The 230686-nt window shown below is 35.2% G+C and carries 201 protein-coding genes, 5 tRNA genes and 1 pseudogene (2 of these 207 only partly in view); 87 read left to right on the forward strand and 120 right to left on the reverse strand.

The window, feature by feature from the left end:
- Window positions 1-339 carry the 3' portion of a helix-turn-helix transcriptional regulator gene (locus C8P67_RS11610; protein ID WP_115813349.1) on the forward strand. Its footprint begins 123 nt before the window's first position, so the window shows 339 of its 462 coding nt (coding positions 124-462); its start codon lies off the left edge, out of view; it ends in the stop codon at window positions 337-339.
- Between the two features lie 5 nt (window positions 340-344).
- Window positions 345-992, forward strand: coding sequence for a nucleotidyl transferase AbiEii/AbiGii toxin family protein (locus tag C8P67_RS11615; RefSeq protein ID WP_245980430.1), 648 nt, complete (start codon window positions 345-347; stop codon window positions 990-992).
- Between the two features lie 58 nt (window positions 993-1050).
- Here C8P67_RS11615 and C8P67_RS11620 read toward each other — a convergent pair whose 3' ends face one another.
- The 4 genes from C8P67_RS11620 to C8P67_RS11635 are packed head-to-tail and all read right to left on the reverse strand — an operon-like array spanning window position 1051 to window position 6749.
- Entirely contained in the window at window positions 1051-1326 is a 276-nt protein-coding gene (locus C8P67_RS11620) for a hypothetical protein (RefSeq protein ID WP_115813350.1), read from the reverse strand.
- A gap of 44 nt (window positions 1327-1370) precedes the next feature.
- Window positions 1371-1820 carry a hypothetical protein gene (locus C8P67_RS11625; protein WP_115813351.1) on the reverse strand — a complete coding sequence of 150 codons (450 nt, stop codon included), beginning with the start codon at window positions 1818-1820 and terminating at the stop codon, window positions 1371-1373.
- A 52-nt stretch (window positions 1821-1872) separates the two neighbouring features.
- Window positions 1873-3687 carry a TonB-dependent receptor gene (locus C8P67_RS11630; protein WP_245980431.1) on the reverse strand — a complete coding sequence of 605 codons (1815 nt, stop codon included), beginning with the start codon at window positions 3685-3687 and terminating at the stop codon, window positions 1873-1875.
- Window positions 3688-3734: 47 nt separating this feature from the next.
- A complete protein-coding gene (locus C8P67_RS11635; RefSeq protein WP_115813352.1) occupies window positions 3735-6749 on the reverse strand; it encodes a tetratricopeptide repeat protein in 3015 nt (1004 codons plus the stop codon).
- A 292-nt stretch (window positions 6750-7041) separates the two neighbouring features.
- Between C8P67_RS11635 and C8P67_RS11645 the strand changes: the two genes are divergently transcribed.
- Genes C8P67_RS11645 through C8P67_RS11655 form a run of 3 tightly spaced genes read left to right on the forward strand, consistent with a single transcriptional unit; the run spans window position 7042 to window position 9351 of the window.
- Entirely contained in the window at window positions 7042-7725 is a 684-nt protein-coding gene (locus C8P67_RS11645; protein ID WP_115813354.1) for a cell division ATP-binding protein FtsE, read from the forward strand.
- A complete protein-coding gene (locus tag C8P67_RS11650; protein WP_115813355.1) occupies window positions 7725-8621 on the forward strand; it encodes a glycosyltransferase in 897 nt (298 codons plus the stop codon). The genes C8P67_RS11645 and C8P67_RS11650 overlap by 1 nt, the downstream gene beginning before the upstream one ends.
- The gene (locus C8P67_RS11655; RefSeq protein WP_115813356.1) at window positions 8614-9351 is read left to right on the forward strand and encodes a class I SAM-dependent methyltransferase; all 738 of its coding nucleotides are present in this window, start codon (window positions 8614-8616) and stop codon (window positions 9349-9351) included. Before C8P67_RS11650 ends, C8P67_RS11655 begins: the two co-directional genes overlap by 8 nt.
- Before the next feature lie 12 nt (window positions 9352-9363).
- Here C8P67_RS11655 and C8P67_RS11660 read toward each other — a convergent pair whose 3' ends face one another.
- From C8P67_RS11660 to C8P67_RS11670, 3 genes are read right to left on the reverse strand one after another with little or no spacing between them, the layout of a single operon-like run.
- Window positions 9364-10449 carry a glycosyltransferase family 4 protein gene (locus tag C8P67_RS11660; protein WP_115813357.1) on the reverse strand — a complete coding sequence of 362 codons (1086 nt, stop codon included), beginning with the start codon at window positions 10447-10449 and terminating at the stop codon, window positions 9364-9366.
- On the reverse strand, window positions 10446-10844 hold the full coding sequence (locus C8P67_RS11665; RefSeq protein ID WP_115813358.1) for a sugar 3,4-ketoisomerase: 399 nt from the start codon (window positions 10842-10844) through the stop codon (window positions 10446-10448). The genes C8P67_RS11660 and C8P67_RS11665 overlap by 4 nt, the downstream gene beginning before the upstream one ends.
- Window positions 10837-11955, reverse strand: a complete 1119-nt coding sequence (locus tag C8P67_RS11670) for a glycosyltransferase (RefSeq protein ID WP_115813359.1) — start codon at window positions 11953-11955, stop codon at window positions 10837-10839. The genes C8P67_RS11665 and C8P67_RS11670 overlap by 8 nt, the downstream gene beginning before the upstream one ends.
- A 46-nt stretch (window positions 11956-12001) precedes the next feature.
- Between C8P67_RS11670 and C8P67_RS11675 the strand changes: the two genes are divergently transcribed.
- Window positions 12002-12916 carry a glycosyltransferase family 2 protein gene (locus tag C8P67_RS11675; RefSeq protein ID WP_115813360.1) on the forward strand — a complete coding sequence of 305 codons (915 nt, stop codon included), beginning with the start codon at window positions 12002-12004 and terminating at the stop codon, window positions 12914-12916.
- 51 nt (window positions 12917-12967) lie between these two features.
- Here the strand turns inward: C8P67_RS11675 and C8P67_RS22495 are convergent.
- The 5 genes and pseudogenes from C8P67_RS22495 to C8P67_RS11700 all read right to left on the reverse strand — a co-directional run.
- Window positions 12968-13102 (reverse strand): annotated as a pseudogene (locus tag C8P67_RS22495) (T9SS type A sorting domain-containing protein); the annotation flags it as partial.
- Between the two features lie 17 nt (window positions 13103-13119).
- Window positions 13120-14385: an O-antigen translocase gene (locus tag C8P67_RS11685; protein ID WP_245980432.1), complete on the reverse strand. Its 1266-nt coding sequence runs from the start codon at window positions 14383-14385 to the stop codon at window positions 13120-13122.
- A gap of 10 nt (window positions 14386-14395) precedes the next feature.
- Entirely contained in the window at window positions 14396-15496 is a 1101-nt protein-coding gene (locus C8P67_RS11690; RefSeq protein WP_115813363.1) for a DegT/DnrJ/EryC1/StrS family aminotransferase, read from the reverse strand.
- Window positions 15493-16470: a GNAT family N-acetyltransferase gene (locus C8P67_RS11695; RefSeq protein WP_115813364.1), complete on the reverse strand. Its 978-nt coding sequence runs from the start codon at window positions 16468-16470 to the stop codon at window positions 15493-15495. The genes C8P67_RS11690 and C8P67_RS11695 overlap by 4 nt, the downstream gene beginning before the upstream one ends.
- Window positions 16471-16594: 124 nt before the next feature.
- Window positions 16595-17197, reverse strand: coding sequence for a trimeric intracellular cation channel family protein (locus tag C8P67_RS11700; RefSeq protein WP_115813365.1), 603 nt, complete (start codon window positions 17195-17197; stop codon window positions 16595-16597).
- Between the two features lie 147 nt (window positions 17198-17344).
- Between C8P67_RS11700 and C8P67_RS11705 the strand changes: the two genes are divergently transcribed.
- The 7 genes from C8P67_RS11705 to C8P67_RS11735 all read left to right on the forward strand — a co-directional run bounded on the left by C8P67_RS11705 (window position 17345) and on the right by C8P67_RS11735 (window position 26221).
- Window positions 17345-18130, forward strand: a complete 786-nt coding sequence (locus C8P67_RS11705) for a TrmH family RNA methyltransferase (RefSeq protein WP_115813366.1) — start codon at window positions 17345-17347, stop codon at window positions 18128-18130.
- Window positions 18131-18278: 148 nt separating this feature from the next.
- A complete protein-coding gene (locus C8P67_RS11710; RefSeq protein ID WP_115813367.1) occupies window positions 18279-18707 on the forward strand; it encodes a MarR family winged helix-turn-helix transcriptional regulator in 429 nt (142 codons plus the stop codon).
- 12 nt (window positions 18708-18719) lie between these two features.
- Complete coding sequence (locus C8P67_RS11715; protein ID WP_115813368.1) at window positions 18720-20057, forward strand: S41 family peptidase; 1338 nt, start codon at window positions 18720-18722, stop codon at window positions 20055-20057.
- A 93-nt stretch (window positions 20058-20150) separates the two neighbouring features.
- Entirely contained in the window at window positions 20151-21698 is a 1548-nt protein-coding gene (locus C8P67_RS11720) for a serine hydrolase (protein WP_115813369.1), read from the forward strand.
- A gap of 199 nt (window positions 21699-21897) precedes the next feature.
- Window positions 21898-24117, forward strand: a complete 2220-nt coding sequence (locus tag C8P67_RS11725) for a RelA/SpoT family protein (protein ID WP_115813370.1) — start codon at window positions 21898-21900, stop codon at window positions 24115-24117.
- Window positions 24118-24451: 334 nt separating this feature from the next.
- Window positions 24452-24931, forward strand: a complete 480-nt coding sequence (locus C8P67_RS11730; RefSeq protein WP_115813371.1) for a Fur family transcriptional regulator — start codon at window positions 24452-24454, stop codon at window positions 24929-24931.
- Between the two features lie 18 nt (window positions 24932-24949).
- A complete protein-coding gene (locus tag C8P67_RS11735) occupies window positions 24950-26221 on the forward strand; it encodes an adenylosuccinate synthase (protein WP_115813372.1) in 1272 nt (423 codons plus the stop codon).
- 59 nt (window positions 26222-26280) lie between these two features.
- Here the strand turns inward: C8P67_RS11735 and C8P67_RS11740 are convergent, their stop codons facing one another.
- On the reverse strand, window positions 26281-27042 hold the full coding sequence (locus tag C8P67_RS11740; protein ID WP_115813373.1) for a response regulator transcription factor: 762 nt from the start codon (window positions 27040-27042) through the stop codon (window positions 26281-26283).
- On the reverse strand, window positions 27039-30206 hold the full coding sequence (locus tag C8P67_RS11745; protein ID WP_115813374.1) for a ligand-binding sensor domain-containing protein: 3168 nt from the start codon (window positions 30204-30206) through the stop codon (window positions 27039-27041). Before C8P67_RS11745 ends, C8P67_RS11740 begins: the two co-directional genes overlap by 4 nt.
- 535 nt (window positions 30207-30741) lie before the next feature.
- Here C8P67_RS11745 and C8P67_RS11750 point away from each other — a divergent pair.
- From C8P67_RS11750 to nudK, 4 genes are all read left to right on the forward strand, one after another.
- Entirely contained in the window at window positions 30742-33684 is a 2943-nt protein-coding gene (locus C8P67_RS11750; protein WP_115813375.1) for a SusC/RagA family TonB-linked outer membrane protein, read from the forward strand.
- An 18-nt stretch (window positions 33685-33702) separates the two neighbouring features.
- On the forward strand, window positions 33703-35340 hold the full coding sequence (locus C8P67_RS11755) for a RagB/SusD family nutrient uptake outer membrane protein (protein WP_211319909.1): 1638 nt from the start codon (window positions 33703-33705) through the stop codon (window positions 35338-35340).
- Window positions 35341-35635: 295 nt separating this feature from the next.
- On the forward strand, window positions 35636-37612 hold the full coding sequence (locus C8P67_RS11760; protein ID WP_115813377.1) for a glycoside hydrolase family 127 protein: 1977 nt from the start codon (window positions 35636-35638) through the stop codon (window positions 37610-37612).
- 488 nt (window positions 37613-38100) lie between these two features.
- Window positions 38101-38682 (forward strand): GDP-mannose pyrophosphatase NudK, encoded by a 582-nt coding sequence (nudK, locus tag C8P67_RS11765; protein WP_115813378.1) that lies wholly within the window; start codon window positions 38101-38103, stop codon window positions 38680-38682.
- An 83-nt stretch (window positions 38683-38765) separates the two neighbouring features.
- Here nudK and C8P67_RS11770 read toward each other — a convergent pair whose 3' ends face one another.
- Window positions 38766-39986, reverse strand: coding sequence for an MFS transporter (locus C8P67_RS11770; protein ID WP_115813379.1), 1221 nt, complete (start codon window positions 39984-39986; stop codon window positions 38766-38768).
- 40 nt (window positions 39987-40026) lie between these two features.
- Window positions 40027-40938, reverse strand: coding sequence for an AEC family transporter (locus C8P67_RS11775; protein WP_115813380.1), 912 nt, complete (start codon window positions 40936-40938; stop codon window positions 40027-40029).
- 117 nt (window positions 40939-41055) lie between these two features.
- Here C8P67_RS11775 and C8P67_RS11780 point away from each other — a divergent pair, with 117 nt between their 5' ends.
- The 3 genes from C8P67_RS11780 to meaB all read left to right on the forward strand — a co-directional run bounded on the left by C8P67_RS11780 (window position 41056) and on the right by meaB (window position 43451).
- Window positions 41056-41463, forward strand: a complete 408-nt coding sequence (locus C8P67_RS11780; protein WP_115813381.1) for an Rrf2 family transcriptional regulator — start codon at window positions 41056-41058, stop codon at window positions 41461-41463.
- A 150-nt stretch (window positions 41464-41613) separates the two neighbouring features.
- Complete coding sequence (locus C8P67_RS11785; protein ID WP_115813382.1) at window positions 41614-42255, forward strand: NAD(P)-dependent oxidoreductase; 642 nt, start codon at window positions 41614-41616, stop codon at window positions 42253-42255.
- Between the two features lie 107 nt (window positions 42256-42362).
- Window positions 42363-43451, forward strand: coding sequence for a methylmalonyl Co-A mutase-associated GTPase MeaB (meaB, locus tag C8P67_RS11790; protein WP_170141456.1), 1089 nt, complete (start codon window positions 42363-42365; stop codon window positions 43449-43451).
- A 59-nt stretch (window positions 43452-43510) separates the two neighbouring features.
- On the opposite strand, the gene C8P67_RS11795 is transcribed toward meaB, so the two are convergent.
- The gene (locus C8P67_RS11795) at window positions 43511-43738 is read right to left on the reverse strand and encodes a hypothetical protein (protein ID WP_115813384.1); all 228 of its coding nucleotides are present in this window, start codon (window positions 43736-43738) and stop codon (window positions 43511-43513) included.
- A 217-nt stretch (window positions 43739-43955) separates the two neighbouring features.
- On the reverse strand, window positions 43956-45344 hold the full coding sequence (locus C8P67_RS11800) for an MATE family efflux transporter (RefSeq protein WP_115813385.1): 1389 nt from the start codon (window positions 45342-45344) through the stop codon (window positions 43956-43958).
- A 217-nt stretch (window positions 45345-45561) separates the two neighbouring features.
- On the opposite strand from C8P67_RS11800, the gene C8P67_RS11805 reads away from it, so the two are divergent.
- The 5 genes from C8P67_RS11805 to C8P67_RS11830 all read left to right on the forward strand — a co-directional run bounded on the left by C8P67_RS11805 (window position 45562) and on the right by C8P67_RS11830 (window position 51585).
- Complete coding sequence (locus C8P67_RS11805) at window positions 45562-46110, forward strand: hypothetical protein (protein WP_115813386.1); 549 nt, start codon at window positions 45562-45564, stop codon at window positions 46108-46110.
- A gap of 261 nt (window positions 46111-46371) precedes the next feature.
- Window positions 46372-47208 carry a DUF6929 family protein gene (locus tag C8P67_RS11815; protein WP_115813388.1) on the forward strand — a complete coding sequence of 279 codons (837 nt, stop codon included), beginning with the start codon at window positions 46372-46374 and terminating at the stop codon, window positions 47206-47208.
- A gap of 114 nt (window positions 47209-47322) precedes the next feature.
- A complete protein-coding gene (locus C8P67_RS11820) occupies window positions 47323-47823 on the forward strand; it encodes an RNA polymerase sigma factor (RefSeq protein ID WP_115813555.1) in 501 nt (166 codons plus the stop codon).
- A 659-nt stretch (window positions 47824-48482) separates the two neighbouring features.
- Window positions 48483-50693 (forward strand): YfbK domain-containing protein, encoded by a 2211-nt coding sequence (locus C8P67_RS11825; RefSeq protein WP_394338650.1) that lies wholly within the window; start codon window positions 48483-48485, stop codon window positions 50691-50693.
- A gap of 175 nt (window positions 50694-50868) precedes the next feature.
- A complete protein-coding gene (locus tag C8P67_RS11830; RefSeq protein WP_115813389.1) occupies window positions 50869-51585 on the forward strand; it encodes a 3-ketoacyl-ACP reductase in 717 nt (238 codons plus the stop codon).
- Window positions 51586-51699: 114 nt separating this feature from the next.
- Here the strand turns inward: C8P67_RS11830 and mtaB are convergent, their stop codons facing one another.
- On the reverse strand, window positions 51700-53028 hold the full coding sequence (gene mtaB, locus C8P67_RS11835) for a tRNA (N(6)-L-threonylcarbamoyladenosine(37)-C(2))-methylthiotransferase MtaB (RefSeq protein ID WP_115813390.1): 1329 nt from the start codon (window positions 53026-53028) through the stop codon (window positions 51700-51702).
- 475 nt (window positions 53029-53503) lie between these two features.
- On the opposite strand from mtaB, the gene C8P67_RS11840 reads away from it, so the two are divergent.
- A complete protein-coding gene (locus C8P67_RS11840; protein WP_115813391.1) occupies window positions 53504-54025 on the forward strand; it encodes a hypothetical protein in 522 nt (173 codons plus the stop codon).
- 118 nt (window positions 54026-54143) lie between these two features.
- On the opposite strand, the gene C8P67_RS11845 is transcribed toward C8P67_RS11840, so the two are convergent.
- The 9 genes from C8P67_RS11845 to C8P67_RS11885 form a co-directional block, all read right to left on the reverse strand.
- Window positions 54144-54671 (reverse strand): GNAT family N-acetyltransferase, encoded by a 528-nt coding sequence (locus C8P67_RS11845; RefSeq protein ID WP_115813392.1) that lies wholly within the window; start codon window positions 54669-54671, stop codon window positions 54144-54146.
- A complete protein-coding gene (locus tag C8P67_RS11850; RefSeq protein ID WP_115813393.1) occupies window positions 54671-55483 on the reverse strand; it encodes a Cof-type HAD-IIB family hydrolase in 813 nt (270 codons plus the stop codon). The genes C8P67_RS11845 and C8P67_RS11850 overlap by 1 nt, the downstream gene beginning before the upstream one ends.
- A 78-nt stretch (window positions 55484-55561) precedes the next feature.
- Window positions 55562-55780, reverse strand: a complete 219-nt coding sequence (locus tag C8P67_RS11855) for a putative signal transducing protein (protein ID WP_115813394.1) — start codon at window positions 55778-55780, stop codon at window positions 55562-55564.
- A 35-nt stretch (window positions 55781-55815) separates the two neighbouring features.
- Window positions 55816-56634, reverse strand: a complete 819-nt coding sequence (locus tag C8P67_RS11860) for an alpha/beta hydrolase (protein ID WP_115813395.1) — start codon at window positions 56632-56634, stop codon at window positions 55816-55818.
- Between the two features lie 70 nt (window positions 56635-56704).
- Complete coding sequence (locus C8P67_RS11865) at window positions 56705-57442, reverse strand: DEAD/DEAH box helicase (RefSeq protein WP_115813396.1); 738 nt, start codon at window positions 57440-57442, stop codon at window positions 56705-56707.
- Between the two features lie 98 nt (window positions 57443-57540).
- Window positions 57541-58704 (reverse strand): sigma-54-dependent transcriptional regulator, encoded by a 1164-nt coding sequence (locus C8P67_RS11870; RefSeq protein ID WP_115813397.1) that lies wholly within the window; start codon window positions 58702-58704, stop codon window positions 57541-57543.
- Window positions 58705-58813: 109 nt separating this feature from the next.
- Window positions 58814-60130, reverse strand: coding sequence for an ABC transporter permease (locus C8P67_RS11875; RefSeq protein ID WP_115813398.1), 1317 nt, complete (start codon window positions 60128-60130; stop codon window positions 58814-58816).
- A gap of 193 nt (window positions 60131-60323) precedes the next feature.
- Complete coding sequence (locus C8P67_RS11880; RefSeq protein ID WP_115813399.1) at window positions 60324-61244, reverse strand: ABC transporter ATP-binding protein; 921 nt, start codon at window positions 61242-61244, stop codon at window positions 60324-60326.
- A 42-nt stretch (window positions 61245-61286) separates the two neighbouring features.
- The gene (locus C8P67_RS11885) at window positions 61287-61490 is read right to left on the reverse strand and encodes a hypothetical protein (RefSeq protein WP_115813400.1); all 204 of its coding nucleotides are present in this window, start codon (window positions 61488-61490) and stop codon (window positions 61287-61289) included.
- Window positions 61491-61665: 175 nt separating this feature from the next.
- Between C8P67_RS11885 and C8P67_RS11890 the strand changes: the two genes are divergently transcribed.
- The 3 genes from C8P67_RS11890 to C8P67_RS11900 all read left to right on the forward strand — a co-directional run bounded on the left by C8P67_RS11890 (window position 61666) and on the right by C8P67_RS11900 (window position 63985).
- Window positions 61666-62634 carry a DKNYY domain-containing protein gene (locus C8P67_RS11890; protein ID WP_170141457.1) on the forward strand — a complete coding sequence of 323 codons (969 nt, stop codon included), beginning with the start codon at window positions 61666-61668 and terminating at the stop codon, window positions 62632-62634.
- A 91-nt stretch (window positions 62635-62725) separates the two neighbouring features.
- Window positions 62726-63337, forward strand: a complete 612-nt coding sequence (locus tag C8P67_RS11895) for a hypothetical protein (RefSeq protein WP_147298228.1) — start codon at window positions 62726-62728, stop codon at window positions 63335-63337.
- 282 nt (window positions 63338-63619) lie between these two features.
- A complete protein-coding gene (locus C8P67_RS11900; protein WP_115813403.1) occupies window positions 63620-63985 on the forward strand; it encodes a hypothetical protein in 366 nt (121 codons plus the stop codon).
- Window positions 63986-64052: 67 nt separating this feature from the next.
- Here C8P67_RS11900 and dnaJ read toward each other — a convergent pair whose 3' ends face one another.
- The 3 genes from dnaJ to C8P67_RS11915 form a co-directional block, all read right to left on the reverse strand.
- Window positions 64053-65162 (reverse strand): molecular chaperone DnaJ, encoded by a 1110-nt coding sequence (gene dnaJ, locus C8P67_RS11905; protein ID WP_115813404.1) that lies wholly within the window; start codon window positions 65160-65162, stop codon window positions 64053-64055.
- 51 nt (window positions 65163-65213) lie between these two features.
- Entirely contained in the window at window positions 65214-65789 is a 576-nt protein-coding gene (locus C8P67_RS11910) for a nucleotide exchange factor GrpE (RefSeq protein WP_115813405.1), read from the reverse strand.
- A 318-nt stretch (window positions 65790-66107) separates the two neighbouring features.
- The gene (locus C8P67_RS11915) at window positions 66108-66560 is read right to left on the reverse strand and encodes a DUF4442 domain-containing protein (protein ID WP_115813406.1); all 453 of its coding nucleotides are present in this window, start codon (window positions 66558-66560) and stop codon (window positions 66108-66110) included.
- Between the two features lie 336 nt (window positions 66561-66896).
- Between C8P67_RS11915 and C8P67_RS11920 the strand changes: the two genes are divergently transcribed.
- The 5 genes from C8P67_RS11920 to C8P67_RS11940 all read left to right on the forward strand — a co-directional run bounded on the left by C8P67_RS11920 (window position 66897) and on the right by C8P67_RS11940 (window position 71219).
- Complete coding sequence (locus C8P67_RS11920) at window positions 66897-67352, forward strand: DUF4870 domain-containing protein (protein ID WP_115813407.1); 456 nt, start codon at window positions 66897-66899, stop codon at window positions 67350-67352.
- Window positions 67353-67454: 102 nt separating this feature from the next.
- Window positions 67455-67784 carry a PadR family transcriptional regulator gene (locus C8P67_RS11925; RefSeq protein WP_115813408.1) on the forward strand — a complete coding sequence of 110 codons (330 nt, stop codon included), beginning with the start codon at window positions 67455-67457 and terminating at the stop codon, window positions 67782-67784.
- A gap of 5 nt (window positions 67785-67789) precedes the next feature.
- A complete protein-coding gene (locus tag C8P67_RS11930) occupies window positions 67790-69520 on the forward strand; it encodes a PspC domain-containing protein (protein WP_115813409.1) in 1731 nt (576 codons plus the stop codon).
- A gap of 41 nt (window positions 69521-69561) precedes the next feature.
- Window positions 69562-70302 (forward strand): head GIN domain-containing protein, encoded by a 741-nt coding sequence (locus tag C8P67_RS11935; RefSeq protein WP_115813410.1) that lies wholly within the window; start codon window positions 69562-69564, stop codon window positions 70300-70302.
- 83 nt (window positions 70303-70385) lie between these two features.
- Entirely contained in the window at window positions 70386-71219 is an 834-nt protein-coding gene (locus tag C8P67_RS11940; RefSeq protein WP_115813411.1) for a GIN domain-containing protein, read from the forward strand.
- 70 nt (window positions 71220-71289) lie between these two features.
- Here C8P67_RS11940 and trxB read toward each other — a convergent pair whose 3' ends face one another.
- A complete protein-coding gene (gene trxB / locus C8P67_RS11945; protein WP_115813412.1) occupies window positions 71290-72237 on the reverse strand; it encodes a thioredoxin-disulfide reductase in 948 nt (315 codons plus the stop codon).
- Window positions 72238-72385: 148 nt separating this feature from the next.
- Between trxB and C8P67_RS11950 the strand changes: the two genes are divergently transcribed.
- The 6 genes from C8P67_RS11950 (at window position 72386) to C8P67_RS11975 (ending at window position 78299) form a co-directional block, all read left to right on the forward strand.
- Window positions 72386-72460, forward strand: a tRNA-Pro gene (locus C8P67_RS11950).
- A gap of 148 nt (window positions 72461-72608) precedes the next feature.
- Window positions 72609-73217, forward strand: coding sequence for a uridine kinase (udk, locus tag C8P67_RS11955; RefSeq protein ID WP_115813413.1), 609 nt, complete (start codon window positions 72609-72611; stop codon window positions 73215-73217).
- Between the two features lie 113 nt (window positions 73218-73330).
- On the forward strand, window positions 73331-73654 hold the full coding sequence (locus tag C8P67_RS11960) for an FtsB family cell division protein (protein ID WP_115813414.1): 324 nt from the start codon (window positions 73331-73333) through the stop codon (window positions 73652-73654).
- Between the two features lie 34 nt (window positions 73655-73688).
- On the forward strand, window positions 73689-75053 hold the full coding sequence (locus tag C8P67_RS11965) for a methylmalonyl-CoA mutase subunit beta (RefSeq protein WP_115813415.1): 1365 nt from the start codon (window positions 73689-73691) through the stop codon (window positions 75051-75053).
- A 75-nt stretch (window positions 75054-75128) separates the two neighbouring features.
- Entirely contained in the window at window positions 75129-77255 is a 2127-nt protein-coding gene (gene scpA / locus C8P67_RS11970) for a methylmalonyl-CoA mutase (protein ID WP_115813416.1), read from the forward strand.
- 489 nt (window positions 77256-77744) lie between these two features.
- Window positions 77745-78299, forward strand: coding sequence for a hypothetical protein (locus C8P67_RS11975; RefSeq protein ID WP_115813417.1), 555 nt, complete (start codon window positions 77745-77747; stop codon window positions 78297-78299).
- A gap of 59 nt (window positions 78300-78358) precedes the next feature.
- Here C8P67_RS11975 and C8P67_RS11980 read toward each other — a convergent pair whose 3' ends face one another.
- From C8P67_RS11980 to dapF, 4 genes are all read right to left on the reverse strand, one after another.
- Entirely contained in the window at window positions 78359-78994 is a 636-nt protein-coding gene (locus C8P67_RS11980; protein ID WP_115813418.1) for a peptidoglycan-binding protein LysM, read from the reverse strand.
- Window positions 78995-79455: 461 nt separating this feature from the next.
- Complete coding sequence (gene mltG, locus C8P67_RS11985) at window positions 79456-80496, reverse strand: endolytic transglycosylase MltG (RefSeq protein ID WP_115813419.1); 1041 nt, start codon at window positions 80494-80496, stop codon at window positions 79456-79458.
- A gap of 30 nt (window positions 80497-80526) precedes the next feature.
- Window positions 80527-81069, reverse strand: a complete 543-nt coding sequence (locus C8P67_RS11990; RefSeq protein ID WP_115813420.1) for a GNAT family N-acetyltransferase — start codon at window positions 81067-81069, stop codon at window positions 80527-80529.
- A 97-nt stretch (window positions 81070-81166) separates the two neighbouring features.
- The gene (gene dapF, locus C8P67_RS11995; protein WP_115813421.1) at window positions 81167-81946 is read right to left on the reverse strand and encodes a diaminopimelate epimerase; all 780 of its coding nucleotides are present in this window, start codon (window positions 81944-81946) and stop codon (window positions 81167-81169) included.
- A gap of 140 nt (window positions 81947-82086) precedes the next feature.
- Between dapF and C8P67_RS12000 the strand changes: the two genes are divergently transcribed.
- The 4 genes from C8P67_RS12000 (at window position 82087) to C8P67_RS12015 (ending at window position 86420) form a co-directional block, all read left to right on the forward strand.
- Window positions 82087-83487 (forward strand): trypsin-like peptidase domain-containing protein, encoded by a 1401-nt coding sequence (locus tag C8P67_RS12000; protein ID WP_115813422.1) that lies wholly within the window; start codon window positions 82087-82089, stop codon window positions 83485-83487.
- 188 nt (window positions 83488-83675) lie between these two features.
- Window positions 83676-85124, forward strand: a complete 1449-nt coding sequence (locus C8P67_RS12005; RefSeq protein WP_115813423.1) for a glyceraldehyde-3-phosphate dehydrogenase — start codon at window positions 83676-83678, stop codon at window positions 85122-85124.
- A gap of 212 nt (window positions 85125-85336) precedes the next feature.
- The gene (locus tag C8P67_RS12010; protein WP_115813557.1) at window positions 85337-85936 is read left to right on the forward strand and encodes an NAD(P)H-dependent oxidoreductase; all 600 of its coding nucleotides are present in this window, start codon (window positions 85337-85339) and stop codon (window positions 85934-85936) included.
- 94 nt (window positions 85937-86030) lie between these two features.
- The gene (locus tag C8P67_RS12015) at window positions 86031-86420 is read left to right on the forward strand and encodes a DUF1801 domain-containing protein (protein ID WP_115813424.1); all 390 of its coding nucleotides are present in this window, start codon (window positions 86031-86033) and stop codon (window positions 86418-86420) included.
- A 53-nt stretch (window positions 86421-86473) separates the two neighbouring features.
- On the opposite strand, the gene C8P67_RS12020 is transcribed toward C8P67_RS12015, so the two are convergent.
- Window positions 86474-86932 (reverse strand): Lrp/AsnC family transcriptional regulator, encoded by a 459-nt coding sequence (locus C8P67_RS12020; protein WP_115813425.1) that lies wholly within the window; start codon window positions 86930-86932, stop codon window positions 86474-86476.
- A gap of 211 nt (window positions 86933-87143) precedes the next feature.
- Here C8P67_RS12020 and ald point away from each other — a divergent pair, with 211 nt between their 5' ends.
- Entirely contained in the window at window positions 87144-88268 is a 1125-nt protein-coding gene (ald, locus tag C8P67_RS12025) for an alanine dehydrogenase (RefSeq protein ID WP_115813426.1), read from the forward strand.
- A 163-nt stretch (window positions 88269-88431) separates the two neighbouring features.
- Here the strand turns inward: ald and C8P67_RS12030 are convergent, their stop codons facing one another.
- From C8P67_RS12030 to C8P67_RS12055, 6 genes are all read right to left on the reverse strand, one after another.
- Entirely contained in the window at window positions 88432-89841 is a 1410-nt protein-coding gene (locus C8P67_RS12030; RefSeq protein WP_115813427.1) for an APC family permease, read from the reverse strand.
- A gap of 146 nt (window positions 89842-89987) precedes the next feature.
- Window positions 89988-91397 (reverse strand): C40 family peptidase, encoded by a 1410-nt coding sequence (locus tag C8P67_RS12035; RefSeq protein WP_115813428.1) that lies wholly within the window; start codon window positions 91395-91397, stop codon window positions 89988-89990.
- Between the two features lie 496 nt (window positions 91398-91893).
- Window positions 91894-94155, reverse strand: coding sequence for an aconitate hydratase (locus tag C8P67_RS12040; protein WP_115813429.1), 2262 nt, complete (start codon window positions 94153-94155; stop codon window positions 91894-91896).
- Window positions 94156-94277: 122 nt separating this feature from the next.
- Entirely contained in the window at window positions 94278-97049 is a 2772-nt protein-coding gene (locus tag C8P67_RS12045) for a bifunctional aconitate hydratase 2/2-methylisocitrate dehydratase (protein ID WP_115813430.1), read from the reverse strand.
- 288 nt (window positions 97050-97337) lie between these two features.
- Window positions 97338-98291, reverse strand: a complete 954-nt coding sequence (locus C8P67_RS12050) for an AAA family ATPase (RefSeq protein WP_115813431.1) — start codon at window positions 98289-98291, stop codon at window positions 97338-97340.
- Window positions 98292-98369: 78 nt separating this feature from the next.
- A complete protein-coding gene (locus tag C8P67_RS12055; RefSeq protein ID WP_394338648.1) occupies window positions 98370-99779 on the reverse strand; it encodes a peptidylprolyl isomerase in 1410 nt (469 codons plus the stop codon).
- Between the two features lie 582 nt (window positions 99780-100361).
- Here C8P67_RS12055 and C8P67_RS12060 point away from each other — a divergent pair.
- Window positions 100362-101951 carry a peptide chain release factor 3 gene (locus C8P67_RS12060; RefSeq protein WP_115813433.1) on the forward strand — a complete coding sequence of 530 codons (1590 nt, stop codon included), beginning with the start codon at window positions 100362-100364 and terminating at the stop codon, window positions 101949-101951.
- 75 nt (window positions 101952-102026) lie between these two features.
- On the opposite strand, the gene C8P67_RS12065 is transcribed toward C8P67_RS12060, so the two are convergent.
- The 20 genes from C8P67_RS12065 to C8P67_RS12160 all read right to left on the reverse strand — a co-directional run bounded on the left by C8P67_RS12065 (window position 102027) and on the right by C8P67_RS12160 (window position 120154).
- Window positions 102027-102392: a hypothetical protein gene (locus tag C8P67_RS12065; RefSeq protein WP_115813434.1), complete on the reverse strand. Its 366-nt coding sequence runs from the start codon at window positions 102390-102392 to the stop codon at window positions 102027-102029.
- 199 nt (window positions 102393-102591) lie between these two features.
- Window positions 102592-102903 (reverse strand): DUF3467 domain-containing protein, encoded by a 312-nt coding sequence (locus tag C8P67_RS12070; protein WP_100433712.1) that lies wholly within the window; start codon window positions 102901-102903, stop codon window positions 102592-102594.
- 63 nt (window positions 102904-102966) lie between these two features.
- Complete coding sequence (gene rpoC / locus C8P67_RS12075; protein WP_115813435.1) at window positions 102967-107274, reverse strand: DNA-directed RNA polymerase subunit beta'; 4308 nt, start codon at window positions 107272-107274, stop codon at window positions 102967-102969.
- Window positions 107275-107505: 231 nt separating this feature from the next.
- A complete protein-coding gene (gene rpoB, locus C8P67_RS12080) occupies window positions 107506-111318 on the reverse strand; it encodes a DNA-directed RNA polymerase subunit beta (RefSeq protein WP_115813436.1) in 3813 nt (1270 codons plus the stop codon).
- A gap of 257 nt (window positions 111319-111575) precedes the next feature.
- On the reverse strand, window positions 111576-111947 hold the full coding sequence (gene rplL, locus C8P67_RS12085) for a 50S ribosomal protein L7/L12 (protein WP_115813437.1): 372 nt from the start codon (window positions 111945-111947) through the stop codon (window positions 111576-111578).
- A gap of 95 nt (window positions 111948-112042) precedes the next feature.
- Window positions 112043-112543, reverse strand: a complete 501-nt coding sequence (gene rplJ / locus C8P67_RS12090) for a 50S ribosomal protein L10 (protein WP_115813438.1) — start codon at window positions 112541-112543, stop codon at window positions 112043-112045.
- Window positions 112544-112565: 22 nt separating this feature from the next.
- Complete coding sequence (rplA, locus tag C8P67_RS12095; RefSeq protein WP_115813439.1) at window positions 112566-113255, reverse strand: 50S ribosomal protein L1; 690 nt, start codon at window positions 113253-113255, stop codon at window positions 112566-112568.
- A 13-nt stretch (window positions 113256-113268) separates the two neighbouring features.
- Window positions 113269-113706, reverse strand: coding sequence for a 50S ribosomal protein L11 (gene rplK / locus C8P67_RS12100; protein ID WP_115813558.1), 438 nt, complete (start codon window positions 113704-113706; stop codon window positions 113269-113271).
- Between the two features lie 66 nt (window positions 113707-113772).
- Window positions 113773-114324, reverse strand: a complete 552-nt coding sequence (nusG, locus tag C8P67_RS12105) for a transcription termination/antitermination protein NusG (RefSeq protein WP_077370832.1) — start codon at window positions 114322-114324, stop codon at window positions 113773-113775.
- Window positions 114325-114333: 9 nt separating this feature from the next.
- Window positions 114334-114528 (reverse strand): preprotein translocase subunit SecE, encoded by a 195-nt coding sequence (gene secE, locus C8P67_RS12110; protein WP_115813440.1) that lies wholly within the window; start codon window positions 114526-114528, stop codon window positions 114334-114336.
- An 18-nt stretch (window positions 114529-114546) separates the two neighbouring features.
- A tRNA-Trp gene (locus tag C8P67_RS12115) sits at window positions 114547-114617 on the reverse strand.
- A gap of 55 nt (window positions 114618-114672) precedes the next feature.
- Window positions 114673-115860, reverse strand: coding sequence for an elongation factor Tu (tuf, locus tag C8P67_RS12120; protein ID WP_115813441.1), 1188 nt, complete (start codon window positions 115858-115860; stop codon window positions 114673-114675).
- Window positions 115861-115914: 54 nt separating this feature from the next.
- Window positions 115915-115986: transfer RNA gene (locus C8P67_RS12125), tRNA-Thr, on the reverse strand.
- Between the two features lie 58 nt (window positions 115987-116044).
- Window positions 116045-116128 (reverse strand) — tRNA-Tyr (locus tag C8P67_RS12130).
- Window positions 116129-116194: 66 nt separating this feature from the next.
- Window positions 116195-116268, reverse strand: a tRNA-Thr gene (locus C8P67_RS12135).
- A 91-nt stretch (window positions 116269-116359) separates the two neighbouring features.
- Entirely contained in the window at window positions 116360-116662 is a 303-nt protein-coding gene (gene hpf, locus C8P67_RS12140; protein WP_115813442.1) for a ribosome hibernation-promoting factor, HPF/YfiA family, read from the reverse strand.
- Window positions 116663-116696: 34 nt separating this feature from the next.
- Window positions 116697-117596 (reverse strand): tyrosine-type recombinase/integrase, encoded by a 900-nt coding sequence (locus tag C8P67_RS12145; RefSeq protein ID WP_115813443.1) that lies wholly within the window; start codon window positions 117594-117596, stop codon window positions 116697-116699.
- 73 nt (window positions 117597-117669) lie between these two features.
- A complete protein-coding gene (gene rpsU / locus C8P67_RS12150) occupies window positions 117670-117867 on the reverse strand; it encodes a 30S ribosomal protein S21 (RefSeq protein ID WP_115813444.1) in 198 nt (65 codons plus the stop codon).
- A gap of 244 nt (window positions 117868-118111) precedes the next feature.
- On the reverse strand, window positions 118112-119251 hold the full coding sequence (locus C8P67_RS12155; RefSeq protein ID WP_115813445.1) for an acyl-CoA dehydrogenase family protein: 1140 nt from the start codon (window positions 119249-119251) through the stop codon (window positions 118112-118114).
- Window positions 119252-119269: 18 nt separating this feature from the next.
- A complete protein-coding gene (locus C8P67_RS12160; protein ID WP_115813446.1) occupies window positions 119270-120154 on the reverse strand; it encodes a ComEA family DNA-binding protein in 885 nt (294 codons plus the stop codon).
- Between the two features lie 273 nt (window positions 120155-120427).
- On the opposite strand from C8P67_RS12160, the gene C8P67_RS12165 reads away from it, so the two are divergent.
- Window positions 120428-121879: an amino acid permease gene (locus tag C8P67_RS12165; RefSeq protein ID WP_115813447.1), complete on the forward strand. Its 1452-nt coding sequence runs from the start codon at window positions 120428-120430 to the stop codon at window positions 121877-121879.
- A gap of 71 nt (window positions 121880-121950) precedes the next feature.
- Here the strand turns inward: C8P67_RS12165 and C8P67_RS12170 are convergent, their stop codons facing one another.
- The 5 genes from C8P67_RS12170 to C8P67_RS12190 form a co-directional block, all read right to left on the reverse strand.
- Window positions 121951-122178, reverse strand: a complete 228-nt coding sequence (locus C8P67_RS12170; protein ID WP_115813448.1) for a PspC domain-containing protein — start codon at window positions 122176-122178, stop codon at window positions 121951-121953.
- An 85-nt stretch (window positions 122179-122263) separates the two neighbouring features.
- Window positions 122264-123535: a DUF2851 family protein gene (locus tag C8P67_RS12175; protein WP_115813449.1), complete on the reverse strand. Its 1272-nt coding sequence runs from the start codon at window positions 123533-123535 to the stop codon at window positions 122264-122266.
- A gap of 110 nt (window positions 123536-123645) precedes the next feature.
- The gene (locus C8P67_RS12180) at window positions 123646-124128 is read right to left on the reverse strand and encodes a 3'-5' exonuclease (RefSeq protein ID WP_115813450.1); all 483 of its coding nucleotides are present in this window, start codon (window positions 124126-124128) and stop codon (window positions 123646-123648) included.
- Between the two features lie 59 nt (window positions 124129-124187).
- On the reverse strand, window positions 124188-125549 hold the full coding sequence (locus tag C8P67_RS12185; RefSeq protein WP_115813451.1) for a pyridoxal-phosphate dependent enzyme: 1362 nt from the start codon (window positions 125547-125549) through the stop codon (window positions 124188-124190).
- A 118-nt stretch (window positions 125550-125667) separates the two neighbouring features.
- Window positions 125668-127551: a putative porin gene (locus C8P67_RS12190; protein ID WP_245980434.1), complete on the reverse strand. Its 1884-nt coding sequence runs from the start codon at window positions 127549-127551 to the stop codon at window positions 125668-125670.
- A 481-nt stretch (window positions 127552-128032) separates the two neighbouring features.
- Here C8P67_RS12190 and C8P67_RS12195 point away from each other — a divergent pair, with 481 nt between their 5' ends.
- Complete coding sequence (locus C8P67_RS12195; RefSeq protein ID WP_115813453.1) at window positions 128033-128695, forward strand: ribonuclease HII; 663 nt, start codon at window positions 128033-128035, stop codon at window positions 128693-128695.
- Between the two features lie 39 nt (window positions 128696-128734).
- On the opposite strand, the gene C8P67_RS12200 is transcribed toward C8P67_RS12195, so the two are convergent.
- The 4 genes from C8P67_RS12200 to C8P67_RS12215 form a co-directional block, all read right to left on the reverse strand.
- Entirely contained in the window at window positions 128735-131110 is a 2376-nt protein-coding gene (locus C8P67_RS12200; protein ID WP_115813454.1) for a TonB-dependent receptor, read from the reverse strand.
- Window positions 131111-131176: 66 nt separating this feature from the next.
- Complete coding sequence (locus C8P67_RS12205) at window positions 131177-131758, reverse strand: Crp/Fnr family transcriptional regulator (RefSeq protein WP_115813455.1); 582 nt, start codon at window positions 131756-131758, stop codon at window positions 131177-131179.
- A 128-nt stretch (window positions 131759-131886) separates the two neighbouring features.
- On the reverse strand, window positions 131887-132591 hold the full coding sequence (lipB, locus tag C8P67_RS12210) for a lipoyl(octanoyl) transferase LipB (protein WP_115813456.1): 705 nt from the start codon (window positions 132589-132591) through the stop codon (window positions 131887-131889).
- Between the two features lie 115 nt (window positions 132592-132706).
- A complete protein-coding gene (locus tag C8P67_RS12215; RefSeq protein ID WP_115813457.1) occupies window positions 132707-133447 on the reverse strand; it encodes a hypothetical protein in 741 nt (246 codons plus the stop codon).
- 358 nt (window positions 133448-133805) lie between these two features.
- On the opposite strand from C8P67_RS12215, the gene lysS reads away from it, so the two are divergent.
- Window positions 133806-135506 (forward strand): lysine--tRNA ligase, encoded by a 1701-nt coding sequence (gene lysS / locus C8P67_RS12220; protein WP_115813458.1) that lies wholly within the window; start codon window positions 133806-133808, stop codon window positions 135504-135506.
- Window positions 135507-135609: 103 nt separating this feature from the next.
- On the opposite strand, the gene C8P67_RS12225 is transcribed toward lysS, so the two are convergent.
- The 15 genes from C8P67_RS12225 to C8P67_RS12300 all read right to left on the reverse strand — a co-directional run bounded on the left by C8P67_RS12225 (window position 135610) and on the right by C8P67_RS12300 (window position 151255).
- Complete coding sequence (locus C8P67_RS12225) at window positions 135610-137607, reverse strand: TonB-dependent receptor plug domain-containing protein (protein WP_115813459.1); 1998 nt, start codon at window positions 137605-137607, stop codon at window positions 135610-135612.
- Between the two features lie 69 nt (window positions 137608-137676).
- Window positions 137677-138522 carry a hypothetical protein gene (locus C8P67_RS12230; RefSeq protein ID WP_245980435.1) on the reverse strand — a complete coding sequence of 282 codons (846 nt, stop codon included), beginning with the start codon at window positions 138520-138522 and terminating at the stop codon, window positions 137677-137679.
- Between the two features lie 125 nt (window positions 138523-138647).
- A complete protein-coding gene (locus C8P67_RS12235) occupies window positions 138648-138992 on the reverse strand; it encodes a hypothetical protein (protein ID WP_245980436.1) in 345 nt (114 codons plus the stop codon).
- Between the two features lie 158 nt (window positions 138993-139150).
- Window positions 139151-140428 (reverse strand): alginate export family protein, encoded by a 1278-nt coding sequence (locus tag C8P67_RS12240; protein ID WP_245980437.1) that lies wholly within the window; start codon window positions 140426-140428, stop codon window positions 139151-139153.
- A gap of 10 nt (window positions 140429-140438) precedes the next feature.
- The gene (locus tag C8P67_RS12245; protein WP_115813561.1) at window positions 140439-141080 is read right to left on the reverse strand and encodes an SCO family protein; all 642 of its coding nucleotides are present in this window, start codon (window positions 141078-141080) and stop codon (window positions 140439-140441) included.
- 38 nt (window positions 141081-141118) lie between these two features.
- Window positions 141119-141811: a formylglycine-generating enzyme family protein gene (locus C8P67_RS12250; RefSeq protein WP_245980445.1), complete on the reverse strand. Its 693-nt coding sequence runs from the start codon at window positions 141809-141811 to the stop codon at window positions 141119-141121.
- Window positions 141812-141904: 93 nt separating this feature from the next.
- Window positions 141905-142282 (reverse strand): c-type cytochrome, encoded by a 378-nt coding sequence (locus C8P67_RS12255; RefSeq protein WP_115813462.1) that lies wholly within the window; start codon window positions 142280-142282, stop codon window positions 141905-141907.
- Window positions 142283-142700: 418 nt separating this feature from the next.
- Window positions 142701-144191: a copper-containing nitrite reductase gene (gene nirK, locus C8P67_RS12265; protein ID WP_115813464.1), complete on the reverse strand. Its 1491-nt coding sequence runs from the start codon at window positions 144189-144191 to the stop codon at window positions 142701-142703.
- Window positions 144192-144317: 126 nt separating this feature from the next.
- Window positions 144318-144560, reverse strand: a complete 243-nt coding sequence (locus C8P67_RS12270; RefSeq protein WP_147298229.1) for a cytochrome C oxidase subunit IV family protein — start codon at window positions 144558-144560, stop codon at window positions 144318-144320.
- Window positions 144561-144562: 2 nt separating this feature from the next.
- Window positions 144563-145144: a cytochrome c oxidase subunit 3 gene (locus tag C8P67_RS12275; RefSeq protein WP_115813466.1), complete on the reverse strand. Its 582-nt coding sequence runs from the start codon at window positions 145142-145144 to the stop codon at window positions 144563-144565.
- A gap of 197 nt (window positions 145145-145341) precedes the next feature.
- A complete protein-coding gene (locus tag C8P67_RS12280) occupies window positions 145342-146307 on the reverse strand; it encodes a DUF438 domain-containing protein (RefSeq protein ID WP_115813562.1) in 966 nt (321 codons plus the stop codon).
- 105 nt (window positions 146308-146412) lie between these two features.
- Window positions 146413-148188: a nitric oxide reductase activation protein NorD gene (locus tag C8P67_RS12285; RefSeq protein WP_115813467.1), complete on the reverse strand. Its 1776-nt coding sequence runs from the start codon at window positions 148186-148188 to the stop codon at window positions 146413-146415.
- A gap of 82 nt (window positions 148189-148270) precedes the next feature.
- Window positions 148271-149062 (reverse strand): CbbQ/NirQ/NorQ/GpvN family protein, encoded by a 792-nt coding sequence (locus C8P67_RS12290; protein ID WP_115813468.1) that lies wholly within the window; start codon window positions 149060-149062, stop codon window positions 148271-148273.
- Window positions 149063-149473: 411 nt separating this feature from the next.
- Complete coding sequence (locus C8P67_RS12295; RefSeq protein ID WP_115813469.1) at window positions 149474-150808, reverse strand: cbb3-type cytochrome c oxidase subunit I; 1335 nt, start codon at window positions 150806-150808, stop codon at window positions 149474-149476.
- Between the two features lie 15 nt (window positions 150809-150823).
- Window positions 150824-151255 carry a c-type cytochrome gene (locus C8P67_RS12300; RefSeq protein WP_115813470.1) on the reverse strand — a complete coding sequence of 144 codons (432 nt, stop codon included), beginning with the start codon at window positions 151253-151255 and terminating at the stop codon, window positions 150824-150826.
- 433 nt (window positions 151256-151688) lie between these two features.
- Between C8P67_RS12300 and ric the strand changes: the two genes are divergently transcribed.
- From ric to C8P67_RS12350, 10 genes are all read left to right on the forward strand, one after another.
- Window positions 151689-152420, forward strand: a complete 732-nt coding sequence (ric, locus tag C8P67_RS12305; RefSeq protein ID WP_115813471.1) for an iron-sulfur cluster repair di-iron protein — start codon at window positions 151689-151691, stop codon at window positions 152418-152420.
- Window positions 152421-152423: 3 nt separating this feature from the next.
- A complete protein-coding gene (locus C8P67_RS12310) occupies window positions 152424-154559 on the forward strand; it encodes a ribonucleoside triphosphate reductase (protein ID WP_245980438.1) in 2136 nt (711 codons plus the stop codon).
- Window positions 154560-154680: 121 nt separating this feature from the next.
- The gene (gene nrdD, locus C8P67_RS22440) at window positions 154681-154848 is read left to right on the forward strand and encodes an anaerobic ribonucleoside-triphosphate reductase (RefSeq protein WP_115813472.1); all 168 of its coding nucleotides are present in this window, start codon (window positions 154681-154683) and stop codon (window positions 154846-154848) included.
- Window positions 154802-155518, forward strand: a complete 717-nt coding sequence (locus C8P67_RS12320; protein ID WP_317125451.1) for an anaerobic ribonucleoside-triphosphate reductase activating protein — start codon at window positions 154802-154804, stop codon at window positions 155516-155518. The genes nrdD and C8P67_RS12320 overlap by 47 nt, the downstream gene beginning before the upstream one ends.
- Window positions 155519-155573: 55 nt before the next feature.
- Window positions 155574-156038: a hemerythrin domain-containing protein gene (locus C8P67_RS12325; RefSeq protein ID WP_115813473.1), complete on the forward strand. Its 465-nt coding sequence runs from the start codon at window positions 155574-155576 to the stop codon at window positions 156036-156038.
- A gap of 11 nt (window positions 156039-156049) precedes the next feature.
- Window positions 156050-156493 (forward strand): hypothetical protein, encoded by a 444-nt coding sequence (locus C8P67_RS12330; protein WP_147298230.1) that lies wholly within the window; start codon window positions 156050-156052, stop codon window positions 156491-156493.
- A 49-nt stretch (window positions 156494-156542) separates the two neighbouring features.
- Window positions 156543-157772, forward strand: a complete 1230-nt coding sequence (locus C8P67_RS12335) for a hypothetical protein (protein WP_115813475.1) — start codon at window positions 156543-156545, stop codon at window positions 157770-157772.
- 122 nt (window positions 157773-157894) lie between these two features.
- A complete protein-coding gene (locus C8P67_RS12340) occupies window positions 157895-158344 on the forward strand; it encodes a CopD family protein (protein WP_115813476.1) in 450 nt (149 codons plus the stop codon).
- 224 nt (window positions 158345-158568) lie between these two features.
- On the forward strand, window positions 158569-159003 hold the full coding sequence (locus C8P67_RS12345) for an RrF2 family transcriptional regulator (protein ID WP_115813477.1): 435 nt from the start codon (window positions 158569-158571) through the stop codon (window positions 159001-159003).
- Between the two features lie 58 nt (window positions 159004-159061).
- Window positions 159062-159790 carry a hypothetical protein gene (locus C8P67_RS12350; RefSeq protein WP_115813478.1) on the forward strand — a complete coding sequence of 243 codons (729 nt, stop codon included), beginning with the start codon at window positions 159062-159064 and terminating at the stop codon, window positions 159788-159790.
- 83 nt (window positions 159791-159873) lie between these two features.
- Here the strand turns inward: C8P67_RS12350 and C8P67_RS12355 are convergent, their stop codons facing one another.
- The gene (locus C8P67_RS12355; RefSeq protein ID WP_115813479.1) at window positions 159874-161697 is read right to left on the reverse strand and encodes a hypothetical protein; all 1824 of its coding nucleotides are present in this window, start codon (window positions 161695-161697) and stop codon (window positions 159874-159876) included.
- 258 nt (window positions 161698-161955) lie between these two features.
- Here C8P67_RS12355 and nadA point away from each other — a divergent pair, with 258 nt between their 5' ends.
- Together nadA and nadB are read left to right on the forward strand one after the other, a co-directional pair.
- Complete coding sequence (gene nadA / locus C8P67_RS12360; RefSeq protein WP_115813480.1) at window positions 161956-162882, forward strand: quinolinate synthase NadA; 927 nt, start codon at window positions 161956-161958, stop codon at window positions 162880-162882.
- Window positions 162883-162884: 2 nt separating this feature from the next.
- Window positions 162885-164420, forward strand: a complete 1536-nt coding sequence (gene nadB / locus C8P67_RS12365) for an L-aspartate oxidase (RefSeq protein WP_115813481.1) — start codon at window positions 162885-162887, stop codon at window positions 164418-164420.
- Window positions 164421-164424: 4 nt separating this feature from the next.
- On the opposite strand, the gene C8P67_RS12370 is transcribed toward nadB, so the two are convergent.
- From C8P67_RS12370 to C8P67_RS12415, 10 genes are all read right to left on the reverse strand, one after another.
- On the reverse strand, window positions 164425-164670 hold the full coding sequence (locus tag C8P67_RS12370) for a DUF6755 family protein (RefSeq protein ID WP_115813482.1): 246 nt from the start codon (window positions 164668-164670) through the stop codon (window positions 164425-164427).
- A gap of 19 nt (window positions 164671-164689) precedes the next feature.
- The gene (locus C8P67_RS12375; protein ID WP_115813483.1) at window positions 164690-165199 is read right to left on the reverse strand and encodes a Rieske (2Fe-2S) protein; all 510 of its coding nucleotides are present in this window, start codon (window positions 165197-165199) and stop codon (window positions 164690-164692) included.
- 13 nt (window positions 165200-165212) lie between these two features.
- The gene (locus C8P67_RS12380) at window positions 165213-165782 is read right to left on the reverse strand and encodes a 4Fe-4S dicluster domain-containing protein (protein ID WP_115813484.1); all 570 of its coding nucleotides are present in this window, start codon (window positions 165780-165782) and stop codon (window positions 165213-165215) included.
- A 16-nt stretch (window positions 165783-165798) separates the two neighbouring features.
- The gene (locus C8P67_RS12385; RefSeq protein WP_115813485.1) at window positions 165799-168015 is read right to left on the reverse strand and encodes a molybdopterin oxidoreductase family protein; all 2217 of its coding nucleotides are present in this window, start codon (window positions 168013-168015) and stop codon (window positions 165799-165801) included.
- Between the two features lie 17 nt (window positions 168016-168032).
- Entirely contained in the window at window positions 168033-169082 is a 1050-nt protein-coding gene (locus tag C8P67_RS12390; RefSeq protein WP_115813486.1) for an MFS transporter, read from the reverse strand.
- Window positions 169083-169301: 219 nt separating this feature from the next.
- Window positions 169302-170894: a magnesium transporter MgtE N-terminal domain-containing protein gene (locus C8P67_RS12395; RefSeq protein ID WP_115813487.1), complete on the reverse strand. Its 1593-nt coding sequence runs from the start codon at window positions 170892-170894 to the stop codon at window positions 169302-169304.
- A 239-nt stretch (window positions 170895-171133) separates the two neighbouring features.
- On the reverse strand, window positions 171134-172651 hold the full coding sequence (locus C8P67_RS12400) for an MFS transporter (RefSeq protein WP_115813488.1): 1518 nt from the start codon (window positions 172649-172651) through the stop codon (window positions 171134-171136).
- Window positions 172652-173008: 357 nt separating this feature from the next.
- A complete protein-coding gene (locus C8P67_RS12405) occupies window positions 173009-174535 on the reverse strand; it encodes a glycosyltransferase family 39 protein (protein ID WP_115813489.1) in 1527 nt (508 codons plus the stop codon).
- A 93-nt stretch (window positions 174536-174628) separates the two neighbouring features.
- Window positions 174629-174964: an MmcQ/YjbR family DNA-binding protein gene (locus C8P67_RS12410; protein WP_115813565.1), complete on the reverse strand. Its 336-nt coding sequence runs from the start codon at window positions 174962-174964 to the stop codon at window positions 174629-174631.
- A gap of 113 nt (window positions 174965-175077) precedes the next feature.
- Window positions 175078-176115: a TIGR01212 family radical SAM protein gene (locus C8P67_RS12415; RefSeq protein WP_211319911.1), complete on the reverse strand. Its 1038-nt coding sequence runs from the start codon at window positions 176113-176115 to the stop codon at window positions 175078-175080.
- Between the two features lie 430 nt (window positions 176116-176545).
- Here C8P67_RS12415 and C8P67_RS12420 point away from each other — a divergent pair, with 430 nt between their 5' ends.
- Window positions 176546-177640, forward strand: a complete 1095-nt coding sequence (locus C8P67_RS12420; protein WP_147298231.1) for an acyltransferase family protein — start codon at window positions 176546-176548, stop codon at window positions 177638-177640.
- A 199-nt stretch (window positions 177641-177839) separates the two neighbouring features.
- Here C8P67_RS12420 and moaA read toward each other — a convergent pair whose 3' ends face one another.
- From moaA to C8P67_RS12455, 7 genes are all read right to left on the reverse strand, one after another.
- Window positions 177840-178847 (reverse strand): GTP 3',8-cyclase MoaA, encoded by a 1008-nt coding sequence (moaA, locus tag C8P67_RS12425; protein WP_115813492.1) that lies wholly within the window; start codon window positions 178845-178847, stop codon window positions 177840-177842.
- Window positions 178837-179751, reverse strand: coding sequence for a bifunctional molybdenum cofactor biosynthesis protein MoaC/MoaB (gene moaCB, locus C8P67_RS12430; protein WP_115813493.1), 915 nt, complete (start codon window positions 179749-179751; stop codon window positions 178837-178839). The genes moaA and moaCB overlap by 11 nt, the downstream gene beginning before the upstream one ends.
- A gap of 139 nt (window positions 179752-179890) precedes the next feature.
- Window positions 179891-180337, reverse strand: coding sequence for a molybdenum cofactor biosynthesis protein MoaE (locus C8P67_RS12435; protein ID WP_115813494.1), 447 nt, complete (start codon window positions 180335-180337; stop codon window positions 179891-179893).
- Between the two features lie 61 nt (window positions 180338-180398).
- Entirely contained in the window at window positions 180399-181466 is a 1068-nt protein-coding gene (locus tag C8P67_RS12440; protein WP_115813495.1) for a ThiF family adenylyltransferase, read from the reverse strand.
- 190 nt (window positions 181467-181656) lie between these two features.
- Window positions 181657-181899, reverse strand: coding sequence for a MoaD/ThiS family protein (locus C8P67_RS12445; RefSeq protein ID WP_170141458.1), 243 nt, complete (start codon window positions 181897-181899; stop codon window positions 181657-181659).
- Window positions 181896-182465 (reverse strand): molybdenum cofactor guanylyltransferase, encoded by a 570-nt coding sequence (gene mobA / locus C8P67_RS12450; protein ID WP_115813497.1) that lies wholly within the window; start codon window positions 182463-182465, stop codon window positions 181896-181898. The genes C8P67_RS12445 and mobA overlap by 4 nt, the downstream gene beginning before the upstream one ends.
- A 7-nt stretch (window positions 182466-182472) precedes the next feature.
- A complete protein-coding gene (locus C8P67_RS12455) occupies window positions 182473-182802 on the reverse strand; it encodes a winged helix-turn-helix domain-containing protein (protein WP_115813498.1) in 330 nt (109 codons plus the stop codon).
- Between the two features lie 452 nt (window positions 182803-183254).
- On the opposite strand from C8P67_RS12455, the gene C8P67_RS12460 reads away from it, so the two are divergent.
- The gene (locus C8P67_RS12460) at window positions 183255-184070 is read left to right on the forward strand and encodes a DUF5995 family protein (protein WP_115813499.1); all 816 of its coding nucleotides are present in this window, start codon (window positions 183255-183257) and stop codon (window positions 184068-184070) included.
- Between the two features lie 238 nt (window positions 184071-184308).
- On the opposite strand, the gene glgA is transcribed toward C8P67_RS12460, so the two are convergent.
- On the reverse strand, window positions 184309-185535 hold the full coding sequence (gene glgA / locus C8P67_RS12470; protein ID WP_115813501.1) for a glycogen synthase: 1227 nt from the start codon (window positions 185533-185535) through the stop codon (window positions 184309-184311).
- Window positions 185536-185807: 272 nt separating this feature from the next.
- Here glgA and C8P67_RS12475 point away from each other — a divergent pair, with 272 nt between their 5' ends.
- The 3 genes from C8P67_RS12475 to C8P67_RS12485 all read left to right on the forward strand — a co-directional run bounded on the left by C8P67_RS12475 (window position 185808) and on the right by C8P67_RS12485 (window position 188803).
- A complete protein-coding gene (locus C8P67_RS12475; protein ID WP_115813502.1) occupies window positions 185808-186935 on the forward strand; it encodes an AI-2E family transporter in 1128 nt (375 codons plus the stop codon).
- A 193-nt stretch (window positions 186936-187128) separates the two neighbouring features.
- Window positions 187129-187908, forward strand: coding sequence for a hypothetical protein (locus C8P67_RS12480; protein ID WP_115813503.1), 780 nt, complete (start codon window positions 187129-187131; stop codon window positions 187906-187908).
- Between the two features lie 580 nt (window positions 187909-188488).
- The gene (locus tag C8P67_RS12485; RefSeq protein ID WP_115813504.1) at window positions 188489-188803 is read left to right on the forward strand and encodes a GIY-YIG nuclease family protein; all 315 of its coding nucleotides are present in this window, start codon (window positions 188489-188491) and stop codon (window positions 188801-188803) included.
- A 381-nt stretch (window positions 188804-189184) separates the two neighbouring features.
- On the opposite strand, the gene C8P67_RS12490 is transcribed toward C8P67_RS12485, so the two are convergent.
- Window positions 189185-189844 carry an HAD family hydrolase gene (locus tag C8P67_RS12490; protein WP_115813505.1) on the reverse strand — a complete coding sequence of 220 codons (660 nt, stop codon included), beginning with the start codon at window positions 189842-189844 and terminating at the stop codon, window positions 189185-189187.
- 138 nt (window positions 189845-189982) lie between these two features.
- Between C8P67_RS12490 and C8P67_RS12495 the strand changes: the two genes are divergently transcribed.
- The 4 genes from C8P67_RS12495 to C8P67_RS12510 are packed head-to-tail and all read left to right on the forward strand — an operon-like array spanning window position 189983 to window position 193238.
- Entirely contained in the window at window positions 189983-191065 is a 1083-nt protein-coding gene (locus C8P67_RS12495; protein ID WP_115813506.1) for a DNA alkylation repair protein, read from the forward strand.
- A 25-nt stretch (window positions 191066-191090) separates the two neighbouring features.
- Window positions 191091-192257 carry an FAD-dependent monooxygenase gene (locus C8P67_RS12500; RefSeq protein ID WP_147298232.1) on the forward strand — a complete coding sequence of 389 codons (1167 nt, stop codon included), beginning with the start codon at window positions 191091-191093 and terminating at the stop codon, window positions 192255-192257.
- Between the two features lie 2 nt (window positions 192258-192259).
- Window positions 192260-192775 carry a GNAT family N-acetyltransferase gene (locus tag C8P67_RS12505; protein WP_211319912.1) on the forward strand — a complete coding sequence of 172 codons (516 nt, stop codon included), beginning with the start codon at window positions 192260-192262 and terminating at the stop codon, window positions 192773-192775.
- Between the two features lie 25 nt (window positions 192776-192800).
- On the forward strand, window positions 192801-193238 hold the full coding sequence (locus C8P67_RS12510; RefSeq protein ID WP_115813508.1) for a DUF1801 domain-containing protein: 438 nt from the start codon (window positions 192801-192803) through the stop codon (window positions 193236-193238).
- 1 nt (window position 193239) lies between these two features.
- Here the strand turns inward: C8P67_RS12510 and C8P67_RS12515 are convergent, their stop codons facing one another.
- Window positions 193240-194475 carry a molybdopterin molybdotransferase MoeA gene (locus tag C8P67_RS12515; RefSeq protein ID WP_245980439.1) on the reverse strand — a complete coding sequence of 412 codons (1236 nt, stop codon included), beginning with the start codon at window positions 194473-194475 and terminating at the stop codon, window positions 193240-193242.
- 168 nt (window positions 194476-194643) lie between these two features.
- Between C8P67_RS12515 and C8P67_RS12520 the strand changes: the two genes are divergently transcribed.
- A complete protein-coding gene (locus C8P67_RS12520; RefSeq protein WP_115813509.1) occupies window positions 194644-195078 on the forward strand; it encodes a hypothetical protein in 435 nt (144 codons plus the stop codon).
- A 530-nt stretch (window positions 195079-195608) separates the two neighbouring features.
- Here the strand turns inward: C8P67_RS12520 and hemL are convergent.
- The 4 genes from hemL to C8P67_RS12540 form a co-directional block, all read right to left on the reverse strand.
- Entirely contained in the window at window positions 195609-196895 is a 1287-nt protein-coding gene (hemL, locus tag C8P67_RS12525; RefSeq protein ID WP_115813510.1) for a glutamate-1-semialdehyde 2,1-aminomutase, read from the reverse strand.
- A 53-nt stretch (window positions 196896-196948) separates the two neighbouring features.
- Window positions 196949-197758: a glucosaminidase domain-containing protein gene (locus C8P67_RS12530; protein ID WP_115813511.1), complete on the reverse strand. Its 810-nt coding sequence runs from the start codon at window positions 197756-197758 to the stop codon at window positions 196949-196951.
- A 62-nt stretch (window positions 197759-197820) separates the two neighbouring features.
- Window positions 197821-198714, reverse strand: a complete 894-nt coding sequence (locus C8P67_RS12535) for a 1-aminocyclopropane-1-carboxylate deaminase/D-cysteine desulfhydrase (protein ID WP_115813568.1) — start codon at window positions 198712-198714, stop codon at window positions 197821-197823.
- 95 nt (window positions 198715-198809) lie between these two features.
- A complete protein-coding gene (locus C8P67_RS12540) occupies window positions 198810-199145 on the reverse strand; it encodes a hypothetical protein (RefSeq protein WP_115813512.1) in 336 nt (111 codons plus the stop codon).
- 92 nt (window positions 199146-199237) lie between these two features.
- Here C8P67_RS12540 and C8P67_RS22130 point away from each other — a divergent pair, with 92 nt between their 5' ends.
- From C8P67_RS22130 to C8P67_RS12570, 7 genes are all read left to right on the forward strand, one after another.
- On the forward strand, window positions 199238-199414 hold the full coding sequence (locus C8P67_RS22130) for a DUF5522 domain-containing protein (protein WP_170141459.1): 177 nt from the start codon (window positions 199238-199240) through the stop codon (window positions 199412-199414).
- A gap of 203 nt (window positions 199415-199617) precedes the next feature.
- Window positions 199618-201597 carry a urocanate hydratase gene (locus C8P67_RS12545; protein ID WP_115813513.1) on the forward strand — a complete coding sequence of 660 codons (1980 nt, stop codon included), beginning with the start codon at window positions 199618-199620 and terminating at the stop codon, window positions 201595-201597.
- A gap of 125 nt (window positions 201598-201722) precedes the next feature.
- On the forward strand, window positions 201723-202271 hold the full coding sequence (locus tag C8P67_RS12550) for a DUF4136 domain-containing protein (protein ID WP_115813514.1): 549 nt from the start codon (window positions 201723-201725) through the stop codon (window positions 202269-202271).
- 341 nt (window positions 202272-202612) lie between these two features.
- A complete protein-coding gene (locus C8P67_RS12555; RefSeq protein WP_115813515.1) occupies window positions 202613-203032 on the forward strand; it encodes an ACT domain-containing protein in 420 nt (139 codons plus the stop codon).
- A 32-nt stretch (window positions 203033-203064) separates the two neighbouring features.
- A complete protein-coding gene (gene ilvA / locus C8P67_RS12560) occupies window positions 203065-204309 on the forward strand; it encodes a threonine ammonia-lyase IlvA (protein WP_115813516.1) in 1245 nt (414 codons plus the stop codon).
- A 74-nt stretch (window positions 204310-204383) separates the two neighbouring features.
- Entirely contained in the window at window positions 204384-204776 is a 393-nt protein-coding gene (locus C8P67_RS12565) for a group III truncated hemoglobin (RefSeq protein WP_115813517.1), read from the forward strand.
- Window positions 204777-204982: 206 nt separating this feature from the next.
- Window positions 204983-206740 carry an aromatic amino acid hydroxylase gene (locus tag C8P67_RS12570; protein ID WP_115813518.1) on the forward strand — a complete coding sequence of 586 codons (1758 nt, stop codon included), beginning with the start codon at window positions 204983-204985 and terminating at the stop codon, window positions 206738-206740.
- Between the two features lie 128 nt (window positions 206741-206868).
- On the opposite strand, the gene C8P67_RS12575 is transcribed toward C8P67_RS12570, so the two are convergent.
- The 8 genes from C8P67_RS12575 to alaS all read right to left on the reverse strand — a co-directional run bounded on the left by C8P67_RS12575 (window position 206869) and on the right by alaS (window position 220710).
- Window positions 206869-207489, reverse strand: coding sequence for a DUF4230 domain-containing protein (locus tag C8P67_RS12575; RefSeq protein WP_115813569.1), 621 nt, complete (start codon window positions 207487-207489; stop codon window positions 206869-206871).
- Window positions 207490-207702: 213 nt separating this feature from the next.
- The gene (tamL, locus tag C8P67_RS12580) at window positions 207703-210000 is read right to left on the reverse strand and encodes a translocation and assembly module lipoprotein TamL (RefSeq protein WP_245980441.1); all 2298 of its coding nucleotides are present in this window, start codon (window positions 209998-210000) and stop codon (window positions 207703-207705) included.
- 4 nt (window positions 210001-210004) lie between these two features.
- Window positions 210005-215083 (reverse strand): translocation/assembly module TamB domain-containing protein, encoded by a 5079-nt coding sequence (locus C8P67_RS12585; RefSeq protein WP_115813520.1) that lies wholly within the window; start codon window positions 215081-215083, stop codon window positions 210005-210007.
- Between the two features lie 153 nt (window positions 215084-215236).
- Window positions 215237-216196 (reverse strand): GSCFA domain-containing protein, encoded by a 960-nt coding sequence (locus C8P67_RS12590; RefSeq protein WP_115813521.1) that lies wholly within the window; start codon window positions 216194-216196, stop codon window positions 215237-215239.
- 111 nt (window positions 216197-216307) lie between these two features.
- Window positions 216308-216739, reverse strand: coding sequence for a hypothetical protein (locus tag C8P67_RS12595; protein ID WP_147298233.1), 432 nt, complete (start codon window positions 216737-216739; stop codon window positions 216308-216310).
- A gap of 103 nt (window positions 216740-216842) precedes the next feature.
- Window positions 216843-217073, reverse strand: a complete 231-nt coding sequence (locus tag C8P67_RS12600; RefSeq protein WP_115813523.1) for a hypothetical protein — start codon at window positions 217071-217073, stop codon at window positions 216843-216845.
- 52 nt (window positions 217074-217125) lie between these two features.
- Complete coding sequence (locus tag C8P67_RS12605) at window positions 217126-217920, reverse strand: hypothetical protein (protein WP_115813524.1); 795 nt, start codon at window positions 217918-217920, stop codon at window positions 217126-217128.
- A gap of 159 nt (window positions 217921-218079) precedes the next feature.
- Entirely contained in the window at window positions 218080-220710 is a 2631-nt protein-coding gene (gene alaS, locus C8P67_RS12610; protein WP_115813525.1) for an alanine--tRNA ligase, read from the reverse strand.
- 231 nt (window positions 220711-220941) lie between these two features.
- Here alaS and C8P67_RS12615 point away from each other — a divergent pair, with 231 nt between their 5' ends.
- The 9 genes from C8P67_RS12615 to C8P67_RS12655 all read left to right on the forward strand — a co-directional run.
- Complete coding sequence (locus tag C8P67_RS12615) at window positions 220942-221919, forward strand: M23 family metallopeptidase (RefSeq protein ID WP_115813526.1); 978 nt, start codon at window positions 220942-220944, stop codon at window positions 221917-221919.
- A 152-nt stretch (window positions 221920-222071) separates the two neighbouring features.
- Window positions 222072-222404 (forward strand): MerR family transcriptional regulator, encoded by a 333-nt coding sequence (locus C8P67_RS12620; protein WP_115813527.1) that lies wholly within the window; start codon window positions 222072-222074, stop codon window positions 222402-222404.
- Between the two features lie 96 nt (window positions 222405-222500).
- Complete coding sequence (locus C8P67_RS12625; RefSeq protein ID WP_115813528.1) at window positions 222501-223088, forward strand: LemA family protein; 588 nt, start codon at window positions 222501-222503, stop codon at window positions 223086-223088.
- 93 nt (window positions 223089-223181) lie between these two features.
- Complete coding sequence (locus C8P67_RS12630; RefSeq protein ID WP_115813529.1) at window positions 223182-223619, forward strand: TPM domain-containing protein; 438 nt, start codon at window positions 223182-223184, stop codon at window positions 223617-223619.
- Complete coding sequence (locus tag C8P67_RS12635) at window positions 223619-224488, forward strand: TPM domain-containing protein (RefSeq protein ID WP_115813530.1); 870 nt, start codon at window positions 223619-223621, stop codon at window positions 224486-224488. The genes C8P67_RS12630 and C8P67_RS12635 overlap by 1 nt, the downstream gene beginning before the upstream one ends.
- Before the next feature lie 185 nt (window positions 224489-224673).
- The gene (locus tag C8P67_RS12640; RefSeq protein WP_115813531.1) at window positions 224674-227166 is read left to right on the forward strand and encodes a WG repeat-containing protein; all 2493 of its coding nucleotides are present in this window, start codon (window positions 224674-224676) and stop codon (window positions 227164-227166) included.
- A 118-nt stretch (window positions 227167-227284) separates the two neighbouring features.
- Window positions 227285-227698, forward strand: a complete 414-nt coding sequence (locus C8P67_RS12645; RefSeq protein ID WP_115813532.1) for an RrF2 family transcriptional regulator — start codon at window positions 227285-227287, stop codon at window positions 227696-227698.
- Between the two features lie 256 nt (window positions 227699-227954).
- Window positions 227955-230570 (forward strand): TonB-dependent receptor, encoded by a 2616-nt coding sequence (locus C8P67_RS12650; protein ID WP_115813533.1) that lies wholly within the window; start codon window positions 227955-227957, stop codon window positions 230568-230570.
- A 77-nt stretch (window positions 230571-230647) separates the two neighbouring features.
- Window positions 230648-230686, forward strand: partial view of a PstS family phosphate ABC transporter substrate-binding protein gene (locus C8P67_RS12655; protein WP_115813534.1) — the start only. The gene runs 909 nt beyond the window's last position; 39 of the gene's 948 nt are visible here — the first part of the coding sequence; it begins with the start codon at window positions 230648-230650; its stop codon lies off the right edge, out of view.

Consider the following 230686-nt stretch of genomic DNA (forward strand, 5'->3'; position numbering starts at 1 on the left):
TTGGGTGCCATTATCAAAGGAAATCGCAGGATGAATGTTCCCATTTCTTTAAAAATTGAAGAAAAATTAGAATTAGAAGAAGGTTTTTTGATGACTTTACAAAATCATTACGATATCAAAATCTTTAAGAAAAAAAACCAACGAAAACCCGATATTTCTAAATTAAGTAAGGTGTTGTTTTGGGATACCACAATAGATAAAATTGACTGGGAACAAATGAAAGTTGCCGTTGTAAAACGTGTTTTTTCGAGAGGAACAGAGGAAGAAAAAGAAGAAATCACCCGTTTTTATGGCGCCGACACAGTTGAAAAAATTAAATTAATGAAACATCAATTGTAACCATTTTGGAAGATTTATATTGGGATACCGTTTCACCTTTACTCAAAGAAATTTTGATCGATTTGATGCAGGAAGAATTGTTTTCGCCTTTCCGATTGGTGGGTGGCACCGCTTTGAGTTTGCAAATTGGACACAGAATGTCGGTTGACATTGATTTGTTTACTGATGCTGATTATGGCTCTATTGATTTTGAAAAAATTAAAATATTCCTGAAAAATAAATATGATTTTTACAGTACAAGTCCTGTAGAAATTATTGCTTTTGGTACGTATTTCAAAATAGGATATTCAAAAGCAAATTGCATAAAATTAGATTTGTACTATACCGATCCTTATATAGATACCATTCAAGAAGTTTCAACTATTAGAATGGCAAGTATCCAAGAAATTATTGCAATGAAATTGGATGTGATTTTACGTGGCGGACGAAAAAAAGATTTTTGGGATTTACATTATTTCTTAGACAAAATTTCGATAGACGAAATGATTTCTTTTTTCGAAAAACGATATCCTTACACCGATGACTCTACAAGAATCAAAGAAATGCTTGTCAATTTTGATGATGCTAATTTAGATTTTGATCCCAATTGTTTGCTTGATAAAAATTGGGAAATGATAAAAATAGACTTCGCAGAAAAATTACACTTGCTTTGAAAGTGATTTTTTATAGATTACTAAATACTCTCAATCAAATAATCCTAAAACTTATCTTTTAAGATTCTGCAATATTTTCTATCAATTCATTATTCCTATAAATTTCAATAATATCATAAGAATTTGGTGGATCAGGAAACAATTGTATTCCTTTTACGCGATGATCTATTCTTAAAGCCCAGCAAAATTCGGATGTTGAATATTTAGGAATAAATTTGATAGTATCCCCAGGATAAACTTTATAAATAAAAGCTTCTGGTTCCAATTGTATTTTTATTATTTCATCATTTTCCCAACATGTAAATTCAATTCCATTCATTAATCGTTTTTCCATAAGTAATCACCTTTATTAATTTGCCTTCAAAAAAAGTAGTTATATTATTCAACACTCTCAATCAAATACTTCGTTCCATTAATTTCAAAAGTAAAACCAACAGTATTCCCCATCAGTTTATTTCCCAGCGGAGATTGCGGAGAAAGTGCAATAACATTAATTCCGTCAATAGTGATTTTTGGCAAAGCCAAAGAGAGATACAAATAAATTCCATTCGCCTTAACCAAACTCCCAACGATAATTGTTTTTGCAATTGTAGTTGAATCAATTTTGTCCAAAACGTTTTTTTGAGTCAAAACTTCTTTCAATTTGTGATTGATTTTTTCTTGCTCAATGTGCATCATCGACAAAGCCGTTTCGTGCTTATCACCTGCAGAACCTTTGGCGTCATTCTTTGAATCTTCAGTCAATTCGACAATCATATCTCGAAAAGCATCGATTCTATCTTGAACTAATTGTGAATAATATTGGTGTATTTTTTGTTTGAAAGTCATTTAATTCGACTGCTTAGATTATTAGATTGTTGGATTTTTAGAAACTTAGCCGTTAAAAATCAAATTTATAATTCCCTCCAACCATTACCTGAAAACCTTGAACTTGATAATTCAGCCATTTTTGATAGTCATTATTCAAAATGTTATTAGCTTTCAAAAAGGCAGTAAACCTGTCGTTGTGTTTGTATCGCACATTGGCATTCAAATCAAAATAACCATCTAGGGTAATTGGCGATGGAGCCGTAACATAAACGATATCAGTATTCAACTGATAATCTTTACGTTCTCCTACATAAAACAAATTCACACCAGCAAACCATTTATTAGTAATCATAAAATCAGCTTTACCATTCAACTGAAGTTCCGGTAAATTCCATGCTTCCTGTTCTGACTTTTTGGTATAACTGCTTACTGTTACATCAGCTTCAACGGTTAAACCTTTGGCTAAATCGGCTTTAATTTCGCCATAAAAACGCATTGTCGTCAAGTCGTCATATACTACTTGAAATGAATTTCCGAAACCATAATTAGCATTCGTATCTTTTTCAGTATAATCATTACTTCTAAACAATGCTTTATTTTCATCATGTATATAGGACGCTTTTACATCATAACTCACAGTACTAGCCAGTTTTCCTTTCAATCCCGCCTGAATATCATACAACTCATTGGTTGGCTTAATATTCAATGTAGGCGAAACATAAGGATTTCCATCTACAAAATTCTTATAGGTGTTTTGCTGTAAATTACCGATGGCACTCGTATAAAATATCATCAAATCTCCAACTACTTTATAGGAAGCGCTGATCGACGGATATACATAAAACTTGTTGGTATCATTTTCTTTCCCCATGCTATACACCAATCCTGCACCAACGTTTATCGTCCAATCCTCTCTATTCATTACAAAACTTGGCACAATTCCTAAGTTTATAAATCCGTAATTGGTTGGAGAAGTATTAGTTCCTAAATAATTATTCTTAAAACTGCCATCCACATAATCAACGAAAACTTTGGTTTTAATCGCTTCGTCCAACACATCAAACTTAAAAGTCGGAGCCAGCAAAAAACTATTTTCAGCCGAACTAAAATCATCTGTAAAATGCGCAAAATCTAGAGTTACATCATTCAGAATTCCATTTTCAAAAGCCATGGAACCTCCTGCGGTTAAGGTATTATAAGATTGTCGCAGTTTAATTCCATAAATCAAAGCCATATCAGCTGGCGGTGTCAAAGTATTTCCAAAATTAACAGGCAATCCATACCAATTATAAATTTGATTTTGATAGCCCGCTTTTATATTCCAAGTCAAATCTTGTTCATTAGAACCGTATTGCAAATCAATTTTGGTATCATAATAGAAATTATCCTGAAGCACATCCTTAATATCTCCCTGAGATGAATTGTGGCGAAACATTCCGCTTACATATTCATTATTATTAAGATCTTCGTTTACATATAATTCAGCATTCAAACGCCCATAATTTCCAATACCGAGCGTTGCATAATTCTTAAACAAACGTTCCTGTTTTCCTTTTTCTACGCCTTGTGCATTTCCTTTGGCAGGAGCAAATGTTGAAGCAACTGGAAAAGGTAAAATCGAATAATTTACATTTTCTTTTTTAGCATTTTCATCAGTATTAATGCTGGCTGGAACTTCTTTTACCTTGAAAGCATCCGAAATTGTAGGCGTATATGGTTTTACCACATTCACGACTTCAGTGCCAATATTATCCTTTTTATCCTGAGCAAATGAAAATTGAGTAAGTAGTAAAAAAAGAAACCCCACCCCAGCTCTCACCAAAGGAGAGAAAGTTGAGAACGTTGATAACTTATTTATGAATGTATTTATGTTTTTGATTTTCATCTTTTGTATTTTCTAATTTCTAACTTCTGCCTTCTGATTTCTAAAATCTAACCTTTAATTGATGAATTCGTTTTGGCTTCCTCGGTTTTTATTTTATTCAGCTCTGTTTTGGCTTCTTCGACCACATCCGAATAGTCGGTGAAATTTTCGATTACATTATCCAAAACATAAGTTGCCTGATAACTGTCTTTCAAACCGTAGTAATTTTTTGCCATTAGAATCAAACCTTTGGCTCCATAATAGCGGTAACTCGAATAATTTTTGGCTAATTTTTGAATCGCTGTGTTCGAAAGCTCGAATTTTCCGTCCTTGTTTTTAAAATAAGCGTCATAGTATAAAGCTTCAGCAGACAGTTCTCCTTTGCTTACGGTCACTAATTTTGCGTAAGCAGTTTTGGCTTTGGCCTCATCACCTGTTTGCATTGCAGAACGAGCTACGATAATTTGCGCATCGCTTTTTACATTTTCTTCCGCTTTTGCATTCGCTAAAACCTTATCTGCATAAACAACTGAATTGGAATAATCCTTTGTTTCATAATAACATTTCATCAAATTCGCCTGCGCAAAAGTTTTATTCTGTGGAAAATCGGCTTCTTTTTCCAAACGGACTAAAACTGGAATTGATTTAGCACAATTTTTATCTTTCAAAAATATTTGAGCCAAACGAACCAGCGATTGCTCCGTATATTCGGAACGCGACTGATTGACCACATACTCATAATTAGCAACTGATTTACTTTCTGTACCTTCAGCATAATACAGTTGTGCCAATTGAAAATTAGCCTGCAGAATATGAACTCCATTTGGAAACTTAGCCACATAATTACTAAAACCTGAAATAGCCTGTTTAGAATTTCCTTGTTCCAATTGTTTTTGTGAAGCCTCGAAAGAATCATTATCCAACTCTAAATCCGTCACCGCAACAAAATCCAGAGTACGTACCCAAGAAGCATATTCATCAACTTTTCCATTATCAACATAAATCAATCGGGCTGTAGCAACGGCTTCATAGGCTTCGGGAGTTTTTGGAAATTCGGAAGCCACTTTTTTAAATTTGGCAATAGCTAAATCATCTTTATCCGAATTATAATAAATCAATCCCTGACGCAAAATAGATTTTGATGTATACGAACTGCTTTTAAAACCTGTAATTAATTTATCATAAGCCTTAATCGCCAAGTCTTGTTTGTTCTCGGCTACATATGTATTTCCTAGCTCAAACAACACATCGTCCTGATAATCTGATTTTGGGTATAATGTCAAAAAGGCATTCAGCTCTTCGATTTTTTTACTGTTTTTCGAAAGGAATCCATAGCAAAGCGCTTTTTGAAAATACGCATAATCAGCATCTACACTTTTGGATTCAATTACCTTATTGTAAGCATCTAAAGCCACCTGATATTTTGTCGTTACAAATCGGCAATCGGCCAAACGCAGATACGAATCATTCAAACGAAATTTATCTGCTTTGTTGCTTTCTATTTGTTTTTGGAAAAAATCACCTGCCTTATCATATTCTTTCAATTTAAAATTGGCGTAGGCAATATTGTAATTAACGTTTTTGAATTCAACCGTTTCTTTGGCTTTTGGCAAATCCACAAATTGCTGATAACTTGCTAAAGCATCTTTAAAATTTTCTAAATTATATTCAGATTCTGCTTTCCAAAAAGTGGTGCGGGCAGTAATTACAGCATCTTTTTGTTCTTTCAAACCTTTTTCGAACATTGCTATAGAACCAAAATAATCACTATTCGTATACAATTCCAATCCTCTGTAGAAAGCTACTTTTTGATATACTCCCCTATTTTCGGAAGTTTTATTTTTTTCCAATAAAGCCAATGCTTCCTTGTAATTTTTAGACGAAATATAAGAGTCAATCAATAATTTTTCTATTAAACTATTATTAGGATTCGTTGGATATTTAGTCATAAAAGCCAACAAAACTTCGGGAACAGTTTGGTACGAATTCCCAATTTCATAACTCAATTTGGCATAATTAAAACTCGCATCTTCCTGCAGTTTTAAATTGAAATTCATTTCAGAAGCGTTTTTGAAAGCATTCAAAGCCTGTTGTTTTTTTCCTGATTCCAAATAACTTTCTCCCAAATGATAATAGGCATTCTGTGCTATGAAATCATTTCCACCGATAATTTTATTGAATTGCGAAACGGCATTTTCATAATCCTTTTGCACATAATACGCATAACCCAACTGATAGAAATCGGTATTGTTCCATTTTCCATTTTTGCCTTTATAACCTACCAAATACGGAATTGCTTTATCATATTGCTTTAGATTAAAATAGCTTTCGCCGATGATTTTATTTAATTCTGATTTTTCCTCAGGAGTTGATTTCGGCATTGCCTTAATTCCTAAATCAATAGCTTTCTGAAATTCTCCTGCCTTGAAACTCATATCCGATTTGTAATAGGACAATTTCTCAGCATATTTTTCATTTCCGGAAACCTGATCAAATTGTTTGTTGGCTTCCGCATAATCATCAGATTCATACGCCATGAAACCCATATAGTATTTGCTTTGGGTACCATATTCATCGGAATCCGTTACTCTGCTGAAATAACTTTTTGCTTTTTTAGGATTTTTGGCATCAAAATAAGTGTATCCTTTTTCGAAATTGAATTTGTTTTTTTCGCTTTCTTTCAAAACACTTTCATCCACTCTTTCAAACCAATGCATAGCTTCTTTATACTCTTTATGATCAAAATAGTAATACGCCACATCGATAAAAGCCTGATTTTGTTTTCGGCTTGACGGGTATTCTTCTACAAAACGATTAATAAGTTCTTCGGCATTGTCCTGATCGGTACGAATGGCACAATTGGCAATATAATAAGCACAATCCGACTGTAAACCTTCAGTCGTAGCCTTCTCTTTTACCTGTTTAAAAATAATTTGTGCCGATGCATATTGCTGATCTTCATACAACGAAACCGCTTTGTCGAATTCTTTTAAAGAGTAGGTATAAATGGTCGATTGCTGAGAAAACAGGGAGGTTATTGGAAGAAAAAAAAGGAATAAAAAAAGCCTGATAGGTATACGCATTGTCGTTTTTATTTAGTCAATCAAAGATATTTAATTCTGATTTTATAACGGAAGCCGAGACGTTTTTATTATAAATTATTTTTCCTCACCCCCAGCCCCTCTCCTTTGGAGAGGGGAGCAATCCAAGAACTTGATATTTATTTTTTAAAAAATCATTTTCGTTTTTGAAATTTGTTTTTTGAGTTTTGTCATTTGATTTTTGAAATTTGTTTTTTACTTTTTGACATTTGCCTTTTGTTTTTTGTTTTTTGAAATTTGATTTTTTACTTTTACCCAATAAACAAATTCTACCATGGCACAATCTGTACTGTCTTTAAAAAACGTAAACATATATCAAGAAGGAAAAACTATTTTATCTGATGTTAATTTAGAAGTTACTCACGGCGAATTTATCTACATCATTGGAAAAACAGGTTCTGGAAAAAGTAGTTTATTAAAAACATTATATGCTGATTTGCCATTAACTGAAGGCGAAGGCAAGATTGTAGAATTTGATTTGGCGACTCTAAAAGAAGAAGATATTCCGTTTTTGAGAAGAAAATTTGGAATCGTTTTTCAGGATTTCAAATTACTGCCAGACCGTACTGTGCAGGACAACATGCTTTTTGTTTTGAAAGCAACAGGCTGGACTGACCTTGCAGAAATGGACGCAAAAATTGAAGAAGTACTGGCAAAAGTAAACATGAAAGATTTTGCGAATCAAATGCCACATCAATTGTCTGGCGGTGAGCAACAGCGTGTTGCCATTGCAAGAGCTTTGCTGAACGACCCCGAATTTATTCTTGCAGATGAGCCAACAGGAAATCTTGACCCGCAAACCAGCACCGAAGTACTTGAAGTTTTAAGACAAATCAATGCTCTAGGCAAAACAGTTATCATGGCTACCCACGATTATGCTTTGTTGATGAAATATCCATACAAAACATTGAAATGTGAGGACGCAACTATTTTTGAAGTAGTTCAAAGAACGGTGTAATGCTTTCTATTCTCATTCCGGTTTATAATTATGATGTTAATGCGCTAGTTAGCGAACTCAAGCTTCAAGCTGATGAATTAGGAATAAAATATGAAATACTGGCACAAGATGATAACAGCCAGATATTCAAATCTGAAAATGAAAAAATAAATTCATTATCAAATTGTCATTACCAAGTAAATCCAAAAAATATCGGAAGAGGAAAAAACATTAATTTATTGTGCTCTAAAGCAAATGAAGATTATGTTCTAATTATGGAATCCGATTCCTTTCCTGAGAATAAAAATTACCTCAAAAATTACTTAACCTTAATTTCAAACGACACCTCAATAATTTTTGGAGGTGTTAAATATCCTGAAACGATTCCTGAAAAAGACAAAATACTTCGATGGAAATATGGACATGCCCGAGAAACAAAATCTCTAAAAGAAAGACAAAAAAGCAATTACTCTTTCGTGTTTACTTGGAACTTGCTTTTAAGAAAAGAAATTCTTTTACAATATCCTTTTCCTGAATTCATACGTGAATATGGTTATGAAGATGCTATTTTTATAAAATCACTGCGTCTAAATTCTGTTCCAATCAGTCATATTGAAAATCATTTAATTCATAACAATAACGAAAACAGTATTGATTTCATTCAAAAGACTGAACGAGCAGTAAATACTTTATATAATTTAATCAATCAGCAAAAAATCGATTTCAAAGACATAAAATTAAGCAAAGTTTATTTAGTTCTAAAAAAACTTCATTTAATTGGACTTGTGAAAGTAATCTACAACAAAACGAGACAAAGAATACTAACAAATTTAAAATCTGGCAATCCAAATTTATATTTATTAGACTTTTATAAATTGGGGTATTTATGTTCCATGACTCCAACAAAAAATGTATAACAGTCTAAAAAAAATAATTAACACTCTTCTGCCTAAAAAAGCAATATTCAAAATAGAACCTTTTTTAAGATCTGGATGGTCACTATTTTACAGAGGTTCAAAATACGAATGTACCATTTGTAAAACAAAGTTAAAAAAATGGATCATTTTACATAATCAGGATAAAATTTGCCCTAAATGCGGGAGCTTGGCAAGAGATAGAAGATTGTGGATGTTTATTGAAAATAGTTATTTGGCAGAAGATATAAAAGTTTTAGACTTTTCCCCTTCCAGATGTTTGTATAGAAAATGGAAAAAACAAAATGCATCATATAAAGCTACTGATCTGTCAGGAGATTTTATTTCTGACAACCAATATGATATCACATCAATTCCCGAAGACGATAACACTTTTGATTTAATTTTATGCTATCATGTTTTAGAACATGTTACTAATGATTTATCGGCTATGAAAGAACTTCACAGAACTTTAAAACCAACAGGAACTCTGTTTGTTCAAACGCCTTTCAAAGAAGGAGAAATATACGAGGATTATACTATCACCTCAACAGAGGACAGACTTCGGCATTTTGGACAGGAAGATCATGTAAGAATTTATTCTATTGAAGGCCTGAAAAACAGATTAATACAATCTGGATTTAAAACAGAAGTAAATCAATATCAGAACAAAAATTTATTTTATGGCTTGGCCGAAAATGAAACCATTTTGATCATGAAAAAGCGGAAGTAATTTTAGATGCGGTTATATTAAATCCAAAAACAGCTTATCCCATTTTTTCATTATGCCTTCGATTTCATATTTTTTTATGCTCTCTTGGGCAGCTTTACCCATTTGAAATCTCAAATTCTCATCTTCAATAAGCAATTCGAGTTTTTGCACAAATAAATCTGAATTTCCATCTTCAATCAAAAAACCATTTACCTCATCGTCAATAATAACTCTTGGACCAGAAGGACAATCATAAGCTATACAGGGGACACCTGAGGCCATTGCTTCGATAAGTACCATCCCAAAAGCTTCTGTCCTTGAAGTCATTAAAAAAACAGACGATTGATTATAACTGTGCTGTATATCTTTGACAGGTGAAAGAAAATTTATATTATTTGAGATATTTAATTTATTAGCCATTTCTTGATATTCAGAATCAGCTGCCAATTGACCATAAATATCCAGCTGCCAATCAGGATGTGTTTGAGTTATCCTGCTCCAGATCAATAACAATCTATCCAGCCCTTTGATGTGAGGAATCATACAGACCGCCATGGCTCTTTTATTGACCAAATTAGCTTTTTCAGCAACCTTAAAACTTACAGGATTAGGAATAACTATTTTATTTTTAGCATTCCATTCTTTACTTCCTTCATCAGTTACTGAAACAAAACAGCTAAATTTATTTATTGTTTTCTGTTTAAAAAAATGTACCAATCCGGATCTTAACTTCGTGTATAAACTTCTATTTTTTACTTTTTCGAACGAAACTGAAAAATGTGTTTCAAAAATTATTGGAATCTTAGTTTGTAAAAACCAAGGGATAAACAACCACAATACCGCATCGCAAATGACTATTACATCTGGCTTTTCTTTGGAAATTATTTCTTTTATTAATCGAATATAGTTTCTAAAAAAGAATAGATTTTTAGTTTTTTTAATGTTAAACCATTTTATATCTGAATGAAAATCGTAAAAACGATTGGAAGTACAATCATTTACAGATAGTATGACAACTTTATAATTAAAACTGCAAACAAAATAATTAGTTTTCAAAGAAATAACCCTTGAAATTCCGCCAGAGTCAGTTATATCAGGTGCGATGTATAGAATCTTCATTTTTTTGACTCCAAAAATTTGTCAAAATCTCGAATATAATCGTCTTCATCAAAAACATCCGAAGCCAAAACAAGGCAAACTGCACCTGATGAAAAATTTTCCAATTCTCTCCAATATCCTGCAGGAATAAGCAAGCCTGCATTTGGTTTATTTAAGAGATAACTTTTTTTACTATAGCCATCATGAATCGTAACTTCAAAACTTCCGCTCAAAGCAATAAGAACCTCCTGTTGTAAAATATGGGAATGCCCACCTCGAAAAGCACTGCTAGGTACATCAAAAAGATAATACACTCGCTTCAATTCAAATGGCAGGAAACCGTTTTCTATAACTCCTAAATTTCCTCTTATATCTTCAATAACTGGAATTTTAAGCAATTGTATTTCTTCAATCATTTTCTTTATTATTTTTATCAATCTGCATTAAATCTAACCATTGTTTTCCAATTTTATCTAAAGAAAATTTCTGGATACTTGCAAGGGCATTTTGTTTACAATTATTATACAATTCTTCATCTTCGACAAACAAATTCAAAGCTTCGGTCAGTTTCTGAATATTTTGATTTTCAACCAGCAATCCATTTTCTCTGTGCTTAATAATTGTACTTGGCCCACAAAGGCAATCAAAAGCTACAACAGGTGTTTGACTGGCCAAAGACTCTACAAGTACATTTGCAAAACCTTCATTTTTACTGCTAAGAACCAAAAATCTGGATTTTTTCAAATATTTAAAAGGATTCTCTTGAAATCCCAATAAATGAACAAAATTAAGAACATTATTATCTATAGCTATCTGAGTCAAAAAATCTTTGTTTCCATTACCCAAAATTATTAAATGTATATTTCTTTCAGGCAAAATAGAATTAGCAAAACTTAAAATTAATTTATCAAATTGTTTTATGTTATCGCGATATTGCCCAATTGCAATAATATAATCAAGATCAAGATCAACACCTTCATTAATTTTAATATTGATTTCATCTAAATTTATAGGATTAAAAATAGTAATTACATTTTTTAAATTATATTTAGATTTTATCAATTCTTCAATTTGATTACCTATAGTTACAGCAGCATATATTTTTTTATATATCAATCTTGTCAACCAATAGTTTTTTGGCATATAATAATCTATTAAAAAACTATGCACTGTAAAAATTGTTTTGGTGTTATATATGAACTTCGCAATAAATATTTCTTGAAGCAATTTCGTTCTAGGTCGAAAATCAATAATAAAATCGAAATTATTTTCTTTCAGATGATTCTTAAAAAAAAGTAATCGTTTTAATTTATTCAAAAATCCATTGCTTTCATTTTTAAGCAGCCCCATATTAACAAGCTTACCTGAATAAGGATAAGTTACCCCATCTAAAACAATAATATTGTGAACTTCAATTCCTTTTTTTTCAAAAAAAAGAGATAAATTAGCCATCACCTTTTCTCCCCCTCCTTCAGTTAATCGATAACCAATTAAAGCAATCTTATATCTTTTTTTAGGCAATGTCATTTTCAATTTATTATTTTTGATACAAATATAACCTTTTACAAAAATAATGTCTGACAATCCACTGGTAACCGTTATCTGTTTATGCTATAATCATGAAGCCTACGTTGTGGAGAGTTTAAATTCTGTTATAAATCAATTCTATTCACCTATCCAGCTTATTATAGTTGATGATTTCAGTACTGATAATTCGAAAGCAATAATTGAAGATTGGTTAAAACAACATTCCAGCATTGAGTTTATTAGTAATGACACCAATTTAGGAAATACAAAATCATTCAATAAAGCACTAAAACAAGCAACAGGAGAATATATAATCGATTTAGCTGCTGATGATGTCCTGCTGCCGCATTGCGTCATGACACAAATCAACGCTTTTAAAAATAGTACTTTTAAAAATCTTGGTGTAGTTTATGGCAATGCTGAATTAATTTTAGAAAATGGTTTATTTGACTCCTATTATTTCCCAGTAAATCCTCAAAAAAAAGTAATCAAAAAAAGAATTACGGGCGATATTTACAAAAATGTCCTATCCGATTTTTACAGTATGTGTTCCGTTTCTGCAATGATAAAAAAAAGTGTATTTGATCATCTTGAAGGTTATGATGAGTCTCTTGCTTATGAAGATCTGGATTTTTGGATTAGAGCCTCTCGAATCTATGAATTCGATTTTATCGATGAACCGATTATGCAAAAAAGAATTGTTTCAAATTCTTTAGCCACTAAATTTTATAAAAAAAATAATGATCAGACCCGAAGATTAGACCATTCAACATATTTAATATTAAAAAAAGGAATAAAACTTAACCGAAGCAGGGAAGAAGATTTAGCTATTCAAAAAAGAGTTCATAATAGCATTATACATTGCCTGAAAAACAAAAACTATTGGTTGGTTTTAAGAAATTTAGAATTAAGAATTATTTTGGCTTGGAGAAAAACATTTAAGCATTTCAAAAAAAAATGAAAACAATAAAAAGAGACTGGATATCTCTTTTTATTGTTAATTACAAAAAAATCAATTTTTAACAAACCTCACAGTTTCCTCATATTTATTACCTTCCAGTTTTACAAAATATAACCCCGAAGAAAGATTTGGCAAACTAATATCAAATATTGCTTCTTTAGTGCTATATTGATATACTTCTTTACCATGAGCATCATAATTTACTAAAACAAATACTTCCTAAAATAAACCACCAATACCAATAAATAAATCAAGTTATCCAAAACTTGAGCTATTAAAACCCCTTGAATTCCAAAAAAATGAATTAAATAATTACTTAAAAAATACAAAACTGCAAGCGAAGCAATTTCGAAAATGATAAAGGCTACAGTCAATTTCTTAGCAAAAAACTGGTAGCCCAAAATTAAAAAAGCAACCTTTAAAATATCTCCTATTAATTGCCAAAAAAACATAGATGCTACAGGTAAAAAATCTTTTGTAAAAAGCAATTCGACTATAAAAAAACGCAAGCTATAAATTAGAGTAAGACCTAATATAAATAATGGCAGAATACTTTTGTAGTAACTCCAGAAAACGGCTTTTGTTTCATTCTCATTTTTAGCACTAGCCAATTTTGGTAAAAAATACACTGACAAAATAGTCCCTGCAAACAGCATATAATAAGATGAAATTCTGGTCATTGTTTCCCAATAACCAGCTTGATCAATTCCTACAATCGCAATTACATTTTTTCGGATGGCCAAAAAAACCAATGGTCCAAATATCGAAGAAACTAATGCCATCAAAGAATAGGAAGAAAGATTTTTTATAATCTGAAAGTCAAAAAAGCGTAGCCTAATAGCTTGTAAAAAAGGAACTTCTTTATTAAAAAAATAAAAACTCACTAAAAACAATAGAGCTGGCGATACAACAATAGCGAGCAAAGCTCCAAGTGTTTTGTAATTCCAAATCAAAATCAATGACAATAACAAACCAATTACGTTTCCTATAATGGTAATCCAAATCACTTTTTTGAATTTCCCCATTCCATTGATAACTGCAACAAAATACAACGAAACTGCATACCAAGGCAAAGTCAGTGCTAACACTTTAAAAACAAACGAATAATTATAATTTGCTCCAAAGATTTGATTGCTCCAATAGATTGCAAAAAAAAACAAAATACCGCATAAGACTATTCCAACTAACAACAAACTGATAAAAACTGTTGCTATAATTTTCTGAAAGTTACTTTTATCATTTTTAGATTCTACAACATATTTTACAATTCCATTTTGAAAACCCAAAGTTGAAATACTTTCCAGTGAAGTCATAAAATTGCGTAGATTTCCTACCAAAGCCATTCCGCTGGGACCTACAAAAACAGCCAATAACTTAGAAGTAACAAGACCAACCCCAATTTTCAGGATCACACTCAAACTGTTTAAAGAAGAAATTTTAAACAATTGAGTCTGGATTATATTTTTCACAAACTTCAATTCAATATTTATTTAAAACTTTAACAACGTAATCCACCTCATCCATTGTCATGACAGGGCTAATAGGCAAACTCAGCACTTCCCGATGAATCTTCTCTGTAATAGGAAAAGATAAATCATTCCAATATTCAAAAGCCTTCTGCTTATGTGGCGGAATCGGATAATGAATCATCGTTTCAATGCTGTTTTCCATCAAATAATGCTGCAGATCACCTCTGTCTTTTGTTCGAATAACAAACAGATGAAAAACATGGTTTTTCGATAAATCCCAAAATGGCAAAATTATTTTATCGCTTTTAATTTCAGATATGTAACGTTTAGCAATTACTCTTCGACGTTCATTATCTGCATCTAAATTAGGTAATTTTAAGTTCAGAAAAGAAGCCTGCAGTTCGTCCAGTCTCGAGTTAACACCAATAAAATCATTATGATATTTGGTTTCCGAACCATAATTCCGTAGAGCAATAATAACTTTGGCTAAGTCAGAATCATCAGTAACAACTGCTCCGCCATCTCCAAGCGCACCGAGGTTTTTTCCTGGATAAAAGCTATGCGCTACGCTTGATTGCTGATTTTTGACTGCTGATTTTTGATTGCTGATTGCCCCATGTGACTGAGCGGCATCTTCAACAACCAATAAATCATTTTCAGTAGCAATTTTGTTTATTTTATCCATTTCCGCCAGTTGCCCATAGAGATGCACAGCCAGAATGGCTTTGGTTTTTGGAGTTACTTTTCTTTGAATTAAACTAGAGTCAATATTGTAGGTTTCTAATTTTGGCTCTACTAAAACAGGTACTAAATCAGCCTGCAAAACAGCGAGAATACTGGCAATATAAGTATTGGCAGGCACGATAACTTCGTCGCCTTTTTGCAATTTACCAAGCTGTATGTAGCCTTTAAAAATCAGCACTAAAGCATCTAATCCATTCCCAACACCAATGCAATGTCTGGTCCCGCAATAATTAGCAAAATTGGTTTCAAACTCTTGAACTTCTTTTCCTAAAATATACCAGCCCGAATCCAATACCGATTTCAATTTTTCCTGAAAAGCGGTTTCATAAGCCTGATTTATTTTTTTTAAGTCTAAAAATTTGATCATTTTAATACATTTTCAAGTTTAGAAAAATGAACTGTGTCTACCTCATAAAAATCATGAACAATAGTATTGGCTCCGAAACTTTCTTTCCAATATGACAATCCGTTGTTAAGTATTTTTCCATTACTTTCATTAGATATTCCAAAATCAAAAAATCGTTTATGAGCAAATACATTTTTTATCAAATGATCATACAGAAAATCTAAACTCCCTAAATTTTCGTTCTCTTCATATTTTGAAATATACTGACAGTGAGCCACATTTTCAGATTCAAAAATGGTTGTTCCTGCTACAATCTCATTATTAAAATACACATTGAACTGCCTTATATTTTTATCAAAACGCTTTTTTAACAATTGAATTTCAGCCAGAGTATGAACGGGTTCTGCATTATGTCTTAATTGTAAATTGGGAATTAAAATCTGATTCCAGAACGGTTCAAAATTATTTTCTTCTTTAATTACTAAACCATTACCAATTGCTTTTTGAACACCCCGCTTTCTTAATATTGAAAATTGAAATGGTTTTGATAAATCAATTACTGCCAATGTATCTCTTCTAATTAATCTGGCATCCGCCAAAAACAGGGCATAACTCAACTCTTCGGCTGGTTTATTATGATAGATCGACGGAAATGTTTTGATCTGAATTTTGGTGATTTTATTTTCCCATAAATAAAACAATATAGCTTTAAAAACAGCAATTACAGAAGCTAACTTCAAACTCTCTCCATAAACCAGCCCTCCATATGTCAAGCCTTGATGAGAATAAACAGTCTCTCCTGCTCTATTCACGGGCAAAATAGCAACCAGCTTTTCACCTTCAAAAATCATTATCGAAAAATCTTCAAATCGGTCTTTGTGATACTCAATGAAATCACGATGAAACAAAAACGTAGCATTTTTGGCATGGCTCACAAAAGTATTCCAGCTTTCATAATCACTTTCCTGATATCGTTTTACATTATAATCTTTCACAATTGAGTATTAGAGAGTGGAAAAGTACACAATTAAGCTAATATTCCAGATAGGAATTGCAAAAAACATACAGCTTAAAGATTCACAGAGAAAACACAAAGAATGCCAAAAATCAAATGATTTTTTATTTGTGTTCCAATGGAGCAAGATGCCATTTGTATTTTACAGCCAGCAGACGGATGACAATAATTATGGATGAAGTTGCCAAATACAAAACATCATTTTCCACATTCATTTTTCGGAGGGCAAAAAATAGTATTCCGCCAATTATACAGATAGTTGCGTAGACTTCTCTGCGAAAAATAACTGGAATTTCGACACACAAAATATCACGAGTAACACCTCCAAAGCAAGCGGTCATAGTTCCAAGAGCAATGCAGATTACGGGATGAAGATGATAATCAATCCCTTTTTGGATTCCGATTAACGTAAAAACTCCTAATCCGATGGTGTCAAATAAAGCTAAAGAGGTACGAAGTCTGTCTAATTTTTTCCTGAATATAATTGCTAAAATAAATCCCCAAACAATTACATACACATAAGTTGGATCCTGCATCCAGCCTACCGGTGTACGCCCGATCATGACATCACGCAGGGTTCCGCCCCCGACTGCAGTTACAAACGCGATGATAAAAACACCGAACGGATCCAGTTTTTTGCTCATTGCCGTTAATGCGCCAGACATTGCAAAAGCCATAGTTCCTATAATGTCGAGTAAATGAAACATTGAGATTTTTAAATTTAGACTGCAGATTTTATATTGCAGATTGCTGTTAGAATTTCAAAATTAAATAAAAAAGGACTTATATTGATTATTTTAAGAATTTAAAAAATGGTAGTACCTTAGCACCATAGAAACTAATCTCCTACAGACTTGAAACAAATCACTTCCATTCAAAATCCTTTTATAAAATCCCTAGCGTTACTGCAAGAAAAAGCTAAAGCGCGTAAACAGTCGGGAACATTTTTGATTGAAGGGAAAAGAGAGATTTCACTGGCTTTGAAAGGCGGATACACAATAGAAACGGTTTTGTTTTTACCTGAAGTGTGTTCAGAAACTGAAAGCCGAAAGTTATCAAATAATGCCGAACTGATAGAAATCAACAAAGAAGTCTATCAAAAACTAGCATATAGAGATACTACCGAAGGGATTTTGGCTATTGCCAAAGCCAAATCAATGCAATTATCAGATTTACAATTATCCGAAAATCCGCTGATTCTTATCGCCGAAGCTCCTGAAAAACCAGGAAATATTGGAGCTTTACTACGAACTGCAGATGCTGCAAATCTTGACGCTGTGATTATCGCTAATCCAAAAAGTGATTTGTACAATCCTAATGTTGTCCGTTCAAGTGTTGGCTGTTTGTTTACCAATCAGATTGCAACGGGAACTACTTCCGAAATTATTGCTTTTTTGAAAGAGCGAAACATTAATTTTTATTGCGCCACGCTTCAGAACTCTACTTCCTATCATACCCAAGATTATACTTCGCCAACAGCATTAGTTGTTGGAACCGAAGCCACAGGCCTTACGCAGGAATGGCGTAATGCGGCAACTCAAAATATTATTATCCCGATGCAGGGTGAAATTGACAGTATGAATGTATCAGTAGCGGCCGCTATTTTGATATTTGAAGCGAAAAGACAGAGAGGATTTTAGACAGCTGTTTTTCGATTCTTTCTAACAATTACTTATTATTTACAAATGATACGTCACATTAGTTTTAAAAAAAACTAATAAAAAATTTTCATTTCAATTTATTTTATTGATATATCAATTATATTTGTATCAAATAATTTAAAAGCTAATGGAAAAACTTAATGACATCATTTTTTATTCAATTGAAAAATCAATAAAAACATATAGGCAGTTCGCTCAAAAGAACATCTCAAAAGCTGGTATTGAAATAACCATTGATCAGTGGCTTGTGCTAAAAACTATTGAAGAAGATAATTCCATATCACAAAAAGATATTGCTACTAAAACTTTTAAAGATGTTGCTTCAATTACCAGAATTATTGAATTATTAGTGCAGAAAGGCTATCTGTCTAGAAATTTAAAGTCACAGGACCGAAGGAGATTTGATTTGACTTTAACAAAAGAAGGGAATACTATTATTGACAAAATGCAGCCCTACATTCAAATCAACAGAACTCAAGCATTGAAAAACATAACCGACGAAGAAATAAAGAATCTTCATTCGATTCTTTCCAGAATAACCGCAAACATCAGTTAAATCATAAAAAAAATGAAACAAAAAACTCTATTAATTATTCTTTATTCTCTGTTATTGATTCCAATAAAAATAGCAGCACAATCTCCAGAGGATAAAAAGACGAAACCATATACGGTAACAAAAACAGAACAATTGCAAGTTATCGATTCCATCAATTTACTATTGAACAAAAAATACATCTTTCTAGAAACTGCCAAAAAAATGGGAGACTTTATTTTATCAAATTTCAAAAATGGCTCTTATTCTACTATTACAGATCCAGTTTTATTTGCTGAAAGATTAACAGCAGATCTGCTGGTCATAAGTAACGATAAACACATACGAGTTCAGTATAATCCTTCGTACATAAAAGAAACAAGAGAGAACGATAAAAATGCAGATCATGAAGAATACCCAGCATCTGTTATAGAACAATTAAAAAAAAGCAATTACGGATTTAAGGAAGTCAAAATACTTGAAGGGAATATAGGTTATCTGGATTTGCGAAGCTTTGAAGAAACTTCTTTTGGAGGCAAAACTGCAGTTGCAGCTATGAATTTCCTTTCTAACACTAATGCCTTAATTATTGATTTAAGAAAAAATGGAGGAGGTTCTCCAGCCATGGTCCAGCTGATTACCAGTTATCTTTTTGATTCGGAACCCGTCTATTTAAACAATATATATTACAGACAGACTGACACAAATGAACAATATTGGACTTTGCCTTATGTAAGCGGCGAACGTATACCAAACGCAGATATTTATATTTTAACCAGTACGAGCACATTTTCTGCCGCCGAAGAATTTACTTATAATCTAAAAAACCTGCATCGCGCCACCGTTATAGGCGAGATTACTGGAGGCGGTGCAAATCCTGGCGAAAATAATATAGCAACAGACCAATTTACAGTCTGGATACCAACCGGAAGAGCAATAAATCCAATAACTAAAACGAATTGGGAAGGAACAGGCGTACAGCCAGACATACAAGTTCCAGCAAGCGATGCTTTGTATACTGCACAAGTAAAAGCATTAGAAAAGTTAGCAGCAAAAGACGCTGAAAATCCAAATAAAATCTATCCATGGCTGCTGACTTCATTAAAAGTAAAACAAAATCCTATAACATTAAAACCAAAGGAATCTGAAAGTTATATGGGAAAATTTGGTTCTAAAAATATAACTTATGAAAACGGAGATTTATTTTATCAGCTAAATACTGTCCAGAAAGTCAAAATGGTGCCAATTGAAAAAGATCTTTTTGATTTAGAGGATACTATGTTAAGAGTAGAATTTAAAAAAGTAAATGGTAAAATAGCAAGCATAACCGTCCATAATGTCAACGGAAATGCAAAAAACTATCAAAAGAATTAATAGTCAGAAACTACATGAAAGAAAAATGCAGATTACAAAATTAAATTTTTTAACTTACAGATTTAAAAATTAAAATAATTAAGTTGAACAAATATGAAAAAAATCAGCATTTTCCTTGTAGTGCTTCTTTCATTTGGTAATTCTTTTGCTCAGATTACAGAACAGGAAGTAGACAATTTAGTCAGCCGAACCTTAACCGCATTCAACGTTCCTGGAATTGCAGTAGCAATTGTAAAAGACGGAAAAGTGATATTGGCAAAAGGCTACGGAGTAAAATCAATCTTAACCAACGAAAAGGTAGATGCAAATACGCTCTATGGGATTGCGTCCAACAGCAAAGCTTTTACAAGTACAGCTCTCGCAATCTTAATTGATGAAGGCAAACTAAAATGGGATGATAAAGTCATTACTTATCTGCCAAATTTCAAGATGTACAATGATTATGTGACCAATGAATTTACCATCCGCGATTTACTGACTCATAGAAGCGGTTTGGGGCTTGGAGCAGGTGATTTGATGATTTGGCCTGACGGAAGCAATTTTACGGCACAGGACATCATAGGAAATTTACAATATTTGAAACCAGTATCAGGTTTTAGAACAAAATTTGATTATGACAATTTACTGTACATGGTAGCTGGTGAAGTTGTTCATAAAGTAAGCGGTATGAGCTGGTGTGATTTTGTCGAAAGCCGAATTATGAAACCACTAGAAATGAAAAACAGCGCCGCATCTTTTGTCCGATTGAAAGACACCAGCAATGTTATTGTCCCTCATGTACCCGTTGACGGAAAGCTAAAAGTAATCTCCAGATACAAAAATCAAATATTGGATGCAGCGGGAGGAATTTACTCAAGCGTAAACGATATGAGCAAATGGATGATTACGCAATTGAATAATGGAAAATACGGAACCGAAAACAAACAATTATTTTCTGAGAAAGAACGCAATGAAATGTGGACGCCGCAAACCATACTTCCCTCAGCCACAAGACCACCATACAACACCCATTTCTCTTCTTACGGATTGGGCTGGTTTTTGAGTGATGTAAAAGGATACAAACAAGTGACTCACACGGGAGGATTGGAAGGAATTGTAACTCAAGTTACTCTTATTCCTGAATTGAATTTAGGAATTGTAGTCTTGACGAACCAGCAGTCGGGCGCTGCTTTTACTGCAATAACTAACACAATCAAAGACAGCTATCTAGGAATCAAATCGGAGGATTATGTTGCCATGTACAGAAAATGGGAAAAAGAAGGCGAGGAAACTGGCGATAAAACCACCGAAGAAGTTTGGGCTCAGGTTGCCAAAAACAATAAAGACAAGATCAAAATTGACTTCAGTAATTATTTGGGAACCTACAAAGATGTATGGTTCGGCGAAGTAGTAATCAGCGAAAAGAAAGGAAAACTGCTTTTTGCCTCCAAACGATCCCCGCAGCTTGCAGGTGAACTGTTTCTTTATAAAGACAAAAATCTGGTTGTAAAATGGAACAATGCATTTTTCCATGCAGATGCCCATCTGTTTTTTGAATTTGATGCCACAGGAAAAGCAATCGGTATCAAAATGAAACCGATTTCTGAGCTAACCGATTTTAGTTATGACTTTCAGGATTTGGATTTAAAGAAAATTAGATAACTGAAACACAAATAGAAAACAGAATATAGAGAATAGACTTTAAAGAAATTCGAATAATTCTTTAATCTATTCTCTATTTTTTTATTCTAATATCTAAAATCAAAAATCAAATTTATGCAGTTTAAATTCTAAAATCCCTCTTCTTACCCTTGCACAGCAGCTAAAATTTTCATATTTTTAAGAATTGAACCATGCCGTTATGATAGAAATCGATATAGAAAAAGAAAACAAAGCAATTGCTCACGAGTACAAAGAGCTTCTTCGTATTAGTTATCAAACCCTAACCACAGAGGATAAGAAAGTGATACGCAAGGCGTTTGATGTTGCCGTAGACGCTCATAAAGACCAGCGCAGAAAATCTGGAGAGGCCTATATATTCCATCCAATTGCTGTTGCAAAAATTGTAGCCTCAGACATTGGTTTGGGTGCAACTTCTATTGCTGCAGCTTTAATGCACGACGTTGTCGAGGATACTCCGATTACTGTCAAAGACATTGAAAAAATGTTTGGGCCAAAAATTGCTCAATTGGTCGAAGGCTTGACAAAGATATCATTGGTACAAAAAGACCTTAATGTTTCCATGCAGGCAGAGAATTTCCGCAGAATGCTGTTAACACTAAATGATGATGTTCGCGTTATTCTGATAAAAATAGCCGACAGACTCCATAACATGCTTACCATGGACTCTATGGAAGACCACAAACAGGTCAAATTAGCATCCGAAACCTTGTATATCTATGCCCCATTAGCACATCGCTTGGGACTTTATAAAATAAAAAACAAACTAGAAGATTTAGGGTTAAAATACACCGAACCTGAAAGATACAACAACATCGTCAGCAGAATAAGAGAAACCAAAGAAGAGCAGGATCTATATATCAAAGACATTTCCGAAGTACTTCAAAAAGCTTTAGACGAGGAAAATATTGACTATATCATCAAAGGCCGTCCAAAATCCATTTATTCCATCAATAGAAAAATGCTGGCGCAAAATGTAAGTTTTGATGAAGTCTATGATAAGTTTGCTTTACGTATAGTTTACAAATCCAATCCGCATGACGAAAAATTCCTTGCCTGGAAAATTTATTCCATCGTTACGGATCATTACAGACCCAGCCCAAGCCGATTACGCGACTGGATATCTTCACCAAAATCAACTGGTTACGAAGCACTGCACATTACCGTAATGGGACCAAAAGGCCGTTGGGTCGAGGTACAGGTGCGAAGTGAACGTATGGATGAAATTGCCGAAAAAGGTTACGCCGCTCATTACAAATACAAAAACGGAGCTACCGAAGAAAACGGTCTCGATGTCTGGTTAAACCTTTTGAAAGAAGCCCTCGAAAACTCAGAGACGAGTGCCGTAGATTTTGTCGAGGATTTCAAAATGAACCTGTATTCCAAAGAGATTTATATTTTCACCCCAAAAGGAGAAATCAAATCCCTTCCAAAAGGTGCTACATCACTGGACTTCGCGTTCAGTATTCACTCCGAAATCGGAATAAAAACAAGAGGAACGAGAGTCAATGGAAAATTAGTGCCGCTGAATTATGAATTAAAAAGTGGAGATCAAGTCGAAATCATCACTTCTCCAAATCAAAAACCAACCATCAACTGGCTGGATTTTGTTACCACTTCGCGGGCAAAAAACAAAATTAGAAATGTCCTCAACGAGAACACCAAAAAAATTGCCGAAGACGGAAAAGAGCTTCTTACCCGTAAATTAAAACATCTCAAAGTAGTCTTAAACGAACAGACAACTAACGAGTTAGTTAACTTTTTCAAACTAAAAACAAGTCTGGATTTATTTTACAGAGTTGGCGTTGGATCTATTGATAACCAACAGTTAAAAGATTATGCAAGCCAAAAAAGCAACTCTTTAATCAACTTTTTCAAAAATAAAATTAAGCGCAACAACAATACTCCAAACGAGGATATTCACAAGCAGGTTATCAGTAATAATTATGACATGCTTGTTTTTGGCAAAACTCAGGACAAACTCGATTATAAATTGTCAAGCTGCTGTAATCCAATTCCTGGAGACGAAGTATTTGGTTTTGTTACCATAAACGAAGGCATCAAAATACACAAAAAAGACTGTCCGAATGCCATTGCCCTACAGTCCAATTATGCTTACCGAATCATGCAGGCCAAGTGGATTGATTCCACTCAGCAGGATTTTAAAGCCACCATCAACATTATGGGAATGGACAGTTTAGGACTTACAAACGAGCTGACAAAAGTGATTTCAAACAATATGAACGTGAATATACAAAGTATTTCGCTTAACGGAGAAGCTGGTATTTTCAAAGGACAAATATCTGTAATCGTTCCGAATATTACCATTTTAAAAAGACTAATGGATAATATCAAAAAAATTGACGGAATCGACAAAGTAACCCGAGTGTACAAAAACTAATACCTTATAAAATAAACTTTAAGAGTAAAAATTGTTACAATCAAAACCAAAATCCAAAAACAAATAATTCCAAAAACCATTAGGGCGTGCCCTCGCTGAGCAAAGGGGCTTACTTATAGCATCATCTATAAAGCCCCTTTGCTCAGCGAGGTCGGGCTATACGCGCTACTTCGGTAGCCAGCTTCTATCCCTCACGCGCTACACAAGACCTTTAAATTTTTCCGATAAACCACATCAAAAATTGCACTTTAAAAACCAAAAAAGAAAGTAAACCGTTCAGAATTAAAACCCTATTTTTTTATACTTTTAAAATAATAATTTATCTTTGCAGGATATGACACTCATTTCGACAAACAACAACAATAATCAGGAAATTGTAAAAAATGTTTTTACAATGTATCTGGAAAACAAAGGACACCGCAAAACACCTGAGCGTTATGCTATCCTTCAAGAAATATACGACAGTGAAGAACATTTTGATATAGAAAATCTATACCTCAAAATGAAAAACAAAAACTACCGTGTCAGCAGAGCTACCCTTTACAATACCATCGAATTATTACTAGACTGTGCATTAGTCCGCAAACATCAGTTTGGGCAAAATCAGGCACATTACGAAAAGTCTTATTTCGACAAACAGCACGATCATATTATTATGACCGATACTGGTGAAGTAATTGAATTCTGCGATCCGCGGATTCAGACTATCAAAAAAACTATCGAAGAAATTTTTGATATCGAAATCACCAATCATTCCCTGTACTTATACGGAAACAAGAAAAAAACAAACACAGAAGACACAATAGAAAATTAACTGCAAATAAAATATAGAATGACTGTAGATTTATTATTAGGATTACAATGGGGAGATGAAGGAAAAGGAAAAATAGTTGACGTTCTTACCTCAAATTATGATATAATTGCTCGTTTTCAAGGAGGTCCAAATGCAGGACACACTTTAGAATTTGACGGAATAAAACACGTTCTTAGAACAATTCCTTCTGGAATTTTTCATAAAACAGCCGTAAATATTATCGGAAACGGTGTCGTAATTGATCCTGTAGTTTTTCAAAAAGAAATCGAAGGTCTTGAAAAATTTAATATGGATATCAAATCCAAATTAATCATTTCAAGAAAAGCACACTTAATTTTACCAACACACCGCTTATTAGACGCAGCATCTGAAGCTTCAAAAGGAAAAGCAAAAATTGGTTCTACTCTAAAAGGAATTGGACCAACTTACATGGACAAAACTGGAAGAAACGGACTGCGTGTTGGAGATACTGAATTAGAAGATTTCGCAGACCGTTACAGAGCATTAGCTGACAAACATGAAGAAATGATTAAATTTCACGATGTTAATATTCAGTACAATCTTGCTGAAATGGAAAAAGAATTCTTCGAATCTATTGAAGTTTTAAAAACATTAGACTTTATTGACAGTGAAGAATATTTAGCGCAAGCACAAAAAGCTGGAAAATCAATCCTTTGCGAAGGTGCTCAAGGTTCATTATTAGATGTTGATTTTGGAACTTATCCATTTGTAACTTCATCAAATACAACTGCCGCAGGAGCTTGTACAGGTTTAGGAATTGCTCCAAACAAAATCAAAGAAGTATACGGAATTTTCAAAGCTTACGTAACCCGCGTAGGAAGCGGACCTTTCCCAACTGAACTTTTTGACGAAGACGGTGCTACAATGGCTAAAGTTGGAAACGAATTTGGATCAGTTACAGGAAGACAAAGACGTTGCGGATGGTTAGATTTAGTAGCTTTGAAATATGCTGTTCAAATCAACGGTGTAACTCAGTTAATGATGATGAAAGGTGATGTACTTTCTGGTTTCGAAACTTTAAAAGTATGTACTGAATACAACTATAAAGGAAAAAACATTTCTCACTTCCCTTACAATATCGAGCCAGAAAATGTAACTCCAATATTCAAAGAATTCAAAGGATGGCACCAAGATTTAACAGGTATGACAACTTACGAAGAATTACCTATTGAACTGAAAGAATACATCGAATTCATTGAAAAAGAAGTTGAAGTTCCAATAAAAATTGTATCTGTTGGACCAGACAGAAAACAAACAATTCTTAAATAATAATATCTAGGCTGTCTAAAAAATTAGACAGCCTTTTTTTATACTTTTTGACGAGCATTTTATTTTTTCTTCTGCTTTTGATAATCAGTTGGAGTCATGCCAAACTGCTTATTAAAACTTCTTCCGAAACTTGTCTGTGAATTAAAACCCAGCATATAAGCAATTTCAAAAATTTTATAATCGGTCTTGGTTAACAATTGCGCCGCTTTATTTAAACGAGTTGTATTAATTAATTCATTTGGAGTCAAATGGGATATCGAATTGATTTTACGAAACAGACTTGTCCTGCTTGTATTCATTAATTTTGAAAGTTTCTCAATATTCAAAAACTGGTCGTCAATATTGTTATGAATAACCTCGTTTAACTTTTCTAAAAAGATTTCATCCGATTTAGTCTGATCGATATTTTTAAAATTTTCCAGAGGCGATTCTACAAAATAATTTTTCAGCTTGTTCCTGTTCAAGATAAGATTGTTAATCTGGGCGTTTAAATGTTCCATACTAAAAGGTTTCTCGATATAAGCATCGGCACCTATTTCCAAACCTGTAATACGTGACTGTAACGTATTTTTTGCAGTTAATAAAATTACCGGAAAATGGATGTAATCTAAATTTGATTTGACAATACGGCAAAATTCAAAACCATCCATAACAGGCATCATCACATCACAGACAACAACTTTAATATCGGAATCAAACAAAATCTCTAATGCTTCTTCTCCATTGGATGCTGTTTCTATATTGTATTTTCCGCATAATTCATCACTCAATACTTCCAACAGCTCGGCATTATCATCTACTAAAAGAATAGTGTGTTTCATGGTTCTAAATTGTTAATAGGCAAAGTAAGAGAAAATATATTTTTATCTTGTTCTTTATTTTCAAGCACCAGACTACCATTATGGGTTTGTGCAATAGAACGGGCAAGAGCAAGCCCAATTCCGGAACCGGTTTTTGTTTCAGTTTCCTTTATCCGGAAGAAAGGTTCAAAGATCTTTTCACGCAGTTCATCAGGAATTAAATACCCGTCATTTTTTATCTGGATAGTAAAATGATTAATATCTGGCTGGTCAGGGAGCAAAACAATATTAACTATTGTTTCTGCATACTTAACAGCATTACTCAATAAGTTATACAGTATTTTAGTAAACGCATCAACATCTACAGAAGCGAACAAAGGATCTTCAGGAATTTCAAGCTGTAACTTTATTTCGGCCTGATCGGCGAGAACTGAAAAATTTTGGTAAGCATCATTTAAAAGTTCGCAGATATCTGCTTTTTCAAATGAAAGACTATAAGCTTTTATTTCTGTTTTCCTGAAATCTAATAATTGATTACTTAACGTAATGAGTCTGTCCGTATTATTTTCCATAATTTTCAGACTATTTTTAATCTCGTCTATCTCCTCCGTTTTTCTGATAACTTTCCCCAACGGTATCTTGATCAAAGTGAGAGGTGTTCTTATTTCATGTGCCACCTGGGTATAAAATTCTATTTTAGCCTCAAGCATTTCTTTTTCTTTTGCAATCTCAATCTGCATCACCTCTTTTTCGCGGGCTATTTCAAGCTTTTCAATTTTTCGCCTATTTTTTTCCTGCGCTCTGTTATGATAATAATTTAAGATTAAATAAATAAGCAGTATCCCTAATACAAAATAAGCCATGTAAGCCCAGATACTCAGCCACCAGGGAGGCAGAATTTCTATTGTAATACTAGTTACTTTATCATTCCAAATGCCAGCGGTACTTGCCACTTTTACTTTGAAAACATATATCCCCTTTTCAAGCTTGGTGAAATTTGCTTTTCTAATGCTTTTAACGTAGGTCCATTTATTAGACAGCCCTTCCAGTTTATAAGCGTAAACCAAAGCCTGTGGAGCTGTGTAGCCCAATGCCGAAAAATCGAGACTGAAAGTGGACTGATTGTACTGCAGTGTTATTTTTGGGGCATAAATAATAGATTTCAGTAATGGCGAACCTTTTTGTCCTGCCATAATTTCTTTATTATTTATCTGCAGTCCTGTTACATAAACCGGAGGAACAAAACTATCGACTTTAAATTCGCTCGGGTTGAAACTTATCAGCCCCCGCGCACTTCCAAAATACATTTTATTGTCTTTATCTTTGTAAGCTGAGCAAAAATTAAACTGATCGCTGAGCAGGCCGTTTGCCGTTGTATAGGTTGTTACTTTATTTTTTGCGGGATCAAAACAGACTAACCCTTTTGTTGTACTTATCCATAAATTATTTTTTTCATCTTCAAGTATAGAAAGTATAAAATTGCTGGGAAAACCAGTTGCGACATTGTATCTGATAAATTTATCTTTCTTTCCCGTAAATCGGCACAAACCGTTTTCGGTTGCAAACCACATATTTTTTCTGCTGTCTTCAAATATGGAATTTACCATATCACTGGAAATACTGTTTTTATCGTGCAGATCAAAAGTAAAACTGCCCGATTTACCTGTTTTTTCATTATGATACATAACGCCTTTGCCCGCAATACCAGCCCAAAGGGTTCCTTCGGAATCTTTCAGAATACATTTGTAATTTTCATTACCAGGAAAGTTTGGTATAGGCGAAAAATAATCAGTGGCACGGTTGTATTTGTATAAACCCGGAAATGCTCCTACTATTAATTCGTTACTTTCTGTTTTAAGCATACAAAAAGGAAAACTGGAATAAAAACCTTTCTTTGGATTATCACTGTAGTGTCTTATTACTTTACCCGTTCTAATATTAAAAATATCAAGTCCATGGAAAAATGTACCAACCCATAATTCATTTTCTACCGAAAGCAGACTGTGGACACAAATATAGGAAAGACTGTTAGCCGTATTATCAGGCTGATAATATTGCATTTTTTTAGTATTTGCATCTAGTTTATTCAGCCCGCCATCCTCGGTACCAATCCACAAATTACCCAGAGGATCTTTTGTTATCTCCCTTACAATATCTCCGCTAAGCTTCTTCTCTGAAGATTGCTTATATAGTTTATTAAAAGGAGTGTACTGCATAGGAAAATAATTAATGCCTCCAAAATAAGTACAAACCCAAACCCCGCCTTCCTTATCTTTAAAAAGCGAATACACCACATTGTCTGAAATTGCATTCTCATCGGCACTATTTTTTTCAATCTTAAAAGATATTTCCGTCTCTGTATTATAGCTGTAAATCCCCGTCTCTGTACCAATCCAAATTACCTTTGGTGAAACTTCTAAAAAACATCGAATAAACAAATCAGTAGTTTTTTTTCCGCAAAGGTCAATATCTTTATACGTCTCGCTTTTAATATCAAAAATTTTAACTCCTCCCCTATTTGTACCAATTAAAATTTTTCCGTCAGAAGTGCTTTGAATACAGCTGGCATATCGTGATACTGATTTTTCGGAATGGGAGTAAAGATTAAAACTTTTAAAACTATCAGTCGCCTCATCATACTTTTTCAGTACTCCGCCAGAAGTCGCTGCCCATATAATTCCCTTCTTATCAACAATCAATGCAGATGCCTGAAAAAAATCATATGTTTTTACACTCTTATTTTTTTTTGAATATTTGGACAAAACCAAACCGGCATTATACCAAATATTTTCTTTATTATCTGAAACTGCAGTGTAAATAGGATATTTTTTTGGAGAAACTAATAAAACAAACGCATCCAGAACAGGGCTGTATTCGTAGATGTTTCTTTCTGTAGCCGTAATTAAAGTCCCAGAATTATTAAGATGTAACGAGTGAATTTGGTTGTTTTCAGGGAATCTATAAATTTTAAAATTATATCCGTCAAATCTATTTATACCGTCACGTGTTCCAAACCACACAAACCCAAGTTTATCTTGTGTACCGCAAAGGACAGCATTGTTAGAAATTCCCGCTTCAACCTCATAGTGTCTGAAACAATATGTTTGCGGATAGACAGCGGTATTAATTACCACAAACACTAAAATAGTTATAAATAATTTCTTTTTGTGTAAAAATTTACGCATTCCATTATCAAATTGAAAATCAAAGATAACTGTTTTTTCTCTATTTTATTTTACAAAGACCGTATATGGAACTTCGTGTTGAAGTTTTGGTATTTATTGTAGAAAACAACTTAATAATTCCTTTACATATTCTTACAAAATCCCCCATTCCCTTTTAATATTCATTAGTATTTTACTGTATTTCCCTAAGTAAATCAATTGTTCCCAAAGGTTTGGCATTCTATCAATAAGCATACAGAACTTCGATTTTATCCGTGGTACTGCATGTTGAGTTTTTGGGATTTAATGAAGAAAACGTTTTCGCTGTTCTGCTGACTTTTGCTTCGCTATAACTATTAAAACGCTTAATGAGATTTTTTTCCTTGTTTATCATAACCTCCTATATAACATATTTAGGGATAAGCAATGTCACTCTAAAAAAGCAATCGTTTGTAACCAATTAACTTTAAATATGATGAATACTAACCAGTACGTCAGAGGGTTTAACAAGGGAATCCCTTTTTTATCACTCTTACTTTTTCTTTTTAGCCTAAATATGTTTGGCTATAGCAATACTTATATAAATAAGCAGCAAGGACCGATAACGGGAATTGTTGCCAGCAGAGCTGATGGCATGCCTCTTCCAGGTGCCTCAGTACTGATTAAGGGTACACAGACAGCAGTCAGTGCCGATTTTGATGGGAGTTTTACAATTTCAGCACCTGAAGATGCTGTCCTGGTAGTTTCTTATATGGGATATATTACTCAGGAAATTGCTGTAAAAGGCCAGACCAAATTTAGAATAGTTCTAGAAGAAAATGCACAAAAGCTTGATGAAGTAACAATAGTAGGTTATGGAACTCTGAAAAAACAGCAGGTTACCAGCGCAGTATCAACCGTAAGATCTAAAGATTTTAATACTGGGAGTGTAAATGATGCAGGACAGCTAATCCAGGGAAAAGTAGCTGGATTGTCCATTTCTTTACCTAGCGGTGATCCAACTGCAGCAACACAGGTAGTATTAAGAGGAACAAGTACTATTCTTGGCAGTAATGCAAGTCCTTTAATATTAATAGATGGTATACCTGGGGATTTTGGTACTGTAGCCCCGCAAGATATAGAATCGATGAGCGTACTAAAGGACGGATCTGCGGCAGCTATGTATGGAACAAGAGGAACCAATGGGGTGATACTTATAACAACAAAAAAAGCATCTGGTTCCAACAAAAACAAAGTATCCTATTCTGTAAATCTGAGTACACAGCAAATTAGCAGGCATTTGGATATGCTGACTGCGCAGGATTACAAAAATCAAATTGCTGCGGGAACAAGAAATGCAAGTTTTGACCAAGGATCCTCAACAGACTGGCTTGATGCTATCTCACAAGATCCTATAAGCCAGACGCATAATCTGACTTTTAGCGGAGGGGATCATAAAACAAATTATCTGGCAACCCTAAATATGAGGCTGCTTGAAGGTATATTTCAGAAATCTGATAACAATATATTTACCGGACGAGTAGATATCAACCATAATATGTTTGATGATAAAGTTAAGGTCAATCTTGGTTTTTTAAACAGAAGCGGTAATTATACTACGACTGGTGATGGCTACAGCTTTAATGGCTATGTTTATCGTCAGGCATTGCTTAGAAATCCTACTTCGCCAAAACAATATGAGGATGGTTCATGGGATTCTCCTTCGGATATTGCTAATTTTAATTATGACAACCCTCTGGGCAGACTTAATGAGTCGGATGGTCAAAATAGAAATAATTTCAGTCGTTTTAACGGAACAGTTGAATATTATCCTTTAGAAGGTTTAAAACTTTCGGCATTAGGCTCTTATTCAAGGTATAATGAAACAAGAGGTTATGCTGAAACTAAACAGCACATTTCAAACACAAGGAGCGGTGTAAATGGTTTTGCATCTAATGGAACCAGAGAGACTCAGGATCGTTTATTAGAGCTAACCGCACAATATTCAAAAAAAATAGATAAACATGATTTTACAGTATTGGGAGGTTACAGCTTTCAGGACAATTTTCTGCGTGATTATTTTATGACCAATAATGATTTTCAGACGGATATTTTTGGCTACAATAATATTGGATTGGGTCTTGGTTTTAAAAAAGGCAGTAAATATGCTAATATTGGAGGCACAACGGCAAAAACTAACCTGATCAGTTTCTTTGGCAGAATTAATTATTCATTTGACGGAAAATATCTGCTTCAGATGAGTCTGCGTCATGAAGCCGCCAGCCAGCTTTACAAAACTGAAAGTCCATGGGGTACCTTTCCTGCAGTTTCTGCCGGCTGGAGAATTTCCCAGGAAGAATTCATGAAAAGCCTGACTTTTGTAAACGAATTTAAATTAAGAGCAGGTTATGGTGTTACAGGAACGCCTAATCCAGATGGTTTCGGTGCAGTGGCATTGTTAGGGTATGGTTCTTACTTCTATTACAATGGAGAATGGATAAGGTCATTAGTACCTACGCAGAATCCTAATCCATATCTAAAATGGGAAGAGAAACATGAAACCAATTTAGGGGTAGATTTTGGATTCTTTGATAATTTTATTACTGGTTCGGTAGATTATTACCAGCGTAATATCAAAGATCTTTTATATGATTATTCAGTACCAACTCCTCCAAACTTGCACCCGACAACACGTGCAAATGTTGGAGAACTGGAAAACAAAGGCCTTGAATTTATAGTAAATGTTAATGCCATAACTATTGAAAATTTTCAATGGGTTACCAGTATTAATTTTTCTACCAATGAGAGTAAACTTGTAAGTCTTTCAAACGATCTATATAAGGCAAGTCAGGATTATTTTTACACAGGTGGCACAGGCGAGCCAATACAGACTTCTACCCATATTGTTGAAGTTGAACAAAATGTAGGAGATTTTTATGGTTTTAAGGTTGTTGATATTGATGAAACAGGAAAATGGATTTACGAAACACCAGACGGGACACGTAAAAATTATGATGAATTTAGTCATGCTACAGAAGACAAGCAGCGTTTAGGAAATGGTCTGCCTAAAGCTTATGCAGGGTGGAATAACAATTTCAAATTTAAAAATTGGGATTTAGCCATAAATATGAGAGGAGCTTTCGGATATCAAATATTAAATTTTGACCGCATGTACCTTGAAAATCCAACCATACAGTATTACAACCGTTTAAAGAGTTCTGAGGATTTAGTATATGGCAAAGCAAAATTGACTGCTCCTTTAGAATACAACAGTTATTATGTCGAAGATGGAGATTTCTGGAAAATTGACAACATTACCTTAGGATATAATTTCAAAAAATTAGGTAAGTATATAAATTCTGCCCGAATTTACACTTCTTGTCTTAACGGTTTCCTTATTACTAAATACAAAGGGATTGACCCAGAGGTTGACCGCGCCGGATTAGCGCCTGGTAATGATTACAGAGATAAATATCCGACAGCACGTACTTTTAACTTTGGCATTGATGTGTCATTCTAAACCTTAAAAAAAATTAAAATGAAAAACTTAGTAATAAGCAAAATTAATAAAGGCATTGGTTTGACTCTTCTATTAATATTAGGAGCCTGTACCACACTGGAAAATGAAAATTACAGCCAGATTATCGCCGAAGAATTTAAACCTACACCAGACGATGTAGCTGCCCTGATTGGTTCTGGTTATACTGCCTGGGGAGAAACTCTCTTGCTCTGGAATGGTATCTGGAGATCACAAGAAGCAACTGCTGATGAAATTATAATACCAGCCCGTCCTAATGGCTGGGTAGATGGAGGTATTTATAAAAGAATGCACCAGCACACTTGGTTTAAAGAAGATGATATTGTATATCAGGGCTGGTTTCGTACTTATGCAGGAATCACTAATTGTAACAAACTTATTTATCAGATTGAAAGCAATGTGATACCACTGACGCCTGAAGCCAAAATAAAAACGATGGCGGAATTAAAAGTTTTGAGAGCATCCTATTATTACATACTATTGGATTTATATGGAAATGTTCCGCTGAGTGTTGATTTTAACGTTCCGGAAGGTTTTCTGCCAAAACAAAGCTCCAGACAGGAAGTTTACAATTTTGTGGTCAGTGAAATTACCAATAATATCGATGCACTTGATGAATCCAAAAGCAAAGAATACTACGGAAGATTTAATAAATGGGCTGCGTACACCCTGCTAGCCAAGGTATATCTTAATGCACAAGTATATACAGGTACAGCACATTGGAACGAATCTCAGGCAGCATGTCAGGCAGTAATTGATTCGGGCTTATACACTTTGGAAGCCAGCCAAAAAAATGTATTTATTACAGAAAATCAAAATTCATCCGAGATTATATTTGGTATTGCTATTGATGAGACCTACAGTACAAACTGGAATTCCTTTGATATACACATGCAGTCACTACAGCCCTCTAATCAAGCGACTTATAATTTACAGCAGACACCATGGGGCGGTATGTGTGCTACTCCACAGTTCATAAGCAGTTTTGATCCGAGTGACAGCCGCTTGACAGCTAACTTTATTTTCGGACCGCAGTATAGTTCGACAGGCCAGCCATTAATGTGTACAATGGGAGCATTCAGTGGTCAGCCATTAGACTACATAAATGAAGTACCAAGTATAGATGCTTCCGAAGAAATACATGGTTATAGATTTGGTAAATTTGAAATTGCATCAGGCAGCAGTAATATTCTTAGCAATGATTTCCCGCTATTTCGTTATGCTGATATTCTGATGATGAAAGCAGAATGTCTTCTAAGAACTGGCAATGCCGCTGATGCAGCAACAATTGTTACACAGGTAAGACAAAGAGCATTTGCAGCAAACCCTGCAAAAGCAGCAGTTACCGGAACGCAGTTACAAGGAGGAAGTACTTATGATTACGGCCGCAGAGATACAAATCAGAATACTTCTGAGGGAGGAACAAACATACAGTATGGCAGATTCCTTGATGAGCTGGCGTGGGAATTTAACCAGGAAGGCAGAAGAAGACAAGATATGATACGTTTTGGAGCTTTTAACACAAAGTCATGGTTCTCGCATGATGTGAGTCAATCGTACAGAAGTATCTATCCAATTCCGCAGGCTGCTTTGCTGACCAACTCAAATCTGAAGCAAAACCCAGGTTATCCTAATTAACCTTTAAAATATTGTCAAATTGAGTGCAATAGAAATCTTTTTTAGTAATAATAAAAGTTTCTATTGCACTGACTTGACAAGCTGTCTTTTTCTATTGAATAAAAAAATAAAAAGGCATTATAAAACACTCTATGCTATTAATTTAGAGAATCATATACCACAAAAAGACCCTATTATTTTTTGTTTAAGTCATCATCATCCTTTGAAATGCTAAAACAAAAAATCCAGACAAAGAGCCAATCGATTAAAGCGAAATTAAGCTTCGTGAAATAAAGAATGAAAACCGACACATAAAATGAAAACATTAAAAAATTTAGGGCTTACCATTTTAGTTTCACTATCAGTACAGTGCTTTGCACAAACGACAAATGAAATAAAAAACACTAGTTCTCTCGTTGCCAACGCATATCCTATACAGCCAATACCGATTCGTAATATTAAAATTACTGATAAATTTTGGCTGCCAATCATAAAGAGAGTACAGGAAAAAACAATTGAATATGCTATCGCAAAATGCAGTGAGGAAGGTCGTTTCGAAAATTTCCTGATTGCCGGAGGTGTTAAAAAAGGCGAAGTGAAAGGAAAAATGCCTTTTGACGACAGTGATGTTTACAAGATTATCGAAGGAGCTTCAAACTCCTTAATCAGTTCACCTGACCCAAAACTCGAAGTATTGCTGGATTCCTTAATTGGCATTATAAAAATTGGTCAGGAAAAAGATGGTTATCTAACTACATGGCGTACGATAAATCCAAGAAAACCGCCTGCTGACTGGGTAAAAGTAGTAGATGGAGTCCGCTGGGAATATATGAATATGAGCCACGAAGAATACAATGCTGGCCATTTGTATGAAGCTGCAGCCGTTCATTTTAAAGCAACAGGAAAACGAAACTTATTAGATATTGCACTTAAAAATGCTGATCTTTTTGTAAAAACATTTGGAGATGAAAAGGGCAAAATTTTAGCAGTTCCAGGTCATCAGATAATTGAAACCGGGCTGGTAAAACTTTACGAGATTACAGGTAAAGAAGAGTATATCAAACTTGCTAAATTTTTCTTAGATCATCGTGGCGATCCTAATAAAAAAGAGAATTACCACGAATATGCACAAGATCACAAACCTGTAGTGCAGCAGGATGAAGTGGTGGGGCACGCTGTGCGGGCTGTTTATATGTATGCCGGAATGACCGACATTGCAGCGATATATAAAGATAAAAGCTATCGCGAAGCGGTTGATAAATTGTGGCATAATATGGTAGAGAAAAAAATCTATCTTACTGGAGGCATTGGAGCCAAACATGAGGGAGAATCATTCGGTAAAAATTATGAACTTCCCAATCTAACGGCTTATAATGAAACCTGTGCAGCCATTGGCAGCATATATTGGAATGAGCGCCTTTTTAATCTTACTGGTGATGTAAAATATACTGACATAGTCGAACGAACAATGTTTAATGCCGTTATACCGGGAATTTCACTAAAAGGAACTGAGTTTTTCTACCCAAATCCTTTGGAATCAGATGGTAAATATACTTTTAACATAGGAGCCTGCTCTCGATCCGGATGGTTTGACTGCTCCTGCTGCCCTACTAATCTTATTCGTTTCATTCCGGCAATTCCAGGACTTGTTTACTCTCAGAAAAAAAACACCCTTTTTGTTAATTTATATATGAGTAATACTGCAGATGTATCACTGGATTCACATAAATTAAAAATCAGTCAGGAAACGAACTATCCTTGGGATGGCAAAATAAAATTAACCGTTACTCCTGAAGAAGCGGGTCAATTTACTTTAAAACTGCGTATTCCGGGATGGGCAAGAAACGAAGTAATGCCGGGAGGCTTATACAGCTATACCGAAAAATCAACAGCTAATCCTGTTATAAAAATCAATGGTAAAGTTCAGGACAGTACAATTAAAGAAGGATATTTTATTATTAACCGTACATGGAATAAAGGAGATAGTATAGATCTTGAATTACCAATGAGTGTTCGTGAAGTGACAGCCAGTAAAAAAATTAAAGAGAATCAAAACAAGACTGCTTTAGAGTACGGTCCTTTGGTTTATTCTATAGAAGAAGCTGATAATAAAAACATTGAGGATATTAGAATAAATAACAAAACCTCATTTAAAACTCAGCAGCAGCCTGATCTGCTAAATGGTATTTATACTATCGAAGGCACAACCGAAACAAAAGAGTTTAAAGCGATACCTTATTACACATGGAGTAACAGAGGAATAGGCAAAATGAAAGTATGGGTTAAAAAATAATATACTTTATTTTTCATCTATGAAAAAACAGAGAGCTATATTATCTGAAACAATTAAATAGCAATGCTCATTACAGTACAGCTATAATGAAATTGTAATATCTTATGGTTATGGTGTGGTTTTTACAATGCCTGCAGGGTGGTTCCTGCAGGCTTTTTTTTTGAATTTCATAACAAAAAATATCCTAGCCTAACAGAAATCTAAATGTGCAAAAGAGCATTTGAGAATGATAAAGTTTCAATTTCATGAATTCAGATTAAAAAAAAGAATGCCAAATATACTTCTCCTAAATAGATACTGAATGTAATTTTAAAAAAGGAAAAACTACCATCTTTAAGTTTACAAAATCTGCGTATATTCGCTTAACGGTTCTAATACTAAGCATTAAAAAGTTTTCGCATCATTGCCAGACAATCGGTTTTATAATTTAAATGTTTTTTTTTCAATGTAACTGCCAATTTTAGAGCCATTAATTATAAATCACGTACATGAACAATCCTAAATACAAAATACAAAAAACTGAGTTGCTTTCAGACAATTGGTACATCCTAAACAAAGTTACAATTGACTATCAAAAAAAGGACGGTGAATGGGACACTCAAGAGCGTGAAGTATACGACAGAGGCAATGGAGCCGCAATTTTGCTGTACGATAAACGCAAAGGAACTGTTATTCTGACACGCCAATTTAGATTACCCAGCTATTTGAACGGTAACAAAAGTGGTTTATTAATCGAAGTCTGCGCAGGATTATTAGATGAAGACAATCCAGAAGCCTGTATCATCCGTGAAACCGAAGAAGAAACTGGCTACCGGATACAAAAAGTTAAAAAAGTTTTTGAAGCTTATATGTCACCGGGAGCGGTAACCGAAATTCTGCATTACTTCATAGGTGAATATGACATCAGCATGAAAGTAAATGAAGGCGGAGGACTGGCAAACGAACATGAAGAAATTGAGGTTCTAGAGATTCCATTTGACCAAGCATATGTCATGATAGAATCTGGCGAAATAAAAGATGCCAAAACTATTATGTTACTGCAGTATGCCAAAATCCACAATTTGGTTTAACATATCAAAACATATAAGCCATATAAGAAGTACTAAATCTTATATGGTTTATTATTTTTTAGCTAAAGCTAGTGATTTGAAAACTATTTTTTCTTCTTCATATCCGGAAGAAAATAAGTAATCACTCCTATTAACGGAAGAAAAGAAGTTATCTTATATACGTACTCAATACTTGTCTGATCCGCTAAATACCCTAAAAGAGCCGAACCAATTCCCGCTATTCCAAAGGCAAAGCCAAAGAATAATCCCGAAACCATTCCTACTTTTCCAGGCATTAATTCCTGTGCAAAAACCAAAATTGCCGAAAATGCCGAAGCTATAATTACCCCAATGATTACCGCTAAAATCCCAGTCCAAAACAAATTAGCATAAGGCAGTAATAATGTAAAAGGCGCTGCCCCAAGAATAGAAATCCAAATAATATACTTTCTTCCAAAACGATCTCCCAAAGGACCACCGATTAATGTTCCTGCCGCCACCGATGCCAGAAAACCAAACAGATAAAATTGAGAATCCTGTATGCTGAGACCAAATTTATTCATCAAATAAAAAGTAAAATAATTGGACATGCTCGCCATATAGATAAACTTCGAAAAGATTAAGAACAGTAAAATAGCAAGTGAAATATTGACTTTTCTTTTGGACAAATGAATGGTTTCTTCTTCAAGAATTACTTTTTTTGAAGCACGCAGTTCCAAATGATTTTGATACCAGCCAGCAATTTTAGACAAAATAATCATTCCCAAAATACCTGCAATCATAAACCAAATAATGTAAGACTGTCCATGAGGTGCCACAATCAAAGCCACCAATAATGGACCAACGGCACTTCCTGCATTCCCTCCTAATTGAAAAATAGACTGTGCTAAACCGCGTTTCCCGCCAGAACCCAAAAAAGCAACACGAGAAGCTTCCGGGTGAAATATTGACGAACCAATCCCTACAAAAGCAACAGATACTAATAACATCCAAAAAGCAGTTGAAAGCGATAAAAACAGTAGACCCGAAACAGAAAAAACCATCCCAAATACCAATGAATACGGTTTTGGTTTTTTATCGGTATAAAATCCCACGAAAGGCTGTAAAATAGAAGCCGTAAGCTGAAAAACAAAAGTTATCATTCCAATCTGAGTAAAAGAAAGATTGAATTTTTCTTTCAATAAAGGATAAGTAGAAGGAATAACAACCTGCATTAAATCGTTTAACAAATGTGCAAATGCAATTGAAAATAAAATGGAATAAACTGTTTTTTGAACTAATGGAGTCGTATTATTTTTTGTTAATGTTTCGGCTGAAGTGCTCATGTTGAAATTAATTGAATTATAAATTGTAACAAAATATTTTTTAGATAGAATTGGCAATAAAATACCAAAACACTAATGTGATAAAGGAAAGAGGAATTCCAAAACCTATCATCATACTGCATAATCTCGGCTTTAAACCATACGAAGAAGCGATAATACTCGACGAAATCATCGGAGCCATTGCCGCTTCTATAACCGAAACCTGAATCATTTGCGAATGTTGCTTCATAATCACAACATACAGCAGGTAAATTAAAGCCGGAGTCATGATTAATTTATAGACAAGTCCTAATCCCAAAAATTTGAAATGCTTGCTCTTTCTGTCAAACTGAAGCTGCAGTCCTACCGAAAGCATTGCTAACGGAGTCATTACACTTCCCGCTTTCTGAAGACTAAACTGAATGTATTCATGAAAATCGAAATGAAAAACATTCATAAAACAAGCCAGCAGAAAAGCAATAAACGGCGGAAAAAAAAGTATTTTTTTAATGATCTGAAATACGTCAGGATGTCCTGTTGAATATAAAGTAGCGATAAAAATACCCAAAGTAGAAAGCACAACAAAAGTTCCCGGCTGATCTACCAAAATAGCCATTTTTAATCCTTCATTTCCATACAAAGCCTGAATAATAGGAAATCCCAGAAAAGACGTATTACTGAAACCCGCAGTCATAATCATGCAGCCTGTCAGTTTTCTGGACCATTTTAATTTCGCGCCAAGCAGACTAAAAAACAAAATTGCTGTTATAAAACCAATCCAGGTAACACCAATCGGATACAATAATTTTGTGTCCAGTTCAATTTTTGGAATGTAAAATAAGGCTAATGAGGGAAGACAAAAATAAATAACAATATAATTCAGCTTCTTATGTAAATTGACCGGCAAATGCTTTACTTTTTGTAAAAGAACACCGAGCAATAAACAGACGAAGATTAAAATGATATTGTACATAATGCGAAGTTGACTGCAAAAATACCACTTTAAATTTTTAAGGCCATCATTTTTTTTGACTAACAGTCTTGCCAAAACCAATTTTAGTTTTATATTTGCAATATATTTTATTACAGTATGATTTCAGGTAAGTTTGCCATTACATTACATATTCTAACGTTGCTCTCTAAATTTCCGGATGATTATTTATCCTCAGATTTTATAGCGGGCAGTATGAATCTGCATCCTGTTTTGGTTAGAAAAGAAATTGCAAACCTGAAAAAAAACAATATTGTAGAAAGCAAGGAAGGTAAAAATGGAGGTACCCGCCTATTGAAATCGACATCAAAAATCACTTTGGATGATATTTTCAAGATGACTTTTGATACCGTAACATTAGGTTTTTCAAAAAACAAACCAAATCCCGATTGTCCAATAGGCAGACAAATAAATGAAAATCTAGAGAATTTATATGAAGACATTAACCAAAGAATCGGTCTGCAATTGAGTGGCATAACACTGGAAGATTTTTCTAATAAATTTTAATTCTATTTTTTTGACTAAAACTGTAACATTTTTTATTACTTTTAAATATATAATTATGAAATCGCCACTAATAAAAAATTTGCTTAAGCAAACACCAATAGATAAAAAGGCGATACCATATATAACCGCTAACAAATAAATTTTACATATATGAAAATCGCAATTATTGGAGCTACAGGATTTGTAGGATCCGCAATTTTAAATGAATTAGCAGACAGAAACCATGAAATCACTGCTATTGCTAGAAATCCAAAAGATACTTCTAACGCTAAATGGGTAGCATCAGACATCTTTAATGTTGACTCTTTGGCAGAAATCCTAAAAGGTCACGATACTGTTATCAATGCTTACAACCCAGGGTGGACAAATCCAAACATTTACAACGATTCGATAACCGGTTCCAAAGCCATTCAGGAAGCTGTAAAAAAATCGGGAGTGAAACGTTTTATAACAATTGGAGGAGCTGGAAGTTTATACATAGCACCAAGCGTACAGCTGGTAGATACTGCTGAATTTCCAAAAGAGATTTTTGACGGTGCCAATGCTGCAAGACATTATCTTGAAATCATCAAGGAAGAAAAAGAATTGGACTGGGCTTTTTTCAGCCCAGCGATCGAAATGCATCAGGGAACAAAAACAGGAAGAACTGGTAAATATCGTTTAGGTTTAGAAAACCCAGTATTTAACGAAGAACAGCGAAGCATACTTTCGGTAGAAGATTTAGCAGTTGTAATTGCAGATGAAACTGAAAACCCTAAACACCATCAGGTTCGTTTTACTGCAGCTTATTAATTGTTACACCGAATCAATTAACAAAAAACAGTTTCAAAAGCATTTTTCTGCTTTTGAAACTGTTTTTGTTTTGATTACTTTTACTTCTTCCAAAAAAAACAAAAATTTTGTCAGTCCAAAAAACAAATTTAAGTGCTTTAAATGTAAAAGCCGGTGTTTCCCCTCAAGAAACAATCAGCTCTAATGCTATACGCCAAATCAAGGAATTCAGAAAAAGACAGCCTTCTGCCCAAGAATTAATTGATGGAATTTTGACAGGAAACATAACTGCTCTCAGCCGTGCTATCACATTAGTTGAAAGCACAAATCCTGCCCATCTTGAAAAAGCTACAGCAGTTATCAAAGGCAGTCTGCCAAACGCAAACAAATCAGCCCGAATAGGAATCACTGGTGTTCCAGGAGTTGGCAAAAGCACTTTTATTGAAGCTTTTGGCAAGCATTTAACCAGCTTAGGCAAGAAAGTTGCCGTTCTTGCTGTAGATCCCAGCAGTACCATTTCCCACGGAAGTATTCTTGGAGATAAAACCCGAATGGAAGAATTGGTAAAAGATGAAAATGCTTTTATTCGTCCATCTGCATCGGGAGAAACGCTGGGAGGCGTTGCCCGCAAAACGAGGGAAACAATTACGCTTTGCGAAGCCTGCGGATTTGATATTATATTAATTGAAACTGTTGGTGTGGGACAAAGCGAAACTGCCGTTCACAGTATGGTCGATTTCTTTTTATTATTAAAAATTGCCGGTGCCGGTGATGAACTTCAAGGAATTAAAAGAGGCATAATGGAAATGGCCGATGCAGTTGTAATCAACAAAGCCGATGGCGATAACATCAAGAAAGCACAGTTGGCAAAAGTAGAATTTAACAGAGCGCTGCATTTATTTCCTGCAAAAAAATCTGGATGGACCCCAATCGTGGCAACCTGCAGTTCATTGACTAAAGAAGGAATCGGAGCTGTTTGGCAGACCATTTCGGATTATATCGAATTGGTACATTCAAATTATTATTTCGCTGAAAAACGCAAAGAACAAAACCTGTTCTGGATGATAGAAACGATAGATGAGCAGTTAAAAACTCATTTTTACACACAGCCAAATACTATTGAACTGCTCGAATCAACTAAAACTGCTGTCCAAAATAATGAAGTCTCCCCTTTTGCAGCAGCACAAATTTTATTGGACAATTATTATAAAAAATAAAACTGCAAAAGTTATTTATCAGCTTTTGCAGTTTATATTTTTATCAAAATACCTTTAGACTATTCTTCGTAACGGGCAATTTCCCTATCGTAAAATTCATTGGCAAGAACAATAAGTCCTTCCATTTCGGCATTCAGTTCTGCTTCATCAAGATCTTCGGCTTCTTCCATGAATTCTACTTCATCGTCTTTTAGGTTAATGATGAATCTTGGGTAATCCATGTGGATGATAAAAATATCGTCTGGAAAATCAGTATTGTCTCCTAATAAGAATTTTGGTAATTCCATGTGTTTTTATTTTTTTAATGTAAGTGTGTAAAAGTACGTTTTTTATTGAGATTCCCTTTTTAAAAATGTTCTTAAAAAAACAAAGCCGTTGCATAGCCCTGATGGAAGCGTCATCTCCCGATTTAGAAAAACAAGGCTTTTTTGCCGTAGTTTTTGTTAATCGGGAATACAGTGGACAGCAGGTGAAATGCTGTTTTGAAAACAAAATTATCTGCTCCTAAACTTCTTTATCAGTATGCTGTGCAACCAGTTTCTTTGTCAGACGCACAAATCGAATGTATAAAAATAAAGCCGCTGCAGTCAGTCCCGCCAAAAGCCCTATCCAAATCCCTACAGCTTTCAAATCTGTATATTTTCCCAGATAAAAAGAAATAGGAAAACCGACAATCCAATAGGCCACAAAAGTAATATACATTGGCACTTTGACATCCTGAAGGCCTCTCAAAGCACCCAAAACAACAACTTGTATTCCATCAGAAATTTGAAAAATAGCAGCAATTAACAGCAGCTTAGAAGTGATCAGAATGATTTCATTATTATCCAAAACCTGTGCGGGATCGTGCATGTTTAAAAACAAATGCGGCAGGAAATTATGAAAAACCACAAAGATTAATGCAAAAAGCGCTTCGGTAATTATAGCTAACAAAAAGATAGATCTCGCAACAATAATCAGGTTTTTATAATCGGCCACACCTCTGGAATGTCCCACACGGATCATCGCGGTAACGCTCAAACCCATTGCTACCATAAATGTTGACGATGCTAATATCAGTGCAATCTGATTCGCCGCCTGACTGTTTTTGCCCAATGATCCCGAAAGCCATATTGCTGCCGTAAACAATGTCACTTCAAAAAGCATCTGCATTGCTGAAGGAACACCAAGAGCAACAATTTTTTTGATTATTGATTTTTTGATTTCTTTAAAAGTAAAATTTTTAAAATACTTTTTCATGACAGCATTGTGCTTCATCAAATAATGCATGAAAACGACCATCATTATTCTCGAAATTACCGTTCCTAATGCTGCTCCGGTCACGCCTAATTTTGGAAAAAACCAAAAACCGTAAATCAGTACATAATTAAAAAAGACATGCACTATATTGGTCAAAATGATCGAATACATCGAATATTTAGTCAAAGACAGCCCATCGGAAAATTGCTTATAGCCCTGATACATTACAACTGGAATCAGAGAAAAAGCAACCCAGTCAATATAAGGAGCAGCTAACAGCACCACCGCTTTTGGCTGATCCATAAAATACATTAACTGCTTTGACAGTACTGTTATAACAAATAACGAAACTCCCAAAACAGTACATAACAGCAGGCCATGATGAAACGTAGTCCGGATTTTTTTATCATTTTTTTCGGCATCAGCTTCTGCCACCAAAGGTGTTATTGCTGTAGAAAATCCTATCCCAATAGCCATAGCCAAAAAGATAAAACTGTTCCCCAGCGATACTGCCGCCAGCTCGGTCGAACCCAGATTCCCAACCATATAATTATCTACAATACCTATCAGAGTATGCCCAAGCATTCCTAAAATTACTGGGTAAGCCAATTTAATGTTATATGCGAATTCTTTGGTGTACTGTTCAATCTTCATCTTATTTTTTTTGAGTTCGCAAAGGTAATTAGAACAAACTGATTCTCTGAATATTATTTGATACATGAGCAAAATACACTAAAAATGAACCATGGAATTATATAAAAGATCCGAAAAATTCTGTAATAACGCCACTTGCGAGCTGATATACCTTTGTAAAGTCCACAAATTAAACGTGACAATATATTTTTTTTAACCCTACTCTAAATGTAAAATTATGAAAACTACAGAAAAAATTAAAATCGTTATGGCATTACTAGTCACGGCACTATTCGCAAATAACACTCAAGCACAAGAATCAAGCTCTCAAAATTATGACCAGGGATTTCGTCTCGGATTAGGTGTTACCGGCGGGTACGCGGTACACGATCCTTATAAATTAGCATTAGGTGCCGATGCCAGACTGCAATATGATTTGTCCAAAAGATACTCTCTAACTTTAACAACTGGGTACAGCCGTCTGTTTGTTAGTGAAGCCGATGGCGATGACCTTGGATTTGTTCCAGCAAAAGTTGGTTTCAAAGCTTTCGTTTGGAATGATCAGTTTTATATCATGGGAGAAGGCGGTGCCGCTTTTGTAACCGATCCTCATTATCACAACACTTCATTGCTTTTGGCCCCAAGTATTGGTTATGCCACAAAATACATTGATATTTCTTTACGCTACGAGCACTATAATAACTTACCAAGATGGAATAATGACGGAAGTCTAGGTAAAGGCGTTGGCCAAGTAGGCCTTCGTGTTGCCTATGGTTTTGATTTATAAAAACATCCGAATTCTAAAAAAAATGTGCTGTACTCCAGCACATTTTTTTTGCTTAAAAATTAAATTCCAGTATATATACCGTATTTTTGAGGAGCTTAATCCAGCTGTACGTTACAATCTTTTTCAATAACTGCTTTTTTTCTAAGCACTTGCAGGAGCTTCCGGTGGTCGCTCTGCCAGTACAAGAAAAAACAGCCGTTCTTTTCAAAAGGATTTTCACTTCCATCTGGGCTAGGGCATTCATTTTCAAAACAGTATTTAATGGAAAAATTTACACTAGAACTTCTTTTTCACATCATCGGAATCGGTTCTGCTTCCGGTCTCATTTACAAAGATAACAGTATATTCATCATAGGCGACAACAGCGGATTCCTATACGAATATGCAATTCCCACCCAAACACTGCAACAGCATGAAATCATAGAAAATGCTTCTGCAAATATTATAAAAAGCGAAAAACCAGATTTTGAAGCTATCACTCATTTTGGAGACAACCTTTACGTTTTTGGTTCGGGTTCGACCCAAAAACGAAATAGCATGGTAGAAATTAACACCGCTGCAAAAGAAATAAGAACTAACGACCTTGCCGATTTGTATTCCGTAATGCAAAGCTTTGCCGAAATAAAACCCGAAGATTTTAACATTGAAGGAGCTATTTACACCGGAGAAGAATGGTACTTATTCAATCGAGGAAATGGTGAATCTGCAAAAAATGTCATGTTTACTATTCAGGGCAAAAACTTAATCAATGAGTTTAATATCCTTTCCAACAGCTATAAACTGCCAAAAATAAAAGGAGTCCGAAGCAGTTTTACCGATGCCGTTGCATTAGACGGCAAGATTTATTTTCTGGCAACTGCCGAAGACACTAAATCCACCTATCACGATGGCGAAATTCTAGGAAGCTTTATCGGCTGTATTGATACTAAAACCATGAAAATTGATTTTACCAAAAAAATCAGCGACACCCAAAAATTTGAAGGAATAACCGTTTATCAAAACACTGCTGATAAAATTGAATTTTTGCTTTGCGAAGACAATGACACCGAAGTTCTTGAAGCAAATATTTATAAATTATCGATTCCAAAAGGTAAATAAAAAATTATTTTAAAAATATTTTAACCTCTTCCCAACCTTTTTCTCTTTTTCATCCTCTTTAGTAGAAAGATAACAATTGTGATAAACGAAAACTTAATTTCTGACTGCAAAAAAATGCACCGTGATGCCCAGCGCCGCGTGTATGAGCTTATGGCTCCAAAACTGTACCGCACCTGCAAGCGCTACCTAAAGAAAGAAGAAGAAATAGAAGAAGCCTTGGCCGATGCTTTCTACACTATTTTCACAAAACTCGATCAGCTCAAGGAGTCTGGCGCTTTTGAAGCCTGGTCCCGAAAAATTACGGTAAATCATTGTTTGGCAACCATCAAGAAAAGAACCAATTTTAACTTATATCTCGATGATGTCAAAACTATTTCCCAGCCCTTTACAGACGAAGTAACCGAACTCGAAGAAGAAGATTTACTGAATTTGCTAAATCATATTCCTGACGGCTGTAAGACGATTTTTAATCTTTTTGTTATCGAAGGTTTCAGTCACAAAGAAATTGCAGCCATGCTTAACATCTCCGAAGGCACTTCTAAATCACAATTGAATGCTTCAAAAACCAAATTAAAGGAGTTAGTAAACAATCTGTATTACCAAAAAGCGAAATAGTCATGGACAATCAAGATAAAATATTCAATAAAATAAAGAATGCTTCCCAAAAAGCAGAAGAAAAAGACTTTCCTGCTTTCGAAAAAGTATGGACGCGCGTAGAAGAAAAACTCGATAAAAAAGAAGACAAAAAAACAATTATTCTTTGGAAAAAGCTGGCAATTGCCACTTCACTCCTATTGTTTTTTTCATTGGGTTACCAGTTTCTTAAAAACGATTCAGAAATAATCACTCCAAAAGGAACAAAGGAAAATAATGTGGTTATCGAAGAAAAAAAGAATACTCTTTCAAAATCTTCAGGAAATATAAAACCAGATGCAGTTACTATTCTAAAAAAACAAATTGAAAAACAAAAACCTGTAGTTCTTTTAGATACATTTCCGCAAATAAAAGTTTTTGTAGATGAAAATACACTTTCATCTCCCGGAACAGATAACAATGTTTCGAATGAAGTAGCTGTTGCTGATTATAGTCCTGTCAAAAAACAAAATGATTCTGTTTATTTTCAAAAAGGAGCAAGATTTACAACTGCTAAAGATGCAGATGAATCTGAATACTATTTTCAGACTAATAAAACGAAATTAATTTCAAAAACAGAAATAATTGTTTCGGAAGAAAAGAAATCTAAAGGCACATCTGCTTACGATCCTGCAAAAAGAGTGATAACTGGAATAATTACTGATGAAAGTAATCAGCCTCTTCCTGGAGCTAATGTTTCTATAAAAGGAACAAAAAATGCGATAGCTACAGATTTCGATGGAAAATTTAGCATTCAAGCTGAAAAAGGTGACCAACTCGTTTTTTCATTTATAGGAATGGAAAATGGTTATGCAACAGTTGGAAAAACCGATAAAATAAACATGAAATTGGCGAATAATTCTGTGGCTTTGAATGAAGTGGTTGTGGTTGGTTATGGAACGCAAAAAAGATCGATGTCAACCGGAGCTGTTACTTCAATTTCAAGCAGTGATATAAAAAAATCTAAAAGAGCAAATGTAACTGAAGCTTTAAATGGACGTGTGGCTGGCGTTCAAATCACAAATAATAGCGGATATTTAAATCCTGAATATTATTTTCAAACAAATAAAATTAAATTTCTTTCGGGTACAAAAACAGTTACGGGATCTCCAATGCTTAGCATAGAACAATCTGAAGCAATTGTAGCCATTCGAGGAAATTCAACCGTAAGTCAACAAAATGATCCTTTATATGTTATTGATGGAGTACCGACTAATGCTGAAATATCTAATATTGATACAAATGATATTCAAAAAATCGATGTGCTTAAAGATGCCGCGGCGACTTCGCTATACGGAAGCCGTGCTGCTAACGGAGTAATCATAATAACAACTAAAAACGGAACTTATAAAAATCTATCTGAAAAACAGTTAAAAAGAAAGCTCAAAAAACTGAATAAAAATACAGAAACAGAAGTGCAAAAATTAGCACCACAATCTGTTGAAGTTTCTCAAGAAGACTATGATAACTTTGTAGAAAATCAATTCGAAAGTCCAAAATCGGCACCGCTTTCCACTTTCTCGATTGATGTGGATAATGCATCATACACTAATATAAGACGATTTATAAATAACGGACAAACAGTTCCAAAAGATGCGGTGAGAGTTGAAGAAATGATGAATTTTTTCAAGTATAAATATCCGCAGCCACAAGATCAGCATCCGTTTTCGATAAATACTGAATACAGTGATTGTCCTTGGAATTCTAATCACCGTATACTAAAAATTGGTTTACAGGGAAAAAATATTCCAACCGATAATTTGCCAGCTTCTAACTTTGTTTTTCTCATTGATGTTTCGGGTTCTATGAGTGATACCAACAAATTGCCACTGTTAAAACAGTCTATGAAAATTTTGGTAAACGAACTGAGAAAAAAAGACAAAGTTGCCATAGTAGTTTATGCAGGTGCAGCAGGAATGGTTTTGCCGCCAACATCGGGCGATGAAAAGCAAACTATAATCGATGCCTTAGAAAAACTGAATGCTGGAGGAAGCACGGCAGGCGGAGCCGGAATAGAATTGGCATATAAATTAGCCGAAGAAAACTTCGTCAAAGGAGGAAATAATCGGGTAATTCTAGCCACTGATGGCGATTTTAATGTAGGCGCTTCGTCCAATACTGACATGCAGACATTAATAGAGCAAAAAAGAGAATCCGCAGTATTCCTGACTTGTCTGGGTTATGGAATGGGAAATTACAAAGACAGTAAAATGGAAACCTTGTCTGATAAAGGCAATGGAAATTATGCCTATATCGACAATATTCAGGAAGCCAATCGTTTCTTAGGAAAAGAATTTAAAGGTTCTATGTTTGCTATCGCCAAAGACGTGAAAATCCAGATCGAATTCAATCCGAAACACGTGCAGGCTTATCGTTTGATTGGTTACGAAAACAGAAAACTGCGTCCAGAAGATTTTAGCAATGATGCGATTGATGCAGGTGAATTAGGAAGCGGACATACTGTTACTGCTTTGTATGAAGTGATTCCAGCCGGAGTAAAAAGTGAATTCCTGAGCAATCAGCCAGATTTGAAATATACCAAAACAAGTGTAACTGAAAGTGACTATTCTGATGAACTCGCAACAATAAAATTCCGCTATAAAAAACCGGACGGAGACAAAAGTATTGAAATGGTAAAAGCGATTGAGAACAAATCAATTCCTTTAAAGAATTCGTCGGATGATTTTAAATTCAGCACTGCTGTGGCCTGGTTCGGATTGAAATTGAGAGATTCCAATCTCGTTCCTAATAAATCTTCTGAAGATATTAAAAAACTGGCAAAAGAAGGATTATCTAATGATGAAGATGGGTACAAAGCAGAGTTTATCCGCTTGGTTGAAACAGTAAAATAATGCATTCAATTTTAGACCTAACAGGTTTTAAAAACCTGTTAGGTCTTTTTGACATTTAATTTTTGAAAATAATCATATTCTTTCCATTAAAAATTTTATCAGTTTTTTCACAGTAACTAAAGCTTGTGACAAAACAAATACCTTAACTTTGTTTTAGAACAAAATAGAAATAAAAATGAACGATTTAAAAAATAAAAATGCACTTATTACCGGTGCTGGCAAAGGAATTGGAAAAGCAATCGCATTGGCTTTAGCCAAAGAAGGAGTCAATGTAATTTTATTGGCAAGAACACAAGATGAAATCGAAAATGTAGCAGCAAAAGCACGCTCATTAAGAGTAAAAGCATTAGCTGTAACCGCTGATGTTGCCGATATCAACTCGGTAAATACTGCCGTAGAAAAAGCTTTATCCGAATTCAAATCAATTGATATTTTAATCAATAATGCAGGAATTGCAGCATTTGGTAAATTCTTAGAATTAGAACCTTCCGAATGGGAACGTATCATTCAGGTAAACTTAATGGGAACTTATTATGTTACGCGCGCCATTTTACCGAATATGATTGAAAGACAAACTGGAGACATTATCAATATTTCCTCAACAGCGGGATTAAACGGAAATGCTTTAACCAGCGCTTACAGTGCTTCGAAGTTTGCTGTTTTGGGACTAACCGATTCTTTGATGCAGGAAGTGCGCAAACACAATATTCGTGTTACAGCTTTAACACCAAGCACCGTTGCTACCGACTTAGCAAAAGAACTGAAACTTACAGACGGTAATCCCGATAAAGTAATGCAGTCTGAAGATGTTGCCGAACTAATTATCGCTCAGCTAAAATTAAACCGACGCGTATTTATCAAAAACAGCAGTATTTGGTCCACAAATCCATAAAAATATTAAACCATTCCATTAAGATATTAAGCCTCATTAAGTTTTACACCTTAATTTTCTTAATATCTTAATGGTTCAAAAAAAACATTTTAAATTTTTAAAATGTTCTATCTTTTAAACCTCAACATTCAAAAATTCCATTCGAACGCTTCCGTCTTCATCAATTTTTGTCAGATTGATTTCGTGTAAAGTGTTAACCAATTCTGGATTCCAAGGTGTTTTTACTTTTACGTAATTCTCGGTAAAACCATGAATATATCCTTCTTTGTTTTCACTTTCAAAAAGCACGGTTCTGTTAGTTCCTAATTGGCCTTCGTAAAAAGCACGGCGTTTTTTAACTGATAAACCACGCAGCATTTTACTTCTTTTAGCACGGACATTAGCAGGAACGATGCCTTCCATTGCAACAGCTTCAGTATTGTCACGTTCCGAATACGTAAAAACATGCAGATACGAAATATCCATTTCATTCAAAAAATGATAAGTTTCAAGGAAATGTTCATCAGTCTCTCCTGGGAAACCCACAATTACATCTACGCCAATACACGCATGTGGCATGACTTCACGAATTTTGTTGACTCTTTCGGTATATACTTCACGCAGATAACGGCGTTTCATCAATTTCAGAATATCATTACTTCCAGATTGCAGCGGAATATGAAAATGAGGTACAAAAGTTCTGCTTTTTGAAACAAATTCTATCGTTTCATTCTTCAATAAATTGGGTTCAATTGATGAAATACGCAGTCTTTCGATTCCTTCTACTTCATCCAATGCCTGAACTAATTCCAAAAATGTATGTTCGTGTTTTTTATTTCCAAATTCTCCTTTTCCGTAATCTCCTATATTTACTCCGGTCAGGACAATTTCTTTGATATTTTGTTTCGAGATTTCATAGGCATTTTTCAATACATTTTCCAGTTCATCACTTCGGGAAATTCCGCGAGCCAATGGAATTGTACAATAGGTACATTTATAATCGCAGCCATCCTGCACTTTCAAAAAAGCACGGGTTCTGTCACCTATCGAATAACTGCCAACATAGAAATCAGCTTCGGCGATCTCACAGGAGTGTACTTCACCAAAATCATTTTTCGATAAATCATTGATATAATCAGCCAGTTTGAATTTTTCGGTGGCACCGAGAACTAAATCCACTCCGTCAACATTTGCTAATTCCTCTGGTTTTAGCTGAGCATAACACCCCACTGCTGCGACAAAAGCCTTGTCGTTTAACTTCATCGCCTTACGCACTACTTGTTTGAACTGCTTATCGGCATTCTCTGTAACCGAACAGGTGTTGATTACATACATATCGGCTACTTCTTCAAAATCTACTCTATCAAAGCCTTCGTCTTCTAAATTGCGGGCTATGGTCGATGTTTCCGAAAAATTCAATTTACATCCAAGCGTGTAAAAAGCCACTTTTTTTCTATTCTCCATAATTACCTTAAATTAATGAAATCGTTGTCAAAAAATTTAAGTGCGCAAATTTACGAACAAAAATCAACACTATAAAGCCGATGATTATTAATATTTATTTAAACCAAAAACCATTGTATTGTTATTTACACAGATAGAATCCTAAATTTCAAAAAAAACTTTATTTTCCCTTTCTGTGTTTTGTTCTTATTTATTTAAATATTAATTTCACACCTCCAAAAACAATACGGCAGTACTGGTTTTATCACATACAAAATAAAGCTACTGCTTACAGTTTTCGAAAATTGAAAATCTGATTATTTTAAAATAATTCACAGAGATTAAAATATTTCATGATTTTATCTGTTAACACTATTTGATTTTCGGAGCTGTTTTGTTTTAGAAAACATTACACTTTAAAAAAAAATCTTTAAATAAAATAAATGGGATCGCCGAAAACCATAAAGAGTAGGTCAATAAAAAATTAAAATAAAAAATGAAATCATTCTGCCTCACAATTTCCCTACTATTTATTGCACTTTGCTCACAAGCTCAAAATGCCCCGACTATAGCAACCAAAAATCCTTTTCCAACAATCAGTACTTTGACTGCTTGGGCTAGTTACAACTCACAAGAGAAATTTAATCTAGACATCAGAAGTCTTGGTTTTAAATTCGAAGAAAAATCAGTAGAAACAGCATCGACATCTTATACCTATATCAGAAAAGTTACTGTAGAAAACATCAATTATACTGATAGAATTGTTTACAGAATTGCTAATGATAACTCAGCAAGTATTATTTCTTTAGTAACTGCTTCTACAGATTTGGTATCTTTTTACACTCCTCAATTAGCTGGTTACAAAACAGGAAAATGCGACAATGAAATGTCTAAAGACAAAAAAACGACCTGTACCTGTTATAACAATGACAAATTCGTTATCGATGTATGTGACGAAAGAGTAAAACTAACAATGGGTGACGGAAATAATTATTTTATTTCGGTTGCGAAAAAATAACGAAAACGTAATTTTATCCTTTAGAGATGACTGCAGTCAATCTCTAAAGCAACAAAAAAATATAAAAAATCCGCCTTATTAAACTAATGAGGCAGATTTTGTTTTTATCAAAAGAAAATTATGAATTTGGGTTTTTCATTTCATACCAGACATGCTCTTCTCCTTCGTATTCAAAAGAATTAACATACTGCATTCCCAGTTTTTCCAGAATATTCCTTGAGTCTTTATTTCCGGCATCTGCGTAGGCATAAATATTAGCTGCTTTCAATTCCTTAAAAGCAAAAGCGACAAAAGCCAATCCAGCCTCGGTAGCATAACCTTTTCCCCAATGCTTTTGTATAAACCGATATCCAATCTCATAAAAATTCTGATGATTGTTAATCGGTTCTTTGATTAATTTTATCCCAGACCAGCCAATAAACTCATTGGTTTCTTTAAGAATAACAGCCCAGCGTCCAATTCCATTTTCTGCATATTGCTGTCTAATATTTTCTATCATGAGCCTGCTCTCATCAATGTGTTTTACAGGCTTCCTTCCTACAAATCGATGCACTTCCGGATCTGAATCCAATTCGAACATTCCTTCATCATCAGAAAGCAATAATTCTCTTAAAATCAGTCTTTCTGTTTCTAGAAAAGTTTTCATTAGTTCAAAATGTATCGCCTGATTACCTCGGCTACGCCATGATCATTATTGGAGGCAACAACAATATTTGCTTTATCTCGTAACTCGGGTGCCACATTATCCACCCAAACTCCTAAACCTGCATATTCTATCATTGTTAAATCATTTCCTGCATTCCCAACAGCAATGATTTCACTTTGATGAATATCTAGTTTCTCTGCTAATTTTTTTAAACTATAAGCTTTATCGATTCCCTGCTGTGCAACTTCCAAAAAAAATGGTTTTGACATAGAAACACTTAGATGCGGCATTGCTAACTTTAGATCGTCTTCAACAGTTTTCAAATAAGACGGTTCTTCCAGCAGAATACATTTTACAGCATTGGTTTGAACCTCATTTTTAAAACTGTTCACTTTATTATGAACCAATCCTGTTATCAGCTTTTCCACTTCAATATATTCAGAATCTGTTTCGCTGACAATCTGATCATTTATGTAAGTAATAATATGCGTTTTACTTTTTAAACTGTAATCGTACAATTCATGGATTTGCTCTTTGGTTAAGGTCTGCTCAAACAGCACTTTATTTTCTTTTAAATCAGTAATAACGGCACCATTGTAAGACAACATGAATGAATTGTAAAAATCCATTTTCAATTCTCTGGCATAGCTCGTCATTGCCGACGTTGGTCTGCCAGAAGCCAAAACCACATAAACTCCCATTTCCTGGGCTTTAAAAATCATCTCTTTATTCTCATCTGATATGATATGATCGTCTGTTAATAACGTATCATCCATATCCAAAACAATCATTTTGTATTTTACTTCTTTCATTATATTATGTTCCTATAAAAAAGCCTTGAAACTATTATAAATTTCAAGGCTGCAAAAAATTAATTAAAATTAATTCAATTAGATACTTAGCCTAAATTCCTCTATAACTGGATTTGCTTTTGCAAAATCAGTTTCTTGAATAAACACCTCAACCGCTGAGTCTGAATTTGGAAAACCAGACATTCTCGCTGATTGAATGTTATTTTTGATTGATGTTTCAACTCCAGCAGCTTCAATTTTTTCCTGCAGAGCCAATGCCAAAATTTCAGTTCCCGAAAATACTTTCATTAATCCCATGATATTTTTATTTTTAAATTAATAATTTTTCAAATCTATTTTTGCAACAAACTTTTGAGCTTTTCTTGATAATCTAAATTCTGATTCATCTGCAAATGATCCTGATTATCTAATTTATAAAAATGACTTTCTTTATGAAGCAGTCTGCTCAATCTTTCTGAATTCTCAACCGCTATTAAATTATCATTCTTACCGTGAAATATAAAAATGGGAGCTTTTACATTTTTTATAAAAAGATTAGTTTCAATTCTAAATTTCTTAAATAAATCTGGTACATAAGGAATTCTTGAACTTGAAAATTCCATAAAATTATAATATGGCGATTGCAAAATCAGCATTTTAGGATTATTAGCAGCTGCGAGCCGGGCAGCAAACCCTGTACCTATTGAGTACCCAATTATAGCTACATTCTTTTCTTGATAGCGTTTCAATATATTTTTATATGCAAAAGAAATATCTTTAAAAACTTGCTCTTCACTTTCTATTTTACCATCACTTTTGCCATAACCTCTGTAATCCAAAATAAAAATATCATATCCTAGATCCGTGTAAACAGATGCAATACCTCCCCAACTGTCTAATGCTCCCGAATTTCCGTGCAAATAAAAAACAATCCCTTTAGAATCTTTAGCTTTAAACAATAATCCATGTAGTTTATTGCCATCAAAAGATTTAATATTTATTTCCTCAAATTCTTGACTAAAGTGAAATTTAAAATCTTTAGTCAATTTAGAACTATCAAAAATCATTTCTACCTGATTAAAATATATATAAGAAATAAAACATAGATAAATCAAAGCGATTAAACTAAATATGACTACACCTAAAAATCTGATAGTTCTTATTATTTCCATACTTTACTTTAACCTTCTTGTCATAAGCAATGATATATATCAATTACATGTCAAATTGATATACTATTAATTATTCCTCTTCGTTCTCATCAATTTCTTCATCTTCTTCTTCAAAATCATCTACATCATGATAAACCGATTTTTCTTCATCAAAATCCTCATCATCCTCATATTCTTCATCTTCGTCCTCATACTCTTCATCAAAATCAAACACAAACGGCTCAACTAACATTTTGTCAGCTAATATTTCTATACGTTCTGTGATTTTATCTGTAAAAACAATACGCTGTGTTTTGGTGATACTATTTGAGATTCGCATGATTTTTGTTTCATGGCGCAGTTTCAAAATCGAATCGGCATCATCAACAATAAACATTTTCAATCGGTTCACATTATAGCCAGCAGTAGAAAACATGTCACTCAATTTAATAGGAGTTCCAATCAGAACATCAATACCAGCTGAAATATAGTTTTTATCATAATCCATATCTCCTTTTTCATGAACACCGTATACTCTTAGATTGGTGAATTTTCCAAACTTTTCAAAAAGTTCCTCCATTTCAAGAACTTTTGCTTTATTTTCTACAAAAATTAAGGCACGCGGTGATTCTTCTCCTTCACAAACCAATTGCTGAATCACATTGATAACAATAGCTGTAGATTTCCCTGAACCTTTAGAAGAAGAAATAATGGCATCTGCACCACTTTTTATAGTCGAAAAAGTTTCCTTTTGCAATACATTCGCTTCTGTCAATCCAAAATCTATTAAAGCTTCCTGTAATACTTGATTAATTTTTTTTAATTTCATTTTTTTATGCTGTAAGCTTTAAGCATTAAGCGAAAAGCAAATTTGTATATTGGTGTTTTTTTATCTTATGCTTATAGCTTAATGCATATTGCTTTATATTATTTACTTGCAAAAGCTTTAACATCACTCTCAGAAATTTCGTTTCCTCCCAGAATAATTAAACGTTCTACGACATTTCGCAATTCTCTAATATTCCCTGTCCAATCGTATTCCTGCAGCAGACTAACAGCTTCTTTCGAAAAATATTTAACTGCATTTCCATGCTCATTAGCAATTTTTACAGCAAAATGGTTTATCAATGCTGGAATATCTCCCCGTCGATCATTTAATGACGGAACACTTATCAGAATCACTGCTAAACGATGATATAAATCTTCTCTAAAACGTCCTGCTGTAATTTCTGCTTTTAAATCCTTATTTGTAGCAGCAATCACTCGAACATCAACTTTAATATCATTATCCGCACCAACCCTTGTAATAATTCCTTCCTGCAAAGCTCTTAATACTTTGGCTTGCGCCGATAAACTCATGTCACCGATTTCATCCAAGAAAATGGTTCCTTTATTCGCAGCTTCGAACTTGCCGGCACGATCTTTTACTGCCGAAGTAAAAGCGCCTTTTACATGCCCGAACAATTCGCTTTCAATCAATTCACTCGGTATTGCAGCACAATTCACTTCGATCATTGGCGCCGTAGAACGTTCGCTTTTGTCATGCAGCTGATGAGCAACTAATTCTTTTCCCGTTCCATTTGGACCAGTAATCAAAACTCTTGCATCAGTTGGAGCGACTTTATCAATCATTATTTTCACTAGATTGATAGGTTCGCAGTCTCCTATAATTTCATATTTTTTACTGACTTTCTTTTTTAAAATTTTATTCTCGACAACCAGTTTTTTTCTGTCCAAAGCATTTCGGACTGTATTTAACAAGCGGTTCAGATCTGGCGGTTTCGAAATATAGTCAAAAGCTCCCAGACGCATTGTATTAATTGCTGTTTCCATATCGCCATGACCCGAAATCATCACAATTGGAATTTCAGTATCTATCTTTTTTACCGCTTCAAGCAATTCGACGCCATCCATTCTTGGCATTTTGATATCGCATAAAACTAAATCATAATCCTTCTCTTTTATTTTTTCAAGTCCTTTTATTCCATCTTCAGCAGCATCTACTTCATAAGACTCATTTTCTTCGCAAAGTATTCGAACCAAAACCCTTCTAATAGCTTCTTCGTCTTCAATAATTAGTATTTTACTCATATTTTTTAAAGTTTCTAAGATTCTGAGTTTCTAAGAATCTAAGTTACTATGTTTTTTATAATTTTAAAAACTTAGCAACTCAGCTGCTTAGTAACTTAGCAACTCCTTCTTAATATTTAAGCCATTTATATAATTCTCCCCAGCTTGGTTTTTTGCCGTACATCAATATTCCAACGCGGTAAATCTTGGCTGCAAACCAAACCACGCCAAAAAATGTACCGAATAACAAAGATACGGAAATTGCAATCTGCCACCATGGCACTCCAAAAGGAATACGCATAAGCATAACGATAGGAGATGTCAAGGGAATCATAGAGAAAACTAAGGCTACAGTTCCATGCGGGTTATTTATCACTGTAAAAAAACCAATGTAAACACTCAGCATTAAAGGCATAATGATAGGCAGAAGAAATTGCTGCGAATCCGTCTGATTATCTACCGCGGCTCCAATTGCTGCATAAAAAGAACTGTATAAAAAATAGCCTCCAATAAAATAGACAACAAAACCAATCAAGATGCTGGCGATAGGGAGGTTCCATATTTCTTTAATATACATTTGGGCGGTACCAGTCAATTCCTGCTGTGCAGCGTGCATCATTTCTGGAGAAACTCTAGCGGTTGGACCAATATTAACTCCAAAAAATGCCGAAGCAGCAAACATAAGCGACAAACCTATTACTGCCCAGATTAAAAACTGGAGCAGTCCTGCCAATGAAGTTCCTATTATTTTTCCCATCATCAGCTGGAAAGGCTTTACCGAAGAAATGATAATCTCAACAATCCTATTTGTTTTTTCTTCAATTACGCTGCGCATTACCATGTTGCCATAAATGATAATGAACATCATAATAAGGTAACCAAATGCCCCTCCTATCCCAATTTTTATTTCATTCAGTCCTCTAAGGCTTTCTTCACCAGAAGCTTTGGATAATTTAAAAACTACTTCTGCTTTAGCTTTTTTGATAGCTAATGTATCTAAATGTGCTAATTCCAGATTATTCTTGGTTAATTTATCAGCAATAATTCCTTGTGTGCTTTCGATAAAAGAAATACTTGGGCTTTCATTAGAAACCAGCTGAATTTTAGTTTCGAGCTCTCTGTTGTTAACCGTTTTAGGAACATACAGCAAAGCCTCAAAATTCTCTTTAACAATACTGTCTTTCAAAAATTGTATATCTACTTTAGATAAATCCAAGTATTTATAATCACTGTTTTTATTGTTTAATGCTATAAACTCATTTACAAACAAACCCGATTCATCGTGAATCGCAATCAGCTTAGTATCCGGTTTCATCGAACTCAAATACGCAATAAAACCAGTAATGGCAACAAAAAGCAGCGGACTCAAAAAAGTCATTACGATAAACGACTTATTGCGGACCTTGGCTACAAATTCTCTTTTTATGATTAATGATATAATGCTCATTTATATGTATAATTTGGTAATTAGATAATGTGATAATTCTGTAATTTGAAAGTGAACTCTTTTTTTAAACTCACTTTTCTAAAACTCTTTGAGAATTTGACTAATGCTTTTTTTTTAGATTTTTTGACAGCATCGAATTAAGACACCTACATCAAATTATCTAATTATCACATTTTCAAATTATCTAATTAATTTAATCCGTTACTGTTTGGATAAAAATGTCATGCACACTTGGGATTTTTTCAACAAAATGAGTTACCTGACCACGCTGTGTCAAAACATGCAGTAGTTCATTTGGTGAAGCATTACCAATTTGAATTTCTAATTTTATCTCATCGTTTAATGATTTAAAATTAGCCGGTCCCACTTTAAATTTCTGAGTAATATCAAACATCAGGCCTTCCACATTGTCTGACAAAATTCCAACCTGAAAACTGTTGGTTTTAAATTGTCTTTTTACATCAATCAGTTTTCCTTCAATCAATTTGTTCGATTTATGAATCAGCGCAATATGATCGCACAGTTCCTCTACACTTTCCATCCGATGAGTCGAAAAAATAATCGTTGCCCCATCTTCTTTCAATGCCAAAATTTCATCTTTGATCACATTCGCATTTACAGGATCAAATCCCGAAAAAGGCTCATCAAAAATCAATAATTTAGGTTTGTGCAGAACGCAGACTACAAACTGGATTTTCTGCGCCATTCCTTTCGAAAGTTCCTGAATTTTCTTGTTCCACCATCCCTGAATCCCTAGACGGTCAAACCAATAATCCAACTGTTTTTTTGCCTCAGCCTTAGATAATCCTTTCATTTGTGCCAAATACAAACACTGTTCCCCCACTTTCATAGAACTGTAAAGTCCTCTCTCTTCAGGAAGATATCCAATATGCTGAACATGTTTCGGCTGCAGTTTTTCGCCGTCAAGAATAACTTCACCACTGTCGGGCATTGTAATTTGGTTAATAATACGGATTAAGGAAGTTTTTCCAGCACCATTTGGACCCAAAAGTCCATATATGCTTCCTTTTGGCACAGTCAATGACACCTCGTTAAGCGCAACATAATCACCATATTGCTTTATGACTTTATTTACTTCAAGAATACTGCTCACAGCTAATTTTTTAGAATTGCAAAAGTAGTTAATTCGTGCTGATTATTTACACAAAAACCAATGATTAGAGCCATTCCCCAACCATAACGGATAAAAACCTCTGAAAAAACAGCATTCCTTTTCAAAAGTTAAAAAAGAATAAATTATAAATGATTTTTCAGGAGCCAAATCCAGCTGTCCGTTATATCTGTGTGCCTGAACCCCAGGCACACAGGATGCCACTACCATCTGGGCTAAGGAGAACATTGGTACCTTTTTAGAACATTACTTTAAAACTCTGACAATTTTAAATATAGTTTTTATATTAGCAGTAAATAAAGTTTTAATTTATCAGACTTATTCGTCGGATTTTAGGTATATATTAGTATGACTTTGTCAGATGTATATACTAGCTGACGGCAATTATAACAGACAATCAACAATGAAGATAAGACAAGTAATAATTATAGTTTTGACAATTTCGTTTTTGACTTGTTGCAGACAAGGATACAAAGTTGAAGATGGTAAAGTATATTACGAATATTGGAACGAAGGATTGGGATTTGAACAAGGTAAAAGACTGATTGAGGCAGCAGATGCAAAGAGTTTTAAATCGCTAAGCTTTGACTGTGATTGTAGTTTCGACTTTGGCAAAGACAAGAATCACCTATTCATAGACGGAGAACCTATTAAAAATATAGACCCAAAAACTTTTAAATTTATCGGAAATTATATTTTCCGAGACAAAGATTCGGCTTATTTTTTTGGTTTTTATAACAACTTAAACGATTGTGTAATTAAAGGCGTTAATCCAGACAAAATAAAATTTATTAAATATCCTTGGTCAAAGGCGGATAATTTTTTAATTCACGGAGGAGACGCTGTAATTATTGACGATATAAATGAATTTGTTCCTATTGACAATGATTGGGGAAAGACAAAAAAATACGTAATTAATAACAATCAAATTTTATACGGAGCAGACATAAAAACTTTTAAAGTCGTAAGTACTTTTCAAGGTAAAGATAAAAACTTCAATTATAAGTTCGGTATTATTAATGAAAATGATTTCAAAAAAACAAGTTATAAGAAATTTGATTTTGACAAGCCTATTTGTGAATATGAACCCATTGTATTTGATGATATTAATGACAGTTTGGTATCATATAAAGAAGATCAAAATAAAAGAATTGAAATTGTAGAAAAACTAAAATCGAAAGGTTTTTTAATTAAGGATACTAGATATTCAAATTGGTCAGGCGAATCAAAAATTATCAGCGTTTCGTTGGCAAATGACAAATGTAATTGCATTGTTGAGAAACTTTACCGTTATGATTATTCAATACCTTCTGGAACTGAAAAAATATTTAAAGTAACAGAAAGAGTTCACTGCAAAACGAAAGAAAATTAGAGCGAAAAATAACTGCCACCAACAGCTATAACGTTGGTGGCAATACCACCTAAAAGGCAAGAATCAGAAATTCACAAAATAATTAAAGAAAATGAAAAAACATTTATTGAGTTTATTAGTAATATCGTCAATTTTTATGATAGCTTCTTGTAATGGAGACAAACGTGAAAATAGAAATTCTGAAGTACAAAATCCAGAAGCTTTACAAGATGAAATACAACTAAAAAGGTTAACTAAACGTGGTGGAAATCTAATTGATGAGCTTTATGCGGAATTGGTAGAAAAAACTCCTGAATTAAAAAAACTAGAAACAGAAATAGAAACTTTTAAAGAAACTCCATCAGAAACTCAAAATGGTTTTTACAATTATAATGGAAAATCAAACCAGTATTATGGAAATGCAACAGGATTTGCAAATCAAATTACAGATAGCTTGAGTAAAAAAAGAATTTTAGCTTTAATCCAAAAAAGCAATAAAAAATACGATTCAGAATCTAAAGAAATTAATGACCTTGTAAAGCAAATTTCTAACTCCCAAAATTCAATTCAAGACAATCATAATATTCTAAAAATAGTTTTAACAATTCCATTAATAGAAAAATATCAAAAAGAAAATTTACCAAAAAAGAAAGAGTTTTTGGAAACAATATCTAAACAAAAAGCTTTGAATAAAAAAATAACAGATAAAACACCAAAATACTAAAAACAACTGTCGCCAATAGCTAAAATGGATTTTTGTAAATCGGTTTAATGGAAAATGATTTTGTATTTGGCTGATTTTAGCAAACCCGAATAAACGGTTAATTTAATCAGATTGTGAAGATTTACAAGGGAATTTATTATTCGACGGAAGAGTAAAACACATTTACGTTATACAAGACACTTATTGCGAAGAATGAAAATTGAACTTGAATAGACAATCAAAACTAAAATCACAATTGACGACAATTTATTCCTACGTTAAAACTTGACTGAAAAAAACATTATGAGAAATTTTAAATTTAACACTATATGTCTGTTTTTGATTTTAAGCAGCTTACCGATTTATTCACAAGAAAAGACCAATGACTGCTTGGAAATTTATGGAGAGTGGAAAACATATTATATTCAGCAACCTTTTGGAATTGATTCAGGAAACAAATCTGAAACATGGATTTTTAATAAAGATAAGACACTTTCAATAGATGGTAAAATGACTAAATATAGTTTAGAGGAGGATTGCTCAAAATTAATTATCGAAAACGATTCAAAATCATTTTTTATAAAAATAATTAAAGACACTTTGATTATGACTAAAAGAATTTTACCACACGAATCATATGATTTGCGATTAAAAAAAATAAAGCATTAAAAAAAATCCCCATTCTAAAACCAAATGTAGAATGGGGATTTTATATTTTAAACCTTTTTAAAATAGTTTAAGAAAACATATCTTTTACTTTTTCAAAGAATGATTTGTCTGATTTTTCAGGACTTGGAGTAAAGTTCTCGTCGTTCAACGCTTTTTCAAAGAATTGTTTTTGTTCTTTATTTAAAGTTTTTGGAGTCCATACATTTACATGAACCAATAAATCTCCGCTACCATAACCGTTGATACTTGGAATACCTTTTCCTTTTAATCTAAGAATTTTCCCTGACTGAATTCCTTCTTCCAGTTTTATTCTTACTTTACCGTTTACAGCATCGATATCTTTCGAAATTCCAAGAACGGCTTCAGCAAAACTGATGTATAAATCGTAATGAAGATTTTCACCTTCGCGTTTCAAAAACTCGTGCTCAATTTCTTCGATAACTACAATCAAATCTCCCGAAACACTGTTTCCTGGAGCATCGTTCCCCTTACCGGAAACTTTTAACTGCATTCCGTCTACAACACCAGCAGGGATTTTTATAGAAACAGTTTCATCTTCTGCAACCATTCCTTGCGAATCGGCATTATTTGGTTTTTTATCAAGAATCTGACCAGAACCGCCACATGTTGGACAAGTTGAAGCCGATTGCATTCTTCCCAAAATAGTATTGGTTACACGCATTACCTGTCCTTGACCGTTACAAGTAGAACATGTTTTATAGGTTACTCCCGGTGCTTGAACTTTACGCTTAACTTTTACTTTTTTCTCAACACCATTAGCGATTTCTTCAATAGTCAGTTTTACTTTGATACGTAAATTACTTCCTTTGACACGACGGGAACCTCCGCCTCCGCCAAATCCGCCGAAGCCACCACCGAAAATATCACCAAACTGGCTGAATATATCATCCATATTCATACCGCCGTGACCGCCTCCGCCAAATCCGCCAGAACCGTCAAATGCCTGGTGACCGTATTGATCGTATTTTGCTTTTTTGGCAGGATCGCTCAATACTTCGTAAGCTTCAGCAGCCAGTTTGAAGTTTTCTTCTGCCGATTTGTCGTCAGGATTCTTGTCAGGATGGTATTTCAAAGCGCTTTTTCGGTATGCTTTTTTTATTTCAGCAGCATCTGCTCCTTTTGAAATGCCTAATATTTCGTAAAAATCTTTTTTCATAATTTAAAGTAATTCCAAATTTAAAAACCTAAACACCTAATTAATTGGAACTTAACCACCAATAACCACTTTTGGAAAACGAATAATTTTGTCTCCTAGTTTGTAACCTTTCTCAAGAACATCTACAATTTTTCCTTTCATATCATCTGAAGGAGCTGGTATCTGAGTGATTGCCTCAGCAAAATCTGCATTAAATGCATCTCCAGCTTTTACATCAACAAGCTCTAAACCTTTAGTTACCAATGTGCTTTTTAATTTTTCATGAATTAATTCAACACCTTTAGCCAGCAATTCATCTTCAGATTTGCTGATTTCAATTATTGCTCTGTCAAAATCATCTAAAACTGGCAGCATAGAAAGCAAAACTTCCTGATTAGCTGTTTTAAACAATTCAATTCTTTCTTTAGTAGTACGTCTTTTGTAATTTTCAAATTCAGCAAATAATCTCAAAAACTTATCTTTTTCTTTCGCTAAGTCCTGAGCCAACTGCTCTTCAACACTTAATTCTTCAATAATAATTTGCTCACCATTTGCATTATTTTCTAATGTCACGTCATCTATTTCTTGATCGAATTCTGTATTTTCTGTAGTCATATTACTTTTATTTTTAAAAAAATTCTTAAACATAATTTTATTCGTTAATGTTTGATTGCAAAAGTACTGCCAAAACTTGAAAAATGTCAAATTGTCACACTTTTTTAAAAAATAAAAAATCATTCGCAAAACTAAATGATTTTTGATTCAAAAAATTAATATAATTTTAAGACTATTACGATATAGTTTACCTAAATTTGGAACAGATTTATATTCTAGCCCCAAAGGATACAACTCACATAAATTAGAATTTAAGGTTGTTTCTATTCATAATTATTAATTCACCATGCCTTATATCAAAAAAGCTTCGTTTTAAGATAACGAAGCTTTTTTTTATTTACAATATTGAGATTATTTCAATCGGACGCTCCATTCAAAATCCATTTCAGAAACCTGAACTCCGTCTTCATTAGTTCCAATAGATTTCATCCAAAACGTCTGGCCTTCACCATTAGTTATCGTTTTTTGAACAGCTTCTTCAATTAAGTTTCCATCTTTGCAGACAAAAGTAATTCTGCCTGTCGCTTTTTTTGAATAATTTGATTTATTATTGGCAACAAGCATTGATATTTTTTTACCGCTGCTTTGAATCTTATCAATCACCATAGCACCAGTTGTCATCTCTGCTGCCATTGCCTGTACAGCGAAATACATTGAATTAAACGGATTTTGATTGATCCATCTATGTTTTACTGTTACTACACATTGGTCTTTATCAATAGATTTTACACGTATTCCACAAATAAATGCTGCAGGCAATTTGAAAAATATAAAGCGATTCAATTTTGATACCGTTAATTTCATAAGTGTCATTTTTTTGCTAAAATACAAAAAATACTATGCGTACATATTAAAATTCAAATAATAAAGCTTTGGTTGCGTCCCTATAAAATATAAGCCTGCTAAGATGACCTGAATTTAAATGTATAGTGATCTTTAAAAAACAGCTTCATGCATTATCTACCTTCAAAATAGATGTATTTACTTTCATAAATCATAATTTTGTTAATATTTTGTTAATATATACTACTATGTGATACAAGATACTCTCCTTTAGACATATATTTGCATAAGAAATTACTAGGTAAATGATTTAGCGATTTCCGAAATCAATCATCAATCAAAAAACAAAATCAAATCATGGAAACTTCAAACGAAAAAAAAATTGCTGCATTTACACACTTAAGTACATTTAGCCAATATATTATCCCGTTTGGGAATTACATATTTCCAATTATTCTTTGGACATCCAAAAAAGACGAATCAGAGTTTGTAGACCATAATGGAAAACAGGTATTAAATTTTCAATTGAGCATTTTAGTGTACAGCTTAGTTTTGGCAATGATTACTATCCCTATACTTCTATACACTGTTTTGAAAAACATATCTTTCAGCGAACTGGTATACCATGAAGATATTATTTTTGAAAATTTCGATTACGGAAACAGCATCGGGCTGCTAACAATAGGAGCTTTAGCACTCTTCGGGTTTGCCTGCATCAAAGTAGCTGAGTTTTTTTTAATAATTCATGCTTCGGTAAAAGCATCAAACGGTGAAAAATATAATTATCCTTTAACGATTCCTTTTCTTAAATAACTTTTTGAATTTTAAAATACCGCAACTAAAAATAATCATCAATCATCAATCAAAAAATGAACAAATTAATCAACTCATCAAATCAACTCAAATTTAAAAATTATGAACATTGAAAACACAAAAGCCCAGATGCGTAAAGGTGTTCTTGAGTTTTGTATCTTATCCGTACTAAAAGAAAAAGACGCTTATACTTCAGAAATATTAGATACCTTAAAAGACGCTAAATTATTGGTCGTAGAGGGAACCATCTATCCGTTATTAACTCGATTAAAAAATGACGGATTGCTCAACTATCGTTGGGAAGAATCTACATCAGGACCGCCCCGAAAATATTATGGTTTGACCGAAATTGGACAAACCTTTTTAAGAGAACTGGATGGCACTTGGACGGAATTGTCGAATGCTGTAAACTTAATAACCAACCAAAAATAATAGTCATGAACAAAACTGTAAATATAAACCTAGGTGGAATGTTCTTCCATATTGACGAAGATGCATACCAAAAATTAACACGCTATTTTGACGCTATAAAACGTTCACTGTCAAAATCATCAGGGCAAGAAGAAATCATTAAGGATATCGAAATGAGAGTTTCGGAATTATTGACCGAAAAACAAAAAACAGAGAAACACGTTGTTACACTTAGAGAAGTTGATGAAGTTATCGCTGTGATGGGACAGCCTGAAGATTACATCATCGAAGAAGATTCTACTAATAACAGCAATAATAATTACAATAATTATACAGCACCCAGCGGTACCAGAAAACTATACCGTGACAAAGATAACGGAATGGTTGGAGGAGTTTTGGCAGGCCTTGGACACTATTTTGGAATAGACAAAGTATGGCTTCGCATCTTTCTTTTGGTATTAGTTTTAGCATGGGGTACGGGAGTTTTGGCTTATATCATTCTTTGGATTGTAATGCCTGAAGCGGTAACAACTTCTGAAAAACTTGAAATGACCGGAGAGCCTGTCACCATTTCAAACATCGAAAAAAAAGTTCGTGAGGAATTTGAAAATGTTTCTGGTAAATTTAAAAATGGTGATTACGACAAATATGGCAACCAAATAAAAACAGGAGCTGAGAAATTGGGAAACTCTTTCAGTGATTTCATAATGACAGTTTTCAAAATCTTTGCTAAATTTTTAGGAATAATTCTGATCATGGGAGGTCTGACTGTGCTGGTACTGCTATTCATTGGAGTATTTACTTTGGGAACAAGTGTTTCTATGGATTTTCCTTGGCAGAGTTTTGTCGAAGCTGGTAATTTTACCGATTATCCAATCTGGTCTTTTGGTTTATTGATGTTCCTTGCTGTAGGTATTCCGTTCTTTTTCATGACTTTATTGGGCTTCAAATTATTAGCTCCTAATATGAAATCAGTTGGGAATATTGTAAAATACACTTTGCTTGCGCTTTGGTTAATTGCTGTTTCAATTGCTATCTCAATTGGTATTAAACAAGCTTCAGCATTTGCTGTAAATGGAAGAACAGTTCTAAAAGAAACAATTAATTTTAAACCAGCAGATACGCTTTTAGTAAAATTCAAGCATAATGATTATTTTGCTAAAAATGTAGATGACCGTCATGAATTCATGATCACCAAAGATTCATTGAACAATGATATCATTTATTCTAATGATGTAAGTATCAGAATTCAAAAATCTGATGAAAAATATGCTTATATTCAAATTGAAAAAGAAGCAAAAGGCAGATCATTGTCTGAAGCCAAAAATAGAGCTGATGCTATCAGATACAGTTATAAAGTTGAAGGCCGTCAATTAATTTTTGACAATTATTTAATAACAGATCTGAAAAACAAATTCCGTGATCAGGAAATAGAAATCACTTTGTTTTTGCCACTAGGAACACTTCTAAAATTAGATGAATCTGCAGCACATTATGATGAAACTGATGGTGATTACTTTTTATGGCATCCAGAATCAGCAAAAGACGTTTTTAGAGTCGAAGAGGACAAAATAAAATGTACAAATTGCCCTGACGATGAAAGTGATTACAATGACAACGACGAAAATGAAAATGAAAGCAACATAACAATTAATGAAAATGGTGTTACTATCGAAAGTGATTCAGTTGTTAAAACCAAAAAGAATTTCAAGGAATTGAAAATCAATAAAGATGGCATCATCATCAAAACAGAATAAACTGTAATAAAAGTAATTCAATCAAAATAAAACCAATAGCCATGATAAAAGTAATCACATTAATCACCAAATTCATTGCAATAACATTGATAGCGCTATTTTTTGGGTCTTGCAATCAAATCAGTGATTTACGCTCTATCAAAGGAAGCGGTCATGTTACAACTGAAAAAAGAACCGTTACCGGAGATTTTAAAAATGTAGAAATAAGCAATGCACTAGACTTAGTTATAGAGCAATCGGACAAAACAGAAATAATTGTAGAAGCCGATGATAATTTACAAAAAGAAATCACAACAAAAATAGAGAATGGCGTTTTAGTTATCGCATGTAAATCAGGAAATTTCATTAACGTAGCTTCCAAAAAAATAACTGTAAAAATGCCGGTTATTGAAGGACTCGAAGCGTCATCAGCTTCAACAATTAATAGCAGCAATACACTAAAAGGAAGCCGCTTAAATTTAGTTTCATCTAGTGCTGGATCTATTAATGCCACAGTAGAATATGAAAATATTCAATTGTCCAGCAGCAGCGCCAGTAACCAAAACATTAAAGGAAAAGCTATACGCATAGAAACATCTGCTTCAAGCGGGTCAGTTTTAGATGCCAGTGAATTATTAACAAATGAAGCAACAGCTGATGCTTCAAGCGGTTCATCAATATCTGTATCGCCTATTGTAAGTCTGAAAGCTGAAGCCTCGAGCGGAGGAAATATTTCTTACAGCAAAACTCCTAAATCGATTCAAAAAGAAGAAAACTCAGGAGGCAGTATTAATCAGCAGTAAATCATCAATATTAAATTTCAAAAAAATCACTCATCAAAAATGGGTGATTTTTTTATATTTGTATCCAACCCAAAACGTATAAAATGAAATATTCACATCTTGTTGTTTTATTCCTATTAACGACAACCCTGGCTATTGGTCAAAATAAAGAAAAAATAAAAGGATCAAAAACAGTAGTTGAGAAACCAAAAGAAATTGGAGAATTTACTGCTTTGGAAATTGAAGACAACCTAACTGTTTTCTTGGAAAAAGGAGAAAAAAATGAAATTAAAATCGAATCGGATGACAATCTTCATGAAGCCATCACTTTTGACATCAAAGAAAAAGCACTGCGTATTTATACCTCTAAAGAAATCAGCGGTTATAAAAAATTGGTTGTAAAAATCAAATACACAAATGATTTAAAATCAGTTACAGCTAAAAATGCCTCTATTGTAAATGCTCTAGAAGTAATTATACTAGATGACATTACCTTTAAATCATTAGATTATGCCAAATTATATTTGAATGTAAATTCAAAAAACTTCAGTTTGATTACAGATGATAAAACTAAAACTGAATTAAATTTAAAGGCCGAAAAAGCTAAAATACAATTAAGCAAAAACTCTCAAATCAAAGCTTTGATTGCTGCCACAAATCTTACGTTTGATATGTATCAAAAATCTACTGCCAATATTGAAGGAGAAAGTACGAATGCAGTAATACGCCTAGATAATGACAGCGAATTTACCGGAGTACGTTTTACAATAAATAATGCTGATGTAACGACAGATGGCTCCGCAATTTGCAATTTGATGGCCGATACAAGCCTAATAATAGATGCTAATAGTTCGTCCAAAATATATTTATTGGGAGCGCCAAAGATTGAAGTACGCAAATTTTTAGGAGAAGCCCAATTAATAAAAAAAGCTAAGTAAACTATAACTTTTACTCATAAAAAAAGTTCCAACTTAAAAAATTGGAACTTTTTTTATATCAGACAAGGTTTTAATGCTTTGCCGCCAAATATCTTTCAGCATCAAGAGCCGCCATACAACCTGTACCTGCAGCAGTAATTGCCTGACGATATACATGATCTGCAGCATCTCCTGCTACAAATACTCCTTCAACATTCGTTTTTGAAGTTCCCGGAGTATTTATGATATAACCTGTTTCATCAAGAGTAAGGAAATCTGCGAAAATATCGGTATTTGGTTTATGACCAATAGCAGCAAAGAAACCAGTAGCAGGAATATCAAAAATATCACCAGTTGTTTTGTTTTTAGCTTTCACGCCAGTTACTACATTGCCATCTCCTAAAATTTCAACTGTATCGTGGTTCATCAAAATAGAAATATTTTCAGTTTTGCGGACACGTTCTTCCATAATTTTAGAAGCTCTAAATTTATCACTGCGGACAAGCATTGTTACTTTCGAACATAATTTGGACAAATAATGCGCTTCCTCACAAGCTGAATCCCCTGCTCCAACGATAACTACTTCTTGATTTCTATAGAAAAATCCGTCGCAAACCGCACAAGCCGAAACGCCTCCGCCCATTTTTAAATAATGCTGCTCAGAATCTAAACCTAAATATTTAGCCGATGCTCCAGTTGAAATAATTACAGTATCGCAATGCAGTTCAATTTTATCATTAATCCAGACTTTATGAATATCTCCTGAGAAATCAACTTTTGTAGCCCATCCGTCACGAATATCTGCGCCAAAACGCTCTGCCTGCTGCTGCAATTGCACCATCATTTCCGGACCAGTAACTCCATCAACATAACCTGGGAAATTCTCTACCTCATTAGTTGTAGTTAATTGACCCCCAGGCTGCATTCCCTGGTATAATACTGGATTCATGTTGGCTCTGGCAGCATAAATAGCAGCTGTATAACCAGCAGGTCCAGAACCTATAATAAGACATTTTATTTTTTCGATTGTATCTGACATAATTTTTATTTTGAGGTACAAATGTAATCTTTATTATAAAAAATTCACACCTTAATAAATCCAAAAAATCGATACCGAAATAAATTTTAATTATTTTATAATTTTACTTTGAAAAGCAGAAATAAACCTTATATTTGCACTCGATTTACGGGGTGTAGCGTAGCTCGGTTATCGCGCCTGCTTTGGGAGCAGGAGGCCGCAGGTTCGAATCCTGCCACCCCGACAAAAAGCTGAACAGCAATGTTCGGCTTTTTTTGTGCAAAAAATTCACAAAAGCAATCAGCATCTAAAAATCAAAACTAACAGCTAAAAACTAATTCCTATATCAATATATTTATTTCTATTTTTGCACTTTAAACAAATCATTTATTATGCTCATCATAGGAATCGCAGGAGGAACCGGGTCTGGAAAAACGACAGTAGTACATCAAATCATGAATGAGCTTCCTGAAGCTGAAGTAGGGATTATTTCTCAGGATTCTTATTATAAAGAGACTCATGATTTAAGTTATGAAGATCGTTCTAATATTAATTTTGATCATCCCAGAGCTATTGATTTTGACTTATTGGTAGAGCATTTAAAAGAATTAAAGGCAGGAAACGTTATTAATCAGCCGGTATATTCTTTTGTACAGCATAACAGGACTGATGATGTTGTTATTACGCACCCGCGAAAAGTCATGATTGTAGAAGGTATTTTAATCCTGACAAATCCTGATTTGAGAAAACTTTTTGACATCAAAATTTATGTACACGCTGACTCTGATGAACGCTTAATTCGACGTTTAAAAAGAGACATTGCAGAACGCGGAAGGGATATGAATGAAGTTTTAAATCGTTATCAGACTACTCTAAAACCAATGCATGAGCAGTTTATTGAGCCTACTAAAGCCTTTGCCGATATCATAATCCCAAACGACAGATTCAATACCGTAGCCATAGATGTGGTTCGTGCTGTAATTAATCAGCGTATCTTATAATTTTGTTGTAATTTTATTGCAGGATAAAAAAAGGAAAAAATCTTTAGTGATTTAAAGCCAAAGTTATCCTAAACAAAGTTTCACTTTTCTTTTAAAACTAGGCAAAAAACCCAATGAAGAACCCATTTAAAAACAGCTATTGGTTTAAATTTTTCAGTAACAAGTACGTTTGGGTCTCGTTATCATTTTTAATCTGGATGGTTTTTCTGGATAATTATTCTTACTTTGAGCATCGTTTTTTGGACAAGCAGATAAATGATTTGGAAGATAACGCTGCTTATTATCAAGGGGAAATTAAAAAAGATGAAGAAAATATCAAACAGCTGAAAAATCCTCTGCTAATAGAGAAATACGCCCGTGAAAAATATTACATGAAAAAAGACAGTGAAGATATTTTTATCATCCAATTTCACGGCGACACAGTTAAGAAAAAATAATCTTATCTGATTTAAAATTTAATTATAATTAAAAATGGCAAAAAATTTATTCGACGATTTCAGCCCAGTTTCAGCAAAGCTCTGGAAACAAAAAATTCAATTTGAACTCAACGGAGCCGATTATAATGAAACTTTAATCTGGAATTCTCCAGAAGATATCAAAGTAAAGCCATTTTATGACAAAGAAGATCTTGCTAAAAAACAAGATATTTCTACAAAAGCTTCCCAGTTCAAAATCTGCCAGAATATATTCGTTTTTGATCTTGACAAATCTATTGCTAAGGCTTTAGACTCTATTAATCGCGGTGCCGAAAGCCTGCGTTTTACCATTCCTGCAGAAAATATAAATATTACAAAACTATTGGAAAAAGTTCCTTTAGAAAACATTACTGTTTACTTTCATTTCCAATTCATTTCAATCGATTTCGTTAAAAAGATTAATATAATTGCAAAAGAAAAAAATGCCGCTATTTTTTGTCTATTAGACCCGATAGGACAATTGTCAAAAGATGGAAATTGGTACACTTCAGAAGAAAAAAATAATTTTGAGACACTAAATATTCTTGCCAAAGAAACTGCATCGCTTTCATTAATAAGTATTAACAGTGGTTTATATCAAAATGCGGGAGCAAATATGATACAGCAAATCGCTTATAGTCTTGCACATGCTAATGAATATTTCAACAGAATTGACGCCATAAACAAACCTATTATATTTCAAATTTCAGTAGGAGCCAATTATTTCTTTGAAATTGCAAAACTGCGTGCTTTTCGAATTCTTTTCAAAAGCATAGCTAAAGAATATAATCACGATTTAGATTGTCATTTATTGGTTACACCAACAAAACGCAACAAGACCATTTACGATTATAACGTCAATATGCTTCGCACAACGACCGAATGCATGAGTGCAGTTCTTGGCGGAGCTGATGCAGTTGCAAATTTGCCTTATGATTCATTATATCACAAGGACAATGAATTTGGCGACAGAATTGCCAGAAATCAATTGCTCATTTTAAAAAATGAAAGTTATTTTGACAAAGTGAATAATCCTGCGGACGGCAGTTATTATATCGAAAGCTTAACTAATCAATTAGCAGAAAAAGCATTGTTATTATTTAAAGATATTGAAGCTAAAGGCGGTTTTTTAAAGCTCCTGAATGAAGGCGTTATCAAAAAAAAAATACAGGAAAGTGCTGATGCAGAACAAGCACTTTTTGATTCCGGCAAAGAAACATTAGTGGGTACCAACAAATATCCTAACAAGAATGACAAAATGAAACACGATCTAGAATTGTTTCCTTTTGTAAAAATCAAACCCCGAAAAACACTGATTACACCGATTATTGAAAAACGATTGGCAGAAAAATTGGAACAGGAAAGGCTTTCGGAAGAGTAATCAGCATCCAGCCCAATCTTTAGTAAAACAACAGAATCAATTTGGTTTAAACCAAAAGGATTAACGGCTAAAAAAATGAAAAGAAAAGATTTACAGCATATATCACTCAAAGAAAATTTCCAGCAGGCAGAAGATAAACAGCCTTCTGAAAGCTTTCTCACGGCCGAAGGAATTGAAATTCATACAACCTATTCTCAAAAAGATATAGAAACTCACGTACATCTTGATTTTGCGGCTGGTTTTGCGCCCAATTTACGCGGTCCATATGCTTCAATGTATGTACGAAAACCTTGGACAATCCGTCAATATGCAGGATTTTCTACGGCGCAGGAAAGCAATGCTTTTTACAGAAGAAATCTCGCTGCAGGACAAAAAGGACTTTCTATCGCTTTTGATCTGCCAACACATAGAGGATACGATTCTGATCATGAACGTGTAGTGGGCGATGTTGGAAAAGCAGGAGTAGCTATAGACTCTGTTGAAGACATGAAAATATTGTTTGATCAGATTCCGCTAAATGAAATGTCGGTTTCCATGACGATGAATGGTGCTGTACTGCCAATTATGGCTTTTTATATTATTGCTGCCGAAGAACAAGGCGTTAAACCAGAACAGCTCTCGGGTACCATTCAAAATGATATCCTGAAAGAATTTATGGTACGTAATACTTATATCTACCCGCCAGCTCCTTCCATGAAAATTATTGCAGATATATTTGAGTTCGCAAGCGATAAAATGCCAAAATTCAATTCTATTTCCATCTCGGGATATCATATGCAGGAAGCTGGAGCTACCGCTGATATTGAATTGGCTTACACACTTGCCGATGGGCTGGAATATATTAGAACAGGATTGGCAACAGGAATGAAAATAGATGATTTTGCTCCACGCTTGTCCTTTTTCTGGGCCATCGGCATGAATCATTTCATGGAAATTGCCAAAATGAGAGCAGGAAGGATGATTTGGGCAAAACTGCTAAAACAGTTCAATCCTAAAGATGAAAAATCATTGGCACTTAGAACCCATTGTCAAACATCCGGCTGGAGTTTAACAGAACAAGATCCATTCAATAATGTAGCCCGCACCTGTATAGAAGCGACAGCCGCAGTTTTTGGAGGAACACAGTCTTTACATACCAATGCTCTGGACGAAGCAATAGCTTTACCTACCGACTTCTCTGCTCGAATAGCCAGAAACACCCAAATCTATCTGCAGGAAGAAACCAAAATTACCAAAACAGTGGATCCTTGGGCAGGAAGTTACTATGTTGAAAGCTTAACTAATGAAATTGTAGAAAAAGCATGGAAACTCATTGAAGAAGTGGAAGAATTAGGCGGAATGACCAAAGCTATTGAAACCGGCATCCCTAAAATCCGAATTGAAGAAGCTGCTGCCCGCAAACAAGCCAGAATAGACAGCGGACAGGATATTATTGTTGGCGTTAACAAATACCGATTAGAAAAAGAAGATCCATTACAGATTCTAGATGTAGACAATCAAATGGTACGCCAGCAGCAATTAGAACAATTAAGCAGAATAAAAGCATTCAGAGATTCAAGCAAAGTTCAAGCTTCATTGCAAAAATTAACCAGCTGTGCACAAACTGGCCAGGGAAATCTCTTGGAAATTGCGGTTGAAGCTGCTAGAAATCGCTGTACATTGGGAGAAATCAGCAATTCATTAGAAACAGTTTTTGGAAGATATAAAGCACAGATTAAATCTTTTAGCGGTGTATACAGTAAAGAAATGAAAGATGACAAAAGTTTTGAAAAAGCAAAACAGCTAGCTGACGAGTTTGCCAAACAAGAAGGGCGCCGTCCAAGAATAATGATTGCAAAAATGGGACAGGACGGGCATGATCGCGGAGCCAAAGTAGTTGCAACTGGCTATGCCGATGTAGGCTTTGATGTCGATATTGGCCCATTATTTCAAACTCCTGCAGAAGCAGCCAAACAAGCCGTTGAAAACGATGTGCATATCCTTGGCGTATCCTCACTGGCAGCTGGACATAAAACATTGGTACCGCAAGTAATAGAAGAATTAAAAAAACATGGACGAGAAGACATTATGATTATCGTTGGAGGAGTAATCCCAGCTCAGGATTACCAGTTTTTATTTGACGCAGGTGCTGTAGCTGTTTTTGGTCCTGGAACAAAAATTAGTGAAGCCGCTATCCAAATATTAGAAATTCTGATTGATTAATTATATTATCCAGATGTTAGCTGAAACAAACTTTTTACAATTTTATATTTATGCTAAAGCACTAAAAAAATAAGGAAAACAAACAGATTTACAGCTTCATTCCATTAAAATAAAAAAAAGTTGTTTTAATTCTCCCTTTGCTATAAGATGTAAAATCATAAATACCTAAAATAATTTGAGCAATCAAAAGATAAGCTCGCCTAATTCTTTCTCACATAGTAATTCAAAAAAAAGACTGCTTTTGGTTATTATGTATATATTTTGGGGTGCACTGCATTTATTGCAATAATTAGAAGTAACAATCTGAATAAAAGGCCTTTACAAATTAACACAACTAAAGTAAACAATTAACAATCAGTACTTTATAATTGAATTAATTTTAAAGCGTATTAAAGCAAATAAAATAACAAAAAGGGGAAGTAATACTAAAGAAGCCTTACTATTTGTTTTGGAATACAATTTTCAAATATAATTTTAATTAAAAGTATTATGAAAACACTTATAATTACCCTCTTCTTGGGAATATACTCCCCCATATATTCGCAAAGTGAAATCTATGACAGCAACAATGAAGGTACTATCAACACAGTAGATCTCCCGGAAATTGTTATCAAAAATGCAGGAAAAGATTTTTATTATTATCTGCCAGATAGAAATCCAGACCCAAGTGTTAGGAAACTCCAGAGTGAATTTGTTGCCTATAATTTAGGCAAAGACTATGAAGGTTTTGACAGCTATCTCGTTATTCTTGAAGGAGAAAAAGGAATTTTGACAGCCACTTATGATGTTAAGGGAAAACTAACCAGTGTAGTTGAAAAGTATACTAACACACAGCTTCCTCTTCCTGTTATTTATTCCGTTTACAAAGCATATCCTGGATGGCAAATTGTCAATGACAAATATCTTTATACACAGGAAAATGGAGATATTACACAAAAAGAATACAGTTTAAAACTTAAAAAAGACAATGAAGTTCTTAAATTAAAAGTAAACCCTAAAGGTGATATACTTTCTAAGAACAATGCAGCAATTGCAAAAATGTAAAAAATTAAGGGGCGGTTTAAAATAAATTTTTAAACCGCCCCTTAATAAAATCTGAAAATCTACTCAACGCTTGCATTGCTGTCTGCAACGATAAAGGAAGTATCATAACCTCCAAATCGTAGCATGTAGCTTTTTAACGAAGTACCATAGGCATCTTTAAAAAGCCGCTTGCCTTTATATCTGAAATACTTTTTAACAGAACCCACACCAGCAAGGTGTGCAGCTGCCAGAATTCCAGACTCAGTTATGCGAGTTCCGTTTAAAACGGTTCCTTCATATCTTTCAATAACGTTTCTAAGTTCCCATTTGTTTTTTGATAGCAAAGCAATAAAAGCTTTTTCTTGCATTTTGGGACTATTAAGGAATGCTGCGCTATCGTGAATACCGATAGTTTTTAAAGTTTCAACACCAAATTGGTATTTTCCTAAATAACCGAGAGAATTAATTTTTCTGTATTTTCCCTGTGACTCTTTGAAGGCGATTGCTTCTTTATATCCAATAAAGAAAGTTCCGGTATATGGAATTTCAGAATTGGTATAATCAGTCACATTTAATGATGGTAGCAAGTAGGATGTATCATCTGATTCGTTAATTAGAAACCATGGGGTAGATTCTAATTTGGATGGTTTAAAACCTAAGCTTAAAAAAGCTACTACAACAATTAAAGTTGTGTAAAAATACCATTTTTTTATCATAAAGTAGTTTTCTTCAAAACCTGTCACGTTATTGAAATTTCTATGCCCAAAGATACGACTTAAAAAAATAAAGCTGAAAATCAACCTTTTAAACTTATCAACCGCTCTTATAAAAACCCCGTAAGTAACTAGGTCTGCGGACGTTCTGCTGTTAACAAAATTTCAAAAAAAGGATTAAAACATCAAAAAACAGATAGATTTATATGAGTTTATTCCTGCTTAAAAAATGTAAAAACGTCGTGAAAACATAAAATTAGACACAAAATAGTACTAAATTCTGATTTCACGATAACGTTTTAGCTGAAAAAGCAAGAATTTTCAATTATTAAAGCTGTTTTTTTAGACAGGATCACAAGGATAGCTGTTCATTATATTCAAAAAATAGTAAAAACAAAAAAGCTTCAAAACTGTCATCAACAATTTTGAAGCTTTATTTAAATTAAACAATTTCAGTTATAAAACTAACGCTGTACGCCTTGACTAATAATCCAGTCTGAATATTTTTTGGCATTAACATTATGCTCTGCCAAAGTAGCCGCAAATTCATGATATCCAAAACGGTCAACGCTGGCACAGAAATAGATATAATTATTTTTTTCAGGATTTAAAACTGCTTCAAGAGCCGTAATATCAGGCATCGCAATTGGCCCCGGAGGAAGACCGATATTCACATAGGTGTTATAAGGATGCTTCATAACTAAATCATTATAAAAAACTCTTTTTATTACTTGATTAAAATCATTCGACTTCTTTTTCATCGCAAAAATCACTGTTGGATCAGCCTGCAATGGCATTTCCAATTTCAATCGGTTCAAATAAACACCTGCGATTCTAGGTCTTTCATCTTTCTTAACTGATTCTTTATGTACTATCGAAGCCAATATTGTTGCTTGAATTGGTGTCAGACCTTGGGCTTCAGCTTTTGCAGTTCTTTCCTTGTTCCAAAAATTATTATATTCCTTAATCATTTTATCACGAAACTTCACTGCCGAAGTATTCCAGTAAAATTCATAGGTATTTGGAATAAACATTACAAAAACGTTTTCTTCGTTAAATCCGTTTTCTTTCAAAAAGACGGTATCTTTAAACGTATTCAATAATTCCAAACTGTCCGGTTCTAATTGGGAACCAACGCGTCCTGCCAAATCTTCCAACCGTTCCTGATTGTTGAAAGCCAAATTTACTGGATCGTTATGTCTCATCGCTTTGACCAAATCATAACTGCTCATTCCTTTTTTGAATAAAAAACGTCCAGGTTTTACATTTTCAGGATAACTTGCCTTATTGGCAACCATTTCAAAACGCTCAATGTTTTTTACGTAAGGACTAATAATTTTCTTTACTTGCTCATAATCCGAGTCAGTTGGCACGTACACATATACCTCATTCTCTTCAAATTTTGTGTTACCGCTAAAAACCTGATACATCAAAACAGCCCCATAAACGATTAAGCCTGATATTATTGCAACTGCAACTAGTGAAATTATTTTTTTTTGATTCAAAATATAAAAATTTTAAAATTACAGCGCCACTTAGTTGTCGCCCTTGTTATTATTAATTAATTGAAAAATGGCTTCATCCTTGTAAACTCCATTTACTAAAGTCCAATCTTTCTTTACGCCAATTTTTTCAAAACCAAATTTAGTAAAAAGTGCAATACTAGCTTCATTTTCGCATCCAATATTTGCATATAATTGATGCAGATTAAGATTATAAAAAGAGTAGTGAATAAGCAAGTCCAAAGCTTCAGAACCAATATTCTGATTTCGATTTGCATTATCCTGAATTACAATCCCTACACCAGCTCTGTTATTCTTTGGATCAAAATCAAAAAGATCAATTAATCCCAAAGCTGGAAAATCTTCATCCTGACATATTGCCAATCTTAACTGTTTGGCTTCATAAATATCCTGATGTGCATTTTCCAAATACTGTTTTACCAAAAACCGGCTGTAAGGCGTATGTGTGTTACTCACTTCCCAAATTCTTTGATCGTTTTCTATCGCATAAATAAACTCCAGATCATTGGGTTCAAGTGCCCGAATGTAAATAGTATCGCCTTTTAATGTTTTCATTATAATAAATTACGAATGTGAAATTACGATTTGCATTGAACTTAAATTACAAAATTAGAATTACCATAATCCGTAATTCGCAATTTTCAATTCGTAATTAAATAGCAATAGTTCCTTTAAACACAAATTCGGCTGGTCCTTTTAAGAAAACATTTGAAAAACCATCTTGATTTTTATCAAATGAAACCACTAATTTTCCTCCTTCTACATTTACATTAATAGAAGTAGCTTCGGTTTGTCCTGTAGCATTCATGGCGATAGCAACTGCTGTAGCACCTGTTCCGCAAGCCAAAGTTTCATCTTCAACGCCTCTTTCATAAGTGCGGAGCCTGAAAGTAGTATCATCTATCTTTTTTACAAAATTGATATTACTTCCTGCTGTGCCATATAATTCACCGTAACGGATCGCTGCACCATTATCTTTTACATTGTAATGTTCTAAATCATCTACCATTTGTACATGATGCGGAGAACCGGTGTTCAGGAACGAATAATCGGCTTTGATATCTATCGACGGAACATCGATCATTTGTAATGAAACCAATTTATCCTCAAATGAAGCATGGTGCAGACCGTCTGTTGCGATGAAAGTAGTGGCATTTTCAATCATATTCAAATCTTTGGCGAAAGCCACCAAACAGCGTCCGCCGTTACCGCACATTGAACTTTGATTTCCATCTGAGTTGTAATACACCATTTTGAAATCAGTTTCAGAGTCATTTTCTAACAAAATAAGTCCGTCCCCTCCTATTCCAAAACGTCTGTCACACAAATGAGCAACCAATTGTGTATTGTCTTTTGGAAAAAAACCAGAACGATTGTCAATCATAACAAAATCGTTTCCAGCACCTTGATATTTATAGAATTCTAACTGCATTTTTATTTCAATTTTAGTCTCACAAAAGTACAAACTATTAATGAATTGTTAATCATTGTTAAAGAGCGTTAAACCATATTGTGCGAAAAAAAAATTGCCATAAATTCGTAATTAAATAACTAATAAAAACGAAAAGCAAAATGAAACAAATTTCAAATTTATTCTTGGTATCCTTGTTGAGTGGCGCAACAACTCTTGGCGCATACAAATTATTATTTGACAGCAATGGTTATTTTTCTTCAAACAAACAGGGAATTACAACTCTTGCTCCTGAATCTTATAACAGGCAAGTTGGATTAGGTGCCGAAAATATTGATTTTACAGTAGCCGCAGACAAAACGATTCACTCTGTAGTACACGTAAAAAACGTGTCTGTCAGAACCATTTCCAATCCAATAATGGAATATTTTTACGGTTACGGCGGACAGCAGCAACAGGAACAAGTTGGTACTGGTTCCGGAGTTATTATTTCTGAAGACGGATACATCGTAACAAACAATCACGTTGTAAAAGATGCTTCGGATATTGAAATCACGCTGAACAACAAGAAATCATACAAGGCAAAACTCATCGGAACCGATTCAAAAATGGACATTGCTTTACTTAAAATCGATGCCGATGAAAAATTACCGTATTCCGTATTTGCAAATTCCGATTCGGTAAAAGTGGGTGAATGGGTACTGGCAGTTGGAAATCCATATAACTTAACCTCAACGGTAACAGCAGGAATTGTTTCGGCTAAAGCCCGAAATTTAGACACCAGAGGCATTCAATCCTTCATACAAACTGATGCAGCAGTAAATCCAGGAAATAGCGGCGGCGCATTGGTAAACACCAAGGGAGAATTAATAGGAATCAATACTATGATTTCGTCAATGACAGGTTCGTATGTTGGATATTCATTTGCCATCCCTTCTAATAATGCCCGAAAAATTATCGAGGATATTATGGAGTTTGGTAACGTACAAAGAGGAATCCTTGGTGTTGAAGGCGGTGAACTAAACGGAACTGCTTCCAAAGAATTGGGTGTTACACAAACACAAGGTTTCTATATTAATAGAATATCTAAAAATTCGGGAGCCGAGAAAGCCAATCTACAAAAAGGCGATATAATTATCAAATTAGACAATCAGGACATTGCTACTTTTGCCGATCTTTCAGGTTATGTAAACACAAAAAGGCCAAATGACAAAGTACAGGTAACTATTATTCGAAACGGTAAAAATATGGTTGTGCCGGTTGTTTTGAGTAAAAACGAAAGCTTCAATACTGAATTTAAAGGAATCGAACTTGGAAACATTGATACTGCCGACAAAAAGAAATTCAAAATCGATTACGGTGTGAAAATTAAATCAATCACCAATGAAAATTTGGCTCAATACAGCGATGAACTTGTCGGAAACATCATTTTGAGTATTGACAATGTTAAGGCAACCAATGTGGAAACCGTTTCTAAAATTTTGAACAATAAGGACGAAAAACAAAGCATCCGTATTGAAATGATAAATAAAAATGGCGAAGTGATGCGAATCATTATCTAAAAAGTTAAAAACACTAAATTTAAAGCCAGCCTGCAATTTGCATGCTGGCTTTTTTATTTAAAAAAAAGAAAAAAAAAAGTTACGAAATCGATTGAAATAATTATTTTTGCGTCAAATTTTAAATTATTACAACAATAATTATTGTTTTTGTTACAAAAAACAAACTAAGCAAATACAAAATTTTCAACATGAATAACATGGATTTATACGAAAAAGAGGTTTCGTTACAAGCCGACAGAAGACGTTCAGGTGTAGAGCTAATTAAAATCATCAGCGATTTATGGTACGACAAATCAATTGAACTGGTTTTGTTCCGCAATCAGTTAATCGACCGAAATGTAAGCGAAATTATAAACCTGCACGAATACGCCGCAAAATTTATAGGTAAGCCAATTTCAGTTTCCGACTCGGTTGAAATTGCCAATGTCATCTTTAGCTTAGATTTACCGCCTTCGAAATTAGACATTGGTAAATTAACTTACGAATACCGATTGGAAGACGAAAAACACCCAGATGTGAGACATTTCGTTTTACACAAATTAAAAAAAGCCAAATTAACCAAAGAAATAAAACCAAAAGATGTTGTCCTTTATGGTTTTGGACGTATCGGACGCCTGTTGGCACGCGAACTAATGTCCAGAACCGGCAAAGGAGAGCAAATGCGCCTGCGAGCGATTGTAACGAGAGACAAAAACGATGCAGACAGTTTAGAGAAAAGAGCTTCTCTATTGCGTTACGATTCCATCCACGGAGATTTTCAAGGATCAGTTATTGCCGATCCTGCCAACAATGCGTTAATTATCAACGGCACCACAGTTCACATTATTACCGCAAATACTCCCGAAGAAATCGACTATACTCACTACGGAATTGACAGTGCACTTGTGATTGACAATACTGGAGCTTTTACAACCAAAGAAGCTTTGAGCCGTCATTTAGTTTCCAAAGGAACTGACAAAGTATTGCTTACTGCACCTGGAAAAGGAGTTCCAAATATCGTTCATGGTGTTAACCAAAATGAATACAATCCAGATGAAATTGACATTTTCTCCGCTGCTTCCTGCACGACCAATGCTATCACTCCAATTTTAAAAGCGATTGAAGATACTTTGGGAGTTATCAAAGGACATTTGGAAACTATTCACGCTTACACTAATGATCAAAATCTGGTCGATAACATGCACAAAAAATACCGCCGTGGAAGAGCTGCATCTTTAAATATGGTAATCACCGAAACTGGTGCAGGCACGGCTGTTGCCAAAGCCTTACCATCACTGGAAGGCAAATTAACTTCCAACGCTATTCGCGTTCCAGTACCAAACGGTTCGCTGGTAGTCCTAAATCTTGAAGTAAATACTGAAACATCTGTCGAAGCCATCAACGCTATTATGAAAAAATATGCTTTAGAAGGAGAATTGGTGGAACAAATAAAATATTCGTTAAACAATGAATTAGTCTCTTCAGATATTGTTGGAACGTCGGCGCCTTCCATTTATGACAGCAATGCAACAATCGTTTCGAAAGACGGCAAAAACATAGTGCTATACATTTGGTACGATAACGAATACGGCTACAGCCACCAAGTCATCCGTCTTGCAAAATACATTGCCAAAGTAAGACGCTTTACATATTACTAGCATTAAATTTACAGGCTGGGAAATGCTCTTTTAGTGTTAATTTTAGTTTTTTAGATAATAAATTGCCCCAGCCTGAATATCTAAAACCGCCTTGCTCCAGCAGCTTGGCGGTTTTTTCATTATTATAACTATTCACAAACCTTATCACATTCACACATAAATTCTTTTACATATATTTGAAAGAAAACAAACAGCCAGAAAACTTACTTAAAATGAATATTTTAATTATTTACTGTCATCCAAGTGAAAAGTCATACACGTTTCAAATTCTTGATATAATGAAACAAACATTTATAGATCAAAATTGGAATGTTGAAATTTCAGATTTGTATGCAATGAATTTTCAAAGTGATATGACAAGCCAAGAATACGAAAGAGAAGGATTTGCCAAAACAGATTTACCAATTTCAGAAGATATTCTTACCGAACACAGAAAAATAGAATGGGCAGATTGTATCATTTTTCTCTATCCCGTTTGGTGGAGTGACTGTCCTGCAAAGTTAAAAGGATGGTTTGACAGAGTGTATTCTGTTGGTTACGCCTATGGCCAGAAACCAGACCTACCGAAAATGAAAACTATTAAATATGGTCTTGCTGTCTGCACAGCTGGACATCCAAATGAGTTTTTAGAAGAAATAGAAATTGCTCAAAGTATGAAAACAATTATGCTTGACGACAGACTAGGGAAAAGATTTGAACATAAAGAAATGATTATACTAGGCGGAACAACTTTAAACAATGAAGATATAAGACATGATCATAAAATAAAAATCGAAGCATTAGCTGCTAAAATAAAAATGCATTTCACATAAATACCTAACTATCAAATAGAAATCTATTGTCTATTAATTGAATTACTATTTTTATTAACTTCGTTTAGTACAATCTAATTTTGACAGACAAGAAATGAATTCAGAAATACAAGCATATAACGACAAACAAACTGAAGCTGACAAAGCAATTTGCGACTTGCTTGCAACTGCTATTGACAGCGAACTAACTGAAGCGGAAAACAAAATCTGGCATGCAATTCCGGTTTGGTTTATTGACGGAAATCCAATTGTTGGCTATGGCAGACTCAAAGACAGTTTACGGCTGTTATTTTGGAGCGGTGATACTTTTGAAGAAGAAAAACTTCAAAAAGAAGGAAAATTTAAAGCTGCAGATATTCGGTATACATCTCCTGATCAAATCAATTTAGACGATTTGTCACGCTGGATAAAAAAATCGCGAGAAATCCAATGGGATTATAAAAACATTGTAAAACGTAAAGGCCAGCTTGAACGATTAAAATAAAATTAGCTTAAAAATTCTTCTCAAAAATTCAGGCTTCATTTCTATAAAACTTCTTAGATAGGCAAAACTGTCGTACTTTTCACTTCTGAAATAATAAAAAAACTGTTTATCAAAGATACTTCGGGTAAAATGGATAATTTCATCTGATGAAAATGATGATAACTTTCCATATCTGGCAGTACAATTTTAAGCATATAATCAAAACTGCCCGAAACAAAATTACATTCCACAACCTCGGGCAGATCCAATATTGCACGATTAAAACTATCCGAAATATCAAAAGTCTGCTTCACCAAAGTCACCTGACAATAAACAGTGAGGTTTTTGCCTAATTTTTTCTTATTCAAAATAGAAACATAACGCTCAATAACTCCCTCTTTTTCAAGGCGTTTAACTCTGTCATGAACCGGAGTGAGCGAAAGATTTATTTGATTCGAAATATCTTTTAATGTCAAATGTGCATCTTCCTGCAGGAGGCGAAGTATTTTTCTGTCATTTTCATCTAAAATCATAACAAAAACAAGTTTTATAAATTGATTTATAACAAAATAATCCGATAAATTTTCTTTTTAATATTCGAAAAAATATCAAATAAAGAATTATTTCATGCTAAAATACTAAATAAAAATAATATTTTCTTATTTTAACATTCATAAAACAAAAATTTTCTTTATCCCCTAAATTTGTAATGTAATATTAAATCAACCACTTAAAACATACGTTATGATAATCGGTGTTCCTAAAGAAATTAAGAATAATGAAAATCGAGTTGCCCTAACTCCAGCAGGTGTTGCTGAAATGATAAATAATGGCCATAGCGTTTATGTTCAGACAACTGCAGGCGAAGGAAGCGGTTTTGCCGATGAAGAATATACTGCTGCCGGTGCTGTTGTTTTACCAGCAATTGAAGATGTATATGCAATCGCTGAAATGATTATCAAAGTAAAAGAACCAATCGCTTCAGAATATCCTCTTATCAAAAAAGATCAATTACTTTTCACATACTTCCACTTTGCATCATCAGAGCCATTAACTCATGCCATGATTGAGCGTCAGGCAGTTTGTCTTGCCTATGAAACAGTTGAAAAAACAGACCGCAGTTTACCATTATTAGTTCCAATGTCTGAAGTTGCGGGCCGTATGTCAATTCAGGAAGGTGCAAAATATTTAGAAAAACCATTAAAAGGAAGAGGAATTCTTCTTGGCGGTGTTCCTGGTGTTCCTCCTGCAAAAGTATTAGTACTTGGTGGCGGTATCGTAGGAACTCAAGCTGCAAAGATGGCTGCAGGTTTAGGAGCTCAAGTTACTATTATGGATGTGAGCTTACCTCGTTTACGTCAATTAGATGATATTATGCCTGCCAATGTTACGACTATAATGTCTAATAGTTATAATATCAAAAAAGCAATTACAGATACTGACTTAATCATCGGAGCTGTATTAATCCCAGGTGCAAAAGCGCCACATCTGATTAAACGCGACATGCTGAAATCTATGCGTCCTGGAACCGTTCTTGTTGATGTAGCAGTGGATCAAGGAGGCTGTATTGAAACCTGTTCTCCTACCACTCACGAAAACCCAACTTTCATTATTGACGATATTGTACATTACTGCGTAGCAAATATGCCGGGCGCAGTTCCATATACTTCTACTTTAGCGCTTACCAATGCTACCTTGCCATATGCTTTACAATTGGCAAACAAAGGATGGCAAAAAGCCTGTGCCGAAAACGAAGAACTAAAAAAAGGACTAAACATTGCCAATGGAAAAATCCTGTACAAAGGAGTTGCCGAAGCTTGGAACCTTCCTTTTAATAAAGAGTTAGTATTAGAAAACGCAGTTTGTTAATATTAATAAGTGCTTACTACACTAGAAAAACCCGTTTTGTCCTTCAAAATGGGTTTTCTGTTTTTATCAAGAAACAAAAAATCCGTCTCGATTATGAGACGGATTTATCATTTAGAAATATTTTAAAATTATAGGTTTCAAATTGAAATCTGAGTTCTGAATACTATTCCTTACGTTTAGTCAAATAATACACTGGAATACCTGTCAGCATAATCAATACTCCCCATCCACAGGTAGAAAATTTAGTAAGCAGTAATCCGATACAAATTGCAATAGCAACAACTATATATACAAGCGGTAAAAATGGATATCCAAAAGCTTTATATGGTCTTTCCGCTTCAGGCATTTTTTTTCTAAGGATAAAAATTCCATAAATGGTAAGTATGTAAAAAATCAAAACGATGATGATTACAAAATCCAGCAAATCACCATATTTCCCTGTCAAACACAATGCCGATGCCCATACGCACTGCACCCACAAAGCCCAAGCAGGTACGCTCGCACTATTTAGGGAAGCTGCTTTCTTTAAAAACAAACCATCTTTAGCCATTGTGTAATACACTCTCGCTCCAGCCATAATCAATCCGTTATTGCAGGCAAAAGTTGAAATCATAATCATCAAGGCAATGATAATGGTTCCCATGTCCCCAAAAGTATATTGAGAAGCAACAACCGCTACTCTATCAGATTTTGCTGTTGCAATTTCCTGCATCGGGATTACAGCCAGATACATTAAGTTGGTCAGAATATAAATGATTGTCACAATAAAAGTTCCAAGAAACAAACTCAAACCTACATTGCGTTTTGGGTTTTTAATTTCTCCTGCAATAAAAGTCACTCCAACCCAAGCATCACTGGAAAACAAAGAACCTACCATTGCTGCTGAAATTCCTGTCAGCAATGCAGTCCCGCCAATAGAACTCCACGATCCACTGTCAGTATCAAAGGCTTTTGAACCCCAAGCATCCGTCCAATTGGCATTCCAAATATCCGCTTTAGCAGCTAAAATAAATCCAAAGACAATTAATCCAAACAGTGATAAAATTTTAATTATCGTCAAAACGGTCTGAAGAATTTTACTGTTCTTCACTCCACGGCTATTAATGTACGTCAACAAGACAATCGTAATTATGGAAACGATTTGTGCCGCATTTAGTTTAAAATCTCCCAGCTCATACAAAATATTTTCATCACTCAAAGGCGGATATAAATAAGCAGCAAATTTGGAAAACCCAACACCTACTGCAGCTATAGTTCCAGTTTGAATTACAGCAAAAAAACTCCAGCCGTACAAAAACGCGATTAGTTTATTATAAGCTTCTTTTAGGTAAACATACTGCCCTCCAGCATTAGGAAACATGGCACTCAATTCCCCGTAACTAACTGCCGCTATCATTGTTATTAAGCCCGAAATAAGCCATATAAGTATTAACCAGCCCGCAGATCCAACTTGTCTTGCGATATCTGCACTTACAATAAATATCCCAGAACCTATCATCGATCCTACAACAAGCATAGTTCCGTCTAATAATCCGAGTTCTCTTTTAAATTCTCCTGGTTTGTTTTCTTCCATATTGTTGGTTTATTTTTTTGGTTGGCTAAAGATATACTTTTTTTTGAAAATGGCTCATGATCGTCTTTTTGTACAAACCATAGTTTTATAAAAACAAAAACTCTTAAGTTTCCTTAAGAGTCAGTTCTAAATTTTATTATCAAGAATTATTTAATCACTCGGTTTACTTGAGCAAAATTCCGGTGATAGTAAGGCTCTTTAGTTGATGAAATAATAACTCCAGAATGTGTCGAAGAATGAATAAATTTTATTTCATCGGCAGCCACTTCAATCACCATTCCGACATGATTGATGTGTCGTCTTCCATTAGTTTTAAAGAAAATCAAATCTCCTTTCTGTGCATTTACATCATCAATTTTTTCACCAATAGCAGATTGTTCAATAGATGATCTTGGCAGTTTTATGTCAAATGCGCCAAAAGTAGAATACATAAAACCAGAACAATCAAATCCAGCAGTTGTAGTCCCTCCGCTTCTATATCTGGTTCCTATCTTATCTGATGCTGACTGAATGATTTGAGCAATCAAATCTTCATTAGCAATAGTCAATCCTGTAGTTGTAGTGTCAGCTTGTTTTTCAATCTGACTTAAAGCAGCTCCATCTTCTTTTTTTATTTGATTCTCAATAGCGTTATTAGGAACTTGAATACTCAATTTCGCACCAACCTCTAATTTTTGTTTAATCGCTGGATTCTGTTTTTCTAATGACGCTACGGTTATACCATATTTTTTTGCAATTCCGTATTTAGTTTCTTTAGTCAAAACTTCATGGATAATTTCAGAAGTTGGAACTTGAGAATCTTCAACTATATTCTTCTCTTTATTTTTGTCTTCAGCAGGAATAATTTCTTTTTTTTCAGCCACTGCAGCCGGAAGTGTTTCTGTTTCAGATTTAGTTTCTTTTACAGCTAACTCTTTTGATGTTAATTTTCCGTTACTCGGAATCATAATTATCTGCCCTAGACTTAAGCCCTTCTTTCCTATTTTAGGATTGGCATTTTGCAGTTCTTTCAAGGTTATACCATATTCCTTTGCAATTGCATACAAAGATTCTTTTGGTTTCACTTCATGAGTTAAAGGCTCAGCCTTTTCAACAGTTTCTTCTAACTTTGGATTAGACAAATCAGCTATTTCTTTCTTGGATAGATTTGATGGAATACTAATGGTCTGCCCTATTTTCAATCCTTCAGTCTCTAAATTTGGATTGGCTTTATAAAGTAATTCGGCAGTTGTTTTATATTGTTTTGTAATGCCGTACAGTGTTTCTTTTGGTAATACCTGGTGATCAATCTGAGTGGTCTTTTCAGAATCAGAAACTGTCAGATCATTTGTTTTTTTTGATTCAGAATTTGGAATTAACAAAACCTGATTCAGCTGTAAAGTCTTTTTAGCTTTAGGATTCAGCTTATAAATTGAGGCAATCGAAACATTATATTTTTGAGCAATACTAGAAATTGTTTCTCCTTTTACAATACTGTGCTTGATGTTATTATCCTGAGAAAAGACACTAATACTACACAAAAAAACTGCTAAAACAATTACTCTCAAACACCTCATTATTTTTTGATTTTCGTCCTATTATTATCAATACAAACGTATTAAATAGATGAATTATTATTTTATTAAATTTTCACCTCGAAAAACCACATTTTTTTCAAGAATTACAAATATAAGTTTTTAAGTAAATTTGAAAGCTAAAGCACAGCTAAAATTTAAAAAAAATCTTAGTCACTATCTTCATCAAAATAAACATTACTGTTATTCAAGTTTTTATCAAAGCAATCTGAATGCCTTTTTTCAATAATCCAAACGGGTAAATGAATTCATAACTATTAAATATCCTAGCCCTGATGGGAATGAAAAGCCTTGCGAAGTAGACTTGTATTTTTTGCTGATATAAAAAAGCGACCAACGGAAGCTCCTTTTATATCAGCAAAAAAAGAAGGATATGAGCAAGCTTGAAAGGACAGCAGGATTTGCTCCATATTCAGATTTTAATTTAAACAAAAAACTCCCAAGCAATCTTGAGAGTTTTTATATAAATTGCAGATAGTTACGCGTTGGCCGCAATCAAATTCAAAGCTGATCCTGCTTTGTACCAGCCAATTTGTCCTTCGTTATAGGTGTGGTTCGCTAAGATAACATCTTTGCTTCCATCGCTGTGAACGAATTCTAAACTTAACGGTTTTCCAGGAGCAAAATCAACTAAATCGGTGAAGTTGACAGTGTCATCTTCCTGAATTTTATCGTAATCAGCTTCATTAGCAAAAGTCAGACCTAGCAAGCCTTGTTTTTTTAGATTTGTCTCGTGAATACGGGCAAATGATTTTACTAACACTGCTTTTACACCTAAGAATCGAGGTTCCATAGCAGCATGTTCACGAGAAGAACCCTCGCCGTAATTATGGTCACCAACAACTATTGATGGCACACCAGCAGCTTTGTAAGCTCGTGCTACTGCCGGAACCGCCTCAAATTCACCTGTTAATTGATTTTTGACTGAATTTGCTTTTTGGTTGAATGCATTAATGGCACCAATCAGCATATTATTTGAAATATTATCTAAATGTCCGCGGAAACGCAGCCATGGTCCTGCCATAGAAATGTGATCAGTAGTACATTTTCCAAAAGCTTTGATTAATAATTTAGCTCCCGTAATATTTTTACCATCCCAAGCTTCGAATGGAGCCAGTAACTGCAAACGGTCTGAAGCTGGATTTACATTTACCTGAACATTTGAACCATCTACAGCCGGAGCTTGAAAACCTGCGTCTTCAACTGCGAAACCTCTTTTTGGCAATTCATCACCAAAGGGAGCAGTTAATCGTACTTCCTCACCATTATCATTTAACAAAGCATCTGTTAATGGATTGAAATCCAGTCTTCCTGAAATCGCCAATGCTGCAACCATCTCTGGAGATGTTACAAAAGCGTGTGTATTTGGATTTCCGTCAGCTCTTTTGGAGAAATTACGGTTGAATGAATGTACAATTGTATTTTTTTCGCCTTTATCTGCTCCTGCTCTGTCCCATTGCCCGATACATGGACCGCAGGCATTAGTAAACACCTTAGTTCCCATTTTTTCGAATGTGGAAATAATTCCGTCTCTTTCGATCGTGTAACGAATCTGCTCCGATCCAGGATTGATTCCAAATTCCGCTTTTGGGGTAATTCCGTGCTCCACAGCTTGGTTTACAATAGAAGCGGCACGTGCCATATCTTCGTACGAAGAGTTTGTACAGGAACCTATTAAACCCCATTCTACTTTTATTGGCCATCCATTTGCAGCAGCTTCGGCTTTCATTTGGGAAACTGGAGTACCGCGGTCTGGAGTAAACGGACCATTGATATGAGGTTCTAATTCGGATAGGTTAATTTCGATAAGCTGATCAAAATACTTTTCTGGATCGGCATAAACTTCTGGATCGGCAGTTAAATAGGAAGCTACTTTATCAGCAGCATCAACTACATCCTGACGATCTGTAGCCGTTAAATACCTGCGCATAGAATCATCGTAACCAAAAGTAGATGTTGTAGCCCCAATTTCAGCACCCATATTGCAGATAGTTCCTTTTCCTGTACAGGACATATTCAGGGCACCTTCACCAAAATATTCTACAATAGCTCCAGTCCCGCCTTTTACAGTAAGGATATCGGCTACTTTTAAGATAACGTCTTTTGGAGCTGTCCAGCCAGATAATTTGCCAGTCAATTTTACGCCGATTAATTTAGGGAATTTCAGCTCCCATGACATTCCGGACATTACATCTACAGCATCAGCACCGCCGACACCAATGGCCAGCATTCCTAATCCTCCGGCATTTACAGTATGTGAATCAGTACCAATCATCATTCCTCCAGGAAAAGCGTAATTTTCTAAAACAATCTGGTGGATAATTCCTGATCCTGGTTTCCAAAACCCTATACCATATTTATCTGACACCGATGATAAGAAATCGAAAACCTCTTTGGATTGAGTATTGGCTACAGCCAAATCTGATTCAGCACCATTTTTAGCTAAAATCAAGTGATCGCAGTGCACGGTTGTTGGCACGGCAGCTTTTGATTTACCAGCGTGCATAAACTGAAGTAAAGCCATTTGAGCCGTTGCATCTTGACAGGCCACTCTGTCTGGGGCAAAATCAACATAATCTACTCCTCTTCCATAAGCTTGTTTTGCAGTTCCATCCCAAAGGTGACTGTATAAAATTTTCTCCGTTAAAGTAAGCGGACGACCAACTATTTCACGTGCTGCATCAACACGAGTTTTCATGCTGTCATACACTTTTTTAATCATTTCAATATCAAAAGCCATAATGTTTTAGGTTTTTTGTCATTAATAATTTAAACATTACAAGTTACAAAAAAATAGAGTACAAAAAAAAGCCTGAATCAATAGACTCAGGCTTTTAAACTATAATTAACTAATTATGTGAATTATTTAACTAATAACTTATGAGAAGGGGCGAACTTAGTTAAGTTGATTCCGTCTACTGCAGTTTTGTATTCTTCAATTGTTGGAGTTCTACCAAGGATTGTAGACAATACCACAACTGGAGTAGAAGAAAGTAATGACTCTCCTTTTTTACCCTCAGTATCTTCAACAACTCTTCCTTGGAAAAGACGAGTAGATGTTGCCATTACAGTATCTCCTTTGGCAGCTTTTTCCTGGTTACCCATACAAAGGTTACATCCTGGACGCTCTAGGTATAGCATTTTTTCGTATGAAGTACGTGCTGCACCTTTTGGAGCATCATCATTAAATTCGAAACCAGAATATTTTTGTAAAATTTCCCAGTCACCTTCTGCTTTCAATTCATCAACAATATTATAAGTAGGAGGAGCTACAACTAGTGGCGCTTTAAATTCTACTTTACCTTCTTGCTCATCAATATTCTTAAGCATATGAGCTAGAATTTTCATATCTCCTTTGTGAACCATACAAGATCCGATAAATCCAAGATCTACTTGTTTAACTCCACCGTAGAAAGATAGAGGTCTGATTGTATCGTGAGTATATCTTTTAGAAACATCTGCATTATTAACATCTGGATCAGCAATCATTGGCTCAGCAATTTGATCTAAATCTACAACAACCTCTGCGTAATACTTAGCGTTTGCGTCTGGTCTTAAGGCTGGTTTCTCACCTGAAATAATTTCAGCGATTCTCTTATCAGCAATAGCAATCAATCCTTTAAGAACTTGATTTTTGTTGTCCATTCCTTTGTCGATCATGATCTGAATTCTACCTTTTGCCATCTCAAGAGATTCGATCAAAGTATAATCTTCAGAAATACAGATAGACGCTTTTGCTTTCATTTCTGCAGTCCAGTCAGTAAAAGTAAAGGCTTGATCTGCATTAAGAGTTCCTAAGTGAACCTCAATAATTCTTCCTTGGAATACATTTTCTCCACCAAATGTTTTAAGCATCTGAGCTTGTGTAGCATGAACAACATCACGGAAATCCATATACCCTTTCATGTCTCCTTTGAAAGTTACTTTCACAGATTCTGGAATTGGCATTGAAGCTTCACCAGTAGCCAATGCAAGAGCAACAGTTCCTGAGTCAGCACCAAAAGCTACACCTTTAGACATTCTTGTATGAGAGTCACCACCGATGATTATAGCCCATTCGTTTACAGTAATATCGTTAAGTACTTTGTGAATAACATCCGTCATTGAGTGATAAACACCTTTTGGGTCACGAGCTGTGATCAATCCGAAGTCGTTCATGAATTTCATCAATCTAGGAATATTTGCCTTAGATTTATTATCCCAAACTGAAGCTGTATGACAACCTGATTGGTAAGCACCATCAACAATTGGAGAAATCACAGTAGCAGCCATAGACTCTAATTCCTGAGAAGTCATCAAACCAGTTGTATCTTGTGAACCAACAATATTTACAGTAACACGAACATCAGAACCAGCATGTAAAATCTTACCTGGAGTTGTTCCAACCGCATTTTTATTAAATATTTTTTCTACAGCTGTAAGTCCTTGTCCTTCAATAGAAACTTCTTTTGACGGAGCATATACAGGCAGAATATCAATTCCTAAAGTCTTTGATGCAAATGTTTGTAATTTTTTTCCAAATACAATTGCATAAGAACCACCTGCTTTTATAAATTCAATTTTCTGAGGCGTAAAAGCCTTAGAAATATCAATTAATTCTTTATCTCCGTTGTAAAGTTTCTTAGTTTTTGTGTTGATTGTAAGAACCGTACCAGTTGCAACAGAGTAAACTTCTTCTAGAATAGGATCTCCACTTTCGTTACGAACAGGATTACCATCAGCATCTAATTTTTTTACCCAGTTTTTAAGGTCAAGACCAATACCACCAGTAACATCAACAGTTGTTAGGAAAATTGGAGAAATACCGTTTGTTCCTGCAACGATTGGAGCAATATTAATAAATGGGACGTAAGGACTAGCTTGTTTACCGCTCCAAAGTGCCACGTTGTTTACACCTGACATTCTTGAAGAACCAACACCCATAGTACCTTTTTCAGCGATTAACATCACGCTCTTATCAGGATTAGCTTCTGCTAATGCTTTGATTTCAGCTTGTGCTTCTGGAGAAATTAAACATTTTCCATGCAATTCACGATCTGAACGAGAGTGTGCCTGGTTTCCTGGAGAAAGTAAATCAGTTGAAATATCTCCTTCACCAGCAATAAAAGTAACAACCTTAATTTCTTCTGCAATTTCAGGTAATTTAGTAAAGAACTCAGCCTTAGCATAGCTCTCAAGAATTTCTTTTGCAATTCCGTTACCGCTTTTGAAAGCCTCTGCTAAACGATCTGTATCAGCTTCATAAAGGAAAACTTGTGTTTTCAAAACTTCTGCAGCATCTTTTGCAATAGCAGCATCATTACCTAAAGCTAAATCAAGTAATACTTTTATAGAAGTTCCACCTTTCATATGTGACAACAACTCTAAAGCAAAAGCAGGCGTAATTTCAGCAACTACTGATTGACCTAGAACAATTTCCTTTAAAAAATTAGCTTTTACAGTGGCCGCAGGAGTAGTTCCCGGTACAACATTATAAATAAAAAATTTAAGAGAGTCCGCTCTGTATTCGTTATTCAAATCTTTAATTTGTTCAATGATTTCGCTTAGCAATTCAGCACCATCAATTGGCTTCGGGTTAAGCCCCTGACCTTTTCTTTCTTCAATCTCTTGAATGTAATCCTTATAAGTGTTCATAATTCAGAAGTCGTTTATTAGCTATTTTTATTTTTTTGTACGCAAATTTAGGAATTAAAGATGATAATTTAAAGAAATTAAATGGATGTACATTTTTCAAAAAAAATTATTGCAAAATAAATGATTTCACTGCGATAAAATAAGAAATAAGCATATTCTACCTATCAATTTTACAAATTCAATAATTCAGAAATGGATTTTAACAAAAAGAAAAACTAATGTTAAAACAAAAAGTGTTACATTCTTACTAGAATATAACACTTTTCGATAATTTATTATTTTTTCTGTTTAAATCAGCTTATCGATTATCATTTCCTCAGAAATTCCTTCGGCATCTGCTTTGTAGTTTTTGATAATTCTATGTCTTAATATTCCAGTTGCAACAGCTTTCACATCTTCTATATCTGGAGAAAATTTACCATGAAAAGCAGCATTGGCTTTGGCCGCTAAAATTAAATTCTGCGATGCTCTTGGTCCTGCTCCCCAATCAAGATAATTTTTCACATATTCATTTGAAAGCACATTATCAGGACGTGTTTTACTTACTAAAGTCACAGCATATTCTACTACATTGTCAGCAACAGGAATACGACGGATTAAATGCTGAAAATCGATAATTTCCTGAGCATTAAACAAGGCATTTACTTTTACATTGGAATCAGCAGTTGTCTGTTTCACAACCTGAACTTCTTCTTCAAAAGAAGGATATTCCAATTTTATAGCAAACATAAATCGGTCTAACTGTGCTTCTGGCAAAGGATAAGTTCCTTCCTGCTCAATAGGATTTTGCGTAGCCAATACAAAATAAGGCAGACTCAATTTGTGATTTACACCAGCAATAGTAACGGAGCGTTCCTGCATTGCTTCCAGTAAAGCAGCCTGTGTTTTTGGAGGTGTTCTATTGATTTCATCAGCCAAAATTATATTGGAAAATATTGGTCCTTTTAAAAATTTGAACTGCCTGTTTTCATCCAATATTTCACTCCCTAATATATCTGAAGGCATTAAATCGGGCGTAAATTGTATCCTTTTAAAATCAAGACCTAATGCCTGAGCCAAAGTATTCACCAATAAAGTCTTGGCAAGACCGGGAACCCCCACTAATAATGCATGACCCCCAGAAAAAATGCAAAGTAAAATCTGATCGACAACAGCTTCTTGACCTACAATTATTTTGGATATTTCTTTCTTTAATTCATTGCGTTTTTGAACCAAATTCTGTATCGCTGCTACATCCGACATTTATATATTTATTTTAATTAAAAAAGAGTTAGGACTATGAAAACATAAAACTAACTCTTTTTATTTATTTAATGAAAATTATTTTTTTAACCAGTTACTTGTAAAAGGACAGTCATGATACTCATCAACAATTTTAATATATGTATCCTTTATTTTTGTATCAAACCATTTTGCGATGGCTTTTATCTGTTTTTCCTTCAAAGCCAAATCTTTAATTTTGATATAATCTTTTGCATAATCGGCAGTATGAGAATCAATTCTATTTGTTACGATCATAATTTTATAATCTTTTTTCCCTTGTACATCTTCAAGAAACGGCATCGAAATTTCATTATCTTTCAAATTAGAAACCTGAGAATATATAGAAGGATCCATATTGGTCAATTCAAAATGCGTATCCTGCGTTTTAGGATTCACCAAAGCACCGCCATTAGCTCTAGTTTCTTTTTCATCAGACATCGTTTTTGCTGCTTCGGCAAAAGTGATTTCTTTGTCTAAAATCTTTTTTCTAATTAAAGTAATTTTTTCTTTAGCTTCTTTTAATGACTGCTGCACAACAGTTGGAGCTATCAATATATGCCTCAATTCAACTTCCTGCCCTTTTATTTTTTCAACATAAATAATATGAAAACCATATTGAGTTTCAAAAGGCTCAGAAATTTCACCTTCGGCAAGGCTAAATGCAACATCTTTAAATTCTTTTACAAAAGGCGTTTTTCGAGTCATTTTATAGTAACCGCCATTTTTACTTGAACCAGGATCTTCTGAATACAAAACTGCTTTCGTGGCAAAACTAGCACCCTCAAGGCACTCCTTCCTAAAACCATTTAATTTATCAATTACCCTTTTCTTATCTTCATCGGTAACTTTGGGTTTTATAACAATTTGTGCCACTTCTAATTCAGCTCCGAAAACCGGCAAATCGGCAACAGGAATTTTTTTAAAGAATTCACGAACTTCCTCAGGAGTTATTTCAACTTTCTCAATTATCTTTTTGGTCATTTCGCTTGTAAGCTTCTGCTCCTTCAAAACATCAAAAAAGTAGGTTCTAAATTCTTCTTCTGAATCTTTTTGATAGAATTTCACTATTTTATCAATAGTACCAGCTTGTTCCAACATATAAGTAAGTCTTTCATCCATCATCCCTTTCACTTCGGCATCGCTTACAATAATACTATCCTGAACCGCTTGGTGAGCATACAATTTTTGTTCTAGCAAAGTTCCCAAAACTTGGCATCTCGTCACATCAGCAGTCGATCCTCCTTGGCTTTTAATTTCCAAAAACCCTTTATCTATATCAGAATCCAATATAATATAATCTCCAACGGTTGCAACCACTCCATCTATCTTAAGTTTTTTACCCGAAGGCACGTCTGCTTTAGCAACTGCAACAACACTGTCTTTTATAATTTCTTGGGCATTTACAAAAGTTAAAGTGGAAAACAAAAGAAAAAAAATCAACGCAGCTTTAATCGTTGCGGATTTCATTTGAAAAAATTTTGAAGGCATTTTTTATTTTTTATATTATTATTATCTAAAAAATCACTTTTTAAAAAGACGCATTTAATTATAATACAGCCTTTTAAAACTAAAAAAAAATGTCAGATTTAGAAGCCAAATGAACAAAGTGTAATAATTCGGCAAAATACTTACAATTATCTAAACATATAACGAACAAAAATAACAATTCAGATGCATTAAACAAGTTTCCTAAGTACTATTAACAAAAAATTATTAAGTTCCATTATATACCAATATAAAGTGAGTAAATCTAAAGAAATACGAACTAAACTTAAATAAGAAATATTGATTAAAACAAATGCTTTTGAATTATAATCCAGACATTTAAAAATAGAGCGTTATTAATAATTTTTGCTGAAAATAGAATCTTTATTTATTCATACCATCATGTATCGTTTTGATCACAAAAAAATATAAAACAGCTCTGTGGCTACTATTTCAGTAAAACTAAATTTTATGGATAAAAAATTTCGACCTGTTTTTATAACTATTTATTTTTTTTCAAATCGCATTTATAAATAGTACTTTTGCAGACAATTGATATAAAATATGAGTTTTTTAAAAGAAATAGAGAGAAGACGTACTTTTGGGATTATCTCACATCCCGATGCAGGAAAAACTACACTTACAGAGAAACTACTCCTTTTTGGAGGTGCTATTCAAGAAGCTGGTGCTGTAAAAAATAATAAAATAAAAAAAGGAGCGACGAGTGATTTCATGGAAATTGAGCGCCAGAGGGGAATTTCGGTTTCCACATCCGTTTTGGCCTTTAATTATAAAGAAAAAAAGATAAATATTCTTGACACACCAGGTCACAAGGATTTTGCTGAAGATACTTTTAGAACTTTAACTGCCGTTGACAGCGTAATTGTTGTAATTGACGTTGCAAAAGGGGTCGAAGAACAAACTGAAAAGTTAGTTTCAGTTTGCAGAATGCGAAAAATACCAATCATTGTTTTTATCAACAAACTAGATAGAGAAGGAAAAGATGCCTTTGATTTGATGGACGAAGTTGAACAAAAACTTGGACTAACAGTTACTCCTCTTAGTTTTCCTATCGGAATGGGGTATGACTTTCAGGGAATTTACAATCTATGGGAACAAAATATTAATTTATTTAGTGGTGATAGCCGCAAAAATATTGAAGAGACAATCGCATTCTCTGATGTTCAAAGCCCTGAGCTGGAAAAAATAATTGGTCAGAAACCCGCAGACCGTTTGCGCGAGGAACTGGAATTAATAGACGAAGTGTACCCGAAATTTGATCGTCAGGATTATCTGGACGGTAAATTACAGCCTGTCTTTTTTGGTTCTGCTTTAAACAATTTTGGAGTTAGAGAATTATTAGACTGCTTTGTAACTATTGCTCCATCACCAAGACCAAAAGATTCAGAAACCAGATTAGTTGATCCTAAAGAAGAAAAAATGTCTGGGTTTGTATTTAAAATCCACGCCAATATGGATCCGAAACACAGAGACAGATTAGCGTTTATAAAAATTGTTTCAGGAACTTTTGAAAGAAACAAACCGTATTATCATGTACGTCAAAAAAAGAATTTAAAATTCTCAAGTCCAAATGCTTTTTTTGCTGAAAAAAAAGAAATTGTTGACATTTCATATCCAGGAGATATTGTAGGACTGCATGATACTGGGAACTTCAAAATTGGAGATACTTTGACCGAAGGAGAAATAATGAGTTTCAAAGGGATTCCAAGTTTTTCACCAGAACATTTTAGATATATTAATAATGCCGATCCTATGAAAGCCAAACAGCTGGACAAAGGAGTCGACCAATTAATGGATGAAGGTGTTGCGCAATTATTTACTTTGGAAATGAATAATCGAAAAGTAATCGGAACAGTAGGAGCATTACAATATGAAGTTATTCAATACCGACTGGAACATGAATACGGAGCTAAATGTACTTATGAAAACTTCCCTGTTCACAAAGCCTGTTGGGTAAAACCTGATGATGCTAAAAACGAAGAATTCAAAGAATTCAAACGTATTAAACAGAAATTTTTAGCCAAAGACAAATACAATCAATTGGTTTTTCTTGCTGATTCTGACTTTACAATTCAAATGACTCAAAGCAAATATCCAAGTGTAAAATTATTTTTCACATCTGAATTTGATTAACATTAAAACAAAAAAAACGCCAACATGAGTTGGCGTTTTTTATATATACAAATTAAATTCAACCTTAAATACTCGCTAGCAAGATTTAATATTTAGTGCTTTTTTCAAAAGCGTTTTTACTAATAAATGATTAGGCTCTCTGCCAGAAGTCATGAAACTTTTCTTAGAGTATAAATTTTCTTGAGAAAAATTTCTACCCATATCTTCTTTAGTTCCCATAAACCAAAGAATAAAATTCACATTTGAGTTTATCATAGCAGAATTAGAGTCTTTTACAGGAGTCTCAATCACAACATTATCATGATTAGTCGTCACCTCTTCAGTCGAAACTTTTAGACTTTCATTTTGTCCAAAAACAGTAGTACTAGATAAAAAAGCAAATAAAACAACAACAAATAAAAAGCTATTATTGTTTTGAACTGTTTTAAAAATTTTACTCATTTCAACTATCCGATACAGGCTATGTAAACTATATCCGGCGCGAAAGTAAATTAATCGTTAACTCAGGAAAAAAATAGTCGTTGAAGTGCATAAATAGACGTTTAAATACATGAATCAAATTTACATTTAACAAAACAACAATATTGGGAATAAATTGTAAATAAAAAAGACTCCATATAGGAGTCTTTTTTATTTACAATTATGCTTGTCCTGCCGGACCAAAATTCAATGGAATTGGAGCTTGCTCGCCTTCTTTTATTTCACCATGAGCTACTTCAAAACGGTGAATATTTTCACCAATTGCTTTGAGTAATCTTTTAGCATGCTGCGGAGTTAAAACAATTCTTGATTTAACTTTAGCTTTAGGAACACCTGGCATAATACAAACAAAATCTAAAACAAATTCAGATGAAGAATGATTAATTATAGCCAAATTTGAATAAATCCCTTCCGCTATTTTTTCATCCAATTCAATGTTAATCTGTTCTTGTTGCTGGTTAGAATTGCTCATAAAATTTAAATTTTTCAATACTCTCTCCCTATTTTTGACAGGGAGAGAACATTGAGGAAAGAATTAATAAATATACTCTTCTTTATTTGCCATCATATCATTATAGTCTTCTCTAGAACCTACAATTGCATTATCATATTCTCTCATACCTGTACCGGCAGGGATTCTATGACCAACAATTACATTTTCTTTTAATCCTTCTAATAAATCAACTTTACCTGCAACAGCAGCTTCGTTTAATACTTTTGTTGTTTCTTGGAAAGAAGCAGCAGAAATAAATGATTTAGTTTGAAGAGAAGCTCTTGTAATACCTTGTAAAACTGGTGTTGCAGTAGCAGTAATTACATCACGTGCAGCAACTAGGTTTTTATCAGTACGTTTCAATAATGAATTCTCATCACGTAATTGACGTGGTGTTATAATTTGACCAGCTTTTAATACACTTGAGTCTCCAGCATCTTCAACCACTTTCATACCATATAATTTATCATTTTCAACGATAAAATCTTTAGTGTGAATTAATTGATCTTCTAAGAACAAAGTATCTCCTGGATCTTGAACTCTTACTTTACGCATCATTTGACGTATTACTACCTCAAAGTGTTTGTCGTTGATTTTCACCCCTTGAAGACGGTATACCTCTTGAATTTCATTTACCAAGTACTGTTGTACAGCAGCTGGACCTTGAATTCTTAAAATATCATCTGGAGTAATAGCTCCATCAGACAATGGCACACCGGCTCTTACGAAGTCATTTTCCTGAACTAGAATTTGGCTTGATAATTTAACCAAGTATTTTCTAACATCACCAAATTTAGACTCAATAACGATCTCACGGTTACCCCTTTTGATTTTTCCAAAAGAAACAACACCATCGATCTCAGAAACTACAGCTGGGTTTGAAGGATTACGAGCCTCTAACAACTCAGTAATTCTTGGAAGACCTCCTGTAATATCCCCAGATTTAGAAGAACGACGAGGAATTTTAACCAAAACTTTACCAGCTTTAATTTTCTCTCCGTTTTCTACCATCAAGTGAGCTCCAACCGGTAAGTTGTAAGAACGGATCAATTCACCTTCTTTACCGTAAACCAATAAAGTAGGGATTAATTTTTTGTTTCTTGCCTCAGAGATTACTTTTTCCTGGAAACCTGTCTGCTCATCGATTTCAACCATGAACGATTGTCCTTGCTCTAAATCTTCGTAAGCAATTTTACCGGTAAACTCAGAAACGATAACCCCGTTATATGGATCCCATTTACAGATTACAGCACCTTTTGCTACTGACTCACCGTCATTAACAAAAATACTAGAACCGTAAGGAATATTATGAGTACTTAATAAAATACCTGTTTTTTCGTCAATCAATTTCAATTCTGTTGAACGAGAAACAACAATATCAACTGAATTACCTTCGCTGTCTTCACCTTTTACAGTTTTTAAATCTTCGATTTCTAATTTACCTGCAAAACGGGTAATAATACTAGACTCTTCAGAAATACCTCCTGCAACCCCTCCAACGTGGAAAGTACGTAATGTCAACTGTGTACCTGGCTCTCCAATAGACTGTGCAGCAATTACACCAACAGCCTCACCTCTTTGAGTCATTTTTCCAGTAGCTAAGTTTCTACCGTAACATTTAGCACAGATACCTTTTGTAGCCTCACAAACTAATGGAGAACGTACTTCAACTTTCTCCACTGGAGAAGCTTCGATACCTTTTACTAATGCTTCAGTGATTTGCTCACCTGCATGAACTAAAATCTCACTTGTTAAAGGATTAATTACATCTTGTAATGCAACACGTCCTAAGATTCTTTCTCCTAATGATTCAACGATTTCCTCATTTTTCTTCAAAGCAGAAACTTCAATACCTCTAAGAGTACCACAATCCTCAATGTTAACAATAACATCTTGAGAAACGTCATGTAATCTTCTAGTTAAGTATCCAGCATCAGCTGTTTTAAGAGCCGTATCCGCAAGTCCCTTACGAGCACCGTGAGTAGAGATAAAGTACTCAAGGATCGAAAGACCTTCCTTAAAGTTAGAAAGAATCGGGTTTTCAATAATTTCACCACCACCAGCAGTAGATTTTTTAGGCTTAGCCATCAAACCACGCATACCAGTTAACTGACGAATCTGTTCTTTAGAACCCCTCGCTCCAGAATCAAGCATCATATACACAGAGTTGAAACCTTGTTGATCTTCTCTAATGTTTTTCATTGCTAGCTCTGTCAATTGAGCATTTGCTGAAGTCCATACGTCAATAACTTGGTTGTAACGCTCGTTATTGGTAATAAGACCCATATTATAGTTAGCAGAAATACCTTCAACTTGCTCTCTGGCATCTGCAATTAATTTTGGTTTTTGCTCTGGGATTCTAATATCACCAAGAGAGAACGATAATCCTCCTTTGAATGCGAATTTATAACCCATATCTTTCATGTTGTCCAAGAAAGCTGCTGTTTCAGGAACACTAGTCGAACTCAATACGTGTCCGATAATGTCTCTTAAGTTTTTCTTAGTCAATACATCATTGATATATCCAGCTGCTTCCGGTACTACTTCATTAAATAATACACGACCCGCAGTTGTTTGAATGATTTGGTAAACTAATTCACCAGCTTCATTGAAATCTTTTGCTCTAATTTTCACTTGAGCATTCAATTCCAAACGACCTTCATTCAAAGCAATATTTACTTCTTCCGCAGAATAGAAAGTAATACCTTGTCCTAAAATAGTTTTTTCAGGAGTTGACAAACGCTCTTTGGTCATATAGTAAAGACCAAGTACCATGTCTTGAGAAGGTACAGTAATCGGAGCACCATTCGCAGGGTTCAAGATATTGTGAGAAGCCAACATTAATAATTGTGCTTCCAAAATAGCCTCTGGTCCTAATGGCAAGTGAACCGCCATCTGATCCCCATCAAAATCCGCGTTAAACGCCGTACAAACTAAAGGGTGCAATTGGATTGCTTTTCCTTCAATTAATTTTGGTTGGAAAGCTTGGATACCTAATCTGTGCAAAGTAGGAGCACGGTTTAGTAATACTGGGTGACCTTTAATTACATTTTCAAGGATATCCCAAACTACTGGCTCTTTTTTGTCAATTATTTTCTTAGCAGATTTAACTGTTTTTACAATTCCTCTTTCTATCAATTTACGAATAACGAAAGGTTTGTATAATTCTGCAGCCATATCTTTTGGTAAACCGCATTCAAACAATTTCAACTCAGGTCCAACAACAATTACCGAACGAGCAGAATAATCCACACGTTTTCCAAGTAAGTTTTGACGGAAACGACCTTGTTTACCTTTTAACGAATCAGATAATGATTTCAAAGGTCTGTTTGATTCAGTTTTTACTGCAGAAGCTTTACGAGTATTATCGAAAAGTGAATCTACAGATTCCTGCAACATACGTTTTTCGTTTCTTAAGATTACTTCAGGAGCTTTAATCTCGATTAATCTTTTCAAACGGTTGTTACGGATGATTACACGACGGTATAAATCATTCAAATCCGAAGTTGCAAAACGACCACCATCAAGTGGCACAAGAGGGCGCAATTCTGGTGGAATAACCGGAATTACTTTCATAATCATCCACTCAGGACGATTCTCTCTGTTCAACGTAGACTCACGGAAAGATTCTACAACTTGTAGTCTTTTTAACGCCTCAGTTTTACGTTGTTTAGAAGTTTCGTTATTAGCTTTATGTCTTAAATCATAAGATAATTCGTCAAGATCAATACGAGCCAACAAATCCATAATACACTCTGCTCCCATTTTGGCAACAAATTTATTTGGATCAAAATCATCTAAATATTGATTGTCAGCTGGAAGAGTATCTAAAATATTCAAATATTCTTCTTCTGTCAAGAAATCTAATCTTTGGATAGATTCTCCATCTGCATTTTTAGCAATACCAGCTTGGATTACTACGTATCTTTCGTAGTAAATAATCATATCTAATTTCTTAGATGGAAGACCAAGTATATAACCAATTTTGTTAGGAAGAGAACGGAAATACCAGATATGAGCAATTGGCACAACAAGGTTGATGTGTCCTACTCTGTCTCTACGTACTTTTTTCTCAGTAACTTCTACACCACAACGGTCACAGATAATCCCTTTGTAACGTATTCTTTTATATTTACCACAAGCACATTCGAAGTCTTTTACTGGTCCGAAGATTCTTTCGCAGAAAAGTCCGTCACGCTCAGGTTTATGTGTTCTATAGTTGATAGTTTCAGGCTTCAAAACTTCACCTCTTGATTCTTTCAAGATAGATTCTGGAGAAGCTAATCCTATCGAAATTTTATCGAATCTTTTTACAGTATTCTTTTCTTTATTATTTCTATTATTGATCATAGTTTTTACTATTGATTTATTTGCAATTAAAAATTGATTCTGTACAGACGTTACTTCAACATCTCTACACCTCGGATTACTTCTCTAAACTTCAAACTAAATTTTGAAGTGCTAATTATAGGCCATAGCGTATAAAAAATCGGAACGGGTTACGGGTCTAAATCCTTAAAAACTTTTATAAAACCTAAATAGAGACGTTGCATTGCAACGTCTCTACAAAAGGCATTTTTTTTATTCTTCTAGACGAAGGTCAAGACCAAGACCTTTCAATTCATGCATTAATACATTGAATGATTCAGGTAATCCTGGTTCTGGCATAGTTTCACCTTTTACGATTGCTTCGTAAGTTTTGGCTCTACCAATTACGTCATCCGATTTAACAGTCAAGATTTCACGAAGAGTACTTGATGCTCCATAAGCTTCAAGTGCCCAAACCTCCATCTCTCCAAAACGCTGACCTCCAAATTGAGCTTTACCTCCAAGTGGCTGTTGAGTAATCAACGAGTATGGACCGATAGAACGTGCGTGCATCTTATCGTCAACCATATGTCCAAGTTTCAACATGTAGATAACTCCAACAGTTGCTGCTTGGTGGAAACGTTCTCCAGTACCTCCATCATAAAGGTGTGTATGTCCAAAACGTGGTACTCCAGCTTCATCAGTCAAAGCATTGATCTCGTCTAAAGAAGCACCGTCAAAAATAGGAGTAGCAAATTTTCTACCCAAATTCATACCAGCCCATCCTAAAACAGTCTCATAAATTTGCCCGATGTTCATACGTGAAGGTACCCCAAGTGGATTCAACACGATATCAACTGGTGTTCCGTCTTCCAAGAAAGGCATATCTTCATGACGAACGATACGAGCAACAATACCTTTGTTACCGTGACGTCCCGCCATTTTATCCCCAACTTTCAACTTACGTTTTTTAGCGATATAAACTTTAGCTAATTTCAAGATTCCTGATGGCAATTCATCTCCAACAGTAATTGTGAATTTCTCTCTACGTAAAGAACCTTGTAAATCGTTCAATTTAATTTTATAGTTATGAATCAAATCATTAACCATAGTATTAGTTGCATCATCAGCAACCCATTGACCTTTACTTAAGTGAGCAAAATCTTCAACAGCGTAAAGCATTTTTTGAGTATATTTTTTACCTTTTGGTAAAACTTCTTCACCCAAATCATTCATTACACCTTGAGAAGTTTTTCCGTTTACGATATTGAAAAGTTTCTCAATCAATCTATCTTTAAGCTCAACAAACTTCACTTCAAACTCCATTTCAAGTGCTCCTAAAGCATCTTTGTCCTGAGTACGTTTACGTTTATCTTTTACCGCTCTTGCAAATAATTTTTTATCTAAAACCACACCATGTAAAGAAGGAGAAGCTTTCAATGAAGCATCTTTTACATCACCTGCTTTATCCCCGAAGATTGCACGAAGCAATTTCTCTTCCGGAGTAGGATCTGATTCTCCTTTTGGAGTAATTTTACCGATAAGAATATCACCAGGTTTAACCTCGGCACCAATTCTAATCATACCATTTTCATCCAAATCTTTAGTAGCTTCTTCAGAAACGTTTGGTATATCATTCGTTAACTCTTCATTACCTAATTTAGTATCTCTTACTTCCAATGAGTAATCGTCTACGTGGATTGAAGTAAAGATATCATCACGAACAACTTTCTCAGAAATTACAATCGCATCCTCGAAGTTATATCCTTTCCATGGCATAAACGCAACTTTAAGGTTTCTACCTAAAGCTAATTCTCCATTTTGAGTAGCATATCCTTCAGACAATACTTGACCAGGAATTACTCTGTCACCTTTTCTTACTATAGGCTTAAGATTAATACTTGTCCCTTGATTGGTTTTTCTAAATTTAATTAAGTTGTACGTTTTCTCATCAGCATCAAAACTTACCATTCTTTCTTCCTCAGAACGATCGTATTTGATAGTAATAATATTAGCATCAACGTATTCTACAACTCCATGTCCTTCAGCATTAATCAATACTCTAGAATCTGAAGCTACTTGACGCTCTAAACCAGTTCCAACAATCGGAGCTTCAGGACGTATTAATGGTACGGCCTGACGCATCATGTTAGACCCCATCAACGCACGGTTAGCATCATCATGCTCCAAGAAAGGAATCAAAGATGCAGAAATCGAAGCAATTTGGTTTGGCGCAACGTCTGTATAATGTACTTGAGAAGGGTCAATCACTGGGAAGTCACCTTCTTGACGTGCAATTACGTTTTCGGCAGTGATTTTTCCTGAATCTTCCATTTTAATGTTCGCCTGAGCGATTAACATTCCTTCTTCTTCTTCAGCACTTAAATATATAGGAGTAGATTCTAAATCTACAACACCATTATTTACTTTACGGTAAGGTGTTTCAATGAAACCCATTCCGTTTACTTTAGCATAAACACCAAGAGAAGAAATCAAACCAATGTTTGGTCCCTCTGGAGTTTCAATTGGACATAAACGTCCGTAGTGCGTATAGTGAACGTCACGAACCTCAAATCCGGCTCTCTCTCTCGAAAGTCCACCTGGTCCAAGTGCAGATAATCTTCTTTTGTGCGTAATCTCAGCTAATGGATTCGTTTGATCCATAAATTGAGACAACTGGTTTGTTCCAAAGAAAGAGTTGATAACTGACGATAATGTTTTAGCATTAATCAAATCAATTGGTGTAAACACTTCGTTATCTCTAACGTTCATTCTCTCACGAATGGTTCTAGCCATACGAGCTAAACCAACACCGAATTGTTGAGACAATTGTTCACCAACTGTTCTAACACGACGGTTTGATAAGTGATCAATATCATCAATCTCAGCTTTTGAGTTGATCAATTCAATCAAATACTTAACAATAGTAATGATATCTTCTTTGGTAAGCACTTGCTTTTCCATTGGAGTATCAAGACCAAGTTTTTTGTTTATTCTATAACGACCAACTTCACCTAAGTTGTAACGTTGGTCAGAGAAGAACAATTTATCTATAATACCACGAGCAGTTTCTTCATCAGGCGGTTCTGCGTTACGCAATTGTCTGTAGATATGCTCAACAGCTTCTTTTTCAGAGTTTGTTGGATCTTTTTGTAATGTATTATGAATGATAGAATAATCAACTAGATTATTATCTTCTTTATGCAACAAAATAGATTTAACGTTAGAATCGATGATTTCTTCAACATTATCTTTGTCGATAATAGTATCTCTATCAAGGATTATTTCGTTACGTTCGATAGAAACTACTTCACCAGTATCTTCATCAACGAAATCTTCATGCCAAGTGTTCAATACACGCGCAGCAAGTTTTCTTCCAATATATTTTTTAAGTCCGGTTTTAGAAACTTTAATTTCTTCAGCAAGGTCGAAAATTTCAAGGATATCCTTATCTCTTTCGAAACCAATAGCACGGAATAAAGTTGTAACAGGTAATTTTTTCTTTCTGTCGATATAAGCATACATTACGCTATTGATATCTGTAGAAAATTCTATCCAAGATCCTTTAAATGGGATAACTCTCGCAGAATATAATTTTGTTCCATTTGCATGAAATGACTGTCCAAAGAAAACCCCAGGAGAACGGTGCAATTGAGAAACAACAACACGTTCAGCGCCATTGATTACAAAAGTACCACTAGGAGTCATGTAAGGAATTGTTCCAAGATAAACATCTTGCACAATAGTTTCAAAATCTTCGTGTTCAGGATCTGTACAATATAGTTTCAATCTTGCTTTTAAAGGCACACTATAAGTAAGACCTCTTTCAATACATTCTTGAATTGTGTAACGTGGTGGATCTACAAAGTAATCTAGAAATTCCAATACAAAGTTATTTCTTGTATCTGTAATTGGGAAATTTTCCATGAAGGTGTTGTATAACCCTTCGTCGCCTCTTTCGTCAGATTTAGTTTCCAATTGGAAGAAATCTTTAAACGATTTTACCTGAACATCCAAAAAGTCTGGATATTGAGGTATGTTTTTTGTTGAGGCAAAATTCAATCTTTCAGTTTGATTTGATATCATCAATTGACAAAATTTTGATTAAAAAAAAGTAATTTTTTTGTGTGAATACACTATGCAACGTATACTTTCTTTTATGATCAATACATCTTAAAAATAAACCAGTATCTGTAAATTTTTTTCTTCGTATTGACTAAAAGCTATTTCGTATTCAAGACTCTTTAAGATAACTTTTAGAGTATAATTTTATTATACGAAAAATGGTTTAGGCCTTTGGATATGAATCCAAGACCTAAACCTATTCTCTAAAGCGAAGTGAATTATTTTAATTCAACAACAGCTCCAGCTTCTTCTAAAGATTTTTTAAGACCTTCAGCCTCTTCTTTAGTTACACCTTCTTTAACGTTACTTGGAGCACCGTCAACTACATCTTTAGCTTCTTTCAAACCTAAACCTGTAAGTTCTTTAACTAATTTTACAACAGCTAATTTAGAAGCACCAGCCTCTTTCAATACAACTGTAAATTCTGTTTGAGCTTCTTCAGCAGCACCTTCACTACCACCAGCAGCAACTACTACAGCTGCAGCAGCTGGTTCGATACCGTACTCATCTTTCAATATTGTTGCTAATTCGTTAACTTCTTTTACAGTTAAATTAACTAATTGCTCTGCGAATTGTTTCAAATCTGCCATTTTTTCTATCTTTTTTAAAATGATTTGTAAAAATATAATTTATTTATTGTGCGCTATTTTAAGCAACAAGGAAATAAATTTCCTCATTTTGAGTATTATGCTTCAGCCTCTTCGCTGTTAGCGAATTGATTTTGTAAAGCAGAAATAACTCTTTGAGCTGGTGATTGTAATAATCCAATGATTTCACCGATAAGCTCTTCTTTAGATTTAATAGTTGCTAATGCATCTAACTGATCATCTCCAATGTAAATTTCAGAATTGATATAAGCACCTTTTAATACAGGTTTTGCAGATTTTTTTCTGAAATCTTTGATGATTTTTCCAGGAGCGTTTGCAACATCAGCAATAAATATAGCACTATTACCTGTTAATACAGAAGGTAAATCTCCATAATCATTATCTGAAGCTTCCATTGCTTTTGCAAGCAAAGTATTTTTTACTACCTCTAATTTAATACCTGCTTTAAAACAAGCTCTTCTCAAGTTTGAAGTTGTTTCTGCGTCTAACCCAGAAATATCAGATACATAAATAATGTTTGTACCAGCTAACTGTGCAGTTAAATCTTCAATCGCGATTGATTTTTCTTCTCTAGTCATACTAAAAATTATTAACTACCAATTATACTGCTTTAGGATCCAAAGCAATTGCTGGACTCATTGTGCTTGTAAGGTGAATACCTTTGATGTATGTACCTTTAGCAGCAGTTGGTTTAAGTTTGATTAATGTTTGAATAATTTCGTGTGCATTGTCATAAATTTGCTCAGCTCCAAAAGAAACTTTACCGATTCCTGCGTGCACGATACCAGTTTTATCAACTTTAAAGTCAATTTTACCAGCTTTCACCTCTGCAACAGCTTTTGCAACATCCATAGTTACAGTACCTGTTTTAGGGTTTGGCATTAAACCTCTAGGTCCTAAAATACGACCTAATGGACCTAATTTACCCATAACAGCAGGCATAGTGATGATAACATCAACATCTGTCCAACCATCTTTAATTTTTTGTAGGTAATCATCAAGACCAACATAATCTGCTCCAGCTTCTTTAGCTTCCGCTTCTTTATCTGGAGTAACTAATGCTAATACCTTAACATCTTTACCTGTACCGTGAGGCAAGGTTACTACACCTCTCACCATTTGATTCGCTTTTCTTGGATCTACACCCAAACGAACTGCGATATCAACAGACTCATCAAATTTTGCAGAAGCAACCTCTTTAATCAATGCAGCAGCATCTTTCAAAGAGTATAATTTGTTCTTTTCAATTTTTGAAGCAGCCTCTTTTTGCTTTTTTGTCAATTTTGCCATGTCTTTCTCTTAATTAAAAAGGAGAATCTCCTGATACAGTTATACCCATAGATCTAGCTGTTCCAGCAATCATGCTCATAGCAGATTCGATTGTGAATGCATTTAAATCTACCATTTTATCTTCAGCAATTGCTTTGATAACATCCCAAGTAACGCTAGCTACTTTTTTACGATTTGGTTCACCTGATCCGGACTTTAGCTTTGCTGCTTCCATTAACTGTACTGCAGCTGGAGGAGTCTTTACAACAAAATCAAATGATTTGTCTTTATACACAGTAATTTGTACTGGGCATATTTTGCCAGGTTTATCCTGAGTTCTAGCATTAAACTGCTTACAGAACTCCATGATGTTTACCCCAGCAGCTCCTAAAGCAGGTCCAACCGGTGGCGACGGGTTCGCAGCACCTCCCTTAACTTGTAGTTTAACTACCTTACTAATTTCTTTAGCCATTTTTAAAAAATTTAACACCACAATCATTGGAAGCGACTGCAGTGGTTATTATAGATGTAACAAAAATTATACTTTTTCTACTTGCATAAAACTTAACTCCAAAGGTGTTTTTCTTCCGAAAATTTTCACCATTACTTCAAGTTTACGCTTTTCTTCATTAATTTTTTCAACTGTACCGTTAAATCCATTAAAAGGTCCATCGATCACTTTAATAGTTTCTCCTAAGTTGAAAGGAATTGAACGAGTATCTGTATTGACAGCTAACTCATCAACTTTACCTAACATTCTATTTACTTCTGACATTCTCAACGGAACTGGCTCACCGCCTTTTGTTTCGCCTAAGAAACCAATAACACTAGTAATAGACTTTATAATATGAGGAATTTCTCCAACTAGATTTGCTTCCAACATAACATAACCTGGAAAATAAACCTTATCTTTTGATAATTTTTTACCTTCTTTTACAGTAACCACTTTCTCAGTAGGCACAAGAACTTGCGAAACATAATCACTCATTCCTAAACGAGCTATTTCTGTTTCGATATAAGCTTTCACTTTATTTTCCTGCCCGCTTACCGCACGAACGACATACCACTTTTTTATATTATTATCAGCCATTACAAAAAATTATGCTTTTATCCAGTTAAAAAATATAGCTAATGTTTTTGCACATACTTCATCTGTTCCCCATGTTGCTAAAGCAAATACCACTGAAAACACAGCGACAACGATTGTAAGACGCTGCACTTCAGCCCATTCCGGCCAAGTTACATTTGATTTTAATTCTTCAAATGATTCTGATATATAATTAACAACTTTCATAGTGATTAGTTTATTTTGCACGGGCGGAGGGATTCGAACCCCCATCAACGGTTTTGGAGACCGCTATTCTACCCTTGAACTACGCCCGTAGTTAATAAAAACCAGTGTCATCAAAACGACACTGGTTTTGGTATTTATATAGTATTAAGCTACAATTTCAGTTACCTGACCTGCACCTACAGTTCTACCACCTTCACGGATAGCGAAACGTAAACCTACGCTCATTGCGATTGGGCTTAACAAAGCAACATTAATAGTTAAGTTGTCACCTGGCATTACCATCTCTACACCTTCTGGTAAAGTAATAACTCCTGTTACGTCAGTTGTACGAACGTAGAACTGTGGACGGTAGTTATTATGGAATGGAGTGTGACGTCCACCTTCTTCTTTTTTCAAGATATATACCTCAGCTTTGAAAGTTGCGTGTGGTTTAACAGATCCTGGCTTAATGATAACCATTCCTCTTTTGATAGATTCTTTATCAATACCTCTTAACAATAAACCTACGTTATCTCCAGCTTCACCTCTATCAAGGATTTTACGGAACATCTCAACTCCAGTAATAGTAGAAGTTAATTTTTCAGCTCCCATACCAATGATTTCAACAGCATCTCCTGTATTAGCAATACCAGTTTCGATACGACCTGTAGCAACAGTTCCACGACCAGTAATTGTAAATACATCCTCAACTGGCATCAAGAATGGTTTCTCAGTATCACGGATTGGCTCTTCGATCCAAGAATCTACAGCATCCATTAATTCAAGAATTTTAGGAACCCAAGCAGCATCATTATTCAATCCACCTAAAGCAGAACCTTGAATAACCGGACAGTTGTCACCATCATATTCGTAGAAAGACAATAAGTCTCTGATTTCCATTTCAACAAGCTCTAAAAGCTCAGCATCATCAACCATATCCACTTTGTTCATAAAAACTACCATTCTAGGAATACCAACCTGGCGTCCTAAAAGGATGTGCTCACGAGTTTGTGGCATTGGTCCGTCAGTTGCAGCTACAACAAGGATAGCACCGTCCATTTGAGCAGCACCAGTAACCATGTTTTTTACGTAATCCGCGTGACCTGGACAGTCAACGTGTGCGTAGTGACGGTTAGCAGTTTCGTACTCAACGTGTGATGTATTAATTGTAATACCTCTTTCTTTTTCTTCAGGAGCATTATCAATTTGATCAAATGATTTTGCTTGACAGTAACCAGCATCAGATAACACTTTTGTGATTGCTGCTGTTAAAGTAGTTTTACCGTGATCTACGTGTCCGATCGTACCAATATTTAAGTGCGGTTTCGAACGGTTAAAGGTTTCTTTTGCCATTTTACTTAATTTTTAATCTAGTTTATATATTTATTTCAATTTCCTACTTACTTGAGCCAACTACGGGAATTGAACCCGTGACCTCTTCCTTACCAAGGAAGCACTCTACCCCTGAGCTAAGTCGGCAGAATCCTTGTTAAGGATTTTACAATTTTCAATTTAGAATTCTAAATCTCAAATTATTTGGTGGGGAGAGCAGGATTCGAACCTGCGAAGTTCACACAGCAGATTTACAGTCTGCCCTCGTTGGCCGCTTGAGTATCTCCCCATTTTTTTTTATTAAAATTCCAATACTTTAAAGAACGCGTTTCAAATCGAATTTGAAACAAAAAAGAGCCGGCGGAGGGACTCGAACCCACGACCTGCTGATTACAAATCAGCTGCTCTAGCCAACTGAGCTACGCTGGCGATTTCAATAAAAAAAGTCCGCTATTTCTAACGGACTGCAAATGTAGATATTTTATCCTTTAATCAAAACATTTTTTGAAAAAAAATTCAATTAAATATGTGTTCTTAACTTTTCTTTACGTTTTACCAGCAATCGCTCTAGAGATTCCGCCGCCTGCTCGACTGCTTCCTCAAAGGATTTGCACTGTTTTTCAACCAAAAAATCATCTCCGGGGACATTAATCTTTATCTCAACATTTTTATTTTCCTTTTCACTTGTCTTTTCTACTTTCAAAAAAACATCTGAAGAGACAACTCTGTCATAATATTTCTCCAATTTATCCATTCTTTCCTGAACGAAATCCACTAGCTTTTTGTCAACAGTAAAGTTAACTGCATGAACATTTACCTTCATAATCAATCTATTTAATGGTTAAACATTTTTTGAATTATTTTTTATTTCTAGGATGAGCCTCCTGATATACTTTTTTGAGTTCCGACAAACTGCTGTGAGTATACACCTGAGTAGAAGCAAGACTAGAATGTCCTAATAATTCTTTAACTGAATTTAAATCAGCCCCGTTATTTAATAAGTGAGTCGCAAATGTATGTCTTAATATATGAGGACTTTTTTTTACCTTTTCCGAGACAGCACTAAAGTATGAATTTATTAATCGATACACAAAAGAATCACTCAATTTTAACCCTTTTTTTGTAATGAATAAATACTCATCATCATCAATCACATCCAACAGTGAGCGCTCTTTTATATACAGCACCAACTGCTCTATTACAACTGGCAAAACAGGCAGAATCCGCTCCTTACCCCTCTTCCCTAACACCTTTATAGTACCGGCCATAAAATTCACATTCGAAAGCTTTAAATGAATCAGCTCTGCTCTTCGGATTCCGGCAGCATAAAACAATTCCACAATAAGCTTATCCCTCACCTCTTGAAATCCTTCAGGAACAGAATTATTAGATAAAGCCTCAACCAATTCTTTTTCCGAAAAAGGAATCTGAAGTTTTTTTTCTGTTTTTAAAGCCCTATGCTTCAACAAAGGATTAACCTGAATTTGTTTTATTTTTAAAAGAAATTTATAAAAAGCTTTTAGGGAAGCTATTTTTCTATTTACAGTAGTATTAGAGACTCCGTCATCAACAAGCGAAACAATCCAGCTTCTAATCTGACTGTAATTTACCTGATCAATTACATCCTGATCAAAATTCTCCTTATTAAACACCTCAAAATAGGAGATATCATTTAAATAAGCATTTACCGTATGAGGGGAATATTTTTTCTCGAGCTGCAGATAATTTCTAAATGCATCTTTATTATTTGTAGTCATAAAAAAACCGTTAGCATCAAAGTTAAGAAACTTTAATTACTAACGGTAATTTATTTTAAAATGCAGTGAAGTATTAGATATTCTCGATACTATCTCTTAATCCTTGGATATAAGCTGCTTTTTGGAATTTCATTCTATTTGTAACTGACGGCTTAATAAAAGCAGTACGCGCTCTTAATTGTCTTACAGTTCCAGTTTTATCGAATTTTCTTTTGTAGCGCTTAAGTGCTCTATCGATATTTTCTCCGTCTTTAATTGGTATAATTAACATAATTTTATCACCCCCTTTCGTTAAGTGCGCAAAATTAAACATTATTTTGAAACTAGAGCATTTTATTTTACTTTTTTTGAATTCATTTTAATAACGGGTATAAATCAAAATTTTCTTGGTCACGCGTGAAGGATGGAAGCAAGTTACCGAAGTAACGCGGACAGCCTGACAGCGTTGAACAAAGGGGCTATATATGCAGCTTGATAAGTAAGCCCCTTTGCTCAACGGGGGCACGCCCAACTGACTATTTCAGTAAATTTCTTGATATTACCAGTTTTTGAATCTCAGTAGTTCCTTCACCTATAGTACATAACTTCGAATCTCGATAAAATTTTTCTACAGGATAATCCTTAGTATAACCGTAACCGCCGTGTATCTGGACAGCATCATTAGCAATTTTTACACAAACCTCAGACGAATACATTTTGGCCATTGCCCCCAATATAGTTACCGGCCTGTGCTGTTCTTTGAGAAAAGCTGCTTTGTGAAGCAATAATTCTGATGCTTCAATTTCGGTTGCCATATCTGCCAATTTAAAAGAAATTGCCTGAAAATCGGATATTGGCTGACCAAACTGATGTCTTTCCTTTGAATATTTTAAAGCTGCTTCATAGGCACCTTTGGCAATTCCTAATGACAAAGCGCCAATTGAAATACGTCCGCCATCAAGAATCTTCATCGCCTGAACGAATCCCTTCCCTACTTCTCCTAATCTATTAGCGTCTGGAATACGGCAATTATCAAAAATCAATTCAGCAGTTTCGCTGGCACGCATTCCTAACTTATTTTCTTTTTTACCAGACGTAAATCCTGGCATTCCTTTCTCGAATACAAATGCAGTCATTCCTTTTGAATCACCTTTCTCACCTGTACGCACAACCACAACAGCTATGTCGCCGGAAATAGCATGAGTAATAAAGTTCTTTGCTCCGTTTACTACCCAAAAATCACCATCCCGAACAGCAGTTGTATTCATTCCGCCAGCATCGGATCCTGTATTATGTTCTGTTAAACCCCAAGCTCCTATATTTTCGCCTGTGGCTAATTTTGGAATCCATTTTTTCTTTTGCTCTTCATTTCCAAAAGTTAAAATATGATTCGTACATAATGAATTGTGAGCCGCTACCGACAATCCGATGGAAGGATCGACTTTTGAAATCTCTTCTATTATCGTAATGTATTCATGATATCCCAATCCAGAACCACCCAATTCAACCGGAACCAAAACACCCATAAATCCCATTTCTCCTAATTTTTTAAAGAGCTGTACTGGAAAAATTTGCGCTTCGTCCCACTCCATTATGTAAGGTCTTATGTTTTTCTCTGCAAAATCTTTTATAGATTGCGCTATTAAAGACTGTGTTTCGTTATAATCAAAATTCATCATAAAATATCATTAATATTAAAAGCTCAAATATAAACTAATAAAATTTGCTTTTTCAACAGGAAAGCTGTTAATTTTTATCAAATCCTCAATATTTTTAAAATCACCATTCATGCTTCGGTATTTCACAATCTGCCGTGCTAAATCCTGTTTGAAATAATAAAACTGTGAAAGTTCCTTTAAAGAAGCGTTATTAATGTCTATTTTTTTCAAGCTGGGCATTTTGATAACCGCAAAATGTTTATTTAAATTCAAGATTACCTCTGGCGATAATCCCCAAACCTCCTTTAGCTGTTCCATCGAAACAAAGCCTCCTAATTTTTCTTTCTGAGTTAAAATCCGAAGTGAAATTGCCTCACCAATACCGCTTATCTTAATCAAATCTTCTTGTACAGCCTGATTAATATCGATAATTGTTATTTTTTCTTTTTTAGCAAAAGCCGAATTCGAAGCATACTTATATTCTTTGGAATCTTTTTTATGATTTACCCAATCCGGGAATTTAAAAAAGGGAGTCATCACATTTAATAATGAATCAGATACTTTTGTTACGTCTTGAAATTCTTTGGCAGAATTAACAAACTTATTCCGTTTTCTAAAAGCTAAAAGCCTATCAATTTCTACTACAGACATACCTAATTTGTACCCCTTATAATCAGAAATAAAATTTGGGTTAAAAGGATACATTACCTGTCTTTCATTGGATTTTATCAATTTTAATGAGTCGACTTCTGTCTGTAAAGCCAACCACTTCTGTTTATCCGGACTATTTTCTTTGAATGAATTAAAATCAACAAAAAAATAAACCAATTGCAAAATAATAATGATAGCAAAAAGCGAAAAAATTCCAATCCGCTGCTGCTTAGTAAATTTTAAAAATACAATTTGCTGTCTAAAATTCATATCATAAATATCCTTTAGTTTCTTTTTAATTATAAAGTAAGATAAAGAAAATCATTTTATTAAGAAAAATATCAAACTGCACCTTTTTTAATAATTATTTATTTCATCTTTAAATAAAATTCAACTAACTTATATTCAATGTTTTAACAAAATTTCACATGATTTTAAGTTAAATATTAAAGTTTTTATAACTTAAAAGAGAATAATTGTTTTTATTTTTTATAAAAAACGATACATTTGGAACTTAATAAAAATTAACCAATATATTATAGTATGTCAATTTGGAAAACTAAACCACTTTCGGTATTGCTTGATGAAGCATCCGAATCTGAAAAAGGCTTAAAAAGAACCTTATCTTCACGATCGCTTGTTGCTTTGGGAGTTGGTGCCATTATTGGAGCCGGATTATTCTCGTTAACAGGTATTGCAGCTGCAGAACATGCTGGACCAGCAGTTACTTTATCTTTTATTTTAGCAGCCGTTGGATGTGCATTTGCAGGTCTTTGCTATGCGGAATTCGCTTCAATGATTCCCGTAGCAGGAAGCGCCTACACTTACTCGTATGCTACAATGGGTGAATTTATGGCTTGGATTATTGGTTGGGATTTAGTTTTAGAATACGCTTTAGGAGCAGCAACGGTCGGCGTAAGCTGGTCACGTTATCTACTCGAGTTATTGAACAAATATGGCATACATCTCCCCCATGAATTTATATGCTCACCTTGGGAAACACTAAAACTAAGTGATGGTACAATAGTTGAAGGCGGTATTATAAACGTGCCAGCTATCTTCATAGTATCAATGCTTTCTTTATTATTAATTAGAGGAACAAAGGAATCTGCTTCATTGAACAACTTCTTAGTTGTTGTAAAAGTAGCTGTAGTTGTTATTTTCATCGTTTTAGGATGGAGTTTTATTGACACTGCAAACTATACTCCATATATCCCAGAAAACACAGGAGTTTTTGGAGAATTTGGATGGAGTGGTATTGCTGCCGGTGCAGGAACTGTATTTTTTGCCTTCATTGGTTTTGACGCTGTATCTACTGCAGCCCAAGAAGCAAAAGACCCTCAAAAAGGAATGCCAATTGGTATTTTAGGATCATTAATAATCTGTACTTTATTATATGTACTTTTTGCTCACGTAATGACTGGTTTAGTAAACTATAAAGAATTTGCTGGTGATGCGAAACCTGCAGCTACTGCTTTTGCAAAAACAGGATATGACTTTTTACAAACTGGATTAATCGTTGCTATCTTAGCCGGTTATACTTCAGTAATGCTAGTAATGCTTATGGGACAAAGCCGTGTGTTTTATACTATGAGTAAAGATGGTTTACTACCTCCATTTTTCAGCTCTATTCATGCTAAATTCCGTACTCCATGGAAAACTAATCTTTTCTTTTTGGTTTTTGTAAGTATATTTGCAGGTCTTGTTCCTGTAAGTGATTTAGGTCACATGGTAAGTATTGGAACTTTATTAGCTTTCGTCTTAGTTTGTATCGGCGTTATGGTTATGCGTAAAAAAATGCCAGATGCTCCAAGATCATTTAGAACCCCACTAGTTCCGTTTGTTCCAATTGCTGGAATTATAATCTGTTTGGCATTAATGTATTCATTGCCTAACGAAAGCTGGATTAGACTTGTTGTCTGGATGGCTTTAGGAGTTGCAATCTACTTCTTATATGGTAAGAAAAACAGTAAATTGAACAATACAGAAAATTAATTTTTCTGGAAAATAAAAAAGGGATTTTAAAGCAGTTAAACTTTAAAATCCCTTTTTTTTTATATTTAATTTTACAAATCAAAAACTGAAGTTCTTTTGGCTCGAACCAAATCTTTCAGCCTAATCCAAAAAGCCAAGGTTAAATATACTCCAAATCCTAAACCTGCAGTTACAAAAGAGATGTAAATAAAAAACAAACGAACGTTTGTAACACGCATTCCTAATTTATCAGCTAATCGGGATGATACATGGAAACCATATCTTTCCAAAAAAAATTTCAATTTTACTACTGCTCGCATAATTCCATATTTTTACAAAATTACAAAATTTCAGATTTAGTATTGAAATGAATTTGACATCAATAAACAAAAACGACATCCTAAATCAATGTGCTTTTAGCAATTCTACGCCAATAGCGCAATCTAAGCATTTATTCTTACTGCAGTATTCATTTTTGAGCTGTAATAACGATTGGGTTTCAAACGCATTTTTTGGCTTTAATCCAAAAGAACTGAATTTCTCCATAATTGAATTCTTCTCAGCTTCAACTTCATTCAGCATAGTAATCAAATCCTCAGAATCTTCTCTACCTTGACTTTTGGCATAAGCAAATTGAATCGGAATAATAGTATTCAGTATAATTAAATCAATGAAAGATTTAGTCAAAGATTTCTTTTTCTTTGGGCTTTCTTTGTCAAATTGATAATGAGTCTGCCAATATAGTGCAACCGAAACACCAAAAATTTCATAAATAGCCTCAAGGGAATTCAAACTGCTTATTTTAGAAAACAGATTTTGCTGTTTGTGATATAAATTCGCCAATTGTGAAAGCCGAATCGTTGGAAAATTATCAGGGCGGTGCTTAAAAAACTGCACTGGCTCAATAAAACTTTTTTCTATTTGATATTTATGCAACAGATAAAAATATCGAAATTTCAAGTCCTTAAAGTAAGAATCCTCTTTCTCCCTATCCAATAAACCAGCTGTCCCAAACAATAAAGCTTCCAGATTTTCAACTTCAAAACATTCTTTACGGATTATTGAAAAAGGAATAATTTGGGCAATTTTAAGAAACACTTCTCCGTTCGTATTTAATCCAAAATTTTTAGCCAAAAGACAAAACAAAACGCTTTCCCAATCATTGTTTGTCGCTTCTAATAATTCTAAAATGGGTTTTGATTTTCTTTCTAAACGTTCAAAAAACAGACGCTCCTGCCAATTAGTTAATGTAAATTGAGGAATCTCCTTTAATTGCTTTTCGCAAAAAATCCAAGATTTTGGAGCCAATAGCTTTTGATAATTATTGAGAGTTACAGGAGCAACATAGTTTTTGAGTTCGAGAACGGGGATTTCAGAATTATCGTTTCTAAAAATCTCAAGATCATGTTCCCAAACTACATGTAATATTACATTTTCATAACCTGCATCTCTCTCATGGTTATGCACATACCAATCAGAAGATTTAACGTGGATTTCTACATTTCCTGCCCACTTTTGGTTTCCTATTGTTATTTGCGCATTGAAAAAATCTGGTCCTGCCAACTCTAAATACTGACCCACATGACTAATTATGATTTCCTCTTGATTGTATGTTTTTAGATTTAAAGTATTAAACTTTTTAAACTTCCAAATATGATGCAGAAAATCTTCCTTCATGCTGTTTCGTTTTTTAAACTACTTAATTACTAAACTGTTAAACTAAAGTAGTAAAAAAAACAGAAAACTTAACTTACAAAATAAAAAAATAATTATACTAATCAAAAGTACTACCTAAATAAATATAACTTTGCGCAAGCTCTCGCATCAGATAAGGCTTCATGATGGTCTAGCGTTATATTCATTTCACGACAGCAATCACTAAGTTTTGTTGGTTTAAATCCTTTAGACTTGTATATTTTCACAGTACATTCCCAACGCGAACCAATATTTAAATCATCGTAATTGAGATCATGAAGTGCCATCGATTTGGCCAAAACGTTTCTATCAAAGCTTTCATTGTGGGCTACTACAACTCTATTTTGAAGTCTTCTTTGAATTTCAGGAAAGACTTCTTTAAAGGTTTTAGCGTTTACTGTGTCTCTTGGATATATTCCATGAACCCGAATCGTGAAGGGATTATATTCGTTATTGGGAGGTTTGATTAAAGTCACAAACTCATCCACAATAATTCCGTTTTCGACAGTAACAATACCCACTGAACAAGGATGGTAAGCGGTTGCAGTTTCAAAATCTATAGCAGTGAAGGTCATGGGAGTTTTCAATTTTGAATTGCAGATTCAATAATGATAAAATCTGCAATTCGAATACGTTATTTCATCAATCTAATTATATCCGATTTTGTAATAATCTGATGGTTTCCATTTTCCAGATCAACTAAAACGGCATCTGTATTTTTGGAGAAAAACTTAGATACTTCTTCTATTGGAGTACTTAACTTTACAATAGGAAAAGGTTTTCCCATCACTTCTTTAATTGGTTTATCGACTACATTCTTATCAATCATATAACTTCTAAACAAATCAGTTTCATCAACAGAACCAACAAATCCAGTAATATCAACGACTGGAATTTGTGAAATATCGTGCTTACGCATACGATCAATTGCGTGCGAAACCAATTCTTCAGTACGAACTACAATCAATTGTTTCCCAATATGATCTTTAACAACATCTTCCGCTTTAGTAAATTCCTCTTCTAAGAATCCTCTTTCTCTCATCCAGTCATCATTAAACATTTTGCCTACATAACGGCTTCCCGAATCATGAAACAGCACCACTACAACATCTTCCGGCTTGAAATGTTCTTTTAGCTGCAGCAAACCTTTTATGGCTGCACCAGCAGAATTTCCAACAAATATTCCCTCCTCCAGAGCAATTTTTCGGGTGTAAACCGCAGCATCTTTATCGGTTACTTTGGTAAATCCATCGATTAAAGAAAAGTCAACATTCTTTGGCAGAATATCTTCTCCTATCCCTTCGGTGATATACGAATAAATTTCGTTTTCATCAAAAACTCCAGTTTCGTGGTACTTCTTAAACACAGATCCGTAGGTATCAATTCCCCAAATTTTTATATTCGGGTTTTTCTCTTTAAGATATTTTCCAACACCGGAAATTGTTCCGCCTGTACCTACTCCAACTACAAAATGAGTAATCTTTCCATCAGTCTGTTTCCAGATTTCAGGTCCTGTCTGTTCGTAATGTGCCAATGAATTGGATAAATTATCATATTGATTTACATACCAGGAATTAGGTGTTTCTTCAGCCAGTCTTTTAGAAACTGAATAATAGGAACGCGGGTCGGTTGGTTCCACATCTGTTGGACAAACAACAACTTTTGCACCAACAGCACGAAGAATATCCATTTTTTCTTTGGACTGCTTATCGGATATCACGCAGATTAATTTGTATCCTTTAATGATTGCTACAAGAGCGAGTCCCATTCCTGTATTTCCGGAAGTTCCTTCAATTATAGTTCCGCCTGGCTGTAAACGACCATCAGCTTCGGCATCTTCAATCATTTTGACAGCCATCCGGTCCTTAACCGAATTTCCTGGATTGAATGTCTCAACTTTGGCAAGAACCAACGCATCAACTCCCGAAACTATTTTATTGAGTTTTACTAAAGGAGTATTCCCAATTGTTCCTAATATGTTTTCAGAGTATTCCATTTAGTTATTTTTCAGATGTTACAACTTAAACTATAGCATTTCTATATAGTTCGTATGGAAGTAAAATTAGTATTATTTTTTATCTAAACTAACTTTTTAGAGTGATTTTGTTATAAAATTAATTAAAGAAATTCCAAACTAACCCAAAACGGATCAAGAAATCACGGTATGGATTATTCGCATCCGAAAAATAATCATTCTTAGAAAACAATGAATTAATGTGCTCCGCTTTAAAATAAATTCGGGTACGCTGTATTTTAAAATTCACAAAATAATCGATAAGTGGGGAATTCCCAATTTTTACTCTATCCTGTACAAAGAATTCGCCAATTACAGGATTATAATTATTCGTATAATAACTGGTAAAATAATTAAACTCTACACCAGTCTGGAAAAATAATTTATTATTAAACAAAGTATTAGTATAATACAATGTATTTCTGGTTACAAATTCAGGAACATTCAAAATCGCATCGGACTGATCTACTTTCTGGAATAATAAAGTATTGTCTAAAGCCCATTTACCAACTACGAATTCCCTTGAAACTTTTAGAGAAGCATAATTAATTGCTTTACCATACTGCTTAGGAGCTACTATCTGCATACTGTCTTGCCTTTGGGAAGCATTGGTTATATCAGCAAAATATAAATGATCGTTTATACTATTCAACTGCATTGATAATGAAACCCATTTGGTATCAGCATTTGCACTAATAGAATTAATTTTTTCATTCACAAAAGTATTAGACCAATTGTAGTCTTTATAACTGCTTTGAAATAAATTATAATTATTATTTGGCAGTTTATTCATGCTTTGGTAACGAAATGATAATTGATTTTCATCATTCCAATCGTATACTGCCGACGCATCTAAATTAAATAAATTATCATCTGTTAATGATTTAGAATATAAAACCTTGCCATTCCATTTGTCTTTACGATAATTATATTGTCCTCCTATTGTATTAATGCGCTGACTTAGTAAATTACCAACGGTAACATCATTATCTAAATATAAAATATTGTTATAAAAATAATTCGTATGCAGATCATCTGCAAAAAAAGTAAATGATCCCAAAGTCATATTCTCATAAACCACTCCAACCTTGTTGTACATTTTATTATAATTCGTTTTATCGTCTATCCCACTGGCAACAAACGACTCACCAAAGCGAAACACAGCCGTACCGCCTACTGACGAAGCGATTGTTCCTTGAGTATAGCCATAGCCAAACTTCTCATAATTGAACTGTTCAGTAACATATAAATTATTAGCCCCCTTTTTAGGATTGATTCTAAAAGTCTGATCTATAAAAAAACGTTTTCCTTTTAATTCCGAAGTTGCATCTTCAAAATAAACTCCTAATCGCTGTCTATTATCAAAGGCAGGGTCACCGCTAGTAAAATCACTTACGTTGCTAATACCGCCATTTTCTTCATTCTCAAATCTCTGAGAGGTATAATGCAGGTTTGCAATATAACGGCCATCTTTAGTATTATAGCTCGTTGTAAACCTAAAGTTTCCTGATCTTGCCTGCTGATTTATGTATCTTCCTTCGGATCGCAACGCTCTAAAAGCTATAGAAAAATTAAGCCTTGGAGAAGTATTGATAGCAAAATAGGAATCCGCCGACTGCCCCTGCTGTATGGTTGTCTTAAAATATAATTCGGTTACGGGAGTCGCTACATTGGCATACTTAATATCGCCGGCTCTCATATAATTAAACTGCTTTGCTGTAAAACCAAATTCCGGATAAGGCGAAAAACCATTTAATCCATATTGCAAAGTATTGTATGTCTGCCCATCATTAGGAAAAGCCAAAAGTCCAAAATTATCTCTTCTCAAATAGTTATGGCTATACGATTTTCTGATAGACTGAGTTGTATCGATATAAGTAGTATCCCGATCTAATGTGATAAACTGATACATATCATAAGTTGCCTCAGGTGCTTTTTTCTTCTTTATGGAATCCGAAGAATTGTATTTGCTGTTATAATCCATTTCTTTAGCACTGTTAACCTGCTTATTTTTCTGCGAAAACAGGAGTACCGGAAAAACCAAAAAAATTAAAGAAAAGAAAATCCTCATTTGAAACAATTATAATTAGGCAATTATTTTACAGATATATCCAGCAAAGGTAAAGGATAAAAACGTATAAATAAAAAAACACCCAATTTATAAAGTAAACGTTAACACATATTTTTTTTACAAACCAGCACTTTATATTTTCAAATAATCAGGGCGAGCCACCATCCCGATAAAAGGGCTATTTCACTTTACGGGTATACGCCCTTTTACCGGTATGGTGTCAGGCTATACGCTCCGCAGCTGCGGATTGCTTCTATCCTTCTCGCGGAGCAGCAGTGACTTAGAAAGTTTTAAACATCAGCCATAACAATTTTATCTATTAATACTGTTTACTGTCTTTTTCAAAAATCAAAAAAAAACACAATATTTGCAGTACAAAAAGATTTTAACCTGTATGCTTCAAAATAATTTCTCCTCCTTTGTTTTCGAAACTGGCACCGACGAAGCAGGACGCGGATGCCTCGCTGGACCAGTAACCGCCGCTGCTGTCATACTCCCATTAGATTTTGAAAATAGTATTTTGAACGACAGTAAGCAGTTATCCGAAAAAATACGGGGACAGCTTAGACCTATTATTGAATCACAAGCCATCACATTTGCAGTAACCCATCTGCATCCAGAGGAGATTGACGAAATAAACATCCTAAATGCATCGATGAAAGGAATGCAGGAAAGCATTTTAAAATTATCTCAAATTCCCGAATTTATCATTGTAGACGGCAATCGATCCTTGAATGCCAAATTGGGTTTAAAAAACACTTTTGGAAAACAATTCTGCAATGCTGAAATCGAATTACTGAAATCAATTCCCAACCAGAGCATCATAAAAGGAGACTCTAAATATTTGAGCATTGCAGCAGCTTCTATTTTGGCCAAAACCTACCGCGATGAATATATGGATAAAATTCACGAAGAATTCCCAATGTACAACTGGAAACAAAACAAAGGTTATCCAACCAAAGAACACCGCGAAGCCATCAAAAAACATGGCCCGACAAAATACCACCGAATGAGTTTCAGACTATTGCCGGAACAATTAGAACTGGATCTTTTTTAAACAATAAAAAAGGCCTATCAAACTGACAAGCCTCATTTATTAAAACTGAAATTTATATCCAAAATCAGGAGAAAATCCAATCTGGTCTTTTTGATCTATTTTATTCGTCAGTCGGTTATATTCCAGCTGAAAAACATTGGTATGATTGGTCACATTCTGCAGATCGATATAAAACTGATGGAATCTTTTTTTCTTTTTACTGTTAAATTTAATTCCAAATTTCACATCAAGCCTTAAATATGAGTCATATTGTTTACTAAACGCATTGGCATCATCCGTGATTTCATAACCTGCATCATTCGAAGCTTCTAAATCCACAGGCGTGTAATAACGTCCGCCAGCGGTTGTGAATTTTGTATCAATTGAAAACACATTTTTCTTTGTCTTTCCAATTTTAAATTCTTTTCCAGCCAAAAGATTAACAACATGACCGTTATTAAAAGGTGAATTTCTTTCAACATTATCACTTCCTTCATATTTACTTTCAAAAAGCGAAGTCGTAAACAAAGCATAATAACCTTCACTGAAGAATTTTTCGGCAGTAAATTCAATACCCTGATTATACCCTTTTCCATTACTTACCAGCGATGTTTTATCTGTCGAATAGCCAAAATCTGCACCCTCCGTCAAAGTAGAATAAGTACTTGGAAAAGATTCTACTCCCGCCTTACTGATATCCTGATAATACAGTTCTATTTTACCTCTCCATTTTTTAGCCAATCGCACATCATAACCCAAAACATAATGCTGGCTTTGAACTAAATCCAGGTTTTTATTGGTCTGTACCTGACTTCCGCCAACATATTCATTTAAAAATAATATCGGCGCCGGCACGTTCTGATGGTGAAGACCGTAACCAAAACTGATAGTGTTTTTGGAATTTACTGCATAAGACAGAGCGGTTCTGGGCTCAATAGCAAATTCTTCGTTTACCGAAAAATACTGACCGTGGATACCCGCATTAAGAGTTAGTTTCTCTGTCAGACGGAATTGTCCCTGTGCAAAAGGCTGAAAAACATTGTAATTTCCATCATTATTAATCAGTTTTACAAAATCGGGGTAACCGTCTCCGTCGTTATCCTGCTGTCTGTCTCTGGAAGTAACATTCGCATCGAGAGAATAATTTTCGAAAAGCAAACCGGCACGAAATGTTACTTTCTTACTTATTTTGGAGTTGAATAAAGTAGAGAATGTGATTCTGTTTTCGGTATTGTCCGTATTAATAAACGGCAGTCTGTTTTCGCTTGGCGTGCCGTAATCATAATAACGAAAGTTCTGGTAGGTATTTTTAGAATTAGACGCACCTACAATAGTTTTTAAATACGAATTATTTCCAATTTCTAAATTGTGTTTTAATCCAAAAGAAGCAAAACCAGAAGTCACATAACTGTCTTCATCCTTAGTGGCAAAAGGATCATCTTTATCAATATCTGCACCCAAAAAATCAATATCTGAAGTTCCGTAAATTCCAAAAAGCGAAAAATTCCCCAATTTGGTTTTACCAAAATCGACATTAAAACTGATGTCACTGTAATTGGGCTGTGCAGCTGTGCCCGCCAAACCCGTAATACCCACAAAACCATATCTTGCCGCACCAACAAACGAACCTCCTTTATTTCCAAGAGGTCCTTCAGCCATAAATTCCAATCCGGGATAAGCACCGACACTGATCATATATTCATAATCATCTGGATTTCCTTTTCGGAAACCTAAGTCAAATACACCCGCAATTGCATTTCCATATTCAGCAGGAAAAGCCGAGGTTAAAAAATCAGAATTTGCCAAAAGATTCGGATTCAACGCTGAAACCGGACCGCCTGTGGTTCCTAAAGTTGCAAAATGATTCGGATTTGGCACCGGAATTCCCTCCAGTCTCCACAGCATTCCAGATGGAGAATTACCGCGGACAACAATATCATTTCGGCTGTCGTCGCCTGTTGAGACTCCTGCAAAATTTGAAACCAGACGCGCCACGTCGCTTCGTCCTCCTGCATATCTGTTTACTTCTTCAGGGCTGAACTGCTTGGTCGAAACCATTGCCATTTTATTTATCGGCTTGGCTTTATTTGATCCCGAAGTCACTACAATTTCATCAAGTGCATTGAATTTTTCAATCATTGAAACTGTCAGCACATTATCTTTACCCGTAGTCACATCCAGATCTGAAACTGAAGTGTTTTCATAACCTGTAAAACTAATGTTCAGACTTTGCCTTCCCAGCGGAATGCCGGATAATTTAAAATTTCCGTTAGCGTCCGAAACTGACTGACTGTTTTCATCGCCAATTAAAGTGATAATTGCGCCGGATATTGGTTTTTCAGATTGTTTATCAATTATTTTCCCTTTGATAACGCCTGTTTGAGCATAGATAGTGAAGCCAAAAAGACTTAAAAAAATCAGCAATATACTTTTCATTTTTTACTTGTTTACAATTATGACAGCAAAAATAAAGAGTCAAAATTTCTTAAAAATTGACTTATGTTAAGATTTTTCGTTTAATGTTATTCTGCTTCTGATACGGCTTAAACTTTCGGGCTTTACGCCTAAATAACTGGCGATGTGTTTTAGAGAAACTCTTTCCACCACTTTGGGACGGTATTTTATTAATGCCAAATAACGTTCCTCGGGATTTAACAATGTCATGGACATTCCTTTTCCTGTAAGTCCTTTGATTGTTCGCTCCATCATCTCACGCAAAAAATCATTAAAGACAGGATATTGATTTACTAATTTGTCAAAATCATCTTTGTAAGCTAAATATAATTCACAGTCTTCAAGTGCTTCTATATTAATCTTTGAAGGTTTTCCGTATAAAAAGCTTTCAAAATCTGAATACCATCCATTTTCAAAGAAAAAATTACCTGTTGCTTCTACACCATCATTTAAATAATAGTGTCTGATACAGCCTTTTTGAATAAAAACACCAAAATTACAAAACTCTCCTTCTACTAAAAGATGCTCCCCTTTTTTGAGTTTTTTAAATTTTAAAATACTTCCAAATGCGTTTCCTTCTTCTTCGCTGAATTTTAAAAATTCCGATAAATTTGAAATTACACTTTGCATACGTTACTAATTTTGAAAGAAAAATGCTAAGTTAATTAAAACAATCGGATTTATTATTACACAGCAGATATTCAACAAATTAAACACAAAAACTAAAAAAAATATGTGCTAATTATTTCTCGAACTGTTTAAAAAGTAATAAACTCTGCTTCGAATAATTGGGAGAAATGCTTTAAGATTTTGGCTTTCACTTCGGCTTCATTCACTTTTTCAACACCAAGTTCTACATTAAGTGAAGTAACCGCTTTTCCTCGAATACCACATGGAATAATATTGTCGAAATATCCCAAATCGGCATTGACGTTAAGGGCAAATCCGTGCATCGTTACCCAGCGTGACGCACGAACGCCCATTGCGCATATTTTGCGCGCAAATGGTGTACCAGCACCAAGCCAGACTCCAGTTTCTCCGTCGCTGCGGCCACATTCAATTCCATATTCCTGTAAAGTAAGAATAATGGCTTCTTCAAGAAAACGCAGGTATTTATGAATGTCTGAGAAAAAGTTTTCCAGATCCAGAATAGGATAACCCACAATCTGCCCGGGACCGTGATAAGTAATATCACCGCCACGATTAATTTTGTAGAAAGTAGCTCCCTTGGCTTCTAACTGTTTTTCGGATAAAAGAAGATTGCTGAAGTCGCCGCTTTTCCCTAGAGTATAAACGTGAGGATGCTCCACAAACAAAAAATAATTGGGAGTTTCAAGAGTGGTTTCTTCCCTCCTGTTCTGAATTTTCAAATCGACAATTCCCTTGAAAAGTTCTTCTTGGTATGCCCAAGTTTCCTGATAATCTTTATTTCCTAAATCTTGAAGCTGAATTTTTTTATTCATTTTTTGAAACCACTAAATTTCTTAGATTTTGAGATTCTAAGAATTGTTTTTTTGCAAATGTACGAATGTTTAACTCATCCCAACCCGTTTTGGAAACCTGTCAAGATAATTCATTTTAATCCAAAGCTTCTGGTTCTAAAATTACTTCCAGATTTGTACTGATTGGATTTTGCAGAAAATCTGACAACAGAAATTGCAGTGACAGCGATTTATGGTCATCACTAATTTTAGCAAGAGGATTGGAAACCGACTGAATCTTTCGGGGAAAATGGTAATTCAAGACATAATTCTGAACCAGTTTATAACCTTTATAGTCGGCTTTTATTTTTTCAATCTTATCGAATTCTTTTTTTTGTTCCAATGTATCCGTAACTGTGACGATGCGATGAAAACGATTGCCATTATAATCGTAGCAGACATTATAATAATGTTCTTCGGCACTTAATGCATAATTATATTTGATGTCGCCCAAATAATGATCGGTTTTGGAAAAATCCACAATATCAGTAGCATTGCTAAAATTCTGAGTATAAATGGTTCGGAATTCCTTATCATAAGAACTTGCTCTTTTATGAATTTTCACATCTGAATACCTTAAAAAAACTTTTTGGTCAGCAACAGGAGTTCTGGAAAAAGTTTCATGATGCTTCTTAATGTAATCTCCAAAAACATAAGTTGTGTCTTTGTAGACATCTTCCTTTGAATAGTTTTCTTTAGCAATCTGCATATAACTATTTTCATCCCTTAGCATATCAACTTCAATAGTTCCGCTCCCATCAGGATTGAGATGAAGCGTTTCTGTAACTTGACAGCTTATGATTAAAAATGGCATGAGCAATAAGAAAACTTTTTTCATTTGACTGAATAATATTGTTACCCTAAAAACTACAATTATTGAAAATCGAAGTTAATTAGTTTTCTTACAGCTGCAATTATTGTTTTTAAATAATTAACATTTTCATTCTTTTAATTATTTCTCTAGCAGAGAACTTATGAAAACAAAAGTTGTAAAATAGCCCCGATAGAAGCGAAAATCTCCCGATTTAGAAAAACAAGGCTTTTTTGCCGTAGTTTTTCTAAATCGGGAATTGCCGTGGATAGCGGGAGAAATGTTCTTGAAAACACCCAAATTTTGTGCTCCAAAAAATCTAAAATCTGCTTTCTGAAATCTGCAATCAATTTGTTATCTTTGCGGACTTAAAAATCAGAACATAATGGCCTTATCAGAACAAGAAATCATCCGAAGAGAGAAACTTCAATCATTACGCAATTTGGGAATCAATCCTTATCCTGCCAATCTTTTTCCAGTAAATCATACTTCGAAGCAGATAAAGGAATCTTTTGAAGAAGGTAAAAAGGTGATTGTTGCCGGACGTTTGATGAGTGTTCGTGATCAAGGAAAAGCTTGTTTTGCTGAGCTGCAGGATAGCGAAGGGCGTATTCAATTGTACGTGAACCGCGATGTTTTGTGTGAGGGCGATGATAAAACTTTATATAACCAAGTATTCAAAAAATTAACCGATTTGGGTGATTTTATTGGTATTGAAGGTGAATTGTTTACTACACAAGTTGGTGCAAAATGTATTCGTGTGAGCGGTTTTACTTTCTTGAGTAAAACATTGCGTCCGCTGCCATTGCCAAAAGTAGATGAAGACGGAAAAGTACACGACGCTTTTAACGACGCCGAATTGCGTTACAGAATGCGTTATGTGGATTTAACAGTGAACCAACACGTTAAAGATACTTTTATTAAACGTACCAAGCTTTTTAGTGCTATGCGTAACTATTTTAATGATGCAGGATATCTAGAAGTGGACACTCCGGTTTTGCAATCCATTCCTGGTGGTGCTTCGGCGAGACCTTTTATTACGCATCATAATTCGCTTGACATTCCGCTTTACATGCGTATTGCGAATGAATTATACTTGAAAAGATTAATTGTTGGTGGATTTGAAGGTGTTTATGAGTTTTCCAGAAACTTCCGTAATGAAGGAATGGACAGAACGCATAATCCTGAATTTACCGCAATGGAAATATATGTAGCTTACAAAGACTACAACTGGATGATGGAATTTGCTGAAGGTTTGCTTGAGCATTGTGCAATTGCTGTAAACGGAACAAGTGAAGTTACTTTTGGTGAACATCAAATCAACTTTAAAGCGCCTTATGCTCGTGTTACAATGACCGATTCTATCAAGCATTTTACTGGTTTTGATATTTCTGGTAAGACAGAAGAAGAGTTGTTTGAAGCAGCAAAAGGAATGGGAATTGAGGTTGACAACACAATGGGTAAAGGAAAATTGATTGATGAGATTTTCGGCGCAAAATGCGAAGGAAATTATATTCAGCCAACTTTCATTACTGATTATCCGAAAGAAATGTCTCCACTTTGTAAGGAGCACCGTGATAATCCGGATTTGACAGAGCGTTTTGAATTAATGGTTTGTGGAAAAGAAATCGCAAATGCATATTCTGAATTGAATGATCCGATTGATCAAAGAGAGCGTTTTGAAGATCAAATGCGTTTGGCAGCAAAAGGTGATGACGAAGCAAACGGAATTATCGATGAGGATTTCTTAAGAGCGCTTGAATATGGTATGCCTCCAACTTCTGGAATGGGAATTGGAATGGACCGTTTGATTATGTATTTGACTAACAATGCTTCTATTCAGGAGGTTTTATTGTTCCCGCAAATGCGTCCGGAGAAAAAACAGACCGTTGAATTATCAGACGAAGAGAAATTTATCGTTGATTTATTGAAAGGAAATGAAAATAAAATGGATCTTCAGCAGCTAAAAATTACTGCGAATTTAAGCGGTAAAAAATGGGATGCGTCTATGAAAAATTTATCTAAACACGGTTTGACAAAAGTTGCCGTTGAAGGTGAATTTAAATTTGTGGAATTGGTGGAGTAATTCTCTATTTGATATAAATACTAAAAAAGGAACTTCTTGACGGAGTTCCTTTTTGTTTTATAAATGCTAATTATAATTTCTTCAACAAACTTAATTTTCTCTTTTAAAATCCAAAACTTAGGTTCATAAAAAAGTTTCTTCCTTTTCGGGGTATATTATTCCAATCTGAAAAAGTGGAATAATAAGTATCCAAAATGTTTTCGACACCCGCTTTTAAACCCAATTTGCTTTTATCCAAAACAAAACTATAGCCTGCCGAAGCATTCAAAATAGCATAACTTGGCGTTCTGTCTTCACCATAAAACGGATTATATTGTGACTGCACAGCATTTCCCTGAACACCTATTTCGGATGTAAATTTATTAATGTGATACTGAACAGAAGATGCATATCGCAACGGACTAATAAATGGCAGATTATCCTGATGATTGTCTTTTCCGTAGCTGTAAACCAATTTTCCTGTCCATTTTAAATTTGACATTAACTGATATTCTAAACTAAAATCGGTATTGAAAATTGTCGCATAATCTAATGCTGTATAGATTTTTACTCCCGATGCACCAATGGTCATGGGAATTAAGGAATCATCGGGTTTACCTACAATATAATTAGAAATATGAAAATATGAGGACATTAATTTTGCGCTGAATTTTTCGGTGGCAAAACCAATAGATGCGTTTCCTTCCAATGAACTTTCGTTTTTCAATTCTGGATTTCCAATATAATCGTAGCGGTCAAAACTATTGAACAAATAGAACCCATACCCTTCAGAAACCGATGGTGCACGATCTCCGTAAGCCAATCCTAAACTATAGGAAAAATAACTTTTATCTACTAAATAAGCAGCTGAAAAACTCTTTAAAATACGATTCTTACTATCCTTCATATCGGGATAAAAAATCTGCAGACTTTCCAGCCCCAATTCGTTGGATACTTTATTGAAATGGTTTGCAATACTGGCAGTGAATTTAAAACTCGAATGACAATTCAGCACATAATTATCTTCTAAAAAAAGAGCATTATAAAGCGTCCTGACATCTGGCCAAGTATACATAAACATTAAGTTTTCACTAGGATCTGATGGATACATTGTCATACTCGCAATCGAGCGGTTGTAAAACGAATTCAAATCAGCTGTAAAATGGTGTGCATTATAAACGCCGTTCACTTTAGAATAAAACCCGTAGGTATCACTCCAGCCCGGCATATCCATATGTACAGGAACAAAAGGCCGTTTTGTATCATCCATTTTGTGCGTTACGGTATTGTAATAGATTTTGGTTTCCCACTTTTCCAGCAATGGCAATTTTGGAGCATATTCGTATTTTAAAGATGTGATCAAGGCTTCCGCCAAAGAAACATCCATAGGAAGCGCGGGATATCCAACATCAGTAGCCTTATCATAAATTACCGAGGCTTCAATCAATTTATTTTCTTTAAAAGAAAAACCCGAAGTTCCTGAAATATTGAATTTTCGAAATTGAGAAAACAGAACTTCCTCATGATTTCCGGCGTCATAATTTCCGGCATCCCGAAACATAAAATCGGTATCGATATAGAATTTAGAAGCTGTATAATTAATAGCCGTACCCAGAATCTTCTGATTGCTATTGGTTTCATAACCCGAATTCAGCGTTGCCTCCCAGCCCGAATCGGAAAAACCGCTTCTGTTTCTCTTTAAATCAATAGCCCCTCCTATCGTGGCTCCGTGACAGCTGCCTTGCTGTCCTGACTCAATTGTCGCTTCGGATAAATTTGAAACCTCAACATACGAAGTTATAGGATCCATTTTATCGGTACACGCACCAAAAACACGCATACCATCAATAGTTACAAGCGTCCGTTCGGTAGCCATACTATTAAGCAGCGGTTCCCATGCGTAACCGCCTCTTTTTACCATATCAACTTTTCCTGACTGTTGCAAATAATCATCTACTGTAGTCAATGGCTTAGCTTGTTTTTGAGACAGCTGCGTTTTTTTTCCAATAACAATTACTTCGGTAAGTGTTTTTGGAGCAAGGGTATCCACTGCTTTTTCTTGAGCCAGAAGAGGAATTGCAATGTGGAAAAAGAAAAATATTAGAATTAAAAGCTTTTTCATCTAGTCGAATTATAAGATTTTAAAAAAGGCCAAAATGATTTTTTTTTGGCCCTTCACTAAAATTCCAAATTAGAATTCTAACTCAAAATAAATACTGCTTGCAGGAACAGATTCTGTAATCGCTTCACCTTTTAAAACCTCATTATTTGCATTCAAAAGCTGTAAATTAATTTTCCAATAGCCAGTCATAGTAAGAGACATTTTTCCGTGGTATAATTTATCAGCAGCTGCTTGGGTCAAATCTACGTTATTAGGCGAACCGTGATTTCCCATACTTGGCATTCTTGGATCAATTTTAATTTTAAAATTATCAACCACAGAAAAATCCATCATTGACTCCATTTTATAAAGACCAACCGTCATTTCGTTCAAAGCCACTTTCGGGTGATGAGGCTCAGCATAGGCCAGAATATACTTTACATTATCGGTACCAGTAAACGAAGTCACTCTTTGTTTCGCCGAAGCCGGAACATCAATAATTGAAGTTGCTGTATAAGCCGTTCCATTAATTGAATAATCAATTTTCAAATCCCAATATTCGGTGGCATTTTGTGCCATTTGGAAAACAATTGTTCCTTTATAAACGGTACCGCTTGTGCCAGCTGTTTCAATTGCCGATTTTGGACAAGAATGTGTAATCATTTTCATGTGCATTAACGGAAGCCAGCTAATCGCAGCATTTTGTATGTATTTACCAGATGCATTATCCTTAATTTTCAAGGAAATTTCATTATATCCCTGCTGTACTGGCTGGTGCGAGTACAATTCTATTGTATGATTTGTATTTGTAATTTCCTTGAACTTTGTAAGCCCTTCCAATTCGTTTACAGTAGGAGCTGTGTCATCTGAGGAACATGAACCAAAAGTTAAGGCTATACATATTATTGCAATTATATTTTTTATTTGAAATTTCATTTTCTTAATTTTTATTTTTTTTAAACAATACATCATCATGGTATGTATCAAAAACAATTATTTTAATACAAACCACATCAGTTCACTGCTGCAAACAACAGAGAATTAGTAAACAGATCTAAATTTTAAGAAATAAAAATAGGAGGACGAAACACAGTATCACTATTCAGATAGAAGTAAAAGTCAGAATAGCGAGGGTTTGTTTTTTTGGTATAAGAAAAATAAAGAGTGCTTATTTTAAACGATTTAATTTCTTCAAAAAATAACACCTCTATAGGCTGCGTTGAGCCTTTTTTATCCGATGATTTTGGATTTTCTGCGTCAGAGGCTTTGGCAAGTTCTTTCATCAAATGACATTTACCATTACAATGCATTTGAGGTTTTGCCTTGTTTTCGCAGAGCACTTTTGAAATATATTCATAATTCACCACGTACTCAACAACCGGAAATATCGGTTTTAGCAGCATCATTAGTACGATTATGAATATTATTTTTTTCACGTTGCAAAAATATACATTAATATTTTAAACTTTGGTCTTAAAATACATATTACAAACAGGATATTTCATTGAAATAAAAGGGGCTTCCAATTTCGAAGCTCCTTTTACATTTTCAATAGAATCAATAATTATTTTTTATACGAAAAAATCTGAGGGTTTACATTAATACATAACCATCCCCAATTATTAGTATGATCCACATCACCGCCTTTTAATCGCTGCATTGTATCACTTGCAAACATCTGCGAATAACCACCAGTTAAGTTTACAAATTTATGAACTGCATAACCAGCCGTAAAATCGATTTCAGTTCCAAGATAGTCGTCCATTTTGTTTCCGCTAGCATCCAGAACTGTATTGGCTGCATTAAAAACGTGCGGCAATAAGCCAAACTGCCATTTGTTCACGTTATAACCAAATTTCAAAAATGCATCCTGCAGTCCCACCGAATTTTTATGATTACCTACATAGAAATAATCCATATAACCATTTAATCCGTGGTTAGTTCCAAAAAGAGGATTGAACGATTTTATGTCGGTACTGGAATTGTCTTGCCCTTTCCCTGAAAGAAACTCATAACCCAAACCTGCTTTGAATTTATCGGTTACAGCATAATTGAAATTAAGCGCTGCATCAAAAGCACTTACGGAATAAGTATTGTTTTTTCCGGTTTGTCCATAAAACCATAGATTTCCGTCCCAAGATTTGCCTTTGGTATTCATATAAGTACCAAAAGTCTGCATATAATCCACTTTCAACTCGGGTGTTGGTGTTGGGATTGGGGCTGTTAATTTATTTTCGTAACCAGTGTTTAAGAACAGCAAACTCATATTTAATTTACCTAATTCGGTATGATACCAAGCGTACTGCATTGCTTTGTAAGTAGCAACTGTGTATTGTACAGCAATATCTGATTCTCCGTTTGCATTTAAGGCAAAACCTAAATCCAAGTGGTTTTTGATGTTTTTATAAGTTACCGATACAGCGTCGTGGCTTTGCGCCTGCGGTGCCCAATCGGCTTCACCAAGGATACGCTGATTGTCGTACGAAATTACCTGACGTCCTATGCGGGTACTCCATTTTTCATTGAAATTGTATTGTGCCCAAGCCTCAAAAATCTGAATTCCGTTAACATCCGATTTGGTATTTGGCGCTACATCACCCCAGATGCGGACATTCTGCATAGTAAATTTGGTAACAAATTGATCCTGCTTGAAATTCAAATTCAAACGCGCTCTGGAATTTATAAACTGAGCCGGTGCTTCTCCATACGGAATTGGAGCTCTATAACCATTTCTAAACTCGTAACGAGGCTTAATCTGCAAGTTGGCATCAAACTCTTGAGCAAAAGCATTCACACTGGCAATAAGAACAACTCCCAGTATCATTTTTTGAAACATCTTCATTTGTGAAATTTTAATTTAGTTTGGTAGATTCTTCAGTAATTTTATTGATCGTAGCATCCGAGTTCACACCCAATCCTTCCTGCTGATAGACTAATTCGCCTTCGGCATTAAAAACGCTTATGATATTGGAATGAGAGAAATCCATCGGAGATATTTTTTTGTAATTAACAGCCAAAACTGCTGCAAACTCTCTGGTATTTTCTTCTGTCGAACGCAAGAATAGCCATTGATCACCTTCCATTTTATTTTCAATCGAAAAGTCTTTTAACCTTTTTGGCGTATCCACTTCTGGGTCAATACTCACTAGCACCAGTTTTACATTTTCCTTGACATCACTTGGCAGACGCGATTCGATATTACGCATATCAGCCACAAGACGCGGACAAGCCGATTTACAGGAAGTATAAATCATGACCATTACGAGTACTTTCCCCCTTAAATCTTTCATTTCAATATTCTGCCCGTTTTGTGTGGTCCACTTTGACGGCAAATTGTAAATCGACAAGTCAGAAATAGGTTTCTCCTTAGCAGTACTTTCTTTTTTGTTACAGCTTTGAATAACTAAAAAAAAAGCAAAAATGGGTAAAACAAGTAAAAAATACCATGCTGTTTTAAAAATCCCTTTACGATTTTGGTCTAAAATACCTTTCATATTTTTGATTGGTTTTGGTTGGTTTAAGAAAGTACGAATTAATCTTTGGCACATCTAAAACCTAAGTTTCTTGTAGTATAATTTGCTTTAAGACTTCCCCTAAAAGCGTAACGCATAAAAGCGGCATAATTCATCAAATCGGTGGCGTTTACTGATCCGCTTCCGCAAAAAAGGTTCTTGTCGGTAGCTTTGTCTTTTCTGGATTCTCCCGAAAGGAAAATGCTGTTGAAGTCAGCCGTCCATTCCCAAACCAATCCATGCATATCGTAAACTCCCCAGTAATTTTTGAAAGTTTTCCCTATCGGATTCGCATAGGCATTTGGCTTTTCATACCAAGACATAATGTATTTATTGAATTCTTCTTTGGTGCGGGCATCCACCCTTTTTTCATCGGCCATCGCCACAAATTCCCATTCATCCATAGTAGGCAGTCTTTTGCCTTGGCACTCGCAATATTTCTTGGCAGCAAACCACGAAACATTTGTTATTGGTGCATTACTTAGATTATTTTTTCCAAAATCAAAATCACTTTTCCACTGAGACAGATAACTTTTATCGGCAAATAATCCTTTCATTTTAGATCGGCTGTATTCTGGATATTTCTTCACAAAAGCCAAATATTGCTCATAAGTAACTGGGTAAACATCCAGCTTGAATGGCGCAACTTTCACCGGTTTTTTGTTGGTAGCACCATAAAGGGGGACAAAAGTCCCCCCATCTATAGCTGCCATATTAACATCTTGAGCACAAAGAGAACTTATAAATAATAAAAAGAAAATTGCTGTTTTTATTCTTGAAATCATTACTCTTTGGCTTTAGTTATATTATTTTCTTTGGGCTTTCACCATCGCTACAGTCACCACTTTTTTGGTGTTACCCCAGTTTGCGTAAACGTAAGTCAATACGTCAGCAATCTGCTGGTCACTCAAAGCCTGCGGAGGCATCGCAGTTGTGTATTTTTTTCCGTTTACGGTAATCGGAGCATTAGACCCTTTGATTACTTGTTTGATGGCGCGGTTCACGTCAGCATTCAAATAATCCGATTTTGCCAATGGTGGAAATGCACCTGGAATTCCAGCACCTGTCGCCTGATGACAGGCAATACAGGTTTTGGTATAAACTCCTTTTCCTTTATTTACATCTTGGCTAAAGCCTTTCAAACCTAATCCCATCATTGCGATGCAAAGAATATACTTTTTCATTGTTTTTTTATTATTAGTTATTTTTTTTTTTGAAAATTTTAAACTGAATTTGATTTTTATTTTTTGGAGCAGAAAGATTGTGCATTTTCAGGAAGTTTTGACCCGCTATCCGTTGCAATCTTGTGTGCCGAACCCCGGCACACAAGGATTTTCACTTCTATCGGGGCTAAAAGGGAACATTCTGCTTTTTTACGAGATTTCTAAAAATTAAAAAAACGAGTTCAGATGATTTTATTAAACTTAGCTATATGCTCTACGAATGAAGCTTTTCAACATTCCAATAATCCTCAAACTTGTCATGCTGACGGAGGAAGCATCCCCACAAGTAGCTCCATAACGAATAGGACTTAGTTTGCGGACATACTAACGAAGATTCCTCCTCCGTCGGAATGACAATAATGGGTATAACCATTGTGTATTAATGTTCTCCCGTTGCTTTAGGAGCAGGTTTTGCTCTCACAGCTTTTACCATTTGAGGAGTAACTGTTGTTTTGTTATTACTCCAGCTGTTGTAAACATAAGTCAATACATCAGCAACTTCTTCATCGGTTAAATTCTGGCTCGTCATCACATTATTGAATTTCTTTCCATTTACTGTAATTTCACCGCTCAATCCGTGTAATACAGCACTAATTGCTCTACTAGGATTCGCATTCAGGAAATCTGATTTTGCCAATGGAGGAAACGCATTTGGAACACCCTGCCCTTCCGATTGGTGACAGGCAAAACAAGTTCTTCCAAACAATTCTTTACCCGATTTAATTTGTTCAGGAACTGTTTTGGCAACAATACTTTTTGCAACGCCATTTTCTTTTGGCATGTTTTGAATCGTACCGCCTTCAGGCAGGTAAATTCCTTCTTGAATTGTTCCTGAATATACTTTTTTGTTTTCCTCCCCTTCTACTTTCAGCATTCCAAGAGCTCCTTTGTTGAATGCTCTAAAAATAGAGTGATCCACTAAGATAAATGTACCAGGAACGTCTACTTTAAATTCCACAATCGCAGAACCTCCAGCCGGAATCAATGTTGTCTGTACATTTTTGTTAATCATTTCTCCTCCTTCGATGTGTACTTTGTCAAAAATCTCACCAATTACGTGGAATGAAGAAACCAAATTAGGACCTCCATTACCCATAAAAATACGTACTGTTTCGCCAACTTTGGCAGTAATTGCTTTGTCTCCGGCAACAGCTCCCACTTTTCCGTTGAAAACCACATAATCAGGCTCTTCCTTGATAGCTTTATTCATGTCAAACGGCTGTTTGCCTTGTTCTCCATAAGCACCTTTGGTATAGAAATCCCCTTGCATGATGTAGTATTCTTTGTCCACTGGTGGCAATCCTCCTTCTGGTTCAACCAAAATCAAACCGTACATTCCGTTTGCAATGTGCATTCCCACTGGAGCTGTCGCACAATGATACACATACAAACCTGGATTTAAAGTTTTGAAATTGAATACTTTTTCGTGTCCTGGTGCTACCAATGATGATGTTGCTCCTCCACCTGGTCCTGTCACAGCATGCAAATCGATATTGTGAGGCATTTTATTGTCTGGATGGTTTTTGAGATGAAATTCAACCTCATCACCCACTCTGGTTCTGATGAAACTTCCTGGAACGGAACCTCCAAAAGTCCAATAGGTATATTTTACCCCATCGGCCATTTCTCCTTCCTGTTCTTTGATTTCCATATTTACGACCAATTTCATTGCTGGTCGGTCACCTACTGGTTTTGGAACCAAAGGCGGAGCTGTCAATTCGGCTTCTTTTTGGCCTTCAACTTTAATTTTTTCATAATACTTGGCATCGTGTTCTTCTTCTTTTTTACCGCATGAAGTAATACAAAATACTGCAAGCAATACCAAGGTTTTCAAGCCAAAGTGTTCGCTAAATTTTAATGGTCTTTTCATTTTTATTTTTGGTTTTAGAATAGATTTTAATTACGGACAATTATATCTTTTATAGTGTAAAATTAAAATATCAGTTTCAAAAAAAGGATGATAAATATCATATTCCTTAACTTTTTTTTATGATTCTCACTTTAACGAAATAACCAAAACTGTGAACAAAACTAATGTAAGCGTCAAACTAATTTTCCAAAACGAATGCGCTTTCTTCAATTCCATAAACTGAAAAGCCACTAATAGGAATTTAACCACCGCAAACAGCATAATCAAAGGAGCAACAACATCTGAACTCCCATACCAACCAACCATGCAAACAACTGTAAAAGTGACTATTAACAATAAAATATAGACTAAAATTAATGATTTTTCCATAATTAAAAAAATAAATAAAGAATTGGAAATAACAGTAACCAAATCAAATCACACATATGCCAAAAAGCTCCGCAAGCTTCAATATCTTCAACTGTAGTATCAGAATTTTTCTTAGTCATTCCGTAGTTTGTCCACACCAAAATGACCAATCCCATAATCACGTGGATAACGTGAAATCCAGTCAACAGCCAATAAAAGGTGTAAAACATATTGGTGTCCAAAGTAATCCCACTTTCTATTTTATGGTAATATTCAACGCTTTTTAATGCCAAGAATAAAAATCCGCCAAGCATTGCCAATTTAAAATACAAAGAAGATTTCTTAACTTCGTTTTCTTTGAACAAATGCACAGCATTGGCCATAAAAAAACCGCTGGTCAATAAGAAAATAGTGTTCACTGTTCCGAAAACCGTATTCAATTCCATTCGCGACTCATGAAAAACTGTGGCGTTCTCGGTTCCGTAATACACAAATGCCAGCAATGCCATCCCGAAAGTGATGAGTTCCAAAAAAATGATGATCCACATCAGGATGCCTCCAGGGGGATAGTAGATGTTTTTGTAGTTTATTTTTAAACTTTCCATTTGATTTTAGATTGAAGATTAACGATTTTAGATTTATGATTTTGTGCTAAACGATAGAGGAATAATCAAAGATTTTAGATATTGAAAAACGAAGTCGATTATTTCAGCTTTTTCTTTTGTGGATAATGCTTAAAAAACTAATCTTTCTGCTTCAAAATCAGAAACCAAAAATCGTTAATCAAAAATCAGAAATCTTTTCATTCCCAATCCAACAAACGTTTTTCACCGTCAATTTTCTTAATATCGGTGATATCCTGCGACATTTCGATTACGCCTTTGTAGTTTTTATTAGCATCCCTCACGGCAAAATAGCGGATGTAAATCAATCTATCTTTATAGTTGATCCAAAACGAGGATTCATTTTGAGTTCCTTTGCGGAATTCTTCGAGGATTTTCAGCACCGTTCCCACGCTTTTTGGCGGATGGCAAAACTTCACTTCACGACCAATGATTCCTGCACTTCTCGGAAAAACTCGTTCTTCTCCTCGATTGTAGAAAATGACCCTGTCGTTTTCATCCACATAAGTCAAGTCCAACGGCATCGTTCTCAAAAGCAGATTCACTTGCTCCACGGTCATATAACCTTCGTCGTAATGCGAGGTATTTTCCAACGAAAAAGGCATTTCCCTCACGGTGAAATCTTCACTTGGGTGAATGTATTCGACTTTTGGGAAAGACGGTGGCGTTTGTGAAAGCATCCAGCCGATTTCCTCTTCGCCTTTGCGCATTTCGATCCAATCATTTTCGGTAAGAATATCTAGTGCATTTGGGAACAGCACATTTTCCTCCACACCCAACAATCGATAGATTCCGTCCACCAAAAAAGTAGTATTAGTTGCTATTCTATCGGGATTGTTCATTTTGACATAGTACTGAATCAAGCGGATTTGCTCTCTCAAATTATCGTGGAAAGACCACATTCCCTGCGACGGACCAACCCAGCCTTTTTTTTCCAAAAAAGGAAAAAGCTGATTTTCCTTGCGAGCAAAACGTTTCTCTATCGTTAGCAGTTGATTGAATATGTTGGTATATTTTGGTAAATCAATCGCTGGGTCAACATTTTTGATCTCTTCCAAAAGAGACACTATTAATTCTTTTTCCTGAAAGTAAATCCAAACGGGATGACCTTCGGGCAATACTGGGGTATCTGTTGTATCTGTCATTTTAATTAAATTTTGAACCATTTTATTTTAACCATTTAAGACATCCAAGGGCATTTAAGCGTGCCTTATATGGAACTTATATGCCTTATATGGTTAATGATAGTCTTATTTTTGGTGCTTTATCTTCTCATATAATTTCACTAGCGACTGCAACAGCACGACGGGAGTTGTCAAAATCTGGTAGTGGTTTTGCCCGAACATTTGGGGCAGATAATATTTGGCTTCAGCCTCGATGGCTAGTGCGTAGGAATTGATATTTTTTGAATTGAGTTCCCGAAGGGCCTGTTTTACGTCATTAATTCCATATTTCCCTTCGTATTTATCGTAATCGTTGGGTTTTCCGTCAGAAATTAAGATAACCCATTTGTTTTTGGTGTTTCGTTTGTCGAGGCGCACTCCCGCGTGTCGCAAAGCCGACCCGATTCGGGTGTAACCACTGGGTTCCACAGCTCCTACTTTGTGTTTGGCGACGTTCCAATTTTCGTCAAAATCCTTGATGGTTAAATAAGTCGAGTAATTTCGGGTTTTGGAATAAAAGCTGTCAATCGAAAAATCGATATTGAACTCGTTTAGTATTTCCCCAAACAAAATCGAAACTTCTTTCTCCACATCAATCACACGGTTTCCGGAAGCATATCCATCACTCGAAAGGCTGATATCCAACAGAATCAGAATCGACAAATCCTTTTCTTTCTTTCTATTCGAAACATAAATTTTGTCCGATGGTGTTCGTCTGGAATGCACATCTACATACAAGTCGGTAATGGCATCGATGTCGAATTCATCGCCTTGGGTTTGTCGTTTTTGCTGTTGCATTTTGTTGTTAACATTCGTCAGCATTTTGCGCAAGCCCATCAGCGTGGAGGCATTCTTTGTAATTGTTTTTTGGTAATAATCGCTGTCGGTTTTTAACTGTAGTTTTGGATATACTTTGCAAAAATTTGTTTTGTAACTGTTTTTGGCAAAATCCCATTCATCATAACTGTGGTGAAAACCTTTTTCGTCCACCGAAGCACTTTCTGAAATCGTGGTGTTCTCAATAAAATCTGCCTGATACACGGAATGCGCCGTGTCGTCAACTCGGACTGTGAATTTCATATTGAGTTCCTCCAAAGCATCCTGATGATCTTCAAGTTCATCCGAACCGTCAAAATCACGCCAATTTCCATTGAATTCCTCTGCCGTTTCCACTTTTTCAAAATTATGGAGCATCACATAATCCTCCTGTTGTTTTTTGTCAAGTTCGACCGTAACCACTTCCTCAACGGCCTGTGCTTTCAGTGTTGTTAAGGGCTGAATTTCGTTAGGTTTTTGAATCTTGTCTGAGAAATTTTGCAGTTCATTTTCAGTTTCGACAACCACTTCATTCTTCATCCATTTGCCAAAAAGAAAAGAAAAATCAGGTTCGTTTTTGGCATCCTGTTTTTCGATAAAATGTTTTTTGGCTTTCGCCAAAAACTCTCTGTCAAACGAAAATTCTTCAAACAAAATCGAAAGAATTGCTTCGGAGGTTTCCAATGCTTTTTGTTGCGAAAGAAATAAACTTGGCTCTGCATCTTCGGGATTCCAATTTAAGTTTAAACGCTGTTGAATACTTAAATACAAAATCCTAAAGTGATAAAAAGCTAGATTTTCTTCAATCGTAGAGAATTCGGCATACGAAACGGGGAGGAAAAAATTATTGTTTTTGTACCCTCCTTCCCTTTCGGCAGGAAATATTTCGATTGGATTTCCCGTCAAAGCACGCGCCATTATCGTCAGACGTGACTGTATCTTCGCAAGCGTAACCGTTCTGGCTTCCACTTCGGGACTTATTTTTTTTCGGCTTTTTAAATGCTTAAAAAACTTCCCGACTAAATATTCATCTATCTCGAAACCCATTTTTTCAGTATTCAGTTCTCAGTATTCAGTTGGCAGTACTCTCAGTAACTGATTACTGGCGACTGACCACTGCTGACTTAAATTATATCATCAAATTGCACAAATCCTTCAGTGCTTCCAACGTTTGTAAATCATCCGTTAATGGCTCGACAACGGCAACGTGAACTGCCAATCGTTTGGGTAATCCGCTGTGGATGATTTTCCCTGCATCGACGAGAAGTCGTGTAGAAACCGTTTCGGTCAAGCCTAATTCGGTTAAATTCCTGATTTTGTTAGCTATGGCTACCAATTTCTTGGCGGTGTCGTGGTCAATATTTGTTTCGTTGACCAAAATTTCGGCTTCGATTTTCGGCTCGGGATAATCAAAAGAAACGGCAATGAAACGTTGTCTTGTCGAAGGTTTCAATTCTTTAAAACCTCTTTGATAACCAGGATTGAAAGAGGCCACTAGCATAAAATCATCGTGCGCTTTGATGGTTTCGCCAAGCTTGTCGATAAAAAGCACTCGGCGGTGATCGGTCAGGGAGTGAATCGCCACAATCACGTCAGGACGCGCTTCGGCAACCTCATCAAGGTAGATTATTGCACCTTCCTTTACTGCAGTGGTCAAAGGGCCGTCAAGCCAAATAGTTTCGGCTCCCTTGATGATGAATCGGCCAATCAAATCGGTGGAGGAAGTTTCCTCATGACAGCTAATCGTTATCAATTTTCTATCCAACTGATGTGCCATGTATTCCACAAAACGGGATTTTCCGGTTCCTGTTGGACCTTTTAGCAAAAAGGGAATTTTGTTTTTGTAAGAATGCTCAAAAACTTCCACTTCTTTGCCGACAGTGTGGTAATAAGGTGCTATTGTTAAAGTATCTGCTAACATATTTTTTTATTTTTTTTGAAAAAAACCGAAACGTTAAACAATTGTTTTTTGAGGAAATGGAAGTCTAAAACTTTTGTATGAACGTTCCGGTTGGAAAAAAAGGCAGGTTAGTTATTTTGTGTTTCCTGTATCCTAACAGGTTTTCAAAACCTGTTAGGTATCAACTGAAAAGGAATTAGCTGTTGTCTGTTTTTTTAAACCTAACAGGTTTTGGAAACCTGTTAGGATGTAAAACCTGTTAGTATTAACAAAATTTCCTGAAACCACTAAACCCGCGTGAGGGATAGAAGCTGGCTACCGAAGTAGCACGGATAGCCCGACTGCGTTGTGGAAAGGGGCCGTATAAGCGGTACTATAAGCTGGCCCCTTTTCACAACGTGGTCACGCCCCAATCATCAAACTAAATTGCTTTTACTTAGTTTCTAAAGCTTCATCCGTTGGTCTCCCGTATTTTATGAAATCATAGATGAACATGCAGATTCCGGTGGCGAACATCGTTGCGCAGATCAGTAATACTACGAAGTGAATGCTGATTTCGTTCTGCACGACCATAAATTCCATTTTCATTTTTCGCTCCAAATATACCTGTACGACTCCAGCAACTCCAAAGGCGACCGTCATTCCCAGCATCCCAACATTTGATAGCCAAAAAGCGGCCATTCCAGTTGCGCTTTGGTATCTTTTACGTCCGGTTAAATTCGGTAATGCGTAACTGATTATTGCCAAAACAATCATTGCATAAGCGCCCCAGAAAGCGTAGTGTCCGTGCATTGCGGTTACCAAAGTTCCGTGTGTGTAAAGGTTTGTCTGTGGTAAAGTGTGTGCAAAACCTAGTAATCCAGCTCCAACAAACGATACTATTGAAGAACCGATTGTCCAGAATAAGGCAATTTTGTTCGGGTGGCTTTTTTCACCTTTGCGGTACATATTTACTGCAAACAATGCCATTCCCAAGAAAGCCAACGGCTCCAAGGCTGAGAAAATTCCGCCCACGATTAACCAAATTTTGTTCACTCCGATGTAGTAATAATGGTGTCCTGTTCCCAATACTCCCGAAAGAAATGTTAAACCAACGATTACGTACAGCCATTTTTCGATAACTTCGCGGTCAACACCCGTCAATTTGATTAATAAATAGGAAAGAATACCTCCCATAATTAGCTCCCAAACACCTTCAACCCACAAGTGAACTACCCACCAACGGAAGAAGGAATCCATCACCTGACTGTCGAACCAAATCATTCCTGGCAGATACAATAAAGCTGCGAATAACAATCCCATTGTCAATACCAGTGCAGTTGTAGTTTTGCGTTTTCCTTTGAAAAGTGTTCCCAGAATCAATCCTAAAAACAGCAATACATTGACAACAACCAAGAAATCTAATTCTCTCGGAATTTCTAGAAATTTTCTTCCTTCCCAATGGTTCAGGTGAAATCCAACGATGGCAATTACGCCAACAACGGCAAGGGAAATTAATTGTACATACGCCCATTTTACACTAATCAGTTCGCGCTGTGCTTCTTCGGGGATAATGTAATATGCGGCTCCCATGAAACCAGTCAACAACCAAACCACCAATAAATTAGTATGAACCGCACGGGCTACGTTAAAAGGGATAATATCATGCAGTCCTTGAACCCCGATTCGGTCAAAGCCCATAATAAAGCCATAGACAATCTGCAGTGAGAACAACAGCATACAGAGTGCAAAAAACCAGTAGGCTACTTTTTGTGATTTATATTTCATCTTCTTATATTTTAATTATTCATCTTTAGATAATGGAGAAACCACTCGGTCAAACCCGTTCAAATCGATTTTTCCAATCCATTTGAGGTACGCTACAACAGCATCGGCATCTTTTTCATTCATATTATAGACTACCATTTTTCGTCCGTTTGGCGCCCAAGGCACAGGTGACATCAGTACGGCCTTAACGTAACCCTCACCTCTGCGGTCGATAACTTTTGTCAATTCCGGTGCATAATAGCCTCCTTCACCCATAATGGTATGGCACCCCATACAATTGTTGTGTTCCCAAATTTCTTTTCCTCTTACGACCTGTTTGTCAATCGCCTTGTAATTTGTCTGATCATTTCTGGGCATAAACGAATAAATGGTCAATCCGATAAAGATTAAAAAGGTGACCAATGTTCCTCCCAGAAAAAATGCCCGTGCTTGTGATTTTGAAAGCATAATAATCTGTTTTTGTTAGTTAGTAAAATGTTATTTTTTAATAAAGGATAAGATTGTCTTTTATTTGATCGCAAATATAAAAGATATTTTTGTCTTTTATCATGATATTTGTCATTTATTTCAAAAAAAATAATTTGAGTGCTCTATAAAAAAAAATTGCAGCGCAACTGATTATGAATATAGATTTTAGGAGTTTTCAACATAAAAATGTTCTTAAGTTGAAGTCAGAATATGATAAAAATCATGTTCCGAATTTTCAATTAGTCGTAAAATTACAAAGTCAAAAAAGGAGAACCCCTGCAATCTCATTATTTTAACCTTCAAGCATTTATAAAAAATTTTAAATAATAAAATTAATTAAGGATAAATTTGTCTTTTATTAAAATAGTGTCTATTTTTGTGCCTATAAATTTTAAATAAAAAAAAAAACAATATGGAAACTTTAGAAAAAATTACAATAGGTGAATATGTAGCAAAAGATTTTAGAACTGCAGCTTTATTTTCAAAATACGGCATCGATTTTTGCTGTAACGGCAACAGAAGTGTTGAAGAAGCATGTGAAAAAAAATCAGTTAATCCTGATGATTTATTGAAAGAAATTGAAACTATTTTGTCTCGAAAAAGTGATTCGGGAATTGATTTTAATTCTTGGCCAATTGATTTATTAGCGGATTATATTGAGAAAACACATCATCGTTATGTGTCAGAAAAAACACCAACACTTCTTCAATTTTTAGACAAACTGAGCAGAGTGCACGGAGCAAATCATCCTGAATTATTGGAAATAAATGAACTCTTTAAAGGATGCGCAGGAGAATTGGCACAGCACATGAAAAAAGAAGAACTGATTCTGTTTCCTTTTGTCAAAAAAATGGTTCGTGCCACTATTTCTGATGAATTAATTGAACAGCCACATTTTGGAACTGTTGAAAATCCAATCGCAATGATGATGCACGAACATGATGCTGAAGGAGAACGTTTTAGAAAAATAGCATCACTAAGCAACGATTATACACCGCCATCTGACGCATGTAATACTTATAAAGTAACATTTGCCATGTTACAGGAATTTGAACAGGATCTGCACAAACACATCCATTTGGAAAACAACATTTTATTCCCAAAAGCAGCTAAACTCGAAAAGGAATTTTCGGCACAATCATAAACTATGTCAAACACTAAAAAATCAACAACTATGGAGAACTATGTAATAAAGAGAAATGGTAAATACAAGCCATTTGAGAGTTATAAAATTAAAGATGCCATTGAAAAAAGTTTCAAAAGCGTCTCTGCAGTTGTTGATGAAAGTGTTTTTGAAAATATTATTATTCAGCTCGAAGCTGAAGAAGTCTGGACTGTTGAGGAAATACAAGACATGATTGAAAAGAAATTATACGAAAAGAAATACTTTGATGTCATGCGTTCTTTCATGCTCTTCCGTCACACGAGGAAGTTACAGCGCGAACATGTACAGGGATTGAATGATGACACTACTTATGTGGACAGTTCTCAGACAATAGAGGAATACATTGAACAGACCGATTGGCGAATCAATGCCAACGCGAATACTTCGTATTCCAATGCGGGTTTGGTTAACAATGTTGCGGGAAAAATTATTGCCAATTATTGGCTTGACAAAGTTTATACCAAGGAAGAAGGCTATGCGCACCGCAACGGTGATATTCACATTCATGATTTGGATTGCCTTACGGGCTATTGTGCTGGCTGGAGTTTACGTGTACTGCTCAACGAAGGTTTTAACGGCGTAAGAGGCCGTGTAGAAAGCAAACCTCCATCCCATTTTAGAGAGGCATTGGGGCAAATGGCGAATTTCCTTGGGATTTTGCAGAGCGAATGGGCTGGAGCGCAGGCTTTCAGTTCGTTTGACACGTATTTGGCTCCTTATGTTTTCAAAGATAATTTGGGTTTTGAAGATGTTTTAAAAGCGGTCAGAGGTTTTGTTTACAATCTGAATGTTCCCGCGCGCTGGGGGCAGTCGCCTTTTACCAACATCACTTTGGACTGGATCGTTCCTGATGATTTAAAAGTACAGATTCCTACCAAAAATGACCATCATATCTTTGAAGAATGCATTACTTCTGACTTATTGGTCAGAGCCAAAAAAAGGGGTGTGTCCAAAGTAACCGACTTACGTTATGAGCATTTCCAGAAAGAAATGAATCTCATCAACAAGGCGTATTACACCGTAATGACCGAAGGCGATGCCAATGGACAGCCATTCACCTTCCCTATTCCAACGGTGAATATTACCGAGGCATTTGACTGGGATGGAGAAAACACCGATTTGCTTTTTGAAAATACCGCCAAAATAGGTTCTTCCTATTTCCAGAATTTCATCGGAAGCCAATATGTTTTAGATGAAAACGGAAACCAAATTGAAAATGAGAATGCCTACAAACCCAATGCTGTCCGCAGTATGTGCTGTCGCCTGCAATTGGATTTGCGGGAATTATTGAAACGCGGTAACGGACTTTTTGGAAGTGCCGAAATGACTGGAAGCATTGGCGTAGTAACCATCAACATGGCGCGTTTGGGTTACTTGAACAAAGGAAATAAAGGGAAATTATACACCGAATTGGATCATCTTTTATATATCGCCAAATCGACTTTGGAGAAAAAAAGGGTATTTATCCAAGAGATGTACGACCGAGGATTGTACCCGTACACTAAACGTTACTTGGAACATTTCAGAAACCACTTTTCGACCATCGGCGTGAACGGAATGAACGAAATGATTGAAAATTTCAGTAATGACGAAGACAATGTAACATCTGAAACGGGTATTGAATTTGCTTCTGAAATTCTGGATCACATTCGCAACCGAATGAAAGAATTCCAAGAAGAAACCGGAAATCTATACAATCTTGAAGCCACTCCCGCCGAAGGAACGACCTACCGTTTTGCTAAAGAAGACAAAAAACGTTATGACGACATTATTCAGGCAGGACAACAGGACAATATTTATTACACGAATAGTTCCCAAATTCCTGTGGATTTCACACAAGATCCTTTCGAAGCCTTGATGCTACAGGATCAACTGCAGTGCAAATACACCGGAGGAACGGTTTTGCACCTGTACATGAGCGAAAAAATAAGCTCCCCCGAAGCCTGCAAGCAGTTTGTCAAAAAGGTGATTACCAATTTCAGATTGCCGTACATTACCGTAACGCCAGTGTTTAGTGTATGTCCCGTACATGGTTATCTGAACGGCGAACATGAATATTGTCCAAAATGTGATGAAGCCATCATTGAGGAAAAAGCGAAAAGCAACTATGTTTCTTAACCGCAAAGGGCACAAAGGAAGCGCAATGAACGCAAAGCTTTGCGCCCTTTGCGTAATCCCTTGCGAACCTTGCGGTAAATCTTAAACAATTTAAACTCTTAAACATTTAAACCAATTTTATATGAAAATAACAGCCAAGCAGATTCTAGAAGAAAATCAAGAACTACGCACTAAATGCTTAGTGTACACACGAGTAATGGGCTATCACAGACCCGTAGAAAGTTTTAACATAGGAAAAAAAGGTGAACACAGACAACGAACTCATTTTACAGAAGGAAAGTGCTGTTAGGCCCATTTACAGCTTAACACCTTTCACTTTATTGGATTATCCGCACAAATCAGCTTGCATTCTTTGGTTTGCAGGCTGTAATATGCGGTGTCTTTATTGCTACAATCCCGAAATTGTTTTTGGAAAAGGAATTATTTCATTCGAAAATGCAATCCAATTTTTAAAAAACAGAAGAAATCTGCTGGACGCTGTCGTCTTTAGCGGTGGCGAATGTTTACTGCACAAAAGAAGCGTCGCCTTCATTGAAGATGTCAAGAACATGGGATTCTTGGTCAAAATCGATACCAACGGCTCTCAGCCCAAAATACTCAAAGAACTCATCGATAAAAAATTTGTCGATTATATTGCGCTTGATTTCAAGGCAATGCCTGAAAACTTTGAAAAGATAACACAGTCAGATCTTTTTATTCCTTTCGAAAAGTCACTACTTTTATTGCTTGAGAGCAAAGTTTCGTTTGAAGTCCGCACAACGGTACATTCCGATTTATTGAAGAAAAACGACATTCAGCAGATGATTTCCTATTTGGAAAACATCGGTTATTCCGGAAATTACTATATTCAGCATTTTAGGAATGAAGCGCCAACGATTGAAAAACTAGGGCATTCGTTTAGGGATTTGGAAAACGAAAACCTTTCAACAGAAAAAATCAAAGTGCATTTTAGAGGATAATCCCTAAAACAAATGCATTATTTTTATAATGCCGAAATGCTTAAATTTTAATCAAATGAAATCAACTACACCCATAAAAAGAGCCCCTGAATTAAAGCCGTTTAGTCACGATCATCATCATGCTTTGCTTCTTTGTTGGAAAATTAAAACAGGAATCGCAAAAAATATCGAACTGCAACGCATCAAGGAATATACTGATTGGTTTTATAAAAATCATCTTCAAGAGCATTTTGAATTGGAAGAAAAATACATTTTTTCTATTCTAGATGCAGATAATGAACTCATTCAGCAAGCATTGAAAGAACACAAACGTTTGAGAGATTTATTCGAAAGCACTTCAGATTTGGATACCAATTTAAAATGTATTGAGAAAGAACTTGAAGCTCATATTCGTTTTGAAGAACGTATTTTATTTGCTGAAATTCAAAAATCGGCCACAAAAGAACAATTGGAAACAATTGAAGAAGTTCATTCCAAAGACGCTTTTGTAGAAAATGAAAGTGCTAATTTTTGGAACTAAAATTTAATAAAATGAAAAAAATAAAACTTATACTATTTTTCTTGGCTATTATATCTATCATATCATGCCAAAACAAAGAAGATAAAATAGCTAAAAAAGTAACTACAGTAAAACCAGTTTCGGAAAAACATACAGAAACAGGTGCAAAAGTGAGCTTGAATAAAGGCCAATTATGGAAAGCCAACCCAGAAACTACTGCAGGGATTAATGCTTTGCAAAAAATAATTTTGGAATCAAGTCAAGAAGAAAGTGCATCGATTTTGAAAGAAAAATTGAATTCAGAGTTTACCTTGATTTTTAAAAAATGTACAATGAAAGGTGAAGCCCATAATCAATTACACAACTACTTGATTCCGTTAAAGCAAAAAATAGACAGCCTTGAGGATTCCAATAAAGCAGAATTTAGAAAAGAGATTCTTGCCTATTTAGATGAATATTCGCTTTTTTTCATTTAAAGCATAAATACATACTTTTAAACATCAAAAATTAAAATCCTTTAAAATTATGAAGAAGAGTTGGTTGCTCTGTACTTTTGCTAACTTTTTCATTGCTTCGCTAATGGGATTATTGTTGCGATGGATGTATGTTGCCCCAATTGAAGGCGTCAATTTTCAGTTTTTGATGCACGGGCATTCGCATGTTGCAATGCTGGGATGGGTGTATATGATGCTTTATTGCCTGATATTTTACTCTTTTATCCCCGAAAAAGCTCAAGAAAAACCCATTTACAACAAATTGTTTTGGGTGACGGAAATCGCAGTAATCGGGATGATGATTGATTTTCCAGCGCAGGGATATGCCTTTGCTTCGATCCTTTTCTCGACTTTGCACATTTTTTGCAGTTACTGGTTCTGTTATTTGGTTTGGAAAGATGCCAAACCCACCACTTTGCCTGAAAAAAAGATGCTGAAAACCGCTTTGTTTTTCATGCTTTTATCCACCGTTGGTGTTTGGTGTCTAGGCCCTGCGGTTGGATTGTTGGGAAAAGCAAGTGCGTTCTATCAAATTGCGATTCAGTTTTTCCTTCATTTTCAGTTTAACGGTTGGTTTTTATTTGCGGTTTTGGCTTTGTTTTTCAAGCAGGCAAAACTCACTTTTGATGTTAAAAAATTCAGCTTAATTTATAATTTATTCGTCTGTTCTACGGTATTGACATTGGCCTTGCCAGTGAGCTGGTATTTGTCCAATCCTATTTTTCATTGGATAAACGCAATTGGCGTTGTGTTACAGTTGGTTTCGGCGGTACTTTTTATTCAGGTCGTCAAATCACAATTGCAAACGTTCTTTTCCAATCTTTCTGCTTTGGTAAAAACCGTTTACGGATTTGCCTTGTTTTCATTGGTTTTAAAAATCATCATTCAGCTGGTGGTTTTGGTTCCTGAACTGGCGCAGGTATCCCATCAGATTCGGAATTTTGTGATTGGTTATATTCACTTGACAATGTTGGGAATTATTACTGGTTTTTTGTTTGGATTTGCCTTTCAAAATAGTTTTTTAAACCCGAAAAGTTTTATTCAAAAATGGGGAATGAATCTATTTCTGCTCGGATTTGTGGCAACTGAAATATTACTGTTTCTCCAAGGCATTTGGCTATTCCTGAACAAAGGATCGCTTCCTAATTATTATCTAAATTTATTTTTAGTGAGTATCTTTTTGCCCGTGGGACTTTTGTTTCTGACAATCGGTATTTTAAAAATAAAAATCAACCATATAAGGCATTTAAGTTCCATATAAGCGATTTGAAAAAAAACTTGAATGTCCTTATATACCTTATATGGTAAAAAAAATCACCTACTAAAAAAGAAAAAACTTATATCACTTATATATTTTTTTTAAAACTTAAACCAAAATACGATATGAACCACCATTTATTGTTAATCATTCATCTTATATGCGCTTCCATTTGGGTGGGAGGGCATTTGTTGCTGGTTTTTGGGCATTTGCCAAAAGCACTGAAAGAGAAAAACCAAAATATAATTCTCGACTATGAACGAAAGTACGAACCGGTGGGAATGACTTCGCTGGTTTTATTGGTAACCACTGGAATTATGATGGCTTACAAATATGGCGTAAGCATCGACTACTGGTTTCAATTTGCCACACCGATAGAAAAAGTGGTTTCTACCAAACTGCTTTTGCTATTTCTGACTGTGCTTTTTGCGTTGAGTGCTCAATTTCGCGTATTGCCAAAACTGAAAACCGATTCTAGTAAACTGCCAGAAATGACTTTCCATATTCTTTCGGTTACGCTCATTGGTGTTGTGATGCTAATTTTGGGTTCTTTTGTGCGTTTTGGAGGTCTCTAATCTTGAATTAACAACTGAATTTCTACTCTTGCAGTTACCCGCGTGAGGGGTTGCAGTGGAGCTCTCCCGATTTTTCATCGGGAAGCGGGAACGTAAAACCCGACCCTGAGTTTTTCACGAAGGGACACGCACAAATGATGATTTTTATTCAAAAAACACCCAAACCTTTAGGGTAATTTCTAGAGAGTTTGGAACTAATTTCTTAAATTTGTAAAAAACCGATTATGTTTTCCAAAACCTGCGAATACGGCATTCGAGCCACGATTTTCATCGCTTCAGAGTCTTATCAAAACAAAAGAGTTGGACTCAAAGACATTGCCAAAAAGATTGATTCACCAGAAGCTTTTACGGCCAAAATTCTTCAAATTTTATCGAAAGACAATATTATAAATTCCATAAAAGGAGTTGGTGGCGGCTTCGAGATTCCAAGAGAACTAATGAAAGACATTAAACTAGCACAAATCGTGAATGCCCTGGAAGGGGATCGCGTTTTTACGGGCTGCGGTTTAGGTCTCGCACATTGTTCTGATAACCATCCCTGCCCGATGCATGAAAAATTTAAGTCAATTCGAAGCGAATTAGCTTTTATGCTTGAGAATACCAATCTAGAAGAATTAGCTCTAGGTATAAAAACTAGTGATACCTTTTTGAGGTATTAATAAAGTAATCTTATATTTACATGATATATTGAGTAACAAAACTTAAACCTCATTTATCATGACCAAATCTACGCCATCTGATTTAAATTCAGTTTTAAAAATAGATTACGAAGACGATAATACAATTTGGCTCACCAATAGTCTGACTCTCCGGAAGATTATTGGTATCATGGGAATGGCTTTGCCTTTACTGTTATTTGGGTTCCTGTATCTTGACAATGGTCTGCAATATCCTTTGGAATCTATCAGCCATTATTACTATACCCGCGTTGGCAGTATTTTTGTGATTGTTTTAAGCCTTCTAGCCTTTTTTCTGATTGTTTATAAGGGCAAAGAGCCTGCTGACTTTTATATTTCGTTATCTGCAGGGATTTTTGCTTTGCTGGCCGTTTTGTTTCCTACCAGTAACATCACGGATATATGCGGAGATCCTGCTAAAAAATATGCTGTTACGATTTTACCAATAAGTAATTTTAGATTGTATTTTCATTATACAGCTGCTGCTTTGTTTTTTTTATGCCTCTCCTACATGTCTTTCTTTTTGTTCACAAAATCAGACAAATCAGCAAGCAAAAGAGGAACTCAAAAAAAGATCAGAAACCGAATTTACAGAGTCTGCGGTGTTTTGATGCTTTTGGCTTTGATAGTATTATTGGCTGGTTCATTTAAAATAATACCTCCGAGCTGTTTCAAAACATTTCCGTTAACGTTTTGGATGGAAACCTTGGCTATTGAAAGTTTTGGTTTTGCCTGGTTAGTTAAAGGTGAAACGCTTTTTAAAGATTAATACACCTCAATTAGTTTTCAAAATAAAACATCTTAAAAAATTGCCATAAAAAAAGGCTTGATCTGAATCAAGCCTCTTTCTGTTTAAACTGCTATAGCAGGAATCTGCTCCGGAATGCAGAGTTCCAGCAGTTCGTCTTTATATTGTTTCAGTTGCTTTTCAATATTTTGTCTGCTTTTTTCAAACCAATTATTAGAAGCCATTAAAGACTGATAATATTCAATTCCTTCATTCAGATTAGTTTTGAAGGCTTTCAGTTTTTTTGTTTGTGCCACAGTAATCTGCTCCGAAAATTCATTGATTTCGTTTTTCAGATAATCCATGTACATTTTCAATTCGTTGATAATAACATTAGGACGCTCTTTGTTCCCAAGCACAGAAGCATTTCCATAAATGTGTTTTACCATATCCGAAAGCGAAACTTCTTTGTCAAAATAAGCCAAATTTGGACCTGGGCAGATAACAACTCCCTGCTGCTGTCCTTTTATTTTTAAATTGTTTTCAAGATAAGAAGCATTTGCCAAACCTACGCAAAGACACGATTTCTCTGTGATACTGTTTTTTCTTCTGTCGAAAGCTTCTGCAGTCAATGAATCTTTTACAGCATTTAATTCTTCAAGTTTTAAATCTTGATACGATTTAGATGCCGGACACATTCCTTTTGGACCGTATTCTTTGCTCAAAGCCAAGAATTTCTTCGGACAGGAACTTCCCGCTTTTTCTTCTTGAATTCTCTTTTGTTTAAAAAACTCATTCGTTGTTCCTTTTACAGCGTTGAACGGAATTCCCAAAGGAGAAATATGACTCAAATAAAAATCGTCCTCTTTTGCTTTTTCTAATAATGCTCGAGTTTCGGCATCAACAGAAGTGGCTTCGGGAACCAATAAAAACGGTGAACCCCAGCCCACAGAATCTACTTGATAATGTTCTAGTAAAAAGTCATGCTCTTCGGCAGTACCAACACCTCCCTGAACTGTAATTTTTAGTTCTAATGGAGTTTCAGGAATGTGCAGTCCTTTTATTTCCAATGATTTCACCATCAGCTCGTGAGCCGATTGGATTAACTGTTCTTTCTTTTGTTTGAATTCTTCCAAAATTGGTCCCAGCAAATATCCGTCGGTAGCAAAAGCGTGTCCTCCGCAGTTTAACCCTGATTCGATTCGATATTCAGAAACCCAAAGTCCTTTTTTGGCCAGGAAATTTCCCTGAATCATTGCCGAACGAAAATCACTCACTTTAAGGATAATTTTCTTTTGCAGTTTATTATTGGCATCCGGATAAAAAACGGGGAAGTTTTCAAAATAAGCATACAATCTCGGATTCATTCCCGCAGAAAGCACCACTGATGAAGACAGATTACTGTTAGCAAATCCGCGTAATGAAGCATGAGCATCATTAAATTCAACCGGTAACTGTTCGTCTTTTATGAAATTATCTTTATCGACTTTGGTCATGATATTCACATCAATTTCACCAGGAGAAAGATTTTCTTCGATATATTTTTTGATGGTATCCTTGAAAGTAATTCCTTCATCAATAAAATGCTGCAGCCCTTTTTTAATCTCCGATTTATTAGGAAGCATTGCGATGTAATTTTCCAAAGCCTGCTTGCTTTCAGTCAGTTCTACCTTGAATTTTTCGAATTTGTCTTTAACGATAGTATCCATCAGATTCAAGTAGGAAGTCACACGTTCAGCACGATAATCATGGATCTTTTCTGTGATTTCCTGATACGGCATTTTGAATTTTTCGCTGTAAAAAGCGTTCATTCTTTCAATCAAATCATCATCTATAATTGATACTACAGATGAAATTCCATACTGAGCAACACGAATTGGACTATCAATCGTATAGGCCAGTCCCATCACAGGAATATGGAAATTATGCAGTTGTTTTTTAGCGTTCATAAATGTAAATTTTTGGTTTAAAACTTTGTGCAAATATCACAATACTCATCCGCTTAAAACCTGATAAATATCATGTTCAAATGAAACATATCCCTTTAAATTTGCTGGTTGCAAAAACCTGAAAAGTTGTTTTTTTTAACAAAAACATTTTTTTTGAGACTTTTAGAAAGCTAGAACACACGTGCAGCTTCAAAGTTTTACCTTATATTTGCATAGAATTAATCTCAATTAAAAAAACACTATTAAAGTTTCTAAAAAATGAAAAGTCTTAAAGAGCGTATATTGGAATTAAAAAAAGAGAAAAATGCGGTAATTCTAGCGCATTATTATCAAGAAGCCGATATACAAGATGTGGCAGATTATGTTGGGGACAGCTTGGGATTATCTCAGGAAGCGATGAAAGTAGATGCCGATATTATACTTTTTGCAGGAGTTCATTTTATGGCCGAAACTGCCAAAATATTAAACCCTACTAAAAAAGTAATTCTGCCGGATTTGAAAGCAGGCTGTTCACTAGCCGAATCTTGTCCTCCAGAAGATTTCAAAAAATTTACGGAGGCACATCCCGATCATATTGTTATAACTTATGTAAATTGTTCTGCCGAAGTTAAAGCACTGACAGACATTGTCGTTACATCGTCTAATGCTGTTAAAATTGTAGAATCTATCCCTTTGGACAAACCTATTATTTTTGCTCCTGATAAAAATTTAGGAAAATATGTAATGGAGCAAACCGGTAGAGAAATGCTGCTTTGGGACGGTTCCTGTATCGTTCACGAAGCATTTTCACTAGACAAACTGGTTGCTTTGTACAAACAAAATCCGGATGCTCAAATCATTGCACACCCAGAATCGGAAACGCATATATTGAAAACTGCTAATTACATTGGTTCTACCGCAGGGATGATTAATTATGTAAAAACCAATCCGAGCAACAAATTCATTGTAGCTACTGAAGCTGGTATTCTGCATAAAATGAAACAGGAAGTGCCTAACAAGATATTGATTCCGGCACCTTCAAATGAAGACAACACCTGTGCCTGCAGTGAATGCGGATACATGAAGATGAATACATTACAAAAAGTGTACGACTGCTTACTGAATGAAACTCCCGAAGTTAATGTTCCCGATGACATTAGAGAAAAAGCATTAATCCCTATCGAACGCATGCTCGAATTATCATAAGAATGATCACAACCAATTATTTAATTATAGGTTCCGGAGTTGCGGGTCTGACATTTGCCTTAAAAATGGCCAACCGTTTTCCTGAGAGAACCATCACCATTATCACCAAAGCAAACGCAGACGAGTCCAATACTAAATACGCTCAAGGCGGTATCGCTATTGTTACCGACAAGACTGAAGATTCGTATCAAAAACATATCGAGGACACTCTGATTTGCGGAGATGGATTGTGTGACGAAGCCGTAGTTAAAATGGTTGTTACCGAAGGACCAAAACGATTAAAAGAACTAATCGAATGGGGAGCCCAATTTGATAAAAATGCCAAAGGAACTTTTGATTTAGGCAAAGAAGGAGGCCATTCTGAAAACAGAGTTGTGCATCACAAAGACCAGACCGGCCATGAGATTCAGCGTGCCATTTTGGAACAGGTAATGCAAAAAGAAAATATAAATGTTCTGGATCATCACTTTGCTCTGGAATTGATTACACAAGATCATCGCTGCGTAGGTGCGTATGCTTTGGACGAAAAGACAAACGAAGTCATCACGTATCAGTCTGATTTTACTTTACTTGCAACTGGCGGTATCGGTCATCTATACGGACATACTACCAACCCAATCATAGCAACAGGAGATGGAATAGCAATGGCGTATCGTGCCAATGCGGTAATCCAAGATATGGAGTTTATCCAGTTTCATCCAACAGCTTTATACGATGATTCTCCAGGGTCCAAATTTTTAATATCCGAAGCTGTCCGCGGTTTTGGCGCTCATTTGAGAACCAAAAAAGGCGATTTATTTATGCTTAATTATGACTCAAGAGGCGATTTAGCTTCAAGAGATATTGTTTCGCAGAGCATTGATTTGGAACTCAAAAAATCGGGTGATGAATGTGTGTATTTAGACTGCACGCATTTGGAAATGGAAGGATTCAAAAAACATTTTCCAATGATTTACAACCACTGCAAAAAAGTGGGAATTGATCTTGAAAAAGAATGGATTCCAGTTGTTCCTGCCCAGCATTATTTATGTGGTGGCATTGTGGTAGACATCAACGGAAAAACATCAATAGAAAATTTATTTGCCTGCGGAGAATGTTCTCGAACAGGTCTGCACGGTGCCAATAGACTAGCTTCAAACTCACTTTTAGAAGCTTTGGTTTATTCGGATAAAATATATCATTACTTGGCAGAAAATCCTTTTATCGCTTCAAAAACTGTCAGCACTATTTCTGAATGGCCAAACCAGTCTAAAGATAAAATTGCACCCCAATATATTGCACAAACAAAAGCAAAACTGCAATTGCTGATGCGCCAGAATGCTGGAATAGTTAGATTTGATCTGGATCTATTAAAAGCCAATGAAGAACTGAAAAACCTGCAAAATGAAATCGAAGAAAAAATTCAGAATTATAGTGTCAGCAAAGATTTATACGAACTGAATAACATGACAAATATTGGAAGCCTTATCGTTCAGCAGTCTATTGACCGTAATGGGAATGCAGGTGGATTTATTAAATTTGCTTCGAAAAAATTATAATATTTTATTGTCTTTTATTACCTGTTGGTAAATAGTACAAGAGACCAAAACCTACTAAAAATAAAACCAAAGAAGCCACAAACGCGGGAATTAGAATTTCTTTATTATTTTCCAACGCGTTATTTAAAGCAGCATATAACAGCCAAATCTGAACCGTTACGTTTAGAATTAATATAAAGATTAAAGTCGAAAGTATTACATTCAATTTATTGGGATTGGATTGATTCTGGCCTCTTCTAAAATTACTCATACTGTTTTATTTTATTAGTTTATCCTACCGTTTCTTCTACTGCCTTAACATATACCGCACTGCCTTTAAAAAAAACATCTAACATAGGCAAAGGTCTTGGTGGCGGCCCTGAAATGACATCTCCTGTTTTGGCATTAAAATTACCTTCATGACAAGGACAGTGAATTATTCCAGTACCTGGTTTATAGAAAACAGAGCAGGAAAGATGTGTACATTTTTGCTCGTAAGCTTTAAACTCCCCCGATTCCAAATGAATTAAAATATAAGGAATTGTACTGCCTTCAATTACAAATGCACGAGTACCTCCTAACGGAACTTCTTCCTTATTGCAGACAAAATGCTCTCCCTTTACTTCTTCCTTTGGATAAAGATGACCTTTGACAGCCACAAGACCGCTTCCTACCATCAATCCGCCTGAAACCAAGGTTAAAAATTTAGCAAAATCACGTCGGCTGACATTTATTGCCTGCTGTTTTTCTATTGGAAAATCCTTACTCCAATTTTTATTTATATTTTCTTCTTTCGACATAAGTCTTTTTTTTTTAAAAGATAATCAATTCAGTACTTCCTTTCGGCATCATAATATTCACTTTCGTATTCACAATCTCTTGTCCAAAAACAAAAGTATTTACTGGTGTACTATTCGGGCGCATTTCCTGTATTTGATCTTTAGTACCGTAAAACAGAGCACCGCTTGGACAAACCGTAGCACACATAGGTTTTTTCCCTACACTGGTTCTATCGTAGCACATAGTACATTTCATCATCAAATCATAAGATTCTTCTTTTTTGGGTACACCAAAAGGACAAGCCATAACGCAATTAGAACACCCTATACAGCGCTCCGTATTTGCAGTATGAACGATCCCAAATTCATCTTTAGAAATTGCATCAGCTGGGCAGACATTCGCACATACAGGATCATCACAATGCATACAAACCTGTACTGTAGTTTGAACTGTCGAAGCCCGATCTACATAATTAACATGAATCATTGATTCCTGGCCATTCGTCTCACACTCTGCACAAGCCAATTCACAAGCTTTACAGCCAATGCAGCGCTGCATATCTACAAAAAACTCTTCGTGTATATTGAAATTAGTATAATTCATTCGTCGCTTTTATAAATTAAATACTAGCATAAGCCATAGATTCATTTGAAGGCGGTGCTATTTCCCTGAGCGGTTCCAAATGACAGGCACAAACCTTAAATTCAGGTATTTTTGAAATAGGATCTAATGTCCCAGGTGTCAATTGATTTGCAGATTTTTTTCCAGACCAGTGATATGGAATAAAAACAGTATCCTCACGAATCGTTTCTACAATATTAGCTGGAAAGATTCCTTCTCCTCTTCGGCTGGAAACCTTAACTAATTCTCTTTGCTGTATACCGTATTGTTTTGCCAAATTGGGATGAATTTCCAATAAAGGCTCTGGATATTGATCTACTAATTTTCCGATTCTACGGGTCTGTGTACCGCTTAAATACTGAGAAACTACACGCCCTGTTGTTAAAATCACCGGATAATCAGCATCGGTTACTTCGCCTGGAAGTTTGTAAGGTGCCGGATTAAAATGTGCTTTCCCATCTGGTGTTTTAAACTTTCTATCTTCCCACAAGCGGGGTGTTCCTGGATGACCTTCTTCTGGACAAGGCCAAAAGACTCCCATTTCATCTTCAATTCTCTTATATGTAATTCCAAAATAATCGGCAGTTCCGCCTTTAGAAGCCACACGCAGTTCGTTGAAAATATCTTCACTTTTGTCATAAGTGAATTTATCCTTAACCCCTAATCTTTTTGCTAATTCCAAAATAATAGAAGTATCCGTTCTAGCATCCCCAGGAGGTGTTACCGCCTGACGAATACGGATTACTCTTCCTTCGGCAGAAGTCGTTGTTCCTTCCTCTTCTTCCTGCAAAGAACCAGGGAAAATAATATCTGCATGACGAGCCGTTTCGTTTAAGAAAAAGTCAATACATACATAAAACTCTAATTTTTCCAAAGCTTCACGGACATAATTACTGTTCGGCAAAGAAACCAGCGGATTGAAACAAATAGATATTAATCCCTTGATTTCACCCCTATGAATAGCTTCAATTATTTCATAAGCAGACAAACCCTTACCTGGTAAATCTTTCTCATTAATCCCCCAAACTTCCGAAATATATTTACGATGTTCTGGGTTTTCTATATCTCTATTTCCTGGCAATTGATCACATTTATGTCCATGTTCTCTACCTCCCTGACCATTTCCCTGACCGGTTATTGTTGCATAACCGCAATACGGTTTTCCAATTCTACCTGTCGCCAAAACCAAATTGATACATCCCAAAACGTTATCTACTCCTTTGGAATGGTGTTCTATTCCGCGGGCATGAAGTAAAAAACTGGTATTGGCTTTACCCCATAATTTAGCTGCAGCTTCAATTTTTTCTTTTTTAATTCCTGTAATTTCTTCTGCCCATTCAAGCGTATTATCCTTTACAGCATCCAAAGTTTCCTGAAATCCGGAAGTATGATTATCAATAAAATCATGATCCAGCATGTCATGATCCACAAGATATTTAAGCATTGCACCATACAAAGCAGAATCTGTCCCAGGACGAACATCCAAATGAATATCCGCAGTTCTGGCCAGCGGAATCATCCTTGGGTCAATTACAATTAATTTGGCTCCACGATCCCTAGCTTTCCAAATCCAATGCGTTAATGTTGGAAAGGTTTCACTTATATTCGCTCCAGCCACAATAATTACTTCGGCATATTCTAAATCCGAATAATTATTAGACCCTCTATCCAAACCGAAAGCTTTTTTATTCCCTGCACCGGCACTCACCATACACAGACGGCCATTGTAATCTAAATTTTTGGTTTTTAATGCTACACGAGCGAATTTACCAACTAGGTAACTTTTTTCGTTAGTCAGTGAAACTCCCGAAAGCATCGAAAATGCATCATTACCATATTCTTTCTGAATACGTTGAATTTCCGAAACCGTTTTGGTCATTGCTTGTTCCCAATCCAATGGTACAAATCCTTGTCCTTCGACTCTTTTCAAAGGCGATAATAAGCGGTCTGGGTGATTGTTTTGCAAATAACGCTGCACTCCCTTTGGACACAAACGTCCTTCATTAAAAGGAAATTCCATCCAAGGTTCAAAACCTACCACTTTATTTTCTTTTACAGATAATTGAATACCGCATTGCATGCCACAAAAACAACAATGTGTTTTTACCAATTGATCTGGTTCGTCTCTTCCCTCATAGCCTTCTTTTGGGCTATAATTTTTGTGCGGTCCAAAAAGTGTAACAATATTTTCTTCTGAAACAGGTAATTTTGCCATGTTTATATTTTTTTTATCTAACCGAATAAATTTCCGCCTTGCTGTCTTGCTTTCAAATGCGCCTGTGCCAAACGAGATCTTTTCCCTTCCGGACTTAAATCCAAATGTGACGTACCGTCTTCTTTATCAAAATTAAAACCTAATTCTTTAGTCACTGCTTTTAGATCTTTAATATGTAAATTGGTAGTAAATTCTTCGCCAGTATGCGGACAAACGGCCATTCCCATTTTCATCCCCTGCTTTTTGTAAATATGCGCTCCAATTTGAGCAGGACGCTGAATGATGTGGAAAAATTTTCCAAATGGAATCCAAATCAAAAACATAATTACCGTAACAGCATGTAAAACTGCCAAAAAGTCAAAAGCCAAACCTTTCATAAATTGATACGAATAAGTCAGTCCCAATCCAGTAACCGAAATTGCAATCAATAAAATGAGCGGCAACAAATCTCCTTCAAAAGACTGTGTCGCAATTAATCCTGGATTAGTCAAACGTCTTCTCAAATAATAAAGAGAACCAAAAATAACCAAGTACGAAGACCAGTTCAATGCATGAAAAGTTAAAAATGCTGTTATCGAATCCAGATTAAAATCCATCACTTTAAACCCAAAAAAATAGGCTTCATATACTGAAATAGAATTGGGAGCCATTGCGAAATTGATCCAGCCAAAAGTTAGCGGTATCGTTATTAAAAATGCAGAAGTACAACCCACAGCAATCATAAAGTGAGCCATCCAGCGGTATTTCCCTCTTGGGTAAATAAATTTTTGGAAGGCAATATTCTCAACTGATTCCTTTGTGGCAAACCAAAAATGAGAAAACACTTTTCCTGTTATTAAATACGTAATTCCACGTTTGAAATAAATCCAGGTCGGCGGTCTTTGCAGCCAAACTGTATATCGATATACAATTCCAAAAAAAGCAAATACCGTCCCAAACAAGTAAGTCACCAATGCAGCATCAAAATTCTGCAGTTTTCTTGAACCAAAAAAAACTAAAGCAATCATAAATATTGAAAGCAATGCTGCAATCAATAAAGCTTTGATGTTATAGGTTTTGTTTTTCATATATTGTAAAATTAATACAGTTTTAAACTAATTGGATCCAATTCTTAAAAACCGTTTTATTTTTTGTAAAATTAGCAAAATAAATACTAAGTAAAAATACTTAAGTGATTTTAGAAACACAAATCAATTTAATTATGTTACAATAATAAAGTCTGTCAAACAGTAACAAATTAAACTAATATGAACCATTTTGTAATAAATTTCAGTGGTCAAAAACACTTAACTTGGCTTCTCGCATCCTTTACGATTATAAAACCACCAATTGACAGCAGTAGCTAAGATAGTAAAAAGAATCAGCCCAATGAAAAATTGATTTACAGTTCCGTTTGCCGTGATATTGTTTCCAATTAATTTTGAAAAGATAAAAGGTCCAAAAGCAGCAATTGCAGCAGTCCATCCGATCACTCCCGCAGCCTGACGCTGATTCTCTGAAAATATTATAGGAAACTGTCTAAAAGTACCCGCATTACCAATTCCTGTAAAGAAAAACATTACTAGAATTACTCCCACAAACATTGGAAACTGATCCAAACTTGTTGGCGCAACCAAACCTTGTGTAACCAGTATAACAGCACCGGCTAAGATTCCAACTCCAGTAATAGTTGTCAGTATAGCACCTCCTACTTTATCGGCAACAAAACCAAAACAAACCCTACTCGCAGAACCAATCAGAGGACCATAAAAAGCATACACCAATGGATCCGGAGCATTTGGAAAATCACCATATAAAAATTTAATCATTAACGGAAATGCTGCTGACAAACCTGCAAATGTTCCAAAAGTCATTACATAAGTAATAGTACAGTACCAAGTATGCTTGTTTTTAAAAATATCCAGCTGCTCTTTTATAGAGGCCTGCATAGGGATGCTTTTCAAATAAAACCAGCTTACAACGGCCAAAACCAACAGAAAACCAATGTACCAGAATGCTGCAGATTGAATATAGATACTCCTTTTATTTACCGCTTCATTTTTGGGGCTAATTTTGTTTAATATTTTTTCAGCTAATTTAGGATTTGCATTTGCAATCACTTTAGATTTCTCATTCAGTGGTAATGCAGAAAAAATTTCAAAATTTTGATTTGATTTTGTAGCTGCAACAACAGAATCAAGCACTGGTTTCTTTACAGTAGCCAAAATTTTATTTTGCGTTTTGGCATCCAAAGCAGCAAAAACTTCTTTTTGCTTTTCAACTGTTGAGTCAGTTAAAACTTTCTGTGTTTCTTTGGCATCGATACTTGTAAATACAGAAGTGGTGCCGTATATACTAACACTCAAAATAATCGGAGTAATAAACTGAGCTAAACTAACCCCAAAATTCCCAATACCCGCTTGAATTCCCAACGCTGTCCCTTTTAATCTTTTTGGAAAAAATAGACTTGTGCTAGGCATAAAGGATGAAAAATCTCCTCCGCCAAAACCAGTAGTAATAGCCAAAATAACAAATACCCAAAATGGAGTATTGGTATCCATTACCGCAAACCCAATCCCAATTGCTGGAATTAATTTAAGTAATGTTGCCACAGTAACTACATGTCTTGTCCCGAAAATAGGCAGAATAAACGTGTGAATAATTCTCAGAAATCCTGCTGCCAGACCTGGAATTGCCACCAGCCAAAAAAGCTGTTCCTTAGAAAAAGGGAAACCAAGCCCTGGCAATTTTACTGCTATTACACTCATCATAAACCATGAAGCAAAGGAAAGAATCAATGACAAAGTTGTAATGATTAATGTTTTCCATGCAATTTTACTTCCAGTATTTTTCCAGAAAATTTCATCTTCTGGATCCCATTTGTCTAGCCAAGTTTTCATATTTATTTATTTTTCAGAATTAAATTTTGCCCGATGCGAAATTGAATTTGAAATCAATCTGCCGGCTTATAAAAGATATAAAAGTCTTTTATTTACATGGACAAAATTAACTCACCGAAAATAATTAAAATATGATATTTATCACCTGAAGAATATTACAAAAAGATAAATAGCGATTCTTTTTCTATTAAAAGCCAAATCAAAAATTATTTCCTGAGTCTTTTAATTATAAAAACTCATTACACAGCATAATCAACAGTCAAAAACTTTTTATTTTTTTTCTTTTTATGCTTCCTATCCATATCTTGAGCCATTTCGGGTAATTTCTCTCTCGACATTTTTCCTATGATACGATGCATCCAAATTAAACAAACTAATGACAGCACAAAAATAAACATCCAGGAACTTGTCCAAAAACCAGTAAAAGAAAGTAAATATCCAAAAACAATTGGCCCTATAAATCCACCTAATCCGCCAATCATTCCCACCATTCCTCCAATAACTCCTACTTGTGTGGGAAAATATTCGGGGATGTGTTTGTAAACAGCGGCGGCTCCAATTCCCCAGCAGGCTCCTATCAAAATTACTAAGAATAAATACACCCACATATTTGCATCGAAATGTATTTGTGTAATCCCAGTGGCTATTAGATCTTTCTTTTGAACTTTTTGATTTTCTGCGACAACTACTTCCTGCCAAGTAGTTTTAGATGGAAAATACGTACTTTGCTCTGCATTATTGCCTTTTTGATTTACTTGATATTCTGTCCCTCCAACCACAATTTTTGATGGCGTAACCTGAGTCACCACTCCTGCTTTTCCTGCTAATAAACCAGCACCAGAAGTATTAATATCCATTTTTGGAAACAATAATAAAAAACTTAATATTACCGAACTGCTCAAGACCCAATACATTACTTTCCGCGCACCAAATTTATCAGACAGGTAACCCCCAAATGCGCGAATAACACCTCCAGGCAGACTAAAACAGGTTGTAAAGAAACCTCCTAAAATTAAAGTGGTCTGGTATACATTCATAAAATTTGGCAACAGCCATTGGGAGAAGGATACAAACGAACCAAATAACAAAAAATAATAAGTTCCGAAGCGCCAGACACGCGCTTCTTTTAGTGGATACAAAAATTCTTTAGCAGTTTTTGGTGGCGTATCTATTTTTTTAGTTTTTGAAAAAAGAAGAAAAACAATCCCCATAATCAATAACGTGGCACCATAAATTACTGGTAAATACTTCCAGCCGTTTACTGGATCCGACTCCGAAAAATATTTCAATAAACTAGGCCCGAAAAAAGGAGTTATCGAAGCCCCTGCATTTCCCATCCCAAAAATACCTAAAGCACGCCCTTGCCATTCTTTTGGATACCAAAGGGAAGTATAAGCTACCCCAACTGCAAATCCGGTTCCCACCATTCCAAAAGCAAAACTCAACAATGCAAACATCCAAAAATTTGTAGCCAAAGGCAATAAAAATAAAGGAATCGAAGCTAAAATAAGCAAAGACGAAAACACTTTTCGGCCACCAAATTTATCAGTTAAAATTCCCATAGGCAGCCGCATAATCGAACCTGTAAGTACTGGAATTCCTAAAAGCCATCCTATCTGGACAACACTCCAGTTAAATATTCCCTGATCTACTAAAAAAGTAACTAAAACTCCATTTATAGTCCAGCATCCAAAACAGACTGTAAAAGCAAGCGTGTTTAAAAATAGTATTCTGTGTGACTGTGATAAATTGCTCATGAAAATAAATTTGATTCAATTCTGCCTTTTGATTACTAAAAATTTAAAGGCCAAATTCTGTTCGCGAGACAAAACTAAGAAAAACTACTTAAGTATTTATACTAATATAAAATAATGTTTAATATTGTTATAATAATGTTTGAGATAGAGTTTTGTAAAAAACACTTCCTATTATGCTTACAAAATCGCATGAAAAGATTACAGCCTAACAATTAAATAAGCCATAAAGTGAAAAATTAATTTACCTCATTACCTAAATAAAAAACCCGACAGGCTGAAACTGTCGGGTTTTGCTTTTGTTTAGTAAAATCCAGTAAAAAAAGAAATTATTAGAAAAATATTCTGCAAACCATAAGGTCAATCATAGTTTTTCTTCTCTTCCATTTCTTCTTTTATTCTTTTGCTGACATCAACTTTTGCTCCTTTTAATACGTAAATGGAAATTTCTGTCTCTCTGGAATATTTATTAATTCGCTTTCCTGCTAAATATACTGTATCAAATAGAGGTCTTTCAACTTTTCGATCAGGGTCATCATCATCTTTTTCTTTGACTAAAATGACATTTTTAATTTTCATATCTAATGGAAGCCAATTGATATAATCGGCATGAAACGAACTGGCAATCACTTTTTTATTAGCAGTATAATAATTGATAGCTCCTGCTTGTCCGTAATTATCACAAAGAATTAAAGTATGCTCAAGATCTGGCATCGTCCTGCAGACCGAATCTACTTTTACCGCTAATTCTTTCCAGCCTACCATATCAGCAAAATCTTGCTGAAGTATATGTTCTGTGCCATCTTCCCAGCGATGCAGTCCGTATTTCTGAAATTCTTTGGCATGACTCACAATGTATTGCGGACTTTTATTTGGAAAATCAGCTTTGTACATCGGAATAAAAATCAGCATCGGAATAACAATTAAAACTGAAAATAAATACCTTTTCCAGCCATTTTTTAATTTTTCTTCTAAAAAAACTGAACCAAAAGCGATATAAATAGGATACAGCCCAATAGCATAATAATCTTTGGCTTTGAAATACATAAAAACCATTAGTGTAAAAACTATGGACCAAAAGAACGGCCGGTATTTCTCAAATGGCTGATAGAATAACAAAGCTGCTAATCCCGAAACAATGACTAAAAAAGAGCCTATAAAAAAGAACAATTGTGATTTTAAAAAATCTACTCTATCTACATAAACTAACTGAGTATCTGCCAATTCTTTTAAATGATGAATTACGGGAAATTTGTTTTGAAATTGCCAAAAAAGATTGGGTGCAATAAGTAAGAGCCCAAAAATAACCGCTAAATATAATTTTGGCTGAACAAATATTTTACGCTGTTTCGTTACAAATAATGCAGGAATCATACCTATGAATAAAAAACCGATATTGTATTTGTTTAAAAAACCGTAAGCAAATACAATTGCTCCAATTAAAAGCCATTTTGTATTTTCGGAATTAATGTATTTAATCACCATTAGATAAACGGCCGTCCAGCACAATACATCAAAAGAATTAGGCTGATACAAAATGTTTAATCGCAAAAGAGACGAAAATAACACACAAACAGCTCCCAATAGTAAAGCAGGCAGATTTCCTTTTAATTCCTCAATGGCTTTCCAAACCACAACTATAGTCAATGCTCCAAACAAAGCAGGAAAAAATTTCACCCAAAAAACCGTGCCGCCTAAAAGCAAAATCAGATACGAAATCCAAGAAGTAAATGGCGGTACCGATAAATACCCCCAGGCCAAATGACGGCCCTGATCTAAGTGCAAATATTCATCACGCTGCAAATCGTAATCAGAACTTATCAATGAATATTGCAAAACAAATTTCAACAAAATAAAGCCTAGTAATAGTAAAGTTTTTTTGGTCATTGGTTTGGTTCGATATTAGTTAGGACAATGTAGTTAATTCCTTTTATATTATACTGATAAGCTCCTTCAAATGACCAATAATTACAAATCAAATTACTTACGAACTTTTAGCGGAAGCTTATTTTTCACCAATTCATACGACTGCAAAAGATATTTTTCCCAATCTGCTTTTTTCATTTTGTTAACATCTTCAATCAAAACCCATTTGTATCGGGCAACATACGGCGCAGGTTTGAAACCAGGCGAATTACTGATTTCCTCAAATTCATCGTCTCTGACTTTGAACGAAGCCGTTGTGGGAGATTGATCAAGTCCAACAACACAAAACATTTTTTCCCCAACCGAAAAAACCAAATCATGTCCCCATTTAATATCTTCTGTCACCGTTGGCAATTGCCTGCATATATTTTGGATTTCTTCTACGCTCATTTTCTGTTTTTTAGAACGTAAATATAATTGATTTTTAAGAATATAATTATCGGCAAAAAAACTCAATAAAAAATAATAAAAAACAACTGTTTTTGCCGATAACGGCAAAGACTTTACTTATTCTCCTTATATTTTGATCCCTGCAGAATTCCTCTTTTCTCAATCGTTGAATCGATATAATGCTGAATTTCGGTCTTTTTCAATCTCCAATTTGGAGCGATAAGCAAATCCCAATCAGAAATTCCAAAGAGGCGCTGGATGACTATATCTGGGCGCAATAATGGAATAAGGTCGCAAAGCAAATCGGTGTATTGTTCCAAAGTAAAGAGCGGAAACGGATTTCGCTTGTAGTGCACACCCATAATCGAACCTTCGACAATGTGCAGATGATGAAATTTGACGAATTTTATTTGGGGAAAGCGATTGATTTCATGAATGTAGTTGAGCATCATTTCGTAAGTTTCCCAAGGGAATCCAAAAACAGTATGCACACACAAATCAATTGGACTGTCTTTTAATAATTCCACTGCCGAAACAAATTCAGCATGTGTACAACCTCGGTTAATTTTTTGCAAAGTTTCGTCATACATCGACTCCATCCCCATTTCGAGATCAACATCAAAACGGTCACAATAGCTTTCGAGTAAAGTCACTTTTTCGGCATCAATACAATCGGGACGAGTCCCCACCGAAAACCCCACAACCTCATCGGGATTGAAAGCCAATGCCCGATCGTAAATCGTTTTTAGATAATCAACATTGGCGTAGGTATTGGTATTCGGCTGAAAATAAACTATAAATTGATCCGCTTTGTATGATTTTTTGGCGCGTTCCATTCCCTGAAGCAATTGCTCCTCAATCGTGGGCGCTTTTCGGGAAATATCCGGCGTAAAAGAATCGACATTGCAATACGTGCAACCTCCATAACCTTTCAGTCCATCACGATTAGGACAGCTAAAATTACCGTCTACAATTACTTTGAAAACTTTTTTGCCGTTGTATTTCTCCCTGAGATGGGTACCGTAATTGTTATACCCTTTTTTGGAGGATTCTTTTTCTGCATTCATTTCGCAAAGGTATTCACGATTATGTGGTGCCGAAATGACTTTTGTCAGGTATTTTGGAGCAGAAAGATTAGGCTTTTTACGCAAAACCTACTCTCAATATTGTCATTCCGTAGGAATCTCCTCAAGTAGCTCGACAAAGAAAAGGACTTAGTTTGTGGACATACTAACGGAGATTCCTACGGAATGACAAGTTTGGGGATAATTTGGCACTTTAAAAAAACGTCACCTTTGAACAATTCTCGCAAAGACGAAGAGGCGCAAAGTCCTTTCCTATAAAATTAATCCTTTCTATCTGCGTGAATCTGCGACCCCGAAAGCTTTCGGGGGCATGCCACTATTTCTCACGCAGATTTTGCAAATTTTTGATTTTTAGAAATTCATAAAACTGACCCACTAGACTTAATGAATCTTTGTGAAATAACACTATTACCTCAATCTTAATCAAACTTCTATTTTTCGAAAAAGGATTGAATACCTATATTTGTCGAAATTCAAAAAAAATGTAAAAAAAAGAATGAAAAAAATCCCCAATTTAACTGCCCTTCGTTTCTTTTTGGCTTTGTTGGTAGTGCTTTACCATATTCCCCAATTCTGCGAACACAGAGGGTTTCCGTTCTTTGATTCACTAGCTTTTTTACATAAAGGCCAAGAGGCAGTTTATCTCTTTTTTTCGTTAAGCGGTTTTTTAATCATTCGCCAATTGTACATCGAAAAAACAACCGAGAATACGATTTTCCTAGTTCCGTTCTTTTTGAGGAGAATTTTAAGAATATGGCCATTGTATTATTTAATTCTGTTCTTTGGTTTCCTTTATTACCGTGTGGTATTGCCCTATTTTGGATTTCCGTTTGAAAACAATTACAACCTCACCGAAGGGATTTTACTTTCGATAACTTTCTTTCCAAATATTTTTGCCACCTACAAACCGGGTGGTATCATTGAGATTTTATGGTCAATCGGAATTGAAGAACAATTTTATTTATTTATCGCACCTTTGTTTTTCCTTTTGCCTTCCAAAAAAACACTTCCATTTTTGGCTCTATTTACGGGAGTTTATTTTGCGGTTTTCTTTTCTGAATCCATTCCGTTTCTGTCCGATTATAAAATGTTCTTTTTTTATTTTTCGTTCAGTGGCATCTGTTCCATACTGTTGCTTAAACCTGTATTTAGTGAAATACTGCAAAAAAGCAGAATTTTGATTTTTGCAGTTTTTTTGATTTATCTATCGACATCCCTATTCAGTGATAATTTATCAAAACCGATATACCATCTTTTTAGCATGATTTTATTTGGATTGACAATTGGTTCACTATCGACAAAACCGATAGCCTTTTTAGAAAACAAACCACTCAATTATTTGGGAAACATTTCATACGGAATTTACGTTTTTCACGCCATAGCGATGCAGTTTGCGGGACTGCTCTATCTGAAACTGAATATTCACTCAAAACTTCCGGCAGTCCTATCGATACTGCTTTTCAATATTTTGGTATTGGCGATTACGATAATCGTTTCACATTTTTCCTACACCTATTACGAAAGCTATTTTTTGGGTTTAAAACATAAATTCAGAGTCCAAAAAGCCAACCAAATCAGCCCCCAATCTTAAATCATACTACTATTTTTCAAAACAAATTGATTTTTTCAAGAAACAAAGATTGCTCTTTGCAATAAATAAATCCATTTTATCTGCGTGAATCTACGAAAATCTGCGTGCCACTATTTCTCACGCAGATTTTCGCAGATTTTGATTTTTTTAGAAATTCACAAGCCTGACTCGCTAGAATACGAATCTTTGCGAAATAAAACTAGCCCCCAATCTTAATCATACTCCTATTTTTCGAAAAAAGAAGCGGGTCTTGAAATTTAGCATCATCATCCATTCCGCCACGCATGGCAAATTTGGATTTTATGTTTTGGAAGATTAGCGGTTCTATTGAATCACCTGCTCGCAAAGTATCGAGCAAAGAAGTTTCAGTATTCGAAAACAGACAATTTTTTAATTTCCCGTCGGCAGTCAAACGGATTCGGTTGCAAGTACTACAAAACGGATTCGTAACCGAGCTAATTACGGAAAAACTACCTTTATAAGACTCTATTTTATGATTTTTGGAAGTATCATTCGGTCTGTCCTGCAAACGATTTACATTATCTTCACCATAAAAATCATTCGCCTGAGAAAGTATTTCGGCATAACTTACCAATTTCTCTTTATTCCATCGATTGCCGTCAAAAGGCATAAACTCTATAAACCGAATCTGAATGTTTCGCTCTTTGGTCAGCTCAATAAAATCAACAATTTCGTTGTCATTAAATCCTTTGATAACAACTACATTCAGTTTTACTTTGAAACCATTTTCCTCAAGTAACCCAATGTTTTCAATCACTTTTTCAAAATAATTGCGACGGGTGATTTCGTTGAATTTGTCTTGTTTCAAACTGTCGATACTCACGTTCAAAGTGGTAATTCCGGCCTCTTTGAAAGTATCTATAAAATCGTGAACTAGGATTCCGTTGGTCGTCAAAGTCAGTTCAACACCTAGTTTTCCTAATTCTGCAATAATGTTTTTGGCATCTTTTCGCACCAATGGCTCACCACCTGTCAATCGGATTTTGTTGACGCCAAGTTTTACGAAAGTCTGCGCAATGGTAACAATTTCCTCTGCAGTCATCAGATGTGCCCTTGGTGTAAGCGCAATCCCCTCGGCCGGCATACAATAAGTGCATCTCAAATTACAGTGTTCCGTAATCGAAATGCGGAGGTAATTGTGTGCCCTTCCGTGGTTGTCCTGCATTGGATTTTTGTTATTTTCCATGGTTGAAACCATTTAATATTTTGAATAAATGCAAAATCGATGGGAAAACTGCATCCATAGATTCACTAGCACCCGCTGTTGAACCTGGTAAAGCCATAATCAAGGTATTCCCCTTGAAACCGACCACACTTCGGGATAACATGGCATAAGGTGTCCTGTCTTGTCCATAGGAACGAATGGCTTCTTCAATTCCTGGAATGCGACGATCCAATAACGGAATAACCGCTTCCGGAGTGACATCGCGATTAGACAAACCGGTTCCGCCAGTTATGATAACCAAGTCTTTTTTGCTGTCGCAAAACTTGTTTATTGTTTCTTGTATATCAGTTACCTCATCAGGAATCACTGTGTAATTGGAAACACTTAATCCTAGTTTTTTGATTTTATCGGTAATAACTTTTCCAGCTCGATCTTCTTTTTTTCCAGAAGCTACTGAGTCCGAACAAATCATAACTGCCACTGATAAATTGAGATCACCCTTAACTCCGTAATCCGATTTTCCTCCTTTTTTATGCAATAATTTTATGGTTGAAATTTCAACTTGTTTATCGATTGGCTTTAGCATGTCATACATTGTCAAAGCTACAATCGATGATCCATGCATGGCCTCAACCTCAACGCCTGTTCGGTAAATCGCTTTAACGGTTACTTTTATCAATACTGAATCTTCCAACAATTCATATTCAATTCCGGTAAATTCAATCGGCATTGGATGACAGTCTGGAATAGAATTTGAAGTGTTTTTTACCGCAAATAAACCTGCAGTTCTTGCAACTTCCAATACATCGCCTTTTGGAACGGTTTTGTTTATAATTGCCTGCATTGTTTCAGGCGAACCTACTTTTACGATGGCTTGGGCTGTTGCTGTGCGTTGTGTAATTATTTTATGAGTGATATCTACCATTTAGATTTCAGATTTTTGATTAACGATTTTAGATTTTTGATCTCTAATTCTTAATTTTTGATTAACTGATTTTTGATTTTTTTAAATCACATTTATCCATGCTTATCAGTTTCATCTGTGCCATCAGTGAGCTATTTTATTATGTGTTCTTTTTCCAAGTATAGCTTTCGTCATCAAAAATTTCTTTGCCGAAAATCGCTGTTTTCTCCTTTATTTCTTCAACCAAAAATTCCAAAGCTTCATACACCACTTTTCGTCTTGGTGCAGAAACAAAGACAAACAAGCAAATTTCGCCTGTCTTTACTAATCCCAAACTATGATAAATATGCAGACACGACAATTCATATTTGGCGAAAGCCGATTCCCGAATCTCATAGAAAGTCTGCTCTGCCATTTCCTCGTAAGAAGTGTACTCAATTGCGGTTACTGTTTTGCCTTCAATCACATCGGCGCGAACTTGTCCTAGAAAAATATTATGAGCTCCAATTGTGGTTTTACTTTGGTGTTTGGCAATCGAATTTCCGATGAACTCGGAAGTTATTTGTCCTTGAATAAAAGAACTTTTCTTTGGTTTATCTGTTGACATTACTATTTCTGCTTTTATTTTTTTAATTTTTTTATTGAATTTGCCATTGCCATTGAAATTGTCATTGAATTTGATTTTTCAGCGATTCTATTCCTCTTGCCAAATGGAAAACACCAACAAATCCAGAATTTTTTAAATAATTCATAGCCTGCTGACTGCGCTGTCCCGTTTGGCAAAACACAACTATTTCTTGGTTTTTATGCAAATTCTTACTATATTCTTCTAATTCGCTCAAAGGAATCTGGATTACATTTTCCCTCTTAAACTCGGGCACTTCATCCGATTCTCTAACATCTATTACAACCATTCCCAATTGACTGCATTTTTCCAAAAAGGCTTCGGGAGTTAAATCTTCATTGTTTTTTTTATTGTTCAAAAGCAAAGTTCCGTTTATGAATCCTTTTTCAACTGCTTTTGGATTTTTAGTAAAATCAATGATTTGAGTCTGAAAATGCAAAGCATCATAGATCAATAATTTCCCCGAGAGCACCGTACCAATTTCCAATATAATCTTAAGCACTTCGGTGGCTTGTAATGTTCCAAGTGTATTTGGCAAAACTCCCAAAACTCCGCTTTCAGCACAATTCGGAACCGCATTCAAATTTTCCTGCTCTGGAAACAAGCAACGGTAACTTGGTCCATTTTTATAATTGAATACCGAAACCTGACCTTCAAACTTATGGATCGAAGCATACACCATCGGAATCTTTTTAGCTGCCGACAAATCATTTATAAAATAACGGACAGCGATTGTATCAGTGCAATCGACTATTATATGATATCCTTCGACAATTCGCGGAGCATTTTGAGTTGTAAAAAACTCTGAAAAAGCCGTTATATTAATCTCTGGATTAAGTTCTAAAATTGCTTTCTTGGCTGTTTCAGCTTTGATGTTTCCGCAATCTTTTAAAGTGTACAATAACTGTCTGTGCAAATTCGTTTCATCCACCACATCGCCGTCAACAATCCCAATATTCCCCACTCCCGCCGAAGCTAAATTCTGCAAAACCGGACAGCCCAAACCACCCGCACCAATTACCAAGACACGTGCGTCCTGCAATTTTTGCTGACCTGTTTCTCCTATTTCTGGGAGAATTATTTGTCTGTTATATCGTTTGGTGTTTATCATTTTATTTTAAAACTTTTTTTGAAACATATAAGTCATATAAGTTATTCTTTTTTAAATTCTAATCACTCTTATATGCGCTTTGACTTATTTGTTTCAAAAAATTTAATTCTTATTTACGTTTACCATATAAGGCATTTAAGGACATTTAAGTATTTCTTAAAACTTATATGACTTATATGTTTTAAAAAAATCATCCACCAGCAAATGGAGGCAAAAAAGCAATCACATCCTGATCTTTTATTTTGGTCTGCGAATCGCTCATGGTTTGGTTGACTGCAATCGTGTAAGTCGTGTTTTGTATATTTTGATAGCTACCTTCTACTTTTGATTTTAATGCAGAAACCGAAATAGTCTCCTCATCAAAAGTGAATTGCTCTTCTCTCAATTTCGTAATATCGGCGAGTGACCCAAAATATTTTAGCGTTATGGTCATTTGGTTAAATTTTGATATTCTTCTTGTGTGTTTATGTTTTGCAGTTGACTGCTCCATTTTTCTGGAACTTCGAGAGTGCGGTGTTTAACGTCTTCTATTGCTTGCCGCAGTTTCAATTTATTTCCAGCTATTTGTTCGCCGAAAACAATTTTCATCGAGCGGTCGTAAACCCCAATCAGCGGGCTGGTTTTGTCTCCGATTTTTGTCTGCGTCACCATATCGGTTTCGTTGTGGTTTTCTACCAGCCATTGCAATAATTCGGTTGTTACGAATGGGACATCTACACTGACAACCAGATTTACTTTGGTTTTGGATTCTTTCAAACCTGTGTAAAGTCCGCCCACTGGACCTTTGTTTTCTATTATGTCTTCAACTCTGGAAAAACCTAATTTATCGTATTCTTTATTGGCTGATACAATTAAAATATTTGAACCTACAACTGGCTTTAAAGCGTCGCAAATGTTGTGGATGAATGTTTTTCCGTTTAAAACCAATAGACCTTTATCGGTTCCCATTCGCTGACTTTTTCCGCCTGCCAAAAGTATTGCTGTGATTTTGTTTTCCATAAATTAATTATAACGAATGTTTCTTGAGTTCGGCGTCTAAAAAATCCCAGCAGGCAATATTTATTTTTTCAAAAGATTCAATGAGCGATTTTCCATAAGGAGTAATAACAGTCCCGCCTCCTTTGTTCCCGCCAACTTGGGTTGCAATTAATGGTTCTTTGGAAGCTTTGTTTGAAGCGTCGATTAATTTCCACGCTTTTTGATACGAAATATTCATTTCCTTCGCTGCTTTATTGAGTGAACCAGTGGCTTCAATCTGCTTTAGCAACTGAATGCGTCCTTCACTGATAAGGATTCCCTCATCGGTTTCAATCCAAATTTTGCTTTTGATTTTCAATGCAGACTGTTTTCGTTATACTTTTACAAATATAACGAAATGATTGTTTTCAAAAAATAAAAAAATGGTTAAGAGCCGTTTTTTTTGTTATAAAAAATTACGCGGATTATCCCTAGCAACGGATTCAAATTTAAAAAAGGCACGCAGGTTTTGGCTTTGCGCACTTGTATTCATGCAAAGGCGCTAAGACACAAAGTATGGAAAACTAATTATGAAAATAAAATGCTGATTTTTAGCCCCGATCGCAGTGAAAATCCTCCCTGCTCGGGGTTCGGGCAGGGAGATTGCAACGAAGAGCGGGAGGAATCTTTCTGAAAATGCGAAATCTTTCTGCTCCTTAAAATAAGACTCGAAATCTTTTATAAAACAGCAAGATAATTACTGCAAAAATGCATTCTAAGAAACAAAAAATAATTATATTAGCTGACTAATTCAATCATAACCCCTTATAAATGAACATCAAGCAAGCCACCACAATAGACGAAGTTATCGAGTGTTTAGACGAAATTATTGAAAAATCGAAATTCGAGCAATGTGCGATTGGCCTATTTGCTACTTTATATAGGGAAGTTACGATGCAGATAAAAAACGGTATCGGGACTGGTTTGTTCCAAGATCCGGAACGCATGGAAAAGCTGGATGTTATTTTTGCGAATCGTTACCTGAAGGCTTATTACCAGTTTCAAGCCAAGGAAAAATGTTCGGAATGCTGGCAGTTTTCATTTACGAAAGGTGAGGAATACTGGCCGATTGTGGTACAGCATTTACTGCTTGGAATTAATGCGCATGTGAATTTAGATTTGGGAATTGCCTGCGCACAGGTGAGTACGCCTGAAAGTATTTTTGACCTGCATTCTGATTATAATAAAATCAATGAAATTTTAAGTAATCTGGTGAATGGTGTCGAAAAATGCTTGGTGGAAATCTGGCCAACACTTACCTACATATTGAAATTATCAGGCAAAATAGACAATTTCTTTATTGATTTTAGCATGAAAACCGCGAGAGACGGTGCATGGAAATATGCTACCGAATTTGTGTTGCTTCCCGAAAATGAATGGGAGGCCTCCATACAGAAAAGAGAAATCAAAGTCACCAGAATTGCCCGATTAGTTTCGAATCCAGGTTTCTTCGTAAGCAGTATTTTCAAACTTATCCGATTATTTGAAAGAGGAACGGTGGCTCAAAAAATTATTGAATTAAGCAAAGTGGAATATAGTCCGGTTACTGAAACTGTTGTAACTCCTGAATGTGTATTGGAAAGTTAAATCCGGAGACCGATTTAACCAGAAAGAACACAAAGCTTTATGTGAAAATTTTGCACGCAGATTTCGCAGATTATGCAGATTTTAATCCGTGTAAAATCCGTCTTATCCGTGAATCCGTGGCTGATTTTAACCGCAAAGGACACAAAAAAAACACAAGGTTCGCAAAGCGTTGCGCTCATAGCGTAAAACTTTGCGAACCTTGCGGTTTAATTATCTAATTTTCAAATTATCATATTACCTAAGCTGTTTCTTTTTCAAATCGGGCAATAACTTCCTGATAATAGTTATAAGTGATTTTGGCAATGGATTCCCAGCTGAATTTTTCTAAAACCCTCTCTCGTCCTGCTTTTCCCATTTCATTAGCTAGTTGTTCATTTTCCAATAGAGCGTTTACTTTTGAAGCAAAAGCTTTTTGAAATTCTGTTGGATTCAGCGGATTGAAATTGGTTCTCGAAACACTTTCTAACGGAATTAAATAACCGGTTTCACCCTCAACAATAATTTCGGGAATTCCTCCCACGTGGCTTCCCACAACTGGTGTTTCGCAAGACATCGCTTCTAAGTTGATAATTCCGAAAGGCTCGTACAACGACGGACAGGCAAAAACGCGCGCATGACTGTACAATACTTTGACTTTTTCGCGTGGAAGCATTTCCGAAATTAAAATCACACCTTTTCGTTTTGCTTTCAGCTGATCGATAAGATTAGAAGTTTCAATCGCAATTTCTTCGGTATCGGGAGCACCTGCGCAAAGTACGATTTGACAATCCTCATTAAAATATTGGCAAGCTTCAATCAATTGCGAAATCCCTTTTTGACGAGTAATACGCCCCACAAAAAGTACAAACGGAATATTCGGGTCGATTCCGTATTCTTTCAACAGCGCTTCATCAAAAGTCGGTTTGTAAAATTCAGGATCGATTCCGTTGTGGATTACAGTAACTTTTTCGGGATCAACACCATAAGCTTCTACCACATCGACTTTCATTTGTTCGCTCACGGCAATCACACCATCAGCCGATTTATAAGCATTGGTTTCAATCCAGCGCGACATAAAATAACCATTTCCTAGTTGTTCGACTTTCCAAGGACGATGTGTTTCCAAACTATGCGTAGTCAAAATCAACGGCACCTGAAGCAATTCTCTTGTAAAAACTCCCGCCAAATGTGTGTACCAAGTGTGACAATGCACAACATCCGCCTTTGGAGTCGCCTGCGCCATTTCGACATTTCGGCTTAGGTTATGAAACATTTTGATGTGCTCGTTTTCGGGATCTACCATTTTCGTCAGGCAGGAATTAATCCCTTCCACGTGCATCGAATCCTTGTTTTCTTTTTGATCACCAAAACATCGAACTTCAACCTGTGCCAATTTGGCCAGCTCCTGACTTAAAAAATCAATGTGAACCCCGGCTCCACCGTAAATATTCGGCGGAAATTCGTTGGTGTAAAGCGCTATCTTCATATAATACGATTTTATGATTTAGAATAATTTGACATAAAGGCAAACCCATAAAACATTGAAATGCCATAAAATATCAATTTAGTAAAAATACGAAACAGCAATTTAATTCCTACGCAAACCAAACATTATTTTAAAACTATTTTTTTGTTAAGTTTTCAAAAAAACATAAATTTTTCGCAAAAGACATTCAAATAGGCTGTTGATAATTAATGTATTTTAACTAGATTAGCACAATAATTCAATCGCTATTCATTTCATTAAAATAGATTTATATGAATCAAAACGACACAAATTTCTACGGAATAAACTTCGAAAAAATAGCCGACACCATTATCCGTCTTGGCGTCCTCTTCCTTTTAATAGGCTGGTGTTATGATATTCTAAAACCGTTTGTTTTAATAATAGTCTGGGCCGTGGTTATTGCCATAGCGTTCAGTCCCGTTTATGAAAGAGTTGTGAGGTTATTCAAAGGCCGAAAAGTACTCGCAACCATATTTGTCGCACTTATATTGCTTATCATTTTGGTTGCACCCAGCATACTCATCACACAATCCTTATACGAAGAAATCAATAATTTTGCCCATTACTACCAAACCAATGAGCACTTGATTCCGCCTCCTCCGGAAACGACCAAAAGCTGGCCAACCATCACAAAACCAATTGTAGAAATCTGGTCATCAGCCTCCGAAGACCTTTCGAAAGTAGCGCTCAAATACACCGACCAAATAAAAATAGCCGGTGCATGGCTGTTGCTTTCATTAGCGGGAATTGGCAAAGGTATCCTGCAATTTATCGTCTCAATTATCATTGCGATGGGGCTGTTATTGTACTCCGAATCACTAATAAAAGTTTCCAAAAACATCTTCATCAAACTAATCGGTTCCAATGGTGAACACTATGCCGAAGTCACCGTAATCACCATTCGCAACGTCGTAAAAGGATTTTTGGGTGTAGCCCTAATCCAAGCGACAATGATAGGAGTTGGCTTCTTTCTGGCAGGCGTTCCATTTGCTGGAATTTTCACGATCATCTGTCTATTCCTAGCGATAATACAAGTCGGAATTGGCCCGATTGCCATTCCGGTAGTGATTTATATGTATTCCGTAACCGATGCCACTACTTCAACGCTACTGGCAGTTTGGGTAGGAATCACACTGATTTCTGACAATATCCTAAAACCAATCTTCCTCGGAAGAGGCAATCCTCCCGCACCTATGCTCGTAATATTCCTGGGAGCCATCGGCGGTTTTATTTACAACGGTTTCATCGGGTTATTCCTGGGTGCTGTAATTCTGACTTTAGGCTATAAATTTTTCCTTTCATGGATCGACATGGAAGACGATGAACCAAAAATCGAAGAATTACAAACCGAAGGATTACAAATCGATACAGAAGAATAGTCTATATTAATTCACTTAATTCCCCCCAACGCAAATTCTCCTGTTTGCGTTTTTTTAATTCACAAAAAACTTACAAAATATTTTTTTTAAAACAAATACTAATAATATATTTGAAAAATTAATTTTAAAATCTTTATTTCTTACTCAATCTTCTTATTTTTTAAACAACTTAATCATTAAAACTAAATTAACAATGGAGTTCCTAAAAAAAAGCAACGTATTTAAATCGATTATATTGATTTTGATTTTTGCAACAATATCATGTTCGGAAGAAGATAAACTAGAAACTCATAATTATGGTTCAATTAAAGGAAATGTACAACTATATGACTTGAACCAAAATAAAGTTTCTAACTATGATAATTTAAAAATCGAATTGATTGATTCAAAAAATAATACAAAATTATTAAGTGTTGATTCAAATGGCAATTATCAAACTGACGAGTGTGAAATTGGAGAAATAACTTTAACTTTTACAAAGCCAGGTTTTAGCGGAATCAAATCAATTAAAAGAACCTGCACAAAAGAATTACTAACTATTGAAAATATACGTTTAGTTGAAGATGTCCCTTTTCCATATAACATTAAAAGCATAGAAATTAAAGACGGATGGTATACCTATACTGGCAATATAGATCCTGATATAACCGGTGATTATATGGTAACTGAATTCTTTTTCTTAGGTAAAGATGCAAATGTGTCTTGTTCTAATTTCAACTATTATTTTGTAACAGGTGTTGATACAGCTGTATCTTATATAAATAAGACAATAAAAAGTTCGCAAACTTTTACAACAGAGAAACTTTTAGAAAATGGTTTCAAATATGGCGACACTGTTTACATAACTTGTTATATCATTTCCCCTATGAATCAGGGAGCTCTATGGGACAATATTAACAATAAAAGACTTACTATTGAGTCTTTCAATTTTAAAAACCCATCAAACACTTATTCGACTATTCTCACTAATTAATAGAAAGGTTGTTATAAAAGTAAAACCAAAATTCATTTTTTTTTGCACCCCCACTACGCAAAGTCTCCCGACTTTGCGTTTTTTTATTTTCTTAAAAGCAATAAAACAGGTCAAAAGTTTCCTGCCTTTGCACCCACTACCCCTCAAACTTGTCATCCTGACGAAGGAAGGATCTCCGCAAGTGGCTCCGCAATCAAAATAAAATATTTTGTCGAATAGTAATGCGGAGTTCCCTCGCTACTAGCAATGACACTTTTTTAAATATCAATAATCCTCAAACTTGTCATGCCGATGTAAGAGGACACGAGTGATAACGAATTGGCTAGGCAATCCCCACATGCTATTCCGCATCGTTGACGACTTTGTTTGTCGAGCTACTTGCGAAGATCCTTCCTTCGTCAGGATGACAATATTGTGTGATAATCTTTGTCTAATCCATTGTGTTATTCGATGAAGAGAAACACGAACGATAGCGAAGTAATCTCCACAAATAACTCAGCAACGATATTTTACATTATAAATTTTAAAAAGAGTTTAGGTCTCTTGTCTAATTTTGTAAATAAAATACTATTTTAGTGAAATGCAATTTCAAGAAGGGTATCATACTTATTACATTTACATCATCACCAATAAAGCAAAAACTGTTTTGTACACTGGTGTGACCAATCATTTAAGAATACGTTTAGAACAACACAAAAGCAATATTGTCACCAAAAACAAAACATTTGCCTCGACTTATAATGTTCACCTCTTAATTTATTACGAAAAATTCACTTGGATTCAAGAGGCAATTGCTCGGGAAAAAGAAATTAAAGGATGGAGAAGGGAAAAGAAAATGGATCTTATCAAAACAATCAATCCTGATTTAGATTTTTTGAATTACTTGTTTGAATAGGATGACGGAGCCACTAGCGGAGATTCCTCCTCCGTCGGAATGACACACAGTACGGATTAGACAACGAATATCACACAATATTATCATCCTGACGAAGGAAGGATCTCCACAAGTAGCTCGACAAACTAAACATTTAACGATGTGGAATAGCAAACGCTAATTGCCACGCCAATTCGCTTTCACTCGTGTCCTACGGAATGACAATTTTACGCATTACCGAAATCGAGAAAAAATCATTATGAAAAACTAAACCCGTAAACTAGCCCCGATTGCAACGAAAATCCTCTTGTACTGGGGTTCAGTACAAGAGATTATAGTGAAAAGCGGGACAACTGTTGATGAAATAACAAAAAACCTCTGCTCCTAAAAAATAATCAAATTCTAACTATTTAGTAATTCCAAAATCTTGTCCACATTTACTTCGCTGTAATCGTTGATGTAAAAATGGCATGGAGGCAGTTGTTCTTTGGTATGCGAGCTCAATACGCCCACAACTTTCATTCCGGCATTGAGACCCGCCGTAACTCCGGAAAAAGAATCTTCAAAAACCACGCAGTCGGACGGGGAAACGCCCACGCGCTCAGCCGATTTTAGATATACTTCTGGATTTGGTTTATGCTGTTGTACGTCTTGGCTTGCCATCATCGAATCCATTTTGTCTCCAATATTTAAGGCATTTATAATCAAATCGAGATTGGCACGCGGAGCCGATGTTGCAACGGCAGTTTTGAAACCTAGGGATTTTAGTTCGTCCAAAAAGAGCAGATAATGCGGAATTGTTTCTACTTTGTCTTTGTAAATTTCACGAAACATCGATTCTTTTTCGTCTTCCAAGTTTTTTAGTTCGTCTCCGGTAATTGGACGCTTGAAGAAATGCGACATGATGTAACCATTGTGTTTTCCGTACATATGATCTTCAAACTCCTGCTGGGAATGAGAAATTTGGTACTTATCAAAAAATGCTTCAAAAGCTTTGCCATGATCCGGATTGGTATGACAGATTACACCGTCCATATCAAAAATTACACATTGCTGTTTCATTATAGTTTCGTTGTTTTAAGGGATTGCAAAGATACAATCATTTGCATTTTTTTGAAAGCTAAAAACTAAATTTAAACATTTCTTTAATTGAAGAAATAGTACTTTTACGGAGACAATTCTAATCCTTAATCATAAAACATGGCAACAGAACTGAAGGAGATGTTCAATACAAAATTCTACGAGCATTTGGCAATCCAATTTAACAAAGCGGATGCAGGTTTTAACATTCAGCAATTTGTGGAAGCGGTAACCAATGGATTAGAAAACAGATCATTGAATGAACGCCTGAGATTTACTATTATAACACTCAAAAATCATCTTCCGGCGGATTTTAAAGAAGCTGTAAAACTATTAAACGCAGTAATTCCTAACAGTCCCAAAGGTTATACATCGCTTATTTTTCCTGATTATATTGGGCAATTTGGCGTTCACGATTTTGAAACTTCAATGGAAGCATTGGCATATTACACCCAGTTTGGCTCTTCGGAATTTGCCATCCGTGAATTCCTGAAACACGATTTTGACAAAACCCTCGAAGTAATGAAACTGTGGGCCAAATCTCCCAATCATCATATTCGGAGGCTTGCTTCCGAAGGTTGCAGACCTCGTTTGCCTTGGGCAATGGCAATTCCGGAACTCAAAAAAAATCCGAATCCTATTTTGCCAATATTACATATTCTAAAAGCGGATTCATCCGAATATGTGAGACGAAGCGTTGCGAATAATCTTAACGACATTGCGAAAGATAATCCGCAAATTGTAATTGAAATTGTCAGCCAATGGAAAGGTCACACCAAAAAAACTGATGCGATAATCAAACACGCTTGCCGAACGCTTTTGAAACAAGGAAATACTGAAATTCTAAAACACTTTGGTCTTGACAGTTCAAAAGTAGCGGTTGCTGATTTCAAAATAAACACACCAAAAGTCGCTATTGGTAATTATTTGGAGTTTTCATTTTCTGTTCAGAATAATGATGAAAGACCACAAACCATACGACTGGAATACGCTGTTTATTATCTTCGACAAAACGGACAACTTTCAAAGAAAGTATTTAAAATAAGTGAACGACTTTTTGAGCAAAATCAGTCTTCGCATATTAATCGGAAACAAAGTTTTAAACTGATTACTACCAGAAAATTCTACACAGGACAACAAAAACTTTCCATCATTATAAACGGTGAAGAAAAAGAGAGTATTACATTTGAATTGATTGATTAAAATTGGAACAAACAATTTAAAGAAAATGAATCGAAAAGCAAATATTGTTATTTTGGGCGCCAGTGTTGGCGGATTGACCACTGCAATAGCTTTACGCCAAAAAGGATTTGAAAATATAACCATTTTTGAGCAAAGAGAAACAGCAGTAACAATTGGTGCAGGTATCGTTTTATGGGCAAATGCAAGCAAAATTCTAGACAATTTAAATTTGTTGCCCGAAGTAAAAAAAATTGGAGGCCAAATAAAAAACATGGAACGCTGGACCGACAAGGAAGAATTTCTAGGTTCAATTAATGTCTCAGAAATTAATACCGTAATTGGTTCAACCAGTTATTCAATAAGCAGAAAAGAACTGCAGGAAATTTTATTGGGAAAAGTAAAAAATCTAAAAATCCCCGTTTTTTATAATCACAAAGCCCTGCAACTATCTTGCAAAGACAATAAAGCGACTGTTTTATTTGATAACGGCACTGAAATAAAAGCAGATATTCTGATTGGTGGAGACGGAAGAATGAATTCGGTTGCAAGACAGTATGTAAATGGAGACAACAAACCTGTTTATCATAATTTTGTAAACTGGATAGGAATAGTCGAAAGCGATAAACCTATTTTCTCAAATGCTGAAAATGTCTTGGATTTTTGGGGTTATGGAGAGCGTTTCGGAATCGTTCCAATAAATGAATACAAAGGATATTGGGCCGGCGGTAAATCACTGCCTCTTAATTCACCTCTAAAAACCAAAAATTACAAAGAGGAATTATTGAAATTATTTGCTACATGGTCACCTAAAATTCAGAAAACAATACAATTAAGCAAAGAAGAAAACATCAGGTATATTGAGGTATTTGATCACAACCCAATTTCAAATTGGTACAAAAATAACGTCTGCCTGATCGGAGATTCGGCGCACGCGGCACTGCCAACATCTGGACAAGGAGCATGCCAAGCCATAGAAGATGCATGGGAATTTGCAACAGCTTTAGAACAAGCAAAAACACACGAAGAAGCATTTACAGCATTTCAAAAGAAAAGAGTAAACAGAACAACCGCAATTACAATGGCCGGAAGAGAATTAGCAAAATCATTATTTAATGATGACCCTATATTTTGCAATTACCGAAATGAAAATGCAAAAAAGACTGATTACAATCTTGCTACAAAGAACATTGCTCAATTATGGTCTCTAAAGTAAAAATGAATTATTCCTTTAGAAAAGCCACAACTTCTGAAATTCCTGCAATTTGGGATATTTTACAACAGGCAATAGCAAGAAGAAAAAGAGATGGCAGTGAACAATGGCAGGACGGTTATCCAAATCCGGAAGTAGTAAAAAAAGACGTTGATGCAGGTCACGGATTTGTCTTAATCGAAGGAGAAAACATAATTGGTTATACAGCCGTATTAATAAACGACGAACCTGAATATGCAAAAATAATTGGCGAATGGCTTTCGAACTATGATTTTGTTGTATTTCACCGCGTAGCCATTTCAGAAAATCATTTAGGCAAAGGCTTATCAAAAAAAATACTGGAATTTATAGAAGAATTTGCTTTAAGTAATAACATCTACAGCGTCAAAGCAGACACGAATTTTGACAATATTGCCATGCTGAAAATCTTTGAAAAATCAGGTTACAAGTATTGCGGTAAAGTCTATTTTAGAGGAGGCGAAAGAAGAGCTTTTGAAAAAGTGCTTACTAAAGTCAATTAAAATCTAATTCAAATACAATTGAATCATGGCAAAAAACAAAACAACTGAAACAGAAATTAACGTGACTGATTTCATTAACTCCTATGTTGATAATGATCTGAAAAAAGAAGATAGTTTTCGGCTAATTGATTTAATGAAAGAATGGTCGGGATTTAAGCCCAAAATGTGGGGACCGACCATCATTGGATTTGGAAGCTACCATTACAAATATAAAACGGGACACAAAGGAGACGCGCCTATTTTAGGTTTTTCCCCTCGCAAAGCCGAATTTTCGCTGTATGTATACTATCCAACCGAAGACAACAAACATTTATTAAATGATTTGGGAAAATATAAAATGGGGAAAGCCTGTATTTATATTAAAAAGTTATCAGACATTGATATTTCAAGTTTAGAAAAAATCTGCAAGGCAACTATTGCTCATATCCATGAACATTATGGATCTGCTTTTGAAGAAAAGTAGATTATAACAAATACACCTCAACCTTATCCCCCTTTTTCAATTCATAATTCCCATCGGGAACATAAACCAATCCATTGGAAACAGAAAAAGAATTGAGCATTGACGAAGCCTGATGTGATAAAATTTCTGCCTCTCCGTTAGCAATAGCTGCTTTCAAAAATTGGGAACGCGTGTTCCTTACTTCATAATCATGACCAATTGGCAATAAAACCGCCTGCTGATAATTAGCTTCCGCACCAGATAATATAGCCAGTGTAGGCAAAACATATACATAAAAACAAGTCAGACAGGCTGCAGGATTTCCAGGTAGGGCAAAAACCATTTTATCCTTTAATTTACCCGAAAACAAAGGCTTTCCTGGCTTTTGATTTACTTTGTAAAACAAGGTCTCTACTTCCAGCTCTTTCAAAGCTCTTGCCACAAAATCATAATCCCCAACCGATATTCCGCCAGAAACCAATACAACATCATTGGCCGTTAAGGCTTCCTGCAGTTTATTTTTAGTATTTACAAAATCATCATTAACTTCATATAAAGTCACCGAATCATAATGCGCATCAATCAATGCCGACTGCAGCATAAGACCGTTGCTTTCGTAGACTTTTCCGTATTCCAGCGGTGTTCCGGGTTTGGACAGCTCATTACCAGTAACTACAATTCCAACCTTCGGTTTTTGAAAAACACTCACTTTTGCAAAACCAAGTCCGGCCAAAAAACCAATCGCTGCAGCATTCAAAACTTTTCCTTTTTCAAGTGCTAAATCTCCTGTTGAAATTTGTTCGCCAATTGGTCTGACATTGGTTTCAGACTCAACAAGTTCATCCAGTAATAATTGTGTTCCGTCTACAGTTACCATTTCAATCTGGATAACCGCTTGCGCCGAATCAGGGACTGCAGCACCCGTAAAAATCTTTACAGCCTGCCCCGGAAGCAATTCAACCTTATGCGAATCACCTGCTTTAACTTCTCCAATAATTTCATAAACCAAAGCATCGTGCAGACACAAAGCGAATCCATCCATCGCCGATTGACGAAAAGGCGGCATATTGATTGGCGACAAAAGCGACTCAGCCAAAATATGTTTTCTGGCTTTTGAAAGCGGGTATTCTATTTTTGGCAAAACTGGTAAATTAGCTTGTAATATCGAAAAAGCTTCCTGTACAGAAATCATATGCAGTGAATTATATTGATTTTCAAAAATACGATTCGCAAATGATTTTATGATACTATTACGCATAAAAGTTAACAAACATCTGCTCTCCCTTTTGTTACAAAATTTCTAAAGCCAAAAAATATTCTAACCAAAGACAATAATTACAAATTATTTTTCAAAAATAAAAGTTAAAACATTAAACCTTTGACTATTAAATCTGTCTTATCCCCATAACTTAAAAACAAATTGAATATGAAAACACTAATAATTGCCTTAGTATTTGGAATTGGAGTATCTGGATTTGCACAGGTAAGCACACCGCAGCCTGGTGACTCGTACCGAGAAAAAACTACTCCAGAACAGCGTCAGCAAAAACATTTGGCTCATCTTACCAAAGAATTAAATCTTGACACCAAACAACAAGAAGCTGTTGGTAAAATTTTAGCAGAAAAAAGTGCCAAAGCTCAGGATCTAAAAGCTCAAAGAGCCTCCAGAAAAGACAGCGGAGAAAAATTAACTGCAGAAGAAAAATCAGCTCTTAAAGATAAACTGCAGGCCGAAAAAGAAGACACCGAAGCAAAAATGAAAGCTGTTTTATCAGCCGAACAATATCAAAAATGGCTTACGATAAGAGATGAAAACAAAGAAAAAATGAAAGACAGAATGAGAGAAAGAAGAAAACTTTAAAAATCTAAGAGCTTTTTTCTAAAAATAAATCCACTAATTAGCAATTCCCATTTAGCTAATTAGTGGATTTTTTTTCAGTCGCTTTTATTTAGAAACCTAAGTTTTGTTTAATTATTTGGAGCAGAAAGATCAGGTATTTTCAGGAAGTTCCCTCCCGCTCTACGTTGCAATCTTGAGGGCTGAAACCCAGCCCCCAAGGATTTTCACTACGATCGGGGCTAAAAATCAACAGTATTGCTTTTTTGTAGTTATCAAAAAAAGAAAAGCTAAATAATTGAATTCAGATTTGACAAGTTTACTTTCCTGCAAGGTTTTTTTCAAACCTTGTAGGTATCATTTTTCAAAACACTTAGCTATTCCAATAATATATTATTCACAAAGTTTGTCAATTCCGACATAGGAGGAATCTCCGCAAGTAATTCCGTAATCAAAATCCCAATCTTTGTCGAGCTTCTAACGGAGATTCCTCCTCCGTCGGAATGACAATATTCTGTAAAAATTCGTTGAATATTGATTAAGGTTGGACTATTTTAAAACGTTTTAGAAACCTTATCAATCGCATTAATAGTAAAATCTAAATCTTCATACGTCAAAGCATCAGTAATAAACCAAGTTTCGTAAGCAGATGGTGCAATATAAACTCCTTCGGCTACCAATCCGTGGAAGAATTTCTTGAAAGTTTCATTATCTCCAGCACCAGCCGATTTAAAATCATTTACCGGATTCGCATCAAAATGTACCGAAATCATTGAACCCACACTGTTGATCGTAAAAACAACATTATTAGCTTTCAGAACTCTCTCGATTCCTGCACCCAAATAAGCGGTTTTTTCTTCCAGTCTCTTGAAAATTTCGCGGTCATTGTCCAAAGCCTGAAGCATTGCCAATCCCGCAGCCATTGCTAATGGATTCCCTGACAAAGTTCCCGCTTGGTAAACAGGACCTAATGGCGCAAGGAAATTCATAATTTCCTCACGAGCAGCAAAAGCGCCCACAGGCAACCCGCCACCGATTACTTTTCCGAAACAAACGATATCAGCATTGATGTTGAACAATTCCTGCACACCGCCTCTGGCTAATCTAAAACCGGTCATTACCTCATCAAAAATCAGCAGGATTCCGTTGGCCGTACACAGTTCGCGCAGACCTTCCAAAAATCCTTTCGCTGGCGGAATACAGCCCATATTTCCTGCAACCGGCTCAACGATTATAGCTGCAATTTCATTTTTATTGGCTTTGATTAATGTATTCACATTTTCCAAATCATTGTAGCTGGCAAGCAAAGTATCTTTGGCTGTTCCCGAAGTTACACCCGGACTGTTTGGAGTTCCAAAAGTAACAGCTCCGCTTCCTGCTTGTATCAAAAATGAGTCGGAATGACCGTGATAACAGCCTGCAAATTTTATGATTTTGTCTCTTTTTGTAAATCCGCGTGCCAAACGTACTGCGCTCATACAAGCCTCAGTCCCCGAATTCACAAAACGGATTTTATCAATATTCGGAACCATCGAAACTGCAAGTGATGCAATTTGGGTTTCCAGTTCGGTCGGCATCCCAAAAGATGTTCCTAGTTTTGCTTTTTCAATTACGGCTTCAACAACTGGTTCGTAAGCGTGACCCAAAACCATCGGTCCCCACGAATTAATATAGTCGATCAAACGGTTTCCGTCTTCGTCATATAAATAAGCTCCTTTGGCACTTTTTACAAATATTGGCGTTCCTCCCACGGCTCTAAAAGCTCTTACTGGTGAATTTACTCCTCCTGGGATTACTTTTTCTGCTTCAGCAAAAAGCTGACTGCTTCTTTGATAGATCATTATGATTTATGATTTTAGATTTTTGACTTTAGATTTTAGATTGAACTGATAACTTACTTAACAATCAGCTTCTGTCCTATCGAAAGTGTATTATCCGTTAAATTATTTTTTTGTTTTAATTCTTCTACGGTTAAATTAAATTTTTTGGAAACCGAATAAAATGTATCTCCTTTTTGAATCTCGTAAAGATTAGCTTGGTCACTGCCAAAATCATCCTGAACCAGCACTTTAGTTTCTTCTTTTTTTCCTGCTTTCCCTAAAACCTTATTATCATATTCATGCAGATTATAGGTTTCGATATAATTAATTAGTTTTTCAGGATATTTTGGATCCGTGGCGTAACCTGCTTCACGCAAGCCTTTTGCCCAGGCTTTATAATCTCCTTTTGGCAAAGTAAACAATTTAGCATATCTATTTTTGCCTGTTAAAACCATCGCGTGGTCTTTGTACGATTCGGAAGCCTGCTTGTATTTTCTGAAACATTCATTTGCAGTATCATCATCTTTATATATTTTGTCACCCGTCCAATCATGACATTTAATTCCGAAATGGTTATTAGCATTTACCGCCAAATCACTTTGACCTGCCCCAGATTCCAAAATTCCCTGCGCCAAAATAATACTGGCCGGAATTCCGTAGGTTTTCATATTGCCCATTGCAACGCTATTGTATTGAGCAACATAACCATTGACTATTTCACTGGTTGATAATTTTTTGGATGCAGCACCGCCACCGCTGCCGTTTTGAATAGGTTTAGAATATTTCCAGCCCACCGGTTTTTTGGTAGTCTGAATTTTTGATTTTGAAGAACCACAACTGATGAGAGTTGCAATTAAGAGAAATAAAAATATTTTCTTGACCATATTTTGATATTGTTATTGCAATTGTTTTTTGATATTGCAATTGTTATTGATTTTTGCCATTGTCATTGAAATTGAATCAATGTGCTGTTTTTCTTTTTCAAAAGCGTATTCATTCCCGAAATTCCCTGCAATCCTCCTGTATGAATCAGCAGAATTTTGGCATTAGCCGGAAAAAAGTTTTTCTGAATTAAATCAATAACGCCAAAAACCATCTTTCCAGTATAAACAGGATCCAATGGAACTTCGGTTTGTTTGTAAAACTGATTAATAAACTGAATCAATTCTTCATTCACCTTTCCGTAACCGCCAAAATGATAATCGGTTATTAAATCCCAATTTTCGCTGCGGGCAAATTTACGAATTTCATCTTTTAAAAAGTCGCCTTTTAACGCTGGAAATCCCAAAACTTTTTGGTGTGGCAATGCACTATTGATAATCCCCGAAATGGTTCCGCCCGTTCCCACCGCCAAACAAACGTAATCAAATTGGGCATCTTCATCTGTTAGAATTTCTTCACAGCCTTTTATGGCGTATTCGTTGGTTCCGCCTTCGGGAACTAAGTAAAACGAGCCGAATTTTTCTTCTAGTTTGGTTATAAAATCAGGTTCCGTTTTAAATCGATACGCTTCTCTGGTTACAAATTCAAATTCCATTCCGCATTCTTGAGCGAACTTTAGAGTTGGGTTTTCGGCAATTTTATCTCTCAATTCATCACCTCGGATTATACCAATTGTTTTAAAACCTTGCTCTTTTCCCGCATAGGCGACCGCTGCAATATGATTGGAATAGGCTCCGCCAAAAGTGAGAAGTACTCCCTGATTTTCGGTTTTCGCCTGAAGCAGATTGTACTTCATTTTGCGAAATTTATTTCCCGAAATAAAAGGATGAAGCAAATCTTCCCGTTTGATTTCGAGGGTGATTCCATTTGGGAAATTGTATGTTATTTTTTGATTCAAAGTTTTTGTTTTAAAATTAACCGCAAAGAGCACTAAGAATTACGCTAAGTTCGCAAAGCTTTGCGTTCTTTGCGCTTACTTTGCGAACCTTGCGGTTAAATATTTTTCAGGTACTTCAAAAAACTAAAAATTCTTCTTGTTTTAAGATAATCCAAATTGAGTTCATTGCTGTAAGCTTCCCTTTCAAAACTGATGTTTCTATAAGCCAAATTGGCGTTTCTGTACTGCAACAAACGTACCGCATATTCGACAAAATACCAAAGAAAAAAAGGCAGAACAAGCAGTTCAAGCTGTTGACTAATGTGTATTTTTTCATGGTTTACCAATACTTTATTTTCAGAATCGAAGCGGTATTTTATAATCACAAACGGGAAGACCGTGAGACCGCGATATCCTTTTGGAATTAAATATTTGGCAACGATAACATACATTGATTATAAAATTTATAGATTTGTAGAGGCAATTTAGCCAAATTCAAAGAAAAACACAATCGCCTTTCGGCAGATTTTAGCATAAAAACAGAATGGCAGAACAAAGTAATGAAAATAAATTAACTGAGGGCGAAGATTTTTATTATACGCCCGAAGGTTACAAATGCTTTACCGAAAAATACCATCTCAAAAGAGGCTATTGCTGTAAAAGCGGCTGTCGTCATTGTCCGTATGGGTTTGATAAGAAAACGGGGCTTTTGAAGAAGTAATCAGTTAGCAGTTTTCAGAAAGCAGAATTTTAGATTACAGAAAACAGTTTTTAAAATAGTCAACAGTAACAATGGACATTCTTTCTTTAAAATATAGAATTAAAATTTATAAGTCCTACCACAGGTCGGATATACGGTATCCTTAGTTTTTTTTATTAAAAAATACACCTATTTAAATTTTTAAATCTTTAAATAAAAAACTAATGACTTTTCAAGAACAGATACAACAAGGGATTCCATCCATATTGCCACAGCCAAAACCGTATGAAGCCAACATTAACCATGCGCCGAAACGGAAAGAGATTTTAACGGACAACGAGAAAAAACTAGCACTACGTAATGCATTGCGCTATTTCGAGCCAAAACATCACGCGGAATTAATTCCTGAATTCAAGAACGAACTAGAAACCTACGGACGTATTTACATGTACCGTATGCGTCCCGATTATAGAATGTATGCACGGCCAATTTCCGAATATCCTGGGAAAAGTGAGCAGGCAAAGGCGATTATGCTGATGATTCAGAATAATCTGGATTATGCGGTGGCACAGCATCCGCACGAATTGATTACGTATGGCGGAAATGGTGCGGTTTTTTCGAACTGGGCACAATATTTATTGACAATGAAATACTTGTCGGAGATGACCGAAGAGCAAACACTGACGATGTATTCAGGGCATCCGATGGGATTATTTCCTTCGCATAAAGATGCTCCAAGAGTTGTAGTGACTAACGGAATGGTGATTCCGAATTATTCTCAACCCGATGATTGGGAAAGAATGAACGCTTTGGGCGTTTCGCAATACGGGCAAATGACTGCGGGAAGTTATATGTACATAGGTCCGCAGGGAATTGTGCACGGAACAACAATCACGGTTTTGAACGGTTTCAGAAAAATAAAACGTTCTCCAAAAGGCGGATTATTCGTGACTTCAGGTCTTGGAGGAATGAGCGGTGCTCAGCCAAAAGCGGGAAATATTGCGGGCTGTATTACGGTCTGCGCCGAAGTAAATCCGAAAATCACGCATATTCGACACAGTCAAGGCTGGATTAATGAAGTGGTTGAAAATATTGATGAATTAGTCAAAAGAGTGGCTTTAGCGAAAGCCAATAATGAAACGGTTTCTATCGCCTACCTCGGAAACGTGGTAGATGTTTGGGAACGATTTGACGAAGAAAATATAGTAATTGATTTGGGTTCTGACCAGACATCGCTTCACAATCCGTGGGCGGGGGGGTATTATCCGGTTGGAATCTCATTTGAAGAAGCCAATAATTTGATGGCTAATAATCCTGTTTTATTTAAGGAAAAAGTGCAGGAAACATTGCGTCGCCACACAAATGCTATCAACAAACATACCGCTAAAGGAACGTACTTCTTTGATTACGGAAATGCCTTTTTACTTGAAGCTTCCCGCGCAGGAGCTGCTATTATGGCCGAAAACAATATTGATTTTAAATATCCAAGTTATGTTCAGGATATTATGGGACCAATGTGTTTTGACTATGGTTTTGGTCCTTTCCGCTGGGTTTGTACTTCTGGAAATCCTGAAGATTTGGCAAAAACAGATGCTATTGCCTGTCAAGTTTTAGAAGATATGGCGAAAACAGCTCCTGTAGAGATTCAGCAGCAAATGCAGGATAATATTCAGTGGATAAAGGGCGCGCAGGAAAATAAACTCGTTGTGGGTTCACAAGCCCGAATCCTTTATGCCGATGCCGAAGGTCGTGTAAAAATTGCCGAAGCTTTCAATCAGGCGATTGCCAAAGGAGAAATCGGACCAGTTGTTTTGGGCCGAGATCATCATGATGTTTCCGGAACGGATTCACCTTACCGAGAGACTTCCAATATTTATGACGGTTCCCGCTTCACGGCTGATATGGCAATCCAGAATGTAATTGGAGACAGTTTCCGCGGTGCTACTTGGGTTTCCATACACAACGGAGGCGGCGTGGGCTGGGGCGAAGTAATCAACGGTGGTTTTGGAATGGTGCTCGACGGTAGTCCCGAAGCTTCACGCCGTTTGGCTTCGATGCTTTTCTGGGATGTAAATAACGGAATCTCAAGACGAAGCTGGGCAAGAAACGAAGGTGCAGTTTTTGCTATAAAACGTGCTATGGAAGTGGAGCCACTGTTAAAAGTTACATTACCAAATTTGGTAGATGACGAGTTGCTAAACTAGCCAATTCTGAAAATAATACAATTTGTTAAAAGCTTTGTACAGTAAAAATAAATCGTCTAACTTTAAGACAGTAAACTTGGTACGATTTTTGAGCTAGTTTATTCGAACATAAATCACATTAAATCATGAAAACATTTAGATTCCTGCCTCTGTTATTACTTTTCATAGCTGCCTCTTGTGACTCAGTACAAGTATATTCTGATTATGATAAATCAGCCGATTTTAAACAATACAAAACTTTTGCATTTTTGAAATCCGGAATTGATAAAGTCGAAATCTCTGATTTGGACAAAAAAAGAATTCTGAACGCTATTGATCAGCAATTGCAAGCGAAAGGATTTACCAAAAGTGACAATCCTGATTTATTAGTTAATATTTTCACTAAATCCCGCGAAGAAGTCAGTGTAAACCAATTCAATGCTGGCTGGGGTTATGGCTGGGGTTATGGCTGGAATCCGTATATGATGTATGGAGGCCACACTACTGTTAGCTCATCTACCGAAGGAACATTGTATATTGACCTTATCGATGCCAAAAAGAAAGAACTGATCTGGCAGGGCGAAGGAACAGGAACTCTTTCTAAAAATATGGATCGCAAGGACGAGATCGTAAATAATATAGTGACTCAAATTTTAGCACAATATCCGCCAGCTCCTCCAAAAGCTAAAAAATAATGGTTTATTTTCTTAGTCAAGTCAAAAAATGAATACATTTGCAGTCTAAGCACAAAAAATGAAGAACTTAATTAACATCATCATTGTCATTATTATAATTATCATTCGATAATTATGGCGAGGTGTTATATAAAAAAGTAATCAATATACAATTTATGAAACCTCCCACGTCGGGAGGTTTTTTTATTTTAAACAAACATGAAAAATTCAGCAGTAATCATTAGCATCGTAATTATCATTATTCGTTTCACATGACGAGTCAGGATTCTATTTTCTAATACAGCCTTTCTCCGTTCAAATGAAGAAAGGTTTTTTTTATTCAAAAAATAAACTATCCAATAATGAAACAAGAATTCACAATAACACTTTTCAGTGAAAAACAGGAAGGATTAATCAATAAAACAGCCTTTATTTTGACTCGGAGAAAAATAAACATAAACAGCTTCTCCGTATTTTTTTGCAAAACAGTAAATTTATATCGTTTTACGATTACGCTTATTGAAACCGAATCGGCAGTTCAAAATGTCGTATATCAAATGGAAAAAATCATTGAAGTATTTAAATGTTATTTGCAGACTGAAACCGAGCTTTCTACTCACCAAATTCTACTATTAAAGTTTCTGAATTCTGATGAAAAAGCTAAACAGGTTACATCAATTATCAATGCCATTCCTATTATTCGGGAAAATGATTATTGCATTTATACCAGTAAAACAGACAACGAAACAATGCAGCAATTAGACCTAATTAATTCTTTTTAATTCAAAAATTTTAAAATCCGAAATACAGCAAAATGACTTTATTTACAACAATACAGCAAGCACAAAAACAACTCCAAGGTGTTATCTCTCCTACTCCACTGATAGAAAACCTAAATCTATCCGAAGAGTTTTCGTCAAGAATATTATTAAAACGCGAGGATTTACAAGTTGTTCGTTCCTATAAAATAAGAGGTGCTTACAACAAAATGTCAACCCTAACCGATGCTGAAAAAGAACAAGGAGTCATTTGTGCCAGCGCAGGAAATCATGCTCAGGGAGTTGCTTATTCCTGCAATCTTTTAAAAATAATGGGCAAAATTTACATGCCCAAAACCACTCCCAAACAAAAAGTAAAACAAGTACAATTGTTTGGCAAAAATTATGTTGAAATCGTTTTGACAGGTGACACTTTTGACGACGCTTACGCAAAATCTGTAGAAGATGCCACTCAAAACAGCAAAGCTTTCATTCATCCTTTTGACGATTTAGAAGTAATAGCAGGACAAGGAACTGTTGGTTTAGAAATACTGGACGATTACCACGAACCTATCGATTATGTTTTTATCCCCATCGGCGGTGGCGGACTGGCTTCCGGTCTATCAACTGTATTCAAACAATTGAGTCCAAATGCAAAAATTATTGGAGTTGAACCTCAGGGCGCTCCGTCGATGAAAACCTCTATCGCCAATCATAAAAACACTGCATTGGATACTATTGATAAATTTGTCGATGGCGCAGCGGTAAAACAAGTTGGCGACCTGACTTTTGACATTTGTCAAAAAAACGTAGACGATATTATTCTGGTTCCCGAAGGAAAAGTATGTACGACAATATTGCGTTTATACAATGAAGAAGCTATGGTAGTAGAACCTGCAGGAGCATTGACCATAGCTGCACTGGATTTTTACAAAGAAGAAATAAAAGGCAAAACTGTAGTCTGCATTGTTAGTGGAAGCAACAATGACATCGAGAGAACCGCCGAAATAAAAGAACGATCCCTGCTTTATGAAGGATTGATGCATTACTTTATGATTCAGTTTCCCCAGCGTCCTGGAGCTTTAAAGGAATTTGTAAATGATATTCTGGGTCCTGACGATGACATCACTTATTTTCAGTTTGCCAAAAAGAACAGCCGTGAAGTAGGATCGGTAGTTGTGGGACTGGAATTGAAGAATCCGAATGACATTGATGCCATCAAAAAAAACATGGATACCAAAGGATTTGAATACCGTTACCTTAACGAAAGACACGACCTTTTCACCCAACTGATCGGATAAATTAACAACTCTTTTTCAGTCGCATTTTTAATTATACCGTATCTTTGGAAGAGCATTTTTCACATCAAAATATCATGACAAACAAAGACATTTCAAATATAGAAGATATCAAATTATTAGTCAATACCTTTTATTCAACCGTACAGAAAGACGATTTAATCGGTGCTATTTTCAACGAAAAAATAGGTGACCGCTGGCCGGAACATTTGGAAAAAATGTACCGCTTTTGGCAGACTATTTTATTAGAAGAACATACCTATTCCGGGAGTCCTTTCCCTCCGCACCGACAGTTGCCTGTTGAAAAACATCATTTTACCCGCTGGATGGAAATTTTCACTGAAACAGTCGATACTCTTTTTGCAGGTCCGCTTGCCGAAGAAGCCAAACTAAGAGCAAAAAATATGGCCGAAATGTTCAACTACAAAATTGAGTATTTCAGGCATGAGGGAAAGCACCCTCTTTTGTAATACAAAAAACTGATAATAAATTACCGCAGATTTGCAGATTATAAAACAATACGATCTGCGAATCTGCGGTAATCAATTTTAAGACCTTGCTTGTAATTCTTATTATAATAAGAAATACAATCTCTTAGTTTGTTAAAGTCATGGCTAAAAATTCCTTTTCATTTCCTAAAAATTGTACTTTTGCTTAAAACTATATCGTTTTCGTTATGACCTCAAAAATAAAAAGCAATCCGTTATTGGATCGTTTACCAAAGCATTTAAAACAATTTATCAAACCTCAGGATTACAGCGATTATACGCCAATTAATCAAGCAGTTTGGCGTTATGTGATGCGCAAAAATGTGGATTATCTTTCAAAAGTGGCGCACAGTTCGTATCTGGAAGGCCTGAAAAAAACCGGAATTGAAGTAGATAATATTCCAAGTATGTACGGTATGAACCGAATTCTTCAAGAAATTGGCTGGTCGGCGGTGGCGGTGGACGGATTTATTCCTCCCAATGCTTTTATGGAATTTCAAGCGTATAATGTTTTGGTGATTGCTTCTGATATTCGTCAACTCGAACATATTGAATACACACCTGCTCCTGATATCATTCACGAAGGTGCCGGACACGCTCCTATTATTGCCAATCCTGAATATGCGGAATACCTGCGCCGTTTTGGTGAAATTGGCTGTAAAGCGATTTCTTCGCATAAAGATTATGAAATGTATGAGGCGATTCGGTTGCTTTCTATTTTGAAAGAAGCTGAGGGCACTCCGCAAAGCGAAATTGAAACTGCCGAAAAAGCAGTGGAAGACCTGCAAAACAACATGGGTGAACTTTCTGAAATGGCGCAAATTCGAAATTTGCACTGGTGGACTGTAGAATATGGTTTGATTGGCACATTGGAAAACCCAAAAATATACGGCGCTGGTTTATTATCATCCATTGGCGAAAGCGCTTGGTGCATGACCGATAACGTCAAGAAAATCCCTTATGATTTTTCGGCTGTTCATCAAAGCTTTGATATTACCAAATTACAGCCACAACTCTATGTAACCCCCGACTTTGCTTATTTGAGTTTGATTCTCGAAGAATTTGCCAATACAATGGCTTTGCGCACAGGAGGATTATCGGGAATGGAAAAACTGATTCATTCGAAAGCTTTAGGAACTGCTGAATTGAGTACTGGATTGCAGATTTCGGGCGTTTTTACAACTGTTATTGAACATGAAGGCAAACCTATTTACTTTCAAACTACAGGAAAAACGGCTTTATCATATCGCGAAAAAGAATTGGTCGGCCACGGAACCGAAACACACCCTGATGGTTTTGGAAGCCCGATTGGCAAGCTAAAAGGCATCAATCTTGCCATCGAAGATATGAGTCCGCGTGACTTAAAAGCGTATGACATTTATGAAGGACAAACTGCAACTCTTGAATTTGAAGGTGACATAAAAGTAGTTGGAGAAATCATTACCGGAAAGAGAAATCTGCATGGAGAAATTATCTTAATCTGTTTCAAAAACTGTACGGTTACGCGCGGAGATACTGTGTTGTTTAAACCGGAATGGGGCAATTATGATATGGCGGTGGGCAAAAAACTGGTTTCGGCTTTTTCGGGTCCTGCTGATGTGAATAGTTTTGATTTGATTTCGCACGTTCCTTCGAGTAAAACCATTAAAGCCAAACAAACTGCCAAAAGAGATGATCTAGAAGTATTGTACCAAACTGTGAGAAGTATTCGAGAATCGAATGATACTTCAACTTCATTGGAACCTATTTTTGAAAAACTGCTGAATAATCATCCGAATGATTGGTTACTTTCTGTAGAATTAGTCGAGCTTTTGCACTCCCGAAACGAAACAAATCTGATGGGACAAATACTACTGCATTTGGAAAACCTAAAAAAACAGCGTCCAGAAATCGAAAAATTAATTTCGAATGGACTGGAATTGATTTTTGAAAATGAGATTGTATAACACGGAAAATATTTGACTTCATTTAAACGCAAGGTTCGCAAAGTTTTACACAAAGAGCGCAAAGCTTTGCGAACCTTGTGCTTTTTACAATCTTATTTTCTTTGCGATCATTGCGGTAAAATCAAATTCTACAACTTCAGATCATGCTGAAGGTCTTTTTCGTTGTCGATGGTTTTGCCGTTGTATTGCAGTTTCCAGCCCATCGTATTGGTCACAATTAAAATCTTGGAAAGTTCACTTATCAATCGGTTTTGAGCATTGGATTTCAAGGATGATTTATCAATTTTCTTAGCTAAGTTTGCTCTTACCGATTTATTAATTTTATTGTAATCATCGCCTGTAAACGGATTCATCTGGCTTTGCTGAACATCATAATATTTGATGTCAGGGCTTATTTTGATTTCTTCTTTTGGGACACTTAAAATAGTGATGGTTTTATTGGCTTCGTCGATATCATATTTCAACTGGTGCAAATCATACGAAACTGTAACATCCGCATTGACAATTACGATTGCTTTTTTCTCGAATGAAAGCATATCCATCATATATTTCTGCTGGTTTTTATAGGTGATCACTTCCGAGAAATGTCCTTCGGTAACAACTAATTTTCCAACATTGACAATTTGTTGCTGAATGAGATTGGTGTTGTATTCTAAAGACGAATCATCTCCTTTTTTGAATTCGCAGAATTTGAAAGCCAAAATTATTATGACTACTATTACCGCTACGGCTACTATTCTTTTAAGCATATTTTGCATTTCATTCTTTTATTTTAGCCAAATTAATTCTTTTTTTTAAAATGCAGGCAAAAAAGCCAAATGTTTCCCTTTAGCCCCGATGGGAGGGAAAATCCTTTTATTTTTTTCTTTAAAAAATAAAAGATTTGGAAGGACAGCGGGAATCCATGCTTCCTGAAAATACCTAATCACTCTGCTCCAAAATAGTAGCAATTGGACTTGTTTTTAAAAAGGATAACCAATCGCAATATTCAGAATCAGGTTTTCTTTTCTCCAGGTACTGTTTCCAAAATCAATATCGTCAATTACCCATCTGTCGTTTTCAGGCAACCAGGGTTTCCTTAGCGGAAATGCCAAATCGGTTCTTAAAATTAGGAACGACAAGTCAAACCGCAGACCGGCTCCGGCACCAACGGCAATGTCTTTCATAAAATCTTTGGAAATTTCAGCTCCGGGCTTAAGTGGATCGGCGTTTAAAAGCCAAATATTTCCGGCATCTACAAATAGTGCTCCGTTGACAATACTAAAAAGTTTTGCCCGATATTCGGAACTAAACTCTAGTTTAAAATCCCCCGATTGGTCAGGTAAATAAGAAGAATTCGGTGTTGGTGTATTGAAAAAACTTCCGGGACCGAGGGTTCTGGCTCTAAAGGCACGAATACTATTGGTTCCTCCAGATACAAATTGTTTTGATGTAGGCATAACACCTGAATTTCCATATGGCAATCCGATGCCTACGATGATCCTGCTTACCAATTCAGTTTCTTTTGTCAGCTTTAAATAATGACGGAAATCGGTTTTGACTTTTGCGTATTGACTCAGCGGGACATCAAATATTTTTACGGTATCTTTTTTCTTGATATTGGCCCCAGTCAGTAGACCTGTTATGTTACCTGCCAAATCCAATTCTCCGTTAAAATAGAAGGTGTGTTTTTTTCGTTTTTGCATGGTATTCGTGTACGTGTACGAATAGGTTGGTCCAAAAATCAACTGCTTTTCAATTATTTTTCCCAATGCTGGATCATCTTTAATGTCTTGCTGATATTCGGGTGTCACATTATTTGGACTCACATAGGTAATATCCATGACATTTAACTGATGTTCTTTCCTGATACTTTCTCTCCAGAGGTAACCGAAAGAAGCATTAAAAGAATTCAGCGAATACAATTGTGTTCGGTTTTGATATTCATACCGAAGCGTAGCCTTGGTTCTGGGAACAAATTCGCTGTTTCCCTGAATATTAAACGGCGTAATAAATCTAGGCCACGTAAGGCTGGTTTCGGTTCCTAGCTTGAATATATTATGTCCTTTATTTTCGCCTGCAAGCTGAAAATCGGCACCGCCAAATACGGAGACTGTAAGCAACTCCGCACCTCCGAATAAATTTCGATTATTCCAGTTTACATTAACTTCTGAACCCGTATAACTCGCCGAATTTGTTTTCCCTAGAACTTCAAAACGAATAAATTTCTTTGGTAAAAGCGTTAGATAATAATACGAATCCAAAGCATTTTTCACACTATCGGATGGCTTGAATTCATTTTTTACAAAATTGAATGTCCCCAGATTCACAAAACGGTTCAATGTGAGATTATGGTCTTTCCGATTGTATAAATCTCCTTTTTTGAATAGAATTGCTCTGTCAAAAACCCTCGGATTAAAAGTATCTGCAGTGTCAATAATTGTAAAATCATTGTACTGCACGATGTCTTCTTTTTTATATTTAATGGTGTCTTTGGAAACCGAGAAATTAGGATATACTATAATTTTATCAATTTTATAGGCTTCTCTGGCTTTTTCGGGCGTTTCTTCTTTTATTTTTAATTTAATATTGACCTGCTGATCGCCCTTTGTGCTGTCAACCTGAGCCAAAATATAATCTGGGTTAAAATAGTAAAATCCTTTTTCTTTTAATCTCGCATCAATACGTTCGCGTTCGGTTTTTATAATATCCAGATTGTATGGATTTCCTTCTTTTAATAATGATCTGCGTTTGGTTCTGGCGATGGCTTTTCCCAAAGCAGATGAATCTTCAGGAAATTTAACTTCTTTTATTTTGTACTGCTTTCTCGGCTGAATGGTATATTCTGCAGTTACTCTTTTACTTCTCACAGTAGAATCGGCGCTGACTCTGGCTTTAAAATAACCGTGGTTTTCTGCAAAACTTCTCAAAACATTCGCGTTGTAATCGAGATCGACTTTGCTAAAAAGAACAGGTTCTTCACCAACTTTATTTCGAAGCCAATATCGTATTCCTTTATCTTTCGTAGGTTCTCCAGCAATATTGTAAAACCATAATTTTGGGCGAAGGCCTAAGAATTGTTTATTCGGTTTAGGACGTAACAAGCCTTCCAAAGCTTTCTCCAGTTCTTTTCTTTCTTTCTTTTTCATAACAGAATCCTTCACCATCACAGAACCTCCTGTGTACAGCAGATCGCCCTCTGGCAGATACTTGGTATTACTGCATCCATAAACAAAAAGTAAGGACAGCATTACACAATATTTCATACAATTGATTTTCATATTGCTATGTTTTTTGCTCATTACCCTGAATTTGTTTTTCGAATTTCTCTTCTTGTTTTTCTATTCGTTTTTTTCTCTCTTTACGTTCCTTTTCCTCTTGAATTATACGTTTTTCTTCTTCGGTACGGTGAAAAAGTTCACGGAATTTATTGTAGCTCATCGTGATTACAAATGCCACACCGGTTTCAATTACCTGACCTTCAACTGCCACCTGATATTCATTTTTGCGGTAAGCGCGAACCATATATCGGCCGTCTTTTGTAAGCTGATAATCCAGAGAAACGTCGCCGGCAATATTTGTAGTTTCTTCATTGGCGCGTTCTTTTCCTTCAACACCAAAACTGCTTCCTACGGTAACTTTCAATCGGTCATCAAGCAGTTTTTTGGAAACAGCCACATTCAAATCGGTTCTGTTTTCCATATTTCCAGAAGTATAATCCTCTGTTGATTCCAAATCAAATTCTAATTGAACACCGCTTATTAACTCGGAAGAAAGGTCATTCAATTGCTGAGAAAGTATCTTGCTTACACTTTGTCTTGCCAAAGATTCGGCATTGGTTCCACCGCTTTCGCTTGCAAAAGGATTTTCGCCAACAAAACGATTCAACAGTAAAAGCGCAAAAACCTGTTTGTTTAATTCGGCTGGTTCTTGTCGCAATTGTTCCAGTTTTGTTTGAGAAGCCGAAACAATATCGGAGGAAACTCCATAATTTCCATCGGGAAGTATTATATCAAAAGTAATTTCGGGTTTCAGCAATTCGCCATTCATTTTTAATAAAGTCTGAAACGGAATTTTCTGCTTGTAAGTGTTTTTTATTGTCGGACTTACTGCTCCCAATTGGTTTCCGAGCAAATCAATTGGCGGAGCCTCTACTTTATAAATCGCCGTAATATTCAAAGTTGCCATTGTTGGCTCACCATTCCAAATGATATAACTTCCTTTCTGAATATTAAATTTTCTTCGGATTGCATTAAAATTCATTTCATAAGCTCCGTCCGATACTTCGTATTTACCCGTAAGAGTAGTTTTTCCCGAAGGGTCAATTCCGCCCGTAAGTTGGGCTTCACCTTTTAGGTTAAGATAATCGCCGTTTCCTTTATCGATAATCAGTGTCAATTCTGCTTCTTTAGACAACGAAATATCAACACTGACGTTCATTCCGATTAAGTCAGATCGATTGAGTTTTTTCTTCATTTCCACGGTTTGTTTCAGATATACATTATCTTCATTTACAAACTCTACAATTCCTTCTCTCTCAGCAATCGACGGATCTGATTGAGGCAAAACCACCGTGAATTTGGTCTCTTTGTTTATTTTTACATCTCCGCCTACAATTGGATTTTCAAGCGTTCCTTTTATGTCTAATTTCGTGTCCAAAAATAAATCTCCGTAGAACAAATCATTGTCGGTTGCTTTTGAATGTATGGCTCTGAAATCATTTGCCTTTACTGTTAAATTGAAATTATAGTTTCTAAAATCCGGCGACTGAATTGTTCCGTTAAGTGCCATTACATTACTATTTTCATCGTAAAGTGTAAAGCTGTCGAACGTAATTACATCGTTGCTGAAAGTGATTTTTTCATTCTCGGTTTTAAAATAAGAATTGAGTTTTGTGATTCTGAAACTGCTATCGTTGAAGTTTAATTGACCATCAACTTTTGGTGCTGATGCATTTCCTGTAATTTTAAAATTACCTGATAAAAATCCAGCTCCGTCAGTCACATTTCCCATCGAAAAGCCCTGAATACTTTTAATGTTCAGTTTATTGATGTCGGTATTCAAATCTAAATTTCCATCATTGATTTTGTAATTTCCATTGACTTTTACGTCATTTCCTTCACCGTTCAAAACCACATTTGCCGTAAGCACATCTGCTGTTTTGTTATCTACTTTTATTTCGATATCCCCGACAGGTTCCGCCTTGAAAGCAAAGTCGTCAATTTTTATGTCCGAAGTAAAAATTGGCGATGTCATCACGTTTTCGACAACTGCATTTCCGTTGATTAAACCCTGCATCAGCAGTTTGTCTTTTTTAACAATATTCAGAATGGTTTCGATTTTGAAATTCACAAAATCAACTTCAATTGGTGCGTTATCCTGAGTTCCTTGTGATTGAATCTTTAGTTCGTTGCCCGAATTATCTAAGAAAAACTTATTAACGAACAGTCTTTTATCTCCAAATTCAATTGCATTTTCAGGATTGATATTCCATTTGTCATAATTAAGAACAAAATTATCGGAGTTAATTTTCAGGATATTTTTAGCATCCTGACGAAGAAATTCTCCCGCAATCATATACTGTTCTTTGTCTTTGGTATCTTTTACCTGCAAGGCGTATGAAAGAATATTACTCTCGACTTTACCTGATAAACTGGTAAACGGAATCTTTAATTCTCCGCTTTCTATTGTTGCAAACGAAATTTGGTATTCCAAAGTATTTTCTTTGGCTTCTACATTTATTTTTCCGTCAGCGATTGTATTATTGGCATAAACAATTCTCGGAATCGTTCCTTTTATTTCCAAAGAATCAGTTTTATTATTGTATTTTCCACTGATATTAATTGGTTCTAAACCTGTCAATTTAGGAACCAGTTTAAAAAGTATTGGATCGTTATCAATTGCCAATGTAAAAGCCAATCGCTGTTCATCTGATTCAGCATTCACTTTCGGATTTTGCAGATCCATGTATTTTGACAATGATTTTTTTACTGCCGAGGTTAATGTGGTTAGTTTGTATTTTCCATCCACTTCAGCTTTCAAAAACTGGGATGATATTTTGATATTGTTTCGGGTATTATCCGAAAAAGCAATTACACGAACAGAATCCAAAACAATTAATTCTTCCTGCAAAACCTGAATGTTCGAAAGGAATACTTTTCCGTTCAGAAAATCAGGGTTGCTGTTGGCAATATCAGCATCAACATTTCCACGCAGTTTCATTGGTCCGGCATGAAGATTCAGCTTTTCCAAATCGGCGATGTCGAGGTTTAATTTCAATTTTACAGATGGATATTTGTCTTTTGTATTTCCATTGGCAGTCAAATCAAAATTCAAATTTGGATCTTTCATTCCCGATTTTACTGCAAAAGATCCGTTGCTGATATTTCCTTTTAAAGCTAAATCCCTGTAGGTATATCTATTGAATACCGCTTTTTGAACCAAACCATCCAATTCGGCCTGAGCTGTTTTTGGATCCAAACCTTTGCCTTTTACTTTCGCTTTAAGCGTAATTTTTCCGATAGAATCATTTTTGATTAATCGACCCAAATCAAAATCCATTAACGAGACATTGGCATCATATTTCTCTTGTTTTTTAATGCGCTGATCAAATAATGCATCCACTTTTGCATTTCCGAAACTGCTGTTCAGAGCCAGATTGGTTTTGAAATTCTGAACAGAACCTTTAAATTTTCCGGCTAAATTAAACTGCGAAGGCAACTGAATATTCTTTGGGATTGTTCCTGTAGGTACAAATGAATAGACATCTTTAGCTGTACTCGACAGTTTTTTGATATTCAAATCATAATAGGCTTTTTCACCATCGGGCAAACCTTTAATTTTTCCCGAAAGTGAAACTCTCGTACTTCCAATTCCGCTCATTTCGAACAACGGAATATTCAAATCTTTTATTTTTCCGTTCAAACGGGTATTCAGATATAAAACCGCATTTGGATTACTTTTAAACAGATTCGTTTTTTGTAAATCGGGAGCAAAAAGCAAAATGTCTTTGAAACCGATTTTAGACTGATTCAAATTAGCATCAATCGAAAGATTTGCAATGTCTTTTTTCAGAGCATCAAGCGATGGATAAGTGACTTTGATTTTATTCTGAAGAAGTGTCTGAGGTGTTCTCAAATACAAATTGTTCAGCTCTGCATTTTTTGGTCCATAAAAGAAATCGGTTTTTAAAGCCTGAATCTGCAAACCGCTTTTTTCATTTACAGCCAATGATTTTATATTTCCCGAAATAGTATCATTTCCGTAATATAATTTCTCGGCTTCAAAATCAAATTTGTTTAAATCCAGATGGTTGTAATCAATACCTTTTGGATTGGGTTTGGCCTGCATGTCATCAAATTTGAAAGCGATATTCTGCAGATCGACATCGTTCAATTTTACTTTCCAGCCCGCTTGTTTGATAGCAGTCGAATCCAAATTTGGCGTTTGAAGCTGTTTATCTTTTGCTCCTAATCTCAGATTTCCTTTTAGATTTTTTAATTCGAAAGAATCAAAATCCAAAAGCTGTTTGTTTAAATCAATTTCATTGACAGCCAATTCCAAATTGCCCAAACGTATTCCCGAATCCAGTTTAGAATCTTTGTTATCGTATGAAACATCAATATTGGATAAATTGATTTTATCTAGTTTCAACTTGAAATCGCTTCTTTTCGAAATGCTATCAACGGTTTTTACAGATACTTCAGCAATTTTTTCGACAGCATCTTGATTTAAGAATAATTTCAGTCCGTTTAAATTAATTTTTGGAATGTTGAAATCCATTTCGTCCAAATCAAACTTCTTGAATTTGGTGTCAAAATGAGTGAGTTTTACCCGAATATCATTTTTAGAAAAATCATCTTTGAAGTTAAAGTTAATATTGTCGAGATTGACTTTTACAACTGATATTTTAAAAGGTTTGCTATTTGGATCTTTTGGCTCATTAGATTCAAAAGCTTTGATAATGTAATCAAAATTGAAAACTCCTTCTTTGTTTCTAGAAATATTGGCTTTTACATTTTCAAGCGAAACGGAATTGATTTCGAGTTCGGAACTTATTAATTTAAACAGATCAACATCGACTTCCAATCGCTTTCCGGCGAGTAAAATATTCTTTTTTTGATCTTCAAAATAGAATCCTTCCAGAACAACATCTTTAGGGAATTTGATAGAAATATAGTCTAAAGCAACTTTGGTTTTTATTTTTTCATTGAGATAGGTAACTGCCTTGTTTTTTACAAAATTCTGAATTGACGGCACCTGAATTAAAACGATAAGGAGAAGTAAAATAGCAATTATCGAAGCGACGCACCAAAGCAATACACGAAGTGTTTTTTTTAGATAATGAATGGATTTTTGATTCATAAGTCAATAAAACACGTTAAACAAAAGCCTTATCATGAAGCACAATTATACAATTTACAAAAATGTAAAAAATATACTTCAACAAGTTACATAATTTAGCTTAAATGTTCTAAAATTTTACGGAACGAATTATTAGTATTGAATAAACGAACCTTAAAACCTTATATGCTGAAATTTTTCCTTTATAAAATTGATCTTCTGGTTCAGGTTTGCCAAGAATTTAAGATGCTGTTCCGAGTCAGGATTAAAACTGCGGTGGCTGAGACCTTTTTGGATTTCCAGCACATCTTTCATCGTCTGGAAACTGTTTTCGTTAATACAGCTTTCACTAAAACGTTCCCAGATATAATCAATAGCGGTCTGGTTTGGATGCAACATATCCTCGGCATAAAAACGATAATCGCGGAGTTCGTCCATCATGATTTCATAGCTTGGGAAATAGACTGCAGATTTTAGATTGCAGATTTTAGACTGCAGATTGTTATGAACCGCAGTAATTAAATTTGCTTTACTCCATTGATTTTCTACAAAACCGTCTTTGAGATGTCGCACTGGCGAAATGGTGAAAATGAAACTGCAGTTTGGATTCAATTTTCCGATTAAATCAATAGTGTTTTGAATTGATTTTTGGATAATTTCAACAGAAAGTAATTCTTTTGTAAACTGCTTTTGCGGTACTTTATGGCAGTTGGCAACAATAGTATTTTTTTCTATATTTCGATACACCCATGAAGTTCCGTACGTAATGATTATATGACTAGCTTCATGCAATTGTTTTTTGGTTTCCGCCAAAATTTGATTCAAATTCTTCACAAGTTCATCCTTATCCGAATGACTCAAATCCGAATGCACCTCAAAACAATGCCAGCGTTCGTTATGAAAAAAAACATCTTCCTCAGTAAATAAAACCCCATTAACTGTTCTATCAATAATTTTCTCAATCGAAACCGGATTAAAAATAATCCCGAATGGATTTATTACATTTTGAAACTTAAAATACTGGAATTTGTCTCCCATATTTTCAGCAAAACAAGAACCCAATGAGACTATCTTGGAGTTGTAGTCTATTGGATTGTTTTTTTTGGGAATGGGTATTTTTGTTGTGAACTGCATTATTTATATTTCATGTAAATTTCGACTTTTTTTAGAAATAAAAAAACCAGACACGGATTGTATCTGGTTTTAGAAATTATTTTAAATCTTAATTAAGATAATTTTATATCCCTAGTATAAATATTCTATAGTATAAACACTTCCACTATTAGAAGTTTCAACTCTGGAAACAGGATAATTATCGGAATTATACGTGTATTTATTTGAATAACCCGAATTCAAAACATTATTCGAATCATATCTTTTATACGTTAATATATTATGAGTAATTCCTAACACATCAATCAAAAACAACTTGTTGTATCCAATAATATTTCTAGAAATATTATTTTTATCATCATAAGTGTATTCCCTTTTGGAAAACAGCACATTATCTTTATATTCTTCAATTTTTGATACTTCCCCTTCCTCATTTAACCAAATCTTTCCAGTTTTTGTTGTATTTTGGTCTGTTAAAGCAACTGAGGATTCTGTAAAACTAATTGTGGCATCTGAATTGTAAACATAAACTCGCTTACCACTGTCACCATATTTGGTTATCATTTTTTCACTAACTAATCTTTGCTTAGAATCATATTCATAAAACATCTCAGAGAATAAAGATTTATCAACATCATACCTTTTAACGTTTTGTATTAAATCTCCATTATAAGTATACTCCCAAACAGAATTTTTTACTAAAGCTAGGAATCATTCTTACGAGTTTTTTTCCTTTATAAGTATACTCAAAAAAATCAGATGCCACATTATTGTCTTTCATAATTATTTTTTTGGGCAAGACAGAACTATTAATAGCGGTATCTTCATTATCATCATCATTTGAACAAGAAGTTAAAACTAATAAAGATGTACATATTAAAAGTAGTATTTTTTTCATTTTTTTATTTTCAGAGTTTCGATTATAAATTAAAAACAATTCCTTTATTTAACTAATAAGTATATTCAGTTATATATTCAATTGTTTTTCCATCGCTTGTATAGGATGTCATTTTTGTAGGATACCCATTATCACTATAAATATAATTGCGGATATAAACAAATGGATTTAATAAACTGGCACCACTAATTGTTTTTATAATATTATTATTTCCACAATTAACCTCATTTAACAATAAGTTAAAACCTAAAATATTTTTGAGTGGATCATTTTTATCATCATACTCATAAGACCTTACATTGCGTTGATCATTGGTAACAATAAACTCTTCCTTAACGAGATTTCCATCTTTGTAATTTAAAATCCCTTGATGATCTTTTACTTCCATATTTGTTTTAGCATCTACCACATAATACACATAGGTAACTTGATTATACGCATTATGTGTGTAAACTGTTTTGTAAATATATTGCCCATTTGGATATTCAGTAGAAAACCCTTTTTTTAACATTCTTGTTTTTAGTTTTCCATTTTCATAAGTATACAATACCTCAGTATCTTTTATTTCCTCTCCTTTATTACCTAAATCAAATTTCACCTGCTTAACTATAAAATTCCCATCATAAGTAAAAACAGTTTTTGAATCCTCATCTACCGAAGTTAAAATTTTATTTCCATCATAGGTTATTACCTCTTTACTATTATCAGATGGAAAACCAGGAAAAGTCATAGAAATTGTTTTAGGCAATACCAAATTATTTCCTGAATCCGAAGAGGAATCATCACTAGAACAAGATGAAATCAGCACTAAAATTAAAGCCAAAAGAAAGTGTGAAAATTTTTTCATTTAAAAAATTACGTATTAATATTTTTACAAATATATAAAAAATCAAAACTAATTACCTATTAAGCTTCTATAAAAAATCCCAAGCGAGCTATTACTATAACTCACTTGGGATACATATTATGAAATCTATTTTATAAAGAAAGGTTGCTTATAATAAAACTACTTCACAAACTCAACCGCCTTAGCCAAAGCCTCAGCAATTCCATCTACATTTTTACCTCCTGCAGTAGCGAAGAAAGGCTGTCCCCCTCCTCCACCTTGGATGTATTTACCTAATTCGCGAACCACCTGACCGGCGTTTAGTTTTTTATCGGCTACTAATTCTTTGGAAATATAACAAGACAAAGTTGGTTTCCCTTCTTCGGCCGTAGCCAAAACTAAAAACAAATTATTTATTGTATTTCCAAATTCGTAAGCTAAATTTTTTGCTCCTTCCGCATTCAAATCAACTTGTTTTGCTAAGAATTGAATACCATTGATTTCCTGCAATTCTTTGGCCAATTCGCCTTTCATATTTTTGGCTTTATCTTTCAATAAAACCTCCAATTGTTTTTTAAGTGAAGCATTTTCATCCTGAATTGCCTGAATGGCTTTTACAGGATCAACAGCATTTTTCAGTACTTCTTTTATTTCGGCGAAAGTAATCAGCTGCGATTCAAAAAAATCTTTAGCTGCTTCGCTGGTAATCGCTTCAATACGTCTGATTCCTGCCGCAACAGCACCTTCAGAAGTAATTTTGAAATGCCAGATATCACTTGTATTTGGCACGTGAGTCCCTCCGCACAATTCCACTGAATCACCGAATTTAATCATTCGAACAACATCTCCATATTTCTCACCAAACAAAGCTATAGCACCTTCTTCAATTGCCTGATCTTTTGGGATCGCTCTTTTTTCTACCAAAGGCAGACTCTCACGAATTCTTGCATTTACAAAATCCTCAACTTCTTTAAGTTCGTCCTCTGTTACTTTAGAAAAATGCGAAAAGTCAAAACGCAGTGAAGCATTACGAACCATCGAACCTTTTTGCTCAATGTGTGTTCCCAATATTTTTCGCAGTCCTTGATGTAACAAGTGAGTAGCCGAGTGATTTGAAGATGTTTTTGCTCTCTGGATTTCATCTACAACGGCAACAAAACTATCGGTTAAATTGTCCGGAAGCGATTGTGTAAGATGTATTGTTTGGTTGTTTTCTTTTTTGGTATCAATAATATAAATAATATCACCGTTTGAAGCTTCAAGATATCCTTTATCACCTGTTTGTCCTCCGCTTTCACCGTAAAATGGTGTAGCATTGAAAACCAACTGATAAATTTCACCGTCCTTCACACTATCCACTCTACGGTATTTAGTGATTTTCACATTGTGTCTCAATCGGTCGTAACCTACAAATTCCTGCACATCATCTTCGACCAAAACATTCCAGTCTCCAGCCGTAACTTTTGAAGCTGCACGGGAACGTTCTTTTTGTAATTGCAATTGTTCCTGAAAACCTTTTTCGTCCAATTCCAATCCTTTTTCAGAAAGAATCAAAGCTGTCAAATCGATTGGAAAACCATAGGTATCATACAATTCAAATGCTTTTTTCCCGTCTATTACTGAACCTGAGTTAGTACTAATAACCGCATCCAACAATACCAATCCCTGATCCAAAGTTCTCAAAAAAGAACTTTCTTCTTCACGGATTACATTGGAACATAATGCTTTCTGTGAACGGATTTCTGGGAAAGAACCACTCATTTGTGCGCTCAATGTTTCAACCAATCTGTATATAAAAGGTTCTTTCGTATCTAGGAAAGTAAAACCGTAACGAATTGCACGACGCAAAATTCTACGGATTACATAACCAGCTCCCGTATTTGATGGCAACTGACCATCAGCAATAGCAAAAGCTACCGCACGAACGTGATCGGCAATTACACGAATTGCAATATTTATTTTTTCTTCGGCTTCGTCTTTTGCTTTGATTGTATATTTAGTTCCAGTAATCGTTTCGATTTCTCTAATTAGCGGCGTGAAAACATCGGTATCATAATTTGACTGAACTCCTTGCAAAACCATACAAAGACGCTCAAATCCCATTCCAGTATCTACGTGTTGCGCAGGTAATTTTTCCAATGAACCATCGGCTTTACGGTTGAATTCCATAAATACGTTGTTCCAAATTTCCACCACATGCGGGTGATCGGCATTCACTAAAGATTTACCAGAAACCAAAGCTTTTTCTTCAGCCGAACGGATATCCACATGAATTTCAGAACAAGGTCCACAAGGTCCTTGGTCACCCATTTCCCAAAAATTATCTTTTTTGTTACCAAGAATAATTCGGTCTTCATCAATTAATTCTTTCCAAATGTCCCAAGCTTCTTGGTCAAAAGGCACATTCTCAGCAGGATTTCCTTCAAAAACTGAAACATATAATATTTCTTTCGGTATTTTATACACCTCTGTCAGTAATTCCCAAGCCCAGTGAATTGCCTCTTTCTTGAAATAATCACCAAAAGACCAGTTCCCTAGCATCTCGAACATTGTATGATGGTAGGTATCAATCCCAACTTCTTCAAGATCATTATGTTTTCCTGAAACACGAAGACATTTTTGCGTATCGGCAATTCTGTTGCTTTTTGGTGTTCCTAAACCAAGAAAATATTCTTTAAACTGGGCCATTCCTGAGTTGTTGAACATCAAGGTTGGATCATCTTTAAGAACTATTGGAGCCGAAGGAACGATTAAATGCCCTTTGCTCTCGAAAAAATCTAGGAATTGCTTGCGTACGTCTTGTGATTTCATATTTAAATTAGAAAATGTGATAATTTGATAATTAAAAATTGATAATTAGAAAATTGATAAGCAGACAATGTGATAAGCAGATAATTTTAAAATTATCTAATTGCCTAATTATCTCAATTATAAAATTGGCTAATTATTTATTCCTGAAAAAAATAACCGAACAACTGAAACATTTATTAAATTTGTTCGACTTACCTTATACTAATTTGCAAAAATAGGGTATTTTAAAATATGGCGAAAGTAAAATATTATTACGATTCAGTAAATCTGGCCTATCGGAAAATAAAAATCAGAAAAAGAAGAAAAGTTGGCTATGCTGTTCTGTTTTTATTGTCCTCGGCATTGTTTGGATTTTTGACTTTCATAATACTATTGAACACTCCTTATTTTGACACTCCAAAAGACCGTTTACTGGAAAGACAAGTTGAAAATTTAAAATTGAATTATGCCATTTTGAACAAAAAAATGGATCAGATAGATGATGTCATCGAAGATATTGAAGACAGGGATAATAATTTATACCGAGTATATTTCAACACGGCGGCCATTCCAGAAGAAGAGCGAAAAGCGGGCTACTCCAAAATAAATCGTTATGCGGCACTGCAGGGCTATGACAATTCAAGATTGGTAATCAGTACTACCGAAAGAGTGGATGCCTTGAGCAAAGAACTCGCAATTCAATCCAAATCATTGGACGAAATTGTAAAATTGGCCAAAGCCAAGGGCAAACTGCTTTCGGCAATTCCAGCGATACAGCCTGTGAAAAATGAAAATTTAAAACACATGGCTTCTGGTTTCGGTTATAGAAGCGACCCATTTACAAAAGCCAGAAAAATGCATGAAGGGATGGATTTTACGGCTAAATCGGGAACACCAATTTATGCCACAGGCGATGGAGTTGTGGCAAGAGCGGACAACAGTGCTTCGGGATTTGGGAATCATATTGTAATCAGACACGGTTACGGTTACGAAACTCTTTATGCTCATTTGAGCAAGTACAACTGCAGACCTGGAAAATCGGTTAAACGCGGTGATATAATTGGTTATGTTGGAAGCACAGGACGTTCAGAAGCACCGCACCTTCATTACGAAGTGCATAAAAACGGAAGAGTGGTCAACCCGCTTAATTTTTATTACGGCAATATTTCGGCGGTGGAATACGTTGCTATTTCAAAAATAGCGAATCAGGAAAACCAGTCTTTGGATTAAGTTGTTAAGTACTTAGTGATTAGTCCCTAGTTGATTAGTAAATGATATAAAAATTAAACATAAAATAAAGAAAACACAGGTTATAGATTTATCAACTTAAGACTTAGAAGTAAGGACTAAGGACTAATCTCTAACCACTAAGAACTAAAAAAATGCATATCGAACTTTCACCAGATAAAAGATATTACAGCATAGGCGAAGTCGCCAAAGCTTTTGATGTAAACGCTTCCCTAATTCGTTTTTGGGACAGTGAATTTGATATTCTGAAACCAAAGAAAAACGCCAAAGGTAACAGAATGTTTACACCAGAAGATATCAAAAACCTGCAACTTATTTATCATTTGGTTAAAGAAAGAGGGTTCACTTTAGAAGGAGCGAAAACTCATCTGAAAGAAGGTCAAAAGAAAAGTATGGATAAATTTGAAATTATCAGTAAATTAGAAACCATAAAAATGCAGCTGATCCGCATTAAAAATGAACTTTAAAAATATCAATAGCAATATCAATGTCAATTAAAAATAAATTATAAAATCTTAAACTTTAAATACTTAAACAACAAACAAACTTTAAATTAAACAATTATGAAAAGATTTTTGCCTTGGATTATCGGAGCAGTTGTAATTATTGGAATATACAGCTGGGTAAAGGGAATAAACAATACAGCTGTTACTTTAAACCAAAATATTGAGGAGTCTTGGGGTAATGTACAAACTGCTTATCAAAGAAGAAATGACCTTATCGGAAATTTAGTAAACACAGTAAAAGGTGCCGCCGATTTCGAAAAAAGCACTTTGACTGCTGTAATCGAAGCTCGTGCCAAAGCGACATCGGTAACTGTTGACCCAACAAACATTTCTCCAGAACAATTAGCCGCTTTTAATTCTGCACAAAGCGGGGTAAGCAGCTCTTTATCTAAATTGCTTGTTTCTGTGGAAAAGTACCCAGAATTAAAAGCTAATGAGAATTTCTTAAAACTGCAGGATGAATTGGCAAGTACCGAAAATCAAATTCTAACTGCAAGAACGAGATTTAACGAAGCTGTTAAACCTTATAACAATCATATCGCAACTTTTCCAAACTCTATATTTGCTGGTATGTTTGGATTTCAGAAGAAGGCCTATTTTGAAGCTGTTGCAGGTGCTGAAAAACCTGTTGAAGTAAAATTCTAAAAAGATTTAAGATTTTTGATTAACGATTTTTGATCGCAGAATGTTCTAATTCTGCGATCAAAAATCGTTAATCTTCATTCAAAAATAATTCCCATGTCAAAAGTAGAAGATTTTTTAAGCACAGAAGATGAACAGGAAATTGTTGAAGCTATACGCATAGCCGAAAAAAACACTTCGGGCGAAATTAGAGTTCACATCGAAAAAACAACCTCGATGGATGCGTATGACCGCGCGATGGAGGTTTTTCACGAATTGAGAATGGATGAAACTGAACTGCAAAATGGTGTTTTAATCTATTTAGCTGTTGAAGATAAAACTTTTGTAATCTGCGGAGACAAAGGCATCAACGATATTGTTACCAATACTTTTTGGGACAGCACCCGCGATGTTATGGTTGCTCATTTCAAACAGGGAAATTTCAAACAGGGATTAATTGACGGCATATTGAAAGCCGGAGATGAACTCAAAAAACATTTCCCTTGGCAGGAAGGTGATACCAACGAATTATCAAACGAAATATCAAAAGGGTAATGGAAATAAGTCAGAAAGTCGAAAGTCGAAAGTCGAAAGTCGAAAACCAGAAAGAGAAGACTGGGTGGAAATTATTCCTTTATGTTTTTATTTTATTAAACAGCAGTTTTCTATTTGCACAATATACCATTCCTGAAAAACCTAGTTTTCAAACTTCGGTTTATGATTATGCGAACGTTTTAAGTGTAGAGGAGAAAACACAGCTTGAAGAAAAACTCATCAAATATTCTGATTCTACAACTACTCAAATTGTTGTTATTACTATAGAAAGTCTCAAAAATGAAGATGTTAGTCAGCTAGCAACAAAATGGGGCCAAACTTGGGGAATTGGAGGAACTGCAAAAGATGATAATGGTGTCATTATACTTTTGGCGAAAGCCGAAAGAAAAATAGCTATCAATCCAGGTTACGGACTTGAAGACAGACTAACAGCTGGAACTGGCGGCGAAATAATACGAAATATTATTGTCCCAGAGTTTAAAGCCGGCAGTTATTACCAAGGCTTAGACAAAGGAACTGATGCTATTATTGATGTTTTTAAAGGAAAATACAAAGGAGAACGCAAACAAAAAAGCCAAGGAGGCGATTTTCCTATTTTTCCAATCATTGTAATCGTAATAATCGTTTTGATATTGTTATCCAAAAATAAAGGCGGCGGAAGCGGCAATTCGGGCAATCGAGGCGGCGGTGGTCCCAGCCTAATGGATGTCATTCTTCTAAGCAGCCTTGGAAGAGGTGGCGGAGGCGGTTTCGGCGGATCATCAGGTGGTGGTTTTGGCGGAGGCGGTTTTGGTGGCGGAGGCGGTGGCTTCGGTGGAGGATTTGGCGGAGGCGGATTCTCAGGCGGAGGTTCTAGCGGAGGCTGGTAAAACTATTCCAAATTGATATAAAAACAAATAAACCACTCTAATCGGGTGGTTTATTTGTTTACATATTATTCCTAAAAAAAACTTCACCATTTTACCAAAATAAAAATAAATTTAGGAGAATTATCAACCATTTTCTCATAAGTTTGGGGAAATAAAAACTACTGCTTTTTTCAAAAATAATAGCTATGAAATCCTTTTTTACCCTGACATTTATACTACTTAATTCTCTTTTTGCACACTCACAAGTTCCTACGCAATCTATAAAAGGTGACCCTGACAGCTTCTATCTAACGATCGACGAACCTGTTTCTGATAGCAAAAATCCAAATCCAGTGATTTTTACCGAGAATAACAAATACGGCATTAAGCTTAACAACACTGTAATTGTAAAACCCGCTTATGATTATATCGATTTTTTAGAAAATGATTTCAAAGTAAAAAGCAGCAATAAATTTGGCGTCATCAATAAAAAAGGAGAAACTGTTTTGGAAACCAAATACGATTCAATTGGTAGCGGAATTCAATCATACATTGTAAAACTGAACAATAAATATGGCACCGTTACCGACAAGGGAGTTGAATTATTGCCCATCAAATACTCCAAAATCCTTTATTCAAATAATGCAACAAAAACTTCCCTGATTAAAGATGAGAATAAAGAATTAAAATTAGTTCTGGACAACACCATATCCGATTATCAGTTTGATAACATCTACTTATATAACAACGCTGGGATTATTTCAAAAGATTCCAAAAAAGGTCTGATAATAGACGGGAAACTAGTTCTAGAACCAATTTATGACAACATATCGGCTGACGGACAAAAATCTAATAAAAACGATTATGTGTTTAAGGCTCTTGAAAAAAATAAATATTATATAAATTTTTCTTCGCAGGATATTTTCATAACAGAACTTGGCACAAAAAAAGGACTGATTCATAACGGAATCAGAATTTATGCTGACGAAATGGACAAAATAAGCAACGACTATATGCGAGGCATAGTAATTGTCGAAAAAGACCAAAAGAAAGGAGCTTATTTACCCCGAACCCAACAAAAAATTGATATTGACTACAATTCCATTATTTGTGACGGCACCCGTTTCATTGAATTAAAAAAGAATAATTTATCAGGTATGGTCGATTACAAGCTCAATCAGGTTATGCCATTAGAATACGATGACATTCAGGTGATGGGAATGCAGAGTGCTTTTAAAATTATCAAAAACAAAAAACAAGGCTGGGCTTCTGCAAAAGGCGAAATTTTAATCCCTGCAATCTATGACGAAATAGATGATTTTAATTTTTTACTATCAGATGGTGAAGGTTTCAAAGATTTATTTAAAGTAAAAAACAATGATTTAACAGGGGTTATTAATCAATCCAATAAAGTAATACTTCCAATTAATTTTGAATATATTTTTGAAAGAAATGCTTTTATCTGCGGTAAAACCAAGGATGGAAAATTTGGGTTATACAAAAAAGACGGCTCTGTAATTTTAAAGCCGGAGTATAATTTTATTTTCGAATCTGAAAACGGAAGCAGTAAATTGCTGTTTGCATTAAAAGAAAACTCATATTCCATTATCAATAAAGAAGGTAAAACCATTTATAATAATTCCATCAAAAAGTATGGATACATTCTTAATGAATACAATTTAGTGTGTCCTTTTTTTGACACTGAAAATTCATTTTTACTGCTTCAGGATACCAAAAACAAATACGGGGTTTATGATGAAGTGAACCAAAAACAATGTCTCCCGCAGATTTACAGCTCGATAAGACAAAAACTGCCTGTTGAAAGAAACACCTATTTTATCGTTTCAAAAAACAATAAATTTGGAATCGTTGATGATAAAAATACGATCATTGTTCCTTTTCTCTATGATGACCTCAGTTTTGATTTAACAAATCCATACACCAGTAAAGAAACTATTCTGCCGGCGAAAAAGAATGGAAAATGGGGATTGATTTCTCTAAAAAATAAAACTTTGGTTGATTTTGGCTATCAGTACATCGCAAGAATTCACGGCGAAAGAAATATTTTTAAGGCAAAAATCAAAAACAAATACAAAATCATTGACAAAAACGGTAAAGCAATAAGTGCAGATTCATTTGATAACGTTGCAAATTTTGAAGGAAACGAAACGCTGACTTTCGACAAAAATACAATGAGAGTTATAAATGACAAAGGTGTCTACACCGGCGTGACAGAACAAATGACTATCCATGACGGTTATAAAACTTTTGATGAATTAAAATTTGCGCTAATAGAAGCTTTGGAAAATCCAAAAGATGATCATTTAATGACTTTTTGTACCAAAATTGCACCTTCGAAACATTTACTTTATTATTTGACCACCAATGTATTCGATAAAAAATCACTTCAATATACACCAGGACAAGATCTTATTGCTAAGCAATATTATAAAAAACTATCTGAGTTTAAATTGAGCCGATGGAATGACGACAGATTTTTTAACAAAAGCTCTTTAAAGTCGGTAAACGACTATACTTATATTGATAGCAATGGCATTGTCACAAATTCAAGAACCAATGATCATGCATTTGGTGATACACGCCTAATGGAAAAGATTCTGAGAAATGCCATAAAAGTCAATGGCTTTTGGATTAGCTCATACTTTATGTACCGAAATTTTGAAATATCGGATTATTGAATTTCGATAAAGGGCAATTAAAAAATTAAAAAAATAGCTATATTTGATTTTTATAAAATTTAATAAAAAAGAATTTAGCTAATTTCATATTCATTTTAACCGTTAATATATTCTATAAATGCTTTCACATAAAACCAAATATGCACTTAAAGCACTTCTGTATTTAGCACAGCAGGATGAAAATCATATTTCAAGAACCATTGAAATTGCTGAAGGAGCCAATATTCCAAAAAAGTTTTTGGAACAAATTCTTTTGGATTTAAAAAGAGGTCATTTTGTAGGCAGTAAACAAGGAAAATATGGCGGTTATTACCTTTTAAAAGACAAAGAAACTATAACTTTGGCCGATATTCACCGTCTTTTTGATGGTGCAATTGCTTTATTACCTTGTGCTTCATTAAATTTTTACGAGCGCTGTTCAGACTGTGTCGAAGAATCGGAATGTCACTTAAGACACGGGCTGATGACGATTCGGGACGAAACTTTAAAAGCAATGCAGGGCATCACAATAGCCTCCCTAGTAAAAAAATAAAAAAATATTTTTCTAATTCTACTAATTTTATAGAATTAATTATATATTTGCACCAAGTTTAACTTATGATTAACGATCAAAATTAAAAACATGCAAGCAAATCAAACCAAAAGCAAAACTGTCAGGAAAAGCAACCAGACACCAAATTATCAAATTATAGTAGAAAATAGTATTTACATGTGTTGTATGTGCATGTGCTAGATTATAAAAAAAATTTAATTTAAATTCTACTAATTACATATAACATACATAAATAATGAAAAATACATTTATAAAAACAATTGCAAGTCTATTCTTTTTACTGATTTTCTCAAATTCATATGGTCAAAACCTTTTACAAGGAGTTGTAAAAACCGATGACGACTCCCCTATCGAAGGCGTTAATATAGTTGTAAAAGGAACTACTAATTCATCAATTACTGATGTTAATGGCAGTTTTAGCATAGAAGCCAAAACACTTCCATTTACAATTATTGTACAATACTTAGGTTACACAACCAAAGAAATTAAAATAAACGAACTGCCAACTGCGGCTAAACCTCTACAAATAACAATTAGTACTGGTGAAGAAAAAGTATTATCTGAGGTAGTTGTAACATCACGACGCAGAATAGAAAAAGCACAAGATATTCCTATTGCAGTATCTGTTGTTACGGGCAAGCAAGCTGAACAAACAGGTGCTTTCAACGTGAACCGTATAAAAGAATTAGTTCCATCTGTACAGCTTTATTCTTCAAATCCAAGAAACACTGGGATTAATATTCGAGGTCTTGGATCACCATTCGGTCTAACTAATGACGGTATCGATCCAGGTGTTGGCTTCTATGTTGACGGTGTGTATTATGCCCGCCCTGCAGCAACTACTCTAGATTTTATCGATGTAGAAAGAATTGAAGTATTACGCGGTCCACAAGGAACTTTGTTTGGTAAAAACACTACTTCAGGTGCTTTTAACATAACTTCCCGCAAACCAAGCTTCAACTCAGGCGCAGACTTCGAAGTGAGCTACGGAAACTATGCATATCTGCAGGCCAAGGCTTCGGTTACTGGAGCTTTAAGTAAAAAAGTTGCTGGTAGATTGTCTTTTTCAGGTACACAGCGTGACGGTGTTATCGAAAATATCAGAACCGGAAAGCCAACAAACACATTAAACAATCAAGGTATAAGAGGTCAATTGCTTTTTACTCCTACAGAAAATACAAACATTACATTAGCGGGAGATATCACAACACAGCATAATGACGGATATGCCCAAGTTGTTGCTGGAGTTGCTCCAACAAAAAGAGCTGCTTACCGCCAGTTTAATGCAATCATTGGTGATTTAAATTATCAATTACCAAGTTTGAATGCTTTTGACCGTAAAATTGACCACGATACGCCGTGGCGCTCAGGACAGGATTTAGGCGGTGCATCGCTTAATGTTGATACAAAAATTGGAAATGGAACACTTACCTCAACAACTGCATGGAGATTCTGGACTTGGGATCCATCAAATGACAGAGACTTTACAGGATTGCAGGTACTTGCAAAATCCCAGAATCCATCAAGACAAACTCAGTTTACACAGGAAATTCGTTATGCAGGTCAGATTACATCTAAAATAAGCGGTGTTGTCGGAGTATTTTTTATCGACCAAACATCAAAAACAAAAGGTACTGAAGAATCAGGAGATGCACAATGGAGATTCTCCCAGTCATCAGTTTCATACAAAGATGCTAGTGGAGCAACAGTTGCTGTACCATTATCAGCCTGGACAACTCCAGATCTTCTTGAAGGATACGGAATTAAAACTCAAGCGCAGATACACTCAACAAGTGCTGCTGTATTTGGGCAATTGGACTGGGCTGTTACAGATAAACTGCATGTATTACCAGGTTTAAGATATAATTTTGATAAAAAAGATGCAGATTACGACCGCCAGACATACGGAGGTCTTCAAACTACCGATCCGGCGTTACTTGCTATAAAAAAAGCAGTTTACACTAATCAGAATTTCTCTTCAGATAATGACGATACCGACATCTCTGGAAACATAACTGTATCTTACAAAGCAACAGATAAAATCAATGCTTATGGAACTTTTGCAAAAAGCTACAAACCTATTGGGGTAAATGTTGCCGGGCTTCCAACTCCGCCAGCTGGACAAACTCTAGGGGATCTTGCAACAGTTAAACCTGAAGATGTTACTCATTATGAATTTGGAGTAAAAACTTCTCCAATTGCGAATTCAATATTTAACTTGACATACTTTAACACAAACATCAAAGATTTCCAAACCAATGTTCAGGCAGCTGAATTAGGAGTAAACCGCGGATATTTAGCTAACGCAGATGAAGTACAAGTACAAGGTGTTGAATTAGATTTTAGTTTCCTTCTAAACAAACATTTCAGCATCTATGGAGCTGGAACATACAGCGACGGTGAATATGTGAAATTTACAAATGCGCCACTTCCATTAGAAGAAACGGGAACTACTGTAGATGGAGTTCAAGTAGCTTATAAAGACGTTTCTGGTACAGCTTTACCTGGAGTTTCAAAATGGGCAGGAAGCTTAGGCGGAGAATATACAAAAAGTGCAAAATTTTTCTCAAATGCGGGGAAATTCTTTATAGCTCTTGATAGTTATGCACGTTCTGAATTCTCGTCCAGCCCATCTGCTTCGACATATTTAGTGGTTCCAGGTTATGCTATCTTTAATGGCCGTCTTGGTTTCCGTGCATCAGAAGGTTTATCAGTTCACGTTTGGGGACGCAACCTTTTAAACAAAAATTATTACGAGCAATTATTGCCTGCTGGTGGAAATACAGGACAATATGCAGCAGTATTAGGAGATCAGATTACTTATGGAGTTACTTTAAAATACTCTCTATAATAATTTCTTAAAATCAAAAGTTAACTTGGCTATTATGTCGAGTTAACTTTTTGGTTTTTTTAAAAAAATAAGACAAGATGAAAACTCACAGAAAAATGTTATTACCACTAATCGTG

It is taken from the genome of Flavobacterium aquicola, assembly GCF_003385115.1.
Lineage (GTDB): Bacteria > Bacteroidota > Bacteroidia > Flavobacteriales > Flavobacteriaceae > Flavobacterium > Flavobacterium aquicola.

Excerpts from the sequence above, each read along its gene's own strand:
- C8P67_RS12225 (WP_115813459.1), bottom strand. The coding sequence starts at position 137,607 with ATGAAAAAGCTTTTAATTCTAATATTTTTCTTTTTCCACATTGCAATT.
- C8P67_RS12245 (WP_115813561.1), bottom strand. The coding sequence starts at position 141,080 with ATGAAAGGTATTTTAGACCAAAATCGTAAAGGGATTTTTAAAACAGCA.
- C8P67_RS11675 (WP_115813360.1), top strand. The coding sequence starts at position 12,002 with ATGTCTGACAATCCACTGGTAACCGTTATCTGTTTATGCTATAATCAT.
- C8P67_RS11860 (WP_115813395.1), bottom strand. The coding sequence starts at position 56,634 with ATGGAAATAATAAGAACTATCAGATTTTTAGGTGTAGTCATATTTAGT.
- C8P67_RS12345 (WP_115813477.1), top strand. The coding sequence starts at position 158,569 with ATGTTTTCCAAAACCTGCGAATACGGCATTCGAGCCACGATTTTCATC.
- C8P67_RS12500 (WP_147298232.1), top strand. The coding sequence starts at position 191,091 with ATGAATCGAAAAGCAAATATTGTTATTTTGGGCGCCAGTGTTGGCGGA.
- C8P67_RS11930 (WP_115813409.1), top strand. The coding sequence starts at position 67,790 with ATGAACAAAACTGTAAATATAAACCTAGGTGGAATGTTCTTCCATATT.
- C8P67_RS12045 (WP_115813430.1), bottom strand. The coding sequence starts at position 97,049 with ATGAACACTTATAAGGATTACATTCAAGAGATTGAAGAAAGAAAAGGT.
- C8P67_RS12270 (WP_147298229.1), bottom strand. The coding sequence starts at position 144,560 with ATGGAAAAATCATTAATTTTAGTCTATATTTTATTGTTAATAGTCACT.
- C8P67_RS12240 (WP_245980437.1), bottom strand. The coding sequence starts at position 140,428 with ATGAAGATGTTTCAAAAAATGATACTGGGAGTTGTTCTTATTGCCAGT.
- C8P67_RS12070 (WP_100433712.1), bottom strand. The coding sequence starts at position 102,903 with ATGAGCAATTCTAACCAGCAACAAGAACAGATTAACATTGAATTGGAT.
- C8P67_RS12550 (WP_115813514.1), top strand. The coding sequence starts at position 201,723 with ATGAAAACATTTAGATTCCTGCCTCTGTTATTACTTTTCATAGCTGCC.
- rplA (WP_115813439.1), bottom strand. The coding sequence starts at position 113,255 with ATGGCAAAATTGACAAAAAAGCAAAAAGAGGCTGCTTCAAAAATTGAA.
- moaCB (WP_115813493.1), bottom strand. The coding sequence starts at position 179,751 with ATGGTAGATATCACTCATAAAATAATTACACAACGCACAGCAACAGCC.
- rplJ (WP_115813438.1), bottom strand. The coding sequence starts at position 112,543 with ATGACTAGAGAAGAAAAATCAATCGCGATTGAAGATTTAACTGCACAG.
- nrdD (WP_115813472.1), top strand. The coding sequence starts at position 154,681 with ATGAAAATAACAGCCAAGCAGATTCTAGAAGAAAATCAAGAACTACGC.
- C8P67_RS11700 (WP_115813365.1), bottom strand. The coding sequence starts at position 17,197 with ATGTTTCATTTACTCGACATTATAGGAACTATGGCTTTTGCAATGTCT.
- C8P67_RS12540 (WP_115813512.1), bottom strand. The coding sequence starts at position 199,145 with ATGTATGTTATCGTTGCCAAATATTTAATTCCAAAAGGATATCGCGGT.
- C8P67_RS12635 (WP_115813530.1), top strand. The coding sequence starts at position 223,619 with ATGGAAATAAGTCAGAAAGTCGAAAGTCGAAAGTCGAAAGTCGAAAAC.
- C8P67_RS12170 (WP_115813448.1), bottom strand. The coding sequence starts at position 122,178 with ATGCGAGCAGTAGTAAAATTGAAATTTTTTTTGGAAAGATATGGTTTC.
- C8P67_RS11980 (WP_115813418.1), bottom strand. The coding sequence starts at position 78,994 with ATGATAAAAAAATGGTATTTTTACACAACTTTAATTGTTGTAGTAGCT.
- C8P67_RS12015 (WP_115813424.1), top strand. The coding sequence starts at position 86,031 with ATGAATTCAGAAATACAAGCATATAACGACAAACAAACTGAAGCTGAC.
- C8P67_RS12195 (WP_115813453.1), top strand. The coding sequence starts at position 128,033 with ATGCTTCAAAATAATTTCTCCTCCTTTGTTTTCGAAACTGGCACCGAC.
- C8P67_RS12490 (WP_115813505.1), bottom strand. The coding sequence starts at position 189,844 with ATGAAACAGCAATGTGTAATTTTTGATATGGACGGTGTAATCTGTCAT.
- C8P67_RS12295 (WP_115813469.1), bottom strand. The coding sequence starts at position 150,808 with ATGAAATATAAATCACAAAAAGTAGCCTACTGGTTTTTTGCACTCTGT.
- C8P67_RS11900 (WP_115813403.1), top strand. The coding sequence starts at position 63,620 with ATGAGAAATTTTAAATTTAACACTATATGTCTGTTTTTGATTTTAAGC.
- C8P67_RS12630 (WP_115813529.1), top strand. The coding sequence starts at position 223,182 with ATGTCAAAAGTAGAAGATTTTTTAAGCACAGAAGATGAACAGGAAATT.
- secE (WP_115813440.1), bottom strand. The coding sequence starts at position 114,528 with ATGAAAGTTGTTAATTATATATCAGAATCATTTGAAGAATTAAAATCA.
- C8P67_RS12400 (WP_115813488.1), bottom strand. The coding sequence starts at position 172,651 with ATGAGCAATTTATCACAGTCACACAGAATACTATTTTTAAACACGCTT.
- C8P67_RS11850 (WP_115813393.1), bottom strand. The coding sequence starts at position 55,483 with ATGAAAGAAGTAAAATACAAAATGATTGTTTTGGATATGGATGATACG.
- mtaB (WP_115813390.1), bottom strand. The coding sequence starts at position 53,028 with ATGGAGAATAGAAAAAAAGTGGCTTTTTACACGCTTGGATGTAAATTG.
- C8P67_RS11660 (WP_115813357.1), bottom strand. The coding sequence starts at position 10,449 with ATGAAGATTCTATACATCGCACCTGATATAACTGACTCTGGCGGAATT.
- C8P67_RS11750 (WP_115813375.1), top strand. The coding sequence starts at position 30,742 with ATGTTTGGCTATAGCAATACTTATATAAATAAGCAGCAAGGACCGATA.
- C8P67_RS12030 (WP_115813427.1), bottom strand. The coding sequence starts at position 89,841 with ATGGAAGAAAACAAACCAGGAGAATTTAAAAGAGAACTCGGATTATTA.
- C8P67_RS12160 (WP_115813446.1), bottom strand. The coding sequence starts at position 120,154 with ATGAATTTTAGACAGCAAATTGTATTTTTAAAATTTACTAAGCAGCAG.
- C8P67_RS12395 (WP_115813487.1), bottom strand. The coding sequence starts at position 170,894 with ATGAAAACTTGGCTAGACAAATGGGATCCAGAAGATGAAATTTTCTGG.
- C8P67_RS11775 (WP_115813380.1), bottom strand. The coding sequence starts at position 40,938 with ATGTACAATATCATTTTAATCTTCGTCTGTTTATTGCTCGGTGTTCTT.
- C8P67_RS11940 (WP_115813411.1), top strand. The coding sequence starts at position 70,386 with ATGAAATATTCACATCTTGTTGTTTTATTCCTATTAACGACAACCCTG.
- C8P67_RS12215 (WP_115813457.1), bottom strand. The coding sequence starts at position 133,447 with ATGAAAAAAGTTTTCTTATTGCTCATGCCATTTTTAATCATAAGCTGT.
- C8P67_RS12005 (WP_115813423.1), top strand. The coding sequence starts at position 83,676 with ATGAATAACATGGATTTATACGAAAAAGAGGTTTCGTTACAAGCCGAC.
- C8P67_RS12060 (WP_115813433.1), top strand. The coding sequence starts at position 100,362 with ATGAGTTTTTTAAAAGAAATAGAGAGAAGACGTACTTTTGGGATTATC.
- C8P67_RS11965 (WP_115813415.1), top strand. The coding sequence starts at position 73,689 with ATGGCAAAAAATTTATTCGACGATTTCAGCCCAGTTTCAGCAAAGCTC.
- C8P67_RS11815 (WP_115813388.1), top strand. The coding sequence starts at position 46,372 with ATGGAAAAATTTACACTAGAACTTCTTTTTCACATCATCGGAATCGGT.
- C8P67_RS12190 (WP_245980434.1), bottom strand. The coding sequence starts at position 127,551 with ATGGATTATAACAGCAAATACAATTCTTCGGATTCCATAAAGAAGAAA.
- C8P67_RS12250 (WP_245980445.1), bottom strand. The coding sequence starts at position 141,811 with ATGGCAGCTATAGATGGGGGGACTTTTGTCCCCCTTTATGGTGCTACC.
- C8P67_RS12520 (WP_115813509.1), top strand. The coding sequence starts at position 194,644 with ATGAAAACACTAATAATTGCCTTAGTATTTGGAATTGGAGTATCTGGA.
- C8P67_RS12000 (WP_115813422.1), top strand. The coding sequence starts at position 82,087 with ATGAAACAAATTTCAAATTTATTCTTGGTATCCTTGTTGAGTGGCGCA.
- C8P67_RS12530 (WP_115813511.1), bottom strand. The coding sequence starts at position 197,758 with ATGGTCAAGAAAATATTTTTATTTCTCTTAATTGCAACTCTCATCAGT.
- C8P67_RS12375 (WP_115813483.1), bottom strand. The coding sequence starts at position 165,199 with ATGTCGAAAGAAGAAAATATAAATAAAAATTGGAGTAAGGATTTTCCA.
- C8P67_RS11670 (WP_115813359.1), bottom strand. The coding sequence starts at position 11,955 with ATGACATTGCCTAAAAAAAGATATAAGATTGCTTTAATTGGTTATCGA.
- C8P67_RS12185 (WP_115813451.1), bottom strand. The coding sequence starts at position 125,549 with ATGGAATACTCTGAAAACATATTAGGAACAATTGGGAATACTCCTTTA.
- C8P67_RS12440 (WP_115813495.1), bottom strand. The coding sequence starts at position 181,466 with ATGATAAACACCAAACGATATAACAGACAAATAATTCTCCCAGAAATA.
- C8P67_RS11650 (WP_115813355.1), top strand. The coding sequence starts at position 7,725 with ATGCTTTCTATTCTCATTCCGGTTTATAATTATGATGTTAATGCGCTA.
- C8P67_RS11715 (WP_115813368.1), top strand. The coding sequence starts at position 18,720 with ATGAAACAAAAAACTCTATTAATTATTCTTTATTCTCTGTTATTGATT.
- C8P67_RS12510 (WP_115813508.1), top strand. The coding sequence starts at position 192,801 with ATGGCAAAAAACAAAACAACTGAAACAGAAATTAACGTGACTGATTTC.
- C8P67_RS11655 (WP_115813356.1), top strand. The coding sequence starts at position 8,614 with ATGTATAACAGTCTAAAAAAAATAATTAACACTCTTCTGCCTAAAAAA.
- C8P67_RS12310 (WP_245980438.1), top strand. The coding sequence starts at position 152,424 with ATGTCAAACACTAAAAAATCAACAACTATGGAGAACTATGTAATAAAG.
- C8P67_RS11755 (WP_211319909.1), top strand. The coding sequence starts at position 33,703 with ATGAAAAACTTAGTAATAAGCAAAATTAATAAAGGCATTGGTTTGACT.
- C8P67_RS12275 (WP_115813466.1), bottom strand. The coding sequence starts at position 145,144 with ATGGAAAGTTTAAAAATAAACTACAAAAACATCTACTATCCCCCTGGA.
- C8P67_RS12050 (WP_115813431.1), bottom strand. The coding sequence starts at position 98,291 with ATGTCGGATGTAGCAGCGATACAGAATTTGGTTCAAAAACGCAATGAA.
- C8P67_RS12420 (WP_147298231.1), top strand. The coding sequence starts at position 176,546 with ATGAAAAAAATCCCCAATTTAACTGCCCTTCGTTTCTTTTTGGCTTTG.
- C8P67_RS11690 (WP_115813363.1), bottom strand. The coding sequence starts at position 15,496 with ATGATCAAATTTTTAGACTTAAAAAAAATAAATCAGGCTTATGAAACC.
- rpsU (WP_115813444.1), bottom strand. The coding sequence starts at position 117,867 with ATGTTAATTATACCAATTAAAGACGGAGAAAATATCGATAGAGCACTT.
- C8P67_RS12350 (WP_115813478.1), top strand. The coding sequence starts at position 159,062 with ATGACCAAATCTACGCCATCTGATTTAAATTCAGTTTTAAAAATAGAT.
- lysS (WP_115813458.1), top strand. The coding sequence starts at position 133,806 with ATGGCCTTATCAGAACAAGAAATCATCCGAAGAGAGAAACTTCAATCA.
- nadA (WP_115813480.1), top strand. The coding sequence starts at position 161,956 with ATGAAAAGTCTTAAAGAGCGTATATTGGAATTAAAAAAAGAGAAAAAT.
- trxB (WP_115813412.1), bottom strand. The coding sequence starts at position 72,237 with ATGTCAGATACAATCGAAAAAATAAAATGTCTTATTATAGGTTCTGGA.
- C8P67_RS12255 (WP_115813462.1), bottom strand. The coding sequence starts at position 142,282 with ATGAAAAAGTATATTCTTTGCATCGCAATGATGGGATTAGGTTTGAAA.
- C8P67_RS11710 (WP_115813367.1), top strand. The coding sequence starts at position 18,279 with ATGGAAAAACTTAATGACATCATTTTTTATTCAATTGAAAAATCAATA.
- C8P67_RS11925 (WP_115813408.1), top strand. The coding sequence starts at position 67,455 with ATGAACATTGAAAACACAAAAGCCCAGATGCGTAAAGGTGTTCTTGAG.
- C8P67_RS11890 (WP_170141457.1), top strand. The coding sequence starts at position 61,666 with ATGAAGATAAGACAAGTAATAATTATAGTTTTGACAATTTCGTTTTTG.
- C8P67_RS12340 (WP_115813476.1), top strand. The coding sequence starts at position 157,895 with ATGAACCACCATTTATTGTTAATCATTCATCTTATATGCGCTTCCATT.
- C8P67_RS12385 (WP_115813485.1), bottom strand. The coding sequence starts at position 168,015 with ATGGCAAAATTACCTGTTTCAGAAGAAAATATTGTTACACTTTTTGGA.
- C8P67_RS11620 (WP_115813350.1), bottom strand. The coding sequence starts at position 1,326 with ATGGAAAAACGATTAATGAATGGAATTGAATTTACATGTTGGGAAAAT.
- udk (WP_115813413.1), top strand. The coding sequence starts at position 72,609 with ATGCTCATCATAGGAATCGCAGGAGGAACCGGGTCTGGAAAAACGACA.
- C8P67_RS11830 (WP_115813389.1), top strand. The coding sequence starts at position 50,869 with ATGAACGATTTAAAAAATAAAAATGCACTTATTACCGGTGCTGGCAAA.
- C8P67_RS11845 (WP_115813392.1), bottom strand. The coding sequence starts at position 54,671 with ATGAAAACTTTTCTAGAAACAGAAAGACTGATTTTAAGAGAATTATTG.
- dnaJ (WP_115813404.1), bottom strand. The coding sequence starts at position 65,162 with ATGAAAAAAGATTTTTACGAAATATTAGGCATTTCAAAAGGAGCAGAT.
- C8P67_RS12180 (WP_115813450.1), bottom strand. The coding sequence starts at position 124,128 with ATGACCTTCACTGCTATAGATTTTGAAACTGCAACCGCTTACCATCCT.
- C8P67_RS11720 (WP_115813369.1), top strand. The coding sequence starts at position 20,151 with ATGAAAAAAATCAGCATTTTCCTTGTAGTGCTTCTTTCATTTGGTAAT.
- C8P67_RS12495 (WP_115813506.1), top strand. The coding sequence starts at position 189,983 with ATGGCAACAGAACTGAAGGAGATGTTCAATACAAAATTCTACGAGCAT.
- C8P67_RS12650 (WP_115813533.1), top strand. The coding sequence starts at position 227,955 with ATGAAAAATACATTTATAAAAACAATTGCAAGTCTATTCTTTTTACTG.
- C8P67_RS12620 (WP_115813527.1), top strand. The coding sequence starts at position 222,072 with ATGCATATCGAACTTTCACCAGATAAAAGATATTACAGCATAGGCGAA.
- C8P67_RS12565 (WP_115813517.1), top strand. The coding sequence starts at position 204,384 with ATGACAAACAAAGACATTTCAAATATAGAAGATATCAAATTATTAGTC.
- C8P67_RS12330 (WP_147298230.1), top strand. The coding sequence starts at position 156,050 with ATGAAAAAAATAAAACTTATACTATTTTTCTTGGCTATTATATCTATC.
- C8P67_RS12285 (WP_115813467.1), bottom strand. The coding sequence starts at position 148,188 with ATGGGTTTCGAGATAGATGAATATTTAGTCGGGAAGTTTTTTAAGCAT.
- C8P67_RS12585 (WP_115813520.1), bottom strand. The coding sequence starts at position 215,083 with ATGAATCAAAAATCCATTCATTATCTAAAAAAAACACTTCGTGTATTG.
- ald (WP_115813426.1), top strand. The coding sequence starts at position 87,144 with ATGATAATCGGTGTTCCTAAAGAAATTAAGAATAATGAAAATCGAGTT.
- C8P67_RS12515 (WP_245980439.1), bottom strand. The coding sequence starts at position 194,475 with ATGCGTAATAGTATCATAAAATCATTTGCGAATCGTATTTTTGAAAAT.
- nadB (WP_115813481.1), top strand. The coding sequence starts at position 162,885 with ATGATCACAACCAATTATTTAATTATAGGTTCCGGAGTTGCGGGTCTG.
- C8P67_RS11800 (WP_115813385.1), bottom strand. The coding sequence starts at position 45,344 with ATGAAGATTGAACAGTACACCAAAGAATTCGCATATAACATTAAATTG.
- C8P67_RS12475 (WP_115813502.1), top strand. The coding sequence starts at position 185,808 with ATGAATCAAAACGACACAAATTTCTACGGAATAAACTTCGAAAAAATA.
- C8P67_RS11730 (WP_115813371.1), top strand. The coding sequence starts at position 24,452 with ATGACACTCATTTCGACAAACAACAACAATAATCAGGAAATTGTAAAA.
- C8P67_RS11740 (WP_115813373.1), bottom strand. The coding sequence starts at position 27,042 with ATGAAACACACTATTCTTTTAGTAGATGATAATGCCGAGCTGTTGGAA.
- C8P67_RS12590 (WP_115813521.1), bottom strand. The coding sequence starts at position 216,196 with ATGCAGTTCACAACAAAAATACCCATTCCCAAAAAAAACAATCCAATA.
- C8P67_RS11805 (WP_115813386.1), top strand. The coding sequence starts at position 45,562 with ATGAAAACTACAGAAAAAATTAAAATCGTTATGGCATTACTAGTCACG.
- C8P67_RS11870 (WP_115813397.1), bottom strand. The coding sequence starts at position 58,704 with ATGAGTAAAATACTAATTATTGAAGACGAAGAAGCTATTAGAAGGGTT.
- C8P67_RS11785 (WP_115813382.1), top strand. The coding sequence starts at position 41,614 with ATGAAAATCGCAATTATTGGAGCTACAGGATTTGTAGGATCCGCAATT.
- C8P67_RS11630 (WP_245980431.1), bottom strand. The coding sequence starts at position 3,687 with ATGAAAATCAAAAACATAAATACATTCATAAATAAGTTATCAACGTTC.
- C8P67_RS12445 (WP_170141458.1), bottom strand. The coding sequence starts at position 181,899 with ATGACCATAACGCTAAAATATTTTGGGTCACTCGCCGATATTACGAAA.
- nudK (WP_115813378.1), top strand. The coding sequence starts at position 38,101 with ATGAACAATCCTAAATACAAAATACAAAAAACTGAGTTGCTTTCAGAC.
- C8P67_RS12460 (WP_115813499.1), top strand. The coding sequence starts at position 183,255 with ATGAACATCAAGCAAGCCACCACAATAGACGAAGTTATCGAGTGTTTA.
- C8P67_RS12390 (WP_115813486.1), bottom strand. The coding sequence starts at position 169,082 with ATGAAAAACAAAACCTATAACATCAAAGCTTTATTGATTGCAGCATTG.
- C8P67_RS11735 (WP_115813372.1), top strand. The coding sequence starts at position 24,950 with ATGACTGTAGATTTATTATTAGGATTACAATGGGGAGATGAAGGAAAA.
- C8P67_RS11875 (WP_115813398.1), bottom strand. The coding sequence starts at position 60,130 with ATGAGCATTATATCATTAATCATAAAAAGAGAATTTGTAGCCAAGGTC.
- C8P67_RS11795 (WP_115813384.1), bottom strand. The coding sequence starts at position 43,738 with ATGGAATTACCAAAATTCTTATTAGGAGACAATACTGATTTTCCAGAC.
- tuf (WP_115813441.1), bottom strand. The coding sequence starts at position 115,860 with ATGGCAAAAGAAACCTTTAACCGTTCGAAACCGCACTTAAATATTGGT.
- C8P67_RS12040 (WP_115813429.1), bottom strand. The coding sequence starts at position 94,155 with ATGGCTTTTGATATTGAAATGATTAAAAAAGTGTATGACAGCATGAAA.
- C8P67_RS11960 (WP_115813414.1), top strand. The coding sequence starts at position 73,331 with ATGAAGAACCCATTTAAAAACAGCTATTGGTTTAAATTTTTCAGTAAC.
- tamL (WP_245980441.1), bottom strand. The coding sequence starts at position 210,000 with ATGAAAATCAATTGTATGAAATATTGTGTAATGCTGTCCTTACTTTTT.
- mobA (WP_115813497.1), bottom strand. The coding sequence starts at position 182,465 with ATGGAAAACAAAATCACAGCAATACTTTTGGCAGGCGGAAAAAGTCAG.
- C8P67_RS11975 (WP_115813417.1), top strand. The coding sequence starts at position 77,745 with ATGAAAACACTTATAATTACCCTCTTCTTGGGAATATACTCCCCCATA.
- C8P67_RS12235 (WP_245980436.1), bottom strand. The coding sequence starts at position 138,992 with ATGATGCTGCTAAAACCGATATTTCCGGTTGTTGAGTACGTGGTGAAT.
- C8P67_RS12055 (WP_394338648.1), bottom strand. The coding sequence starts at position 99,779 with ATGAAATCCGCAACGATTAAAGCTGCGTTGATTTTTTTTCTTTTGTTT.
- C8P67_RS12480 (WP_115813503.1), top strand. The coding sequence starts at position 187,129 with ATGGAGTTCCTAAAAAAAAGCAACGTATTTAAATCGATTATATTGATT.
- C8P67_RS12175 (WP_115813449.1), bottom strand. The coding sequence starts at position 123,535 with ATGAAGGAAGATTTTCTGCATCATATTTGGAAGTTTAAAAAGTTTAAT.
- C8P67_RS12575 (WP_115813569.1), bottom strand. The coding sequence starts at position 207,489 with ATGCTTAAAAGAATAGTAGCCGTAGCGGTAATAGTAGTCATAATAATT.
- C8P67_RS12555 (WP_115813515.1), top strand. The coding sequence starts at position 202,613 with ATGAAACAAGAATTCACAATAACACTTTTCAGTGAAAAACAGGAAGGA.
- C8P67_RS12640 (WP_115813531.1), top strand. The coding sequence starts at position 224,674 with ATGAAATCCTTTTTTACCCTGACATTTATACTACTTAATTCTCTTTTT.
- C8P67_RS12035 (WP_115813428.1), bottom strand. The coding sequence starts at position 91,397 with ATGAGGTGTTTGAGAGTAATTGTTTTAGCAGTTTTTTTGTGTAGTATT.
- C8P67_RS12325 (WP_115813473.1), top strand. The coding sequence starts at position 155,574 with ATGAAATCAACTACACCCATAAAAAGAGCCCCTGAATTAAAGCCGTTT.
- C8P67_RS12230 (WP_245980435.1), bottom strand. The coding sequence starts at position 138,522 with ATGAAATTTCAAATAAAAAATATAATTGCAATAATATGTATAGCCTTA.
- rplL (WP_115813437.1), bottom strand. The coding sequence starts at position 111,947 with ATGGCAGATTTGAAACAATTCGCAGAGCAATTAGTTAATTTAACTGTA.
- C8P67_RS12605 (WP_115813524.1), bottom strand. The coding sequence starts at position 217,920 with ATGAAAAAATTTTCACACTTTCTTTTGGCTTTAATTTTAGTGCTGATT.
- hemL (WP_115813510.1), bottom strand. The coding sequence starts at position 196,895 with ATGATCTATCAAAGAAGCAGTCAGCTTTTTGCTGAAGCAGAAAAAGTA.
- C8P67_RS11865 (WP_115813396.1), bottom strand. The coding sequence starts at position 57,442 with ATGAAATTAAAAAAAATTAATCAAGTATTACAGGAAGCTTTAATAGAT.
- ilvA (WP_115813516.1), top strand. The coding sequence starts at position 203,065 with ATGACTTTATTTACAACAATACAGCAAGCACAAAAACAACTCCAAGGT.
- C8P67_RS12155 (WP_115813445.1), bottom strand. The coding sequence starts at position 119,251 with ATGAATTTTGATTATAACGAAACACAGTCTTTAATAGCGCAATCTATA.
- C8P67_RS11855 (WP_115813394.1), bottom strand. The coding sequence starts at position 55,780 with ATGGGATTAATGAAAGTATTTTCGGGAACTGAAATTTTGGCATTGGCT.
- C8P67_RS12290 (WP_115813468.1), bottom strand. The coding sequence starts at position 149,062 with ATGTTAGCAGATACTTTAACAATAGCACCTTATTACCACACTGTCGGC.
- C8P67_RS11760 (WP_115813377.1), top strand. The coding sequence starts at position 35,636 with ATGAAAACATTAAAAAATTTAGGGCTTACCATTTTAGTTTCACTATCA.
- C8P67_RS12380 (WP_115813484.1), bottom strand. The coding sequence starts at position 165,782 with ATGAATTATACTAATTTCAATATACACGAAGAGTTTTTTGTAGATATG.
- C8P67_RS12570 (WP_115813518.1), top strand. The coding sequence starts at position 204,983 with ATGACCTCAAAAATAAAAAGCAATCCGTTATTGGATCGTTTACCAAAG.
- C8P67_RS11920 (WP_115813407.1), top strand. The coding sequence starts at position 66,897 with ATGGAAACTTCAAACGAAAAAAAAATTGCTGCATTTACACACTTAAGT.
- C8P67_RS11820 (WP_115813555.1), top strand. The coding sequence starts at position 47,323 with ATGCACCGTGATGCCCAGCGCCGCGTGTATGAGCTTATGGCTCCAAAA.
- glgA (WP_115813501.1), bottom strand. The coding sequence starts at position 185,535 with ATGAAGATAGCGCTTTACACCAACGAATTTCCGCCGAATATTTACGGT.
- C8P67_RS11635 (WP_115813352.1), bottom strand. The coding sequence starts at position 6,749 with ATGCGTATACCTATCAGGCTTTTTTTATTCCTTTTTTTTCTTCCAATA.
- C8P67_RS12145 (WP_115813443.1), bottom strand. The coding sequence starts at position 117,596 with ATGACTACAAATAATAAAGATGCATTTAGAAATTATCTGCAGCTCGAG.
- C8P67_RS12485 (WP_115813504.1), top strand. The coding sequence starts at position 188,489 with ATGCAATTTCAAGAAGGGTATCATACTTATTACATTTACATCATCACC.
- C8P67_RS12625 (WP_115813528.1), top strand. The coding sequence starts at position 222,501 with ATGAAAAGATTTTTGCCTTGGATTATCGGAGCAGTTGTAATTATTGGA.
- C8P67_RS12600 (WP_115813523.1), bottom strand. The coding sequence starts at position 217,073 with ATGAAAAAAATACTACTTTTAATATGTACATCTTTATTAGTTTTAACT.
- C8P67_RS12505 (WP_211319912.1), top strand. The coding sequence starts at position 192,260 with ATGAATTATTCCTTTAGAAAAGCCACAACTTCTGAAATTCCTGCAATT.
- C8P67_RS11625 (WP_115813351.1), bottom strand. The coding sequence starts at position 1,820 with ATGACTTTCAAACAAAAAATACACCAATATTATTCACAATTAGTTCAA.
- C8P67_RS12020 (WP_115813425.1), bottom strand. The coding sequence starts at position 86,932 with ATGATTTTAGATGAAAATGACAGAAAAATACTTCGCCTCCTGCAGGAA.
- C8P67_RS12205 (WP_115813455.1), bottom strand. The coding sequence starts at position 131,758 with ATGCAAAGTGTAATTTCAAATTTATCGGAATTTTTAAAATTCAGCGAA.
- hpf (WP_115813442.1), bottom strand. The coding sequence starts at position 116,662 with ATGAAGGTAAATGTTCATGCAGTTAACTTTACTGTTGACAAAAAGCTA.
- C8P67_RS11840 (WP_115813391.1), top strand. The coding sequence starts at position 53,504 with ATGAAATCATTCTGCCTCACAATTTCCCTACTATTTATTGCACTTTGC.
- C8P67_RS11895 (WP_147298228.1), top strand. The coding sequence starts at position 62,726 with ATGAAAAAACATTTATTGAGTTTATTAGTAATATCGTCAATTTTTATG.
- scpA (WP_115813416.1), top strand. The coding sequence starts at position 75,129 with ATGAAAAGAAAAGATTTACAGCATATATCACTCAAAGAAAATTTCCAG.
- C8P67_RS11990 (WP_115813420.1), bottom strand. The coding sequence starts at position 81,069 with ATGAAAACATTAAAAGGCGATACTATTTACATTCGGGCACTTGAACCC.
- rpoC (WP_115813435.1), bottom strand. The coding sequence starts at position 107,274 with ATGATCAATAATAGAAATAATAAAGAAAAGAATACTGTAAAAAGATTC.
- C8P67_RS12300 (WP_115813470.1), bottom strand. The coding sequence starts at position 151,255 with ATGCTTTCAAAATCACAAGCACGGGCATTTTTTCTGGGAGGAACATTG.
- C8P67_RS11915 (WP_115813406.1), bottom strand. The coding sequence starts at position 66,560 with ATGAAATTAACGGTATCAAAATTGAATCGCTTTATATTTTTCAAATTG.
- nirK (WP_115813464.1), bottom strand. The coding sequence starts at position 144,191 with ATGAAAAGACCATTAAAATTTAGCGAACACTTTGGCTTGAAAACCTTG.
- nusG (WP_077370832.1), bottom strand. The coding sequence starts at position 114,324 with ATGGCTGATAATAATATAAAAAAGTGGTATGTCGTTCGTGCGGTAAGC.
- C8P67_RS12435 (WP_115813494.1), bottom strand. The coding sequence starts at position 180,337 with ATGTCAACAGATAAACCAAAGAAAAGTTCTTTTATTCAAGGACAAATA.
- moaA (WP_115813492.1), bottom strand. The coding sequence starts at position 178,847 with ATGGAAAATAACAAAAATCCAATGCAGGACAACCACGGAAGGGCACAC.
- C8P67_RS12335 (WP_115813475.1), top strand. The coding sequence starts at position 156,543 with ATGAAGAAGAGTTGGTTGCTCTGTACTTTTGCTAACTTTTTCATTGCT.
- C8P67_RS12595 (WP_147298233.1), bottom strand. The coding sequence starts at position 216,739 with ATGATAACCAAATATGGTGACAGTGGTAAGCGAGTTTATGTTTACAAT.
- C8P67_RS12645 (WP_115813532.1), top strand. The coding sequence starts at position 227,285 with ATGCTTTCACATAAAACCAAATATGCACTTAAAGCACTTCTGTATTTA.
- C8P67_RS12280 (WP_115813562.1), bottom strand. The coding sequence starts at position 146,307 with ATGACAGATACAACAGATACCCCAGTATTGCCCGAAGGTCATCCCGTT.
- C8P67_RS12200 (WP_115813454.1), bottom strand. The coding sequence starts at position 131,110 with ATGAAAAGTATATTGCTGATTTTTTTAAGTCTTTTTGGCTTCACTATC.
- C8P67_RS12410 (WP_115813565.1), bottom strand. The coding sequence starts at position 174,964 with ATGAGCGTAGAAGAAATCCAAAATATATGCAGGCAATTGCCAACGGTG.
- C8P67_RS12405 (WP_115813489.1), bottom strand. The coding sequence starts at position 174,535 with ATGACCAAAAAAACTTTACTATTACTAGGCTTTATTTTGTTGAAATTT.
- C8P67_RS11910 (WP_115813405.1), bottom strand. The coding sequence starts at position 65,789 with ATGTTTAAGAATTTTTTTAAAAATAAAAGTAATATGACTACAGAAAAT.
- C8P67_RS11725 (WP_115813370.1), top strand. The coding sequence starts at position 21,898 with ATGATAGAAATCGATATAGAAAAAGAAAACAAAGCAATTGCTCACGAG.
- C8P67_RS12010 (WP_115813557.1), top strand. The coding sequence starts at position 85,337 with ATGAATATTTTAATTATTTACTGTCATCCAAGTGAAAAGTCATACACG.
- C8P67_RS12615 (WP_115813526.1), top strand. The coding sequence starts at position 220,942 with ATGGCGAAAGTAAAATATTATTACGATTCAGTAAATCTGGCCTATCGG.
- ric (WP_115813471.1), top strand. The coding sequence starts at position 151,689 with ATGGAAACTTTAGAAAAAATTACAATAGGTGAATATGTAGCAAAAGAT.
- C8P67_RS11935 (WP_115813410.1), top strand. The coding sequence starts at position 69,562 with ATGATAAAAGTAATCACATTAATCACCAAATTCATTGCAATAACATTG.
- C8P67_RS22130 (WP_170141459.1), top strand. The coding sequence starts at position 199,238 with ATGGCAGAACAAAGTAATGAAAATAAATTAACTGAGGGCGAAGATTTT.
- C8P67_RS12355 (WP_115813479.1), bottom strand. The coding sequence starts at position 161,697 with ATGAACGCTAAAAAACAACTGCATAATTTCCATATTCCTGTGATGGGA.
- C8P67_RS11645 (WP_115813354.1), top strand. The coding sequence starts at position 7,042 with ATGGCACAATCTGTACTGTCTTTAAAAAACGTAAACATATATCAAGAA.
- C8P67_RS12370 (WP_115813482.1), bottom strand. The coding sequence starts at position 164,670 with ATGAGTAATTTTAGAAGAGGCCAGAATCAATCCAATCCCAATAAATTG.
- C8P67_RS12065 (WP_115813434.1), bottom strand. The coding sequence starts at position 102,392 with ATGAGTAAAATTTTTAAAACAGTTCAAAACAATAATAGCTTTTTATTT.
- C8P67_RS11885 (WP_115813400.1), bottom strand. The coding sequence starts at position 61,490 with ATGTTCTCCTTAGCCCAGATGGTAGTGGCATCCTGTGTGCCTGGGGTT.
- C8P67_RS11665 (WP_115813358.1), bottom strand. The coding sequence starts at position 10,844 with ATGATTGAAGAAATACAATTGCTTAAAATTCCAGTTATTGAAGATATA.
- C8P67_RS12545 (WP_115813513.1), top strand. The coding sequence starts at position 199,618 with ATGACTTTTCAAGAACAGATACAACAAGGGATTCCATCCATATTGCCA.
- lipB (WP_115813456.1), bottom strand. The coding sequence starts at position 132,591 with ATGAATAAAAAAATTCAGCTTCAAGATTTAGGAAATAAAGATTATCAG.
- alaS (WP_115813525.1), bottom strand. The coding sequence starts at position 220,710 with ATGAAATCACAAGACGTACGCAAGCAATTCCTAGATTTTTTCGAGAGC.
- dapF (WP_115813421.1), bottom strand. The coding sequence starts at position 81,946 with ATGCAGTTAGAATTCTATAAATATCAAGGTGCTGGAAACGATTTTGTT.
- C8P67_RS11770 (WP_115813379.1), bottom strand. The coding sequence starts at position 39,986 with ATGAGCACTTCAGCCGAAACATTAACAAAAAATAATACGACTCCATTA.
- C8P67_RS11780 (WP_115813381.1), top strand. The coding sequence starts at position 41,056 with ATGATTTCAGGTAAGTTTGCCATTACATTACATATTCTAACGTTGCTC.
- rpoB (WP_115813436.1), bottom strand. The coding sequence starts at position 111,318 with ATGATATCAAATCAAACTGAAAGATTGAATTTTGCCTCAACAAAAAAC.
- C8P67_RS12165 (WP_115813447.1), top strand. The coding sequence starts at position 120,428 with ATGTCAATTTGGAAAACTAAACCACTTTCGGTATTGCTTGATGAAGCA.
- rplK (WP_115813558.1), bottom strand. The coding sequence starts at position 113,706 with ATGGCTAAAGAAATTAGTAAGGTAGTTAAACTACAAGTTAAGGGAGGT.
- C8P67_RS11745 (WP_115813374.1), bottom strand. The coding sequence starts at position 30,206 with ATGCGTAAATTTTTACACAAAAAGAAATTATTTATAACTATTTTAGTG.